166 protein-coding genes and 2 tRNA genes (1 of these 168 only partly in view) are annotated in these 230,686 nt (G+C 43.4%); 47 read left to right on the top strand and 121 right to left on the bottom strand.

Features of this window, described 5'->3' with window-relative positions; translation table 11 throughout:
* On the bottom strand, positions 1-12 hold the 5' end (the start) of the coding sequence (locus tag AC07M6_RS19795) for a response regulator (protein ID WP_494892443.1). Its footprint begins 390 nt before the window's first position; 12 of the gene's 402 nt are visible here — the first part of the coding sequence; it begins with the start codon at positions 10-12; the stop codon falls past the left edge of the window.
* Between the two features lie 275 nt (positions 13-287).
* Between AC07M6_RS19795 and AC07M6_RS19790 the strand changes: the two genes are divergently transcribed.
* Complete coding sequence (locus AC07M6_RS19790) at positions 288-1,571, top strand: family 8 glycosyl hydrolase (protein ID WP_494892441.1); 1,284 nt, start codon at positions 288-290, stop codon at positions 1,569-1,571.
* Positions 1,572-1,603: 32 nt separating this feature from the next.
* Here AC07M6_RS19790 and AC07M6_RS19785 read toward each other — a convergent pair whose 3' ends face one another.
* The 11 genes from AC07M6_RS19785 to AC07M6_RS19735 all read right to left on the bottom strand — a co-directional run bounded on the left by AC07M6_RS19785 (position 1,604) and on the right by AC07M6_RS19735 (position 25,723).
* The gene (locus AC07M6_RS19785) at positions 1,604-3,298 is read right to left on the bottom strand and encodes a glycoside hydrolase family 43 protein (RefSeq protein ID WP_494892440.1); all 1,695 of its coding nucleotides are present in this window, start codon (positions 3,296-3,298) and stop codon (positions 1,604-1,606) included.
* Positions 3,299-3,344: 46 nt separating this feature from the next.
* A complete protein-coding gene (locus AC07M6_RS19780) occupies positions 3,345-5,330 on the bottom strand; it encodes a family 43 glycosylhydrolase (protein ID WP_494892438.1) in 1,986 nt (661 codons plus the stop codon).
* 21 nt (positions 5,331-5,351) lie between these two features.
* Positions 5,352-8,225 carry a glycosyl hydrolase 115 family protein gene (locus AC07M6_RS19775; RefSeq protein WP_494892436.1) on the bottom strand — a complete coding sequence of 958 codons (2,874 nt, stop codon included), beginning with the start codon at positions 8,223-8,225 and terminating at the stop codon, positions 5,352-5,354.
* 223 nt (positions 8,226-8,448) lie between these two features.
* On the bottom strand, positions 8,449-12,627 hold the full coding sequence (locus AC07M6_RS19770) for a hybrid sensor histidine kinase/response regulator transcription factor (protein ID WP_494892434.1): 4,179 nt from the start codon (positions 12,625-12,627) through the stop codon (positions 8,449-8,451).
* A gap of 188 nt (positions 12,628-12,815) precedes the next feature.
* Positions 12,816-14,777, bottom strand: a complete 1,962-nt coding sequence (locus AC07M6_RS19765) for a sialate O-acetylesterase (protein ID WP_494892432.1) — start codon at positions 14,775-14,777, stop codon at positions 12,816-12,818.
* Positions 14,778-14,878: 101 nt separating this feature from the next.
* Positions 14,879-16,822, bottom strand: a complete 1,944-nt coding sequence (locus tag AC07M6_RS19760; RefSeq protein WP_494892430.1) for a RagB/SusD family nutrient uptake outer membrane protein — start codon at positions 16,820-16,822, stop codon at positions 14,879-14,881.
* A gap of 15 nt (positions 16,823-16,837) precedes the next feature.
* Positions 16,838-19,990 carry a SusC/RagA family TonB-linked outer membrane protein gene (locus AC07M6_RS19755; protein ID WP_494892428.1) on the bottom strand — a complete coding sequence of 1,051 codons (3,153 nt, stop codon included), beginning with the start codon at positions 19,988-19,990 and terminating at the stop codon, positions 16,838-16,840.
* A 570-nt stretch (positions 19,991-20,560) separates the two neighbouring features.
* Positions 20,561-20,803, bottom strand: a complete 243-nt coding sequence (locus AC07M6_RS19750; RefSeq protein WP_494892426.1) for a hypothetical protein — start codon at positions 20,801-20,803, stop codon at positions 20,561-20,563.
* Positions 20,804-20,967: 164 nt separating this feature from the next.
* On the bottom strand, positions 20,968-22,938 hold the full coding sequence (locus AC07M6_RS19745; protein ID WP_494892424.1) for a sialate O-acetylesterase: 1,971 nt from the start codon (positions 22,936-22,938) through the stop codon (positions 20,968-20,970).
* A 104-nt stretch (positions 22,939-23,042) separates the two neighbouring features.
* Positions 23,043-24,137 carry a glycoside hydrolase family 43 protein gene (locus AC07M6_RS19740; protein ID WP_494892422.1) on the bottom strand — a complete coding sequence of 365 codons (1,095 nt, stop codon included), beginning with the start codon at positions 24,135-24,137 and terminating at the stop codon, positions 23,043-23,045.
* A 359-nt stretch (positions 24,138-24,496) separates the two neighbouring features.
* Positions 24,497-25,723 carry a glycoside hydrolase gene (locus tag AC07M6_RS19735; protein ID WP_494892420.1) on the bottom strand — a complete coding sequence of 409 codons (1,227 nt, stop codon included), beginning with the start codon at positions 25,721-25,723 and terminating at the stop codon, positions 24,497-24,499.
* Between the two features lie 373 nt (positions 25,724-26,096).
* Here AC07M6_RS19735 and AC07M6_RS19730 point away from each other — a divergent pair, with 373 nt between their 5' ends.
* Positions 26,097-26,438: a hypothetical protein gene (locus AC07M6_RS19730; RefSeq protein ID WP_494892418.1), complete on the top strand. Its 342-nt coding sequence runs from the start codon at positions 26,097-26,099 to the stop codon at positions 26,436-26,438.
* Positions 26,439-26,463: 25 nt separating this feature from the next.
* Positions 26,464-27,708 (top strand): hypothetical protein, encoded by a 1,245-nt coding sequence (locus AC07M6_RS19725; protein WP_494892416.1) that lies wholly within the window; start codon positions 26,464-26,466, stop codon positions 27,706-27,708.
* 86 nt (positions 27,709-27,794) lie between these two features.
* Here the strand turns inward: AC07M6_RS19725 and AC07M6_RS19720 are convergent, their stop codons facing one another.
* The 9 genes from AC07M6_RS19720 to AC07M6_RS19680 form a co-directional block, all read right to left on the bottom strand.
* The gene (locus AC07M6_RS19720; RefSeq protein ID WP_494892415.1) at positions 27,795-28,760 is read right to left on the bottom strand and encodes a hypothetical protein; all 966 of its coding nucleotides are present in this window, start codon (positions 28,758-28,760) and stop codon (positions 27,795-27,797) included.
* A 10-nt stretch (positions 28,761-28,770) separates the two neighbouring features.
* Entirely contained in the window at positions 28,771-30,198 is a 1,428-nt protein-coding gene (locus AC07M6_RS19715) for a polysaccharide lyase 6 family protein (RefSeq protein ID WP_494892413.1), read from the bottom strand.
* Between the two features lie 179 nt (positions 30,199-30,377).
* On the bottom strand, positions 30,378-31,040 hold the full coding sequence (locus AC07M6_RS19710; RefSeq protein WP_494892411.1) for a porin family protein: 663 nt from the start codon (positions 31,038-31,040) through the stop codon (positions 30,378-30,380).
* Positions 31,041-31,049: 9 nt separating this feature from the next.
* Entirely contained in the window at positions 31,050-31,862 is an 813-nt protein-coding gene (locus AC07M6_RS19705; RefSeq protein WP_494892409.1) for a hypothetical protein, read from the bottom strand.
* A gap of 12 nt (positions 31,863-31,874) precedes the next feature.
* Complete coding sequence (locus AC07M6_RS19700) at positions 31,875-33,428, bottom strand: RagB/SusD family nutrient uptake outer membrane protein (RefSeq protein WP_494892407.1); 1,554 nt, start codon at positions 33,426-33,428, stop codon at positions 31,875-31,877.
* A gap of 12 nt (positions 33,429-33,440) precedes the next feature.
* Entirely contained in the window at positions 33,441-36,794 is a 3,354-nt protein-coding gene (locus AC07M6_RS19695; RefSeq protein WP_494892405.1) for a TonB-dependent receptor, read from the bottom strand.
* Between the two features lie 335 nt (positions 36,795-37,129).
* Complete coding sequence (locus tag AC07M6_RS19690; protein ID WP_494892403.1) at positions 37,130-38,311, bottom strand: FecR family protein; 1,182 nt, start codon at positions 38,309-38,311, stop codon at positions 37,130-37,132.
* A gap of 101 nt (positions 38,312-38,412) precedes the next feature.
* A complete protein-coding gene (locus tag AC07M6_RS19685) occupies positions 38,413-39,015 on the bottom strand; it encodes an RNA polymerase sigma factor (RefSeq protein WP_494892402.1) in 603 nt (200 codons plus the stop codon).
* A 233-nt stretch (positions 39,016-39,248) separates the two neighbouring features.
* The gene (locus tag AC07M6_RS19680; protein ID WP_494892401.1) at positions 39,249-40,160 is read right to left on the bottom strand and encodes an AraC family transcriptional regulator; all 912 of its coding nucleotides are present in this window, start codon (positions 40,158-40,160) and stop codon (positions 39,249-39,251) included.
* Between the two features lie 224 nt (positions 40,161-40,384).
* Here AC07M6_RS19680 and AC07M6_RS19675 point away from each other — a divergent pair, with 224 nt between their 5' ends.
* On the top strand, positions 40,385-42,118 hold the full coding sequence (locus AC07M6_RS19675) for a glycoside hydrolase family 28 protein (RefSeq protein ID WP_494892399.1): 1,734 nt from the start codon (positions 40,385-40,387) through the stop codon (positions 42,116-42,118).
* Between the two features lie 62 nt (positions 42,119-42,180).
* Here AC07M6_RS19675 and AC07M6_RS19670 read toward each other — a convergent pair whose 3' ends face one another.
* A complete protein-coding gene (locus AC07M6_RS19670) occupies positions 42,181-43,134 on the bottom strand; it encodes a hypothetical protein (RefSeq protein WP_494892398.1) in 954 nt (317 codons plus the stop codon).
* A 127-nt stretch (positions 43,135-43,261) separates the two neighbouring features.
* On the opposite strand from AC07M6_RS19670, the gene AC07M6_RS19665 reads away from it, so the two are divergent.
* Both AC07M6_RS19665 and AC07M6_RS19660 read left to right on the top strand, forming a co-directional pair.
* Complete coding sequence (locus AC07M6_RS19665; RefSeq protein ID WP_494892397.1) at positions 43,262-44,173, top strand: hypothetical protein; 912 nt, start codon at positions 43,262-43,264, stop codon at positions 44,171-44,173.
* 124 nt (positions 44,174-44,297) lie between these two features.
* Positions 44,298-45,593 carry a zinc dependent phospholipase C family protein gene (locus tag AC07M6_RS19660; protein WP_494892396.1) on the top strand — a complete coding sequence of 432 codons (1,296 nt, stop codon included), beginning with the start codon at positions 44,298-44,300 and terminating at the stop codon, positions 45,591-45,593.
* Between the two features lie 41 nt (positions 45,594-45,634).
* Here the strand turns inward: AC07M6_RS19660 and AC07M6_RS19655 are convergent, their stop codons facing one another.
* The 5 genes from AC07M6_RS19655 to rpsF form a co-directional block, all read right to left on the bottom strand.
* Entirely contained in the window at positions 45,635-46,027 is a 393-nt protein-coding gene (locus tag AC07M6_RS19655; protein ID WP_494892395.1) for a group III truncated hemoglobin, read from the bottom strand.
* 329 nt (positions 46,028-46,356) lie between these two features.
* A complete protein-coding gene (gene mtgA, locus AC07M6_RS19650; protein ID WP_494892394.1) occupies positions 46,357-47,046 on the bottom strand; it encodes a monofunctional biosynthetic peptidoglycan transglycosylase in 690 nt (229 codons plus the stop codon).
* Between the two features lie 275 nt (positions 47,047-47,321).
* Positions 47,322-47,765 (bottom strand): 50S ribosomal protein L9, encoded by a 444-nt coding sequence (gene rplI, locus AC07M6_RS19645; protein WP_494892393.1) that lies wholly within the window; start codon positions 47,763-47,765, stop codon positions 47,322-47,324.
* A gap of 16 nt (positions 47,766-47,781) precedes the next feature.
* Positions 47,782-48,045, bottom strand: coding sequence for a 30S ribosomal protein S18 (gene rpsR / locus AC07M6_RS19640; protein ID WP_494892391.1), 264 nt, complete (start codon positions 48,043-48,045; stop codon positions 47,782-47,784).
* Positions 48,046-48,048: 3 nt separating this feature from the next.
* Positions 48,049-48,411: a 30S ribosomal protein S6 gene (gene rpsF, locus AC07M6_RS19635; RefSeq protein WP_494892389.1), complete on the bottom strand. Its 363-nt coding sequence runs from the start codon at positions 48,409-48,411 to the stop codon at positions 48,049-48,051.
* Between the two features lie 885 nt (positions 48,412-49,296).
* On the opposite strand from rpsF, the gene AC07M6_RS19630 reads away from it, so the two are divergent.
* Positions 49,297-49,953, top strand: a complete 657-nt coding sequence (locus tag AC07M6_RS19630; RefSeq protein ID WP_494892387.1) for a 3-oxoacid CoA-transferase subunit B — start codon at positions 49,297-49,299, stop codon at positions 49,951-49,953.
* Between the two features lie 159 nt (positions 49,954-50,112).
* Here AC07M6_RS19630 and AC07M6_RS19625 read toward each other — a convergent pair whose 3' ends face one another.
* Complete coding sequence (locus AC07M6_RS19625; RefSeq protein WP_494892385.1) at positions 50,113-51,093, bottom strand: type I phosphomannose isomerase catalytic subunit; 981 nt, start codon at positions 51,091-51,093, stop codon at positions 50,113-50,115.
* Positions 51,094-51,218: 125 nt separating this feature from the next.
* Between AC07M6_RS19625 and AC07M6_RS19620 the strand changes: the two genes are divergently transcribed.
* Positions 51,219-52,262, top strand: coding sequence for a tetratricopeptide repeat protein (locus tag AC07M6_RS19620; RefSeq protein WP_494892383.1), 1,044 nt, complete (start codon positions 51,219-51,221; stop codon positions 52,260-52,262).
* Between the two features lie 8 nt (positions 52,263-52,270).
* Complete coding sequence (locus AC07M6_RS19615) at positions 52,271-52,801, top strand: DUF3267 domain-containing protein (RefSeq protein ID WP_494892381.1); 531 nt, start codon at positions 52,271-52,273, stop codon at positions 52,799-52,801.
* 16 nt (positions 52,802-52,817) lie between these two features.
* On the opposite strand, the gene AC07M6_RS19610 is transcribed toward AC07M6_RS19615, so the two are convergent.
* The 4 genes from AC07M6_RS19610 to AC07M6_RS19595 form a co-directional block, all read right to left on the bottom strand.
* Positions 52,818-53,333 carry a hypothetical protein gene (locus AC07M6_RS19610; protein WP_494892379.1) on the bottom strand — a complete coding sequence of 172 codons (516 nt, stop codon included), beginning with the start codon at positions 53,331-53,333 and terminating at the stop codon, positions 52,818-52,820.
* Between the two features lie 108 nt (positions 53,334-53,441).
* Positions 53,442-53,924 carry a hypothetical protein gene (locus AC07M6_RS19605; RefSeq protein WP_494892377.1) on the bottom strand — a complete coding sequence of 161 codons (483 nt, stop codon included), beginning with the start codon at positions 53,922-53,924 and terminating at the stop codon, positions 53,442-53,444.
* A gap of 280 nt (positions 53,925-54,204) precedes the next feature.
* Entirely contained in the window at positions 54,205-54,666 is a 462-nt protein-coding gene (locus tag AC07M6_RS19600) for a hypothetical protein (RefSeq protein WP_494892375.1), read from the bottom strand.
* A 113-nt stretch (positions 54,667-54,779) separates the two neighbouring features.
* Positions 54,780-56,006, bottom strand: a complete 1,227-nt coding sequence (locus tag AC07M6_RS19595) for an NADP-dependent isocitrate dehydrogenase (protein WP_494892373.1) — start codon at positions 56,004-56,006, stop codon at positions 54,780-54,782.
* A 184-nt stretch (positions 56,007-56,190) separates the two neighbouring features.
* Here AC07M6_RS19595 and AC07M6_RS19590 point away from each other — a divergent pair, with 184 nt between their 5' ends.
* The 4 genes from AC07M6_RS19590 (at position 56,191) to AC07M6_RS19575 (ending at position 61,919) form a co-directional block, all read left to right on the top strand.
* A complete protein-coding gene (locus AC07M6_RS19590; RefSeq protein ID WP_494892371.1) occupies positions 56,191-56,868 on the top strand; it encodes a hypothetical protein in 678 nt (225 codons plus the stop codon).
* Between the two features lie 331 nt (positions 56,869-57,199).
* Positions 57,200-57,577: a hypothetical protein gene (locus AC07M6_RS19585; RefSeq protein ID WP_494892369.1), complete on the top strand. Its 378-nt coding sequence runs from the start codon at positions 57,200-57,202 to the stop codon at positions 57,575-57,577.
* A 332-nt stretch (positions 57,578-57,909) separates the two neighbouring features.
* Positions 57,910-60,429: a S9 family peptidase gene (locus AC07M6_RS19580; protein WP_494892367.1), complete on the top strand. Its 2,520-nt coding sequence runs from the start codon at positions 57,910-57,912 to the stop codon at positions 60,427-60,429.
* A gap of 197 nt (positions 60,430-60,626) precedes the next feature.
* Complete coding sequence (locus AC07M6_RS19575; protein ID WP_494892365.1) at positions 60,627-61,919, top strand: esterase-like activity of phytase family protein; 1,293 nt, start codon at positions 60,627-60,629, stop codon at positions 61,917-61,919.
* A 238-nt stretch (positions 61,920-62,157) separates the two neighbouring features.
* Here AC07M6_RS19575 and rplT read toward each other — a convergent pair whose 3' ends face one another.
* The 4 genes from rplT to thrS all read right to left on the bottom strand — a co-directional run bounded on the left by rplT (position 62,158) and on the right by thrS (position 65,413).
* Positions 62,158-62,502: a 50S ribosomal protein L20 gene (gene rplT / locus AC07M6_RS19570; protein WP_494892363.1), complete on the bottom strand. Its 345-nt coding sequence runs from the start codon at positions 62,500-62,502 to the stop codon at positions 62,158-62,160.
* 77 nt (positions 62,503-62,579) lie between these two features.
* Positions 62,580-62,780, bottom strand: a complete 201-nt coding sequence (gene rpmI, locus AC07M6_RS19565) for a 50S ribosomal protein L35 (protein WP_494892361.1) — start codon at positions 62,778-62,780, stop codon at positions 62,580-62,582.
* A 139-nt stretch (positions 62,781-62,919) separates the two neighbouring features.
* Positions 62,920-63,486: a translation initiation factor IF-3 gene (gene infC / locus AC07M6_RS19560; protein WP_494892359.1), complete on the bottom strand. Its 567-nt coding sequence runs from the start codon at positions 63,484-63,486 to the stop codon at positions 62,920-62,922.
* Position 63,487: 1 nt separating this feature from the next.
* Positions 63,488-65,413, bottom strand: a complete 1,926-nt coding sequence (thrS, locus tag AC07M6_RS19555) for a threonine--tRNA ligase (RefSeq protein ID WP_494892357.1) — start codon at positions 65,411-65,413, stop codon at positions 63,488-63,490.
* 308 nt (positions 65,414-65,721) lie between these two features.
* Between thrS and AC07M6_RS19550 the strand changes: the two genes are divergently transcribed.
* Together AC07M6_RS19550 and AC07M6_RS19545 are read left to right on the top strand one after the other, a co-directional pair.
* The gene (locus tag AC07M6_RS19550; protein WP_494892355.1) at positions 65,722-66,273 is read left to right on the top strand and encodes an REP-associated tyrosine transposase; all 552 of its coding nucleotides are present in this window, start codon (positions 65,722-65,724) and stop codon (positions 66,271-66,273) included.
* A gap of 224 nt (positions 66,274-66,497) precedes the next feature.
* Positions 66,498-66,821, top strand: coding sequence for a zinc ribbon domain-containing protein (locus tag AC07M6_RS19545; RefSeq protein ID WP_494892353.1), 324 nt, complete (start codon positions 66,498-66,500; stop codon positions 66,819-66,821).
* Positions 66,822-66,830: 9 nt separating this feature from the next.
* On the opposite strand, the gene AC07M6_RS19540 is transcribed toward AC07M6_RS19545, so the two are convergent.
* The 3 genes from AC07M6_RS19540 to AC07M6_RS19530 form a co-directional block, all read right to left on the bottom strand.
* A complete protein-coding gene (locus tag AC07M6_RS19540) occupies positions 66,831-67,559 on the bottom strand; it encodes a (Fe-S)-binding protein (protein ID WP_494892351.1) in 729 nt (242 codons plus the stop codon).
* A 12-nt stretch (positions 67,560-67,571) separates the two neighbouring features.
* Positions 67,572-68,894 (bottom strand): MFS transporter, encoded by a 1,323-nt coding sequence (locus tag AC07M6_RS19535; RefSeq protein ID WP_494892349.1) that lies wholly within the window; start codon positions 68,892-68,894, stop codon positions 67,572-67,574.
* A gap of 63 nt (positions 68,895-68,957) precedes the next feature.
* A complete protein-coding gene (locus tag AC07M6_RS19530) occupies positions 68,958-69,986 on the bottom strand; it encodes an energy transducer TonB (protein WP_494892347.1) in 1,029 nt (342 codons plus the stop codon).
* A gap of 97 nt (positions 69,987-70,083) precedes the next feature.
* Between AC07M6_RS19530 and AC07M6_RS19525 the strand changes: the two genes are divergently transcribed.
* Positions 70,084-70,395 (top strand): antibiotic biosynthesis monooxygenase family protein, encoded by a 312-nt coding sequence (locus tag AC07M6_RS19525; protein ID WP_494892345.1) that lies wholly within the window; start codon positions 70,084-70,086, stop codon positions 70,393-70,395.
* 14 nt (positions 70,396-70,409) lie between these two features.
* Here the strand turns inward: AC07M6_RS19525 and AC07M6_RS19520 are convergent, their stop codons facing one another.
* A complete protein-coding gene (locus AC07M6_RS19520) occupies positions 70,410-73,139 on the bottom strand; it encodes an alpha-L-rhamnosidase (RefSeq protein ID WP_494892343.1) in 2,730 nt (909 codons plus the stop codon).
* 264 nt (positions 73,140-73,403) lie between these two features.
* On the opposite strand from AC07M6_RS19520, the gene AC07M6_RS19515 reads away from it, so the two are divergent.
* Complete coding sequence (locus tag AC07M6_RS19515; RefSeq protein WP_494892341.1) at positions 73,404-74,390, top strand: alpha/beta hydrolase; 987 nt, start codon at positions 73,404-73,406, stop codon at positions 74,388-74,390.
* Between the two features lie 101 nt (positions 74,391-74,491).
* Here the strand turns inward: AC07M6_RS19515 and AC07M6_RS19510 are convergent, their stop codons facing one another.
* The 5 genes from AC07M6_RS19510 to AC07M6_RS19490 all read right to left on the bottom strand — a co-directional run bounded on the left by AC07M6_RS19510 (position 74,492) and on the right by AC07M6_RS19490 (position 79,208).
* The gene (locus tag AC07M6_RS19510) at positions 74,492-75,850 is read right to left on the bottom strand and encodes an MGH1-like glycoside hydrolase domain-containing protein (RefSeq protein WP_494892339.1); all 1,359 of its coding nucleotides are present in this window, start codon (positions 75,848-75,850) and stop codon (positions 74,492-74,494) included.
* A 346-nt stretch (positions 75,851-76,196) separates the two neighbouring features.
* Positions 76,197-76,769 carry a YceI family protein gene (locus tag AC07M6_RS19505; RefSeq protein WP_494892337.1) on the bottom strand — a complete coding sequence of 191 codons (573 nt, stop codon included), beginning with the start codon at positions 76,767-76,769 and terminating at the stop codon, positions 76,197-76,199.
* A gap of 11 nt (positions 76,770-76,780) precedes the next feature.
* Positions 76,781-77,188 (bottom strand): hypothetical protein, encoded by a 408-nt coding sequence (locus tag AC07M6_RS19500; protein WP_494892335.1) that lies wholly within the window; start codon positions 77,186-77,188, stop codon positions 76,781-76,783.
* Between the two features lie 56 nt (positions 77,189-77,244).
* A complete protein-coding gene (locus AC07M6_RS19495) occupies positions 77,245-78,600 on the bottom strand; it encodes a hypothetical protein (protein WP_494892334.1) in 1,356 nt (451 codons plus the stop codon).
* Between the two features lie 5 nt (positions 78,601-78,605).
* The gene (locus AC07M6_RS19490; protein ID WP_494892333.1) at positions 78,606-79,208 is read right to left on the bottom strand and encodes a YceI family protein; all 603 of its coding nucleotides are present in this window, start codon (positions 79,206-79,208) and stop codon (positions 78,606-78,608) included.
* A 543-nt stretch (positions 79,209-79,751) separates the two neighbouring features.
* Between AC07M6_RS19490 and AC07M6_RS19485 the strand changes: the two genes are divergently transcribed.
* Positions 79,752-81,449: a hypothetical protein gene (locus tag AC07M6_RS19485; RefSeq protein WP_494892331.1), complete on the top strand. Its 1,698-nt coding sequence runs from the start codon at positions 79,752-79,754 to the stop codon at positions 81,447-81,449.
* 103 nt (positions 81,450-81,552) lie between these two features.
* Positions 81,553-85,191, top strand: coding sequence for a hypothetical protein (locus tag AC07M6_RS19480; protein ID WP_494892330.1), 3,639 nt, complete (start codon positions 81,553-81,555; stop codon positions 85,189-85,191).
* A gap of 202 nt (positions 85,192-85,393) precedes the next feature.
* On the opposite strand, the gene AC07M6_RS19475 is transcribed toward AC07M6_RS19480, so the two are convergent.
* The 33 genes from AC07M6_RS19475 to AC07M6_RS19315 all read right to left on the bottom strand — a co-directional run bounded on the left by AC07M6_RS19475 (position 85,394) and on the right by AC07M6_RS19315 (position 121,155).
* Positions 85,394-86,209, bottom strand: coding sequence for a helix-turn-helix domain-containing protein (locus AC07M6_RS19475; protein WP_494892329.1), 816 nt, complete (start codon positions 86,207-86,209; stop codon positions 85,394-85,396).
* A 51-nt stretch (positions 86,210-86,260) separates the two neighbouring features.
* Positions 86,261-87,298: an SDR family NAD(P)-dependent oxidoreductase gene (locus AC07M6_RS19470; protein ID WP_494892328.1), complete on the bottom strand. Its 1,038-nt coding sequence runs from the start codon at positions 87,296-87,298 to the stop codon at positions 86,261-86,263.
* Positions 87,299-87,599: 301 nt separating this feature from the next.
* Positions 87,600-87,681: transfer RNA gene (locus AC07M6_RS19465), tRNA-Leu, on the bottom strand.
* 65 nt (positions 87,682-87,746) lie between these two features.
* Complete coding sequence (locus tag AC07M6_RS19460) at positions 87,747-88,538, bottom strand: helical backbone metal receptor (protein ID WP_494892327.1); 792 nt, start codon at positions 88,536-88,538, stop codon at positions 87,747-87,749.
* Positions 88,539-88,541: 3 nt separating this feature from the next.
* Positions 88,542-89,945, bottom strand: coding sequence for an undecaprenyl-phosphate glucose phosphotransferase (locus AC07M6_RS19455; RefSeq protein ID WP_494892325.1), 1,404 nt, complete (start codon positions 89,943-89,945; stop codon positions 88,542-88,544).
* A 149-nt stretch (positions 89,946-90,094) separates the two neighbouring features.
* A complete protein-coding gene (gene gmhA / locus AC07M6_RS19450; RefSeq protein ID WP_494892323.1) occupies positions 90,095-90,670 on the bottom strand; it encodes a D-sedoheptulose 7-phosphate isomerase in 576 nt (191 codons plus the stop codon).
* Positions 90,671-90,677: 7 nt separating this feature from the next.
* The gene (gene rfaE1 / locus AC07M6_RS19445; RefSeq protein ID WP_494892321.1) at positions 90,678-91,634 is read right to left on the bottom strand and encodes a D-glycero-beta-D-manno-heptose-7-phosphate kinase; all 957 of its coding nucleotides are present in this window, start codon (positions 91,632-91,634) and stop codon (positions 90,678-90,680) included.
* A 153-nt stretch (positions 91,635-91,787) separates the two neighbouring features.
* On the bottom strand, positions 91,788-93,743 hold the full coding sequence (locus AC07M6_RS19440) for a polysaccharide biosynthesis protein (protein WP_494892319.1): 1,956 nt from the start codon (positions 93,741-93,743) through the stop codon (positions 91,788-91,790).
* A 99-nt stretch (positions 93,744-93,842) separates the two neighbouring features.
* The gene (locus AC07M6_RS19435; protein WP_494892317.1) at positions 93,843-95,447 is read right to left on the bottom strand and encodes a hypothetical protein; all 1,605 of its coding nucleotides are present in this window, start codon (positions 95,445-95,447) and stop codon (positions 93,843-93,845) included.
* 69 nt (positions 95,448-95,516) lie between these two features.
* Positions 95,517-96,110: a sugar transferase gene (locus tag AC07M6_RS19430; protein WP_494892315.1), complete on the bottom strand. Its 594-nt coding sequence runs from the start codon at positions 96,108-96,110 to the stop codon at positions 95,517-95,519.
* 9 nt (positions 96,111-96,119) lie between these two features.
* Positions 96,120-97,337 (bottom strand): DegT/DnrJ/EryC1/StrS family aminotransferase, encoded by a 1,218-nt coding sequence (locus AC07M6_RS19425; RefSeq protein WP_494892313.1) that lies wholly within the window; start codon positions 97,335-97,337, stop codon positions 96,120-96,122.
* On the bottom strand, positions 97,334-97,942 hold the full coding sequence (locus AC07M6_RS19420) for a GNAT family N-acetyltransferase (protein ID WP_494892311.1): 609 nt from the start codon (positions 97,940-97,942) through the stop codon (positions 97,334-97,336). Before AC07M6_RS19420 ends, AC07M6_RS19425 begins: the two co-directional genes overlap by 4 nt.
* On the bottom strand, positions 97,932-99,161 hold the full coding sequence (locus tag AC07M6_RS19415; protein WP_494892309.1) for a glycosyltransferase family 4 protein: 1,230 nt from the start codon (positions 99,159-99,161) through the stop codon (positions 97,932-97,934). The genes AC07M6_RS19420 and AC07M6_RS19415 overlap by 11 nt, the downstream gene beginning before the upstream one ends.
* Positions 99,162-99,219: 58 nt before the next feature.
* Positions 99,220-99,936: a glycosyltransferase gene (locus AC07M6_RS19410; RefSeq protein ID WP_494892307.1), complete on the bottom strand. Its 717-nt coding sequence runs from the start codon at positions 99,934-99,936 to the stop codon at positions 99,220-99,222.
* Positions 99,933-101,090 (bottom strand): O-antigen ligase family protein, encoded by a 1,158-nt coding sequence (locus tag AC07M6_RS19405; RefSeq protein WP_494892306.1) that lies wholly within the window; start codon positions 101,088-101,090, stop codon positions 99,933-99,935. The genes AC07M6_RS19410 and AC07M6_RS19405 overlap by 4 nt, the downstream gene beginning before the upstream one ends.
* A 38-nt stretch (positions 101,091-101,128) precedes the next feature.
* On the bottom strand, positions 101,129-102,049 hold the full coding sequence (locus AC07M6_RS19400; protein ID WP_494892304.1) for a glycosyltransferase family protein: 921 nt from the start codon (positions 102,047-102,049) through the stop codon (positions 101,129-101,131).
* A gap of 14 nt (positions 102,050-102,063) precedes the next feature.
* A complete protein-coding gene (locus AC07M6_RS19395; RefSeq protein ID WP_494892303.1) occupies positions 102,064-103,038 on the bottom strand; it encodes a WaaS/CpsH family glycosyltransferase in 975 nt (324 codons plus the stop codon).
* Positions 103,035-104,189 carry an NAD-dependent epimerase/dehydratase family protein gene (locus tag AC07M6_RS19390; protein WP_494892302.1) on the bottom strand — a complete coding sequence of 385 codons (1,155 nt, stop codon included), beginning with the start codon at positions 104,187-104,189 and terminating at the stop codon, positions 103,035-103,037. The genes AC07M6_RS19395 and AC07M6_RS19390 overlap by 4 nt, the downstream gene beginning before the upstream one ends.
* Positions 104,168-104,761, bottom strand: coding sequence for an acyltransferase (locus tag AC07M6_RS19385; RefSeq protein ID WP_494892301.1), 594 nt, complete (start codon positions 104,759-104,761; stop codon positions 104,168-104,170). The genes AC07M6_RS19390 and AC07M6_RS19385 overlap by 22 nt, the downstream gene beginning before the upstream one ends.
* 11 nt (positions 104,762-104,772) lie before the next feature.
* A complete protein-coding gene (locus AC07M6_RS19380; RefSeq protein ID WP_494892300.1) occupies positions 104,773-106,140 on the bottom strand; it encodes a hypothetical protein in 1,368 nt (455 codons plus the stop codon).
* A gap of 7 nt (positions 106,141-106,147) precedes the next feature.
* Positions 106,148-107,581: a lipopolysaccharide biosynthesis protein gene (locus AC07M6_RS19375; RefSeq protein ID WP_494892298.1), complete on the bottom strand. Its 1,434-nt coding sequence runs from the start codon at positions 107,579-107,581 to the stop codon at positions 106,148-106,150.
* A gap of 107 nt (positions 107,582-107,688) precedes the next feature.
* Positions 107,689-108,921 carry an N-acetyl sugar amidotransferase gene (locus AC07M6_RS19370; RefSeq protein ID WP_494892296.1) on the bottom strand — a complete coding sequence of 411 codons (1,233 nt, stop codon included), beginning with the start codon at positions 108,919-108,921 and terminating at the stop codon, positions 107,689-107,691.
* A gap of 1 nt (position 108,922) precedes the next feature.
* A complete protein-coding gene (gene hisH / locus AC07M6_RS19365) occupies positions 108,923-109,561 on the bottom strand; it encodes an imidazole glycerol phosphate synthase subunit HisH (RefSeq protein ID WP_494892294.1) in 639 nt (212 codons plus the stop codon).
* Positions 109,558-110,313, bottom strand: coding sequence for an imidazole glycerol phosphate synthase subunit HisF (gene hisF / locus AC07M6_RS19360; RefSeq protein WP_494892292.1), 756 nt, complete (start codon positions 110,311-110,313; stop codon positions 109,558-109,560). The genes hisH and hisF overlap by 4 nt, the downstream gene beginning before the upstream one ends.
* Before the next feature lie 45 nt (positions 110,314-110,358).
* Positions 110,359-111,216 (bottom strand): NAD-dependent epimerase/dehydratase family protein, encoded by an 858-nt coding sequence (locus AC07M6_RS19355; protein ID WP_494892290.1) that lies wholly within the window; start codon positions 111,214-111,216, stop codon positions 110,359-110,361.
* Positions 111,209-112,345, bottom strand: a complete 1,137-nt coding sequence (gene neuC, locus AC07M6_RS19350; protein WP_494892288.1) for a UDP-N-acetylglucosamine 2-epimerase — start codon at positions 112,343-112,345, stop codon at positions 111,209-111,211. The genes AC07M6_RS19355 and neuC overlap by 8 nt, the downstream gene beginning before the upstream one ends.
* A gap of 15 nt (positions 112,346-112,360) precedes the next feature.
* Positions 112,361-113,410 carry a nucleotidyltransferase family protein gene (locus AC07M6_RS19345; RefSeq protein ID WP_494892286.1) on the bottom strand — a complete coding sequence of 350 codons (1,050 nt, stop codon included), beginning with the start codon at positions 113,408-113,410 and terminating at the stop codon, positions 112,361-112,363.
* Between the two features lie 36 nt (positions 113,411-113,446).
* Positions 113,447-114,502 (bottom strand): N-acetylneuraminate synthase family protein, encoded by a 1,056-nt coding sequence (locus AC07M6_RS19340; RefSeq protein WP_494892284.1) that lies wholly within the window; start codon positions 114,500-114,502, stop codon positions 113,447-113,449.
* Positions 114,495-115,196, bottom strand: a complete 702-nt coding sequence (locus tag AC07M6_RS19335; RefSeq protein WP_494892282.1) for an acylneuraminate cytidylyltransferase family protein — start codon at positions 115,194-115,196, stop codon at positions 114,495-114,497. The genes AC07M6_RS19340 and AC07M6_RS19335 overlap by 8 nt, the downstream gene beginning before the upstream one ends.
* A 31-nt stretch (positions 115,197-115,227) precedes the next feature.
* Positions 115,228-116,226 (bottom strand): NAD-dependent 4,6-dehydratase LegB, encoded by a 999-nt coding sequence (locus tag AC07M6_RS19330; RefSeq protein WP_494892280.1) that lies wholly within the window; start codon positions 116,224-116,226, stop codon positions 115,228-115,230.
* Positions 116,226-117,311, bottom strand: a complete 1,086-nt coding sequence (locus AC07M6_RS19325) for a Wzz/FepE/Etk N-terminal domain-containing protein (protein WP_494892278.1) — start codon at positions 117,309-117,311, stop codon at positions 116,226-116,228. Before AC07M6_RS19325 ends, AC07M6_RS19330 begins: the two co-directional genes overlap by 1 nt.
* A gap of 46 nt (positions 117,312-117,357) precedes the next feature.
* Positions 117,358-119,826 carry an SLBB domain-containing protein gene (locus tag AC07M6_RS19320; protein ID WP_494892276.1) on the bottom strand — a complete coding sequence of 823 codons (2,469 nt, stop codon included), beginning with the start codon at positions 119,824-119,826 and terminating at the stop codon, positions 117,358-117,360.
* A 393-nt stretch (positions 119,827-120,219) separates the two neighbouring features.
* Positions 120,220-121,155 carry a KpsF/GutQ family sugar-phosphate isomerase gene (locus AC07M6_RS19315; RefSeq protein ID WP_494892275.1) on the bottom strand — a complete coding sequence of 312 codons (936 nt, stop codon included), beginning with the start codon at positions 121,153-121,155 and terminating at the stop codon, positions 120,220-120,222.
* A gap of 123 nt (positions 121,156-121,278) precedes the next feature.
* Between AC07M6_RS19315 and AC07M6_RS19310 the strand changes: the two genes are divergently transcribed.
* A complete protein-coding gene (locus AC07M6_RS19310; protein ID WP_494892274.1) occupies positions 121,279-124,002 on the top strand; it encodes a TonB-dependent receptor in 2,724 nt (907 codons plus the stop codon).
* A gap of 2 nt (positions 124,003-124,004) precedes the next feature.
* On the opposite strand, the gene kdsA is transcribed toward AC07M6_RS19310, so the two are convergent.
* Positions 124,005-124,778: a 3-deoxy-8-phosphooctulonate synthase gene (gene kdsA / locus AC07M6_RS19305; RefSeq protein WP_494892273.1), complete on the bottom strand. Its 774-nt coding sequence runs from the start codon at positions 124,776-124,778 to the stop codon at positions 124,005-124,007.
* Between the two features lie 160 nt (positions 124,779-124,938).
* Between kdsA and hscB the strand changes: the two genes are divergently transcribed.
* Together hscB and AC07M6_RS19295 are read left to right on the top strand one after the other, a co-directional pair.
* A complete protein-coding gene (gene hscB / locus AC07M6_RS19300; RefSeq protein ID WP_494892271.1) occupies positions 124,939-125,466 on the top strand; it encodes a Fe-S protein assembly co-chaperone HscB in 528 nt (175 codons plus the stop codon).
* A 25-nt stretch (positions 125,467-125,491) separates the two neighbouring features.
* A tRNA-Leu gene (locus AC07M6_RS19295) sits at positions 125,492-125,571 on the top strand.
* A 902-nt stretch (positions 125,572-126,473) separates the two neighbouring features.
* Here the strand turns inward: AC07M6_RS19295 and AC07M6_RS19290 are convergent.
* Together AC07M6_RS19290 and AC07M6_RS19285 are read right to left on the bottom strand one after the other, a co-directional pair.
* Positions 126,474-126,911 (bottom strand): Hsp20/alpha crystallin family protein, encoded by a 438-nt coding sequence (locus AC07M6_RS19290; protein WP_494892270.1) that lies wholly within the window; start codon positions 126,909-126,911, stop codon positions 126,474-126,476.
* Between the two features lie 402 nt (positions 126,912-127,313).
* Complete coding sequence (locus AC07M6_RS19285) at positions 127,314-128,159, bottom strand: SDR family oxidoreductase (protein WP_494892269.1); 846 nt, start codon at positions 128,157-128,159, stop codon at positions 127,314-127,316.
* A 79-nt stretch (positions 128,160-128,238) separates the two neighbouring features.
* On the opposite strand from AC07M6_RS19285, the gene AC07M6_RS19280 reads away from it, so the two are divergent.
* On the top strand, positions 128,239-129,306 hold the full coding sequence (locus AC07M6_RS19280) for a glycoside hydrolase family 130 protein (RefSeq protein WP_494892268.1): 1,068 nt from the start codon (positions 128,239-128,241) through the stop codon (positions 129,304-129,306).
* Positions 129,284-129,760, top strand: a complete 477-nt coding sequence (locus AC07M6_RS19275; RefSeq protein WP_494892267.1) for a CinA family protein — start codon at positions 129,284-129,286, stop codon at positions 129,758-129,760. Before AC07M6_RS19280 ends, AC07M6_RS19275 begins: the two co-directional genes overlap by 23 nt.
* Here the strand turns inward: AC07M6_RS19275 and AC07M6_RS19270 are convergent.
* Positions 129,757-130,485 (bottom strand): DUF72 domain-containing protein, encoded by a 729-nt coding sequence (locus tag AC07M6_RS19270; RefSeq protein ID WP_494892265.1) that lies wholly within the window; start codon positions 130,483-130,485, stop codon positions 129,757-129,759. The genes AC07M6_RS19275 and AC07M6_RS19270 overlap by 4 nt on opposite strands.
* Complete coding sequence (locus AC07M6_RS19265; RefSeq protein ID WP_494892263.1) at positions 130,482-130,631, bottom strand: hypothetical protein; 150 nt, start codon at positions 130,629-130,631, stop codon at positions 130,482-130,484. The genes AC07M6_RS19270 and AC07M6_RS19265 overlap by 4 nt, the downstream gene beginning before the upstream one ends.
* A 186-nt stretch (positions 130,632-130,817) precedes the next feature.
* Here AC07M6_RS19265 and AC07M6_RS19260 point away from each other — a divergent pair, with 186 nt between their 5' ends.
* Complete coding sequence (locus tag AC07M6_RS19260; protein ID WP_494892261.1) at positions 130,818-133,031, top strand: hypothetical protein; 2,214 nt, start codon at positions 130,818-130,820, stop codon at positions 133,029-133,031.
* Positions 133,028-133,492 carry a low affinity iron permease family protein gene (locus AC07M6_RS19255; RefSeq protein WP_494892259.1) on the top strand — a complete coding sequence of 155 codons (465 nt, stop codon included), beginning with the start codon at positions 133,028-133,030 and terminating at the stop codon, positions 133,490-133,492. Before AC07M6_RS19260 ends, AC07M6_RS19255 begins: the two co-directional genes overlap by 4 nt.
* A 163-nt stretch (positions 133,493-133,655) precedes the next feature.
* On the opposite strand, the gene AC07M6_RS19250 is transcribed toward AC07M6_RS19255, so the two are convergent.
* The 5 genes from AC07M6_RS19250 to AC07M6_RS19230 all read right to left on the bottom strand — a co-directional run bounded on the left by AC07M6_RS19250 (position 133,656) and on the right by AC07M6_RS19230 (position 143,476).
* Positions 133,656-135,584: a glycoside hydrolase family 2 protein gene (locus AC07M6_RS19250; protein WP_494892257.1), complete on the bottom strand. Its 1,929-nt coding sequence runs from the start codon at positions 135,582-135,584 to the stop codon at positions 133,656-133,658.
* Positions 135,585-135,766: 182 nt separating this feature from the next.
* Positions 135,767-139,105, bottom strand: coding sequence for a DUF5107 domain-containing protein (locus AC07M6_RS19245; protein WP_494892255.1), 3,339 nt, complete (start codon positions 139,103-139,105; stop codon positions 135,767-135,769).
* A 21-nt stretch (positions 139,106-139,126) separates the two neighbouring features.
* A complete protein-coding gene (locus AC07M6_RS19240) occupies positions 139,127-140,479 on the bottom strand; it encodes a sugar porter family MFS transporter (RefSeq protein WP_494892253.1) in 1,353 nt (450 codons plus the stop codon).
* 80 nt (positions 140,480-140,559) lie between these two features.
* Positions 140,560-143,277 (bottom strand): DUF8487 domain-containing protein, encoded by a 2,718-nt coding sequence (locus tag AC07M6_RS19235; RefSeq protein WP_494892251.1) that lies wholly within the window; start codon positions 143,275-143,277, stop codon positions 140,560-140,562.
* Positions 143,278-143,284: 7 nt separating this feature from the next.
* Positions 143,285-143,476, bottom strand: coding sequence for a peptidase associated/transthyretin-like domain-containing protein (locus AC07M6_RS19230; protein WP_494892249.1), 192 nt, complete (start codon positions 143,474-143,476; stop codon positions 143,285-143,287).
* Positions 143,477-143,858: 382 nt separating this feature from the next.
* Here AC07M6_RS19230 and AC07M6_RS19225 point away from each other — a divergent pair, with 382 nt between their 5' ends.
* The 8 genes from AC07M6_RS19225 to AC07M6_RS19190 all read left to right on the top strand — a co-directional run bounded on the left by AC07M6_RS19225 (position 143,859) and on the right by AC07M6_RS19190 (position 158,008).
* Positions 143,859-144,761 (top strand): AraC family transcriptional regulator, encoded by a 903-nt coding sequence (locus AC07M6_RS19225; RefSeq protein WP_494892247.1) that lies wholly within the window; start codon positions 143,859-143,861, stop codon positions 144,759-144,761.
* A 392-nt stretch (positions 144,762-145,153) separates the two neighbouring features.
* On the top strand, positions 145,154-146,872 hold the full coding sequence (locus AC07M6_RS19220; protein WP_494892245.1) for a putative phage tail protein: 1,719 nt from the start codon (positions 145,154-145,156) through the stop codon (positions 146,870-146,872).
* Between the two features lie 190 nt (positions 146,873-147,062).
* Positions 147,063-148,889: a beta-L-arabinofuranosidase domain-containing protein gene (locus AC07M6_RS19215; protein ID WP_494892243.1), complete on the top strand. Its 1,827-nt coding sequence runs from the start codon at positions 147,063-147,065 to the stop codon at positions 148,887-148,889.
* Positions 148,890-148,981: 92 nt separating this feature from the next.
* Positions 148,982-149,530, top strand: a complete 549-nt coding sequence (locus AC07M6_RS19210; protein ID WP_494892241.1) for a sigma-70 family RNA polymerase sigma factor — start codon at positions 148,982-148,984, stop codon at positions 149,528-149,530.
* 39 nt (positions 149,531-149,569) lie between these two features.
* Positions 149,570-150,706 carry a FecR family protein gene (locus AC07M6_RS19205; RefSeq protein ID WP_494892239.1) on the top strand — a complete coding sequence of 379 codons (1,137 nt, stop codon included), beginning with the start codon at positions 149,570-149,572 and terminating at the stop codon, positions 150,704-150,706.
* Positions 150,707-151,019: 313 nt separating this feature from the next.
* Complete coding sequence (locus AC07M6_RS19200; RefSeq protein ID WP_494892237.1) at positions 151,020-154,349, top strand: SusC/RagA family TonB-linked outer membrane protein; 3,330 nt, start codon at positions 151,020-151,022, stop codon at positions 154,347-154,349.
* Positions 154,350-154,368: 19 nt separating this feature from the next.
* Positions 154,369-155,847, top strand: a complete 1,479-nt coding sequence (locus tag AC07M6_RS19195) for a RagB/SusD family nutrient uptake outer membrane protein (RefSeq protein WP_494892235.1) — start codon at positions 154,369-154,371, stop codon at positions 155,845-155,847.
* Between the two features lie 40 nt (positions 155,848-155,887).
* On the top strand, positions 155,888-158,008 hold the full coding sequence (locus AC07M6_RS19190) for a glycoside hydrolase family 2 protein (RefSeq protein ID WP_494892233.1): 2,121 nt from the start codon (positions 155,888-155,890) through the stop codon (positions 158,006-158,008).
* Positions 158,009-158,250: 242 nt separating this feature from the next.
* Here AC07M6_RS19190 and AC07M6_RS19185 read toward each other — a convergent pair whose 3' ends face one another.
* The 3 genes from AC07M6_RS19185 to AC07M6_RS19175 are packed head-to-tail and all read right to left on the bottom strand — an operon-like array spanning position 158,251 to position 164,228.
* Complete coding sequence (locus AC07M6_RS19185; RefSeq protein WP_494892231.1) at positions 158,251-159,090, bottom strand: endonuclease/exonuclease/phosphatase family protein; 840 nt, start codon at positions 159,088-159,090, stop codon at positions 158,251-158,253.
* Between the two features lie 26 nt (positions 159,091-159,116).
* Complete coding sequence (locus tag AC07M6_RS19180; protein WP_494892229.1) at positions 159,117-160,892, bottom strand: RagB/SusD family nutrient uptake outer membrane protein; 1,776 nt, start codon at positions 160,890-160,892, stop codon at positions 159,117-159,119.
* Between the two features lie 27 nt (positions 160,893-160,919).
* Positions 160,920-164,228: a SusC/RagA family TonB-linked outer membrane protein gene (locus AC07M6_RS19175; RefSeq protein WP_494892227.1), complete on the bottom strand. Its 3,309-nt coding sequence runs from the start codon at positions 164,226-164,228 to the stop codon at positions 160,920-160,922.
* Positions 164,229-164,661: 433 nt separating this feature from the next.
* Here AC07M6_RS19175 and AC07M6_RS19170 point away from each other — a divergent pair, with 433 nt between their 5' ends.
* The gene (locus tag AC07M6_RS19170) at positions 164,662-165,357 is read left to right on the top strand and encodes an adenylate/guanylate cyclase domain-containing protein (protein WP_494892225.1); all 696 of its coding nucleotides are present in this window, start codon (positions 164,662-164,664) and stop codon (positions 165,355-165,357) included.
* A 102-nt stretch (positions 165,358-165,459) separates the two neighbouring features.
* Here the strand turns inward: AC07M6_RS19170 and AC07M6_RS19165 are convergent, their stop codons facing one another.
* The 3 genes from AC07M6_RS19165 to AC07M6_RS19155 all read right to left on the bottom strand — a co-directional run bounded on the left by AC07M6_RS19165 (position 165,460) and on the right by AC07M6_RS19155 (position 171,727).
* Positions 165,460-166,893 carry a RagB/SusD family nutrient uptake outer membrane protein gene (locus tag AC07M6_RS19165; protein ID WP_494892223.1) on the bottom strand — a complete coding sequence of 478 codons (1,434 nt, stop codon included), beginning with the start codon at positions 166,891-166,893 and terminating at the stop codon, positions 165,460-165,462.
* Positions 166,894-166,913: 20 nt separating this feature from the next.
* Complete coding sequence (locus AC07M6_RS19160) at positions 166,914-170,354, bottom strand: SusC/RagA family TonB-linked outer membrane protein (RefSeq protein ID WP_494892590.1); 3,441 nt, start codon at positions 170,352-170,354, stop codon at positions 166,914-166,916.
* A gap of 215 nt (positions 170,355-170,569) precedes the next feature.
* Positions 170,570-171,727 carry a FecR family protein gene (locus tag AC07M6_RS19155; protein ID WP_494892221.1) on the bottom strand — a complete coding sequence of 386 codons (1,158 nt, stop codon included), beginning with the start codon at positions 171,725-171,727 and terminating at the stop codon, positions 170,570-170,572.
* 185 nt (positions 171,728-171,912) lie between these two features.
* On the opposite strand from AC07M6_RS19155, the gene AC07M6_RS19150 reads away from it, so the two are divergent.
* Both AC07M6_RS19150 and efp read left to right on the top strand, forming a co-directional pair.
* Positions 171,913-172,512, top strand: a complete 600-nt coding sequence (locus tag AC07M6_RS19150; RefSeq protein WP_494892219.1) for an RNA polymerase sigma factor — start codon at positions 171,913-171,915, stop codon at positions 172,510-172,512.
* A gap of 160 nt (positions 172,513-172,672) precedes the next feature.
* Positions 172,673-173,233: an elongation factor P gene (gene efp, locus AC07M6_RS19145; RefSeq protein WP_494892217.1), complete on the top strand. Its 561-nt coding sequence runs from the start codon at positions 172,673-172,675 to the stop codon at positions 173,231-173,233.
* Between the two features lie 30 nt (positions 173,234-173,263).
* Here the strand turns inward: efp and AC07M6_RS19140 are convergent, their stop codons facing one another.
* Both AC07M6_RS19140 and AC07M6_RS19135 read right to left on the bottom strand, forming a co-directional pair.
* Positions 173,264-173,992 carry a hypothetical protein gene (locus AC07M6_RS19140; protein ID WP_494892215.1) on the bottom strand — a complete coding sequence of 243 codons (729 nt, stop codon included), beginning with the start codon at positions 173,990-173,992 and terminating at the stop codon, positions 173,264-173,266.
* 12 nt (positions 173,993-174,004) lie between these two features.
* Positions 174,005-174,556, bottom strand: a complete 552-nt coding sequence (locus AC07M6_RS19135; protein ID WP_494892213.1) for an RNA polymerase sigma factor — start codon at positions 174,554-174,556, stop codon at positions 174,005-174,007.
* A 624-nt stretch (positions 174,557-175,180) separates the two neighbouring features.
* Here AC07M6_RS19135 and AC07M6_RS19130 point away from each other — a divergent pair.
* The 3 genes from AC07M6_RS19130 (at position 175,181) to AC07M6_RS19120 (ending at position 181,117) form a co-directional block, all read left to right on the top strand.
* Positions 175,181-176,176, top strand: coding sequence for a hypothetical protein (locus AC07M6_RS19130; protein ID WP_494892211.1), 996 nt, complete (start codon positions 175,181-175,183; stop codon positions 176,174-176,176).
* Positions 176,177-176,297: 121 nt separating this feature from the next.
* Complete coding sequence (locus AC07M6_RS19125) at positions 176,298-178,298, top strand: PKD domain-containing protein (RefSeq protein ID WP_494892209.1); 2,001 nt, start codon at positions 176,298-176,300, stop codon at positions 178,296-178,298.
* A 140-nt stretch (positions 178,299-178,438) separates the two neighbouring features.
* Complete coding sequence (locus AC07M6_RS19120; RefSeq protein ID WP_494892207.1) at positions 178,439-181,117, top strand: CHAT domain-containing protein; 2,679 nt, start codon at positions 178,439-178,441, stop codon at positions 181,115-181,117.
* On the opposite strand, the gene AC07M6_RS19115 is transcribed toward AC07M6_RS19120, so the two are convergent.
* From AC07M6_RS19115 to AC07M6_RS19100, 4 genes are all read right to left on the bottom strand, one after another.
* Positions 181,118-181,513: a response regulator gene (locus tag AC07M6_RS19115; protein WP_494892205.1), complete on the bottom strand. Its 396-nt coding sequence runs from the start codon at positions 181,511-181,513 to the stop codon at positions 181,118-181,120.
* Between the two features lie 266 nt (positions 181,514-181,779).
* Positions 181,780-184,335: a heavy metal translocating P-type ATPase gene (locus tag AC07M6_RS19110; RefSeq protein ID WP_494892203.1), complete on the bottom strand. Its 2,556-nt coding sequence runs from the start codon at positions 184,333-184,335 to the stop codon at positions 181,780-181,782.
* A gap of 11 nt (positions 184,336-184,346) precedes the next feature.
* Positions 184,347-184,514 carry a hypothetical protein gene (locus tag AC07M6_RS19105; protein WP_494892201.1) on the bottom strand — a complete coding sequence of 56 codons (168 nt, stop codon included), beginning with the start codon at positions 184,512-184,514 and terminating at the stop codon, positions 184,347-184,349.
* Positions 184,515-184,600: 86 nt separating this feature from the next.
* Complete coding sequence (locus AC07M6_RS19100; RefSeq protein WP_494892199.1) at positions 184,601-185,080, bottom strand: DUF3347 domain-containing protein; 480 nt, start codon at positions 185,078-185,080, stop codon at positions 184,601-184,603.
* 295 nt (positions 185,081-185,375) lie between these two features.
* Here AC07M6_RS19100 and AC07M6_RS19095 point away from each other — a divergent pair, with 295 nt between their 5' ends.
* Both AC07M6_RS19095 and AC07M6_RS19090 read left to right on the top strand, forming a co-directional pair.
* On the top strand, positions 185,376-186,944 hold the full coding sequence (locus tag AC07M6_RS19095; protein WP_494892197.1) for an ATP-binding protein: 1,569 nt from the start codon (positions 185,376-185,378) through the stop codon (positions 186,942-186,944).
* Between the two features lie 18 nt (positions 186,945-186,962).
* Positions 186,963-188,714, top strand: coding sequence for a PAS domain S-box protein (locus AC07M6_RS19090; RefSeq protein ID WP_494892195.1), 1,752 nt, complete (start codon positions 186,963-186,965; stop codon positions 188,712-188,714).
* 156 nt (positions 188,715-188,870) lie between these two features.
* Here AC07M6_RS19090 and AC07M6_RS19085 read toward each other — a convergent pair whose 3' ends face one another.
* From AC07M6_RS19085 to AC07M6_RS19020, 14 genes are all read right to left on the bottom strand, one after another.
* The gene (locus tag AC07M6_RS19085) at positions 188,871-190,931 is read right to left on the bottom strand and encodes a hypothetical protein (protein WP_494892194.1); all 2,061 of its coding nucleotides are present in this window, start codon (positions 190,929-190,931) and stop codon (positions 188,871-188,873) included.
* 4 nt (positions 190,932-190,935) lie between these two features.
* On the bottom strand, positions 190,936-192,483 hold the full coding sequence (locus AC07M6_RS19080; RefSeq protein ID WP_494892193.1) for a glycoside hydrolase family 28 protein: 1,548 nt from the start codon (positions 192,481-192,483) through the stop codon (positions 190,936-190,938).
* A gap of 1 nt (position 192,484) precedes the next feature.
* Positions 192,485-193,726, bottom strand: a complete 1,242-nt coding sequence (locus tag AC07M6_RS19075) for a glycoside hydrolase family 88/105 protein (protein WP_494892192.1) — start codon at positions 193,724-193,726, stop codon at positions 192,485-192,487.
* A 28-nt stretch (positions 193,727-193,754) separates the two neighbouring features.
* The gene (locus AC07M6_RS19070) at positions 193,755-194,183 is read right to left on the bottom strand and encodes a c-type cytochrome (RefSeq protein WP_494892190.1); all 429 of its coding nucleotides are present in this window, start codon (positions 194,181-194,183) and stop codon (positions 193,755-193,757) included.
* A gap of 22 nt (positions 194,184-194,205) precedes the next feature.
* A complete protein-coding gene (locus AC07M6_RS19065; protein ID WP_494892189.1) occupies positions 194,206-195,495 on the bottom strand; it encodes a PQQ-dependent sugar dehydrogenase in 1,290 nt (429 codons plus the stop codon).
* A gap of 78 nt (positions 195,496-195,573) precedes the next feature.
* Entirely contained in the window at positions 195,574-198,540 is a 2,967-nt protein-coding gene (locus tag AC07M6_RS19060; protein WP_494892188.1) for an endopygalactorunase, read from the bottom strand.
* A gap of 117 nt (positions 198,541-198,657) precedes the next feature.
* Positions 198,658-200,349: a RagB/SusD family nutrient uptake outer membrane protein gene (locus tag AC07M6_RS19055; protein WP_494892186.1), complete on the bottom strand. Its 1,692-nt coding sequence runs from the start codon at positions 200,347-200,349 to the stop codon at positions 198,658-198,660.
* Positions 200,350-200,359: 10 nt separating this feature from the next.
* Positions 200,360-203,725: a TonB-dependent receptor gene (locus AC07M6_RS19050; protein ID WP_494892184.1), complete on the bottom strand. Its 3,366-nt coding sequence runs from the start codon at positions 203,723-203,725 to the stop codon at positions 200,360-200,362.
* Positions 203,726-203,882: 157 nt separating this feature from the next.
* Positions 203,883-204,758, bottom strand: coding sequence for a FecR family protein (locus tag AC07M6_RS19045; protein WP_494892182.1), 876 nt, complete (start codon positions 204,756-204,758; stop codon positions 203,883-203,885).
* A gap of 90 nt (positions 204,759-204,848) precedes the next feature.
* Positions 204,849-205,421 (bottom strand): RNA polymerase sigma factor, encoded by a 573-nt coding sequence (locus tag AC07M6_RS19040; RefSeq protein WP_494892180.1) that lies wholly within the window; start codon positions 205,419-205,421, stop codon positions 204,849-204,851.
* A gap of 302 nt (positions 205,422-205,723) precedes the next feature.
* A complete protein-coding gene (locus AC07M6_RS19035) occupies positions 205,724-206,539 on the bottom strand; it encodes a DUF4249 domain-containing protein (RefSeq protein ID WP_494892179.1) in 816 nt (271 codons plus the stop codon).
* A 4-nt stretch (positions 206,540-206,543) separates the two neighbouring features.
* The gene (locus tag AC07M6_RS19030) at positions 206,544-208,868 is read right to left on the bottom strand and encodes a TonB-dependent receptor (protein WP_494892177.1); all 2,325 of its coding nucleotides are present in this window, start codon (positions 208,866-208,868) and stop codon (positions 206,544-206,546) included.
* A gap of 201 nt (positions 208,869-209,069) precedes the next feature.
* Positions 209,070-209,633 carry a helix-turn-helix domain-containing protein gene (locus AC07M6_RS19025; protein ID WP_494892175.1) on the bottom strand — a complete coding sequence of 188 codons (564 nt, stop codon included), beginning with the start codon at positions 209,631-209,633 and terminating at the stop codon, positions 209,070-209,072.
* Positions 209,634-209,703: 70 nt separating this feature from the next.
* Positions 209,704-210,138, bottom strand: coding sequence for an HYC_CC_PP family protein (locus AC07M6_RS19020; protein ID WP_494892173.1), 435 nt, complete (start codon positions 210,136-210,138; stop codon positions 209,704-209,706).
* 655 nt (positions 210,139-210,793) lie between these two features.
* On the opposite strand from AC07M6_RS19020, the gene AC07M6_RS19015 reads away from it, so the two are divergent.
* On the top strand, positions 210,794-211,606 hold the full coding sequence (locus AC07M6_RS19015) for a 3-keto-disaccharide hydrolase (RefSeq protein ID WP_494892172.1): 813 nt from the start codon (positions 210,794-210,796) through the stop codon (positions 211,604-211,606).
* A gap of 56 nt (positions 211,607-211,662) precedes the next feature.
* Here AC07M6_RS19015 and AC07M6_RS19010 read toward each other — a convergent pair whose 3' ends face one another.
* From AC07M6_RS19010 to AC07M6_RS18995, 4 genes are all read right to left on the bottom strand, one after another.
* Positions 211,663-212,163, bottom strand: coding sequence for a DUF3859 domain-containing protein (locus AC07M6_RS19010; protein ID WP_494892171.1), 501 nt, complete (start codon positions 212,161-212,163; stop codon positions 211,663-211,665).
* 170 nt (positions 212,164-212,333) lie between these two features.
* The gene (locus AC07M6_RS19005; RefSeq protein WP_494892169.1) at positions 212,334-212,774 is read right to left on the bottom strand and encodes a DUF1569 domain-containing protein; all 441 of its coding nucleotides are present in this window, start codon (positions 212,772-212,774) and stop codon (positions 212,334-212,336) included.
* Positions 212,775-213,010: 236 nt separating this feature from the next.
* Positions 213,011-213,919 (bottom strand): VOC family protein, encoded by a 909-nt coding sequence (locus tag AC07M6_RS19000; protein WP_494892168.1) that lies wholly within the window; start codon positions 213,917-213,919, stop codon positions 213,011-213,013.
* Positions 213,920-214,023: 104 nt separating this feature from the next.
* A complete protein-coding gene (locus tag AC07M6_RS18995; RefSeq protein ID WP_494892167.1) occupies positions 214,024-214,425 on the bottom strand; it encodes a DUF5655 domain-containing protein in 402 nt (133 codons plus the stop codon).
* 302 nt (positions 214,426-214,727) lie between these two features.
* On the opposite strand from AC07M6_RS18995, the gene AC07M6_RS18990 reads away from it, so the two are divergent.
* Positions 214,728-216,389 (top strand): glycoside hydrolase family 28 protein, encoded by a 1,662-nt coding sequence (locus AC07M6_RS18990; protein WP_494892165.1) that lies wholly within the window; start codon positions 214,728-214,730, stop codon positions 216,387-216,389.
* 49 nt (positions 216,390-216,438) lie between these two features.
* Here AC07M6_RS18990 and AC07M6_RS18985 read toward each other — a convergent pair whose 3' ends face one another.
* Both AC07M6_RS18985 and AC07M6_RS18980 read right to left on the bottom strand, forming a co-directional pair.
* Entirely contained in the window at positions 216,439-217,596 is a 1,158-nt protein-coding gene (locus AC07M6_RS18985; RefSeq protein ID WP_494892163.1) for a ComEC/Rec2 family competence protein, read from the bottom strand.
* A 16-nt stretch (positions 217,597-217,612) separates the two neighbouring features.
* Positions 217,613-219,433: a S8 family peptidase gene (locus tag AC07M6_RS18980; RefSeq protein ID WP_494892161.1), complete on the bottom strand. Its 1,821-nt coding sequence runs from the start codon at positions 219,431-219,433 to the stop codon at positions 217,613-217,615.
* A 272-nt stretch (positions 219,434-219,705) separates the two neighbouring features.
* Here AC07M6_RS18980 and AC07M6_RS18975 point away from each other — a divergent pair, with 272 nt between their 5' ends.
* The gene (locus AC07M6_RS18975; RefSeq protein ID WP_494892160.1) at positions 219,706-220,137 is read left to right on the top strand and encodes a hypothetical protein; all 432 of its coding nucleotides are present in this window, start codon (positions 219,706-219,708) and stop codon (positions 220,135-220,137) included.
* Positions 220,138-220,143: 6 nt separating this feature from the next.
* Here the strand turns inward: AC07M6_RS18975 and AC07M6_RS18970 are convergent, their stop codons facing one another.
* On the bottom strand, positions 220,144-221,394 hold the full coding sequence (locus AC07M6_RS18970) for a YdcF family protein (RefSeq protein ID WP_494892158.1): 1,251 nt from the start codon (positions 221,392-221,394) through the stop codon (positions 220,144-220,146).
* Between the two features lie 471 nt (positions 221,395-221,865).
* Here AC07M6_RS18970 and AC07M6_RS18965 point away from each other — a divergent pair, with 471 nt between their 5' ends.
* Both AC07M6_RS18965 and AC07M6_RS18960 read left to right on the top strand, forming a co-directional pair.
* Entirely contained in the window at positions 221,866-222,507 is a 642-nt protein-coding gene (locus AC07M6_RS18965; RefSeq protein WP_494892156.1) for a phage tail protein, read from the top strand.
* A gap of 339 nt (positions 222,508-222,846) precedes the next feature.
* On the top strand, positions 222,847-230,686 hold a 7,840-nt coding region (locus tag AC07M6_RS18960), incomplete at its 3' end, for an MBG domain-containing protein (RefSeq protein ID WP_494892154.1).

The following is a 230,686-nucleotide window of genomic DNA, read 5'->3' as shown; positions in this document are numbered from 1 at the left end:
CAAATATAACATAAAGTTTATGGTTTAAAAAAACGTCCATAAGATGTAAATTTACGGTTGCCGGCAACTGCACCAAACAAAGCCAGTCTTTGGTACCCCCTTTGTTGTACCGCCAATATGAAACATTTGATTTTATTAATGGCACAAATGTTTAAACAGGGCCTTAAGGCCAGCCTACCCTGTATTCCGATCATTTTCTTTCGTATTTTCATCATCAGTAAACCATCACCGGCAATTCCAGGCATGAACTTCATAGCTATTTAACCGGCCGTTGATCAGTATATTTTATGAAAAAAATCATCTGTTATATTTTCGCTTTCGCGATGCTTCCTGCGTTTTACGCCCCTGTTTTTGCCCAGCAAAAATTCGACGATGGCAAGGGGGCTTTTGCAACCGGGAAATACCGCAATCTTTTTAAAGAGCAGGGCCATTCGGCCAAAGCAATAAACGCTAAAATAAAAGCGGGTTTTGATCAGTTGTTTTTCGGTCAGCCTGATAGCGAGGCGGTGTATTTCCCGGTGGGGAAAAATGCTAACGGGCCACTGGCTTACATCAGTGATGTACCGCATAATGATATCCGGTCGGAGGGCATGTCCTATGGTATGATGATTGCCGTACAACTGAATGAAAAGGCCGTATTTGATGCCTTATGGAATTACGCCGTGACCAATATGTACATCAGCGCCAAAGATCATCCATCCGAAGGTTACTTTTCCTGGTCGCTTAAGCGAAACGGCCTGCCCAATGAAGAAACACCAGCACCGGATGGCGAGGAGTATTTTGTAACCGCCTTATACTTTGCGTCGGGACGCTGGGGAAACGGCAGCGGTATTTATAATTATCGTGCATGGGCAGATAAGATCCTGAGTACCATGAGGCATCACGCACTTAAAAAAGGACAAACCAAATTCGGCCCGCGCACCATTGGCCCTATGGTTAATGAAGATAAAAAAATGATCCGTTTTGTACCGGGCGGCGAAAGCAGCGGATTTACCGATCCATCTTACCATTTACCGCATTTTTATGAGCTTTGGGCACGCTGGGGACCCGCAGCAGACCGGAATTTCTGGTACGCAGCCGCTGATACGAGTCGCATTTTTTTTTCTAAGGTCACCCATCCTGTAACGGGTTTGGCGCCTGATTATGCCAATTTTGACGGCACAACCGTAGCCGTTAGATGGAATAAACATGCTGCCGATTTCTCCTTTGATTCCTGGCGTACGGCCAGTAACTGGTCGGTAGATTGGCTTTGGTTTAAAAAAGTGCCCGAAGAGCAGGTATTGAGTGATCGTATTCAGGCCTTTTTTGCCTCAAAAGGCTTGGATACTTACGGCTGCCAGTTTACATTGGATGGAACGCAGCAACTGGATAACCGGCATGCCAGCGGCCTGGTTGCCACAAACGCGGTTGCAAGCCTGGCCGCCAAACAGCCCCTATCCCAAAAATATGTGGCCGCTTTATGGAATGCCCCAATCCCTAAGAAACTGGTTGAACGGTATTATGATGGTTTACTTTACATCATGGCGCTGCTGCATTGCAGCGGAAACTATAAAATTTATCCGCCGAAATAAGGCGATAAAAGTATCATGATCTTTTCTACCTCCTATTTAAATAATTTATCATTGTAAACCGGGTCATGCCCGTTGTATGATAACCATTTAAATGAGGCCTTTTGTACCGTACTTATCCCCGATGATGTGGCATACAAACCGAAAAGGCAGCCCGTAAAGCCCCCGGCCACATGTGTGCTTAAAAACTTAGCGTCCACATTATCTTTCAGCAATTTCCATTCAGACGGTTGATCAGCAAAGTGGAAGCTGTAGAACTGCCCTTCCGCGCTGATCCGTAACCAGAGCTTTTTAGAATTTCCGGCAAGCGATACCTGTGTAAGCAGATCCATTTTCTTCGTCTCTGGGTTGCTTTTATATAACTGCACCACCGGCTGATCTTTTTCAACTGATTGACAGATAAAATAAAAATGCAGTTCGTCCTGAAAGATGGTCAGGCCCGCTTTTTCGTTCGCTTTAGTAGTGGCAAAACTCAGCTCTGTTTCCGCACTGCAATAAAGATGCTGTTGCCTTTTCCCGATAAAGGAAGGGCTGCCCGTATCCATGCAGGTTTCGGGCTTAAGGTTTAAGGTTAAGCCATCCGCCTTGCTTAAGGTGAAGCTTGAACTATCGCAGGTCCTTAAAAACAGCAGCGAAGGATCAAGTTGTTTTTCGAAAGATAAAGTGTAACTGAAATTGCCGCTTTGCGGCAGGGCCTGGCTCTGCTTAACTTCTTTATAGGGCGCCTGATAACTATACCTGACAACAGCGCTCTGCGGATTGATAACGGGCCAATCATTTCTCCATTCAACAGGTGCGATAAATGTTTCGCGGCCGGTATTATAAAAATCATCCTGATAAGGCCTTACAGCCAGAAAAATAGCATAGGTCTTCCCATCGGGGCCCTGAACAAACTGTGCATGCCCGGCAGATGTAACCGGGTATTTCCGGTCGGCCGGTAAGCCTTTCTGTGTCAGGATTGGGTTTTCTGCGTACGGAACGTATGGCCCCAGCGCGGAACGGCTCCTGAAAACAACTTCCGAATGATTAACCGAAGTCCCGCCTTCGGCCGCATACAGATAATACCAGTTATTTGCCTTCATGATGTGCGGGCCTTCTATCCATACCGGCTTTTTAGTAATATCCACACCGCCGTTAACCAACGTGGTTTCCTCTCCCACTACTTTTAACGCGATGGGGTCAAATTCATAGATCCTGATCGTTCTGTGCCCCGGATAAAGAGATACACGATCAGGTGGATCGCTGTTATACAGGATATAAGCTTTATTATCGTCAAAAAACAAGGAGGGATCAATCCCCTTTACCTGCGGCAGCCATACCGGGTCGCTCCAGGGCCCCGCGGGATCTTTGGCGGTGACAACAAAATTCCCCTTACGGTCGATAAGCGTACAGGTGAGGTAATAAGTCCCTTTGTAATAGTCGATTGCCGGCGCAAAAAGCCCCCTTGTTACCCTATCGCCCACAAAATTCATTTGGGAGGTGCGGCTAATCACATTTCCGATTTGTTTCCAGTTCTTCAGATCTTTACTGTGGAAAACAGGGATCCCCGGGAAGTAGGAAAATGTAGAATTGACCAGGTAATAATCTGCCCCTACCCGCACAATGCTGGGATCGGGATAAAAGCCCGTTAAAATCGGGTTAACCAGCGTAGTTTGTTGGGCTATGACCAACTTATTATTTAGCAGGAGAGATCCCCATAAAAGGGTTAAAAATCTGACTGTCTTCATCATATCCTTTATATACATATTTGTGTGTTTGGAAAGGTAGTATCCATGCTTAGTACCGCTGCTTAATTTCAGGCCTCGCCGAAAACGTGAGCCAGTTCAGGTTCATCAATTCACCTTCTCCGCCAAAAAATTTCAGCACAAGCCGATGCTTGCCTTTTAAGAGTGGGATACGCGTTGTTAATGTTTGGTATTGCTGCGAATTACCCGTAGCAGGCACACTGACAGTGGCTATGGGTTTATGATCATCCATATCCAAATAAAGTTCAATACGCCCGGTTGGCGATTGTCGGCTTGAAGCCACCCGGAAATGCACGAACCGCTGCCCCTGTCCAAAATCAATTTGGTTATAGGCCAGCCAGCTGCCATTAACAATATGGGTAACGTTCTGATCTTTTCCTGTGCTTGTATCACGGCACCACCCGGTTTTGGCCAGGTGAATCTCATCATACATTTCAGCTTCAATGGTTGAGCTGGCAGGGAACAGATTGGGCGGGCCCTGCCTGGTTTGCATTCGGAACCAATCGACATCGACAAAGCCGCCGGCTTGGCTGGTAGCATAATTGAACAAGGCGAAACGGTTACCTGTAAATATTTTAAGACTGAACATCATGTTTAGCTGATTACCCAGCCGGATGAAGTTCTTATTATCTAAACTGTAAGAAAACGTTGCCAGATCTTTGGTGGTCACGGCATCTGCTTTAAAAAACACCTTATCATGCTGACCGATATCAACGCTGTCAATTTGTCTGCCACCATTCACCATAACAATTTTAAAACCGCTGCTTGTTTTGCAGGCCGCTATATAGGCATAAGGGCTTTGAAAAACAGCCAGGCCACTCACATCTCCCGCTTTCATCCCAGCGAGCGATAACGCGACAACGGCCATTGAGGATGGCCCGAAGATCCGTTGCGTCAACGTGTTTCTTGCCCGCGGAAGACTGTCCGTAACCTTAACTGTCGTCAGCCTTAAAAAGCCTTTATGTTTTGTTAACGACCAGGATCTTTCGTCCGGGTTATGATTCCAGGACCATTGCAGGCCCAGTGTTTTAGCCGTAAACTCATCGCTGGTAGGGAGCACTTTAACCGGCCAGGCCTTACCCACGTCAGGTTTTTTATAGGTCACCACGGCGCGTCCGTCTACGCCAACTATAGGCCAGCTATCTGTCCAGGTCACCGGCTGAAGGGTTGGGACACGCCCCACGCCAATACGGTCCTGAAAAATGATGCTCCACCATTGGCCAGTCTGGGTTTCAACCAGCGCCCCCTGGTGCACCCCCATGCCCGTAAGGTTCATATCATCCTTCAGCACCACTTTCTCTTCGTACGGGCCATAAATATTTTTTGATCTCAGGCATACCTGGTAACCATCTCCCCCGCCGTAAGTAGCATAGATATAATAAAGGCCGTTAATTTTATAAACATGGCTGCCCTCCAAACCGGGGCGCGCTACCTTATCATAAATCAAACTGTCTTTTCCAACAGGTGCAAAATTTTCATCCAACCGGGTCAGCGATAGTGTTGAATAACCGTGCACCACATAGGTTTTGCCATCATCATCAAAAAAAAGCCCCGGATCATGAAACCCTCTCGGTAATTTACGCGTCGTCCATGGGCCTTCCGCCCGGGTTGCCGTACTTAAAAAGCCGCCCTCATCGTTAGTTTTAAAAAGCAGGTAAAACTTACCGTTATGGTAACGCATACTGGTTGCCCATTGCCCGTGCCCGTAACGGGTGCCGCCCTCCATGTTATATGCCGGATGCATATCAAAACGCTGAACAGCATTGGCCGCATATTCCCAGTTCACCAGGTCTTTTGATTTCATAACAGGTACACCGGGCAAGTAAAACATCGTAGTAGTAACCATGTAATAGGTATCGTTTACACGGATAACATCATTATCAGGAAAATCAGCCCATATCACCGGATTAGTATACGTGCCGTTCTGATTGTCGGACTGCTGGGCGAAAGACCCGGTTGTGCCCATCATCAGTAATACCAGGTAATAAAATGCCTTGTGCCTGCTTTTCCTTTTCATAAAATCATTCCTTATTACCTGTTAGCGCCTGAAGCTTTCGGGTGGGCCTAAATAGCTGGGCTTTACGCCTTGCCCAGTGCCTAACACAATTTTCTCCAGCACAATTCCCGGGCTTTCCATCCATATTTTGATGGTGTGTACTCCGGCCTTTACCACCTGATGGTTTGTGCTGATGATGTTAATGTTCGCGGCAACCGCCTGGTTCCATAAATTGGGGTTAAGGTCGGCGTTAACTGGCATAAACCGGGGCTGCTCATCATCTATCGAAACCGCGTAGCGCAATGATTTATCAGGCGTAAAATCAATTGTCGGCGCAAAATAGGCACTAATGGTAACGGCTCCGGGGTCGGTCAGTTTAACCATATATTCGAGATGTGGTTTTGGATCGCCGGGTTGGCTAAGGGCTGCCGGGCCAGTCATTAAGGTCATTGCGGATACCGTGCGACCGTAGTCGGGCAATACCGTCCAATGCAAGGCTTTACCGGATACCGCTTTTTGGAAATGGGCGGCCTCCATAGAAACATACGGATTGGTTTGTATATAGCCTTTAAAATCTCCCGGGGCAATTCGTGCAAAGCTGAGCCCGACGGTTATGCTGGTACCATCTGAACCACTGATTTTTAGCGTCGCCTCTGTAGTTCCTCCCGCCAACTTCTGCCAATCGACACTGACCCAGATTCGCTGCTGCTGATCAATTTCGCCTGAAGGAGTGGTAAGGTTGATGTATTCCGGGCCTTCTATTTTATAACTGACCGGCTTACCTCCCCTGTTAAATAGCTCGATAAAGTGTTTTGCGTTTTGCAGATCGTTAAACTGAGGCAAGCGGGGAATACTGGTCGCCTGTGGCCACCATTCAGCAGCCCCTTCTACCGCAAGCCCTAAGGCCGGCTGCCCGGGGAGTTCTATCTTAGTGACCGGGGGCATAACATTGGTCGGTGGTTCCTGCCACGATGTATACCCGATATGGGTTTGGTCCATCATGTGGTTCCACTTGCCGCCGGCCAGTTGGGTATTATAGTATTTGGAGATCGCGGCATCCTTTAAAAAAAGAGCATTCGCTTTTTCCGCCATTTCGTTAGTAGCAGCACGGCCCTGCCGGGCGTACTGACGGTTTAGCGCTACAGCGTAATACATTTCGTAAAGATTAGCGGTTGCCGAAACAGGATGTAATACCAGTTGATAATACGCGTCCTTATACTGCGGCTGGATTAGGCGCGACAATGAATCGGCAAGAGCATTTAATTGGCAATAGTCGCTCACTACCCGCTCAAACTCGTTGTAATTGTTAAGGCTATAGGTGTTTTCGTTCAGTAGTTCGGGTTTGCGCCTGCCGTTGTATTTGGTATAGGTTGAAAGTATCCCGGCAATTTGGGTGGCATAACGGTCGCCAAACTGCTGTTTGGCCCAGTTACGGGTATATGGTTGTAAGTCGCCGGCACTGATCTTGCTGGGGTCCCAGGCATAGTCCAGGAAGAAAGAGATGGGGAATTCCATCGGTTTCAGATCCCCTACATTCACTATCCACACCTGGTTAACATGGTGCTGATAGGCCAGGTGCATTTGTTCCCAAACCTTAGTTATCGGGTTGGTATTGATCCATTTATAATTGCGCGGCCCGCCTACATAATCAAAATGATAATAGATGCCATAACCACCGCTGCGTGGCTTTTCCGTAATCGCCGGTAATTTTCGGATATTTCCCCAATTATCGTCGCAAAGCAGTAAGGTAATATCATCAGGGACCCGCATACCCTGATCATAGTAATCCTGCACTTCTTTATACAAAGCCCATATCTGCGGGGTGCGTTCTGCCGGCTTTGCGGTTACCGAAGCGATGATATTACGCTGATCTGCCACTATTTTTTCCAGCAAGGCGATGTTGGTCCCTTCAGACATGGCCATATCACCATCGCCCCGCATCCCAACGGTTACAAGCGTTTCCGCATTGCCCATGTTTTCGATGCCTTTACGCCAAAAATCCCGCAATACTTCTCCATTTTTATAATAATCCCAGGCGCCGCTGCCATAACGTTTCCACTCTTGCTGAGCCCGGTCCATCGGTTCATGATGCGAGGTACCCATAACTATCCCGTATTCATCAGCCGTTTTGCGGTTTAACGGATCATCATCGTTAAAAGCGTTGCCCCACATGGCCGGCCACAGGTAATTCCCCTTCAAACGCAAGATCAGCTCGAACACCTTAGCATACGCCAGGTGATTAAAGCCGCCAAATTTTTCCCTTGTCCAGCCAGAAAAAGCAGGCGCCTCGTCATTTATAAAAATGCCCCGGTATTTTACCGCGGGTTCGCCCCGGGTATGGCGACCGGGGAGCACATAAAGTTTATCCTGCTGCCTGATCGGCACATCGGCCCAGTAATACCACGGAGATACGCCAATTTGCGCGGAGAGATCATAAATACCGTAAATAGTGCCCCGCTTATCGCTACCGGCTATTACCAGTGCGCGATCAACACCCGGCATGGGTTTGTCTACCGAAGTGATCAAAAACGTTTCCCATTTGCCTTTAATGTTTTTGACGTCCAGTTTTTTCGTTGCGATCAGACGGTCTATTAAGGGCGATTTTCCGATAGTGCCGATCAGGACAACCTGCTTGCCGGATGGCTTTGCAACCGAAAAAAGCGGTTCGGCTTTGGTTACGGCGGCCATATCATGCTGCAGATCTTTGGCCGCGCGAAGCACTCCCGGGAAGTCGGCCCCACTTAAATAAATGGGGGCAGAAACACCCTTAACCGATAATGGAAATGCATTGCCCGTACCCACCTGTTTGATGTAAGAAGTATCGGTAACCGCCCAGCTACGCAGGCTGGCAAACAGCAGCAGGGACAAAGTTAATGGCAGGCCCGCATGGATGTTTTTACGAATAGCTGTTGACATATAGATCAAATAATTGATGATTGTTTATCTGGTTAGCATTTTCTGGAGCCTGTAATGGATGGCTGCCGGAAAATGCTAAATTCCACAGATCCGGTTATTCCGGATAGTCGTTTTCTGCAAAAACATGTCATAAATGTTCATACGTTAAATATTTCGGGGAAATAATGATGATTTAATCACCTATCCCTATACTGTTTGTGAGTTTGACCGGGCCGAAATATTATTAGCCGGCGGTTTCTGCTCTCATTTTAGCGTCTTTACGTTTGAAATTAATGTATTCGGACGGGAGGACGCTGTACTTTGCCTTAAAAAGGCGCGAAAAATAACTTGGCGTACCAAACCCTGTCATATAGGCTATCTGGGCCACATTGTAATCGCTTTTTTCCAGGAACGTTGCTGCCCGGTCAAGCTTTACCGAACGTATATATTCGATTGGGGTAAGGCCCGTCATCTCCAGCAGTTTGTGATAAAGAGAGCCCCGGCTCATCCCCACATGTTTACTTAAATCCTCTACCGAAAGTTCGGGGTCGTTCAGTTTTTCATCGATATACTTAGCAATGTTATTCAGGAGCTTTGCATCAGTCGATTCTATTTCTATTTCCTTACCTACTACATGTATTTGTTTGGAATAAGCATCCTTAAGCGAGCGGTTATATAACAGCAGGTTTTTAATTTTGGTGTTTAGTATTTCAAAGTTAAATGGCTTGGTCAGGTAATCGTTAGCGCCGGATTCCAGCCCGGTAATCTGGTTTTCCTCGCCGTTGATAGCCGTGAGCAGGATCACGGGGATATGACTGGTTCGTTTATCCGATTTAATTTTGTGGCTGAGCTCAATCCCATTCATATAAGGCATGCTAATATCGCTCACTACCAATTGAGGATGGATGGCCAATGCCTTTTGCCAGCCTTCCTTGCCATTGGCGGCCTCAACAATATGATAGTAAGCCTGCAAGCTATCCTTCAAATAAAACCGGAATTCCTCATTGTCTTCTACTAAAAGAATGGTCGGCATTTGATTTTTCAACACCGCCTGATCCTCGCCGTTAGCCTCTGCTGCAGACAACCCACTGTCTTGATGCTCAACATCCTGTTCGTTGTCCGCAATAGCATCACTGTTTACAACCAATGGCAGTTTTAAGAAAAAAGTACTGCCGGTGCCTGCTTCGCTTTCTACAGTGATCTCGCCGCCATGGAGCTGGACAAACTCTTTGGTTATCGACAGCCCGATACCGCTTCCCTGGTTTAACACAAATACCGTGCTATTATCCTGGAAAAAACGTTCGAAGATCTGATCTTTTAATTCGGGCGCAATGCCTACTCCGGTATCTGAAATAGCCAGGCAAAATGTAACCGTATCCGGCGTATCGTTTTGCTCAACCGACATTTTCAGCCGGATAGCCCCGCCTTCACTGGTGAATTTGAAGGCATTTGACAAAAGGTTAAAAATAATCCTTTCAATTTTGTCATGGTCAAAAACCGTTGCTAAATGTTGGACATCACTTTCTACAATCAGGGAAATTTTCTTCCGTTCAGACAGATCCTGAAATGATTCAGCCGCTTCCTGAACAAATGAAATAATGTCTCCGTCGGATAGGTTAAGCTTTAATTCCTGCTCTTCCATTTTTCTAAAATCGAGCAGCTGATTAACCAGGTTGAGCAACCTGCGGGCATTGCGCCTGATCATTTTTACCTGGTTAGCTATGGCCGGATCATTATGTAATGACAATAGTTTATCAGCCGGCGCCAAAAGCAGGGAGATCGGTGTCCTGAACTCGTGACTTAAGTTGGTCAGGAACTTGATTTTCAAACTGTCTAATTCGTGAATACGCTCGGCTTCGCGCCGCTCCTGTTCAACCTGCCGCCGGGCATTGATCTTTTCCTGCTCCAACGCAAGCCCGAGTTTTATTTTCCGGATACCGCGGTGGCGGATGTACCACAATAGCCCTAAAGCTAAAACAACATAGATAAAATAAGCCAGCTTTGTACGCCAGATAGGCGGGAGTACATGAATATGCACGGTGGTTGGGCGCTCATTCCATTTCCCTTCCATATTATTTGTCCTGACCTGGAAAACATAATCACCGGGATCGAGATTGGTATAATAGGCTGTTTTAACTGTACCCACAAAATTCCAGTCCGGGTCAAAACCCGATAATTTATAGGAATACCGGTTTTGCTGAGGGACTGTATAATTCAGCGCCACATAACTTATTGAAAAATTTTGACCGTAAGCAAGCCGCACATCTTTAGCAAAACCAATCTGCTCCTGTATCGGCGAGTTTTCTCCCGGCAGCACCGTACGGTTAGATACCTTTAGATCGGTCAGCAGTACTGATGGCATATCGTTATTTGCAGATAAGGCTGAGGGTAAAAAATAATTAAACCCGTCCTGCCCCCCAAAGTACAGTTCTCCTGTCGATGATTTCATGCCCGAACCAACAATAAAAGGACTGTCCTGTACGCCGTTATGCTTAGTGAAACTTCTTATTTTTTTGGTCTTTGGATCAATGCTGCTGATCCCTTTATCCGTAGTTACCCAGATCAGGCCGCTATCATCTTCCAATATCTTATATACAATATCGTTTAGCAGGCCATTCGTTTCGTTAATTTGCGTAAACCGATGGGTCTTTTTATCAAAAAAGTTTAATCCGCCGCCATTGGTGCCTATCCAGGTATTGCCCGAGCGGTCATGAAATATGCTGAGCACTACGTTATCAGAAAGTTTGCTGTTGCCTTTGTCATAATGAGTAAAACTATGATCGGCACGATGATAAATAGCCAGCCCGGTACCATACGAGCCCAGCCAAACATCACCGTTTTTATCTTCGGCAATTGCACGTAAATAACCGTTAATCGGCAAAGCTAATTCGTATTGGCTTCGCGCATGGTTTCCATACCTGGTAAACGTTTGATCTTTAGGGTTAAAAACATTAACCCCTTCGCCGTTTGTCCCTATCCATACTAACCCTTTACTATCCTGCTTTATGCAGAAGATATCGTTCATATTAAGATTATAGGGTACCGGCCCGGCCAGGTATTGCTTATACTGATTAGTTTGCGGGTTGTAAAGAAAAAGCCCGTTCTGGAAAGTGCCGATCCATAATTTGTTATCCGAATCCATTTCCAGCGCCAGGATGGATAGCGGGTTGCCCGCACGATGGATACTGCTATTGATCTCTAAATGCTTAAAGAGCCCTGTAGTCCGGTTAAAAAAATGCAAACCGCCGCCATCGGTACCGACAAATACCCCTGCTCCTTTCTTATAATCTGCAAACGAGGTGACAATAGATGAGGATAGTCCGTTAGGATCAAAAGGGGCGCCATGCTCCAGGTTAAAAAGGGCAAGGTTAGGATCGTATTTATTAACCCCGCCCTGATAGGTGCCAATCCAGGTGATCCCTTTGCGGGCGATACAAATACTGCGTACAGATTTATTGCTGAGGCCAAAAACATTCCTGCGGTTGGGTTGAATGCTGTTAAACGTATACGTTTTGCAATCCAAAATATTCAGCCCTTCTTCGGTACCCACCCAAAGTTTGCCGCCGGGTACCGGCACCATAGAATAGATCAGATCGCTGGTGATTGAAGTTGGTTCTTTATCTGAATGATGAAAAACCCTGAAGCTTTTCTCATCAGGCTGAAGCATGTTTAAGCCGTTGGCCGTCCCGAAAAACAACCGGCCATCGCTATCCTGGGTTATTGATTTAATGGTATTGTGGCTCAAGTTACCGGGGCCGGCATCCTGGTGGGCAAAGCGCTCAAACGTAGAACGTTTGGGGTTATAAAGTACCAGTCCGTCATTGGTGCCTATCCACATCCGGTGCTTTTTATCTTCGAACAGCGACTCAATCAGAAACAGGTTTAACTTGCGCGGATTTAACTGCTGAACATCAACCTGTGTTATTTTACCGGTACGCGGGTTAACAATTTTGAGGCTGTTGTAACTCCCCATCCAAATATTGCCGAGATGATCTTCGCATAAGGACGTAATCAGTGCCGATTTATAATCAGGCCAGGAGCCATCTCCCTTAAAAGCAACAAAAGCATCTTGCCGCGGATCATAATAAACTACCCCTCCTGCATTTGTCCCCACCCATATTCTTCCGGACTTATCTTCTAACATGGCGGTTACCTCGTTACCCGGAATGCTGGTACTGTCGCGTATATCGTGATTATAAACGGTGAAATTGGTTCCGTCGAACTTGTTTAGCCCATCGCCTGTTCCAAACCACATAAGCCCGTTGCTATCCTGTAAAATAACATTGACGGTATTGGAAGACAGTCCGTTTTTAGTGGTAAGCTTAGTAAAATTAAGATTTTTTTGACCGAAGGCCGACTGCAAAGCAAGCAGCACCAATACCAGAACTGACCAGGAATTGCCACATACAAATCTTTTTAACATAATCGGAGTTTAAACGCGGCCATTGCCAAAAACAGTTTCATCGGTTCAAACAAAACAAACAGCGATAAGATATGAGTATCCCGACGCCAAATGGTATTGTTTTTAATTGGTTAACAAATATACCCGAGGATAATCAAATGTTATACTACAGATGTTTAAATATAAGCAAAATTTGTTCAGTTTTCCTGTTATTGCCCATCGGTCCGGAAAGGGCTGGCCGGTAAATTTTCGGCATTATAAAGGTTAGCATTAGCCGGATTATCCGCCCAGGCGTACCGGACGTACAGGGGATGATCGATGCCATCTGCCGATACAATTACCTGGTTGCCCCTGATGACCGCCTTTGCCGGGACAAATTTTTTGTCGGCCCCCGCAATAGCAAATTCTGCAAGGTCCTCCACGCCTTTTGCTATTAATCCGTTACCAACATTGGTAAAATCAATAATAACGCGGTTGTTTTCAACAACGGATGACCGGTAGACCGGGCCCGAAGAAACCAAGTCTTTTTCACCATAAACCATTTTTTCGGCGGCAAGCGCTATGCGTAAACCCACGTCTTTTTTATTGAGCGGATGAATATCATTCCATTCGCCAAGATCTATCGTTACGGCCATGGCGGTATTGGGAACGGCCAGCGTTTTCAATTGCGCCTCGCGTAATTCGGCCCACTGGCTTTCGGACGGCACAAATTGCATCTCCATATAATTGGGCAATTGCGCGTATATGAAGGGCAACACGCTATCCTTCCAGGTTTTGCGCCAGTTGTTTATTAATATGGGCAGCAACTTTTCGTATTCTTTTGCCTTGCCGGTATTAGACTCACCCTGATACCATAAAACGCCTTTGATCTGATAATTTGAAACAGGGGCTATCATGGTATTATATAACTGCACAGGCTGATAAGCTAACGTAAAATTGGGGCCGCCGCTATCGGGTTTTGCAGGGGGGAATACCTGGCCTACTTTATATTGCCATGTGCCGCTCAGGTCGAAATTCTGCTCGCCCACATTAAGCACATAAGTTTTATCCGGAACAAAGCCCCCTTTTCCCGATGGACATGCTATTCTAATAACAATGACATTTTTACCCGGTTTTAGCAGACCTGCTACAACAGGATATCTTCGCCGGACGTATAGGTGTGATGACTGCCCGCAAAGTATACCGTTCACATAAAGCTCATCTGCATATACCATACGGCCTAAATACATGATGCCAGTTTGCCCGGCAATTGTTTTGGGCAAATTTATTTCTTTACGATACCATACCACACCGTTTAGCGGCCTGATACCCTGATCGTTCCAATAGCCCGGCACCTGCATCTGGCGCCATGTGTTGCTATTGTAAGTGGTATCATACCATGTTTTGGGGCCATTAAGGCCTTGATCATATTTTCTTGATGTTCGTTCGTTTTCAAGCCGGTTAGCTTCATTAATACTCGAATAGAGCCGTCGCATATAGGCGGTATCCATCAAATTGCGGTAATTGGTCAGCGCTGCGGGGAAATCTTTTAATCCTTCTTCACTTATCCAGGCCTCAATCGGCGTACCGCCCCAGCTGGCATTAACAATACCGATAGGGATATGATATTTATGATAGATTGTTAAAGCGAAAAAATACGCGGCTCCGCTAAAGTTCAGCACATTAGCGGGTGTAGCGGCTAACCACTGCCCACCGGTAAGATCGTGGTGGATCTGCGGCGAATCTATCCGGTTGGGAACCAGGAACTGCCTTATTTGCGGATATTCGGCCTGAGCTATTTCATTTGGATATTTCTCCTGTAAATCGGCCAGCGGCATTTGCATATTAGACTGGCCCGAGCAAAGCCATACATCGCCAATGAGTATATCTTTTACCCGGATAATGTTAGTTCCCGAAATATCCATTGTATAAGGCCCGCCCGGCCTCATAGCCGGAAGGGTGGCAACCCATTTGCCATCAGCCGCGGTGACCGCATGATAGCTTTTTCCATTAAAACCGATGTTGATCTTTTCGCCCGGAGAGGCCCATCCCCAAATATTCAATTTCTTATCACGCTGTAAAACCATATGGTCGCTTACCAATTGCGGCAGCCTGACATTGGCAAAAACCGGAGATTTAAAAAGTATCAGGAGGAGGAATATAGCCGGCAAACCAAACAATTTTCTATTCATAATTGGTTAAATTCTACCTGATAAAAACGATCTGTAAAAAAGATTGAATTAAAAAGCTGCCCGGAATTCCGGGCAGCTTTGGGTATAGTAAGGGCTTAATATTAGTAACCGTTATTTTGCGGATACGCGGGACCCGATAATACATTGTTAATTAGGGCCTGTGGAATTGGCCAGCGCGCATGATAGTCCTGAATATTAGCCACAGCGGCAGCGTTATACATTTTATTACGCCTTACCAGCTGTTGGGTTCGAACCAAGTCGTACCAGCGGCGCGGGTCGCCATAAAACTCGCGCGAGTATTCATCCAATATCAAATCCATACCACATAATGTCCCTGGCGTGGTTGTATTGTTGGGTATAGCCAGTTGGGCCAATTGCGCAGGCGTTAAAGCCATAGCGGCGGCATTTGCAGCATTTGCAGCAGTTTGTGTGGCCGCAGTTACATAAAACTGGTTTTTAGCTGTGAAATTTGCATCGGCTGGTGTACGATAGGCTGCCCGCTGCCTTATCACATTCAAGGATGCTGCGGCTGCGGTGATGTTGCCCGCCATGTAATTAGCCTCCGCGTTCATCAGGTAAACTTCAGAAAAACGCATTAACGCAATTGGCCGGCTTGAAAAATCGAGGATACCGGTACGGGCCGGATCATCAAACTTTTTTACCGTCGGAAAAATGTTATTGGTATATTGTTTTGGAGTTACTATCAAACCTTTAAAGGCATCGCGGCGGGCCATGGTTACATCTGTACTTGGCATCAGGATAGCGGTATCGCCGTCCATAGGCACCTGGTACGCTGTAAGGGAAACATTGGAAGCCGGTATAAGGGCTCCTTTTAAAGTACCATCACTTTTCACACCTGCAGGTGTGGCCTTATCGCAAATCCAATAGGTTTGGAAAGTAGCATCGTAGCGGGTATCATGTACCTGGTCGGCAAACGCTACATCCATGGTATAAGGCTTATTTGGTGCCAAACGAATGTAAGGACGGCCGTTATACACATCGCGTAGCATGCCGGCTTTAGCAGTACTAATTTTTTGTGGCACGGCATCAATCCCGGCAATGTTATCTACACCAGGCCCAACGTAATTAAAGCGGGCCAATACATAAATCTGGTTGATACCGTAACCACCCGATCCCTGTTGGGTGTAGCCCGAATAAGTAGGGTCTGTTATACCATAATCAATACAAAACATGTTTTCCTTACCATAGTCGTTGGCTGGTTTATGGGCATCAAAGTAATCCTGCCATAAGTCAAGCCCGTAGGTGGCCCGGTTAGTGATCAGTGTTTGGGTAAGGTCGGCTGCTTTTTGAAAATCACCGGTTTGCTTAGCTTCCGTATAGCCCCTTGTAAGATAAGCTTTGGCTAAGTACGCATTTGCTACCGCAACTGTAGCTGTTTTACCAATACCACCGGCTGAAAAAGGATTTGAACTCGTAATTGTATTAGGTAATGCCGCCGCAGCCTCGGTAAAATCCTGTATAATCAGCTTATAAATATCTGTTAGCTGCGCAGGTGCATCAGAAGTAGTGGCTTCGGTAATAAAAGTTGTATGCAGGGGGATACCGCTTTTTTGCGTGGCAGTAAGCCCTCCATAGGTTTGCACCAGGTAGAAATAAATGAACCCCCGCAAAAATTTAGCCTGGGCAACATATTGTGTCCTTGCTATGGCATCTGTAATTGTCGATGCGTATTGCAAAACTCCATTAAGCGTATTAATATCTACATACAGACCGGTAATATCGGGTGTATTTGAAGCATTGATACCCTTAAATGAATTGTAAAAAGACGGATTCGTCCCGGCGCTGCCGCCCGGGATGTTTTCGTCTGTACCGTCGTAAAAGAAGACGATACCTTCGCCAGAGAAACTCCCCCTTAAATCAAGATATACACCGGAAACGGCAGCCTGAACACCGGCCGCAGTTCCAAAATAATTAGGGTATAATGCAGCCCGCGGCGTTTCTACCAGTAGCTTTTTACAGCCTGTGACTGTTGTTAGTATTGCTGTTGCAACAATAATAAAGCTGTTTTTATTAAATATTTTCATGTCTGCTTATTTTAATTAAAATCTTGCATTAATGCCTATAATAAAATCGCGTGTTTGCTCCCCGGCATTAAGACCAATACCACGGAAATTAGCGCCTGAGCCACCGTCGGCACCACCTATGTTACCACTGGCTGATACACCTGCAGGTACGCTGTTATAAGTGGATTCAGCATCAGGAACAGAGAAGCTTTGTTTCCTGATAGGTGCATAAATAAAGAACGGATTGGTTACATTGGCGTATATGCGTAGCGAACTTACACCGATATTTTTCAATAGCTTACCCGGAAGGTTATAACCTAAGTTGATACTTTTTGCCCTGATAAACGAACCATCATAATACTGTAGCGTAGAATAATAAGGTTGTTGCGTATTAGAGTTAGGTTCAGGGAATGCATTGGTAGGATTGTTAGGCGTCCAATAATCAATTATCGGTTGGTTATGGCGGCCCATGTTTAAAAACTGCCAGCCATTAACAGAAGAATTAGTTGAAGAAACGTAAGGCACAACCGTTGTAAAACCCATACGGCCTTGTATTACTATATTCAGATCGAAATTCTTGTAGCTGAAACGGTTGGTTAAACCGAAGGTGTATTGCGGTTGGAAATTGCCAACGAACTGGTTATCATTTGCGTCAATCTTTCCGTCGCCGTTAAGATCCTCAATTTTGATAGCACCTGGCTTTTGGCCATAAATAGCCGCTTGGGCGGCTTCGCTGGTTTGCCAAATGCCTACTTTTTTTAAATCATAAATTACATTTAATGGTTGCCCTACAAATTCGCCTGCGTTGATATTAACAAGACCGCCATTAGGTAGATAAACAACCCGTTCACGACTAAATGCAATATTAAAATCAGTTGACCAGTTAAAGATATGCGCGTTTTGGATGTTAATACTACTCAATGTAACTTCAAGGCCTTTATTTTCAGAAGTACCCAAATTAGATATCTGAGAACGGGCGCCATTTGTAACCGGTAATTGATTTGGCAGAATAATGCCGGTGGTTCTTGTTTTGTAAACCTCTACAGAACCGCTAAGCCTGCTGTTCAGTATGGCAAAATCTAAAGCTAAATTGTATTCAGCGGTGCGTTGCCAGGTTAAATTTGAGTTAACCAGGGTAGTTACACTAACAGTTTGGGCATCGCCTGAAGATAAACCGCCGTACTGGTATTTGCTTGAGCTTAGTTGCCCTAAGGTATTGTATGGCCCAATGCTGCCAATAGTGGAAGTTTCACCGTAGCCGCCACGTAGTTTCAAATTATCAATATAATCAAATTTCTTCATGAAACTTTCGTTGCTGATTACCCAGCCCAAGCCCACAGACGGGTATGTTGTGCGCTGATGACCCTGGGCTAATGCAGAGTTGGCATCTGAACGGATGGTAGCGGTAACGTCATATCTGCGGTCGAATGCATAATTTAAACGACCAAATACCGATAATATACCCTGCTCACTATATGAACCTGGCGTATTGGTGATTACCTGTGCCAACGAAAGGTTTTCGTTACGGTTGGCATCAGAAGGAATACCGGTAGCATTAACACTTGAGTTTTCATTATGCTGTAATTCTGAATTAAAACCTGCCACAAAGTTTACACTATGTTTTTTGGCAAAAACGTTATCATAAGTCAGCAAATGTTCCTGTGCCAACCGATATTGATAATTATTAGCTGTACTTGCGCTGGTTTTGGCAATGGTTAACAAATCGGCATTGTTAATACCGTTATAAGTTCCCTGTAATGATTGTGAGAAATTGTAGTTTATAGAGTAACGGTATTTTAAATGGTTAACCGGAGAGATTTCCGCATATAAGATATTGTTATTGACAAAACCGCGGGTATAATTATAATACTGGTCTGGCAGGCTTCCCGGAAGCAACGGGTTTATGGTTGTGGCATCAATCTGGTCAGATTGAGGTAATAGAGTTAAAGACCCGTCAGGATTGTAAGGATAAGTTAACGGACTAAGGTACCGCGCATTCTGCAGTTGGTTACCGCCGCCAGAATTTATGAGGCGCACTGTTGCCAGTGTGCTTAATCCAAACTTAATATAGTTGTTTATTTTATGGTCTATGGTGGCGTTTAATGAAAAGCGTTTTGTATAGTTATTATTACGTTCTAAAGTGTTATTTGTACGATAACCTACACCCACGGTGAACTGTGTTTTCTCTGTCCCGCCCGAAACTCTTAAACTTTGGTCCCAAACCATGGCATTCCTTAGTAATAATGCCGGATAGTTAGTGCTAATACCTTCGGCCAATGCTTTTTGTTCTATTGCAGTAAGTGCATAAGGGTTACTGGTAATAGCTGGAGCACCCGTAGGGTTTTGCAGTTGTGCACCTTGCAATGCATCAAGCTGAAGTTGTGCAAACTGCTGGCCGTTTAACATCTTCAAATCGCCTTCCAGTTTACTGATACCATAATAGGAATCATATGAAGTAACGGTTTGCCCTACACGGCCACGGTTGGTGGTTATTAAAAGCACCCCACCGGATGCACGCGAACCGTAAATAGCAGTTGCTGAAGCGCCTTTCAGTACATCAACACTTTTAATATTGTTAGGGTCGATATTTTCTATAGAGTTATAATAGGGTTGTCCGTCCAGAACAATCAGTGGCCCGTCCACGCCTGGGGCGGCACCTATAGTCCGGTTACCCCTAAGCGTAATCACTGGTCCGTTGTTGCCGTTAACCACATCCAGGCCAGCTACGCGGCCTTTTAGCTGGTCGATAACGTTAGATGCGGGGATCTCTTTTAAAACCTTCGCATCAACCGTAGCTACCGTTCCGGTAACATCCTCTCTTTTTAATGTTCCGTAACCCACCACCACTATTTCACTAAGGCTGTTAGTATTACTTACCATGGTAATGGTCCCCAGGTTAGTTACTCCCGGTGCAAGGGTTTTTCCGTAATCTGTATAGCCAATAAAAGAGACAATAATTTTATTAGTTCTTGCCGGTACATTCAATACAAAGTCGCCGTTTAGGTTGGTGGTAGTGGCCGTTGCGCTACCTGAAGCTTTTACAGTGGCACCAATCAGGGCTTCTCCTTTTTCATCCACCACTCTCCCCCGCAAGGAAATAGTTTGGGCAAAAAGAGAAAAGGAAAATATGTTCAGGGATACTGTGATCAGAAAAATTTTCCAAAATTTAATGAGTTGAAGTTTTTGCATATAATATGTTCAGTTAATTAATATCAATTGATTCCCCTGGCAAGTCTAACTCGGAAGGGCTTTTACATCAGTATTATAAATAAGAGGTTTTAAGTTTGAGTTCTCATCATGTTTTAATGGTTTAATGGTTTAATAATGGTAGTTATTCATTTTTATGGTTTATAGTAATAATGATATTTAAAGCCTGAATTAAATCTATAGCTATGCTATTTATTATATTTAATAGCAGCGGTAAAAAAGCAATCGATTGCATAACTTAACAGATTGCTGTCATATTGATCAATTACAGTAAGGCAATAAATATGGTATTGAATTATAATTGGTTATTAGCCAGTTTTAGTAAACTGGTTTTTTAATTACTTAGCAAGGTAAAGTTCTGTTGTTTGAAGAATTAACGATGTAAATTTTCATCAAAAAGATACTACATATGTTTAATTCACCTTATTTACAGCACTATATGGGCAATTAACAGGAAACCTGCAGGCTTAACGCTCAAAAATCTTTCAGATGAATAAGATAACCATAACATATTTGCTTTAATCGGACAGAACCGGATATCATAAAAAGAAATTAAGCGGGGTATGGCATATCATATGTCCCGGCTTTGGAGAAGGTGACCTTATAGGTAATTACTTTATGCTCCCCGCCCGGGAAATCGCGGCTTGCAAAATCTGTTTGGGTAGTTACAAATTTAACATTCGCTTCCGTTTTTGCTTGCCAGTCGTTTCCGGCATTGCCTGATTCGGCTTCCACAATAACCGGCAGGGTTTGCGCTTTGGCATAGGCTAAACAAAAAAACAGGGCACAGTTCATGGATAAAAAATCTCATTTTCTTCATTTTTTTAATTGGTTTAAGGGATAAATAATTGGTTCTTTATTCAAAAACAGGCGATATCACTATCGTGCCAGGCTTCATTTGTGTAAATAAAGGTTACAAATGCGCAGTTGTATTTTTCATTCCGGTTTAGGGATGATGATTAGCGGCCAGTTTCAAACGGCGATGCCGGCAAGCCTTCCCGGTTATATAAGTTTGCCCCCTCCGGGTTATCCGCCCAGGCATAGCGAACGTAAACGGGGTTAGGAACCGCGTCATTCCATACCATAACTTTGTCGCCCGCTATCCGGGCTTTTGCCCAAACATATTTTTTATCAGCCCCGGCTATGGCAAAATAATAAAGGTCTCCCCCATCTTTTACCACCAGGCCGCTGCCGGTATGGCTGAAGCTGAGTATCACCTTATTACCTTCGATAGTTGATGACTGATAAACAGGCCCCGAACAAACCACATCCTTAGCGCCGTAAGCCAGGCGCTGGGCCCATAGTGCCAAACGTTCGCCAACATCCTTCTTATCTAAGGGATGAATGTCGTTCCATTCACCGGCATCGATAGTTACTGCCATGCCCGTATTGGGTATAGACAATGCCGCTAACTGGCTTTGCCTTAGCTGTGCCCAGTCGCTTTCCCCCGGCGAATAGTCAACTTCCATATAATTAGGCAATTGGGCATATAAAAAAGGGATATTGCCCTCGCCCCATTTACTACGCCAGTCGGCAATTAAAGCCGGTAATAATTTGGCATATGCTGCGGCTTTGCCACCGTTAGACTCGCCCTGGTACCACAAAAATCCTTTTATTGCATAATTAACAGCGGGTGCAGCCATGGTATTATATAAACCAGTTGGCGCATTTTGAGCATTTATAGGTTGGGGGTCATTGTTGTTTCTTACAGCACTTACCCGGGGTTGCACCTGCCCTACCTGGTAAGTCCATTCGCCGCGCAGATCGATACGCTGCCCGGCGACATTTAACGAATAGTTTTTTTCGGGAACAAAACCGCCTTTACCAGCGGTATTGGTAACTTTAACGATGATGATATTTTTGCCCGGCTTTAAAAGCCCTGCCGGCACATCATACCGGCGCGGCGGATATTGATAAGTGATGTTGCCTACAAATTTCCCATTAACAAAAGTAGAATCGGCATCTACAATGCGCCCAACAAATAGTTTGGCAGGCACGCCGGTCATGGATGCAGGCACATCTACTTCTTTCCTGAAATAAAGTACACCATTCAGGTTTTTTACGCCCTGATCGGCCCAGTAGCCCGGCATCCAGAATTGATGCCAGTTTTTAGGCACATAAGCCGGATCGGTCCATTTTAGCGGACCGCTTATCCCTTTATCTGCTTCCATTATCATACGTGGAGATGCCGTACGGCTGGCGGCCTGCAAGCGCCTGACCAGGTTGTTCATGTAAGCTGTGTCCCTGAAGTTTTTAACCTGCGCCATTTCGCCCGGAAAATCTTTAAAGGCATCGGCGCTGATCCAGGCCTCTATAGGGGACCCGCCCACGCTTGCATTAATAATCCCGATAGGCACATGGTATTTTTGATAGAGCTGTTTGGCAAAAAAGTAAGTTACCCCGCCAAATTCAAGGATCCCCCGGTCAACAGCGGGTGTCCATTTACCGGGAGGCAAGTCGTCATATTCCCGGGTAACGTCGGCTTTGGTTGGCACAAAAAAATTCCTGATCTCGGGAAAATGGTCATGCGCTACTTCTTCGGGGTATTTTTCTTTTAAGCGCTCCATCGGCAACACCATGTTTGATTGGCCCGAACAAAACCAAACGTCGCCAATTAAAATATCGCTTAATACGATTTCGTTATTGCCTTTTATACTCATGGTATAGGGGCCGCCCGCTTTCATTGCGGGTAAAGTGATCAGCCATTTACCGTCAGCGCCAGTTACGGTATGAGATTGGGTTCCGTTAAATGATATATTGATCTTTTCGCCAACGGCAGCCCAGCCCCATATTTTTAGTTTAACATCTCTTTGCAGCACCATATGGTTGTTAACCAGTTGCGGCAGTTTTATATCGGCAAAAGATGAAAACACCCTAAGCGAAAGCATGATGATCAGCAAGCCTGATAAGTTATAGGATCTACGGTTCATAAGCTGGAAGGTTTACTTTTGACTTTACAATTTAAGGATTATTTGATCAGCAGGATGATAGTTATTTACCTCAGCCAAATAAACCGGCATAGCCTCACACCCGCCTATTCTATAAAAGGATCAATTAATTGGATAGTACCATCGGTATGATGGATCAGCTCCGTAACTTTAATATTGCGCAAATGGGTTTTGCCGGACAGCTCGGTATCGTGATAAAAAATATACCATTTGCCTTTAACCTCAATAATGGAGTGGTGGGTGGTCCAGCCCTGTACAGGTTTCATGAATACGCCTTTATAGGTGAACGGCCCCAAGGGACTATCGCCTACCGCGTAGCACAGCAGGTGTGTATCGCCAGTTGAGTAGCTGAAATAATATTTATTGTTGAATTTATGCATCCACGATCCTTCGAAGAAACGGCGGTTATGATCTTTGGTTAACAGGGGTTTGCCCAGGCTGTCCAGTATCAGTACGTCCTTTACCGCGCCGTCAAACTCTGTCATATTGCCTTTTAGCTTAACTACCTTGCAGGATATGGCGGGCGCTTCTTCATTCTTACCGTCGGTTTTTGATTCATTAGCATATTTGCCGTTAACCCAGCGCTGTAGCTGGCCGCCCCAAATGCCCCCAAAGTACATATAGCTGCTGCCATCGGTATCGGTAAACACAGCCGGATCTATGCTATAACTTCCGGCCATTGGCTGCGGTTCTGCCTTAAACGGCCCTGCGGGATCTTTTGATGTGGCTACCCCGATATGAAAAATATCCTGCTTATCCTTTACGGGGAAATACAGATAATAAGTGCCGTTTTTGTAAGCAGCATCGGGGGCCCAAAGCTGGCGGCCTGCCCAGGGAATATCTTTAACAGCCAGTCCCACGCCATGGTCGGTCACTTTCCCGCCAATGCTGTCCATAGACAGGATATGGTAATCGTTCATGGCAAAGTGATCGCCGTTATCATTTTCTGCAATACCGGCATCAATATCATGCGATGGATAAATGTAGATCTTGTTATTAAACACATGCGCCGATGGATCAGCTGTATAAATAGCTGTGATCAATGGCTTTGCCAAAAAATTTACTTTTTTGGCGGTATCTGTACCGTTGGTTTTGGGCCCGGGCGATGCGCAGGAGATCAGACCGGATAACACAATGGCTAAACCAGAGAACAGGGCATAGTGCGAATTAATTTTTTTCATTGGTTATATTATGGTTATAAGATTATTGCCAGGTTCACTTACTCGTTCCAAAGCGCTTGGCCCGGACACATCCGGTTACCGGCCAGCAGAACGAAACTGACCACCATTAATAAGCATATTAAATATTTTTTTGTGCGATTATTCAGGAGCAGCGAAGTCCATTTCATACAATAGCCCTTGCTCTGGTTCATCAGGTTATTAGCTTTTAAAAACTAAACACCATCGTCCAAATGTATCCCGGAACACGGAAGCGTAAGGTGTCATTTGTTTAAATAAACGATAGAAATGTTCAGGCGGGTGGAAAATCGCCCGAAGGCAGCTGCCGATCGGGTCATTTTACACCGGCCTGGGGGTAAAAACTAAAGCGAAACTAATGTAGTTACACTGGATGGCAAGAGATTAATGCCAAAGCTGCTGCCTGATACTGTGAAACTATTTGTAGACAGGTTAGCCGTGCTGGTTGTAAAATAACGATTAAACCCTGTAACAGTAATACCGCTTAAGCTAAAACTCTGATAGGTTGTGGCCGCGTTTTGATTGACGATAACAACCACCAGCTTTGTTCCGCTTTTATAAGCGGTAACATAAACGCCCGTTGCAGGATTGGCCGTGCAGGATATTTTGCTGTACCCTGGGCGTACATACCTGGCATATTGGGCCATAACGTAACCCAGTTTGGTGATATTGCTGCTTTCATCTATAGGCCCGTAACTTCTGCGGATATACCACCATACGTATGCAGCCCATCCCGCGTTCATACAATCATGGATCTCTTTAGCAGCGGTCATGGCGTTGCCCCAATCATTACCGCTAATGCTTGAATTGGTATAATGTTCCGTCATCCAAACCTCTTTGCCAATACTTCCTAAATAATATGGTGTTTTACCATAAATATGCCCGCATACAAAACTGGTTTTTGATTTGGCAGTAGCATTGCTGAGATAAGTATTAATAAAAGTTTGATCCATATTAAAAGGTTCGGGCGCCATAAGGGGTGCTCCGCAATTACTTCCCTGCGCAGCAACAAAATTAGCCACTTCGGTTGCGGTAGCTTCCATCCATCCCGATCCGGTATAATTAGGTTCGTTAAACGGACTAATAGCATACACGCCGCCTACAGCAGTATTATAAGCACTTAAATGAGCCGCATAATCGGCATACGAGGCCGTGTTTAAATGGATGCCGGTCATCATACTGGCCGGTGCATTCCAGGCGGTTGCAATAATTTTTGCACCATAACTTTTAGCTACATCGATAGTTGGTTTTTCGGCTGCAAAACTGCTGCTGCTTGTCGGCACCATTACGCGGAGTATGCTCATCCCGATACCTGTGCTGCTGGAAAAAGCTTTTGTTCGTTGATCAGTTGTTAAATCGGCTATCCAGGCCAAAATACTGGCTCCGCCAAAACCCTGGACAGTTTGTTGTACAGTGCTTGCGTCGATAGTTGCCGTTGCCAAAACAGCGGCGTTTGTAAGCGAAGGGTCGTCACCGCTGATTTTGCTGGTGGGTTCGTCCTGGTTTTTACTTTTTGTACAGCTCGCCAGCAAAAAGATCACGGCCGCAACTTTTAATAAGTTTTTTTTCATAATCCGGTAAATTGTAAATAAACTAATGGTTAATTGGCTTTGCCTTTAGATTAGGCAGTGCGAACTTAGATGTTCTTTAGTTTACCGGATATCAATTTTAGTTTTATTACTGTAACAAATGTTTAAACAGCCTGTTAACAAAAATCGATTGATAACGGCGGGCTCAGTATCGTACGAATAGCAGATAACATGTTGCCCCCACCTTGCTACCAACAGCTTTGTCACCCATGAGGAAAAAATTCTCGAAAACACTTTGAAATACAAAGTGTTTATTTAACTTTGCACTACAAAGTACTTTTAATTGTCGATATTCTTTATCCATTGCTACCTGATTAATATCTAAAAAACTATTTATAACTTATAAAACTAAATTATGATGACACAGGCAAACTACTTAACAACACACCCAATTAACCGTGCTTTATTAGTCAATCGCATATTAATTGGTGCAGGCATCGCATTGGTCCTGATCTCTCTTTTCATATTTCCTTTAAGAAATCCTAAGCCGGAATGGGGGAAATTTTGGATGGTGCAACCGTTGATTATAACGCCATTAGCAGGTGCCGGAGGTGGCGCGTTTACTTATTTGATAGGCCTGTTGCTTGGCAAAGGTGGCTGGAAAACCCCTTTAGCTATCGCATTAGGTATCATCGGCTATATGATTGCGCTGTGGCTGGGTATAGTTTTGGGGTTGAGCGGCACATTGTGGAATTAACAACAAGTTTAAAAGTATAAAAATCATGAAAGAAGAAATACGCTCCCATTTAAACGACCCTAAGCAACTCGAAAAGATGTACCGGGCTAACAAGGCGCCTTTTAAGCGGGCGTTCGGTACGCTATATCCCGAGCTTAAAGGCAACGCGGTTGCTGATTTTTGGCATGAAAGGCTGAATTACGAAACTGATGAAATTAACTGGGGCACAAGCAGGGAATTATCATTTGTGATCATTGCTTCGCTGATAGCAGGCCTTATTGCAAAGCTGCCGGCAATTTTTCATATCGACGAAGAGCTTTTCTATTCCAGGAACATCGGCTTTATCGTTTTCCCACTGTTAACCGCTTATTTTGGCTGGAAGAATAAATTATCAACCGGTAAAATTGCCTTTATTATTGGCGCAACACTTGCAGGTTTAATTTTTATCAACCTCCTACCTCACGTTAAGAAAAGCGACACCCTGATTTTATCGTGCCTTCATTTAGCATTATTCTTATGGTCGGTATTGGGTTTTGCTTTTGTTGGCGGCAAGAACAATAACGAGGAGAAGCGGCTTGGCTTTTTAAAGTATAACGGCGACCTGGTTGTGATGACCACGCTTATCCTGATAGCCGGCGGAATCATGTCTGCCATAACCGTCGGGCTTTTCTCGCTCATTGGTTTCAGAATCGAAGAGTTTTACTTTAAAAATGTCGCTATTTTCGGGCTGGCAGCCGCGCCAATTGTTGGCACCTATCTTACCCAAACCAATCCGCAATTAGTTGGTAAAGTTTCTCCGGTAATTGCTAAAATATTCAGTCCGCTGGTAGCAGTAATGCTGGTGGTTTATTTAATAGCCATTGTTTACTCGGGTAAAAACCCTTATAACAACCGGGAGTTCCTGCTGGTTTTTAACGCTTTATTAGTCGGCGTTATGGCCATTATCTTCTTTTCTGTTGCCGAAACATCTAAAACAACTAAAAGTAATACTCAAATATGGGTACTTTTCCTGCTATCTGTTATCACCATAGTTGTTAATGGCGTTGCGCTTTCCGCCATCTTGCTCCGCATTTCCGAATGGGGGTTCACACCCAACAGGACTGCAATTCTGGGCGGTAATGTTTTAATTTTAATCAACCTGCTGCTGGTGACCGCGAGGCTTTTCAAGGTGATTTCAAAAAAAGCCGACATAAGCGGGGTTGGGAAAGTTATTGCCTTTTACCTGCCCGTTTATTTTGTATGGACAATTATCGTAACCTTTATATTTCCGTTAATATTTGGGTTTAAATAAGAGACAGCATCAAATAGTTATAAAAAGAAATGCAAGCTTGTAATGGTCTATTACAAACTTGCATTTCTTGTTTTTATCGCCCTGCGTTACTTAAACCTTCCAAAATGCATCTTTTCGGGCTTAACGGTAGCATCATCCAAAATTTGTATTGTAGTTGATCTACCCAAATCGGGCTCAGCCCATGATCGTATAGCCCAAACCAGTTGTTTATCCGGGTTCACTTCAATGGCCTGTACGGCTGTTCCATCTCCCTTTTTGGCCCAGTTACTGATCAGGGTATTACCATTAGCCAATCTTATCGATTTCTGCAAGCCCGAAAATTTGATGTCGGGCATATCGGTTGTTTTAAATTCCCATACGGTTTCGCCTTTAGGATCCACCTCGCGCACAAAACCTTTATTACTGGTAATTAAGGTATTCCCATTTTTTAAACGTTCGGCAAACCAGGGGTTAAGCACATCAACCGACCATATCATTTTGCCATCGCCATTGTATTCACACACCTTGCTCATATCCATGTGGGCTACCAATAAGGTACCCGCGGCGGTTAGTTCGGCATGCCTGAACTGCGGATGTACAACAAGCGGGTTACCAACCGGCAAATCCATCTCGAACAAGTTTTGATTGGATACGATATTCACTACAAACAGCTTTGCCGGGTTGCCGTTACGGATGTATAAAACCCGATCATTACCAATGGGCCTTGCCGTATGAATTTCAGTTTTGGGCGGCGCGTCGTAATTCCAAACCAGCTTTTTATCGGGGGTAATTTCGGTTATCCCAAACTGGCGCGCAAAAAGGATGTTACCGTTTGATAATAGTACCGCATCGCTTATTTCGCCTTTGCTGGTGGTATCGGTATAAGTCCAAACCACCTTGCCCTTACGCACTATCGACATTATTTTATTGCCCTCGCCCGCGTAAAAAAAATCGTGCCGGGCCAATCCCTTACCAGGCAGTTCGGCCGGGGCCGATGGCTTATCCTGCGCTGCTAACTGCATAGCCGGCAAACTTAAAAGCCCTGCAATAATTAATATTCGGTACATTTTCATGGCTCAAATTTTATTTAACCCCAAAGCCAACCTCGCCGGGCTTAAGGGCATGTGCAGTTACCTGTGCATTGCTCATCTCATCGGCTCCGGCATCTAATGTACCGGTGCGTTCCTGGCCGTCCATATCAAATTTAACACCGGGATATGAACCCGCAGCATGGTCAATAGCAGGGCTTCCCGCCTGGATATGATAAATGCCCGATTTGTCCTTTATCAATTTAGGATCGGCCGTAGTATACCCTTCTGCCGGTATATTACCCGCGTCTTTTACTTTAAACAGGATATTACCACTCCATACACCATCCGTTAATGGTCCCGATATGGTGGCGGCTGCACCTCCACCCTGTATAATATTATTGGCTATGGTTACATGCGTTGCACCCATGCCATCCTTACGGCCGGTTTGTATGATATTATTTTTATTATCGATAAGCGTATTAAAGGCAATCAGCACACGGTCGGGGCGGTCGTGCGCGGTAAGTTGCGCGCCATCCGCTACTTCACCATCGCCGTTGCCAACGGTAATGGCCTCGCTGCAATTCTCAAAATAGTTACTGTATATCAGGTGGTCATCGCCGAAAATGCGCAGACCGGGTGTATTGAAAAAATAGTTGCCATAGATTTCACTTTTGTTGCCGTGGCGCAGGGTAAATTGCGCGGGGCAATCGCGTATGGTATTATAGCGCAATATCACTGCCGATGCCTTAACCGAGATCAGTTCATTCTCGCCAGCACACCGTTCAAACAAATTATATTCAACAATACTATTGCTTGATGACAGGCTAAAACCACTTAGCCCAAACTGGAAAGCTTCGGCCCCGTTTTTGCCGCCCTGACTCACCGCGTTGTTAAAATAATTATGATGGATATGCAGGCGTTCGGCTATTTGTTTACCCTCGCCGCGGATGGCAATAAACCGCCCCATGGCATTTTTGTTCTGGAAGGTGTTATGATCTACCTCCTGGTCGCTGCCGGCAATGGTCAGGTCTTCCCCATCTCCCGGTGTTTCAAATACATTTTGCGTAAAGCGGCAAAAACTGGTACCTATCCCGGTTTTAGCTTTAGAAGCCGGATGGGTAAATTTAAATCCGCTAATCACTACATATTTTGCCGGTTTAACCAAACTGAAACCGCCGGCACCTGTAATTTCGGCTTTACCGGCATGCTGAGCGATAATGGTGATGGGCTTTGCCGCAGTGCCCGCAGCGCTAACTAAAATATCGCCAGTTGTGGTATAAATGCCATCGGCTACAGTGATCACATCGCCGGGCTTGGCTTTATTAACCGCGTTTTGCAGATCGGTTAGGGAAGACACCGTAACCGTTTGCGCCATTATTTTTTTTGATGACAGCATGATCAGGACGATCAGCAATAATGCCAGGCCATTCATCACTTTTTTATAAGTAACCTGGGGGTCAATGTTGTTTGTTCTCTTCATGGTATATAATTTAACAGGGGATTTGAAGTACTAATTTGAATAAAAAACAGCAGCGTTTATTCGCTATAAAAGCGAATGATTCAATTTAATTGGCGTAAATGGCATCTATCATAAAAGCAAGACCCCTCTAATTTTTATGGTCAGAGGAGTCTTGCACAGGTTCAGGTTGTATCGCTAACTTATTTAAACCTATAGCCTACCACAACGCTTAACAGATTATTACGGGCCGATGTACCATCGTTAGTAATACTGGTTAAACCCAGCCCGCAATTAAGGCCCATCTTTACTCCATTTTTCAATTCCAGCCCGGCCAGGATGTTAACGCCAAAATCGGTTGTGTTGATCTGGTCTGCACCGCTGCCAAAAGTAATATCGGTACTGCTTACCCTTTTATAGTAAGTGTTCATGGTGGATTTTTCGCCGAACGAGCCCCAAACCGCGCGGGCAATGTAAGGCCCGGCGCCGGCGTAAAACTTACCCGGCTTTACCACGCGGGTATATAAAAAGTTAATGGGTACCTCAATGTACGTTATATTGGTTAAATGCGTCAGGGTATAAGGGGTCGGGATGCCGTTCGATATAAAATTTTCGGGCGTTACAGAGCGGTTCCCTTTACCTGTTAATAATACTCCCGGCTGCAGGGTAAAATCCTTAAAACGGATATCGAGCATCCCCCCAAATTGAAATGTGGCATACACATGTGAGCCGCCACCTCCGCTTTTAGGCGATTTAGGACTTATCGTCGACATATTAAGCCCTCCCTGCAAGCCAAACCCTATGTTTTGGGCATGTAAACAATGGGCCGTAAATAATAGCATTAGCGCTAATAATATTTTTTTCATAATCGTTTTTTATCTGGTAGGGAATACTGTTGTGCCCCATACGTGAATAGAACCATTGTCTGCATAATAACCTGATGACCGTACTACATTGTAGCCACTAAGAAATAGCTTTGAATCGGCAGTGTTACCCAATTGAAGGTTTAGCTTTCCTTCGGGATCAAAACCGGTACCGTTTGTAGCATAAGTAAATGTGGCGGCTACAGTAGTTTTACCATCGGTAGAGCCGGGCACTGTTGCCGGTGTTACCAGGAAACCTAATTTAGATTCGCGGGTGGCAACAGAGCCGGCCGGCAACAAGGTTTCGTAAATATTAGGGCCAGGCAAAATGTTGTTAAAATTATAGTTTCCCTTAATGATGAGGTATAACAGGTAATTTTTAACAGTTTGTTTACTATACTGGCTCCATTGTGTGGCAGGTACAGTGGTTTTAGGCAAACCCGTTGCCGGGTCTAATGCCGTAACTATCGGGAAATCAAAAAAGAACCCGCGTGCAACCTTGCCGCTTGTTAAACCCATCAGGGCGTCATTATGCAAAAATATATAGGTACGGTCGGGCTTCATATACTCCGTGGTATCAATACCGCAATAATCGATGGCTTTTTTCATCCATCTAAAAACGGTATCGTTTTTATTTGTCGGATTGCCGTTGGCGCGCGATTTTAAATAATCCCAGGCCGTCATGTGTAACTGGTTATCCAGCACAAAATGATCGTACTCGTAGTTCTTCTGATTGTCCAGGCTAAACACGCTGCAGCCTGCAAAAAATAAGCTTAAACCAACTATGGCAAACAGCTTTACAGATATTTTGATAATATTTTTCATGTTGGTATATTTTTAATCGGAATATGGTGGATTTTGAACCAGCAGATCATTAGAGTTTAGCACATTGCGGTGCAATGGCCATAAATACTTTCTGAGGTCGGTTCCCCAGCCTGTAGCGTCGGCGGCAGGTATACCGGCTAAAATCTGTCTTCTTTTAACAACCGGGTCCATAATTTTTATCACATGATCGGTACGTACCAGGTCAAACCATCTTTTACCTTCGCCAAACAGTTCCCATTGTCTTTCCTGGATGATCACATCTTCCAGCAGATCCGTGGTAGCTACCGCAGGATCTGTTGCCAGGTACGGCGTTAACCCCGCTCGCGTACGGATAAAGTTGAGGTATTTAAGCGAGTTGGTTTTATCACCTGTTTTATTCAGCGCTTCGGCATAAAGCAGGTACTGATCGCCCAGCCTGTACATTACCGGATACACATTTATACTTGTGGTCATAGCTGCTGCTGCAACAGTATAGGTGCCGGTAACCCCACCAGCGCCCGGAGGGCCGTAGGTGCCCACATAGTATTTCCACAAACGGTCGCGCTCTTTTTTATTGATATCAAAAGTTGCTTTAACCCTTATATCGGTAGGATTGGTAAGCGGCCAGTTGGTAAAAATACCCAGATCGATAATAATAGGCGTATTATTAGGAGTTGTGGATACGCCCGCCATACATGGGCAGGCATTGGTTGCAAAATCCCAGTTAATGTTCCATATCGTTTCAATACTGGTAGTTGGGGCAGTAAACATAGCATTCCAAGTGGCCTGCGGCTGCAGATCGGTTATAGCTGTCGACCCGTAAACCTTACCGGTAGGCGCCTTGGCCTTGGCCAGGTTCAAAAACCATTTTATAGCGTTTGGATAATCTTTACGCCACATGTATACATCGTTGAGGGTAGCGCAAATGGCTCCTTCGCTGATGGTCCAGGTTGGGTTTGATGTACGGTCTATCATATCATACGCTTTCGTCAGATCGGGGATGATCACCTTATCAAACACATCGTTTTTAGGCGACCGGGCTACAGCGCCGCTTACCGAAAAGTCGTCGTAAGGCTCGGTACGGATCACCGCGTCGCCCCAATTCCGTACAATATAAAAATAGCATATGGCCCGCATGGCATAAGCCTGCGCCAGGTAATTATTTACAATCGCCGGCGTAAGCAGGGCTTTATTAGATTCTAATTGAACGGCCTGCGGTATATATTTGATCAGCAAATTGGCCAATCCTATAGTTCGGTACATAGGCGACCAGTCTGCCCAATCGTTACCGGCGGTTAAACTGTTTAACTGCATTTCGTTTTCCTTATTACCCGAGTTACCGCCGCGTTCGTAATTATCAGAACGGGCTTCGCCCCAGTAAGTCATCCGGTTAGCAGCCTGCTTTTCGCCCATCATGTTTTGCTGGAACGAGCCATACATACCTGCCATGGCGGCTGTTATATCCTTAGCCGACTGGTAAAACTGGCTAACGCTGACTGCAGCAAGGGGTTCTTCAATTAAAAAGCTTTTTTTGCAACCGCACAGCATGGTTAATACCAGGCACGTAACTGTTAATGTTTTTTTCATCCTATTTTGATTTTATAATGTAACATTTAAGCCTAAACCAAATTCGCGTCGTTTAGGGTATTTGCCCCCGTCGACACCGGGCGATAGCACATCCGAAGAAAACTCGGGATCGAAACCGGTATAGTTTGTAAATGTGAGCAGGTTAATGCCGTATACATAGGCGTTTAACCCCTTAATGCCAAATTTGCCCAGCACCTTTGCAGGGACGCTATAGTTTATCCTTGCGCTGGCCAGCCGTATAAAGGTGCCATCTTCAAGGTAAAAACTGTTGTTGCCTTTTTTCTGGTCGCCGTGGGTATCTTTATATGGGAAATAAGGGTATAGTGCAATGTCCCCCTGTTTCCTCCAGGCAGTATAAATGGCCAGCGGCAATGCGGTACCATTTGACGAACCGAAGGTTGATAGGTTTTCGGCAAAGGCATTATAAACCTGCCCGCCAACTGTTGCATTGATATTAAATGACAGGGAAAAGCCCTTATAGGTGAAGGTATTACCTAAGCCAAGGAAATATTTTGGTGTGGCATTACCTATAATTTTGCGGTCGCCATCATCAATTAAACTATCGCGGTTGGCATTTTCCCATTCGGTATCGCCACCTACCAGTTTACCTGCCGGCCCGTATAAATTATGGATGGTACCGGTGTATTTTTGTCCGTTGCTGGTGGTATAATACTCGGCTGTTTTTCCATCTGCCGAAACATTAACCGGTGTTAGCCTGTTCCAATTGCCATCATAGGCATTTGATGCATCCCAGCGATAGATGCCTAACTGGTGCCAGCCGTAAAAGTTACCCAGCCTGCCGCCTTCCTGTATCAGGTGCTTATTATCTGATGTAACAAACTCCTGGTGGTTGGCCAGTGATTTTACAATTCCGCGCTGGAATGATACGTTGGCAATCACACTCCATTTAAAACTTTTAGTCATTACCGGCGCGCCGTTTACCGAAAACTCCATCCCTTTGTTTTGGATATCGCCTACGTTTACCCTAACGCTGTTAAAACCGGTTTCCTTAGGCAATTGCTGATCGGCCAGTAAGTGGTTGGTTGCTTTAACATAGTAATCAACCGTAAAACCTAAACGCCCCTTTAAAAAGGTCAGATCGAGGCCATAATCCTGCTGTACGGTATTTTCCCATTGTATGCTGTTATTACCTAATTTGGTAGCCGTGGTGGATCCGCCTATCAGGTTATAAGTCTCGTCAAAATTGATCAGCGAATACGATTCGTAATTAGGGATCCCATCATTACCCTGTTGTCCCACGCTTGCCCTTAACTTGCCGTCATCCAAAAACGATTTGGTGAACGACATGAATTTTTCATCAGAAAAGCGCCAGGCAACCGAGCCCGAGAAGAAGTTACCCCATTTGCTTTCGGGCCCAAAACGCGATGAACCGTCGCGACGGAACGTTCCGGACAGAATATACCTGCCTTTATAGCTATAGCCCAAACGCCCGAACACGGATTGGGTAGAGTGCGCGCTGGCCGAAGTAAAGCTTTTAGTGATATCGATATTATTGCCGTTAAATACATATATTTTTTCGCTGATGAACGAGGCCGGGATAGCTTCATCATAAAAATCGTCATAACGGCTGCGTTCAGCGCTCCAGCCAAGCAGGCCGGTAATAGTATGATTTTTGGCAATAGTTTTATTATAGTTAAGGAAAGCCTGTAACTGCCAGTTAATGGTTTTATCCAGTTCGTTCTTTCCCCTGTTCTCGTTACCATTATCATCCAAAAACTGCGGCTGAAAATAGATGTTCTGCGAGTTATCTAACTGGGCGTTACCGATACCCGTAATACGCAGGCCCGGTAATATGGTATAATCGAGGGTATTGTTAAATTGCCCCCGGTATGACTGCGTTTCATTTTTTTCGAGCAGTACGTTTGCTATCGGGTTTCGCTTGGTTGACGTATAACTGGTGAGCGAGCCATCAGGCAAATATACCCTGAGGTTATTCGGCCGGTCAAAGACCGGGTTGAGGGACCCTCCGGTGCTCCAGTTTTGATTTTTAGTCCACGAAACGCTTAAACTTGTTGAATACTTTAATTTAGGCGTTGCCTGAAAATCTACGTTAATACGCGATTGGCCACGCTTTGCCGATGTATTTAAAGCAATACCCCTATCGTCCAGGTAGTTTAAACTTCCATAATAGGTCAGCCCTTTTTGCCCGCCGCTCATGCTAAATTTCAGGTCGTTTTTCTGGGCCACATTACCCAGCAACATCGCTTCCAAAAAGTTATCGGAGTTATAGGCAGGGTTTAAGGAGTCGGTAGATGTTCCGGCACCGCTGCTGGCCGGGCTCTGTATCTTCCGCCATAAGCGCAGATCGGCCGAGTTTGCCTGCGCAATTAAATGCGAGATCTTGCCAAACACGTGCGCGTATTGTACATCCAGCCTTGGCTTCCCTTCTTTCCCCCGTTTAGTGGTGATCAAAATTACGCCGTTGGCCGCACGCGCGCCGTATATAGACGACGAAGCTGCATCTTTCAATATCTCAATACTTTCAATATCATTTGGGTTAATAGCGGCAGCATCAGTTGCAATTACACCGTCGATAACATACAATGGTGTATTACCTCCCGATGTTGAAAAAGTGGAAGCCCCGCGGATCTGTATCGTACCTTCAGCACCGGGTTCGCCGCTGTCATTCATAACCAGTACACCGGCTGCCTGCCCCTGCAGGGCATCGTAAAGGTTTATCGGTTGCCTTTCTTTTATCTGTTCGGCGTTTACGGTAGTTATGGCGCCCGTTAAATCGCGTTTTTTTGCTGTGCCGCCATAACCGGTTACCAATACATCATTTAAGGTGCTTACATTATCGGCCAGGGTTACGTTAATGGTGGTGCGGCTGCCTACAACTTCTTCTTTCGTATCGAAGCCTACATAGGTAAATACCAGTACAGCCTTTTCATCGGGTACGTTAATGGTATATTTACCATTAATATCTGTAACCGTAACCAGTGCCGGCGCATTTTTAACCCGGATGGTCACCCCGGGCAGCGCTTCACCTTTGCTATCGGTTACTGTTCCCTGTATTTTTTGGGCAATTATCGCGGCGGGTTTAGCCGTTTCTTCTGTTTTTCTTAAAACTATAGTTTGCTGAAACACCTTGTAAGTAAGCGACTGGCTTTTAATAAAAGAGTTAAGGGCCTCTTCAACCGTAGCATTGTTTACATTAACATCTAATTTGCTGTTCTTAGGCAAATCGAGCTTATCAAACAGGAAGTGATAGTTGGTTTGTTTTTCAATTAATGATAAAACTTTCTCAATGGAAGTGTTTTTTTCATGAATAGTTACATTCTGACTAAAACTTTTGGCACTCAGCTGAGTAAGTGCTGCAATCATCATAAAAGCAGTTAGTTTCATAGCCAATAATATTTGACGCACCCCAGGCGAAGCCTTAGGTATGACCTTAGCATTAAAATTCATATTTTTGTAGTGTTTGGGTTAAACGTTAGCGTTCTATTTCGTGGATGTTTTTTGGGTAGCCCAACATATTGCCGGGATGGTGCTGCAAACACTTCCCGGTTTTTTTATGATGATTTTTGCCGATAGTGGGTTCACCACCAGCCGATCATCCGGACTACCACCCGACTAACTTGATTTTCGTAATTTTTTCCTCATTTGGTTTTTGTTTAAAGTGAATAATTGGTTAGATATTCTTGTATTTGTGTAATTGGTCTTTTTCTGGCGGGTACATTTTAATTGGTCACCGTAACATCCTTGCCTTCAATATCAAAGTTTACCCCGGCATATTTAAACATGCTCAGCAGTTCTGATAACTTTACGTTGCGGGGTATTTTACCGGTAAACTGGCGGGTTGGTATTTTCCCCTGGTAATGGATATCCACATCGTACCAGCGCGCGGCCTGGCGCATAATACCTTCAATGCCCGCGTCCTTAAACTGAAACAAGCCGTTTTTCCAGGCAATGGCCTCGCCCATATCGCCTTCGGTAATCACATTCACATCGCCATACGCATTTAATATGGCCTGGTTACCCGGTTTTAATAACTTGACTGTTTTTTGACTGGTCAGCATAATAGACCCTTCCAGCAGGCTTGTCCGCAATACCGGTTCATCATCATAGGCCATAATGCTAAAGTGGGTACCTAAAACTTTTACCTCCTCGCGGCTGGTTTTTACTATAAAAGGCATATCCGGATTTTTGGCTACTTCAAAGTAAGCCTCTCCTGTCATTTCCACATCGCGTTGCGCCCCGGTAAATTCGGTTGGGAATTTGATGGACGATGCCGCATTCAGCCACACCTTGCTGCCATCGGGCAATACCACATGATACTGGTAACCCTTTGGTGTGGTAACGGTATTATAAGCTATGGCTTTTTCGCCGGTGTTAGCATCGGCTACCTGATAATCAACCTGGCCCTCTTTATTTTTTACGATAACGGCATTGCCCTGTTTGGCAATAACGCCTTTGTTAGCGTCGTCCAGCACTACGGTTGTGCCGTTACCAAGCGTAAGGATGGCTTTATTAGTCCCCGGCAAGGCGTCATGCGACGGGCGCACTTTGGCCATTAGCGGATCAGCGGGCTTGGGTTTGCTTAAAAACCAGGCGCCAACACTCAGGGCAACCAGGATGGTAGCCGCGATACTCCACAAATAGTATCTTTTAGGTTTAATATTCACCACATTTGCCGGTGGTGTATCCTTCAAGATTTTATTCAGTATGTTTTGGCTTTTTTCTTCGTCAAACAGATCTTCGTGGGTATGCAGATCCTCCCAGGCTTCGCGCATTAAATCGGTAAGCTGGTTGTCGTCATAAGTGCTAAGCCGGTCAAATAGTTCCTTTAACTCTTCGGTTGTAGCCTGCTTATGATAATACAGGTTAAACAAATAGGCTATTCTTTTATCGGCGTCGCTCATTTTCAATTTAGAAAAAATTGTAATTACCCGTTTTGCAATAGTACAAACCGGCGGTTATTACACTAATGACAACCGGGGCGATAAAAAAGGGGGTACGTTTTTTAAACTTTTTTAAAAAAGTTTAAAAAAAGGATCAGGAACATGACGATATCCGAGTTACGCTCGCAATAGGTGCTGATAAATGCTACGGCGTGCTGCAGGTATTTCTTAACCGTTTCGCGCGAGATATTCATTTCTTCGGCTATTTCGGTGTACTTCAGCCGTTCATGACGGCTAAGCAGGTAAACTTTTTGCTGCTGGGGAGGCAGGTTATTAATTGCGGTATCCAGTAGGTTATAGTATTTGTTATCAACGGCATCGGGCATTGCAAATTCTTCTTCGGCGGCAAGCTCTTCCTCCCACTGCTGCTGATATTTTTGTTGACGGATCACTTTTTTAATACAGTTAAGCGCGTGATTTTTCGATATCACAAAAAGGTATGCCCTGAAATTCCTGATCTGTGCAAGCTCTGTCCTGTTAGTCCATATCTTCAGGAAAACATCCTGCACTACTTCCTCGGCCAGTTCCATCGAATCGGTTAAACGGAAAATATACGTACCCAATTGCTGGTGATAGCAATCGAATAGCCGGGCAAAGGCATGTTGGTTACCTTCGGCTATTTGTAGCAACAATATATCTTCGTTAAAAAGATCAGGTGCAGGCATAAGTATGTTTATAAATGGTGATTAAAACTAATTTTAAATTCTTATAAAATCAACACGGTTATCCTGTAATTGGCAAATTGAGATAATATTATGCCAATTAAACTTATTTTCACCCTCGGGTATCATAACATCCTACCACCGGTTCAACAAAAAAGGAGTGGTAAAACCACTCCCCTCAAAATTTTGATCTTTCATTTTCATCAATAGCAGACCCAGTTAAACCTGGTAATAGATCAGGCCGATATTTGCACCAGTGACGACATATTGGTAATTTTTGCCTGCTGTATAAATTCGTTTTTATACATGGCGGGGCTTTTGCCGGTTATTTTTTTAAAGTATTTATGAAAGCTTGAAAAACTGTTAAACCCGCTTTCCGTACATAACTGTTTAATTGTCAGCTTATTCTCTATCAGCAGTTTACAGGCATTGCCAACCTTTATTTCGATCAGGAATTGCGAATAGGTTTTTTTGGTACGCGATTTAAAATACCGGCAAAACGAGTTTGGGCATATATGCACTATCTCGGCAATTTTCTCCAATTGGATCCGGCTTCTGAAATTAGCCAGGGAGTATTGATAGATAGCGTTGATCCGGTCGTTTTCCTGTTCCTTATAATCGTATTTAAAGCCAATAGACGACAGCGCGGTAATTTGCTTGCAATTACTGATAGCCAGCAGCACTTTCAGCAACAGTATAATGCGGGTGCTGGCCTGGCTGTATGGCATCATTTCCATCAGTTGGGCTACCTGCTGTTTGTTTTCATCATGCAGCAGCAAACCTCTTTTGGCCTTTTCAAGCATGGTTTTTATCATCTTGTTTTCGGCTAACTGCAGAAAGTTTTGCCCCCAGAAGATCTCGGAAAAATGTATAACTGTGATATCGGCCGGCGCATGCCCGTACACATCAACATACTGATCGTCAAAACGCCAGTAGTGGGGCAGGTTAGCGCCAATCACCATAATATCGCCGCTCATGAACCGGCTGATATGATCGCCGATAAATTGTGTGCCGCACCCTTTCTTAAAGTAAACAATTTCTACCTCGGGATGATAGTGCCACTTATTATGATTAGTTGGCACTGTTTCATGGCGCACGCTGAAAGAGCTTTCTACATTGGCGGATACTTGAAGTAACTTAGGTTTCATGTGTCAGTTAAGGTTACAGCAAAAAGCAAGTGTTTTAATTAAAAGACAATAAGGCCGGCACAAAAGGGGCTATGCCCGATTAATTTTCGGGATACGGCCCTGTAAACCTGACAACCACATTGCATATCAGGTGAATATTGCGCATCTATTCATATTTCCTTCTTTGTAGTTTTGGTTATACCACCTTAGGGTACTCTACCATTTATTAACCTTTTTTCTGTGTGATGAAGAAACTATCTCAAATATCGCGTTCATTATTTTCAAAGGCCAAAACTACGGGGACGGTATCTGTTTCGCGCCGGCAATGGTTAAGTAAAGTATCTCTGCCGGCTTTAGGCGCAACAGTTGGTCTGGGCCTGTTAAGTAAAGGCACCAACGCCGAAACCGGGATAAAAGGCGAAAGCGACCATACCCTTGGTGTGCGCACGTATAATATTAAAGATTTTGGCGCTAAAGGCGATGGTAAAACATTGGATACAAAAGCCATACAGGCCGCAATTAACCAATGTAATAAAGAACAAGGCGGCACCGTGCTGGTACCTGCCGGCACATTTGTTACCGGCACGGTTGAATTAAAAAGTAACGTGCGGTTATATATCTCGGCCCAGGCCATCGTATTAGGTACTGACGATGGCAAGCAATACTACGCTGCCGATGCCATCCCGCTCACCGGCGATTCTACTTTAGGTGATGGTAACGTCGGCTTATTTTTTGCCGTAAAAGCAGATAATATCACTATTGAAGGCCCCGGTACTATAGATGGGCAGGGCGGCCAGTTTCGTGCCCCGGCAAAAGGCGTAATGCCGCCGGCTGGTATTACAGGGCCGCACAGGCCATACCACTTGCTTTTCCATCAATGTAAAAACCTTACTGTACGTGATATTTATTTACTCAACAGCGCTTTTCACTCGGTTAGGGTGATACAAAGCGAGTTTGTGAAGATGGAGGGCCTGCATATCCGCGGCCGGGTAGTGAATAATAACGATGGGTTTCACTTTATCAGCAGCAGGTACGTGCACATTAGCAATTGCGATGTACAAAGCCAGGACGATGCCTGCGCGCTGTTTGGCAGCTGCAAATTTATTACCGTGGATGGTTGCAGCTTTAGCACGCGCTGGTCGGTTTTCCGTTTTGGGGGCGGCGAGGCCGAGAACATTACCGTATCTAATTGCCTGATCTATGAAACTTACGGCTGCCCTATAAAAATGCGCTGCGGACCGGGTTCAAGGTTCGAAAATATTTCTTTCTCTAATATCGTGATGAAGGATGTAACCGGGCCCGTCTCTATTGGAGTGGGCTTACAAAGCGGGCAAGCTGCCACGCCAGAAAGGGCGTCCGGAATTGTGCGCAATATCTCCTTTAGCGGCATTACGGCTACAGTGGTTAAGCCGGTGCGACTGCGCGATGCCACTTTCGACAGTAATTATAACCCCGGCGAAGTATTCTCGTGTGTAGTCCTGAACGCAATGGATAAGGTGTTTATGGAAAACATCACTTTTAACGATGTGCATATTACTTTCCCGGGCGGCGGTACTTTAGAGCAGGGCGCGGTGCGGGATGTACCTAAAGTGGCTGGCGAATACTACCAGATAGGCGTACCGCCATCGTACGGGATTTATGCCCGGAATGTGCGCGGACTGATTTTACATAATGTAAGTTTAAGCACAGCAACCGACGACCTGCGGCCGGCCCTGATACTTGACCATGTGGAAGATGCCGCCATTAACGGTCTGAATTTGCAGGGAAATCCACAAGCCGAAGCTGCCTGCCGTTTGATTGACAGCAGCGACCTGCTCATGACCGCCACCCGCCTTAAAGGCGCTGCCCAGGTTTTTTTACAGGTAGAAGGCAGCGATAACAAACACATTAAAATTGATGGCGGCGATATTTCAAAAGCCACAACCCCGTTTACATTTAAACAAGGCGCCCAACAAAGTGCCGTGAAATGGCGGGAATGATAGTTTGTTTTTGTTCTGCGGGCCACAAGCGCTTACGGCAGCGGATGAGCAAGGCAACTCCCTTAGCTTATGCTCGCCTCATAGATCAGCCACCCGTTCAAAATTACATAAGTGGCCAGCAGTACCTGTGCGCATATAAAATCGAAGCGTTTGGCCCGTTCTATTTTGTCCTGCTTAATCAACCGAAGCGAATAAGCCGTGGAAATGATCACCATCAGGATGAACAGCAAAGTCATCCCGTGTAACGAGTCGACCAGCGTAAATGTAGTGGTTTCGGGCAGCGACGAATCTACAATATACTTATTACCGATAACCGCGAACAATGCGCCCACGCTTAATCCAAAGCGCGAATCGATACTATCAAAGTGGATGTAAAAGCACATATACGCAATCAGGAAAGCAACATACATCCCCAAAAACATTTTCCAGAACAGGCCCATCGCATCGCGGTCTATTTTTAGCCTTACCTTATAATTGCTGTATTCGGTATGCGGTTTTTTCAGGCTGGCATCGCCAAAACCGGTTTCGTAAACTTTGGTGCCGGTGGTAATGGTCAGGCTGTCTATCCGCCAGCCCCGCAGGGTAAAACGCGGATCGAAATGTTTGCCCAGCGTATCCGATTTAAACACCAGCGCTTTAGAATCAAACTGCGAATTCTCGATAGAAAAGCGCAACCGCTGGCTATCAAAGGGGAAATTCTCTGTGGCCCAGGTGTCCTTCATCACGCACTGCAGTTTCATTAGCAGGTAGATCTGCCCGCCGGTAGAATCAACCGTGGAGTAAGATGTAGTGACCGTTTTAGCCTGCGGCACTTCCAGGTTATGCAGGAAATCGAATTTTTTGTTCTTGTATTTCAGCCATAGCCACAGGTTAATACTGTATTCCTTATCCTTAAAATTAATATCGTGGATACTGGTAATATAAACGCCGCTTTGCACGGTATCCGGCACGGAACGCTGCGCCTGGGCTACAACGCACAACAGCAACATAGATAGCAGTAACAGGTATAGTTTCATAGATGATTAGATCTGATCAGGCTAATCTACTAAAATGATGCCTAAATAACCCATTCTGAAAAAAACAGCTCAAAACCTGTAACAATTTTTAAGTATCTTAGTCCATCTGATTAATAAGCTAATTATTTTGAAAAAAACACCAAAAACAATCATCAAAGCTGGTATCAGCGCTTTATTATTAAGCGTGACCGGCTTTTCGGCATTTGCACAAAAACTAAATACTGTACAGGAAGCCAGCGTTTGGGCGCCGGCCAATGTTAAGGTTGATGCCAAATTAACCGAGTGGAACGATACTTTCCAGGCGTTTAACAAAACCACCAATGTTTTCTACACCGTATCTAACGATGACAATAACCTGTACCTGGTCATGAAATCAACTGATCAATCCACCAATAACAAAATTGTTGGCGGCGGTATCAATTTAACCATCAACACGGCAGGCAAAAAGAACGAGAAAGACGCCTTTATATTGACATTTCCGGTAGTGAACATGGCTAATTTACGCAGCACCATGATGCAGGGTATGAGTATGAGAGCACCTGGTGGCGGTGGTCAGCCGCAAACACCCGACTCTGCAGCTATTGCAGATATGCGCAAAAAAGCGGTCAGCACGTTTAAAGAAGTTAAACTGCTAGGGTTTAAAGATATCCCCGATAGTGTGATCTCCATTTACAACGAATATGGCATTAAAGCCTTTGTAGATTTTGACAGTAAAGGCGCCCTGATTATTGAAATGGCGGTGCCGCTTAAAGCTATGCACCTGGATGCTGGTTCGGCATTTGCTTATAACATTAAACTAAACGGTATTAACCTGAACGCTCTTATGCCGGGTATGAACCACATGGTTATGAGCGGAATGGGCGGCGGCGGCGCCAGCTTTAGTGGCGGTGGTGGCGGCGGTGGTATGGCCACAACAGTTGTTGTAAGCGGCGGTGGTATGGGCGGCGGCGGTGGTATGCCGCGCAGCATGGGCGATATTGCCAACATGCTAAGCCCTACAGATTTTTGGGGTAAGTATACCGTGTCTAAAAAGCAGTAAACACCATTAAACATATTGACAGGAGCCCTCCCGAATACTCGGGAGGGCTTTTTTTATTAACAGATTTAGCACTAAAAAACAATTGCTTTGCCTGCCCGTTATATTGTTTATAGCCAATATTGCTTTGAAACCCTTATTATTTAAATATTGCATTACTACCCTGTTTCTCCTGTTGCTGATGATATCACCCGCAAGCGGGTTCTCTATTTTGGCACATGAAGCTATTATTGATGCCGAATGGGATAAGCAGATAAAACCCTTGCTCTTAAAAAAATTTCCGGGTTCAACCGAAGACGATCTGAAAAAAGCGCACGCCTATGCTTATGGCGGTTGTATGCTGCCCGATATGGGTTATATGCCTTTCGGCGATCCTTTTTTTACCGATTTGCTGCACTATGTGCGCAGCGGCGAATTTGTATCAACCATGGCCGATGAAGCACGTAACCTGAACGAATATGCATTTGCACTTGGGGCGGCATCCCATTACATGGCCGATAAATATGGCCACTCGCTGGCTACCAATAAAGCTGTACCCCTGTTTAAACCCGATTTAAGGGCCAAATTTGGCGATGTGGTTACTTATGATGATGACCATGCATCGCACACCCGCATGGAATTTGCATTTGATGTGATACAGACCGCCCGGGGCAATTACGCTACAACATCGTATCATAACTTTATTGGCTTCAGTATGTCGCAGCCTGTTTTAGAACGGGCTTTTTTAAAAGTTTACGGCCAGGAACTTAAATCGGTATTACCCAACTTTGAATCGAGCGTAGCTACGTTTAGATGGGGAGTAAGAAATTTGTTCCCGGCGATGATCAAGAACGCGTGGAAAACACAAAAAGATACGATTATGAAGTTTAACCCGCTGGCCACGCGTAAAAGCCTTAGTTTTAAAATTCCACGGCGGATGTTTAACCAGGAGTTTGGAAGCAACTACACCCGCCCCGACTTTAAGGCCCGCGCCATTGCTTTTATGATAAAAGTATTACCGAAGAGGGGGCCGCTTAAAAAGTTCAAGTTCAGGTACCCGGGGGTTGAGTGCGAAACCCTGTTTCTCAAAAGCATGGATAGTATCCTGACCAATTATACCCGCATGTTGCAGACTAACCCCAACCATCTTACGCTGCAAAATATCGACTATGATACCGGCAAGCCAACCACCATGACTGAATACCGCCTGGCCGATATTACTTATGATGAATTAATACTTAGGTTACAGGAAAGTAAGTTTACTTATTTAACCTATTCCTTACAGCAAAATATCCTCAGCTATTATCATAATGCTGATAGTGTAAAACTATCGCAATCGCCATCAGGCTACGGTAAAAAGGTATTCCAGGCATTGAGTGCTATGAAAGCTTTAGATCTGAAGAACGGACCTATGTTAAAACCCAGCCAGGGACAAGGCAATTAGCGTCAGTTAATTACAAGGTACTGGCTAAACTTCCTGTTCACTTAAAGTATGCCCCCGGGGTGGTTTTGAAAATGATGAACTTTCATTTCAAACATTTCGGCTATTTTACCGGCCCGCCATTTGGCTTCATCGGCTTTATCGCCGGTAAATAGTTCATCAACGGTTTGGGTAAACAATGCTATCCAGCGTTCAAAATGCTGAGGCCCTACCGGCAGCGTAGCATGCGGCGGGAATGGCCGGCCACTGTAAGTATGCTGGCCTAACAGCGTGGTTTGCCAAAAAGCATACATTTTTTCCAAATGCTGGGGCCAGCGGTCTTGTATCCGCTCGTTAAATACCGGGCCAAGCAAATCATCGGCCCGCACCTTATCATAAAAGCCATTTACCAGCCTTTTCACGTCATCTAAATCCAATAATTGTGTTTGGCCTTCCATATGCTGCTGTTTTATTTAACAGCTAAATTAAGGCTTCTGCGGGGCTTTTATGGTAATAGGTGGGTCAAATATCATTAGTGGCGATTTTTTGTTGTAGAGACGCAATACTTTGCGTCTCCCGTTTGCAAAGAGATCATGCAGAACGACACGCTACATCACCTTTATAAATTGAACACGTTTTGAGATTGCTTCGTACCTCGCAATGAAGTGGTTGTGAAGGTGTAGTGCAGAAACCCCTCCCTGCCACAACACGGGCAATCGCACTCCTCGCCGTGGGAGGGAACTTTTACTAATGACCAATGACAGCGCAGCGAAATGCCTAATGACAATCAGAAATCCAGCGGCCCCAACCGGCGCATATTTTTCAGGATGAGGTATTGATGATGCTGCAAACGGTAATCGGGGTTAGTGGCCGACCATTTCAGCGGATTGGGAAATATAGACGCTATAGCGGCCGATTCGCGCCGGGTGAGTTGTGATGCCGGTTTATGGAAGTAAGCCTGCGAGGCGGCCTCTATGCCGTATATACCGTCGCCCATTTCTATCTCGTTCAGGTAAACTTCCATAATACGCTTTTTACTCCAAAAAACTTCTATCAGCAAGGTAAACCAGGCTTCGAAAGCTTTACGGATATATGAGCGCCCCGGCCACAGGAAAACATTTTTGGCCGTTTGCTGCGATATGGTGCTCCCCCCGATCAGTTTATGGCTATGAGCGTTTTTATCAATGGCGCGTTCCATGGCATTAAAGTCGAAGCCGTAATGGTTTAAAAACTTCTGGTCTTCGGCAGCCACGGCGGCACGCTTCATCGGGTCGGAAATATCTTCAAAATCCACCCACTTTTTATCTATCTTCCAGTCTTTACCATCCGATTTACGCTCGAAGCCACGCGTAATCATCAGCCAGGTAACGGGCGGATTTACAAAACGATAAAGCAGCACCATAAACAGGCTTATCCCTACAAAAAATATAAACGTGAGCTTAACCACGCGCCAGACGAGCTTCCAGATACCGTTCATGCCGTGAAAATAGTTTTTTGATTGCGAAAGGCAAAATGGGAATTGCTAAATGTGCCGGACCGACTACAATGCGCCGAAACCCTAATCCACCCCGTCATTGCGAGGTACGAAGCAATCTCAAAACTTTGCAAGCCATTACGTACCTGATTACGCCGGGGAGATTGCTTCGTACCTCGCAATGACGGGCGGTGATAAATCGCATAAAAAAAAGCGTCCCGGTTTTCGGGACGCTTTTATATCATTTCGCAATCGGCATTACGCCTTTCGCATTTAAATTACTCAGCTACCACTTCAAATGGAACCTGTACCTTAACCTCTTTGTGCAGGTTTAAGTTAGCTACATATTCGCCAACAAATTTAGGTTCAGTTTCAAAAGTGATGCGGCGACGGTCAACCTCGAAGCCTTGTTTCTTTAATGCATCAGCTACCTGGATGGTATTGATAGCACCAAAGATCTTACCGCTTTCGCCTGCTTTAGCGCCGATGGTTAGTTTTACACCTTCCAGTTTGGCTGCAATAGCATCAGCATCCTTGCGGATCTTCTCTTGTTTAAACTGCGCTTGTTTAATGTTCTCGGCCAATACTTTACGTGCTGACGGAGTGGCTAACTGTGCAAATCCCTGAGGGATTAAAAAGTTACGGCCATAACCAGGTTTTACATTAACGATATCGTCTTTCTCACCCAGGTTTTTAATATCTTGTTTTAAAATAACTTCCATTGTTTAAACCTCCCGATTATTTTAGTGAGTCAGTAACATAAGGTAATAAACCGATGTGGCGGGCACGCTTAACAGCCTGGGCCACTTTACGCTGAAACTTTAATGAAGTACCAGTTAAACGGCGTGGCAATAATTTACCCTGATCGTTAACAAACTTTAATAAAAAGTTAGCGTCTTTGTAATCGATGTATTTAATACCGTTCTTTTTAAAACGGCAATATTTTTTACGGTTATCGTCCACCTTGGGAGCAGTAACGTATTGAATTTGTTCGTTAGCCATTTGTTATGCCTCCTCGGTTTTAGTTGCCGGCTTTTTGTTAAATGCACCGCTGCGTTTTTTCTCGTTGTAAGCAATGGCATGTTTATCCAAAGCAATGGTCAGGAACCGCACAACGCGCTCGTCGCGCCTCAGGTCAATTTCCAGTTTGTTAATTAGTTCACCCGGGGCCTTGTATTCAGTTAGGTGATAGTATCCTGTCGATTTTTTTTGGATCGGATACGCTAATTTTCTCAGACCCCAATTATCCTCCTGGATAATTTCGGCTCCGTTATCTTTAAGGATCTTTGTGAATTTGGCAATTACCTCTTTCGCGGTCTCCTCTGATAACAACGGGGTCAGAATGATTACGGTTTCGTACTGTTGCATTGATTAATTTGTTTTTTACTTTTACCCGTCTATAAACGGGGACGCAAATGTAGCAAGTATTTTTGGTTTATCAAAGTGCTGATTACAAAATGTCTGAACCGGGATTTGTCGGATTTATAAGATTCGCAGGATACCTAAATCGTGGTCATCATTTAATCCGATAAATCAAAGTTCAGACTTTCCCCATCGGGTAGGAAAGCTTTGGGCGTTGCCTTCGGCCCGGGCTATCCGTTGCAAGTCCTCGCTTTTCCTTCCACACAATCCGGCACACGCTGTGGGCTTTCCACTACTATCCCTAACGCGGGCCATCGCACCTTACTCACCCCGACATTGCTGCGCTCGTCGGCCCTCTCTTCGCGTTCCGCGGAAAGAGGGCCGAACGTATGGTTAAGACTTACTAAGTTTTGAAAACTTCGTAAGCCTGTTTCTTAGTCCCCTCTTTCCGCCGCAGACGAAGAGAGGGTGGTGCAGTGAAGCGTAGACCGGGTGAGTCCCCCGCGTTAGGGATTGGAGGAAAAGCCCGGAGCCGGGAAGGGTTAGCGCGCCGGCCTGGCGAGGACTTGTACGGAAAGCCCGGGCCCCAGGCAACGCCCAATTTAATGTAAAAACGCCCCAATTATCCAGAAAAAAGTTCTGTATTTGGATAAAGAAATAAAATTATAACTTTATTAATCAGATATATATGAAATTTAAGTAAATACTTAGTTTAATTAAAGAAAACACTCAGCTCAATATGTTCGCCTCATATTTTCCAGTTAAAGCAATCCTTTAATCAGGCAATTACCGATGCAAAAAACTGCGGCTGCCATGCCTTAAAACACCAAACAAATCGCATCTTTGTAAGGCCTTCGGCCTACCAATGCCAGGCCAAAAACACAACCAATTATGTTAGATAAACAAGGCATAGCCAAACGCATAGCCCGCGAAATTAAGGACGGATATTACGTGAACCTGGGTATCGGCATTCCTACCCTGGTGGCTAATTATATCCCGGCCGATATGGATGTGGTGCTGCAATCGGAGAACGGTTTGCTGGGCATGGGCCCCTTCCCTTTTGACGGTGAAGAAGACCCCGACACCATTAACGCGGGCAAGCAAACCATCACCATGCTGCCCGGTTCGGCCGTGTTTGATTCGGCCATGAGCTTTGGGATGATCCGCGCCAAAAAAGTAAATCTCACCATTTTGGGCGCCATGGAAGTATCCGAAAACGGCGATATAGCCAACTGGAAAATTCCGGGTAAAATGGTAAAAGGCATGGGCGGCGCCATGGACCTGGTGGCCAGTGCAGAAAATATTATAGTAGCCATGCAGCATGTAAACAAAGCCGGCGAATCTAAACTACTCCCTGCCTGCACCCTACCCCTCACCGGCGTTAACTGCGTTAAAAAAATAGTGACCGAACTGGCCGTGCTGGATGTTTTACCGGGCGGTGGTTTCAAATTAGTTGAGCGCGCGCCGGGCATTAGCGTGGATGAAATTATAAAAGCTACCGCCGGGAAGTTGATTGTGGACGGTGATGTACCGGAGATGATGTTGTGAAATAAAGTCACAGACCTCCTCGATCCATAGGCTTCAGTCACAGACTGAAGCCAGTAAAAATTTAAACGGCGGCATTGCTTTGCAATGCCGCCGTTATTATAAGTATACCTGGTTTCAGTCTGCGACTGAAACTTACGGATGAAACAAGTCTGCGACTTGTTACTCAATATAACTCTCCAATATCTTAAATCCGCCTTCGGTAATCAACTCTACCTGATCAATCACCTTTGGCAGCAGCAGACACTCTCCCATTTTTACGGCATATTCTCCGCCGTTGTATTTCAGGGTATAGGCACCTTCCACGCAAACATGTATCACAAACGAATCAAGGCCGCTGTAGTCTTTCGAAACGCTGTGGGTATAGTCCATTACATTTGTGGTAAAATAAGGGCATTTAACCAGGTGTACGTCCTCGTTTTGTTTGGGTTGGTATTGGGTCTTATATTCGGGGTAAACGTTGTAATCAAGGGCAGCTAAGGCCAGTTCGGTATGCAGCTCGCGCTTTTGGCCCTTATCGTCTACCCGGTCAAAATCATAAATACGATAGGTAATATCTGATGTTTGCTGAATTTCGGCAATCAACAAACCTTTGCCAATGGTGTGCACACGGCCCGCGGGTAAAAAGAACACATCGCCGGCGCTTACCTGCTCTTTGTTCAGGATATCCATAATATGGCCGCTGTTTAGCTTATCTACGTAAGTCCGCTCATCTACCCTTTCGCTGAAACCAGCAATAAGGGTCGAACCCGGGTCGGCTTCTATCACATACCACATTTCAGTTTTGCCAAATGAATTGTGGCGCTTTTTAGCCAGTTCATCATCCGGGTGCACCTGGATAGACAGGTCATCATTAGCATCGATAAACTTTACCAGTAGCGGGAAGATGTTGCCAAAGTGGTTATAAACATGCTTGCCCACCAGTTCATCTTTGTACTGTTCCAGCAGGTCGGCCAGGGACTCGCCCGCCAACGCGCCATTGGCTACCACCGATACATCAGATTTTACACCCGAGATCTCCCAGGTTTCGCCGCAATTAGGCAGATCGCCAAAATCTTTATGCAGGTAGGTCCTGATCTTTTGACCGCCCCATATTTTATCTTTAAAAATGGTTTTGAATTGTAGTGGGTATAATGCTGACATGGTAGTGTATTTGATTTTGCTAAGTTATGAAGTTAAACAAGAAAGATAAAAACAAGTTCTGATCAACATTTTAGTTTTTATTAAATTTTCAATAGCTTAGAGGCAACCTTACAAATCCTTACATAATGGAAGAAAGCTTTCACGATCAATTATCTCCTGCCCACGAAATAAACAATAATTGTATTAACTGTAACAGTCCGGATGTATTAACAGGCTATCCTAATAGACTTTGTGCGCCATGCAGGCAAAACTTAATTAATTTCCCAATCCCCATGTGGGTTAAATTATTTGGCGCGGGTGTATTGGTAGTAATGGTTATCTCAATGATATGGTTACCCCAAAACTTTAGCGCGGCAATTAATTTAGCAAAAGCAGAAAAGGCCGAAAAGAAACATGAATATTTAACCGAGCAACGCGAATTAGAGAAAGCTATAAAAATAGCCCCAAAATCGGAAGAATTGCTTTTGCATTTAGCAATTGCAAGCTTTTATAATGCCGACTTTAAAACCCTGTTTAATTGTACAGAGGCCCTTAAAGGCAGGAAAATGGAGGATACAGCATTGGTTAACCGCGTTAATGAGGTAATGACTGAAACCCAATATTACATACCTGATTCTACGTTTAACACAGCATTTGCAAAGTATAAAAATACCACTGTACCCGATACTGCTTATAAAAGCTATATCAAAAAATACCCCGGCGATATGTATGCTGTTTTTTCGCTGGCATCGTTATATGCCGATCAGGAAAAGTATCCTACTGCCGATACTTTATTGAATAAAGTATTAAACATGCATCCCCGCTTTTTACCGGCATTAGCTACCAGGGCTATGGTTAAGCGCGAATTGAACCAGCCCGATTCTTCGCTTAAATATTGTGATGAAATGCTGGAGATGAACCATCAAAATTTATATGCACTATCATCAAAAGCACGTACGCTGATTAAGAAACGAAAAAACACCGAAGCGCTGCAAATGGCCAAACAGGTATATGCCCTTGATAAAAATGATGGCTATAACACATCTACATTAATTTTAGCCTATCATTTTAATAACGATCTTAAAAAACGTGATGAGATGATAGCTTTAGCACGCCACGATAGTGTTAAGGCAACCTATTTTAAGTATGTGCAAAATGTAATTTCAAATAAAGTTAAATATCAAAACTAAACCTTACTATGTTTATTCCCGGTATATTAATTACGCTGCTTACCTTTCCCGGCGTTATTGTTCATGAACTGGCCCATCAGCTTTTTTGCCGCTGGTTTAAAGTGCCTGTTTTTAAGGTAGTTTATTTCCAGGCAGCTAATCCGGCAGGATATGTATTACATGAAACGGTGCCCAATAAATTGCATTCGATATTAATTAGCGTGGGGCCATTTTTTGTAAACACCATATTAGGTGCACTGATAGCTTTCCCTGCAGCTTTACCCATATTTAAATTTGATAATGCCACCCCTGCCGATTATTTATTGATTTACCTGGGAGTATCTATTGCTATGCATGCTTTTCCCAGCCGGGGAGATGCCACAGCTATACTGGAGTCAATAAAAGAATCGGGGACGCCTTTGTGGGTGAAAGTTTTAGCCTATCCCGTAGTAGGCTTGATATATGCTGGCGCAATAGGCAGTTTCTTTTGGCTTGATCTTGCTTATGGTATAGCTATTGCAATTGGCCTGCCTACTTTATTAATTACATTATTGGCTTAATCAACAATATCGATTGCTAATAAACAGCCCTGTTCAGCACTAAATTTAAGTTTACTTTAGCCTGTTGTATCTCTACCGGCGATATACCGCCCTGCCCGTCGCCGATACTGGCATATAGCTTGCCGTCTTCCACAAATACAACGGTGTATTTGCCATCGGGCAGTTCGGCCTGGAAAAAGCCTTGCGCATCTGTTGTTACGGTTTTTATCAGTTGGGTATTAAAGCTATCGTACAAACCATTTACGGGCATAGCAGGCGTTGCATTAGTGCTTTTGGTGTAAGCGTAAATGCGCACCTCGCGCTGTATAGCACATTCGGTACAGGTGCTGGGTGTCGGGCTCACCATCGGCATACAATTGCCCTGCCTGATAGATACTGTTCCCCATACCCCTTTGGTAATGGTCGCCTTACTGCTGTTTTGTGTTTGCGTTTTTTGTATATCGCAGGTTTCCGCGCTTTCCTGGGTCTTATTTTTTTTACAGGATATGGATAGGATCAGTACGGATAATAAAAGACAGACTGCTTTTTTCATAACATCAGGTTTACTGTTTTAATATATTACGATAACAAAACCCTTAACGCTACATTACAACAAAGCCCATCTTTTTAGGATGGGCCTGCCTATTTAAACCTCAGAGAACTATTTTACGATAATAAAGTACCTGCTTTTTAACGAATCGGTATTGGCCTTGCCGTTATAACTAAAGGCTGTAAGTTTATGATTGATGCAGCAACTGTTAGTTATTTGCATGTTGTAGTAAACGGTGTCCTGGTCGGTATCACTTAATTTTAAGTAAGTGGTATTTTCGCCCGTCTTTGCATTAAGCACTATTTTGCGGTGGTTGATATTTGGCGGGGTTACTCCAGCACGTATAATTGATATACCGGCGGCGGGATTTAGCTGCATAATTTTCAGGCTATCGTAATGTCCCGGTGTCGCGGGGTTTAACAGATCGCGCCCCTGTTTATCTATAAAATCAAGTATAATTATTGGCAAAGACTGGGCACAAGCAAGCTGCTCGCAACCATTTTGTGTGGCATCTACGCCCTTTGTACAAGCGTTTAACATGGTTAAAACAACGGCGCAAAAAACGCAAATTTGTAACGCGTATTTTTTTCTCATAATGCTTTTTTAATAATATTACGAGTGCTAATAACAATATGCTACAATAAGCAAAAGCCCCGAATTTAAACTCCGGGGCTTTGTGTTTTATCCTTTTAGCTTTTGGCTATTATGTCAGTTTAGCTTTCAGGTTTTCGTTAATGGCTTCCAAAAACTCTTCGGTATACAGGTAATCGGTACCGTGGTCTACTTAGGTTTATTACGATAGAAAAATCTTAACGCTACAACACAACAAAGCCCACCCTAAAAGGATGGGCCCGCTTATTAAACCTCTGGAGAACTATTTTACGATAATAAAGTACCGGCTTTTTAACGAATCGGTATTGGCTTTGCCATTATAACTAAATGCGGTAAACTCAGTACTGCTGCAGCAATTACGGGTTACACTTTTCACATTTGTATAAATGGTATCCTGATCTGTTTCGCTTAACTTAATGTAAGTTGTAGTTTCACCTACTGCCCATGTACCGATTATCTTAATCCGGTCTTTATTAAAAAAATACATACCCGGTGGAATGATCTTATACATCCCATTATTGAGCTGCCTTATTTTTGCCGTATCATAGTGCCCCGGTGTAGCCGGGTTCAACAGATCACGGTTTTGCGCATCCCTTAAATCCAATATTAAGCTGGGTGGCCCGGTTACACAGGCTATTTCGCTACACTTATTATTACATGCCGTAAAAAAAGCCGCACTCATTAGGCCGAATACGCCAAAGCAAAAAATGTTAAGATGTTTCACGCTGGTCAGTTTGATAATTATTACGCAGATCTTTTTGCTTACGCTACAAATGGCTGTAAAATAAAAATGCCCCCGAAATATTTGGGGGCATGGCCATATCATCAACAATCAGCTTACGCCAATTTAGCTTTCAGGTTTTCGTTAATTGCTTCCAAAAACTCTTCGGTATACAGGTAATCGGTACCGTGCTCTACCTTTGGTTTAATGGTGATGGCCAAATCTTTGGTCATTTTGCCGCTTTCCACGGTTTCGATACAAACCTGCTCAAGTGTTTTGCAGAAATCGATCAGTTCCTGGTTACCATCAAGGATACCGCGGAACTCTAAACCACGTGTCCACGCGAAGATAGAGGCAATAGGGTTAGTAGATGTTGGACGGCCTTTCTGATGCTCGCGGTAGTGGCGGGTTACGGTGCCATGCGCAGCTTCAGCTTCCATGGTTTTGCCATCAGGTGTAACCAAAGTACTGGTCATTAAACCTAACGAGCCAAAACCTTGTGCAACAGTATCGCTTTGCACGTCGCCATCATAGTTTTTACAAGCCCAAACAAAGTTACCGTTCCATTTCAGGGCCGATGCAACCATGTCGTCAATCAGGCGGTGTTCGTAAACAATGCCTGCTGCATCAAATTTGGTTTTATAATCGTTTTGGTAAATCTCTTCAAAAATATCTTTAAAACGGCCATCATATTTTTTAAGGATGGTGTTTTTAGTCGACAGGTATAAAGGCCAGCCTTTCATCAGCGCCTGGTTAAAGCAAGCATGCGCAAAACCACGGATAGATTCGTCGGTATTGTACATCGCTAAAGCTACACCATCGCTCTTGAAGTTAAATACTTCGAAAGATTGCTCGGCGCTGCCATCCTCAGGAGTGAAAGTAATAGTTAGTTTACCTTTCCCTTTGGTTACAAAATCGGTAGCACGGTACTGGTCGCCAAAAGCGTGACGGCCAATGCAGATAGGCGCTGTCCAGTTAGGTACCAAACGCGGCACGTTATTCATCAAAATAGGTTCGCGGAAAACTGTACCATCTAAAATGTTACGGATAGTACCATTTGGCGATTTCCACATTTGTTTCAGGTTAAACTCTTTTACACGTTCCTCATCGGGTGTAATGGTGGCGCATTTAATACCAACACCATATTGTTTAATAGCATTAGCAGCATCAATAGTTACCTGGTCATTAGTTTCATCACGATATTCAACACCCAGGTCATAATACTTAATATCCAGTTCAAGGTAAGGCAATATCAGCTTATCTTTAATAAACTGCCATATAATTCGGGTCATTTCATCACCATCCAGCTCAACTACCGGGTTTGCTACTTTAATTTTTGACATATTTGATTTTATTTGAATATCGTTTTTAAAATTTCCCAAATATATAAAAATTGAGTTTACTCATTTTTCAATTTTACAGCAGAAATTTAGTTCTGACATAAAAAAATTATACATTTGGGATAACAATGTGTGCATACCCCTAAAGGCAGCATAAACTTATTGGATAAAACTTAAAACTTGTCATTTGAAAAAAATAATATTTACCCTGTTAGTATGCGTTTCGGCTTTGGCGGCACAAGCCCAGATAGGTTTTAATTATTCACAATATGAGTTTGGCCTCTCGGCCGGGTTTAACAGTACAAAAACTGATTTTGCAAATTCCAAACCAAGTTATGCTGTCCACGCCCATTTTACTTACAATTACACGCCATACATTAATTACATTGCCGAGTTACAGGTGGGCAGCTTAAGGGCCGATTCACTAACGATTATACCGGGCTCGGCCTTAAACTTTACGAACGATTACAGCGCGCTCTCTTTCAGGGCGCAGCTGCAAATGGGCGAATTGCTGGATTACTCGCAAAGCCGATTTAATAACGCATTAAAAAACATCTATATCAGTGGTGGTGTTGGCGTAATTTATACCGATTTAAAAATCTACGACAGCGGTTCGCTATCTGTCGAATCCAAAGGCAGCAATATATTTATCCCGCTAAAGGTTGGCTACGAGTTTAAGCTTTTTAATAGTTATAATGAGCCCTGGGCTAAATTTGATATCGGCTACCAGCGCAACCTGATCATGAGCGATAATTTTGATGGCATTAGCTATGGCGCCAGGCAGGATTATTATAACCAGATTGTGATAGGCTTAAAGTTTGGCATTGGCGGCAGTACATCTTACCGTAAATCTATCAGTTATTAATATTAGAGGGGCCGTATTATAAGTCGTTTAGAAAAACCGCTCAAATATCTAACTCTGTGCTCTTAGTGCTTCTCTGTTTGTGCACTTTGTGGCTAAATTAACCATAAAGAATGCGAAGATTTTACACAAAGATTCATTCCTAACCGCCTTATTGTTTAAGCTTTTTCTGCACGCCTTAGTCAGCAAAAAATAAATTGTCCGCAAATTGCATCCATCTATTGCATGGTAATGTAATAGTTTATAATTTCATTTAAATTTCATCATCGGCAAACAATATCAAGATAGATACTGCCGTTGTTACCATAAGTTTTATTTAAAAAAACCGTGAAGTATGGAGAATGTGCACGACCCTAAAAATATCCTAACCCATTTGCAACAGCTATTGCAACAAATAAAACGACTTGGAACATTTGCTTATAGTGAAAGTAACGCTTTCGCACTCACACTCCTTAACCGTAAACGCCTTGAGTTGGAGGATGAACTGGTACAGGTTGTACCTGATGTAGCTCCACCGGTTCAGCAAATACATCAAAGCCGTACGCTGAAAGCCATCCTGCTTTGTTACCGTCCTATGCGCCGCAAGCTAAAAGCCATTGATCGTACGCTTGAAACTTATTACCGCGATGGCCTGGCCGGCCTTCAAAACGAGGTGGAAGCGTTAATAGCCCTGATCACCTCCCCTGCACTAAAAATGCAGGTTTCAAACTAATTGATTAATTGTTTGCATTATATCAGATACGATTAATTCAATAATATCTAACTATAGTTGCCTATTTGTTAACAAATTGTTAAATTTTATAAAAAGTTTGTTAAAAATGTTTGGATGACATATATTTGCATCATAATTTAATTAAGTCTCTCACACATAAGGTTTATAATTGGTTAGTAAAGGCCCCTGCTCATCAGGGGCTTTACTTGTTTATAGGGGTTTCTGAACCTGCTATCTTTTTAAGATAGTTTGCCAATACACACGTCATAAGCATACATCGCCATCTGCACATTCCTGAAAATTCCCTATCTTAACCTCTTTAATTTATCACGATGAAGAAACTTTACTTTTTATTATTAGCTGCGTTTTGCTGTTTTAAAGCAAATGCCCAAACCGCTGCTGCAACAAGTAACCCTGCCCCTGCTAAAGGCAATTATTTACTGGCAGCACGCTTCTCACCCAAAAAGATCGGCAAAATGGTTTTCAGTACTTCGGTAGATCCGCATTGGCTGAAACTATCCGACCGTTTCTGGTATTCGTACGAGAGTGGCGAGGGCCGCAAATGGTATATTGTTGATCCGGCCTTTAAAACCAAAAAGCTGATGTTTGATAACGCCAAACTGGCGGCAGCCATCACACTGATTGTTAAAGATCCATTTGACGCGCAGCATTTGCCTATTGAAAACCTAAAATTCACCAAAGACGAGAAAAGTGTACAATTTGAACTGAAAAGCACTGTTGACCAGGTAAAGAAGGACCGTAAGGATAAAAAAGCAGCCGACTCGCTGGAGAAGAAAACGTTTTACTTTTTGTACGATCTGCAAACCGAAAAGGTATCCGAGTTAAAGAACTACGAAAAGGTAAAACCCAAACCCGCCTGGGCATCTATAGCGCCTGATAGTTCGGTGATCATCTTTGCCCGCAAGTATAATTTGTTTTGGATGGATAAGGCCAATTACAAAAAGGCTTTGAAGAATGAAGACGACAGCACCGTAGTTGAACATCAACTGACTAAGGATGGCATCGAAAACTATTCGTACGGCGATTCGGACGGGAACGAAACCAATGTAGAGCGCGAAAAAAATGCGAAGAAGCGCAAGCCGACACGTGTGCTATGGTCGCCGGATTCAAAACATTTTGCCATGAACCGTACCGACCAGCGCAAGGTGAAGGATTTTTGGGTGATCAACAGCGTTGCCGATCCACGCCCTACCCTTGAAACCTACAAGTACCAGATGCCCGGCGAAAAGGAAGCGCCGATAGATGAAATACTACTATTTGATTTTGAAGCCAAAACCTATAAAAAATTAGCGGTAGCGGCATTTAAAGATCAGGACGTATCCATGTGGTCGGCACCGGTTTTACAAAAATCGCGCGATGATGAGTTCAGGCCGTCGCTATGGCTGGGCGATAACGAGAAATTCTACTTCTACCGTACCGGTCGCGATTTGAAGAAGATTGACGTATGCAGTGTGAACATTACCACCGGCGCGGTGAAGATGCTGATACAGGAACGCATGAACACTTATGTGGAAATTGCCCGCCCATGGCTGATCAATGGCGGCAAGGAGTTGATCCATTGGTCGGAGCGTGACGGCTGGGCACATTTTTACCTGTTTGATGGTGACGGTAACCTGAAGAACCAGATCACCAGCGGATCGTTCCATTGCGATGATATGGTAAATGTGGACGAGAAAAGCCGTACCCTGTACTTCACCGCGGTCGGTCGCGAAGCTAACGAGAATCCTTATTATGTACATCTGTACAGCATCCATTTAGATGGCAGCGGGTTGAAATTGCTGAACAGCGGCAATTTTACCAACACCGCCAGTATGAGCGATGACAGCAAATACTTTGTAGGCAACTACAGCAGGGTAAACGCCGCGCCAAAATCTACCTTATATGATAACGCGGGCAATAAAATCATGGAACTGGAAAGTGCCGACCTGAGCCACCTGTTATCGGCGGGCTACAAATTCCCCGAACCGTTTAAAATAAAGGCCGACGATGGCATTACCGACCTGTACGGTGTGATGTACAAACCTTACGATTTCGACCCGGCTAAAAAGTATCCTATTATTGAATACGTATACCCCGGCCCGCAAACCGAGGCGGTAAATACGGCCTTTAGCCGCAGTATGGATTATACCGACCGCCTGGCCCAGTTTGGCTTTATTGTGATATCGGTAGGTAACCGTGGCGGCAACCCCGAGCGATCTAAATGGTATCACAATTACGGCTATGGCAACCTGCGCGATTACGGCCTGGCCGATAAAAAATCAGCGGTAGAGCAGTTGGCTGATAAATATCCTTTTATCGACATTACCCGTGTGGGCATTACCGGCCACTCGGGCGGCGGCTTTATGTCTACCGCGGCCTTGCTGGTTTACCCCGATTTTTATAAAGTGGCGGTATCCGAATCGGGCAACCACGATAACAGCATTTACAACCGCTGGTGGAGCGAGAAGCACCACGGCGTAAAGGAAATCATTACCCCAAAAGGCGATACTACCTTTACTTATGCTATTGATAAAAACCAGGACCTGGCCAAAAACCTGAAAGGCCACCTGATGCTATCAACCGGGGATATTGATAACAATGTGAGCCCATCAAACACCATCCGCGTCATTAACGCATTAATCAAAGCCAATAAACGTTTCGATTATGTATTGTTACCGGGCCAGCGCCATGCTTATGGGGATATGACCGAATATTTCTTCTGGCAAAAAGGTGATTACTTTTGCAAGTGGCTGCTGGGCGATTTCTCGCAACCGGTGGATATTGTAGAAATGACCCGCGAGGTTGAAATGACCAACAAACGGCCTGCTGCGGCAAGCCCGGAAGAGAATTGATTGCCGCGTCGCACCCGCTACACAATCTCCTACTGCTCCTGGCAATGACAATCAGGAAGACTTACGAAGTTTTTAAAACTTCGTAAGTCTTTTCACCACATCGTCGTTATCATAATAATCACAAGCTTATTGGGTTATTAATAATGAGTTTACAAGGCATGTTTTTCTTTGTGAATTGATAAATAATCTTTTCACACATGAAAAAACAAATACTATTAGCTGTTACAGCACTTACCTTTTCTATTACGGCTTGTAAAAAACACAAGGATGCCGATGTAAGCTTTACCTACCCGGCCATGGCCGAGGCTGCAGACCCGGCCATATTATTTACCACAACGGCAGGTGTAAAAGTATATAACGGCGGCTTTGGCTCGGCTGTTGCGGCAGACCCCAACTCGCCCGATGTATTCTATATGCTTACCGACCGCGGATCAAACGTAGCCGGACAAATTGCCAATTCGATCATTATCGGTAAATCTGATTTTACACCTCAAATAGGTAAATTCAGATTAAAAGACGGTAAACTGATATTAGAGCAAACTATCCTGTTAAAAAATGCTGCCGGTGCTAATTTAAACGGTTTGCCAAACCCTATAGGGCAAGGTAACTCGGGCGAGACACCTTACGATTTGAACGGAAACCTTTTAGCAACAGGCGCCGATGGTATCGACTCGGAAGGCCTAGTACGTATGGCTGACGGTTCTTTCTGGATCAGCGACGAGTACGGCCCGCACATTGCCCACTTTGATGCTAACGGTAAAACTATCGAACGTATTAACCCATTCGGCACAGGTACCGGCGGGCGGACTATCCCGGCTGTTTTTGCTACCCGCAGGGCAAACCGCGGTATGGAAGGCCTGGCCATAACACCTGATGGTAAAACCCTGGTTGGCATGATGCAATCGCCTATGTATAACCCTACAAAGGCAGCTACAGCCAACTCGCAGGTACTGCGTATCTTAACATTCGATATTGCTACCGGCGCTACCAAACAGTATGTTTACCTTATGGATAATATTACCCTAACTGGCGTTAGTGATATTGTAGCGGTAAACAACACTACCTTTTTAACAATAGAACGTGACGGACTTTTTCCCGGCCACGCCACAAGCCCCGCTGCATTTAAAAAGGTATTTAAAATTGACATCAGCGGCGCTACTGATATATCCGACGCGACAAATGGCACAAATGGTAAACTTTACAGCGGCAAAACGGTAGAACAGTTAAATGACTTAGCCGGGCTGCAAGCTGCAGGTATTGTGCCGGTTCCTAAAACGTTAGTGTTAGATCTGTTGAAAGACCTGCCATCGCCGTATCCGCATGATAAGGCTGAAGGCCTTGCCATATTGCCGGGGAATATTTTGGTAATATCAAACGATGACGATTTTGGTGTGGTTGATAACGGCGCGAGTGGTTTTGCTACCAAAATATTGCCTTTAACCAGTTCTGTTGATCGTAACCGTTTATATTTTGTGAAGATCAATTTGTAATTCGCACCCTTGTCATTGCGAGCGATAGCGCGGCAATCTCGTAGTTTGATTTGCGGACTACGAGATTGCCACGTCGCATCCACTACACATTCCGGCTGCTCCTCGCAATGACAATCAGGAAGACTTACGAAGTTTTAAAAACTTCGTAAGTCTTTTCACCATATCGTCATTGCGAGGGTAAAACAAAAAGGCTCCCGATAAATACCGGGAGCCTTTTTAATGATATACAGCGAATAGCTTATTTTACAGCATCCACAACTGCTTTAAAAGCATCTGGATTGTTCATAGCTAAATCGGCTAATACTTTGCGGTTTAAACCGATAGATTTAGCGTTTAACTTACCCATTAAAACTGAGTAAGAAATACCATACTGGCGTGCGCCGGCATTGATACGCTGGATCCACAAAGCGCGGAATTCTCTTTTCTTGGTTTTACGGTCGCGGTAAGCGTACTGTAAACCTTTTTCTACGGTGTTTTTTGCTACAGTATAAACCTTACTGCGCGAGCCATAATACCCCTTGGCGAGGTTCATGATCTTTTTACGTCTTCTTCTGGACGCTACTGCGTTTACTGAACGTGGCATGTTGTTGTGTTTTGGTAGTGAGTGTCCCGTTTACCGGAAGCTTGCAGACTCGAATACCTGGTTAAAAATTTAATTAATTACTTTCCGATACAAAGCATACGTTTAACGTTACCCATGTCAGCATCAGACACTAAGCTGGTGTGACTTAAGTTACGCTTACGTTTGGTCGACATCTTGGTTAAGATGTGGCTTTTGTATGCGTTCTTCCTTGCGATTTTACCGGTTCCAGTAAGCTTAAAACGCTTTTTTGCACTGGAATTGGTTTTCATTTTTGGCATAACTCTGTTTTTGTTTTTGTCAGACGCATTAACCTATGCGTTTTACTTTTATTACTATCAGTGCAATCACTGCACATCTACACATTAATTATCCTATCATTTGCACATCTGCATATACGCACATCTGCACATTAATCATTTATTTTTTAGCTGCCTTGGGGGCCACGGTTAAAAACATCCGCTTTCCTTCTAATTTTGGCAATTGCTCTACTTTACCTACTTCTTCCAAAGCCTGTGCAAAGCGCAGTAATAATATTTCGCCTTGCTCCTTGTACACAATGGCACGGCCTTTAAAGTGCACATAAGCCCTCACCTTCTCGCCCGATTCCAGGAACTTCGTCGCGTGTTTCAGCTTAAAGTCAAAATCGTGATCGTCTGTGTTCGGCCCAAAGCGGATCTCCTTAATAACGGTTTGCTTGGCGTTACTTTTAATCTCCTTCAGTTTTTTCTTCTGTTCGTAAATAAACTTGTTATAGTCTACAATTTTACAAACAGGCGGAACCGCGTTTGGAGATATTTCAACAAGATCCAATTCCTGCTCCTGCGCTAATGCCAGTGCATCCCTCAGGGAATATACTGCAGATTCAACGTTATCACCCACCAAACGCACTTCCTGCGCCCGGATGTATTGATTAATGTTATGTTCGGCTTCTTTCTTTTTAAAAGGAAGCCTCGGACCTCTGTTAAATGGTTTGTTTAATGCCAAGTTATACTGTTATTTCTTTAATTATTTGTTGTTTCAGTTCCTCAATAGTCATACTACCTAAGTCACCCTGCCCATGCCTGCGTACAGAAACCATCCCTTCGGTGGCTTCTTTCTCGCCTACTATCAGCATATACGGTGTTTTTTTGACTTCAGCGTCGCGTATTTTCCTACCGATCTTCTCGTCCCTGAAATCAATAAGCCCGCAAATATCGGAATCTTTTAGTTCATCTGAAAGTTTTTTTGCATAATCTTCATATTTTTCAGATATAGGCAAAATAATAAACTGTTCGGGCGATAGCCACAGCGGAAAATTACCCGCGCAATGTTCAATTAGCACAGCCACAAAGCGTTCAAGCGAGCCAAACGGCGCACGGTGGATCATCACCGGGCGGTGCTTCTGATTATCGCTACCTGTATATTCCAGTTCAAAACGTTCGGGCAGGTTATAATCTACCTGTATGGTACCCAATTGCCATTTACGGCCAAGGGCGTCCTTCACCATAAAATCAAGTTTAGGGCCATAAAACGCGGCCTCGCCCAATTCTACTACGGTATTTAAGCCCTTTTCGGCTGCAGCCTCGATAATCGCTGATTCGGCTAAGGCCCAATTTTCATCTGTACCGATATATTTCGCCTTATTTTCCGGGTCGCGAAGCGAGATCTGCGCGGTATAGGTATCAAACCCTAAAGCTTTAAATACATATAATACCAGGTCTATCACCTTTTTAAACTCATCCTTCACCTGGTCGGGGCGGCAAAATAAATGCGCGTCGTCCTGGGTAAAGCCACGTACACGGGTTAAGCCATGCAATTCGCCGCTTTGCTCGTAACGGTACACAGTACCAAACTCGGCTAAACGCACGGGCAGGTCTTTGTAGCTGCGTGGTTTGGTTTTATAGATCTCGCAGTGATGCGGGCAGTTCATTGGTTTTAAAAAGAACTCCTCCCCTTCCTGCGGGGTTTTTATCGGCTGGAAACTATCTTTTCCATATTTCTCATAGTGGCCCGAAGTTACATACAGGTTTTTATGCCCGATATGCGGGGTAATCACCTGCTCATAACCCGATTTTACCTGTGCCTTTTGCAAAAAGTTCACCAGGCGCTCGCGCAGGGCGGTACCTTTTGGCAACCACAATGGCAAGCCAGCCCCTACTTTTTCAGAGAAAGCAAATAACTCTAATTCCTTGCCCAATTTACGGTGGTCGCGTTTTTTGGCTTCTTCAATCAGGTGCAGGTAATCGGTCAGTTCGCTTTGCTTAGGGAAGGTAACCCCATAAATACGGGTTAACTGTTTGCGGGTTTCGTCGCCACGCCAGTAAGCGCCGGCAGTGTTCATCAGCTTTACAGCTTTGATGAAACCGGTATTAGGGATATGCGGACCGCGGCATAAGTCGGTAAACTCGCCTTGTGTATAAAATGTAATGGCGCCGTCGGGCAGGTCCTTTAGCAGGTCCAGCTTATATTCGTCGCCTTTTTCGGTAAAGTAGGCAGTCGCGTCGGCTTTGCTCACCGGCTTGCGGATGTATTCGGCTTTAGCTTTGGCCAGTTCCATAACTTTATCCTCGATCTTTTTAAAATCATCGGATGAAAACTCGCGGTCGCCAAAATCAACATCGTAATAAAATCCGGTTTCGATAGCCGGGCCGATGCCGAATTTTGTGCCGGGATACAGCGCCTCTAAAGCCTCGGCCAGTAAGTGGGCTGATGAATGCCAAAAAGTTGATTTGCCCTGCGCGTCATTCCAGGTCAGCAGTTTTACGTGCGCGTCCTGCTCGATGGGGCGGGTTGAATCCCATACCTGGCCATCAACCTCGGCGGCTAAAACGTTACGGGCCAGGCCCTCTGAAATAGATAATGCAATTTGCGCGGAAGTGATCCCCTTGTCGTACTGACGAACGGAACCATCAGGAAGTGTAATGTTAATCATCTACAACTATGATTTTTTGTTCTTAAAAATAATTTATTAATAGTCGATCACTTACGGGAGTGATCTTTTAATCGGGTACAAAAGTACGGAATTTTTGATGAAGTTTTAAACTTCATTCATCCTGGATTTCAGTTATAAACTGAAACCAGAGGCTGTTGTGGTGAGATTTTGCTTCGCAAAAATCTCACCGAAAACAATCCTGGTATGTGTGGCATTTTGCTAAAGCAAATGCCACACTAAAATAAATCCTGGCTTCAGTCTGTGACTAAAGCCTACAGATAGAGGAAAGTTTGTAACTTTCCTCCACCATGCCTTCGAAATATAAAATATACAACCATCAGGATATTTACTTTATCACTTTCGCTGTTGTAGAATGGGTTGATGCTTTATCAAGACCATATTACAAAGATATATTGATAGACTCCTTCAGGCATTGCCAACAAAATAAAGGATTAATCATTTATGCATATGTGATTATGAATAATCATGTCCACATCATTGCCTCGGCGGCAGAGGGTTATAATTTATCGGACATTTTGCGTGATATGAAAAAGTTCACCAGCAAAAAGATCATTGCCGCGATTGAAGAAAATACACAGGAAAGCCGCAAGCGTTGGATGCTGTGGTTATTTCGGTCAAATGGTGAACGAAACACAAATAACCAAACCTATCAATTTTGGCAGCAGGACAATCATCCTGTTTGTCTGGATAATGCCGTAATGATGGAACAACGCTTAAACTATCTCCACTATAACCCTGTTAAAGATGGCATTGTTGAAGAGCCGGAACATTATGTTTATAGCAGTGCGCGAGATTATGCAGGGGTTAAAGGTTTGTTAGCTATTGTATTATTACAGTGAAGTTATAAACTTCACTCATCCGTAGGCTTCAGTCACAGACTGAAGCCAGGATTGCTTTCTCGACAAGATTTTTGCTAAGCAAAAATCTTGTCATAGCGCACCTGCACTGGCTTCAGTCTGTGACTGAAGCCTACGGATAAAGAAAGTTTGCAACTTTCCTTTGGAAACTTGAACCAGTTACCTACATTTAACCCACACCAATTATACCGCCTAAATTATAACGAATGTTTTTATTCGGCATTAAGTCTACCAAATCTTTGGTTGAACCTGTTAGCGACCAATGCGCTAATTGCCAAACCATTAATACAACTGATATGCATATCTTTCAAAAATACGTGCATATATGCTATATCCCACTTTTCCCAACAGCTAAAAAAGGGTTTTCGCAATGCAATCATTGCCGAAAGGTTTTAAGGGAGAAAGTGATGCCGCCTGAGTTAAAACGCAGTTTTGAAAAAGTTAAACCCCTGGCAAAAATCCCGTTGTGGACATGGACAGGCACGGCCCTGGTGATGGCTTATTTGGCGCTTAAATTGTATTTCAGGTAACCAAGCTGCTTAAACATTCCCCCAGCCATGTGCCAAAACATCGGCCAGGTGCATGGTTTTTAGCGGCAGGCCCTGCTTATCAATATAGCCCTGTAAGTGCAGCAAGCACGATGAATCGGTTGAGATAATGTATTCGGCGCCGGCTTCCAGCGCATAGTTTACTTTTTGCTGGGCCATAGCGCTGGATATGGCATCAAACTTAACGGCAAAGGTGCCGCCAAAACCGCAGCAAGTGGTATTATCCTTTAGCGGAACCAATTCCAACCCGTGTACTTTTTCTAATAATTTGCGGGGTTCGTCCTTGATCTTGCACTCGCGCAAGCCGCTGCAGCTATCGTGGTATACGGCGCGGCCCTCCAGTTCGGCGCCGAAGTAGTCAAACTCCAGCACGTTCACCAAAAACTCCGACAGCTCAAAGATATTAGCCTGTATGGCGCGGCATTTATTATGTTTGGTGGTATTGGTAAACAGATCGGTATAGTAATTACGTACCATGCCTGTGCAGGATGCCGATGGCGATACAATAACACCCTCGGCCGTAAAATCATCCAGAAACTTGTTGCCTACCGCTTTGGCATCATCCCAAAAACCGGCGTTAAAGGCTGGCTGGCCGCAGCAGGTTTGCGCAGGATTATATTCAACTATACACCCGGCTTTTTCCAGCAGCTTTACGGTATTCATGGCCGTTTCGGGATATAGCTGATCCATGAAACATGGGATAAATAATTCTACCTTCATCAATACAATAAATTACGCGGCGCTAAAATCCGAATTTTTACCGGCTTTTCTTTCAGCTTTAAGCAAAGAAAATAATAATATTAACCCTACGATAAAAAACAAGCCCAATACCAATACCGAATTACGCGGGCTGCCCGTTAATTCCTCAATAAAACCAAAGCTGAATACACCGCCCACAATTGCCAGTTTTTCGGTCACATCATAAAAACTGAAGAACGATGCGGTGTCGGGTGTATCCACGGGCAGGTATTTGGAATAGGTAGACCGCGACATGGATTGTATGCCCCCCATTACCAAACCAACCACCACAGCTACGATATAGAATTGCGTATCGGTGGTGGTATAATATGCCGCTACGCAAACACCTATCCATAAAATAACGGTAGATATCAACACCCTTACGTTACCATATTTACCCGATAACCGCGACATTAAAGTAGCGCCAGCTATAGCTACCAATTGTATAATAAGGATGATAGAGATTAATGAGGCCGTACCCATATGTAATACCTTGGCTGCAAAACCGGTGGCTACCAGCATAACGGTTTGTAAACCCATGGAGTAAAAAAAGAAAGCCGGCAGGAACCGTTTTAACAAAGGCATATTTTTTACTTTTTGCCACACCTTACCTAATTCAATAAAGCCTCCCTTAATGATATGATGGTTATGGGTTTGCGCATTGGGGCTGCCCTTCGGCAAAACAGTAAAAGGGATCAGGGCGAAACCTATCCACCAAATACCAACCAGTAAAAACGATAACCGTGCCGGGAAACCGGCATCTGTAATACCAAACCAACCGGGTTTAAGCACAAACAAAAAGCAGATGAGCTGCAGCAATACGCTGCCGATATAGCCATAGGTAAAACCCTTAGCGCTTACTTTATCCTGCATATCAACAGTGGCAATTTCGGGCAGGTACGAGTTATAAAAAACAAAGCCGCCGCTATAACCAACAGCCGCCAGGGCAAACGCGATTATGCCCATTTCCAGCGTGCTGCTTTTGAAAAAATACAGGCTGCAGCACGATATAGCCCCAATGATGGTAAAAAATTGCATGAAGATCTTTTTGTTCCCCTTATAATCAGCAATTGACGACAGGATGGGCAGCAGCAAAACCATAATCATATAGGCCGTGGCCAGGGCATAGTCCATTAAGGCGGTATTAACAAAACTGTGACCGAAGAACATGACCCGGTCGCCGTTTTTGGGATTAGCTGTAATAGCCACATAATAGGCCGGGAATATGGTTGAGGTGATAACCAGGTTATAAGCCGAGTTTGCCCAATCGAACATAGCCCAGGCTTTGATGGTTTTAGGGTTGTTTTTGTTTTCCATGTGATGATTAAAAGTAGAGAAAATTTAACAGATACCCACAAACACAGTTTTTGATTATTGCTATTAGTTTTTACTTGCCGGGCAATATTTATCTACTAATTCATCCATTAATAGTGTGCCGGTTGCTTTCACTATAATCAAATCATTGCATAAACCATCTGTTATACCCAGGGCAATTTTGCAAGCCGCCCTTTTATACATATCCTCGGTATTATCGGGCATATAGGTTAATGCCTGGTTATAGTAATAAAGAGCCTTTTCATAATTACCCTCGGTTAAAGCGGCATATGCATTATTATTAAACCGCATAACAGGCTGCGTCCGCGCTGATGTAAAATATCTTATTTCCTCTATCCTTTTAATATTTACAGGTTTACCATTTAACATTGCCGGCAACCAGTTTTTTTTATTTTTATTAAACCACTTTATATATTGCTTATCGTAATCGCTGTTAATACTGTTTAATATTTTAACACTATCTACCATGCCCGATTTTAAAACAATAAAGCTTGCTTTAAAATAGCCCTCCTGTCCATCCATATTTGTACCCTCACTACGGTCAGATAAAAAACTTTGAAAACTTTCTTCTCCTTTAAATTCGGCATAAACCTTTGGCGATTCCTGATAAACCGTATCACCTGTAGCCAAAGTACTGATCTCATCGGCTGCAAATTTGGATTTTTTCTGAAAAACAGATTCGGGGATAAAGTAAAATCTAAAAGCACTTGCTTCATCGGCACCTGTAGCACCTTTTTGCGATAAAACCATTTCATCGGCAGTTAACTTAACAACGCGCAATTCGTTTACAGGATTATTATCTAAGGATGTGACAGATAAAACACTATCAATAACGAAAAACTTATTATCAGAACCTTTTCCCGAATATTTTATAGTAATATTAATTATGCCCGAATTACTTAACTTGTACCTAGTATAGCTATATTTTTGAATAAGCACATTTGGCAATTCGCCGCCATCGTTATAAGTTGTTTTAACTTTTACCCAGGTATTATAAATGTTTGAAGTATTGATCTGCGCTTTAAGACAAATGGTATGCAGCAGTATAAAAAAAATAAACGAGGCTTTCTTCATTATGGCCAATATAGTTGATTTATTGTGATAGCGTTAAAAGTAAAAAAAACGACATTGGTTACAAAAAACATCAAGATAATTTAACTGTTAGATATACATGAAACCTATTATTACCCGCATATGGCATGGCATTACCAAAGCCGAACATGCCGATAGCTACCTGGCTTATCTTGAGCAAAGCGGCATACCCGGATACAAACAAACAGAAGGTAACCTATCTGTTGAAGTTTGGCGCAGCATGGAAGGCAATATCTGCCATTTTTGTACAGTTACCGAATGGCAATCGCTGGAGGCCATTAAAAAATTTGCCGGAGACGACTACGAAAAAGCTAAATACTATCCCGAAGACAAACAATTTTTATTGGAGTTTGAGGAGCATGTAAGGCATTACGAAACTTTTGTTTATTAGGCCATCAAACCAAATTATTTTATTTCGAAAATATAATGCCCGGATAACTGCTTAAATGGCTTCGTTACAGCCAGCGGCTTGTTATCCATGTAAACCTTTTTACCCGCAACCTCCGGCAAACGGATGGTGGCCGTTGAGTTGGCTGGAATGATAACTGTATAAGTGATTACCTTCCCCTCCTTTTTCCAGTTGGAAACAATTTTGCCGTAAGGCCCTGTGTGCGACGATTCAAACCGATCTAAACCCGGCACAAAATGCGGCTCCAGTATCACGTTTTTAAAGCCCGGGTTTTGCGGGTCGATTTTTATGCCGCCAACGCCTTTATATAACCAGGCGTTGATCTCGCCAAACATAATATGGTTTAATGACAGGTCTGATTTGGCTTCGATATTCCAGTTCTCGTAAAGTGTAGTCGCGCCATTTTTAATCCACCATCCCCATGATGGGTAAGTTTCCTGCGATGCTATCCGGTAGGCCACATCGGGGTAACCATTATCGCTTAAAGCGCTTAGTATTGCTTTCGCACCAAGTATCCCGGCATCTAAATGATAATTATCCTGTTTAACCTGCTGGGCCAGGTTGGCGGCTACTTTGCTTTTTAAATTTTCGGGAACCAGGCCCCAGTATAATGGCACGCTTAATTCGGTTTGATAGCCTTTATCATACATCCCGGTAGTAGTATTCAGGTATTTAGCGTTAAAGGCATTCTTTATTTTAAGAGCCAGTGCTGTATATTTTGCTTCATCGGCTTTGTTATGAAACAGGGCCGCGGCTTTAGCCAGTATGCTTACATCAGTAAAGTAATATACGGTTGAGGTAAATTCTACCGGTGATACCGATTTAACCGGCACCCAATCGCCCAGGCCCCAGGTGGTTAAACCGGTTGGATATAGGTCATCAATATGGTTTACGTAACGTTTAATGTTATCGTAATTATCGTACAGGGCTTTACTGTCGCCATAAAACAGGTATAAATTCCAGGGGATAATGGCAATGGTGCTGGTCCAGTCGGGCCCGTTCCCCCATTCGTACCCCCAGCCATCCGTCGGAACGATGGATGGCAGAACACCATTAGGTTGCTGCTCGTCCCGGTGATCGGCCATCCATTTCTCGTAAATAGTAATACCGTCAAAGCCATATAAGCCTGTTTCACTGGCAATAACGGCATCGCCGGTCCAGCCATTCTTTTCGCGCTGAGGGCAATCTGTAGGGTAGCCGAAAAAATTAGACAGATAGGAGTTATTGGTTGCCCACCATATTTTATTGATGATATTACTGGACGAACTGATCTGCCCGGTAGCATCCACATCGCTATGCATAAAATAGCCTGTTAAACTTTCCTTTGTTAAGGTAACGGGCTTATCGCTGCTTACTTCTACATACTGAAACCCCTTGTAGTTAAATTTGGGCATAAAGCTTTCCATGCCATTGCCGCTTAATATAAAAATATCGGTTTGGAAAGGGTCCTTATCATCGGTTGGGCGGTAATGGATATCGATGTTTGATTGATCGGCATGCCCCGCCTTGTTTAGTTTCTCGGCATGTTTCAGCCTGATCACCGTTCCTTTTTCGCCTTTCACTGTTATTTGGCTTACGCCTGATATATTACGGCCTAAATCAAACAAATAAAGGTCTTCGCCCAATTTAACCATGCTTTTTGCCGGGATGGTTTCCACATTGCGGATAGGCTGCATAGCTTGCGATACGATATTTGCCGATGGCGCCGATCGGGGGATTGCCTTGCCCCAGGTTTTATCATCAAAACCGATGGTATTCCAGCCGGGTTGTTCCAGCCGGGCATCGTAATGCTCGGCCGTATAAATACTGTTAAATATCACCGGACTAAGCGCCGTTTTCCAGCCGGTGTTTGAGGTAACGGTTTCTGTAGTGCCATCGGTGTAGGTTATCCGTAAGTCTAAACAAAAAGCCGGCCGGGCGCGCCATGGCGCGTTGTGAAACCACCATACCGCAGTACTTTGATGGTTATACCAGCCATTGCCTAACAGTACGCCTAAAGCATTTTTACCGCTTTTAATTTGGGCAGTTACATCGTAGCTTACATACAGGTTACGCCTGTCGAACCGGGTGTACATCGGGTCTAAACGGTGATCGCCTACTTTTTGTCCGTTGATATATAATTCATACAAACCGGCTGCAGCCATATAAGCGCGTGCCGAGGCTATTTTTTTATCGGTGTTAAAGGTATTCCTGAAATAGGGTGCCGGGTTGGTGCGGATGTCTTTATTATCGCTGATCCAGGTACCCTTCCAGTTTGCTTTGTCCATCATTCCCGTTTCGAAGCTGCTAATGGTCGATCCGACCATTTTATTGCCTGCCGCATCCCACACCATCACCTTCCAGTAGTATTTTGTGAAAGCCTGCAGTGGTTTGCCCTGATAAGTAACCAGGTTTACGGACGAAACAATTTTTGCGGTTTGCCAGCAATTACCCTTACCCCTGCTTACAGCTACCGAATCTGAACCTACCCATAACTGGTAGGCAGTTTGTGCCGCGCCGTGGCTATCATCAACAAGCACCCAGGTTAGGCGCGGATATTTGGCATCAATACCTAAAGGGTTTACCAGGTACTCGCACTTCATAGCCGATATTGCAGGGGGCACCGCACCGTTAACCCGACCGACTAACAGGCTTACGGTTAAAGAGATGCCCAGTGCTGCTTGTTTTAAAATATTGCTGTTAATAATAGAATAGATCATGTATTTACCGGTTAGCCTTATCTTCATATCAGGCAATTATCCTTTTTGTTGTAAAAAACTAAGTACGTGATTTTTTGTAGTATTAATTGAGTTGTACTTAAATTTTTCGACAAGCCCATAATTCCATTTACCGGCCTTTAAACTCAAAAAAACGCTGTTTATTTAAAGGCGGCGCCATTTCTTGATCTATGTCATCTTTTTAATTTTTTGTTTCAAGCACCTTTGTTGTATGCAAGAGCGTAATTAAAAAATCTATCATATTTAATCATTAACCTTAAAAAACAAATCGAAATGAGCACATCACCATCAATATTACCGGTAGCAGAAGATCCGGCATTATCAAAAGCAACCAAAAGTTTTTTAGCCGCATTAAACGCACCCGGTGGCCCGGGTTTAGAAACCTTATCGCCCGAAGATGCGCGCCAGGTTCTTGTTGGGGCGCAAAAATCTGTAACGGTAGATTATTCGGGCATTGACGAATCTGAAAAAACCATTATAGCAGATGGCTTTACCATTAAACTAAATATTGTAAAGCCCGAAGGCAGTACCGAAACGCTACCTGTGTTTATCTTTATACATGGTGGCGGCTGGGTATTGGGCGATTATCCTACGCACAAGCGTATGGTTCGCGACCTGGTAGTACTTTCGGGGGCAGCCGGTGTGTTTGTTAATTATACGCCTTCGCCCGAGGCCCATTACCCGCAAGCTACCGATGAAATTTATGCAGCTACAAAATGGGTAGCCGAAAACGGCGCCGAGATTGGTGTCGATGGCAAACGTTTAGCCATTGTTGGCAACAGCGTTGGCGGTAATATGACGGCAGTAACTGCAATAAAAGCTAAAGAACAAGGCGGCCCCGAAATTAAACTGCAGATTTTGATGTGGCCGGTAACCGATGCAACCTTTGAGTGGGGATCATACAAAGCTTATGGCCAGGACCGTTTCCTGACCACGCCGCTGATGCAGTGGATGTTTGATAATTATACTACCGATGCCGAAGCCAGAAAGGGGATCTATATTTCTCCTTTAAACGCATCGCCCGAGCAATTAAAGGGATTACCGCCGGCACTAATCCAGGTAGCAGAAGCCGATATCCTTAGGGACCAGGGCGAGGCATACGGCCGCAAGCTGGATGAAGCGGGTGTAACAGTTACTACCATCCGTTACAACGGCACTATACATGATTTTGGCTTACTTAACCCGCTTGCCAATTTGCCGCAGGTAAAATCATTGTTTATCCATGCCGCTGCTGAATTAAAAAAATACCTGGGTTTATAAAACCAAACATGCCCCTAAACCCAAAAGCCGTTTACTGAAAAGTAGACGGCTTTTGGCGCTTTACAAACGCAGCAAACACTTAGCGTAAATTTCACCGCTCATCAAAACTCCTCAATCACTTTTTTCCCGGTCAGCTGATCCATCATATTTAATACCAGGTAATTCCAGTTTTGAAACCCTTTGTTTAAGATAGGCTCGCCGGTGTCTGGCTCATAATACTCATGCAAAGCCTGGTTGTTTTTGAGGTCTTTCCCAAAAAGCATAATGGTTTTATACGCCAGTTCGGTAGCTTCTTTTTGATAGCCGTATTTCAACAAGCCGCGATAGGTGAGGTAATTGGATATGCCCCAAATTGGGCCAAGCCAGTTTGACGGGTTATTACTGGCACGCACGCTATACATCTTCTCCAGCTTAGATAAGGTACGTACGCCATAGGCCGCGTTAAAGGTTCGCGGATCAAGGTAGTTTTCATTAACCATCCTTTTGGCCTGTTCGGGAGTGGCAATACCGGCCCACATGGTCATAAAGCCCGACCATACACCAATACGCTGGATCAGCCCGTCGTAATTTCGCGGGAAACCGCTGTGCAGGATCATTTGCTGGCCAAAAATAGTAGATGGCTCTTCGGTAACCTGCCTTAAATTAAGATCGACCGAATAATAGAACCCGTCTTTTTCATCCCAGCAATTTTTTTGGATAGCTGCCTTTAACGTTTCGGCATCCTTGTTATATTCAAAAGCGATATCCGGAAGCCGTAAACACCCGGCCAGGTAGGTCATCGCCTTTAATTCCTTATACATCAGACAGTTTAAAAAAATAGAGGCCGAGCTGCCATCCGGCCTGAAAAAAGTACTGGGATCATTATCAACACCAATGGCTAAATCATTTTGCCAATAATACAATCCCGTTGCCCGGTTGCGGTGATGGGACTGGTAGTTATTAATAAACGCTTGCATCACGGCAAATTTTTCCTTCAGCCAATCGGCATTACCATGATTGATGCGGGTTAGGAACGCCGCGTGCTGGGCAATAACCGGCTTGTGCATATTGGTCCGGTATATATTTTGCGGTTTTAGCTTAGCGGGGTCAGAGCTTTTTGCGATAAGGATAGGCATATAACCGTCAAAACTGGTATACTCCAGGAAATTTAACACACATCCCTGCTCGTAAGCAACGGCTTCACTCTTATCTTTTTCAGAACCATTATCTTCCAGGATCTGCCGTAAAGCGATATTGCTTAACCAGGAATCCCAATCCCACAGATCGTTAGCATACGCGCTGCTCCCGGGAGTTATAAACGGGTAATGCAAAATACCAACAGGTTTCCTGAACATGCCTTTATAGTCGCTATAAATATGCTGCCTTAACAGCGCCATATTTTTGCTGATACTATCGGGCACCTGGGCACCTGCATTGCTGATGCAAATGGCAGTTATCCCTATCAAAAAAATCCTTTTCATGTATTTTATGTATAATTAAGTGCAGGTTTACCCGGTATAAATAAAACACGCCGGGCAGCTGTGGCAAAATTTATCAGGTTAAATTTCAGGGTTATGATTTAACACAATATTACCTAATTTATTTAATGCTTATTATACGTATTGTATTTTTGATATCGATTGGGAAGGCACCTTTGCGGTATAAAGGGATTGGCTTACAAAGCGGGGTATAAAACGCGCATCATTTACAACTGCCTTAAAAAATTGGTTACCTGCCCGGTAAAGTCAACAGGTTTTTGGCACTGATGATTTTATGCTGCCTGATGCCATTGATACCTGTTTTTTATATTCATCTCGTTTTCCGAGATCATATCGTTTTTATTTTAAGGTGAAAAGTAACGCTTAACTGATCGTTAGTTTTGATCATACCACCTAACTTTCGGGGCGGTATCAGGTTAAAATCCGAGAAATTAATTGCCTTTGAGCCCAGCAGGTGAATAACTTTAGCAGCATCTGTCGATATCTGATAATTTATTTCAAATTGTTTGGTAACACCTGCAAGTTCAATATTTACCAGTCCGGTTATGGTTTGGGTTTTAGCACTTACCCCGGGTATTTCACTTAGCGAAAGAAATTGAATATAAAGCCGCGGGTATTGTTTTTCTTTTAGCGTTTTCCGCAGGTCGCGCGTCATCATCGTATTATGGCAGTCGAAGCTTTGCACGCTCAGGCCAATGTTTCCGGCGAGGGTAATCCCTTTTCCGTTTCGGGTAATGGTTAACGTATCTATTTGATCATATGCCGGAATTTCGCACGAGAACTTATTGACGTTGGTACTGCCGTTAACCGTCAAGCTGCTGCTTTCGCTGATCACCCACCTCTCTTTTCCTATTGGAAAAAGGAGCAAAAAGCTAATCCAAAGGATGTTTATATTAACCATAGCTTTAGATATTATGGGTTAAGTTTAGCCAGTACAATACCGGCTATGGCAGCCTGTATAAAACCGTAGGCAAGCCAACTCAGCACCATCACTAAAGTTACATCGAGCGCGCTGAATGAGATCCACATTACAGGTAGCAAAGCCACTATTGCGTACACCAGGCCAAACTCTAAACCCCTCAGGATAAATGCACCCCGAAACATAGTTTTAAATCTGTCCCAAAACCAGGATAAGGCAAAGCTGAATATGAAAGCGTGCAGGTAAAAAAGCAGATCGCGGTTACCGTCTGAATTAAATAGCGGGTTGTTATATTCTACAAACAGCGCGGGGAAAAACCGTACGGTAAAAAATAAGCCGCCATAACTTAATGCAAACAGGATGCATCCTGTGATCAGTCCCGAAATAAGGATCTTCTTCATTGCTGATAATCTATTAAACCCCCTTGTTTTAATCAAGGGGGTATATTAAATGAAACTTAAAATGATATAGCGGCCTGTATTACCATGCCACTAAACTTACCGCCATTAAAAATATTGGTAGCGTCGTAGTTCTTATACTCCTGGCTTACATATTCGGCCTTCATCATAATGTTATGGGTCAAAAACCATCCGGCTGTTCCGGCTGAGCGGTTGATGGTGACATCGGCACTGTTGCCTAAAATGGTGGCAGAAACGGTGTTGTAACGGTAGCCTACCCAAAAGTTTTCCTTTCCCTGGGGGAACCTGTAAACCACATCGCCGGCAAATTGGCGCGCGCCGCGTGTAGTAGTTTCGGCAATGGTGCGTCCTTTGGCCGTTTCGGCTGTACCAAAAAACTCAAGCCCTTTGTATTTCAAAAACAGGTTACCCATATAGGCATGGTTCTCCTGGCTAAAGCCGGGGTTAAATCTGCCTGAAAAAGCATTATAATCTACCGCTTGTGTAAGTGTTGAACCTGCCGCGGTGGTAGGGTTTGACATGACGTTGTAGTAATTTGAACCTGAACGGTCGCCACCATATAAAGTATTACTATTGGCGCTGCTGATTGAATAGAACGATCCGGATATACGTACCCTTAAATCGGGATTAACTTGTTTATCAAATCCTAATTTACCTAAAAACGCAGGCGGATATTTGTTAGGTTCACCGGTTTTAGCATCAATTTTGGTTGGCGCGATAGTTACTGCGTTCAACTCTCCATCTGTGATGCCGCCCATGGCGAAAAACCCTGTTTTTGGGCATTTATAGTAAACATGCATCCCTATTTCGGTAGCAAATTCATCCATAATATAGTTCTCTGCAAAAGTGTTGTAAATGGTATTACCACCGTCTGATCTGCGGAAGTGCTGATCGCCATAGTCAACATCCGACTGACCGATAATGACGGTTACGTTTTTCATCAATCGATCGGCCAGCGGGCTATGCAGAAAACCCAATTTGTCGATCTGCAAATAGCCGCCTTTTACCCAGGTATCCTCGTGGTGCCTGGTAGATAAGTATGAAGTCAGGTTCAACCGGATACCATCAGCTAACTGAACATCAAATATCAGGTTAGCCATTGGCAGGTTAAAGCCATTATAAATAGGTGTTATTGCATTTACATTTCCTGTTGCCGTACCTACTGTTTTTACAACCGGCGTAGCGGTATTGGAAGCCTTAAGGGTTTGATAAGCTAAGGTGAAGCCACCGCCGATTTTAACTTTGAGCCCGGTAAAGGGTACCGTATCCTTTTTACTGGTTTCAAATTGATTAACACCAAGTTGATTATTGGGGCGGAAAAACTGTATTTCCTGCGCTTTAATACTATACGATAATATCATCGCCATAGCGATAAAGAGGTATTTAATTTTCATAGTGTTTATTTTTTATAGATCAGATTAAATTGAATAGTGAGGTCGTTGTATACTTTCATAGTGCCCAGCATAAAGCTTGGCGGTTTAATGCCGTACTCGGTTAGCTGGATCTTTTTAGTGCCGCTGATGGTAATGGTATTGTCGGGGTTCACCACGGCGGTAACTTGCATACTGATGGGCTGTGTTGACCCGGCGATAGTTAGCTCGCCCCTTGACATGATCAAAAATTTACTTTTTGAAACCGGGCTAATGGTTGCCGAAATAAGCTTATAGCTGATGGTTGGATATTTGCTTTCGTTAACCGATTTATACATCCGGCTATCCATTGATGCATGTTCGCTTTTTAAGCTTTTAACTGCTACCTGAAAGTTGAAGGCGTGTAAGGCGGTCAGCTTATCATCATTAACCGTGAATTCGCCTTTGCTTTCCATCTCGGTAGAGGTCATTACCCAATTGTGCACATTAGATGTGCCTGATACCTTAATGGCTGCATCCTGCCCGCTTGTTAATTTATAAGTTGATTGTGCCACCAATTGCGTGGCGGCTAAACAAATGATGGCTGCTATTAAAAGCGGGATCATTTTAAAGTGATTGTTCCTGTTTTTCATGGGTTATTTGATTTAGGGCAAATGTATCGCGCCCCGCTCCATTGAAAGGTGATGAGGGTTAAGGCGGAATGTGATGCAAATCAATTAATTACATTATGCGGAGTTTTTTTATACCTGCTTGTGGCTTCATCGCTATTGACCAAAGGCATGGCGATCTCCATCAGGATAACATCAGGCATGATAGTTCCCTTTAAAACGGTCCGTTAATACATTCTTTACGCTCTGTGCGCCAAAAGCGGTATGCTAATACCCTGGTGGAATAAAGTGTTATCATCAACTACCGCTATCCGGATCTCTAAAAGCGGTAACCCGCTTTTAGTCAGCCTTTTTTACACTGACAATAAACCATTAAACCCGCCTGTAAGAACCCTCCTTTCGGTCTGTTCCCGGATCATACGCCCACCTAACTTAGCTCTCATTAAAATAAGAACACAAAAACCAACACCCTTTAGGGCAAGGGCCAGGCAGGTGCAACCACAGGCCGGCCGGTAAACTCGAACACACTAATATTCATTATCAATAACCTTTAAACATTAAAAAAAAATGAAAAACACAGACGTATTCAAGGATTTTGACATGGTTGTCAGTATCACTGAAAAAAGTATTAACGACCAACTATTCCATCTGTTAAAAATGGGGACTATCAATCCCGAACTGGTAATTACACAGGAATTGAACGAGGATACCGATGAGTATGAATTCAAGGTCCTTGACTCGATCGATGATATTCAATTTAACGCCAAAGGTAATCCCCCATCCGCTACTATCGCCGTTGAAATTAAACCCCAGGTTTCTATAACCGGCAGCGGTAAGGTGATCACCTTTATATTGGAGTTTACCGGCGGGTATGCCTGGTTTTGGAAGGGTATGGGCCAAGCCGCAAAGCTGGTGAAATTTAACGCCACCGGCTGGAAATATGCCATTGCTATAAACCTTGACCTGCAACGGCTGAAAAAAGAGAATTTAGAAAATAGTATTAAAGTACCTGGCTTTGTTGAAGAGCAGTTGAGTAATTTCATGTCGAACATGTTTGATGTGAACCATCTGTTCATGAATTTCCAGTCGACAGACCTGATGAAATTTGACCCGGCCCAAACCTCTGCCGGCGAAGCGAAAGACCAGGGCATTGAGCAATTGGTGACCTTTATGAACTTCTATCTGAAATCGCTGACCAAAACAGGTAATCCCTTTATTTTGGGTTACAGCATCATTCAAAACGACAAAACCAACGTACCGGATGAGTCAAAGGTACCCGATAGCCTTAAACCCGTAGGTACAACCTTTACGATGTTCCGGGACAATACTCACCCGCAATTAAGCAACCTCAACTTTACATTGGTGACCAAAGGCGGGCATAAAGAGATCAGGCGCAGCCCTGATAATTTTGACACCAACTGGATAACGCCCGAAGACCAGTGCGATGGCAAAATGATCTATGGCGCGTCAAGTTTCAGCGAAGAGTTTATTCTGAAACCGCTGTTTGAAAAGCTTCGCGATCAAACTTACGACAAACTGAAGGCTAATTTGACCCTGGGCCCTAAACGCTCTTACAGCGAAGCCAAACAAACAACAGCCACAGGTTTCAAATTCAATATAGCCGATTGGAATATTAGCAGCGATATTTATAACGATAGTTACGAGGTAAATATAAGCAACGAACGCGGAGCAACCTATTACGACATAAAAGGCGTTATGTTCGTTTACAAAGGCCACACCACAAACATGGGTATTTGTACAGCAAGAGCTTCTTCAGAAACACGGATCGAATGGAGTGCCCGGTTCACAGTGACTGTTGAAAAAGATAAAAAAGGTCAACCTTCATTAACTTTTAAGCATAAATTCAAAATAGATAAGCAGGAAAGTTCGAAAGGCCAAAACACCTGTGCCGATATGTGGAGCGCGCTCAATGATATCTTCAATGTGTTCTCCAGCCTCTTTAGTTTTGTCAGCGGCGGTCTGTCCGGGTCTGTAGTACCGGCGGCAAATCTTGGATCTGTTATTGATAATATGGATAATAGCTTCAACAGCGCCGTTATGCTTCCGGCCGGTGGCGTATTCTTTTTCAAAGATCCTGTGGCCGATAAAGCAGGCAATTTGTCCTTATCTGTTACCTACAAAACAGACTCTGAAGTTAAAGTGGCGACAAAAGAATTCCAGCAACAGCGCCAGCTTTTAAAAAGCCGCAGCAAAACCAACCTGGCCTTAATGGGTACCGTGCTGCAACCCGGGGTGGATGCATAAGCTTAAACCGAAACTAATGTATCAGGCTGTAGCTACAGCCTGATACGTTATCTGCCTGCAGTATTAACTAACATTTTTTTAAACCTACATAAGATTCAAACCAATGAACTCACTAAATAAAAACGAGGTGTTAAATGGCGCCGACGTAATAAAACTGCCCGCTAAAGGCAAAGCTTTTTCTGAAGTTAATATAACCGTGGCTGCCGAACTGATGAAAAACCATCAGCTTGCATCGCCGCTTGACCCTACCGGCAATATCGAAATAGCGCAGGATGACCAGGGATGGCCGATGATATTTACCATCGGTACCGACCAAAAGTTTTACCTGATGAAACAGGACAGTGTCACTGCCGGCGGATATCAAGTTATTACCCTGAGCGATAGCTTAGGTACCGGCCTTAAAGCCGTGGCATTTTCTATGACACAGGATAATAAGGGAAGTATCTCTGTTAACCTGGCTATGGAAAAGCAAGACGGAAGCGGAACAACCGTTTTTTCGGCCCCGCAGCTTTCTAACAACTTCGAAGAGACCAACTGGGCGAATTTCTCGTCAATTGCCCATAAAACTGAAGGTATTAATACTCAGTTTAAAGTTGAGCGGATGCTGATGAGTGCCGGTGATGACGGTAAACCGCCTGTAAGTATAGTTGCAGGCAACCTAAAAGGGTTTAAATATTACTATTTGCTTGACGGCAAAGGCAAAGCCAGCAAATACGAATTCCCGGAAGACATCCAACAACATCCCGATGCCCTGAAGGATATTTCGATAGGTTATGCTTTTGGTCAAACGGGTATCTTCTATATCTATAATATCGGCGATACCCAAACCCTGGCCTGTACTACCATTGCCGAAGCTCAACAGGGCTCATTAAGCTATGATTATAGCCCCGGCAACCCTAAAATACCTCAACCATTCCGCAACCTTAGCATTAACTGTATCAGCACGCCTACTGGTTCTAAAACCAAGGCTATACAAATCTGTTCCGACATTTTCATAGGCTCGCCAACAGGTGTTTACTTTTTTAAAAATACAGCTGTGAACCAATACCACGTGGTTACCGATAAAATTAAGGATGTACACGAGCTGACCATCAGGCAGGATAAAGACAGTATAGTTGTTTGGGCATCTGCCGCTGGCAATAAACTGTATTATATCTACGGAAAAAAGGTAAAGACCGAGGTACAGGGACAAGGCGGCAGAAAAATAAAAGATGAAATATATGAATGGAACGACCCGGTGCTGTTCAAGACCGATGTAACACACATTGCCCCTATACGCAATACCACACGCGAGGGTAACGAACTGTATTTGGTAACGGCCGATAGAAGTATACAGCATTACTGGCAAGATAGTGCAACCACATTATGGAAGCAGCAGGTAATTAATGTACCCGAGCAAAATGATGTGCTTGAATTTAACTCGTTCACCACTCATTTACATTTTGAGGATGCAAAGGGCAGATCACTTATTAACGAGAAAGTGCAGATCACGGCCTCGGAGTGGACGTATGTTACCATCAACGGTTATGTGTACAGCCTTGACCAGGGCAGCAGCGCAGAGGTAAGCACCGATATTATGGGTAATGTTACCATCATCAACATGGCCGATGATATCAGCTGTGCTGTTTATCACCTTACTGCCGATTGGCTTGACAAAACACTGAACATTTACTCGAATGCCAAGATCACCAGGGGCCTTGCAAGTATTAAGTCGGCAGATGATCTGAAGAATGCCCGGACAGAAGATGGCAAGCCCGTTTTGACCGCCAGTTATGATGACGACACCCTTAACGCCGTGGCCGGAAATATTTCGCAACTTGCCGATAAAGGTCACGAACTTAAGAGCGGCAATAGCAATCATAATGGTTACCGTGCCGGCAATGCTGCTGATCAATATACCTTTACCGCCGTCGAAAACAAGGGAGTGCTGCATACCGGCAGGCTAACCTTAAACAAGTTACCCGATAACTTTATGCTAAGCTATGGCAATACAAGCGCCTTGCCGATGTTAGGAGTTGGCGGCATTTTTGACGACCTTAAGCATTTTGCCGGTGATGCCCTGCACTACCTCACTGATTTTGTTGATTCGGCAATAGGCGCTATTAAAAAGGGGTATATCGAACTGAAGAACGGGATCAGTTTTATATTAGAAAAGATTGGCGATGGATTGCGGTTTGTGCTGGCCATTGGCGACAAGATACTTAATATCATGCTTGATACGCTGGGCGCTGTTTTTAAGGCCTTAAACTGGGTGCTTAAGCTGATTGGCATCGACCTGGAAAAAATACTGGAATGGCTGGGCAAACTGCTTGGCTGGACAGATATACTGGAAACCAGCGACAAGCTTTGCGAACTGATTAACAATGGTTTTGATATTGTTGCAGGTACCGCCGATGTGGTGAGTGACAAGATTGCCGACATATTCCGTGATATAGAAGTTGCGATAGCCGGCGAAGACATTGTTAATAAGCTTGGCGACGTAGGCCGGTCTAACCGTACCGATGGGCGGGTGGCACCTTTACAGGACCCTGCCGCCAACCTGGGCAACTATCACCTGATCCACGGTAAGCCTTCATCTACGGGGCAAAGCAGCCAGGATGGCGTTGCCGAAGCAATAGAACGGGCATTTAAAGACCTGATTGAGAACGGGCTTATGACCGGCGAAAAAGCCATTTCAATGATAGGCGACCTATTCAGCAATATTACAACCGACACGATAGGCGAAACGGTGACGCGCTTACTGCAGATATTGGCTGTTACCGTGCTCGAAGAAATAAAACACGGCGCAGTAGCGTTAATGAGCCTCGCCAAAGTGCTGATAGAAGCCATTAAGGCGGCGGCAAATTATAAAATGAATATCCCGATATTGGGCTCGGTCCTGAAACCTCTGCTGGGAGGGCGCGAGTTAACCGTTCTTCGCGTTAGTTCTATCATGATTGCCCTGCCGTTACGTATCATTTACAAATTAGCCACCGGCGACTCGTTCCCTCACCAGGAGCTTTCACCCATCGATGTAAACGTGCTTAACGCGATGCTTAAGAGAGGACCAAAAGCATTACCAAAAAGCACGGCCAATGTTACGGGTTCAAAAAAATTACTGGCAGATCAAAAAGAAGCTTATCAGGTATCAGGATTGATCACTTTTGGCTATGAGCTAACACGTACAGTTGAGATCATGTGCAGCACCATCGAACTGTTTGATTACCTTACTAACCCCACTGACGAGATTGAGGGTGAGATATGGGACGGGCCCAAGCTATTTTCGGGGATGAAAACGCTCTGTGCGTTCATGGCCACCGTATTCGACCATTTCAATCTGCTTGATATCAGCCTCAAATCAAATGACGGGAAGTATGAAGTACCTTCATTAACCAATTATCAATGGGCATATCTGTCATTAACGTCGGTTAAAACGGTTGCAAGTGTGGCGGCTAAGCGCGCGCCAGCGCGTTTTAGATCGGGATTTCGGGGGCTCAGTTTAACTATCTCTGCTGTATTAGCAGGAATTCTTTGTACTGACTTTGCCAAACAAGAAAAAAACCGGCCTAATAACCTGAGGTTCACTTCTAATCTTTTCCAAAATCTTTATAAAATGATCAGCGATTTTCCGGTTAAGGTACCGGTTCCGGCTGCCGTAGGCATTTGTGCCGCGAATGCTGTAACGGGCCTTACCCATGTGGCGCTTGTTGCGGGCAGGTCGTTTACCGATAAACAAGACAACGTAACCTTCTCAATCGTTTAAACAAAGTATTGGAATAAACGGATGGCGATAAGGTTTCCCCTGAAATACAGGGGAAACCTTATTAACATAATGCCGTTATTTAGCGGCAGTTTTGGACTAAATACTTATGAGATCAACTTGAAGGTTGTTTATGGTATGCGAGTTATCTGCCATTTAAGAGCTTTTAATAGACACAAAGTATCCTAAGGGAAGTTACTCAGGTTTATTTAGCTTTTGACAATTCACTTGGCGTAAAACCAAATTGTTTTTTAAACGCATATGAAAAGTGCGAGAGGTTTTCAAAACCCGTTTCTAAATAAATTTCAGAAGGTTTTCGGTTCTTTTCAGCCAATTGGTATCGGGCAAGTTCAAGCCTTTTTTGTGTGAGCCATTTCTGAGGCGTAGTACCATACACTTTCTTAAAATCACGCTTAAAGGTTGTCAAACTTCGCCCTGTCAGATAACTAAATTTTTCGATTGGCATGTTAAACATATAGTTACGCTCCATAAACTCAGCAAGATTAATTTTATGCGGCTCAGAAAAATCGGATAAAATGTGGTCCATATTACTGTTTATGGTTCTCAATATGGCTATCGCCTCCTTTATTTTCAACTCCGAAAGTTCGCGCGGCAACTTATATTCCAGGTCAAAATAGGGAAGCATAGATGCGAAGAAGCTATTTAATAATGGCCCTTGGGGTAACGGAATAATGGCATCATTTTTAAACACTGTAACAGCATCAATTTTTTTATGCTCGTAAAATGCTTTCAGGACATCTTGGGTCAGCTTTACAATAATCGCCCTATAGGGCAAACCGTCTTTTCCTGTTTTTATGAGCCGGGCTAACCTGTTCTTAGGGAATAAGAATGTTTCCCCTAATTCAAAAAAGTAAACTTTATTGGATTCGATTACTTTCAATTGACCTGATAAAACCCGAACAATAGAATGCTCCTCAGCAATCAGTTCACTATTTTGGTGTACTGCTTCGCTGCAGGTAAATACAATCTCTGCGTAGTTATTTATTTGCCGTACTGCCATTATACAATAATAACAAATAAGGCCCAACAGTATGGGCCCTATTTGTTTTGTTTATTGAACATTAAATTTTGTATCAGTAAGCTCCTCGCTCAAAACCCAAAGCTTTTGTGCCGCATCCGGTTCCAGGGCAAACGGTGCCACACCGAACGTCCCGCCAGGGTTGCTCTTGCCTGCGCTATTGTCATATGCATCGGGATTGTAACCGGCAACTTCGACATCTTGGAGATAAACACCGCCCATATTTTGCAATTGCGGACTTGTTGCGGCCCATACGGTTGTGGCAGCGCCCTGCTCTTTAGTCTTAGACATTTTCTGCATTGCTGCCTGGGCTTCTTCATTGGGTGTGCCGTCTGCATTTACGGCACCCAAAGTAATAAAATCTTCAAAGGTCAGGTGCCTGCCCAAATTGGTTTCCAATATTAGACCGGGATGCAATGTATAAGCGCGAACACCAAACTGACTGGCTCTGTTATCTAATTCAACAGTGAATAGCACGTTAGCTGTTTTAGACTGGCCATACGCCTCAAATTTGTTGTATTCTCTTGTCTGATAATTAACATCATCAAAAAGCACTGGCGAATAATGGTGTGCCGAAGATGAAACCGTCACCACCCTTGCTCCTTCTGTCTTCTTAAGGGCTTCCCAAAGTTTTGCTGTCAGTTGAAAATGCCCCAAATGGTTGGTAGAAAACTGTGCCTCATAACCACGGTTGTCACGTTGTAAAGGCGTCCACATGATGCCCGCATTATTAATTAACATATGTAATGGCCTGCCTGATGCCATGAATTTTTCAGCAAAAGAAGTAATAGAAGCAGGTTCCATTAGGTTCATTGGCTCCACTTCTACATTGGCAATGCCTTGAAGATTTGATTTTGCTTTTTCAGTATCCCTGGCAGGTACAATTACTGTTGCACCTGCCTTAGACAACGCTTTGGTAATTTCCAGGCCGAGCCCGCCGTCGCCGCCTGTAACTATAGCAGTTTTTCCATTAAGATCTACCCCTTTTATAACATCAGAAGTTGTGGATGTTGCGTCGAAGCCTGAATCTATTGGTTTTTGTAAAGCTCCCTTATAATTATTCTGTTTCATTTTAATTGAATTTTATGAAAGCAAAATTACCAAGTTGAGCAATTGGCTTCTTTGTTTTAAAGGCCGAAAAACTTTGTTTTAAAGACCATAAAATTCCGATGTGATTTTTTAAGTCAGTATGGTAATGGAATTACGATTTATAAAAAAGAATTTTGAACATTTAGTAATTGTTGGATGCCTGGACTCGAACTCATAAATCTCTAAAATACAATTATTTAAAACCGGAAGCGTTTTAAATAAGCAATCTATCAAACCAAAAAAGCCTTCAAAATCGTTGATTTTGAAGGCTTTTACTTTTAAGTGCGGAAGAAGGGACTCGAACCCCCACGCCGTGAAGCGCCAGATCCTAAGTCTGGTGCGGCTACCAATTACGCCACTTCCGCAGTTAGGATTTTTAGAGTTGGCAAAGATAAGATTAAATGCCGAATAGTGAAATGATTTTTAGGACTTAACCCTTATTAATACTGTCAATCAGCGTTATAAAATATCCGGGGGCGTAAAGCAGCCTGCTGCCATACCACGAAAACATTTCGCCATCAACCAATTGTATCATACTACCGGGCAATAGTTTGGCAAATTCGTCAAGATGCTTTTGCCTGAAAGGGTATGGCTCGGATGATAGTAATACCAGGTCGGGCTTGGCGTTAATCAGCATATCGTTGGTTACTTCAGGATAACGTTGCTGTTCAAAAACGTTAGTAAAACCGCAGCGGTTCAGCATATCGTCAATAAAGGTGTTTTTGCCGGCCACCATGTATGGCTTCCGCCATATGAGGTATGCTACAGTAAGCTTTTTAGCTGGCAGCGCGCCTAAGCTATCAAATTGCTGCCTGATAGCGCCAGACAATGCCTCAGATTGCAATTTCCGGCCCGTTAGCGCCCCTATATCTTCTATCATCACCAAAGCTGTATCGAGGCTATTAGGATCGCTTACATACGTTGGATAAGCTTCCATCAGCTCTTCCAACTGCAGGCGTTCGTTTTCTTCTTTATTTGCGATGATCAGATCGGGGTTCAGCGACTTAATGAGCGGGATGTTTAATTGCTTGGTGCCTCCTATTTTAAGCTTTTGCCTGGTTTTACCGGAAGGATGGATACAAAACTTTGTAATACCGGCAATTTCATCATCAAGCCCCAGGTAATAAAGCAATTCGGTTTGCGATGGGACGAGGGAAATAATGCTGGATGGTATCTCTGATAAACGAACACACCGGCCCAACTGATCGGTTAGGGTAAGCATTTGTTAAAAGGCATTTTTTTCGCCGCGTACGGTGTTCCATACGGTAAGGAAAATGATCTTCATATCCAGCAGGAACGACCAGTTTTCGAGATACCAAACATCGGCTTCAACCCGCTCCATCATGGCTTCGGTTGTTTTGGTTTCGCCGCGTAAGCCTTTTACCTGTGCCCAACCGGTAATACCCGGTTTCATAAAATGGCGCACCATAAACTGATCTATCAGTTTAGAGTATTCTTCGGTATGGCTTATCATGTGCGGGCGCGGCCCGGCAATTGACATTTCGCCCATCAGTACATTAAAAAACTGTGGCAGTTCGTCGATATTTGTACGGCGCATAAATGCCCCGATTTTAGTAATTCGCTTATCATTGCGCGTAGCCTGTACCTTATTGGCATCATTATTTACACGCATACTCCTAAACTTATAGCATTTAAAAGGCAGGTTATCGCGCCCCGAGCGTAGTTGCACAAACAGCACCGGGCCCCTTGATTGTATTTTTATGATAATAGCTAATATGGGGTATAGCCAGCTTAAAATAAACACGATTACAAAACAGGAAAATGTAAAATCGAACAGGCGTTTTACCATCCTGTTCAACATGCTTTCCAATGGTTCGGGGCGTACGGCTATAACGGGTATATGATCAAAGTTTTGTACAAACATTGATTTTTTTGAGTTGATATAGTATTCGGGGATAATTTTAAAGCGTATCAGGTGTTTATCCGCATCCAGCATTAATTGCTCAATTTTATCCGAATCAGAAACCGGCAGGGCGCAAAATATCTCATCAACCTGGTTTGTTATTACGTAATCGATACAATTGTCGGTACTACCCAGATATAATTTTTTTTCAATCATTTTCTCAGGTTCGTCATCAAAAAAACCCAACACGCTATATCCTTTATCCGGATTATTTCTAAAATAATGATACAGATCTTTCCCCATGCGCCCCGCACCAACAATGATAATATTGCGCGCATCAACCAATAAATTCCTGTCGCTTTTCCTGATGGCCAGGAATATTAATTTCCAAATCCCCACCAAAAAGCCAAATAACGCCAAAGCATAAAAAAGATACTCGCGGGTAATAAAGTAAGCCTTTGTACCTATAATGATAATAATGGTAAAACAAATGAGGCAAACAAAAAGCACATAAGTTTTAAAAACGCTTTGGTAGGTGCGGATAGAATCTTTATTTAAAACCTGTTCATATAAACCCGTAATATTGGCGGATAGCAACCATATCAAATTAAAAACCAGTACCACAGGCAGATAATTTTTATTACTTGCCCAAAAAATATATGATTTATCAACAATAAGATATGCGATAACCATACTGATATTTAGTATGGTATAATCAATAGAAAGATTGATGGCCTTAATAAAGGTAGCGTATCTGTAGATCATTCTTATCTATCCTTGCCCTGTGGTAGTTTGTACTAATATTTTGCTAATTTAATACAAATTAGCTGAAATTATCAAGCAATTTCATATTGCTGCTAATACTTTTTTGTAAAATTCATCGCCCAAAAACCTGAAATAAAACCTGGTTTATATCAGGCGGTCATGTCGTCAATATCCGAACAAAGTATATGTCCGATCAGGATATGAGCTTCCTGAATGCGGGCTGTGATGTTGCTGTTTACTACCAGGGTAATATCGCAGATCTCACTCATCTGCCCCCCGTCATTCCCGGTAAACCCAACCAGTTTGCAGTCTGTTTTTTTTCCCTGCAACAATCCTTCAATTACATTAGCGCTGTTACCACTGGTAGAAATACCTATCAATACATCACCTGGCTGTGCCAATGCTTCAACCTGGCGGGCAAATATTTTTTCAAAGCCATAATCGTTAGCAATGGCTGTTAATGCAGATGTATCGGTTGTTAAAGCAATTGCAGGATAAGCCCTCCTATTTTTAACAAACCGGCCGGTAAATTCAGCGGCAATATGCTGGGCATCGCTTGCGCTGCCACCATTTCCAAATAATAAAACCTTGTTACCGTTATTAAGCGCATCTTTAATTAGCTTACAAACGGCATCAATTTCCGCAATAAAGCCACTTTCGCACACATTTTGAATAACCGCCTGGTGTTCCTGTATCTGGCTTAATATTTTATTCGATGTATTCATTTACCAATCAGCTTAATCTATTTATTTCATCAAGGGTAGCTACGGCGCTGCCAAATTTAGCTACCACCACTGCCGCTGCGTGGTTTGCAAAATTAGCGGCATCGTTAATCGTCATTTTATTGGCTAATGCAAAACTCAATGCGGCTATAACGGTATCGCCTGCACCTGTTACATCAAACACCTCTATTGCTTTAGTGGGAATTTTGGTGAGTTGGCTTTGATGGTAAATAGCTATCCCATCTTCGGATAGTGTAACCACTACTGTTTGGCAGGCGGTTGTATCTGCTATTTTTTTACAAGCTTGCTCTAATGTATCGTCATCGGTGATATTTATACCCGATGCTAATGAGGCCTCCTTTTTATTGGGCTTAATTAATGTTGCACCATGGTACTTTGAAAGATCTTTATGTTTTGAATCGACAATTGTTGTAATGCCGTGGCTATTACATAAATCAATAAGCGATTTTACCAGATACGGACTTAAAACTCCTTTGCAATAATCAGATATGATCAGTATATCTATCTCTGATAGTTTTGCTTTAAATGCATCTATCATACTGTTTGCAATGGTATCCAAACAATAGTGTTTATCTTCCCTATCTAAACGGATAAGCTGGTGACGGCTTACAATTACCCTGGTTTTAATGGTAGAACGCCTGGTTACATCTTTTACCAGATATGAAAATGCCGGGTTGGCGTTAATTAATTCTGTTTGCATAATGGCAGCTGCATCATCATCACCACATATACTGATCAAAGAACCCTGGCAACCAAGCGCTTTTAAATTTTTTAAAACATTACCCGCGCCACCTAAGCTATAAACTTCGCCCGATACATCAACTACCTGAACCGGTGCTTCGGGCGATATCCGATCGCACGAGCCGTTAATATAATGGTCCAGCATTATATCGCCAATAACGCAGATATTTACTTTTTTTCCGTCGGGTGGTATAAAAAAGGGCATCGTATATATTCTTACTTCTATTTAAAGCCTACAATTAAGCTTATGCAAACATCGGTATAAAACAATTGGTTTGAAACGGTTTTTCAGAAATGAAAAACCGGGTAACAAATAAGCCGGGCATATACCCGGCTTACCATTAATAATAACAAAAGCCTATAATGCTACAGGTATTTCAACATCAAACTCTTCAAATATGGAGTTATTGCTTTTATACTCGGGAACAATTTCTTTCATCTTTCTAACAACAAGATGATCGTTAAATGAACATGAAAGTGTTGCAAGTTCTTTAATATGCTTATTAATTTGCATGTACGATTGTTTACGCACCTTTGCAATCATTATTTTTTCGTGATGGGTTGGGATTGTATTTTCCGAGTCGTTCAGTAACTCTTCATACAATTTTTCACCTGGCCGTAATCCTGTAAATGTAATTTTGATATCCTGATCAACCACAAAGCCCGATAGCCTGATCATTTTTTTAGCCAAATCAACTATCTTAACCGATTTGCCCATATCAAACAGATAGATTTCGCCACCGCTTCCCATTGATCCGGCTTCAAGTACTAAACGGCAAGCTTCGGGTATGGTCATAAAATAACGGGTAATTTCGGGGTGGGTTACCGTTATCGGTCCTCCTTTTTGTATCTGTGCCTTAAAACGGGGAATTACCGAGCCGTTAGACCCTAATACATTACCAAACCTTGTTGTGATATACTTTGTACGCCCTTTCCCTTTTGTTTTATCGCTAATGATACTCATGCTATTATTGATAAGCACATGATCATTGGTATGAAAATCTATAAGGGATTGAACATACATTTCGGCTATCCGTTTTGATGCTCCCATTACATTGGTTGGGTTTACGGCTTTATCAGTAGATATCATTACAAATTTATCCACGCCGTATTTCATAGCCATATCAGCAACTATTTTGGTGCCTAAAACATTAGTATTGATTGCCTCGCAAGGGTTATTTTCCATCATCGGCACATGCTTATAAGCTGCAGCATGATACACATAGTCGGGCCTGTAAGTTTCAAACAGTAATGTCATTCTATCTATATTCCGCACATCACCAATAAAAGGTATAAAGCTATTTACATTGTGCCCGTTATCCTGCAATTCTAATTGCAATTCATGTAAAGCTGTTTCGGCTATATCATTCAGAATAATAACCGCGGGTTCATATTTTATTAACTGACGCACCAATTCGGAACCGATAGAACCTGCAGCGCCTGTAACTAATATACTTTTGCGCCGTATCTGATGCTCAATTAAAAGGTTATTAATCTGTATCGGCTCACGCTCCAATACATCCTCAATTTTGATATTTTGAAGTTGGCTGGGGTTAAGATGCCCGCCTATCCAATTTGCAATTGGCGGGATATTTAAAACACGCACATTGTAGGCCAGGCAAATATCAACAATCGTATTCCGGATATTGATGTCGATATCGGTTTTAGCAATGATTAGCTCGTTTATCCTTTCTGATGAAATTAGTTTTTCAATATCCGCCAATGGGTATATCCTTATGTTATCCACTTTTTTACCCCGCATCCTGTCATCCTCATCAATAAAAGCCACAATATTCATGCTTAGCCCGGTACCCTGCTGATCTAAAATACGTTTTGTGGTAATAGCTGTTTCATTAGCGCCATATATGATAACTCTTTTTTGGTTGAGTTTTAAATTATTAATATATGTAAATAAATATTTAACTAATAAGCGATATGTAATAAGTAATACAAAGCTAAAAAGAACATTTATGATGATAACCTGTACTATCCTGTTTAAAACTACTTCGCTAAGTAATGATGAATTGCATATAACATAAAATGTGAGGTTGCTAAGCAATACTGAAAACAATATTCTTACCGAATCCTGCCCGCTTGTATATCTTACTATACCTGAATAGGTTTTAAGTATCCCGAAAATTATACAATTAATAATCAGGAACGTTAACAATATTTCTTTTTTATAAGTGTAACTTATAGTTCCTATTTCGAAATTATTGCTTATCAGATGAGCTGAGATTAAAGATATTGTACAAAAAAATATATCCAGAAAGAAAATAATCCAACGGGGTACAATATTCATTTTATTTAACATAGTAGATAGCTTTAAGTTTAAGCAGATTATACAAAAATACTATTATTTAAAAAAAACTGCATTAATTTTTTACCAAATCAAAATAATAGGGTTTTTCTTCTAAAAATCATAATACAGGTTTCTAAAAGAACTTCTTATTCCAAATGTAATTATGGAAGTATTATTTATACCATTAACACTACTTTCACGCCTTACAGTGTAACCAAGTTCTAAACCAAGATTATTTTTAGGGTTTAACAAATAAAAAATATTTAGGTTTGAATAATATAAATGTGTTTTAACCCCTTGCCCTATATAATTACCGTAATCGGCAGGCCTGCTTTTGTATGACAGGTTTATGTTTTTACCATAATTAATACCTAATGTATCCTGCCCATATAAACTATACCCCACCTGTTCGCGTATAGAAAAACGTTTTATATTATAATTGCCGATCATTATAAACTCCCGGAAATTTGCACCATAGGGGTGTGCCAGTGATTGGTTTAAATGGCTATAGTTTGTACTTGTTTTTTGCGATGCATAGGTATAAGGACGTACCGAGTTAAACTCGCCCTGCAAATTAAGACCACTTATATTAAATGCATCCAGGTATTTTAACCCTAATTGCCCACCTTGCTTATTTGCCCAGTAACCAGTGCCGGCAAAAACTTCTTTAAAGGTAAATTCATTAATGGCAAACTGCCCATACAGTACATAATGTTGCAAAAATTTATAACTGCCTGTAAAACCAATTGTTGATTTACCAGGAGAGCCGTTGGCCTGATCAACCGGGTGGGCGAACATAATGGGATTTAGGTATGAAAAGTCAATGTCGCCGGGTTCCCACATCACATTCTCAAACAGGCCAAAGTTTAAATTTTTGTTTACATTCCAACTTAAGTAATGGAATATCCCATTCTTTTTAGGGAAAGGAGTATCATCGTTATTAACCAGGCCATAGTTATCTGTAAATTGTGCATACATAGCCATATATCGTATCGGCCCCAACGTACCCGTAAGTTTAACAAAAGGATAGTTCACTGCGTTATCTGATAATAACAGTGACCGGTAACCATCACCAATAAAGTTTTTATCGTAACCAGCCTGAATGTTTAAAAAATCGGACGGGGTATATGATAATGTTCCGCCTGAGTAGGCAAAATCAAAACTATTATGGGCAGTTATGCTATGCAATGTTGCCTGACCTGGCACTACCTGGTTTTCATTAATAAACTTGGTAACATAGTTTGCAAACTTACCCTGATTTTCATAAAGATATGTTGTAAATGCAAACTGTTTCTTTTTACCTACTATCCCTTTTATTTCAAACCCGCGTGTATTAAGGTTTAAAGAGCGGCCTCCTTCTTTCCCAACTGATAAGGATGGCAAAAAATCTGCCGTCAATTCAAAATCGGGTCGTTTAAGTTCAATTAAATGTTGTAAAAATATTTTACGGGCCAGCCAGCTTTTTGTTTGCCAATCTTTTTGTTGTACCGGGGTTAGTAAGGAATAATATTTTGCAGAATCAAGCAAATCGCCTACTATAAAAGGACGCATAGCTGTATGGCTGCGTTCGTTGCCGTTAAAATAAATAGTTTTATCTATCCGGTTATTAATATCGTTGCTGATAGGTATTAACTCGGACTGGGCTTTTACCCTAACAAAAGTAAAACACAAAAAAAGGCATATGATTAGTAATTTTTTTAAGGTAGATTTTGACATGTTTAAGATTGATAAATGAATTCAAAAATCATTTAGCCCATTGTGCTGTGCTTTGACTATGTAATTAGCTTATGGATTAATGATCTTTGATAATGTTTTTAAAATAATTTTCACATCGAGTATAACCGATCTTTTTTTAATATACTCCATATTCAAAAAAAGTTTGCGCGGCATAACTATATCTATGTAAGCAGCTTCGGGATCTGGATAACCTGCTAATACTTCGTTTTCATTTCTGAATTCAATCGATGCCCAGTCTGTAATGCCTGGCCTGATTGATAGTACGGATAATTGTTGCTGATTATATAAATTTACATACTTCCTAACCTCAGGCCTGGGGCCAACAAAACTCATATCGCCAATAAAAACATTTATTACTTGAGGCATCTCATCAATTTTATATTTTCGTAACCAATAACCTGCTTTTGTAATGCGATTATCATTATTGCCTATAGTTAATAGGCCTAATTTATCCGCATTAATATGCATCGTCCTAAATTTAAACAACTTAAAATCTTTATTGTTCTTCCCTACTCTTGTTTGACGATAAAAAACTCCACCTTCCGAATCTATCCATACATATAAAGCAATTACTATAAATACCGGTAATAAAATAATAATTGCTATTAGTGAAAATGCAATATCAAAAATTCTTTTAAACATATATCTTAATTATCGCCGGGCTTCTACAGATGTTACTACCGCATCAACAACATAGTTTACTTGTTCATCGGTTAATTGCGGGTATATAGGTAGCGATATTTCACAGGAATATTGCTTATAGGCATTAGGGTAATCTCCTATTTTGTATCCCAAATCTTTAAAAAGTGTCATCATGGGCATAGGAATAAAATGCACATTGACAGAAACGCCTTTTCCTATTATTAAATCAATAATTTCATCGCGTTGTGTTTCTGTAATATCCTTTATACGTAACGGAAATATGTGATAGCTGGATTCACGTCGTTCATCTTGTAAAGGTGGCTCGATAAACCAATCATATTGCTTAAAACCTGCACAATATTTCAAAGCCACTTTTTTACGCAGTGGTTGCAATTTATTATTATACTGCTTTACCTGGGCTAGCCCTACTGCGGCGCATAAATCGGGTAAATTTATTTTTAGCCCTTGGAAAAGTATATCATACCGCCAACTACCTGCACCACCCTTGGTTTTTGCAAGTGCATCCTTACTTTGTCCGTTAATAGTATACATTTTAAGAAAACGATACTCTTCCAAATGATCAAAGGCATTGGGTAAGTTAATGCAAATAGCCCCTCCCTCGGCAGTAGTAACATTTTTTACCGCATGAAAGGAAAATATAGTAATATCACATTTATTAGCGGCTGAGGTATCATCATAAATAGCACCGATAGAATGAGCAGCATCGGATATCAATAATATACGGCCCAGTTTTTCCTGTTTATCTGATTCCGGTTTAAATAATTGTTTAATAGCGGGATCGTTTATAATATTATTAAGTGAAGTGTAATCGCATGGCCATCCTGCAATGTCAACAGGCATTATTGCTTTTGTTTTAGGTGTGATTGCTTGCTTTACTTTTATTGGATCGATTGTAAAATCGTCGTTAACATCAACCATCACAGGGATGCCGCCACAATGCAATACACTTAGTGCAGTGGCACTATAGGTATATGCGGGTACAATTACTTCATCACCTTGCTGTATGCCAAACCACTTTAATATTAATATCGCGCCCGAGGTCCATGAATTAACACATACAACAGCTTTCGATTCTGTCATTTTCTGTATTTCATTTTCAAGAGCTATGACTTTAGGACCGGATGTTATCCAACCCGAGTTTAAGGTCTCTAAAACTTCATCAATAACATTTTGATTAATAAACGGTGGGGAAAAAGGTATATTCATTTTTTTAATTCTTTATAATATAGGTTCATTTCTCTTTCTCCCTGAAAAAAGGATTTTACGCAAACGTAATCGTTTTTTTGATAAAAGGAATTAGTATACTCATTATTACTTGCATCGGTTGTTAATGTTAATTCAAATAAACCCTTACTTAATATTTGCTTTTCAAAGTTATTTATCAGAATAGTGCCTATTCCTTTTGAATGCTTACCAGGTTTTATGCAAATAGATAACAACGACGGTAATTCTATATATGTATCATTACTGCCAGTAGTTTTTGTTGCTATTATTGATGTCAGCAAACGCTTTAATTTACCAGGAGACATTATTATTGCAGGTATGGCTGCCCATCCCAACGCCAACCATTTATTTTTTATTATTGATGAATAAAAGCCAGCATTGTTAAGCGTTCCGACAGCAAAGCCCGAAAATTGATTATCTTCATCATATACACCGATTCCTAATCCGTTAGGATGTGTTAAAACTGCTTGATAAAAGATTGTTAAAAATCGTTTACCTAAAGATGTTAAAAAAAAGTCCTTAAATGCTTCATAATGTAATTTGGCAATATCATTCGCATCATTAGGGGTTAATTTTTTATATATCATTGGCAGCAGAAATTATTTCACTAACTAACTTGTGCAGATTTACTTTTTTACTAAAATTAGCTATAGCATAGCTATACCCATTTAGACCAAGTACCTTTAATTCATCACTATTTAAGTCAATAGCCATTTTCATTTTTTCGGTCAGCAGTTTTTCATTGTCAGGTTCACACACCCAACCGCATTGGGCGTCAATAATAGTTTTGGCTGTATCGCTCTCAAGATCAACGCTTGCTAAAACGGGCTTCTTTGAAAACATATATGCTGGCAATTTTGATGGTATTGAACTTAATGCAGCTCCTTTTATAACGGGCAATAGCAACACATCGGCTTTATGCTGAATACGGGCTACCTCGCCTTGTGGAACGTTTATAAATTGTATATCGGACGAAGGATATTTTGCGGCAAGTTGGATACAGGCATCTTTTTGACTGCCATTACCAGCAATAACAAGCCGACTACCCGCTAAGTTTGCATAATTATATGCATTAATAACAGTGCTAACACCGGCAACAGGCCCAATATTACCTAAATACATAAAAGTAAACATTTCTTCTTTTTTGCTTTGAGAACTTACTAAATCAAACTCGCTATTATCTTGCCAATTATAAACTATTGTTATTTTATTATCGATACCCGGCCTTGTTGCGATGAGATATTTTTCCATGCTTTCTGAAATCGCTAAAACCCTGCCCGCATTTTTTAAATTATATTTTTCGATATTTATAAATATCCGGTATACAACGCTTTTTAGCACAGCCGATAATTTATTTGTTAAGGATTCCGGGTAGATATCTTGTATATGCATGACGTATGGTAACTTATACTTTATACAAGCCCTCGCAATAAAATATTGACTAAATATAGGCCACGAATTAATGTATACTACATCATAATTTTTATATTGTTTTTTTATAAACGATGCGGCTTCCTTTCCAAAGCTGTAACTTTCGGCTAACCTCCCGCCCATATTATTACCAGGTGATGTTTTAGAATTAGTATTTATAATATCGATACCGGGTAGTTTTTTTTTATAGTAATCTGCAAGATTAGCACATGAACCCGTATCAAACTTAAACCCATGCGGACGTGTTGGCAAAGGTGCAATTACAGTTACCTGATGATTTTCTTTTTTCAAGGCTAATGCCAGATCAAAACTTATGTTCGCCGAAACTACAGGCTCGGGTGGAAACACACAGCTAATAATTAATACACTTTTCATCGTATTTTTTTCGGTAGCTAATAATAAACCATCCTGTGGCGTACACTAAAATGTGCATTTACTTACGGTTGGGCCTTACTCTTAAAATTAATGCAGTGATAAGATCTATTCGTATTTTTAAACGTTTATAGTAATTATTTTTACTTGAAAAATCTTTATTGAGTTCGGTAACATTCTTTTCATGGCGCCGGTAAATAATTAATTTGTCGTTTATGAATTTAGGGTTATAAAAATATTCACTTACTACTCCTATCCACATATCATGCATAGGAATATTTTCGGGAAATGGCAGCACTTTGTTTAATATTTTGCTCTTAAAGCACAAGCAACACCCTAAATATGAATTTCTCCAAATATTCTTCAATAAACCTCTTCCCGAGTTTCGCCATTCAAAATATGATTCTTTAATAACATTTAAAGCGTCATCGCCCATATAACAATCGCTTACAATAAGATCGCAATCTGTTAATGATTCCACCATTTTCTTAACCTTATTTGGCAACCACAAATCATCCTGATCTGACATAAAAACAATATCGCCTGTAACTTTAGTTAAAGTAAATTCAAAGTTTTCAATTGGGTTTTTAAATGAATTTGAAAATAAAGTAATCCGTTTATCATTGTAAGATTTGATGATCTCAATGGTGTTATCTGTAGAACCATCATCAGAAATTATAACTTCACTATCATCTTGTATTTGCGATAATATCGAATCTAACTGGGTTTTTAAATATCTTCCACCGTTATAAGTGGCCATACATACAGAAATTTTCATATTGCAATTGTAGGCTTTAGTGTTTCAAGTCTTTTTAGCACAACTACTGAAATTATTATAACAGACATTCCGATGGGATTATTAATAAACGGATTAGTAAATGATTGCAAATAAACAAAAATACATGATAGCAAATAGGGTAATGCCATTTTCTTGTTTCCGTTTAATTTTGCTTTATGGTATGAATAAAATATGCAGATTAGTAATATCAACCAAAAAGCAAGGCCCACTATCCCTTGTTTATGAAAAATTTCTAAATAAGCTATTTCTAAATGGCCGGGCCGGCTGTAGGTACCTTTCCCAAAACCATGCCCGATAAAAAAACTAAACGGATCGGCCTCATTTTTAACTTCATGGTATTGTATATACCGTATACTATCAGAGTCAGACTTATCACCTATCGTATCGGTATAATATCCCAGGTATAAGTAACCTACTATTGCAGAAACTCCTAAAATTATTAACGATAAAATTTTATTTCTGTAAAACAGCAATAAATAAATAGTTAGTACAAGTGCAATCGACACCAAAAAGCCACGGGTAAATGTTAGTACAATGGCAATTAATATTAGTGCTATTGACAGGGCATTCCTTTTTGAAAACTTATCAAGAAAAAAGAAAACACCTATACACAGGTACAAAAACCCTTTATAAAAAAAGCCCGCTGTACCCCTGAAAAACACTTCAGTTGTTGAGTCGAGCAAAGCATATATATAATTAAAATCCAGTATACCTGTATAAATCCCAAAGATGACAAACAAGTAACCCATTGCCAGTATAATTGCTGAGCGCTTTAGAATACCATTTATCTGTAATATATTTTTTTCATCTTTTATCATCAACGAAAAAAATATTATGTTATAGAAAAAAATCAGCGGTTTTAAATCTTCAATAATACCACCAGCAGGAAAGCCATTAATTACAGCCATAAATGTGGGGACTAGTAACGTTGCGCTGTAAATTAAAACCAGAACGGAAAAATATAATTCAATTTTGCGCCGAAGAACGACAATTGCTACAGAAACAGATAAGGTGCAAACAAATAGAAACATCCTCAATGTTAAGGGGCCAAGTTTTAACATTTGGCCACTTCCCATTAATGCAAGTTCATATAAGGTAATTATAAATAATAAATGTATTGTTTTCGATCTCATTAAAACGGTTATAACAATGCAGTATTTTTATCCACACATTATTTTATAGTACCTTTATTTTTTGTGGCAAAAAGAAACTTTTTAATAAAGACGGGGACAAATGCTCGGCTTTTAAATTTAATAGTGAGATTTAATGTTCTTACAGCGCATATACAAGACACTGTTAAAAAGTCGCTTAACCCATCGCAGTAGTTACGTGCACCCTCACAATAATAACCAAACCGTCTTAATATCTTCTTTTCATCGGTTTCAAACGAAGAAAGATCATGCAAGCAAGACATGTTTAACAAAAAGAATTCATTATATATTTTTTTATATTTTTCAATTATATAAAAATCCATAAAATCAAGCTTTATGTGCTCATTAAAACCACCGCATTTTGCAAGTGCCGAGGTTGAAATAAACATGCCGCTATAAAGGATCGATCTGTTTTTTAAGCCATTTACCCCCGCGGTAACATGAGGCAAGGCCGCTCCCCTGTTTAATATAAATTTTGAGGGCGAAACAATTAAATTATTTGAGAGCAAAATAGGTGCAAACAATTGGATTGACCGATTATTTACAAGAGCATCATAAAGGGTTAAAAAATAATCCTCAGGGAATGTTGTATCGGGATTGATAAAAAGGATCCACTTTTTTCCTAAACCAACAGATATTTCATATCCTACGTTACTTGCTTTGCTTAAACCCGGGTTTGACAGATCGTGGATATATGTTATGTTCCAGTTTTTGATCCGTGTTTCACTATTAAATGTGGCAACAGGACTATTATCATATAAAATAAGATCGATTACAATGTCGGCACTTATTTTTTGGAGTGCTGAATTCAACGATAAAAACGCTTCGCTGTTTTGAAAGTTTGTATTATAAACTACCAAGACCACCGCAACATCTGACTGATAAAACGATGCCCGATTGCTCATCTCTATTAAATCCTCACTCGTTTTATTGATATCCATTCGTTTAATAACAATTATATCATTTTAGATAACCAGTTAGATAAAGCATATTGCTGGACTATGCCTTTATCTAATTCTTTATATGGTTGCCTGAAAAAATCAATATTTAAAACAGGGTTGCTTCTATCTAATATCAAAACGTTGTCTTCATTATAAAAATCATAGTTTACAATATCAGCATTTGTTGTAATAATTTTCCTTTGGGCCCCTACTAATTCAATTGTACGCATAGTTAACCCATTTTGAAGTGGATGAGCAATATCCAATGTACAGTTTGAATTTAGTATGCTATTAACGTTTTCTGTTGCTGAAATTGGTTTATGTATCAAATATTTTTTAAAATGCTTTAGCTCGTTCCCGGTTATAAAATGAGTTAAATAACTAAAAAAACCTACGTATAGTTTAATATTATGTTTTAGGTTATTTTCGCGGCAAAAAACAATAACCTTTTCTATTAATTTTAGCCGGTCAGAGTGATACCATCCCAAAAAATAAAGATCTGTCAAAGCCATTGATCCTTGTGAATGCCGTGCATATTCTTCACGATAAAATAACGGATTAAACTTCAGATCGCTATTGCTTATGCAATCCATTCTATCAAACGAATAAATTTCATGAAACTGATGGAATATTTTTTTGCTGCCAGGCACCCTGCTAACTGAATCCCATAAATAAAGCACCCATTTAGCATTGGGGTTTTTTTTCTTTATAATATCAATAGCTTCATTAGTCAAATTTTCGCCCTTGATTATAAATACATTGTGGTAATCTGACCTGGCTGCGTGGGCTATGCTTAAACTTAGTTCATTTAAAGTTTTCTGAATTTTTAACTTATTACCTTTTCTTATATCATACCTATATTTGAAGCTACTAGGTACCTCACAAAAATAATCGACTTGATAATTAAGCTTTTCAAGTTGATTAATTATGGCTTTATCATAATCATAAAAACCAATACCGATAAAAAGGATCCGTTTTCGGTCAATCATTTAAAAAGCCCTTTACTTTTTAATTCATTTATTGATTGTTCATAATTATCTGCCATTATTTGTTGCTTATTAACCCAGGCGCAAAACGCAGCAATACCTGTTGCAAAATCAACTTTAGGTTTAAAACCTAACTTTTGACTTATCTTGGTTAAATCGGCAAAATTGTGCCTTATGTCACCAAGGCGATAATTACCGGTAATTTTTACCGGTATATTGGTTTTATACTGTTGTTGCAGGGTTTCAGCAACTGTTAATACGTTAACGGCTACGCCGGTGCCCACGTTAAAAACCTGATTATTTGCTTCATCTTTCTCAATACCCAGTATAGTTGCATCCACTACATCATTAATAAAAACAAAATCGCGGCTTTCTTGTCCGTCTTCAAAAATATTTATTGCGTTTCCATTTTTTATCTGTGTAGAAAATATAGATAAAATACCGGTATAGGGATTTGAAAGCGATTGCCCTGGCCCATAAACATTTTGATATCTGAATGCAACGGCTGCAATTCCTATGGTTGGGCAAACCACCATAACCATTTGCTCTTGATTTTGTTTTGTTATACCATATACCGAGGACGGATGTATTTTTGAGTTTTCATCAGTAGCTACAAGTTGCAGAGGTTTTTGAGTGCCTTTGTATTTCACTTCAAAATCCCCGTTATCCATAAATTCACTAACTCGGTGGCTTGGATAAACATCGCCTAAATTTTCACTGTAATATTTACCTTCACCATATATTGATCTAGAGGATGCTACTATTACTTTCTTTACTTTATGAGGTAAATTTGTAAGTACATCTAACATTAACGCTGTACCGCCAATATTAACATCTGTATATTTTTTGATTTCGTACATAGATTGCCCTGTTCCTGTTTCGGCAGCAAAGTGGACAATAACATCCTGATCAGCAATCGCTTTCACCCAATCATTTTGGGATGTTACAGTTCCCCTAATAAAATTCACTTTATCTTTAATAGAATTATAAAGAGGCGAATCGTTTTCAGGATCGGCACCATGTATTTGAGGTGAAAGATTGTCTAAAACTGTAATGATATATCCCTTGTCAATTAGTTTTAAAGAAAGATTGGAGCCAATAAATCCGGCCCCGCCAGTAATTAATACTTTTTTCATTTTTTTATTTTCAGCCATTTTTTTTCATCGTGGTTATACTGTTTTATAATTATTGCAGGTATACCTGCAATAACACAAAAATCGGGATAAGTTCCCGCCACTACGCTATTTGCACCAACTGTACAATGAGTACCTATTATAGTACCTGGTAATATAACCACATTATTATAAATCTTACAATCTGCTGCAATACTAACTTTTTTCACTTCTATATCCTGATACTCAATAGGAATTAAAACATCCTCATAGGGATGGTTTATATCTGTGATGGTTACATTTGCTGCAATTGCCGTATTTTTACCTATATATATTTCATCCGCACAGGTTAAGTGCAAGTTTTGTTGGATAGTTACACAATCATCAAGAATTATATTGGGATTAAATTTTTTACCATTATGATTAACTATTGCTTCCATCCTGCAATTATTCCATACATATATATTTACGCCGCATGTAATATATTTTTTTGAGATAGATATGCCTTTTTTAAAATATGTATTTTTACCAAGATGTTTAAATTGATTTTTGTTAATTGTCCACCATATTTTACGGTTAAGGTAACGTATTGTCTTAAAAAATAATTTCATCATTTCGTTTAACATTACACTTCATCGCTTAAGATCATTTGAAACTTTTGAGTCTTAAATTTTTCAAAATAACAGGTGTCATTTTTATTAAATTTATTATCTAAGTAAGCATATATTTCGTCATGCCCATCAATTAGGTATACATTCGGGTTTAAAAATACATCCTGGTGAGTTCGATAGTCTTTAATTTTGTATAATATAACTTTTACCTGTTGATCTAAAGCTTCATAAACGCAGGTTGATTGTACGGCCAGGATTGCATTTGTCGCCATTAATAAACCTTTTATGTCACGTTCGTTATAAATTACATCAACATTAGGATACTTAGCAAAATGAGCTTTTATATGTGTTTTTTCATAGTACTGATTTGGATGCAACTTTATAGCAATTTTTTTGGTAAAGCCACTCTGTAAAAAGCAATCTATTAGCTTGATTAAATCTAAAGCATATATATCAACAAAAATTACCGTTAGCGCATATTCTTTATTTTCCTCCGGTGCTTGCGATACAAAAAATGTATTTCCAATACTTATATTATATTTAACAGGGTAATTGATGTTTTTTGACCAAAATGATGAAAAAGTTAAAAAATAAGATGGAAAGCTATTTAGGTGTGATAAATTTATATTTGGGGGGTAATCATATGCAGGGTGTATATAGCTAACTAAACCATGCTGCATTTCATAAACAGGTATGCCCGCATTTGAGGCGGCTGTAAAAAACGCTTTTTGTATACCGTTTTGAACAAGAAATACTTTTTTAGGTTTTAGTTTCTGCAATAATTTGGTATAGTATCCCAACTCGGTTTTAAACCTATTTATTAAATTATAAATTATGCTATCTAAATTAACACTTACACCAAACTCTTGTTCTAATATATTAGTAACCAGATATTTGCTTGTTGATTTTCGATTTAAAAGAGATTTTAGATGATCTATGTAATAGGCAAATAACACTCCTGTACTAAAGTATGATTTATGGTATAAGGAATTATCATATTTTATGTTGCTTTCTAAAATTAATTTTTCTTCATTATCAATTGATAACAGCACGTCATTCAAGGCGTAATCAATATATTTATCATCTGTCGTTTTATACCTTGCACAACTAATACACAAGTATTTATATGATTTACGATTGATTGCTAATGATAGTTTTATAGCATAAAAACTGCTTTTAATTAAATTATAGATTTTACCTATAACAGTATCTTGCTTAGGCGGGGTAGCCGCTTTAATATTTGCCAATTCAAAATATATAGCATAAAAAACATCATGGCGTACAATATCCCAATAAAATAGCCCATCTGTATCTTTTATCTTAAAGAACTGATATTTTACTTCAATCGCATGGATTTTTTTTGTATAGTCAATTATATCCACTTTGCCATTATTTGATTAATCCGATAAATTGATTTTTAAATCTTCTAATACTAATATTTAATAGCTTCAATGCAATTATAGTAAAGACCAAAAAAAGAAAGAATTTCAACAAAAGATTTAGCAATAAGTTGGACTGCGATATAAAAGTATCATAAACATAGGGCATAAATGCTACTAAAGCAATAAGAACTAACTGGCTTACAAGGTATCTGGTTTTTATTATAAGATTATAATGGCAGATAATATTTACAATTAAAAAAGCAGTTGTTGAAGCAATAATAGCACCATAGTAACCCAGTTTGGGTATTAAAATAAAGTTAATAGATACAGAAATTATTCCAGATAAAATTGTTGTGTACGATACTACTTTTTGCTTTTTCTCAGCAATTAGCAATATATCTAAATAGGTATTTATACCGGATATAACCACCGGAATTGTAAGAAAAGGTACAATTTTATAACCAGATGAGAATGCGTGTGACGCGGCTATTAAAAAAACTTCTTTACTAAATATTGCAGCAAAAAAAGCACCTATTAATAACAGAGACAAGTAAATCCGGTATAATAACAGATTAATTGATTGAAAGTTATCAGAATAATACTCTTTAAAAAGTATAGGTTCGATAGTTTTATAAAGCGCTTGTATAACAACATTTAAAGCCAAAGCAAGTGTAGATGCAACTGAATATATCCCAAGCTGTTCTAAACTTATATATCTTTCTAATATTACCCTATCACTAAGTGATATAAGAAGGTAAGATATGCCACCTGGTAATAAAGGTAACGAAAACCTTAGCGCACTTTTTACTACACTCCAATCTATTTTAAAAAACCCGTTATTCCTGATATAATAAAAATATATAAATACATATGGTATGTTTACCAATAATCTTCCGTAATAACTCCCCTCTAACCCAAATCTATAGTGCACCACCAATATTAAAACTAATATATACTGTAAAATAGTACGCGAAAGGCTAACAATAATAAATCCTTTCGCGTTTTCATTTACGCGATACATCACAAGCGGAATTATTGAGATTACATCAAAAAAATTATTTAAGATAGCCAGGAAAAAAAATGGGTAAAATGGAATATTTACATTAAAAAACCCAATTAACTTGGGTATTACAATAAATTGAAATAAAAGTAGCAATACATTAAAAAGCAATATAAAGTAAAAAATAGAACCTACCAGGTTTTTACGCCCCTCTAAACTATCTTCATTGTAATAATATTTTAAGATATATGTGTTTAATGATAGCGAAGCTATCACAAATACAAAAGTCATTACAGATGTAGTATAGCTGTTTATCCCATACTCTTTTGTAGAAAGATAGGTGGTAAGAATGGGAAGTAGTACCAGAGATAAAATACGTGGAACTATTTCTCCAATAGAATATAAAATTGTATTGGAGAAAAGTTTTTTACTATTCAGCATGAATCTGTTGAAATGTTGCTTAAATGGAATTGAAATGATGAAACACAGTACTAATTAGTTGTGTTACTAAAATTTCAATCTGGATATTTGCCCGGATAATTGGTAGACTAAATGTCATCCAAACCATCTTGATTAACAGTGTGCCTTAATTTCCATGTACCGTTAGCATCTTTGCCCCATAAGTGTGGTGAACGGAACTTGTCAACTATTTGATTAAATTCTTCTTCAGTGGTATCAATATATTCTAAAAATTCCGTGAAAAACTTATGCGGAAATTCCTGATCAAAACGCTTAACCAATAGTTCGCCTTCGTCACGGGTAATTTTCCCATTGCGTATTTCCTGTGCGGCGTCATACGTAGCGCGACCAATGCCAAATTTTACTAATGTTGTAAAATAGTGAAATGGATCTATTTTATCATCTATGCTGCTGTATTTAGAATAACTACCTTCGGTACGCTCGGTATTTGATGCAAAGCCAGTATTTTCAACAGCATAATAGTAACACTCTTGCGGATCCCATTTTAAATAATAACCAAGATAATGAACTTCAACTCCTTTAGCATGTAATTCTGCCGGGCTTACTGGTATGTATGGCGCAAAATCAGCTTTGGTGTAACCATAATCTTTTATAATGTCTTTCATTTTAACCCCACCCAAGCTCATCTCCATTGGCTCGTCTACAGAAAAAAACTCTGTGCTCATTGTAGGTATATTATTTGCATCAACTTTATTTCCATACTCGGCCTGGTTTTCGCCATACATTACCAGTTTTACGCCATATCTGGCAGCCATAGCCGGACCAATAATACGCTGCCCTATTATAAATGGCTGAAAAGGGTGTAATAAATTATGGAAAGCAAATTTTGTTAATAACCGATGTAACTTACCATTAGGAGTATATAAAATATTATCCAGGCCGCCTGCGTGCATCCAGTTATTAAAGTTCTTCCACCCTATATCTGTGTATAAATGCGGTGCCCAGGTTACCGTTAGGGGGTTCATACCGTATTTATACTTCATGATATGGGATGTATAGGCGCTATCTTTACCACCGCTACCAGGAATAATAATATCGTACGATCCGTCATTTCTTCTGAACTTGTCGCACAATTTCATAAGAGTTTCCTCTCTTTGTTTCCAATCTATATTTACCTCTTTTTCATCATGATACCTACAGGCCGAACAAATTCCATCCCCGTCAAAATCAATGGTTTCTTTTTTATCCTTTATATCACTTTTAAATTCAACCGTTGAACTCGGTCGCTGATTGGAGATTACGCACCTTTTACAAAATTTAACTTCGGATGGTAATCCATAATATGCTTGATATATTGACATTTTACTTTATAAGTTTTATGAAATTTTCTAATATTTTTAACCCTAATATCCCACTTTTTTCCGGATGAAATTGGGTGCCATAAACATTGTTTTTATGTACAGCTGCACAAAAATCCACCTCTCCATACTCGCAATTAGCCAACACATCGTTTAAGTTATCGGGTACTGCAGCAAAGCTATGCACAAAATAAACATCGGTTTTATTATTAAACTCGCTTAATATCGTTTTATCCCATCGCCCTGCTGTGGGTTCAATCAATTGGCTCCAGCTAACATGAGGTAGTTTATCTTTGGAATTTTCTGGCAATGCGATTTTTTTCACTTTACCGGGAATTAATCCCAATCCCTTTGTATAACCAAATTCTTCGCTTTCTTCCATCAGCATCTGCATACCCAGGCATACGCCTAAAAAGGGGTTACCTGTTACAACAAAACTATTTATACAATCTATTAAATCGCGTTCAATCAGGTTCTCCATGCCATGTTTAAATGCCCCTACCCCAGGCAATATAACCGCATCAGCGTTTAGTATGGTTTCCTTATCGTTAGTAAGTGTAGCCTTTGCACCAACTTTCTCTAATGCATTAATCATGCTTTTAACATTGCCAATGCCATAATCTATTACAACTATCTCATTCATATCCTTACATTAACGCCTGCCAAATCCATAGCTTTTTTTATTTCGGTAACAGAAAATAAGTTATAATGCAAAATAGCGGCAACAGCTACACCACTTACATGCGTTTGTTTACAAACAGTTGAAATATGAGCGGGGTTGCCTGCCCCACCGCTTGCTATTACCGGTATAGAAACATTGGCAGATATTTTTTCTATTAATTCAATTTCGTACCCTCTTTTTGTACCTTCCTGGTCTATTGATGTTACCATTAATTCGCCCGCACCTAATTGCTCTAATTTAGAAGCCCATTCAACTGCATCTATTCCTGTTTCTTCGCGCCCGTTATCAACATACACTTCCCATAAATTACCTTTCTTTTTAGCCTCTATTGATCCAATTATACATTGTGATCCATATATACGCGATGCTTCTGTAATTATCTCAGGAGTTTTTACAGCCTGGGTATTTAATGCGATTTTATCTGCGCCTGATTGTAATGCTAGTTCAATATCTTTAACCGACCTGATACCGCCACCAATAGTAATAGGTACAAAAACTTCCTTACAGGCTTTTTCGATAATATGGAACAAATTATTACGGCCATATAAACTTGCCACCGCATCCATAAAAATTATCTCATCTATTCCTTCCTGATAGTACTTTTTTGCAAGTTCTATAGGATCTCCAACCTTTCTTAATCCTTCAAGATGAATACCCTTAATAACAAATTCATTCTTTACGTCAATTCGGGCGATTAGCCTTTTTCTGCTCATTTTACTATCAAATCTTAAATGTTGACTTACTACTTATAATTAACATTATTGTTTACTAAACATGAGTTTTAAACTATTTTCGATTGAATGCCTATAAGTTAGGTCGATACTTTCTCTCAATTTATTATCTTTAATATCAAGTGTATTATCCCATGAGGGTGTTTGGTTAAAGGATATCTCAAACTTAGTATGCATGATATTTTCTGCAAGCGCAGTAAGCTGCCGCAAGCTATATTTATCAGGCCCTATAAGATTATATTTACCTTTTACCGATTTTGAAATAATATTACTAATGGCTTCAGCACAATCCTGCACATGTAAATAATAACGTACCATATATCCATCGTTATTAAATTCTAATAACTTATCCGAGTTAAAAGATCTTTTTATATAGCTAAAAACGCCCTTGGGCTGTTGCTCTCCATATAAATTTGACAACCTTACGATGCAATAATTATCTATGTGCAAATTACTTTCGATCAAATATTCGGCAAAGGCCTTGGCACACGAGTAGGATGTTTCGGGGTTAACCGCCGTATGCTCATCAGCATTATTACACGAGCCATAAACTGTTACAGTTGAAAAATGAATTAAAAATTTATTGGTTGCTTTTACAGCATTTACAACTTTGTTTATCCCTTCTGAATTTAACCTAAAACACAGGTTAATTGGGTTTGTAACTTGCCCTAAACAGTTTACAATAATATCATAATTGTTAATAACATTCAACAGTGCCTCATCGCTTGTTTCAAGCATATTTATCTGGTAAAACTTAACATCATCAATAGCAGGATCTATAACATCGATACATCCAATTTTACCAAAATTATTTTTTTTAAATGATGCTATTAAACTTTTACCTAAAAAGCCACCGCCTGCTATTATAAGTATGTTATTACTCATAAAACCGTTTTTGAATAATGCCTTCCAGTGAAACTGTTTTCATTACTTCAACTATCTGATCGGCCGAGTTGCCTTCGCCGTAAGGATTTACAATAGTTTTAACGTAATCCCTAAAATCATTATCATATATGGCTTTCTCGATACCTTTTTTAATTTCAGACTTGATGTTTGGCACATCAATTACATTTTTAGCCCTTTCCCTGCCCATTTGCCTGTTACCAATATTAACCGCCGGTATCTTGTAAGTAGGCGTTTCATGAATACCTGAACTTGAATTACCCACTAAGGCCCACGCATTCCTATACAGGTTAATAAATTTATTTGTAGGTAAGCTTGGGTACCATTTAAGGCCTGAGTTTTTTATCTCGTCGATAATATTTGAAAAGCCCGCGTCGTTATTGGGTAATAAAACAATACACTGTATACCTAACTCTTTAATGGCACTAATAGTTTCTTTAATCTGATCTAATGAATTTTTTGCTTCGGTAGTAACAGGATGCTGGATCATAATTACAAAAGGTTTTGAAAAATCAAGATCAAATTCCTTTTCAAGCTCTTCTTTAGGTATTACTGGTGTGCTTACCAATACATCAATAGATGGGCAACCAACAACAAAAATATTTTGTGGATCTTCTCCCATTCTTATTAATCTGTCTTTTGCATCTTCGGTAGCCGGTAAATGGATATGCGAAAATTTACTCATAGCGTGCCTGATGCTTTCGTCAATACTGCCGGTTACTTCGCCGCCCTGAATATGTAAAACAGGGATGTTCATATGTGCGGCGGCAATAGTTACTGCAAAATTGCCCCCAATATCAAAACCTGATAACACCAGATCTGGTTTTGATTTTTCCAGTTCATCAACTAAACCACTCATAACCCTTGCCATTGAGCGTACCATTTCAGCCCCGGTATCTGGCCTTTTTTCGTTAAACATCGGTACCCGTGCCGATATTGTAAAACCATCTTCTTCTATATAGTTTATATCACTTCCGTGTTCCTCTAACAAACATATGCCAGTTACAACCAAGTATATTTCAAAAAATGGATCTTTAACCATCTTCTCTAAAATTGGTTTATACCTGCTGTAATCGGCTCTTCTTTCAACTACTACAAAAACTTTTTTCATATCTGCTTTTTAAACTTAATACAACTGAATGTGTTTAATATCTTCCTGCGCCTTAGCAAAATCTCCATGGTTGCCGATATCAAGCCAATAACCTAATATCGGATAACTAACCAGTTTTAGGCCATCGCTTATTACCTTTTCCATCAAATCTGTCGCATCATAATAACCCGATTGTGGTATACGATCAATAATTTCTTTTTTTATTAAGTATATACCTGCGTTAGAGTAATAAGTGTAAGTGGGTTTTTCCCGTAGTGATTTTACCCTATCGGTACCCAATTCTAAAACAGCGTAAGGTATATTTACTTTATATGCTGTAGTAGCAACTGCCATATCTGCATTACTTGTTTTAAAAAAACTATAAAAATCTTCAAAATCGATATTAGTAAGCAAATCAGAATTCATAATAAGAATATGATCATTATGAAAACGGGGCACTAATTTAATTGCACCTATTGTTCCCATTGGCTCGTTTTCACTTACATAATCAATATTAACACCTTTTAAGGCACCATTACCTAAATAATTTTTTATTTTGTCTGCTAAATATTTTAAAGAGATACAATAATTATGTACCCCGTACGATACAAGCCTATCTATATTATGCTCAATTATAGGTTTATCGCCAACTTTTAATAAGGGCTTGGGAGTATTTAACGTTAAAGGACGCAGTCGCATACCCTCGCCGCCAGCCATAATTAGAACATCAACCGGAATAAACCCCTTAAGTTTTTCCAGATCAAGTATTTTTACAATTTTAAGATCATTATCAATAAGTGGTACCAGAAATATTTTTTTGTTTCGCAGGTCCTTTAACTTATCATTATCAATATTCTCAATTGTAACATAATGAAAGCTTTTATTCATCACCAGCTCAACATTATCAGTTAAGTTACGGTTTGTAATAAGCCCTCTTCTTATATCTCCATCTGTTAACGTACCAACAAGTTTTCCATCATTGTCAGTAACAAACAAAGTAAGGTTACTTTCAAGCAGATTTAAAGATCTTAAAGCATCTTTAATTGTTGTAGATATATTTATGATATTCATTTTTGTGTTGCCCATGATATAAAAGATCTGTCCAGCTAATAAGTGATATTATTAGTTATTGTTGTTTACATCACTCCAGTTAAGCTGCATATCGTTATCGATATCACCAGCAGCTTTTTTACCTAATATATCATTGTAACTTTCGGCAAGTATTTGTCCGGTGCCCGGCCGTTTTACCCATAAATTATCTTTAGTAAAAATTTCACCTTTTTTAACAGGTTTAATTGTTACCACACAAGCATAAGCAAAATCAATGGTTGCCTGTTCTTCCTGTAAAGCACCCTTTTCGCCGCCACGCTCCTGCTTTAATATTTTTGATCCTTCAATTAGTTCTTTCATTGCTGCCGGGTCCATAGAACAAACGATATCCGGCCCCACCCTCTCCATGCTATCAGTATAATGTCTTTCTAAAATAGAAGCACCCAGTGCAACAGCCCCAAGGCAGGCTAAATTATTAGTTGTATGATCAGACAAACCTACCACCGCATCAGGAAACTCTTGCTGCAATTGCACCATGGCGCCTAAGCGCACCAAATGAATTGGGGTTGGATAAATATTTGTACAATGCAAAAGCGCATAGGGAACTTTAAACTTCCTAAATATTGAAACTGCTTTCGTTATGCTTTCAATACTATTCATGCCGGTGCTTAAAATTATCGGCTTACCAAAACCTGCAATGTGCTCGAGCAATGGATAGTTATTACATTCGCCCGATCCTATTTTATATGCGGGCACATTCATCCTGTTTAACCTATCTGCCGCTGCGCGAGAGAATGGACTGCTGATAAAAATCATACCCTTACTCTCAACATATTGTTGAAGTGCGATTTCATCGCTTTCATTTAAAGCGCAACGTTCCATTATTTCATATATCGAAGTTTTAGTATGGCCTGGTATTACATTTTTTGCCGCACTGGTCATTTCATCTTCAACTATATGGGTTTGGTGCTTAATAACTTCCGCCCCGGCTTTGTAAGCTGTGTCAACAATATCTTTGGCTAACTGCAATGAGCCACCATGATTTATCCCGATCTCAGCAATAATTAACGGATCATAATTATATCCAATTTTCCTGCCTTTTATTGCAAATTCTGCAGTATTATTCATAATTGTTCAAGTATTTTTTTCCAACAAATTCAGCCCAATCAAAATCTTCCCGGGTATCAATATCGATATCAGCAAACGGACTACTCACTATAAATGTTTTTATTTTTTTACCAAAAATATCATCCTGCTCTATTATTACATTAGTTTTTGTTATATAAACTAATCCATTTTCATAATAATATGGAGCCATATCCTGCGATCGTTGGCCAGGTGCATAAGTAAGTGGCTTAAATATGCCGCCTTCTATACTACCTATTTTATGCCGATTCTCTGATACAGTTATTAATGAATCTATCTCGTGTTGAGATGACATAAAAGCCTCTATCATATTGTCAACTAAATTATCGGGCCTTAAAGGAGATGTTGGCTGTAATAATATAACTGCAAATGCTTTTAAATTAGCAACTTGTGGCGAAAGTAAAGCATGTTTTACAGCCGTTATTGTAGGTGCGTTATCACCAGATAATTCATCTGGGCGTTTAATTACAATTGCTCCAAACTGTTTCGAAACTTTTGCAATATCATCATCATCAGTAGTTACATAAACACTATCTATATACTTTGATTGCTTAGCAGTTATTATAGAATGTGCGATAAGTGGCTTACCCAAAAAATTCAAAATATTTTTCCCAGGCAAACGCTTTGATTTTCCTCTGGCAGGTATAATACATACAATGTTATGATTATCAATCATTTTAATATTTAATGCTTATAATAATTTAAGTTTAAATATTATAGATATCTGATTTGTACTGTTTTAAATTTTCAGGGTTCTTAAACCAATCTATAGTTTGAGTTAAGCCGTCAGCCAAATTAAATTGCGGTTTCCAGTTAGTGTACTCCATTATTTTTTTATTGGATCCGTATAATCTAAAAACTTCTGATTTTTCCGGCCTGATACGTTGGTCGTCTGTAATAATACTTGCCCGGGGATTAATCTGTCTGATTAGTTCCTGCGCTAAGTCGCCTACCGATATTTCAGATTGCGTTGCGATATTACAATCGTGCCCTATTAAAGCTTCAGCTTTAGCAATCTCAATAAACCCATTGGCCGTATCTTTTACATATAAGAGATCCCGGGTAGGTAGTACATCCCCCAACTTTATCTCTTGTTTGCCATTTAATAATTGAGTAATAATTGTTGGTATTACAGCCCTTGCTGATTGCCTTGGGCCAAATGTGTTAAAAGGCCTAACTATTGTTAAAGGTAAATCAAAACTCCTATAAAATGAATCAGCAATGCAATCGGCTCCAATTTTAGAGGCCGAATAAGGTGATTGTGGTTGACGTGGATGTAGTTCATCTATAGGAATATATTGGGCCGTGCCATAAACCTCTGAGGTAGATGTAACTAAAACACGCTCAACCCCGAAATCCTTTGCCGCTTGCACAATATTTAAAGTACCCTTAACATTAGTATCAATGTATGAATCTGGTGAGTGATAACTAAATGGTATGGCTATTAACGCAGCTAAATGAAATACTATATCAATATCTTTCATACTGGCTCTTACACCATATGGATCTCTAATATCCCCCGCAAATATTTCTATTTGACTAAGTTTATCTTTGGACAATGTATCAAGCCATCCCCAACTGTTAAATGAATTATAGTACACAAAGGCCCTAACCCGGCACCCCTCATTTAAAAGCTGTTCAACTAAATGGCTACCAATAAAACCATCGGCTCCTGTTACAAGAATCTTTTTCCCTTTTAATTCCATTAGGTATTAAGTATTGTATTTATTATTTTTTTAACTATCAAAAATATGATTGTTAAAATCCCGGCTATTATCGCTCCCATCAAAAATCCTTTTGTTTTACCTAATTTTTCTTTTTCAAGAGGTAAAATAGGGCGATCAATAATTTGTATCAGGGGTGTCTCTTTTCGAAGCGACATTTTTGATAATTCCAAATTTTTAACCAACTCGTTTAATATGGCTTGATTGGCTTGCACATCCACCTGCCTTTTTTGCGATGGTACCCTTAATATTTGTTTTAAAGTATTCGCATTGGGGGTAGCATCTATTGATAATGCTACTCCAGAAATGGCGGAATTTAACTCTCTACGTACAGAATCTGTTTGATATTGCAGTATATTAACGTTTTGGGTTGATTTTTTTGTTTTGGTATCTATATAAAATCTGGATACTTCGTTAACTAAAAGTTCAGTGAATAGTTTTGAAAATAATTGATTTTCAGACTTAACTGTAACAGTAATAATGCTTAGTTTTTTATCAATCTTATCAACAACTAGATTATTGTTTACGATTGACTGATGAATTTCTCCAAGAACGCTATCCTGTTGTAAAGTAAAATTGGCTCTATTAGCATTGGGTTCAAATTTAACATTCTTTGTCTGCGGATTATTTACCCATGCTTTACGCATATTTTTATAGCCAATATACATTTCGGCTAAGGTTTGTTTTTTACCATCTATATCAACCGTTCTTAATAATGCTTTTTCTACAATCGACCTTGATTTTATCAGTTCAATCAAATTATCTCCTGCAAAAGCCCCACCTCCGCTTCCACCTAAATCAATCCCAAACTGGCTGGCCAGCCCTAAAGCTGAACTTAACCCCCCCGATGATTTTTCATCCTCAAGTGCAAAACTAAGCTGAGCCTTATATAATGGTTTTTTGTACCATGAATAACAAAGGCCCAGCAATCCGCCCATTAAAGCAAATGCTATAATAACGATCCATTTTTTTAACAAGAATTTATACAGTAATGTAAATTTACTTAAAAGTTCTTTTAAAGTAATTTCTTTATCATCCAAAACCTTAGATCGATCTGCTTGGTCCATATTACAAAGCGTTATTAATTTGTAGGTTAATTACACTGATATTTTATTATTTACGGAGGCTTATTATACCTAAAATAATAGCTCCTAATGAAGCAAGCCCTGTAGTTAAGCCAACAATTTCTGTTGCACCCAAACCTTTCTTTTCGGGTTTTACCGGTACATATATTTCACTACCGGGTTTAACACTTGGGTGGCTGTTAAAGAATAAAAACTTATGAGTGGCTTTTACAGTACCGTTGGGATATACCACATAAGCTCCTCTTTTTAAAGCCTTGGGCGAAAATCCGCCAGCATTAGATACATAACTTGAAAAACTCTTCCCTTTTTCATAAACAACCGCGCTGGGATACAACACCTGTCCATTAACACGTACTATTTGTTGTTGCTTGGGTATACGCAAAATATCACCATCTTCTAATATCAAATCAGAGCTAGTGCCGGGCTTTTCAATAATCCTTTTCAGATCTATCCCCACGTAATCATTTCTGAATTGTATACTATCTATGTTAGTTGTTCCCTTATATGTCTGCTGTAATCTTTTTAAGCGGTCAACGCGTTCCTTAGCAATACCGGTCGTATCCACTTTGTTCTTATCAACACCCAAAATTGCTATATTAGTTCGTTTTAGCGTACCACCGTCCACATCTGCTGATGCCGTTAACCCGCCTGCGCGTTCAATGATATCAGATATCTTTTCGTTCTTTTTTTGGATAGCATAAGGACCGGGGTAAACAACTTCACCTTCCAGTTTAACTGTTTTTTGCGGCTCATATCCCGGTAAAGTGTATATTGAAACCACATCATATGGCTTCAATTCAAATCTTACGTCTGCAAGCTTTAAATTGCGGTCTACATTAATACTAAATACTTTTGAAACAGAACTGTTATTAGATAGAGGGTCGCTATTGTTGATACGCCTGGCTACTTCTATACGTTCAGCACTGGCACCTTCGGTAAATCCGCCTGCTTTAATAATCAGGTCCTGAACATTCATTTTTTCTGCATAGGGAAACAGACCTGGGTTTCTTACCTCACCTTGTATAGAAACTGTATATTTATCCCTTAAATCAAAAATTGATGCAATGCTAACCACATCCTCACGTTGTAAAACAATATCGGGGGCGGTTTTATTAGTTACACCAAGTACATCAAATGATATGATCTCGGTTGTATTATCCGGCTTTAACCTGGTTATACTTCCCTGTCCGGTAAACGCATCTTCTTTTAAACCAGCTGCTTTTTGTATCAATTGCGATAGTGTAAGCCCTTTTTCCAGTTCAAATTCGCCCGGGCGAAAAACCGCGCCGTTAATGGTTACACGGTTTTCAAACCTATCCAGTACACGCTGAACGATATACTTATCGCCGCGTAAAGGAACATAGTTTTTATAATCGTTTTCAAGTATATCTATAATCTTGTATTGCTGGTTACTAATCTGTACCGCTTTAATTTGTTCGGTATAGGCCTTTTCGGTAAAGCCGCCCGCAAATTTTAATATATCCTGTAAGGTTTCACCGGGCAGTGTTTCAAATATGGCAGGTATTTTTACTTCACCAGCCAATTCTACACGGGTACGATAGGTTGGTACACGTATAATATCCTGGTCCTGGAGGCCGATATTGTCTTTTTGGCTGCCGCTAACTAAAAAATCGTAAACATCAAGATGCCTAAAAATCCTGCCATTCCTAATAATCTCTATCTGACGGAAAGTGCCATTATCGCTTGGCCCACCGGATGCATATAAAGCGTCAAACACCGTGGCCAATGACGGCACACTATAGGTATTAGGCCTAACAACTTCGCCAACCACCCGTACTTTAATTGTACGGATATCGCCCAACGTAACGTTTACACTTGTACCTCTTCCAATGGCATAATTATTAGCGGTAAGTTTAGCCTTAATACTTGTTGTTGCCTGCTCAACCGTTTTGCCGGCTACATTTAACGGGCCAACCCCAGGAATAGTAATATTGCCTTCGGGCGATACATTAAGTTTCCAGTTAGCTAATGAATTGCCATATACGCTGATAACTATTTGATCATCTGGGCCAAGTATATAATTTAATGGGGTTGCCAGTCTTAAATTAGGTGTGGAGGATATGCTTCCATTTCTAAACAGATCGGCTCCAAATATTTTAGGCTTCAATCCTTCAAATACATCTGCGTTAGGTTTAGTTTTATTTAATGTATCAGGCTGATAATTTAACCGCCTTGGGGTGTTTTGACTGGTATCGCCGGCAGCAGTGCCGCTACCTTGGGTTTTACGGATATTATTTATACGCTCACGCAAACGTGCTGCCTGATCTGCAGATAAGCCCCTCGCTTGCGCCTGTTGTACAACTTGCGCGTCACTTAATCCTTGTGCCTGGGCTTGCTGTAGCACTTGTTTAAGCTGCGCATCAGAATATTGATCAACGGTTGTACCGGCTGGGATATTTTGAGCTGCGACCGTTGAATAAGCAACAATACTTACAGAGAATATCAATAGAGAAAACAGGATTTTAAAACACTTCATATATCATAAAAATACCGTAGCGGCTTTTACAGTTTCCAACTACAAATTAAATTCATATTAGTTTTGCAATATTAAGTAAATTAATGCTCAATACTATAACCATAACCGCCCGTAAACTAAGTTATAACTCCACATTCCTTTTAAATCGTATATAACAGATTGACCGTTCCTTTTGAAATTCACATAGCGCAAATCAAAAAACCGCTGATGGGCTACCGCCACTATAATGACATAGCCGAGACCGATTACAGCAATAGTAAGATTTACAGGAGTTTGAAAAATAATATTTAAGAGGATAGATATAGGATCAGGCATTTAGGCTGTTTATTTTAACAGTGGGCAAATATAGGCTTATTTTTAAAGGTCAATTCAAATTATTAAAGTAAATGATAACTACCCATTATAAATTTGGTAAACACCAGTTATTATTTTTTGTTTGGCCGAACCAACCAATAGGGTAGTGATTTTTTTCTCCATCATCACCTGCTCGGCCTGGTTAATATATTCGTCGGCATCTATAATAACCGGGGTGGCGGTCATCATTTCGGCAATTTGCATATTGGTAATATCATTACTTTTTAAAAGCGCCCGCCTCAGGTCGCCATCGGTAATAATTCCTTTTATAGAAGTGGCGTCCCCTACCATCACCAGGCCTAAACGCCCTTCAGACATCCGCAACAGCAATTCGGTAAACGATGCCCCTTCATCAATAAAAGGTAAATTATCTGTACGCATCATATCTTTAATTTTAACCAATAGCTTGCGCCCAAGGCTGCCGCCCGGATGAAAACGTGCAAAATCTTCGTGCTGAAACTGCCTGGCTTCCATTAATGCCACCGCTATTGCATCGCCCATTACCAACGCTGCTGTGGTTGATGATGTTGGCGCCAGTTTAAGCGGGCAGGCTTCGTGCAAAATATTGATATTTAAATGATGCCTGCTATTTTTTGCCAGCGTTGATAAAGGATTGCCCGTAATGCTGATGATCACATTTTCGTTCCATTTTAAAAAGGGGATAATTTGCAGCACCTCGTCTGTTTCGCCCGAATAGGAGATCAGTATTACAGGATCGCGCCGGCCTACCATACCTAAATCGCCATGGAATGCCTCGCCCGGATGTAAAAAATAGCTTGGTGTACCCGTACTTGTTAAAGTAGCGGCTATTTTTTGCCCGATAATACCCGATTTACCTACGCCGGCGATTATTAATTTGCCGGGTGAATTAAATATGGCTTGTATAACACTGGTAAACTCATCGTTTATGGAATTGGCCACATGTTGTAACGACTCAATTTCTGTTTCAAATACCCGCCTGGCAATGTCTTTCATACCTGTTATTTATCCGCCAAAAATCTGTATAATTATGAACATAACGGGTATTTGCAGTATAAAAGTTTTTGTATTGGCTGTAAATAACTTAATTTGGAACATGATTACCTGAATACCTGCACAATGAAAAAACTATTATTAATTATATCCTCAGCTGTTTTTTTATCATTAACCATACTGGGCTTTACGTACAGCGATGATCCACTGGATAGCCTGCTGGCCCGGTTGGAAAAGCTGACCACAGAAAACCCGCAGGAAAAAGTGCACCTGCACTTTGATAAGCCTTATTACAGCCTTGGCGAGGATATGTGGTTTAAAGCCTATGTGGTTAATGCCGAAAGGAATTTTTTATCAACGCAAAGCAAAATATTATATGTTGACCTGATGGATGACCGCGATTCGGTTAGGAAAACATTGCTGCTACCATTGGTAAATGGCATGGCCAGCGGTGATATACACCTGAGTGATTCTATATTAACAGCAGGCAAATACCATATTTATGCCTACACCAAATGGATGATCAATTTTGGGAGTGATTATTTCTTTAAAAAAGACATCCCTATTGTAAACGCCTTGCGGGGCTCGGTTACAGGAAGCATGCAATATAGGGCCAGTTCTGCAAGTGCAGGCAAGCAGCTAACCACCGACATTACTTATAGCAATGACAGCAGCAGGCCATTTGCCGGTCAGCCGGTAAGCTATGTAATAAAAGCTAAAGGAAAAACCATTGCCGATGGTAAAGCCCAAACAAACAGCGATGGTAAGATCAGTATCCAGGCATTAGTAAAAGATGATTATAAAAATGCCGGCATCGTTATTACTACAACCATAAAATCCCTGAATAATCAAACCATATCTCAGGATTTTGTGATCAGGCCATTGGCGGCTGTAGCCGATGTGCAATTCTTCCCCGAAGGTGGCAAACTGGTTAATAACATCCGCACCAAAGTTGGCTTTAAAGCCTTAAAACCAAACGGACTTGGCGAAAGCGTTACCGGCTATGTGGCTGACGAAAATAACGAACATGTGGCCGAGTTTAAATCGGAACATGCGGGGATGGGTATTTTTGCTTTGCAACCATTAACAGGCAAAACGTACACTGCCGTTATTACGCACGAAGACGGGTCTGAAAGGCGTTATGCCCTGCCTAAAGCTGATGCCGATGGTTACGTATTAAACATTAATCATATAGGTAAGGATAGTTTATCGGTAAGGGTGGCGGCAAGCCCGGCTTTGATAAACGGAAAAGAAGCTATTATTATAGCCCAATGCAACGGCATTGTACAGTTTGTGGCCAAAACCAAATTAGATAAAGCATCCAATGTAAGCTACATATCGGCAAAAAAAATCCCAACGGGTATTATACAGTTCACCTTATTCTCGCCCGATTATGTTCCGGTTGCCGAGCGGCTAATATTTATCGACCATAACGATCAGCTTAGCGCTGAAATAAAACCAAACAAGGAAACATACACTAAACGTAGCCAGGTAAAAATGGATATTACTGTAACCGATGCTTATAACGAGCCGGTAATTGGCAGTTTCTCTGTAGCGGTAACCGATCAAACCAAGGTAAACCTGGCCGAGGATAATGAAAATACGATACTATCCAATCTACTGTTAACATCAGATATTAAAGGTTATATAGAGCAGCCTAATTACTACTTTAACCCGATCAATACCGCCAGGCAAAAACACCTTGACCAATTACTGCTTACCCAGGGCTGGCGCCGCTTTACCTGGGCCGGCCTGCAGGCTAATAAATACCCGCTTATTAAATACAAGCCCGAACAAAGTTTATCCGTAAGCGGAAACGTCACTACACTCGGCAATAAACCCGTAAGTAAGGGTAAGGTTACCTTGTTTGCCTCAACTGTTAACGGCCCTATACTAATTGATACCGTGGCCGACGAAAACGGGCATTTTGTATTTGATGACCTGAATTTTTCGGATAGCACCAAGCTGGTTGTAAGGGCAAGCAATGCCAAAAACCGAACCATAGTTAAAACCACGATAGATAAAAAGCCACATATTCCGTTCAGCACACCTTTTGATGCCTCGGATGTAATTAGTGATATGAGCTTAAACGATTATTTAAAATTTACACAAACCCGCTTTGAGGAAATGAGTAAGTTTGGTTTGTTTAACAATAGCATTGCATTGAAGGAGGTGAAAATAGTAGGCAAAAAAAATTATTTTGCCGATCGTATTATTCCTAATTCATCAAACCTGAGCCCCGGTTCAGCCGACCAGGTTATTAAACCGGATAAGTTAAGTACGCAAACAAATTTACTAAACGCTTTTTACGGTTTGCCGGGTATCGAAATAAAATCGAACAAGGTTTATCGTATAGGGCGTATTACATCAATAACCCGCCCACAGGGAGTACCTATGATGGTTGTTTTAGACGGGATGACAATTGAGCCCGACTATCTTAAAGATATCCCTCCATCAGACGTAGCCGGCATTGAACTTTTAACATCCGGATCAAATACAGCCATCTACGGCGACAAAGGAGCATGGGGTGTTATTATTATAACTACCAAAAGAGGAACTGGCTTTGGCAGCATTTCAAACGCGTTTAATGTAGTACATGATATCCCTCAGGGCTATTCGCTTACCCGTAAATTTTATTCGCCCGCTTATGATACCCCGTCCGGTCAAACAAAAATGGCCGACCTGCGATCGACCATATACTGGAACCCGGATATTGTAACTGATGCGCAGGGTAAAGCCTCCATCACCTATTTTAACGCGGATGATACGGGCACCTGTAAAGTTACTTTAGAGGGCCTGGATACAAAAGGCAAACTGATCCGTAAAACGGTTACTTACGGGGTAAAATAGGCTTACAATAAGGATTGCATTACCTTTTCCAGATCATGCAGTTTTACCATATTTGGCCCATCGCTCAGGGCGTTATCCGGGTCGGGGTGTATTTCCATAAAATAACCATCGGCGCCAAATGCTTTGGCGGCTAATGCCATCATCGGTACAAAGGTACGGTCGCCGCCGGTTTTGCCGCCTGCACCGCCCGGGCGTTGTACCGAGTGGGTGCAATCCATGCAAACGGGGTAACCAAAGGCTTTCATATCGTAAATATTCCTGAAATCTACAGCCAGGTTATTATAGCCATACATATTACCACGTTCGGTTAATATCACCTGTGTATTGCCGGCTTCAACCACTTTTTGAGCCGGGTAAAACATATCCTGTCCGGATAAAAACTGCGCCTTTTTAACGTTAACTATCTTCCCTGTTTGTGCGGCAGCTACCAGCAGATCAGTTTGGCGGCATAAAAAAGCAGGGATCTGTAATATATCAACCACTTGTGCTGCAATGGCGGCCTGGGCGGGTTCATGTATATCGGTTGTTAGTGGTAAGTTAAAGCGGTCTTTTACCTTTTGCAGCATCTCCATCCCTTTTTCTATACCCGGCCCCCGGTACGAGTGGATAGAGGTACGGTTAGCCTTATCAAACGATGATTTAAATATCACCGGTACATTAAACTTCTGCCCCATTTCGGCCACCACTTCGGCAACCTGGAATAAAAGTTCCTGGTTCTCCATTACACACGGGCCTAATATAAAAAACGGCTTCTGCCGGATCTGATCAAATAACATACGCTGTTGGTTATAGGGCAAAGATGAGATTATAAACACGAATTTCACGAAACGTACGTGATTTTTTCTCGAATTGAATTGGTGTTAATTCGATCTATAAGTGTAATTGGTGTTAATTCAATTCGTGCAATTCGTATCTTATCTTATACTTTTGTCTATCATGATCAATTATTTTGAATTTTACGATATCCCCGAATCCTTCAACCCCGACCAGGCCCTGTTGAAAAAACAGTTTTACCGCCTAAGTAAGGAATATCATCCTGATTTTTACGTCAACGAAAGCGACGAGCGTCAGCAGGAGATCCTGGAGCTATCCACGCTGAATAATAATGCTTACCACACGCTAAGCGACCCGGCCAAACGCTTAGATTATATCCTGCGTAGCCACGATTTGATTGCCGAAGGCGCCAAACCACAACTACCTGCCGATTTTTTAATGGAGATGATGGATATGAACGAACGGCTGATGGAAGTTGAAAACGCGGAGCAATTAGCCGATATTACTGCCGAAGCGCTGGCTGTTGAAAGCGACCTGCAAAACAACCTGGATACCTTAACCACTGATTATGAAACCTTAAGCGATACGGCTAAGGAAGACAGGCTAAATAAGATCACGGATATTTATTACAGATTGAAATATTTGTTGCGGATTAAAGAGAGTTTAGATACATTTGCAGCCCGCTTCTGAACAAAAGACTTGTTCACACAAAAATGCCCAGCTGGCGGAATTGGTAGACGCGCTGGTCTCAAACACCTGTGGGAAACCGTGCCGGTTCGACTCCGGCGCTGGGTACGCCTTAAAAGCCCTAACAATCAGATTGTTAGGGCTTTATCTTTTATAGAAATCACAAAAAAGGCATATTTTAAGTTCTTTTTGTTTTTTTTACACTTTTCAACTACCTGTTAATCAGATAGTTGAAAACTAAAAATTTTAAGATATTTGATTTCTGAATTTTACTACCAATTGATTTACAGTGATTTATGATTTTAAAAAAATCTTTAGTTTCTCTCATACTAATTTTTTGACCTTATAGCGGGAAATTTTGAACCGACTGTTTAAAGCAATTTGCCGATCAAGTTAATTTAGCCTTGGCCGGGAAGTTTTGATCATATTTCACCCATGATCGAACGATTCCGTTGTGTCAGTTCCGTCTTTATCGGCAGATGATCATTTACCCGGCGAAAATCGCCCCGCAAAACTTTAAAGACTAATTCGCCCGTAAAACTTGCAGTAGGGTTAATACTGGTTTATAATGATGTAAAACTAAAGACAACTCGTCGCATCTTGAATTCATTCGTTTGTCGAATTGTCTCGAATTGATATTAACAAGCGCTTTTACCGTTGCCTCAGATTAAATTTCCAACGTAATTGTCGTTTATTGAAGAGTTAGTAAAGTTTATCAAAAACGCTAAAAAGCGCGTATTTTTAAATTCGTGACAGAATCGTGGCTCTCATCAGGGCTAACATTAGTTTTTATGCGTAAAAAGCACTTCCCCAGGACTTGACCTTACAGCCTTTCATCTGAGCAAATAAGAACGAAGCGGCCTCGCGGTCCCCAATAAATACTGGCCATAATCCTCAAACCCTTTCAGGGTTTTCAGGCTCAGCAAAATATAAAACTGTGTTTTCATAGTTCCCATAAAAACAAAGGGCTCCTGCTTTGCAGGAGCCCTTTGGATAAAAACTAATACTACTTATTTAATCTCGATCTGGCGGCGTGCCACTTTAGCCTCTTCGCGTTTAGCAATATTAATGCGCAGGATACCATCGGTATAGGAGGCGTCGATCTGGCTGTCGTCGGCACTTTCCGGAAGGGTGAACGAACGCACGAAAGAACTATAGCTGTATTCGCGCTTGTTATAATTCTTCTGGTTGTCCTGCTGATCCGAAGCAGTTTCCACCGAAATGGTCAGCTGGTTACGTTCCAGGTTCAGCTTGAAATCTTCCTTCTTCAATCCCGGCGCAGCCAGCTCTACATGATAGTTATTTTCGCTTTCGCTAATGTTGACAGCGGGTACGCGGGTCACCATGCGGTCATTGAAAAAGGTATCATTAAAGATCGATTCGAAAACATCATTAAAGCCTGGCAATAATGTGTTGTTACGATTGTTGTTGAATTTAACTAAGGTCATGGCCTTTTACTTTTTAAATAAATGAACAATAAATTAATTAAACTATCCAATCTACAACAAGCCCTGTGCCAATACGCGCGGAATGAAATTTTTGCAGTTCCGAATGAAAAAATTTCAGCGCCGGTGTCAAATTTTCAGTGCATCCGAAACAGTTTGGTTTGCCTGAGTCCCGGCGTAACCTCCTCAAAGGGATGTTTACCCTTAATACGGCGGTTCAACCAAATGTCCTTAACCATGGTGGAACGCATTTCCCCAAAAACTTTTCGGGCATCTGTAAATAACTATACAACTTGCCCGAGTGGTAACGCACCGTTAACGAGGCGTAATAACAAAGCCTGCTGCGTTCTTTAAATTTCGGTGGGTGGCACCGGTAGTACCAGGCCGCGGGTAAAGGCATAATAGTTAACCATTGACCACTTCGCCTCCGTTTACATGAATGACCTGCCCGGTGATAAATGAAGCGTCGTCCGAAGCCAGGAACACATACGCCGGTGCCAGTTCCGAAGGTTGCCCAGCCCGTTTCATCGCGGTTTCCGAGCCAAAGGTTTTGATTTTCTCCTGGTCAAAAGTGGAAACGATCAGCGGCGTCCAGACCGGGCCGGGCGCTACCGCGTTGACCCGGATCTTTTTCTCGACGATATTGGTTGCCAGCGAGCGGGTAAATGAAGTGATCGCGCCTTTTGTGGAGGAATAATCCACCAGGTTGGGTGAAGAGCGGTACGCAGTTACAGAGGTTGTATTAATGATGCTATCCCCGGCATGCATATATTCCAGCGCCTTATTGGCGAAATGAAAATAGGCGAAAATGTTGGTACGGAAAGTATCCTCCAATTGTTTTTCATCAATGGCCTTCGGGTCTTTTTGCGGCACCTGCATCCCGGCGTTGTTGACGAGTATATTGAGCTTGCCGAGTTTTTTGACCGTTTGCTGCACGGCCTTTTTGCAGAAGCTGCTTTTCTTGACATCACCTTTCAATAACAAACATTTTTTTCCTTCGGCTTCTACCAGCTTTTTCGTTTCCTCCGCATCGATATCCTCATCGAAATAAACAACTACAATATCCGCACCTTCCCGGGCGAAATGGACGCTGACCGCGCGGCCGATGCCGCTATCGCCGCCGGTGATCAGGGCGACCTTGTTCGCCAATTTCCCTGAACCTTTATAATTTGCTTTGATATATTCCGGTGCCGGCTTCATCTTTGCTTCCAAACCCGGTTGCCTGTTTTGTTTTTTTGGTGTCGTTGCCATATGCTATAAACGGATGTCTGTGACGGATGGTTTTACCATTTTTAAAACAGCAGGCAGTCTTTGGTGTTCAAATAAAACTATGAAAGATCTTGCCCGGCGCTTCCCGGAAAACCCGTTATTATTACCCAGGGACCTCAAACCAAGCGGCGATGGTTTGCAGATCATCAGTTTGCTTAACCCTGGTGTATTCCGTTATCAAAACAAGACCTGGCTATTGGTCAGGGTCGCGGAAGGCGTTTCGCAAAAAGAGGGTGTGATCTTTTTCCCGGCACTAAATGCCACAGGCAATACCGAGATCATTGAAGTGCCATTGAACGACCCGGACCTGATCGCCACCGATGCACGGGTGGTTAGCTATAAAGGACTGGATTACCTGACAACCGTGTCACACCTGCGTTTACTCGCCAGCGAGGATGGCATGCATTTTACCGAGCAGCAGGGTTACCCCCCGCTTTTTGGCAAAGGTTACCTGGAGCGTTTCGGGATCGAAGATTGCCGGGTGACGCAAATTGATGAGGTTTATTACCTGACCTATACGGCGGTTTCAGACAGCGGAGTAGGCGTTGGAATGCTAACGACCACCGACTGGCAGCATTTTGAAAATGGCGGGATGATATTGCCGCCACATAATAAAGACTGTGCCATCTTCGACGAAAAGATCAACGATAAATATTATTGTCTGCACCGCCCGAGCAGCAAAGAAATTGGCGGCAACTATATCTGGCTGGCAGAATCGTCTGATACCCGGCAGTGGGGAAACCACCAATGCCTGATCAAATCCCGGCCGGGCATGTGGGATAGCGCCCGGGTTGGCGCGGGCGCGGCTCCCATACGGACAGACAAGGGCTGGCTGGAGATATACCACGGTGCAGATGCGGAACACCGTTATTGCCTGGGCGCTTTTTTAATGGATATTCATGATCCGTCAAAAGTTATTGGCCGGACAAAAGATCCTATCATGGTACCTACCGAGCCTTATGAGTTGAGCGGTTTTTTTGGCTATGTGGTTTTTACCAACGGGCATGTAGTTGATGGCGACCGCCTGACCATTTACTATGGCGCAGCTGATGAGTTTGTCTGCGGCGCTTATTTTTCAATAACCGATATTTTGGATCAATTAGTTAATGATGGAAAAGAAGATCAATGAATGCAGTAAGCTGATGGCCGGAAAGGGCCTGACCGTCGCCTTCGCGGAAAGCGCGACGGCGGGTTGGCTCTGCTCGGAGTTCGCGCTGACCGATGATTCGGGGAAGGTGCTGAAAGGCGGCATCGCCTGTTATGATGCGGACCTGAAAGTGGATCTGCTTAAAGTCCCGCAAGAACTGATCGACAAATTCACCCCGGAATCACTGGAAGTTACCCGCGAGATGGCCCACCGGCTGGATAAGCTCATTCCGTGTGATATCCGGGTTGCGGTAACCGGACTCACCACGCCTGGCGGTAGCGAAACCCCCGAAAAGCCCGTCGGCACGATGTTCGTAGTAGCGCTCATCAATAACAGGGAGATCAGCTTTCGTAAAGTATTTGAAGGCGGCTGCGAGGATATCATTCACCAAACCATTGAGGCAACCGCCGAAATGCTGACCGATGCGTTGCGTTAAACCGATGTGGTTATTGCTACCAGCCGTTGTGCATTGGGAATGGCAGCTGCCGCAGCATCGTTATTAAAATAACACCAGACCTCTTTGACGCCGTCCTTTGCTTTAAGTTCATCGGCAAATTCTTGAAGTGAATCGTCACTATAGCTTGAGTGGTACAGGTGCGGAACACCGTGAAAACGGTAATACACGATAGGCCCGGTTACGACAGGTTTATCGGGCAGATCCGGGTGGCTCATCCCGCAGAATGATATCCCACGCTTACGCAAGGCGGTATAAATTTCTTCACACCACCAACCCGGATGCCTGAATTCCAACACATTATCAAAGCTAAGGTCAAGCTGTTCCAGCACGCGCGCCAGCCTTTCGGGGTCGTAGCGAAAACGTGGAGGGAACTGAAATAAGACCGGGCCCAGTTTCTCTTCCAGCCCATGGCGTATGGTGCTGTAAAAGTCGCCGAGCATATCCACTGTACCATGAAACTGTTTGTAATGGGTGATCGCCTGGGGTGCCTTAACCGCGAAGCGAAAGCCGGCCGGCGCCTTTCCATACCACGAGCGCAGCACGTCGAGACGCGGAAAGTGATAAAAGGTCACGTTGAGTTCCAGCGTGGCAAACTGCCCGGCGTAAAATTCAAACCACTTTTTCTGCGGAAGTTCAGCCGGGTAAAAAATGCCTTTCCAGTGCGGGTAATGAAACCCCGAGCAACCGATATGCCATTCCATCATGACCCGGCGCTGCTGTTATCGGTCGCTTCTGCCGCCGGTTCGCACTTCCCGCCGCCAAATTGGCCCAGCAACAGGCCGGCAAATCGCAAGTCGGCATAGGATACACTGGCGTTAAACTGTAGGTCTCTCACATAATGGAACATCATCTTTAAGTTTTAATGGTGATCAATGCGTATACAACTTTTAGCAGTTTTATTATGTTTTAATTAATTAAGTTTTTTTATACGAAATATTTCAAACAATAATTAACTGATAAGGGTTTATTTTACCACTTGGCAGGGCGCTCAATCCGGCGCTCGCAAGCGATCATTTTTAACCTGAAATTTTTGACCATGAATGCAACCTCAGCCTGGCTTTTGACGGCTAATTCAAAATTAAACAGTCCTGATCTTTCCCCTGTTTATGAACAGCAGGCGGCGGGCTATTCTTTTAACGTTTATTTGGTTGACGATTCCTGCTGGCTGGTGGCGGCCTGGCCCAGAGGCAGCCGTATCGCCTTCCGTTTGGCTTATTCGCCCAATGACTGGCTGGAGCTTAAAAAGGTTACAGAGAAAGATCGCAACATCATATTCCGTATCGCCTCCCTGATGGGTGAATATGAAGCGGTGGTTTGCTTACCAGATGATCAGAACGAACCCGTTTTGCGTTTAACCACCACCCTGACAACGGCCGCGCCGCTGCTGTTCCCATATTGGCCGAGGGATATTGTGCCTTTGGGCGCATCGGGCAGCGACGTGCTGGCTGAGGGTCACGTTCAGGTCAGGCAGGTCGGCACGCGTTCGGGGCAATTGTATTTCAATCTCACCCGGCCAAAAGCGGGTTCCGTGCTCTACTTACAGAACCTGACCGCGCTGGCTGATTATAATCAGGACACCGAAACCTCTGCCGGTGATACCGTTGGAGGCGAATGGCCGGAGGTTGGCTTTGCTTTGCCGCCGACCATCAAAAACAAACCGCTTGAATCCGGCAAAAGCTACGTCTTAAGCGATGCGTTAATTACCTTTTCGGAAGAAGTACCTTCGGATGAACCGGCTATGGTGCGGCAGTACCTGGATATGCTGTCAGCAGTTTATTTGCAACTACCTAAACCGGCAACCACCTACAAACACTGGCCAGAGATCCTGCAGAAAGGATTGACCGATCTGCAGGATAGCCCGGGCTGCTGGTCGCAGGTGGGCGGCAACCCTTATTTTAATGCGTATGTCTGTGATTATGCTACCCCGCCGGAGATCATGGTCCAGTTAGCTGTTTTGTTGCCCCTGCTGGACTACGTGGAATGGAATAGCGCACAACTGGAAGTGATGAAAAAGATCAAAGCCGGCCTGCCTGCTTTTTACAATAAAGAGCTTGGCACCATCATGCGCTGGCACCCGAAAGTGGCCGATACCATGGAAGGGGAAGAAGAGCATAAAAAACCGATGGTCATGGATTCCTGGTACTTGAATCATCCCTTACTGAACCTGTCACGGCTGGCACTCAAAGGCGACCAAGTTGCTGAAAAGCTATTTTTGGATTCCCTGGATTTTGCCATTAGGGTGGCCCATCATTTTAATTATAACTGGCCCGTGTTTTATAAAATGGATACCCTGGAAGTGGTCAAAGCAGAAACCCAGCCCGGCAAGGGCGGCGAAAAAGATGTACCCGGACTATATGCGCACGTGATGCTGCAGGCCTGGGAACTGACCGGCGAGAAACGCTATTTGGCGGAGGCGGAAAAGGCGGCGCAAAAATTAAAAGGTTTGGGTTTCGAATTATTCTACCAGGCCAACAATACCGCTTTTTCGGCGGGTGCCATCCTTCGCTTATATAAGATCACGAAAAAGGAGATTTATAAACAACTGAGTTATCTCTGTCTGGCTAATATTTTCAAGAACGTCAGCTTATGGGATTGCAACTATGGCTACGGAAAAAACTTCCCGTCCTTTTTTGCGTTGTTCCCCTTAAACGATGCGCCCTATACAGCGGTATACGAAGAGCAGGAGGTTTTCTGCGCCTTCCATGATTACCTGCACCACGCCGAAGGGCAGGAAATTCTCCCGTCCGTACGCCTGTTATTAGCGGAATATGTCCGGTTCCTGGTGGAACGGGCGGTGTACTATTATCCAACTATGCTGCCAAAAGCGATGTTGTCAGAAGACGTCAAGACCGGCGAGGTGGACCCAAACCTCTGGATCGCTTTGGAAGACATGCATGACGGCTGGGAGAAGTCCGGCGAAGTCGGCCAGGAGGTCTATGGCGCGGGCAATGCTTTCGGGATCCTGCCGCGGCACTATATGCAGGTAGAAGGCCAGCCTTTTATGATCTATACCGATTACCCGACCTATGGCTTTTCACCGAAAAAACACCGGCCCGCTAAATTTAAACTTGCTGGTGATCGCCGCTTGAGTTGCCGCCTGATGCTGGTCAAGACAGACCGGGGCAAAATGCCGGAATTTGTCCTCACATTAAATAACAGCAAGGAACCGGCCAAGGGAAAAAGAACCAAAGGGGGCCACCTGGAATTTACGGTACCGGGTGACAGTGAAATTCATATTAACTGGATATGAAAAAGAAAAAGCATTTTTTTGAACGTTTCTCCGATTGGGCTACGACAGCCACCGGCAGCTCAGCAGCATTTTTTATCGCTATCGCCGTCATTGTCACCTGGCTGATTACCGGGCCGGTATTTCAGTATTCAGACACCTGGCAACTGATCATCAATACGGGCACGACCATTGTGACCTTCCTCATGGTCTTCCTGATCCAGAAATCGCAGAACAAGGACTCCAAGGCGATCCATCTTAAACTGAACGAGTTGCTGGCCTCGCACGAAGGCACTAGTAACCGGATGGTCAATATCGAGGACCTGACTGAGGAAGATTTGGACCGTTTATATAAATTTTATATCCGGCTATCGCAATTGGCCCAACGGGACAGTGACCTGACCAGTACCCACTCGATTGATGCTGCCGAAGAAAACCAGAAAAGGAAGTCAGGCAACCGCAAATCAACCCAAACCGGTCATTAACTTGAAAAGCTATGGGACTATTGATCAAAATATTTGGCGAAGGTAAGTACCTAAACTATATTACCATTGACTAAGTCGTCGTAGGCAAAAAAGCATCTAATTAAAAGTATTGCTTTGCTTAATCGCGGATAATAAAGTCATCATTTCCGCCGCAGTAAGTTGCTCAATAACGGGTGGCTACTGTGCCGCCCGGTCTTTTAATAGTAAAGGAATACCGATCGTTAATTTTGGTGAGGGTAAACTGCCGGGCTCCTCCTGGTTTTAATTCATCAATCGGAACAATATGTAATTTGCCATCTGCATTAAGGTACTCAAGTGTGTAATTTCTGATGGTATAGGATGGTATCGAGTTCTTCACCTGAATTTCAACGGAAATGTCGAATGGATTTAGCCTGACAACCTTTAAAATCTCGACCGGTGAGCACAACTGGGCAAAGGTGTAATAGGATGGTTTGGGCTTTAAGTAAATGTCTGTTACTCCATGGCGGCGTATCTGGAATTTACCTTTTCCCTCCTCCCCCATTTGGGTGCGGTAATCGTTCAGGCAGAAGTAAATAAAACCGGCAATAAAGGGTTTCTTCCGCCATTCGTTGATATGGTAATGCATATCATCTATCCGTCGCGCATCGCCGCCGCTGAATGCTGGCTCACATAAGCCAGCCTCACTGATAAAAAGCGGCCGGCCATTTAACACCCGGTGTATCTCATCCAGTTTTTTTGGCAGCAAATCGCGCTGATTACCGTTCCAGGTGCCTACATAATCATTCCAGGCGGGCAAGTCGCCCATCAATCCGGGATCCTTAGCCAGTTTCAGATCCATTTTATTGCCAACTACATTAATGAGCCTGGTTTGGTCCAGGGCACGTGTAAATGCTTTTAACTGATTATTATCTTGTTGAGTAGACGGTACCTCATTATTCAACGCCCACGCATAAATGCTGGGATGGTTATAATGCGCTTCAGTCATTTCGGTAAGCTGTTGCTTGGCAGTGGCCATAACCTCCGGTGTCAGTTGCGCCGGCCTTTGCCACCACGGGATCTCTTCCTGAACAAGTATGCCGTATTCATCCATTAAATCAAGTAGATAATCGTCTTGCTGCCAGTGGAACCGGGTGATCACCACGTTAAGCTGCTTCATCATCCGGGCAACGCTGTCCATAATCCTGCGGGGTTCGGCCGAGCCGAACGCAGGATGGCTTCCTGCCATATATTCAATGCCCGGTAAGCGGACTTCTTCACCATTCAAGGTCAGTTTTTCACCATTGAGCGTTACTTTTTTAAAGCCAAATTTTGCTGTATGTATATCAGCAACACCTTTGGCGTTATAGGTTGCCACCTGCAATTCATACAAAAACGGGTTGTCGAAATGCCAGGGGGTTACTTTTTTCAGTTGTATGGGAAACTGAAATGTATTACCAGTCCGGGTTAGCGTTGCTCTTTTACTAAACACAACCTTACCGCTCTTCTTTTCTTTTAAATTAGCGCTTATTGTTGTTGAGGCAATTTCAGATTCGTTCAGCTTTATATCCACCTGCATACTTGCACTGCTATCTTTCAATTGAAGATCGGGGATAACATGAACATACTTGATGGAAGGCCGGTCGCAAATGTAAACAGATACATCGCGGATGATCCCTCCATCATTCACCCAATCAAAAGCGGTTTGGAAAGGCAGATTGGTAGCCGAAAAACTGTTGTCGCAGGAAACCGTCAGCTTGTTTTGCTGACCGTAGGCCAGGAACGATGAGATATCAAATGAGAAGGCTGTATAACCCGAGTTCAGATGCCCGCCAACACGTTTACCGTTAATGTAAAGTACCGCGTCGTGGTAAACCGCTGCAAATTTGATAAACACCGCCTTCCCCTTCCAGGCAGCCGGAACTTTCAAACTCCTTCCGTACCAAGCCAGCCCGGCATAGTTTTCCAGGCCTTTGTGAATATTCCAGGTATGAGGTACAATAACGGTTTTGGCAGTGCCCGGCAGCCCTTTAGCAAAGCCGTTTTGTAAACCGCTTTTTTGCGGATCAGTTTGAAACTGCCAGGAACCATTCAATGATATTTCGCGGTTCACCTGGCCAGACGCACTGATCACACAGGCAAAACACAGCAAAAAGATCAAACAGATTTGTCTTTGCCTAACGCAACTTTTAAAACTCACGAATATGGGCATATGGTTATAAATTGGTTATATAACAATACAAACAAAAATACTGGCAATAACAGTTTTCAATATAGATGGATTGATTATAAATATGGATTATCTTACTCTTTATTTTAACTCGTCTGGATTCCCGAACCCTGATCGCTGAACTCTCGTAGCTGCCTTAGATGGGTCAATGCACCGAAATGACACGCGTCTTGCTTAAGTACTTCAACAAACGCTGCCTGCGCTTCATCAAATTGGTTCAGCCCCAGGTAACCGAGCCCCGCGATATAGCGACAATGGATTTTGTTACGCTGGTTCAAATCATCCTCAAAAATGAGCAGGTCGGGCAGCGATACCGCGAAATAGTCGATCCGTACTTCGTCCTGCCCATGGTCTAATCCATAGTTTAATAAGTTATTGAAAATGGTTTTAGCGGTTTCGGCGTGTTGCAGCTTGTGCCAGGCCAGGCCCTGATAAAAAATCTTGTCGGGTTGCTGATCGTTATAGAATACCGCAGCGCTGGGTTCAGACAAGCCTTGAGTTGCGGCTGACCAGAAAGTTTTTGCTTTTTCAGTTTCGCCCAGCTTTTCATAAGTACAGCCCAGCCAGTAGAAAATGTCATTTTCCTGTGCGCCGGGTAGTTTGCCTTCGCCAAGATTATCAGGATAGGCCTGGGCTGCATTTAGTTTTTCGATGGCACCTGTATAGTTGCCATTTAGGAGATCGGTTTTTGCCAGTTCGGTGAGGCTATAGATATACTGCCCCGATACTTTGCCTTCACCGCCTTCCCAGGGATGGAACTTCCGTTCCATCAATTGCCGGTAAGCCATTTCATGCTCGCCAATAAAGTTTTTTAATGTGATGGTTTCTAAATAAAGATCATCACGCAGCCGGGCCACATCGCTATGCCTGGTCAAGAACTCCAGACGGGTCTGCGCGCTATAGTTCAATTTTTTGTAAAGCTGGTCCAATTCCATCAGCACACGTGCATCTCCCGGGTTCAGGCTGAATGCCTTTTCAAAATGCAACAGGGCTTTTGCCGGATCACTCTGTTTATTATAAGCGGCGATGGCCAGGTTCCGGAAAACTGTCGGGAAGGTTGCATCGGCCTCGGCCGAGCGCTGCCAGTTATCGATAGCGTGCTGGTACTGGCGTTTATCATACCAAAGGTTACCCAAATAATAAGGCGCTTTCGCATCTGCCGGGTTTTTATTCATAGCAAACTGCAGTACGGCAATATCTTCCAGCCTGTTGGGGAAACAATAATCCGGATTGGCTAAAGCGCCGGTTTTAAGATATTCATCAGCCTTAGCAACGTTACCGCCCAGGTAGTAATATTGCGCCAGGTAATAGCACAGCATCGGGTCGCTCTCCAGTCTGTTTTCAACCAGCGCCAGTAGTTGAATTGCATCATCATAAAGACCGGCATTGGCGTAGTCAATTGCATATTCAATGAGCGTATGTGATTGGCCACGGCTCAATTCCCTCAATTGTGTCAACGCTGCCGACGCCTCGTTAGTTGATGCTGCCGCCTGCAGGCCAAGATAAAGTTCATACCAGGCGCTCAGGTTAAAGCCATCGCGTTGCAGCGCATAGCGGCAAGTTTCAATAGATGCCTGCAGCCTTGATAGCATGCGCTGGGCCCGCGCCTTAATCATATAAGCTTTGCCATTTCGGGCATTCCGGTCAATCGACCAGTTAATGTGCTCCAGCGCCCGCTCGTATTGCCTGTTTTTCAAATCGATTTGCGCCACGGCAAAGTAAGCTACATCCTGCCAGGCCGCATTCCAGGTGGATTTAAAATAGGCGCTATATGCTTTTTTATCATCGCCGGTATAAGACAAGGCCAGGCCTAAATTATAGTACGGCTCCCCATCGTAGGGGTTTGGATTTCTTTGTGTAATCGTCTCAACAGCTTTTTCAAAATAAGGAATCGCTTCCTTGAATTGACCTTTTCTTAACAACCAAAGACCTAAAGCATTGTTATTCCGAACATCTCCCGGGTCCCGCTTCAGGGCTTCCTTGTAATAAGGTACGGGGCTATAGGTGGCATGGCGATATTGCTCAAGATGCTGCCCGGTAAGAAACAATTGTTCGGCAGAGGCAACCTGTTCAGGGGCGCGTGCCGGTTTTGCCGCTTCCGGCAGTTCTCTGTGTTCGTTAGATTCATGATAGGATATCAGTTCCTTTCCTGTATGATCATAAACGGTCAGCGACAGTTGATCCGAATCAGCAAAGTCTGCAACATTTTCTGTAAACACATCTTCCGGGCTTAACGACACTTTCCAGCGCGAAATAACACGCTCTGCATTTGCCAGTACAATCCCGGCGTCTTCAATCGGTGATGTGGCAAACACGGTAACCTTCAGGCCACCATCCTCTTTTTCTAATCCCAATAAAATGTCTTTACTGGCATTCTTAACCAATCCAACCTTTCGGTAAGGCAAAAAATACTGGGTGAAGGACTTTTCTTCATAAGGCATCAGCCAGCTAAAATCCGGCTGATTATCGGTAAACATGCCGGTCATCAACTCAATGTAAGGGCCGTCTTCGTCCGTCAGGTTACGGTCCCAGGCAACGCCAAAATCACCGTTACCCCATGTCCACTGTTTTTTGCCGGGCGAAACATGATGATCGGCCACATGCAGTACACCTGCTTCCGTATCGTGCTCATAACCGCCCACAAAATCATATTCGGAATTGACTGCCATATACGAAGTAGGCACCGGGATATTCTTGTAGCGTGATATGTCTGTACCCGGCGAATAATCAACTTTATAATAGGTGCCGGTAGCGATAGGAAAAGTGGATACATCGCGTTTACCATGATCGAACACCGCGTTAACATCCGGTGGAAATACGCTTTGGTAATGATCACTAACACTAACAGCCGGGTTGGCCCACCACAAAAATGTTTGTGGCACATTGGTGCGGTTGTACAATTGCGCTTTGATCTCGAGGTAGGCTTTATCCGGGTGCAGTGTAAAACCTGCCATCCCTTTAGTACGGAACATCTTTTCCACTTCGCTCACCCATACGGTCTTACTGCCGTCCTCATTTTCTTCAATCCGGTAATCTACCGGCTCAAAAGTACTGGGGCGGTGATGCTGAGGCCAGTTAAATTCAATACCGCCAGAGATCCAGGGGCCGCACAAGCCTACCAACGCTGGTTTAATCACCTGGTTATAATAGATGAAGTGCCGGTCGGCGATCTTATCATAAGCCATTTGCACCCGCCCTCCTATCTCCGGCAGGATCATGATCTTCAGATATTTATTCTCCAGGAATAAGCCATTATATTCCTGATCGATCTTCTCATCTGCAATCTTTTCAATTACCGGATGCGGGTAAACCACTCCGCTGCTGCCCTGGTAAACCCGTTTTTCAAAAAACATCGGGTTTTTATCTGCCTCACCAACCGGATAGGTGGGTATGATCACCTTCTCTTGCCAAACTTTAACTGTCATATGTGTAATAATATATTATGCTTAATGTCCTGTATAACTATCTTCCAATTGTTCCAACGTTTGCCCCTTGGTTTCCTTTACGCGGTTTCTGACAAATAGATAACCTAACAAGCAGATACCCGCATAGAGGTAGAACGGACCATAAGTCCCCAGGTATTCGGCGAGGATGGGAAAGGTAAAAACGAGTATAAAATAGGCTGTCCATAAGGCTACGATTGCAACCGAAGAAGCAATACCGCGGATATGGTTAGGAAATATTTCTGAAATGAGCACCCAGGTAACCGGCGCGAGTGATGTTGCATAAAAACCAATAGGCAGTAATACGAAAATCGAGATCCAGATGGTGGGTGCCTTATTACTGAGCAGTAAGGCCAATACCACATAAGATAAGGCAAGGCCCAACGAACCGATCAGCATCAGCGGGCGGCGGCCGAGACGGTCTACCTGCCACATGGCAATCAATGTAAAAAGGAGGTTAACAATGCCAATCGCCACGGTTTCCAACAACTGGTGATCAAGACTGGCGCCAACAGATTGGAAGATGGTTGAAGTGTAATTGAAAACCACATTGATACCGCACAATTGCTGAAAAACAGCCAGTGTGATGCCTACAAGTACCGCCGGCCGCACTGCTTTTGCAAATACGGCGGCGTATTTTTGTTGCGTCACTTTCGGAATGGAATGTTCGATAGCCTCTATCGTCGTTTGGGCGAATTGCGCCGAACCGATTTTGAGCAGGATGTCTTTCGCTTTGGTTTTCTGACCCACCGTTAACAGCCACCTTGGGCTTTCCGGCAGGAAGATCACACCAATCAAAAATAATAAGGAGGGGATCACCCCGCAGCCGAACATCCAGCGCCAGGCGTTTTCCATATCGGCCAGCAGGTAATTGACCAGATTGGTCATCAATATCCCGATAACGATGGTCAATTGGTTAATGGCGACATTCCGGCCACGCATATGTGCCGGCGAAATTTCTGCAATATACATGGGACTGAGCATAGAGGCCATACCCACACCGATGCCGGCGCAAAAACGCATCAGTACAAAAACAGCCAAACCGGGTGCAAACGCCATTCCCAGCGACGATACGGCAAAAATGGCGGCCGCCACCATTAGCCCAGGCCTGCGGCCATAGCGATCGGCCAGTTTGCCGGCCAGCAGGCAACCCACAATACAACCCAACGCCAGCGAGCCGGTTAAAAACCCCTCCCACCAACTGGAAAGATGAAATGCTGTCTTTAAAAAAGGCAGGGCACCGGAAATGACGGCAAAGTCGAACCCAAAAAGGTAGCCTCCCAGGGCAGATATAAAGGAAATCCCCAGGATGTAACAATTATTGAACTGTACATCACCTTGTATTTTATTGAACATAAAGACTATTTACGATGTGATTAAAAATAAAGCTCGGCCTGTTGGCCCGCAATAGATAATTTTTGGTAAAACATGGATTATTATTGGATGAGCCGCCGCAGCTCATCGGCCGTTATTTCCTGAACTGGTTGAAAAGCACTACCGGAAGCATATTTGGCTAAACTATACCGTAACTGCCGGGCTGCCGGGCGTTCAGCCAGTTGATGGCTAATGTCCATGGTACAGATCAATAGCTTGCCTGCCCCCACCCTAAACTCCACCAGCGTGCCCAGATTTCTATTTTTAAAGAAATTGTCAATCACGCGGACAATTGGTACCGCGCGGATTGGCAGCCGGTCAAGCTGTAAGGACCTGGAACGGGTAACCAAATCCCACCATTGCCAGTCAGAATGTGTAGCTGTAGGAAAATCACCCAAAGCCTTGCTTTGATTATTGATCAATAAGCCCATGCTGCCCGGCTGGTTGGGGAAATGCACCGGACTCCAAAAAACTGTTGCAAAACGGCCGTCGATGCCTTTGATAGCAGACGTATCGGGATGAAAGACCACCTGCCTGCCAGCTTTCAGTAGTTGGATAGCGCTATCAATTGACGCGGTGAACACCGCCTTGTTATCGTCCTTAGGGAGCACTGCCGGATAGACCCATATTTTCCATTGATTTTGATATTTGGTATTGCCCAGGCTTACCTTAACTGTCAGCTCGGTGGCCTGGCTTATCCCGGATAGATCTACCGAGAACCGGCCGGCGTCGTTTCCGTTTCCGACAGGAATTGACCGGTGACCAAGCGTACCCTTATATTGTACTTTACCATCTTCGGAATAAATAGACCAGCGGACCTCCTCATTGATCACCTGATCACTAAAATTGGCAACTTCAACAGATGCAGCAAATGCTTCGTTGTTTTGGTAGGCTGCTTTCTCAAAGCGCAGCAGCGGGACAACCGGGCTGCAGAATTCGCGAAATTTTTCAGGCCGTATTAACCCTTTACTATCCCAAAAAGCGTTTAGTATACCAACAAGCGCCGTCCCCTGGCCGGGGAAATCATGCAGGTCAAGTAACTGCAATCCGCCAACACCCCGGGTTTTCAAAGCCCTTTCAATTTCTTCTTTGTAAAGCTGCACGGCTAATGCGCCACTGGCTTTCAAATAGCTGGGCGCCATTTCCAACAGTTGTTTTTTGCGCAGGTCGTTCCGCACAGCTTTAAAGTTATCAGGGCGCAGCACACCTGTATATTTAGGAATCTCTGTCAGGTCCGGGAAAATCGAATATTGGCCAACCTCGTGTATGATCAGCGGCACATTTGTCCCGGCAAGCGCTTTGCTGTAATCCGTCTTAAAGTCGGGTGCGTTTGTGTTAAAAATACCTTGCCCGCGTACCCAGCCTTTGTCTGTATACTGGGTGATAAAAAAATCGTCGGCCGGTTCCGGGTTTTTGCCATGTCCTTTTTGAAAAGTGAAAGTAGTTGTCGTATAAAGATGGCGGTTGTCCTTCCGTTTTAGCGTTCTGACCAGGTTTTCAAGCCAATCAAAGTCGCCTTGCAGTTCGTTACCCATACTCCAGAAACAAAATGACGGGTGGTTGCCATACTCATCGATGATCTTATCTGCTTCTGCGTCGAGGTAAGTTAGGGTGTTGGCGTCCTTTCCAACAGTCGGGACCCATAAAGGCAGTTCAACATGCAGGTAAAAACCAAGCGAGTCCGCTACCCGGAAGGCGGCCTCGGGCGGGCACCAGGAATGAAAGCGGAGATGGTTCAGACCATAAGCCCGGGCCGCCCGGAACACTTTTAGCCAGCCCGCGGCACTCATGGGTGGATGGCCTTCCAGCGGGAATATATTGCACTCCAGTGTGCCCCTCAGAAATAGCGGCCTCCCGTTTATCTTCAGTTCATTGCCGGTAGCCGTAACTTCCCTGAACCCGAATGTGGTGGTCTTTACATCCAGCAATTGTCCCTTGTCGTTCGTTAGTTCGGTGCAGATTTGATACAGGCGGGGATGGAATTCGTCCCAGGGTTTTGCATTAGGGGCCTGGATAGTGATTTCCTGTTCGGGGGCTGAAACTGCCACACGCGCGGATGTTTTGATCACTTTGGTTCCGGCAAGCAGCGAAAGGCGAGCGTAGATCTTATTGACCGGTTTTGCTTGCAGTGTGATCAAGGTTTTTACCGATCGGTTGGCCAGGGACGGAAACGTCCTGATATTTTTGATGGAGATAGCCCCCAGGTCAACCAGTTGTATTTTCCCAATGATGCCGTTCCAGATGATCTGCGTGCCATCCGTGTAGGCATGGGCAAAATCATTTACGCTGATATCGTGCTGCTTTCGGTTGTCGATCCGGATGGTGAGGGTATGTTTACCGGGCTTTAATACCCCTAAATGAAAAGTGTGCGGCGCAATCAGGCTTTCCTGTTCGCCAACAGGGTTGCCGTCTATCCAGCAATCCGATCTCCACAGCACCCGTTCTAATGAGATGAACGCATCCGTCATCGCAGCACGCGTGTTGAACGTCCGCTGGTACCATGCCGCACCGATATAAGTATGCTTTCTGGATAAGTGGAGCATGACCGGCTTAGTGAGGCTGCTGTCTGCTTTCACAGGCCGGCCGATTGATGCATCATCTAATGTTCCGGGTAAATTGATCCCGTCTTTAAACGATTGGCTATACCATTTCTCCGGTATGCCCCTATCAAGTGAATCGAGCCGGTATGACCAGCGGCCGGCGAGTGACATTGGTCGAACCTGACCGAAGGCCGCCTGGAGCGATAGTAAAGCGAGGGTGCAGAACAGTATTTTTTTCATTGATCTTTTATTGGAATTTACCCAAGGTGCCGGACACATCAGTTGTGGTAGCAGTCCCGGTGCCTTTCAGCAGGATACTCACGCCCATCAGCGTTTGGTTGGCATGGTCTGTTACGCGCCCTTTAATTGGTTTTGTTTGCGCAAAAACCAGGGTGCAGAGCAATAGCAACACCTGGGTTAGCGTAAATTTTGTTCTCATAATTACATTTAGGATTATAAAACGTCCAACAAATTTAAGTGCTGTAAAGACGCTTAGTATAGACGATACTTTGTATTATATGGATAATATTACGCATTGAAACGCCAGCAGCTATTTGTTATACATCATGAACTCATAAATACACGCCAACTAAAAAGGGTTCCCCATGTGTACAAAGCGTACAACTATGGTAATTTCACCCTATAACAAAGCATTTTTTTGCCATTATTTCAAATACCATCTATACTTTCTGTTTTTGTAAAAGATGGATGACCGGCTGAAATCATGGACAATATTTATGTTTATATAGATAATATTACTTTTATAACACAGTTTTATTCAATTCTGTTAGTTTTAACATTCTGATATTAATGGCACTGATATGAGCAGCGATTTGAATTTTAAAAAAGATGGCTTCGAAGGCCAGCGCGCTATCGTGCTACCACAATCTGTGCTGGCCAAATTTTGTGTAGAGAACGAGGCTATTAAAGGCGCTTATGTAACCGATATTGGCTATTACCCAAAAGCAAAGTTTCATAAAAGGGAGCGCCCAGCCGGGGCAGCACAAAATATTTTAATTTATTGTATTGATGGAAAGGGAACCGTAGGCATAGGTTCACGCAATTTCAACATTGGCCCGGGCGAATTTTTTATTATCCCCAGGGGCGTTAAGCACTCATACGAATCAAACGAAAAGAGTCCCTGGACCATTTATTGGTGTCATTTTGTAGGCCCGCAGTCAGATGCGCTTGTAAATCTGATCTACTCAAAAGAACAGAACTACAAGTACGCTGCAGAATTTGTGGATGATCGTATCCTCATTTTCGACCGGCTGTATAATTTTTTAGAACAAGGCTACAGCCCTGAAAATCTGACTTATGTAAATCTATTGTTTGTTCAGTACCTAAGCTCATTCGCGTTCGGCGACCGGTTGGCTATCGGTTATGAAGAATCCAACTCCGGGCCGGTTGAAAAGTCAATACTGTTTATGCAAAGGCATTTTGAAAAGCCCTTAGCCCTTTCGGCACTGGCGGCATCCGCCAATCTTTCGGTGAGCCATTATTCATCTCTTTTTAAGAAAAAAACAGGATTTTCCCCCATCGACTATTTTAATCACCTTAAAATTCAAAAAGCTTGTCAGTATTTACAGTTCACTGAATTAAGGATAAGGGAGATCGCATTAAAAGTAGGGATCAGCGACCCACTTTATTTTTCAAGGCTATTTACACAAACCATGGGCTATGGCCCCAAAGAATACCGCCAGCAAAGGTCTGCAGTAAAGTAAAAAACATAAATTTGTTTAAGACCTGCTGGAATAAAAACCATTCTAAAAAGTTGACTAACAATAGTTAGTTGTTTATCAATATATCCCTTCCCATCACTCCTAACGCCAAAATTCATACGCGCCATACGCTTCAAATGATCCCTAAATAGGCTCGCATGTATAAGGGGCAGGAGTACAAATCACTGGGTCCCGCTGTTTTTACTGTAGCTGAACCAGCCCGAATTTCCGGTCCCTTCGCATTGCTCCGGCAATGCATCCGGCAGGAACCGCAACTGCTTCATCCGATATCATTTTTCTGTGCTTGCCATATTGCTTTCCCTCGTATCTGCTTAACCCATATGTTAAATAAATTGGTCTAAGTAATAAGTACACAAAAACTAACCAAAATTAAGATGAGAAAAACTTTATTACTCCTTGTGTTCCTGGGGCTTTCATTGCCGCTGCTGGCTCAAACCGATTCCCTGGCAGCTTTTACCGGAACAATTGCTCAATTGCGCGCCCTTAGCGGGAAGCCTTACAAACACGCATCATCAACCGATTATGGAACCGGTAACTGGTATAAGGATGTATCAGACCATACATCGGCTGATAACACAGGAACCGTTCTGGTTGATGCTGATGGTAACAGATGGAAGCGGATTTTTACCGGGCCAATTAGCGTAAGTTGGTTCGGTGCTGTTGGCGATGGCATCACCAACGATCAAACAGCTATTCAAAACTGCTTCAGCCAGGCAAAAGAATTCCAGACGATCTGTTTTGAAAAGGGAGCTTATAAATTCACTTCGGTTACCCTCACCAAAGCTAATGTAAACCTCTTAGGCTACAAAGCAAATCTATTGGGAACCATTAATATCGGCGATGATACGCTTCGGACCTATTCGGCAACTATCAGCGGACTTACCTTTACGCAAACCGGGAACGCCATTCAAATTAAAAATTGCAGGAAATTAAAGATCTCCGGGAACGTGTTCAATGGCTGCGACAAATCTGTTTATGTAAAACCCGAAGGAGGAGGCGTACACTATAACGCTATGATTGAAATAACCGATGCCAATTACTTTAACGATGTTAACTATTGTTTTTACGTAGACAGGGCGTCGGCAGCATCGTGGATGACCACCAGCGACTGTACTTTTTCGGGAAACGTGGCTAATAATACACTGATAACCGCGGTTTATTGTAATGGTATCGACGGTTTGCGCTATTTAGGAAACACCATTTTTATGCCGTCAACAGTTAGTCAAAGAGTCAATAAAAAAAATCATTTGAAACTCGAAAAGCAATCGGACTGGATTGTTGTGGCCAACAATAATTTTTTTGAATCCGGAGAAGAGAGTGTTTTGGTTGAAAACTGTAAAAACCTAAATGTTACCGGGAACAACTTTGCCTGGTGTGGCCAAAAAGGCGTTTATAGCCTCGTCAGGGCCACGGGAACAATTACCGATCTGGCGATGAATGTAAGCGGAAACATCATCAACAAATTTTCAGGAAACGTTGTGGAGATTGATAGTACCACGTATGGGCAGGTAAACGTTACTGCAAACACCATTAATTACGCCAATACTTTCACCAACTATTTTGGTACGCAGGACCTTTCCCTGATCACCCATTACATTATCCGGGCTGGAAATGCGTTTACACAGATCTTTCAAAAAAATAATTACAATGTAATATCCAACCTGAAAGTGTTCTATAAAACAGGCATCGTTTCCAATGCCGAGCCTTGGGGAAGTTATGTTGCAGAGAGTAACATCACTAAATCCCTTACAACAATCAATAACACAACCCCTGTTAATTTATTGGGACTTTTAGACGCGGCGTCAAATACTACTACTTACGGCGGGGTGATTGTGATCAACGCAAAAAACGCTGTCACATCAAGCGCTAATACCACTACTTACTATCTCATTGTAAATAAAAGCAGTACATCTACATCACCGGAGGTTTCAGTAATAGCCCGTTTGGGGCTTATAACCGGGGCCGGGGCCAGTCACCCTTCATTTACGTTTACCATATCAGGTAACAGGCTTTATGCCACCCCGGTAAATGCCACCAGCGGCACTTTTTATTTCTTTGCCAAGGCGGATGGTAATTTAACCTTAACCGAATAAGGCGGGTATAGCAGTAGCCACGCGGCCTGATTTTTAGCTATGGAATGCTAATTCAATTCATGCTCTTCGTGTTTTTGTTCAATCAAATAACACGAAGAGCTGATTTTTTTTATAATATTTATCACCAAGCCTTCACCCATTTGTTTCAAAAATAAGTCTTATAGTATAAACCGATTATTATAGTTAAGTAATGATAAAACTTCATGTGCTATTGCCTGCGTTTATTTTCTTATTTATCAATACTTCCTGGGGACAAAATGAAAAAACAAGAGAAATACCCGGTTCAGGAGAGTTTGACCGAAGATTTAAATTAGCGCTCGACAGGCTGCTTGATCACAAAATGCAACCGGTCTTCACAGAAGATTTTGTGTTGGCCGATGTAAATATCAATAAAAATAACCCCCGCAGATTTTATAACTTCAGCGGAGACCTATCCGGAAGATACCTTGAAACCTTATCACTTGTGGACCATAAGACCCTTAAACTTGATTTAAGGGCTTTGGCCACAAAATTAATCTCGTTCCAGGCAAAAGATGGCCGTTTTGGCGATTCGTCCCTTGTTTTTTCTGAAAAGGAAATTGGCCCCCAGCAAATGGCCTTATTATGGGGTAACGGGCGGCTTTTAATAGGCTTACTCGAATATTATAAAAACTACAAAGACCCGGCAGCGCTGGCCGCTGCACAAAAACTCGGGGACTTCTATTTAAAAATATGGGATTATTGCTCATCTCCTGTGGTGATCAAGAAATTAGAAGGTATGGGCGCCACGGGCATCATTTGCTTTACACAATATATAGAAGGATTAGCCACTTTAGCCCAAATAACCGGTAATAATAAGTACGCGATAACAGCAGCAAATACCTACACCCTTTTACCTAAAAGAGGAAACCAGCACAGTCACGGTTACTTAGCCACTTTAAGGGGCGTTTTAAAGTTATTTGAATATACCGGCAACGCAAACCAGTTAAGTTTTGTAAAAAACGCGTACGACGACTTAGTAAATTCCGAGGATTTTACCTCGTTTGGGAGTGTCCGCGAATATTTTGGAAGGCAAAAGGATGAAAGAGATGAAGGTTGCTCAACCGCTGATTTTGTGCGGCTAAGTTTTCATTTATATAAACTTACCGGAAGTGAAAAATACCTGGAATATGGTGAGTTCGCCCTTTATAACGCATTTTATTTTAACCAGTATTATACCGGCGACTTTGGTCATCACCTGATTACCGATGCAGGCGCCCGGCCGGATTATTTACATGCATCCTGGTGGTGTTGTACTATGCATTGCTTAAGAGCCATGCAGGAAATAAAAAAGCGTGACATGCTGGGCTTCAAAAATGAGACCTACCAATTAAATCTATACGTTGAAACCACCTACGAAGACGAGCGGATTAAGCTGGTAATAGATAAAAAAAGCGGCAAAAACCCTAAGCACTATTATCAAATCAGGATTAAGAAATGGCTTGCACCTCAAACTAAGCTGGCGTTAAGGATACCATCCTGGGCAGATCATCCGGTAATTACTTTTAATGGTAAACCAATACCTGCAATTGTTAAAGATAATCAGGTGGTTGTCAATCAGGCAATTGGTGTTAATGATATTATTGTAATCGGGTTTGATTACAAACTACAGGTTTTAAATAGCGACAAAAAAAGAATTGACCTGGCGAAAATCCAGGATCCGATAAAGGGCAAAATTTTCTATGGTCCTTATCTCCTGGGGGTAGATGATAAATTAGATCCGGTTTTCACTGCCGAGCCTAATGCAAATACAATATACAGCCAAACCATAAAGGCGACAAATGGCGGAACGGCTACCGGTTTCCATGACGGCTACCTTAAGGCTTATTACGCGCATGGCGGTTATCCATCGTATGCAATAACCATGTTGCGCCCAATATCCGAAATGACATTCAGCAAACATGGGTATATGCTTTTTGATTTCTTGTTTGTGCCCAGGAAATTAACTAATCATTTTGAACAGGATAACTCCATGATTGAACCATGGAAAGGTAATTAAGCATGAGTAATATTGTATATTTGATATAAATATCCGGCCGCTTATACCCGACATGTATTATTAATAATGATTGATTTAAACTAAATTGTCACATGGCAATGGGCAATAACAATAATGATGATGTACTGCTAAATGAGCTTAAAGGAGGCAATATGTCTGCTTATAAGGAGCTTTTTCTAAAATATCACAAACTGCTTAGTTTAGACGCTTTTAATATACTTGGCGATGAAATGGAATCAGATGACGTTGTTCAGGTATTGTTTATTGAAATTTGGGACCGCAAGCTTTATTTGAACATTAATTCGTCCATAAAGTCATATTTACGCACATCTGTCAGAAATAAATGCCTCAGCAGGATTTCTAAAAATGCTACAGATAAAAGACGGCTCGACAACTATCTGTTGAATTTTGAAGAACATACAGATGTTGATGTTTTGGAACGGAATGAAATTACCCGGGGTATTGATAAAATTATTAATGAACTTCCCGGTCAGCGGTTACACGCCTTTGATTTGGTATATATGCAGGGAAAGCCCTATAAGGAAGCCGCTGGTGAAATGGGTATTACCATCAATTCTTTAAAGACACACTTAAAGCTGGCTGTTAAAACACTAAAAAGCAGGTTGCACAATTTTAAGTAATTCACCCATTTTGAATACTTCTCTGTCTTAACAATAGGTATGGATCATAATAAAGACGAAATAGAAAGTTTATTGATAGAAAAGATCGCCGGAACTATTAGTCCTTCAGATAATATATGGATCGAGGAATTATTGAAGAGCGATACTACTGTCAGCAATCAGTGGATGTTATTGCAGCAAAAGCTTAATTCGGGCAAAGCTAAAAATTACATAGACAGCTTAGACTCGGGCGAGCATTGGATGGTTTTGCAGGATAAGCTTTCTGCAAGCAAGCGCTTAGGGACCACAGCAAAAATGCGGTGGTTTTCTATCGCAGCTGTTTTATTGATAACGCTTATAAGTGTTGTTTACTACAATTTATATTACGACAAGCACCAGGGCCCGAAAAGCCCGGCCGGACTAACGGCCATGGGTGTAAGGATTGACGTTGCCAATGGAAAAAGTTTCGATCTATCCGCTCATAAAAAGGGGACGGTGAACCTGGGTAATGTTAAGGTATCGCAGGCGCAAAATAAAATGGAGTACGTGCCCTCCGGAAACAAGGTGGAATGGATGACCTTATCGGTCCCTGCAAAATTTGATTATCAGATCACCCTGAACGATGGGACGCAGGTATGGTTAAACTCCCAGTCGAAGCTGAGATTTCCGTCTGTGTTTTCAGCAACACTTAGAGAAGTTTACCTTGAAGGGGAAGGCTTTTTCAAAGTTGCAAAAAACAAAGAAAGCCCTTTTATTATACATGCCGCTACCTCAAACATACAGGTATTGGGAACTACGTTTAATGTGAATGCCTATAATTTACAAAAAATAACCACGTCTCTGGTTGAAGGTAAGGTTTTACTTCAATCAGGAAACCTATCACATATTTTGCAACCGGGACATAAAGCCTATACAGGCATTAATGGATATACAGATGAGTTGTTTAATGAGCAAACAGAGGTATCATGGATAAGTGGTGAAGAGAATTTTAATAATATGTCTTTAAAGAATATATCGGAAATTTTAAAGCGCTGGTACGATGTTAGGGTGATCATTGATGACCCTGATATTTCAAATTCTAAAATTTCCGGAGTGATCTATAAAGACAAACCCATCCAGCTTTTTTTGAGCAGCCTCGAAACATCTTCAAATATTAAGACAGAAATAAAGGGCAACGTAGTCCGTATTTTCCGCTAACTTGTTTCAACTCCGTAATTGACCTCCTGGTTAGTTTTGACTCCCCATTTACGTCAATCAAGGTACAAAAAACGCGACGGTAATGTTTTTTCAAACTGTTTTTCGGAGACCTTTCACCCATCCCCCCTTTTATTAAGTCTTATAGTTACCAAATTATAATTAACTTAATATATCAGTTATGGAGAAATCGTTATTTATTATTCTACTTTCTATTTTTTCTTTAAGCTTGTGCTCCTCAAAAGGTCTTGCACAAAATTCTAATAAATTCACATGGTCAAAAACTAATGTCAGCTTCAAGGAAGTTTTTGACGAAGTGAAAAAACAGACCGGCTACACTGTTTTTTATAATAATAGTGTTATTAATGACCAGGAAAAGATCAAAAGCATAAATTTTGCCGGCTCCGATCTCGCCGCAGTATTGTCAACCCTATTTAAAGGGTACCCGGTTGAATGGAGCTTTAATGATAAACTGATCGTTTTAAAAAAAAACGCAGAAAAAATAACTCCGGACGGTGATCGTTCTGCTAAAAAAACAAGAATAACAGGCACGGTTACCTCCTCCGATGACCGCCTGTCCTTACCGGGGGTTTCTATTAAATTAAAGGGATCAAGCGGAGGTACGGTATCGGATGTGAACGGCAGTTTCAATATTTTAGCTGATATCGGTCAGACCCTGGTTTTCTCTTATATCGGCTATCAAAGCCAGGAAGTGGTTCTCACTTCTGATAAGCAGCTGAATATCGTCCTCATCAAAGGCAACAGCGCTTTAAATGAAGTTGTAGTTGTAGGTTACGGTACACAAAGAAAAGCGATGATCACCGGTGCGGTTTCTTCAATTTCCGCCAAAGATCTGGAAAACCAGATAGGCAAAAACATCCTGGATGATATGGCAGCGCAATTGCCCGGGGTTGCAGTACAATCAGGCACCGGCAGGCCGGGAAGTAACCCGGTTGTGCGGATCAGGGGCACGGGCTCTATCAGCGCTTCTAACATGCCATTATACGTTATTGATGGGGTGCCGATGGAAAATTCGGATGATATCAACGCCATGAACCCTAATGATATTGAATCGGTAGACGTGTTAAAGGATGCGGCTTCTGCAGCAATTTATGGATCGAGAGGAGGAAACGGGGTTGTTATTATTACTACCAAAAAAGGGAAAGCCGGACAGTCAAAAATTGACTTTTCACTCTCAACAGGCATCCAGGCAGTTAGTAAAAAAATAGACGTTTTGGATCGCGACCAGCACATTGAATTTGAAAAAGCTGGCCAGGCAGCCAATTGGGCGTCAGTTGGCGGAGATATCAATATCCCCAATGGACAACGTACTAAAAACGGTCAAAATTATAATTACCCGCAAAGCTTTGATAATCCGGGCGCGCTGCCAAACACCAACTGGCAAAATGAAATATTCCGCAAAGCGCCATTGAGTAATTACCAGCTTTCTGCCCAGGGAGGAAATGCGAACACGACCTATTATATTTCAGGCAATTACTTTACGCAGGATGGAATAATTAAAGCAACGGACTTTAAACGATATGCTGCAAAAATCAACGTCAACAGTAAGCTCAGTAAGGCTGTTCAGGTAGGTGTTAACCTGACCCCCAGCTATACGGTCGAGAATATCAGGCAAACAGACGGGCACCCCACTTCCGGAGATGGGGGCATTATATTAAAGGCTTTAACCCTGCCTCCAACAGTTACGCCCAGGTATGACGGCGGTTTGTACGGCGGTGTACTGGGGAACCCTGAATATGTTTCAACAGGATACTCTCAAATCAGTTCTCCGCTGCAAGTTTTAGAAGATCCTGATTACAAGAACCAAAGAGAAAGTGCAAGGGTAACCGGCGATATCTTTGCCGAATTGAAGCCAATACCCGACATAACCATCAGAACAAGCCTTGGGGGCGACTTTCGTAACTACTGGCAAAATTATTATCGCCCGTCAACCATAAGCATAGGCAGTGTGGCGGCAATGACACCAGAATCGCCTAATGGCAATATCAACAATATAGCCAGCTCCCATAACGAGAATAGAAGCATGAGGTTTGCCTGGTCTAATACGGCCACTTATAAAAAGGTGTTTAATAAAGTACACGATCTTACACTTTTAGCAGGGTTTTCGGCCGAAAAGAACAATGCGGAGGTCTCTGTTTTAACAGGGCAAAGCGGAACGTTCGATAATGACCTGGTGAACTACGTAAGCGGTGCATCGATTATTACGTCAACAGCCAACAAAGAGCAATGGAGCCTTTTAAGTTATTTAGGGCGCGCTAATTATGCCTATAAAGGTAAATACCTATTAACCACCTCCATCAGGCGGGATGGCTCCAGCCGGTTTGCCCCGAATAATAAATGGGCGGTATTCCCTTCCTTATCGGTTGGCTGGATAGCTTCAGAAGAGGATTTTATGAAGAAGCAGTCCTTTATCAGCAATTTGAAATTACGGGCAAGTTACGGTGTAACCGGTAATTTCAATATCGGGAATTACAGATGGCAGGCTTTACTGGCCAAATACAACTACAGCTTTGGGACCGGGGACGGTACCTTGGCTACCGGGTATGCGCCAAGCGGATTCTCTAACCCCGACCTAACCTGGGAAGAAAACCGCCAAACCGATGTAGGGCTTGATGTGGGCATACTTAACGAGCGGTTCACTTTGGCCATTGATTACTACAATCGGGTAACCGACAACCTGCTGTACAGTATCCCGGTCCCTTCCCTAACCGGCTTTACATCAACCTTTGGCAATGTGGGGAAGATCAGGAACAGCGGATTTGAAATTGAGGTAAATTCAAAAAACATTAAAACCACCAACTTTCTATGGTCCACCAATCTTAACCTGTCAAAAAACACCAATAAGGTGCTTCAATTGGGTAAAAATAACGAGCCGATTATAGTCACCAGCGAAAATACGGTCACCCAGATCACCCAGGTTGGGGGTGCCTTAGGTGCATTCTTCGGCTATCCTATCGCGGGGATATTTAAAGATCAAGCAGAGGTAAACGCTCACCCGGAAATGAAATTCAACGCGAGTTCGGGGCCAGGCGACACCAAGTTTATCGATACCGACGGGGACGGAAAGATCACCTCTAATGACAGAACTATCCTGGGCAAAAACGCGCCCGATTTTATATATGGTATCAATAATCATTTTTCTTATAAAAAGTTAAGTTTAGACATACAATTGCAGGGGGTGCAGGGAGGAAAGGTCTTTTTCCTGTCTGAACGATTTATCGGAACAAACGGATTATCTTTAAACCAACTAACGGAATCGGCATTAAACCGCTGGGTATCACCCGACCAGCCGGGTAGCGGAACTTATACCAAAATTACCCCGGCAAATGCACTTTCGCCCGGGCTAACAGAATCGAGTGTTGCCAGATGGTTGTATGATGCCTCTTATTTAAGAATACGGAATATCACTTTGAGTTATGGGTTACCATCGGGTTTAATAAAAAGGGCCCATCTTTCATCAGCGAGGTTAAACTTTGGTATCCAAAACCTCTATACCTTCTCAAAGTATATCGGTTATAACCCGGAAACAAACCTCAATGGCGAATCGGTAACGGCGCCCGGAATTGATTACGGCGTTTATCCGCTTCCCCGCACTTTTACATTAGGTATCAACTTGTCCCTGTAACATCTTTAAAATTCAAAAAATGAAAACTATCAAAATATATATAGTCTTTTTAATCCTCTTCTCGTTGTTCCCCGGGTGCAAAAATAATTTTATTGAACTGACTCCGGTTGCATCAGGCACGGCGCAGCAATTTTATAATACCGCAAACGATTTCAAAAATGCCGTAAACGCCACCTATGCTGCTTTACAGCTTGCCGGCATCAATGGGTCTGATTTTATATTTGGCGACTTGCCAACCGACGATACCTACGCAAATACAGGATCGTGTTTGAGCGGTCATTGTGATTTTGATAATTTCCTGGTAACCCCTTCAGGGGCGGCATCATCAACTATTTTAAATAACCGTTGGAATAATTGCTATACCGGAATTAGCAGGGCCAATATCATTATTGCAAGGATTAATGATGTGCCTATGACCGAGGCTGCAAAAAAACAGTATACCGGCGAGGCTAAATTTTTAAGGGCCTATTTTTATTTTACGCTTGTTAAAACGTTTGGACGGGTACCGCTGATACTGAAAGAGCTGGCTGATACGCAGGAAGCCTATAGCTATGGCCGCGAATCGGTTGCTGCCCTATACAGTCAGATAGAAAGCGATCTGTCTGACGCGGCAACTCTTCTGCCGTCTTCATATACAGCCGCGGCAGATGGCGGACGGGTAACCTCAAATTCGGCCAAAGGCATGTTGGGGAAAGTGTTGCTTTATCAAAGTAAATTTGCGGACGCTTTACCCATTCTTAAATCAGTTATTGATGCCAATCAGTATACGTTACTAACCAATTACGCCGACATCTTCCGTTATGATAACGGCAATAACAAGGAAATTTTATTTTCAGTTCAATATACCAGGGGTGGTATCGGGCAGGGCGCAGCGGCTTTTGTCAATTTTGTGCCCGAAAACTCAGGCGATGCGGTGCAGGTTGGCGCAGGGAACGGCTTTAATGCCCCCACTCCTGATATCATAGCGGCATTTACTGCAACCGATGCAAGAAAAGATATAGCCCTTGCCACAACTTATGTTAATGCAAAAGGTGTTACCGTATCTTATCCCTATGTTAAAAAGTTTGTTGATAAGGGCATGGTTGCAAAAAATGAAACCAGCGTAGATTATCCGATACTTAGATATGCAGACATATTACTGATGTACGCAGAGTGCCTAAATGAAACCGGGAGCAACCTGGTTGCAGTTACTTATGTAAACCAAATCAGGGCACGCGCTAAAGCAGCCGCATTAGGCAATTTAAACCAAACCGACCTTCGCCTGGCGATAGAAAATGAAAGGCGTTTAGAATTTTGCTTTGAAGGGCAGCGGTTTTTTGACCTGGCGCGCACTAACCGTTTACTGCCGGTTCTTAACGCGTATTTTGCCAAATACAACCTTTTAGCGCAGGGGGTACTGATACAAATTAAGGATTATCAGAAGATCTTCCCGGTACCTCAAACGCAAATTGATATCAACCCAAGTAAGATAGATCAGAATCCGGGGTATACTAAGTAAGCTTGAAGAGATATTTATGGCATGCCCTCAAATAAAACCAGTGAAAAGTAATCTCATTGCCTTAACAGGATTACTTTTCACTGTCCTTTTATCCATCAATCAGGCAAAGGCCGGGATGATAACCGTGCCTGATAAGCAAACCGATACCATAAAACTTTTGGATAAAGCGCTCAGCGATGCCAAAAGATATAAAATCCCGCTAAACAAACGCTGGGATTTTCATTATACTTATGATATCCGGAAAAACTACAAAACAACCCAGATTGATATTCCCCATACATGGAATGCGGCACCGGGTAAGGATACTGCACAATATAACAGGACCTCGGCTACATATGAAAAGAAGCTGGTGATAGATCAAACACTGTCAAACAAGCGCTTATTCCTGTATTTTGAAGGTGTTAATACCGTTGGCGACGTTTTCATTAATAAACATTACGTTACTACCCACAGGGGCGGCTATACCGCGTTTTGTGTGGAAATTACCCCCTGGGTTTTGTTTAATTCCGAAAATGAAATTTCGGTTCATGTCAGTAATTCTTTCCGTTATGATGTTTTGCCCTTGGCGGGTGATTTTAACCTGTATGGAGGTATTCACCGGCCGGTGTCGTTACTGGTTACATCCGCTAACTGCATTACTCCGCTCGACTATGGCGCATCCGGTGTGTACCTTAAACAAAGTAACGTTTCTGATCAAATCGCTACGGTAGATGTCGCCGTCAAACTTTCAATAAAAAGCTATCAGGCCGGAACAAAGGTGCTGACTCAACTCAGGGATGCTGGAAATCGCGTTTTAGAAGAACACACAGTGCCTTTGAAAAAGGGTGACTCATCAATTGCAGGCCGGTTTATCATCAATCAGCCTCATCTTTGGAATGCTAAATCCAACCCTTATTTATACCGGGTTACCGTAAAATTACTGGAGAATAATATTGTGCTTGATGCGCAGACCGAGCACCTCGGTCTGCGTTATTACCGGGTAGATCCTCAAACCGGCTTTTTTTTGAATGGGAAACACATGGATATCAATGGTATATGCAGGCATGAAGATGTTTTTAATAAAGGCTCGGCATTGGATAGCTTAGATCAAAAAACTGATTTTAACCTGATCATGGAAATGGGCGCCAATACGGTTAGGCTTACACATTATCCGCAATCCAATACTTTTTATGATCTGTGTGATAAAAAGGGCTTAATGGTTTGGTCTGAAATTCCGCTTATTGGCCCGGGAGGGTATCGTGGTGTTGGATACATCAATAATCCGGATCTTAAGCAACAGGCGCGACAGGTATTGATAGAAATGATCCGGCAAAATTACAACCGTCCCTCCATCTTTTTTTGGGGAATGTTTAACGAGCTTAAATTGGATTATGATAATCCTGTATCTTTTATCAAAGAGCTGGATAGCCTGGCTAAAAAGGAAGATCCCGGCCGTTTAACAACTTGCGCGACATTTTTAGACGATGATACATTTAACCATGTAACCGACCTGATTGCCTGGAATAAATATTATGGATGGTATGGAGGAACGCCCGGCGATATGGGAGTATGGGCAGATGAAATGCACATTAAATATCCTCTGAAACCTATCGGTATCAGTGAATATGGCGCCGGGGGCAGCCCTAATCAGCATACTGCTTTTCAACAGAATTTAAAGCCTGGGGGTAAATTTCATCCCGAAGAATCACAGGCTTTTTTTCATGAATTAAACTGGGCAGAGCTTAAGTCCCGCCCTTTTTTATGGGGTAAATTTATTTGGTTACTGGCCGACTTGGGGTCGGCTATCAGAAATGAAGGCGAAGTAGCAGGTATAAATGATAAAGGTTTAGTCACCTACGACCGGAAAATAAAAAAGGACGCCTTTTACTTCTATAAGGCCAATTGGAACCCCGAGCCGATGTTATACCTCACACAAAAAAGATTTAAATACCGCAGTGATAACAGCGTTTCGGTAAAGGCCTATACCAACTTGCCAGCTTCAGAACTATTTGTTAATGGCATCTCGTACGGAGTAAATAAAAAAGACAGCCTCGGAAGAGTGATCTGGGATAAGGTTTTATTAAACCAGGGCGTTAACAAAATCAGGGTGACATCAAAATCGGGACAAGGGACCCTGAATGATGAATGTGTATGGGAATGGCATGCCCGCTACCAAAAATAGCTATCACTTTTTATTCAAATGATCTTTAAGTCGGTTTGTATGTAAAGAGTATTTTTAAAGAGGCTGTCTCAAAAGTAAAATCGAGGCTCTGAGAACCGCGTATACGAAAAGGTTCTCCAGCACCTACCCGAATAAATTAAAGAAAAAGAGGCTGTCCCCATACTTATGAGACAGCCTCTTCTTTTGTGATTTTTATTCCGTTTTAAATCTGAACGGAATCGACTCCATCATTTTTTTCGATCTTATTTCAGCTCTACTTCCGCTAAAACCGGAAAATGGTCTGACGGATATTTGCCGTAGTAGGTGTCAGTTAAAATCCCCCACCTGTTGGCAGTAAATGCCTGGGTCATGAAAATATGATCAATTACGCCCTGGCCACGTGGTGTCCGGAAACCATTCATCGAAGAATTATTAGCGTAAGGGAACTTAACTTTTGTATAGGTATCAAACAAGTAGTTAGATGTAGCCAGGTGTTGGTACCACTCGCTATCCCTGCCCCCATTTAAATCGCCGGTTAACAGCGCCGGGGCGTTGCCTGCAATTTTACTGATCTGTTTTAACATCAACTTACCGCTTTCACGACGGGCCACAACACCCTGATGGTCGAAATGCACATTGAAAACATAGAACTGCTTTTTGGTTTTCAGATCTTGCAAAAACACCCACGAGCAGATCCTGTTACAGCAGGTTGCATCCCAACCTAATCCCGGCTTTTCAGGCGTTTCAGACAACCAGAAATCGCCACTATTTAACAGCTTAAACCGGCTTTTCCTGTAATAGATGGCCGAGTGTTCTCCGCCGTCTTTACCGTCGTCCCGGCCTTTGCCATAACGGGCATACTCAGGCAGCGCGGTACTGATGTCGTCTATCTGATTTTTCAGGCCTTCCTGTACACCCAGCACATCAAAACCGTGGAAGCGGATAAGATTAGCTACAACCGGCGCGCGGTTTACCCATAAATTACCGGTATCACGGGGATTATCATACCGGATATTGAAAGTGCCGATAGTTATCTGTTGCGCCTTTACAATAGGTGTAATTGCAAAAATAAATGCGGCGATGATCCAAATTTTTATTTTCATTGTAGTTGATGTTATGATAGGTAGTGTTACCAGTCTTTGTTTTGTTTTAAGTTAGGATTACGTTGAAGATCGGCTAATGGAATTGGGTAGTAGTAATTCCGGTCGGCCCATTTCCTTGGGATCTCGTTCATCCATGTTAATTCGCCCGATGTGCCATTTTTCAATAATTGCGAATTGGTGGCCGTACCTACTTTTGCCGAAACATCAACATAAGTAACACCGCTTACGGCAGGTGTTGGGCGTGTACCCTGATAAAAAGCTACATCCAGGATACCATCCTCATTCAGATCCATTGGGGTGTTTAATGCCGGTACATAGAAACCATTCCACTCCTGCTCCATCAATGGCCCTCTTTTCCATCTTAACAGATCGGAGAAACGAAGTCCTTCTAAGCTTAATTCAATACCGCGCTCCCTGCGTATTTCCAATATCGTCGGATCAGTAATTCCGGGGAAATAGTTGGTCATTAAATAAGGATCGGCAACAGTTGGTTTTGCACTAAGCCCTGCGGTAATGCCGCCCCTTGCCCTTAACACGCCTATGGTAGATGCCCATTCCGCATTGGTTAAAGTACCTAACTCGGCTTTAGCTTCTGCATAATTTAACAATACCTCGGCATAACGGAACAGTGCAACAGCATTTGTATTTAATGCACCGGCATCATAATAAGTATCGTCAAGCGTCCACTTAATAGGCTGATACCCGGTAAAGGTATAGGAAAATACCGGCGGTGCCGGAACCGGCTGACCGTTGGTGATCCTTTTATAATCACCCAACCGAATGGTTTGCTTTAACCGCAGATCACGATTTTTAACCTCATCTTTAAACAGGATAGTTTTGTAATTTGGATCATTTGTAAATGGTGTGCCATCCAGCTTTAAATAGGTGTTGATGAAGGTACGCGTAAAACTTGCTTTTGCGCCATAGGTACCGCTTGTCCACCACCAGTTGGCTTCGTTAAGTACACTTAAATTCACATCGGCAACGGCAGCCTGCAATACCTCGTTGGCCAGCGGTGTATTGCTGGTAAATACCTGGCGATAAGATACACCTGCTCCACCGGCTGTATTTATGGAGTATCCGCCATTTTTCATGATCTGATCCGAAGCTGATACCGCTTCGTTCAGCCACCTGTCTGCGGTAGCTGTCAGCCCTAAATCGGTCTGGTACTTTCTAAAGGTGCCCTCAAAAAGACAAACCCTCGATTTGTAGGCATAAGCAACCCATTTTGTAATAGTGGTGCGGCTGGCATCGTTAGTGGCCTGGATGTTGGTACAAGCATAATCCAAATCGGCCAATACCGAATCCATTACCATCTCTCTTTTATCGCGACCTGCATTTAAAGCCGGGTCGTCAATATCCAGGGGTTTGTTAATCCAGGGTACATCGCCAAAACGTTTTACTTTCTCCATATAAAAGTACGCTCTGAAATAACGGGCAATACCTAAATAGTTCTTGCGGGTTGCAGCCGGCACGTCGGGATCGGTACAATTCTGGATAAAATAATTGATGTTTCTCAAATCTCTCCAGGTCCAGCCCGAACTATTACTCGCATTAAAGGCGCCCTCGCGAATAAAATCGGGGACAGATTTAACCGCCAGATAATCTGACATGGCATCCTGAGCGGTAGAATTCTTTGGAAGGAAATCCATGCCATAAAAAGAATTCGTGTACAATTTCAGCCCATTTTCGGTACCGAAAACAGCTTTTTTTGAAGCTGTAGATTCTGGTTGCTGATCCAGCTTTTTGCAGGCTGCAATGCAAAGGCAACCTAACAAAATCAATATATAGTGTTTTTTCATGTTGATCTGATTTTTAAGTTTTCTGGTTTAGAAGCCAATGTTTAAGCCAAAAGAGTAACTTTTTAACAAAGGATAATTATAACCATCTCCGTTGGTACTGCCAGCATTCAGGTCCTGATCTGAAGGCACGGCATTCTCTACGTCGATGGTATTCTTGACGATCTTATACATTGGCGAATAAGTGAACAGGTTTTCGCCTGAGAAGAATACCTTGGCGCTGCGCATACCAATACGGTTTATCAATTTTGCCGGCAAAGTGTATCCAACCTGGATGTTTTTCAACCGCAGGTAAGCCACGTTTTGTAAGTACCGCGTTTGTGCTACACCCAATGTACGGTTGGTATTACTGGATGCCGCCCTTGACATGGTTCTTGGGAAATAAGCATCTGTATGGTCCGGCGTCCACATATTCCCCAGTTGAAACTTTGGAATGTTATTATATGGCCTGTTATACTGTCCCCAAAACATTTCTGTTTCGGTACTTGGATACCATTGTTGTTTGCCTACACCCTGAAAAAAGGTAGAAAGGGAGAAGTTATGCCAATTTGCCCCCAGATTAATACCGTACATATACCTCGGTGCAGAGTTGCCGATGATTCTTCTGTCGCCAGATTTGCCTACCTTATTTTCGCCTACATTGATGAAACCGTCACCATTCAGATCCCTCAACTTAATATCTCCGGGAAACCATAAACCTGATGGAGAGGCCCTCATCTGCGGATCTTGCTTAGCGTGTGAGGCAATATCGGCGGCATCTATAAAGAAGCCTTCGGTTTCATACCCCCAAATTTCTCCCAAAGTCTGCCCTTCATAGTAGTCGCTCAGCAGCTTATCAGGATTATTATATTTGTCAATCTTCGTTTTGTTATCCGACAAGGTTAACCTGATATTATAGCCAAATGGATTACTTTTATTGCCAATTTTATCGTTCCAGGTTAATGATACCTCCCAGCCACGGGTAGTTAAATTAGCATAGTTACCTTTCGGCACATCAGCGCCAAATACGGCCGGAGGTGTTAATCCAAAAGTGAACATATCTGTGGTTTTACGCACATAAGCATCGCCGCTGAAGTTCAACTTGCCGGAAAGCATGGTCAGATCCAAACCAACGTTAGTGGTTGTTGATGTTTCCCAGGTTAGGCCATTTGGCAACACAGCAGGGATGCGGGTAGTTTGCGGCTTTACACCATTTAAAATTACGCCCGACTGGCTGATGTTAAAAATTTCCTGGAAGGCATAAGAAGCAATGTTACCATTACCCAGTGAGCCATAAGAAGCCCTTAATTTCAAGTCAGAGATCAGTTTATCTGAAACATGCCAGAATGGCTCGTTATTGATTCTCCAGCCTGCAGAAACGGATGGAAATAATCCGTAACGTTGGTTAGACGGGAATTTGGAAGATCCATCATAGCGTGCATTTACTTCAACAAGATATCTGTCTTTAAATGCATAGTTCAACCTGGAGAACCCGCCCAGGATTGCCCACTGCTCATAACCGCCGCCGGTTGTAATTGCCTGGCCAAGGGCAAGGTTTAAATCGCTGGCATCTTCAAAAATGATCCCGTTACGTTGCACGGCCACCCTGTTATAGGTAGACTGCTCATAGTTGTAGCCGGCCATCGCTTTGAAATAGTGGTCTTTTCCAAAATGATTTTCAAATTCGCCGTAAATATTGGTTGCCAGGTATCTGGTTTCGCGCAGATCGAAGGACAGATCGTTGGTGGTAGTACCTACATAAGCAGTAACGCCCTTGAAGTTGCTATACGGAACCTGGACCCTTTTTTGCTCCCTGTCATTATTCGTATTACGGAATGTAAAATCAGCATTCACACGGAATTTATTGTTAAAGAAATTACTTCTTAAGCCAGTGATATTTCTGAACACCTCACGACGGGTATCAAAGCCATTTTTTCCGTAGATGAAATCGCCAACGGTATAAGCCGCAGCAAAAGTTAATGTGCCATCAGGGTTAAATATGGGCATCGTCGGTTTTCCTTCATCCGCAATGTTTCTCCAGATACCACCGCCTTCACCTACGTTTAGTGGGTTGTGGTAGTTCATTGTTGAATAGTCGGCATTGTTTTCAATACTTAACCAGGGAAATACCTGTACAGAGCCTCTTGCACGCAGGTTTTTCATGTCGTAATCGTCACTATTGTATCTGAACAAGCCCGCCTGGCTTAATGATCTGGCCGAAACCAAGAAAGTCGCCTTGTCGCTTCCGCCGCTTACCGACACGTTATTTTCAAATGCCGAGGTGTTCTTTTTATATAATGCCGCGTAATAATCGGTATTGCCATAATAAGTATACTCGCCCGTGGTTGGGTTTATTTCAACCTCGTTATACGGCTGTCCCGATTCGGCCCTCTTCTTAAATTCATCCAGATAAGCCTGCGAAAACTTTTGGGTTTTGTTTGCATTTTGCGGGAAGGCGCCATCACCGTTAACAAACGCTTCTGCAAACATTTTGGCCCAGGTATAGCCATCGGTTACAAAATCAGGCCTGGTTATCGGCGCTTTGATGGCGTAGTTGGTAGTATAGGAAACGTTGGTGCGTCCTTTTTCTCCTTTCTTGGTGGTAATCAGCACTACCCCAAACACGCCCCTTGCGCCATAAATGGCCGCAGAGGCGGCATCTTTAAGGATAGACACGGTTTCAATATCATTTGGATTTAGCAAACTCGGATCACCTTCAAACCCATCTACCAGGATAAGCGCGCTGCCGCCCTGGCCAATGGAGGTGGTGCCCCTGATATTGTAGCTGGGCGATTGCGTTGGCTTTCCATCCATCATTTTAAGGTTCAGGTTGGGTAACATACCCTGAAGCCCTTGTGTAAGATTGGTGATAGGCCGGTTCTCGAGGTTCTTGGAAGAAATTTGATCAACAGCGCCAGTAGCGTTGGCCCTCTTTTGTGTGCCGTAGCCCACAATGATCAACTCATTTAAAGTACCCGATTCGGCTTTTAATGTAATGTTTAAAGGCAAATTTTCACCAGCTTTTACAACGATTTTGTTTAAGGTTGTTGAAGCATACGAAACATAGGTAACAGAAATAGTATAGGTGCCGACAGGGACACTTACACTAAACGTACCATTGATAGCGCTTACCACTGCTTTGTTCAGCTCTTTAATAATAATAGTGGCCCCGGGAAGTGGTTCGCCTTTTTCATCAACCACCTTTCCGCTGATGGTTCCCGATTCCTGTTTATCCACCAGGTAGGTGGTTTTGCTCAGCCTTTCGGCTGCGATAGCCTGCACCGAAGTTACAATTGCGCATGCAAACGCAAAGGAAACGCAGACCAGTACCTTGAATTGAGGTAGTAATTTTTTTTTCATATTGATGCAAATAGTTTTGGTGTTCTTCTAACATTTTTTTGATTGATAGAATGCGGCAAAGCTATTTGCGGTATGTGAACGGGATGTTAACCTATTTTAATCTCTAAACTTTATTAAAGGATATGTAAGACACATTTTTCGGTGGGCGCGTGTTAAGTCACACGGATCGTCTTTTTTAAGGATAACGCTGTTATCTGTAAGAAGCTTAGACGATTAAACAAACTAATACTTCTTAAAATAGCGCAGTTGAGCTAAGCTTTACCGCCCAAATCCCGCCCTTTACCGATTAGCCGGCCATGTTAACCTTTTTTGCATAGCACAGGCCGCGTCATCTCGTTAGTTTTGCTGCCAGATGGCGCTGATCAAATTTTACATTTTATTTAAAATGTTTGCTTGAGTTGCACGTCTATACAAATATATAATGCGAGATCCTATGAAAAACGATGACTTAATACAGTTTGCTGATGGTTTAACTTTAGCGCACACACCACCTGATCAGGAAAAAGAGCTGGCTATCCTGTTCCTTGATATCCGCAACTTTACCGGTCTGATGGAATCCCAGCCGGGCCAAACCGTTATCCAGGTGGTCCGTCGCTTATTTACCACCTTTAACCAAATTGTTAAGAAATTTGAGGGTAAGGTGGTAGAAGTTGCCGGCGATAGCATGTACGCGGTGTTTGGTTTGCAAACTGAACTGAAGGAATCGGTAAATTATGCTTATCAGGCCGCTAAAATGATGTTTCAAACCGTAGGACTGTTCAACGACGCCTATACGGAACCTTATGACGGCGGACCATTGGAGATCGGCGTAGGCCTGCATGCGGGAAAAGTGTTTGTTGGAGAATTTGGTTTGGACGGCGCACCGCAATTATCTGTAATGGGCCTTCCGGTAAATATCGCGTCCAGGTTACAGGCTAAAACCAGGGAACTGAATAACGACTTCCTTATTTCTGAATATGCTTACCAATTGTTAGCATCTAACGGCGATAGTTCCAGCTACAGCACGGTTGATCTGCGGGGCGTAAGTCAGCGCCAGCAAATCCGCCTGGCGGGGAAACCCTATCATAATCAGCGTTACTTAGCTAACCAGCAACAAGATTTCGACTATTTATTGGCTATTTCGGGCTAAGACCTGTTAAGTGGACATTGTACGTTAACGCTTAAGCTGCGAATGAAAAAAATAACCTGTTATGAGTTTACATCATAACAGGTTATTTTATATTATTCAATATTAATATCCGGGGTTTTGAGTTAAATTAGGATTTAACTGAATTTCCCTGAGCGGGATAGGGAATAAATTTAAGTTGGCCGTGATATTACCAATAGTTCCATTGACAGATCCGGCAGCTTTAAATGCCGTCATTACCGGTATAAAAGTGTTCCAGCGTACCAGGTCAAACCATCTTTCGGCTTCAAAGCAAAGCTCCACACGGCGCTCGTTACGGATGGCGGTACGTGCATCAGTTTGGTTAAGCCCCAGTTTAGCAGCCAGCCCCGCGCGTGTACGGATCAGGTTAAGCTGTGTTAAGGCTTCGGTGGTTTTACCGTTTTCATTTAAAGCTTCCGCGTAAAGCAAAATTACATCGCCATAACGTAAAACCGGCCAGTCATTATCGCCCTCGCTTACGCCTGTTACTGAAGGGTATATGAATTTCTTGGCATAATAGTACGTCAGGCTTCCGGTAACAAACACACCTATAGATGTAGCCAAACGGTTGTCTCCAGGCTCAAAAGCGTTATAAAGATTGGCTGTGCCCACGTTATTACTGTTACCTGTAACCGATGTAGTAATAGTGGTACCTGATGGCTGCGGTACAAAGCCACGGGCGTAGGTATTGCCTTCGCTAAAACCGCCGCTAAGATATTGTACCGAGAAGATAATATCCTTGTTATTATCATTACCTAAACCAAATACCTGGTTAAAAGGTATCAGCGTACCGGCAGTGGCTGATACGGTTGCTAAAATAGTTTCGGCCTGCGTATACTTATTTTGAAACATATACACCTTGCCTAATAAACCGTTGGCAGCAATGCTGGTTGCGCGGCCAATATCAGTCCCGGTGTATGATGCCGGTAATACAGCAGCGGCCTCGGTCAGGTCTTTCTCTATCTGGGCGTATACCGCTGATGCAGTTGCGCGGGTGTAAGTATAGGCCTGTTGTTCAGATGTAATCTCGGTAAGTACCAAAGGCACACCACCAAACATACGTACCAGGTTAAAATACATTAAAGCCCTTAAAAATTTAGCCTGTCCTATATAGCTGTTGCGGTTAGCGTCGGTCATTACAGGTGTGCCAACATGCCCCAATACAATATTGGCATAGGCTATGGTAGCGTAAAACCGGGTGTAAGCATTTTGCAGGTTAGTAGAAGTGGCGGTCCAGGTTAGCTTATCCTGCTCACCATACAGCACCTCGCTTTCGCCGTAAGTTTGGGTATTATCCGAAGGTACTTCTCCAAACCCATATTGCTCGTTGTAAATGGGCCTAAGGCTGCTGTAGGCGCCGGTAAGCGCGCTTTTGATATCAATCTCGGTATTATAATAAGTAGTAACCGGAACAATTCCCTGCGGCGTAAGATCTATAAATGATTTTTTGCACCCGGGTAATATAACAGCAATGGTAAGTACTGTAACACTGCTTATAATTAATTTTTTAATTTTCATGATCGTTAGTGTTAAGGCAATTAAAATCCAAAATTGATACCTACAATAATTGTGCGTGCTACAGGATAAGTTCCCTGGTCAACACCCGGCGTAGTTGGATCGCCGCCCATAATATTGGCTTCGGGGTTGTAACCACTGTATTTGGTGATCAGGAACGGATTTTGCGCCGTTACATACAACCTCGCCGATTTAACAAAAAGTTTGTTCAGCTGCCGGTCGGTAAAGCGGTATCCCAGTGTGATGTTCCTTACCCGCATGTATGAGCCATTTTCTACTGCCTGGCTGGTCAGCGCCGGGCCCGGAAGCGCGCTGCTGGCAGTTGTGGCAGCATATTTCACATCCCGGTTTGGATACAACGGATCGTAATAATTGTTATAAAAATCGGCGCGCGAGTTTTGGTTATTGTTACCTGTTATAGTTTGCCGGTTATTTCCGTTGATGATATTTACACCCTGTACACCTTGCATCAAAATGCTTAGGTCAAAGTTTTTATATTGGAAGGTATTGGTTAAACCATAGGTAAAATCGGGCAGGCCATGACCTAAATTCGTCATATCATTAATGTCAACCTTACCATCGCCGTTTTGATCTTTGATAATAAAATCGCCAACATTATTGCCGGTAACCTGTTTAGGATAAGTGGCCAGGTCGGTTGCATTTTTATACACGCCAATGATCTGGTAGCCGTACATAATGCCCAGCGGTTTGCCCACCTGCACCTGGTATACGTTGTTCCAACCGTTGATGGCCCGTACAGCCGGTAAAGCACTTGGCCCCCCCAAATCAAGTATCTTGGTTTTATAAGTAGAGAAGTTGGCATTGGTACTCCAAATTACTGCGCCTAATTTAAAGTTGGTGTTGGCTGTAAACTCAAAACCTTTGTTTTGCAGCTTACCCAGGTTAGCCTGATACGATGATGTTGAGGTTGCGGTTGAGGCATAACCTACAATAAGCGGTAAAGCCTTATTAAGCAGCATACCGTTTGAGTAGCGCACAAAATAATCAAAAGTGAACACCAGTTTGTTTTGCATTAAGCCCAGATCGGCGCCTATGCTGGTTTGGTCGTTCTTTTCCCAGGTCAAATCGGGGTTAGCGAAACCTACTTGCTGCGTACCAAACAACCTGGTGTTACCCGATGCGTAGTTTCTGTTAAGGCCAATGGCGTTTACGTAAGTAAAGCTACCAATATTGGCATTACCTGTGCGTCCGTAACCACCGCGTATCTTCAACTCATTTATACTTAATTTTTCTAATTTCTCTTTCATGTACGGCTCTTCGGTTATGCGCCAGCCCATGGAGAATGATGGGAATACTGCATACCTGTTGTTAGGGCCAAAACGCGACGAAGCATCCTGACGAACAGCCGCGGTGAACAAATATTTACGGCTATAATCGTAAGTGAACCTGCCCGCGTATGATACAAATGTGTTGGCATCAAAAGCTTCGACACCTACGGTATTTGGCGAAGCCAGCGGACTTTGCACAGCGGTAGTGATAAAGGTACCGGGAACACCTGCGGTATAGTTGATTTGCGAGTTATACTTTTGGGCAGAGAATAAACCCAATACATTAAAGTGATGCTTACCTACCTGCTTATCATAAGTGGCGGTGTTTTCCCAAACCCAATCAAAACTGGTGCGTACATTATCTGAAGCAAATATGCCGCCTAACTGCGGGTTTGAAGCCGAGGCCGTTGGCGCTAAGCTATAGGCCATTGTACCCGGTATATAAGCATGTACCTGCTCATTCTCTAAGGTAGCGCCTAAATAGGTTTTTAGTTTCAGGCCGTTAACAGGTGTATATTCTAAAAACGTGTTACTTAACGTACGGAATGCCCTTGAACGGTTAATAGACAAGCTTAAAATACCTACCGGGTTATAAAAGTTAGCTGCCGAAAAAACAGCAGTTGGCGAAAGGTTATACCCCAGATCCCGGTCATACGGTTGCTGAATATCGCCGTTAGCTTTATACACCGGTACTATCGGCTGAAAAGTTAAGGCCTGGTTAAGCGGGCTTGGTAAATTTACATCGGCCACTAAGCCCGGCACCCCAATTAAATAATCGACAGGGTTAGCGCCTGCACCGCTGGCCTGGCCCGATGATGGCTGCCTGAATTGTTCGGCATAAGAAGGCGAAATGGAGAATCCGAATTTTACATTTTTTACCAAATCGGCATCCAGGTTTAAACGGGTGGTATAACGGCTGTATTCGGTCCCTATCAATACCCCTTTCTGTTTAAAAAAGCCGGCCGAAGCATTAAAGCGGACTTTTTCGCTACCGCCCGAAGCGTTCAGTTCAAAATCACTTACAGGCGCCGAGCGGAAAATAGCCTTTTGCCAGTTAACATCAGGCAAACCTGATATATCGCCATCTAAAATAGTAGGATATACCTGGCCTCTTAACCTGCTCAGGTTTTTCACCTGGTCTACATACTGGTCTTTTGTTAAAACTTTGATAAACCTGTTTACATTTTGGATGCCGCTATAAGCAGTAACGGCAAAGGTAGTTTTACCGGCTTTGCCCCTTTTGGTGGTTACCAGTACTACGCCATTAGCCGCACGCGAGCCATAAATAGCTGCCGATGCCGCATCCTTCAATATTTCCAGTGATTCGATATCGCCGGGGTTAATCAGGTTAAAGTTAGCTGGTGTTTCCAGCGGATAGCCATCAACCACATACAGCGGATCGTTTGACGAACTTAACGAACTAACACCACGCACGCGGATGGTTGGCGCAGCGCCGGGCTTAGCGCCCTGGTCCGACTGTACCTGCACACCCGCAGCTAAGCCTGCTAAGGCTTCGCCCGGGGTACCAACCGGTTGGTTACCAATATTTTTTCCATCTACTTTGGTAATGGCCGCGGTAACAGTAGCGCGCGATTGCGTACCATAACCTACTACCACTACATCGCTTAATGTTTTTGGCGCATCAAGCATGGTAACGTTTATCTGCGTATTGGTTCCAACAGTAACTTCCTGTGTAATTAGCCCAATAAACGAGAATACCAATACCGCGCTGCCATCAGCAACTTTAATGGTGTAATTACCATCCACATCGGTAGTTGTACCTAATTTGGTGCCTTTTATCTGGATGCTTACCCCCGGCAGCGTTTGCCCTTTGCTATCGCTCACTTTACCGGTAATGGTTATAGGTGCCGGTATAATTATTAAAGGCTTAATCGGTATCACTACTTTTTGCCTGATCACTACCGTGTTATCATCGCCATAAACAATATCAACATCCTGGTTGGCAAAGCACTGCTGCAGCACTTTCTTTAAAGCAATTTTGTTTACGTTTATGGTTACGGTATTGGCCGATTTAATAATTTCGGCATCGCATATAAAGTTGTATCCGGTTTGTTTGGTTAACTGGTTAAGTACTTCTTTAACAGGGGTATTTTTTACATTTAAACTTACTTCCTGCGCATAGCTTGCCGCATTCACCTGTAAAATGGTAACCATTAAAATAATGATTGTAAGTTTCATGATCAATAGGATTTTAGGTGCATGCCAAGGCATAGCCCCACACCTAAGTGCAGTAAAAATTTTATACATTTGTTTTAGGATTAATAGTTGGTTATCGTATTAATTGGTATTTATCCGCGTTAGCCATCATGGCTAAACAATACCGGGGGTGGTCTCAACACTCCCGGTTTTTGGATATAGAGGGAACGTAATTATTTGCTGATAATGGTTACCCTCCTTCCCTCAACATCAAAGTGAACTTTATTCATCAATTCTATATTTTTAAGCAGGGTTGATAAACTTTTGCCGCGCGAATAGTTACCTGTAAAGTTGATATGATCCATATTGCCTTTAAAGGCCACATCAACATCATACCATCTGGATATAGCATTCATTATGCTCACAATATTCTCGTTATTAAACATAAACATGCCGTTTTTCCAGGCCATTACATCATCAATATCAGCAGGTTCAACCGTTATATCTGTGCTTAAATTATTAACCGCCATTTGTCCGGGCTTAATCAGGACTGATTTGTTTTGATAGTTAACCCTTACCGATCCTTCTAATAAAGTTGTAGTAATGTTATGCTCATCCGTATAGGCGCTGATATTAAAGTGTGTACCCAAAACCTCCACAACCTGCTTATTATTTACGTTTATTTTAAACGGCATATTTTTGTTTTTAGCCACTTCAAAATATGCTTCGCCGGTTAAGGTAACCTTACGTTCAGTGCCTGTAAATGCGCTGGGGAAAATGAGTGATGACGATGAGTTTAGCCAAACCTTAGTACCATCGGGCAGGGTAATATCATATTTACCGCCACGGGGAATAGCAATTGTATTAAGGGTATTGGCGGCTAAAGCGGCATCACCCTTGTTATTGCTCTTAATGGTTAGGCCATGGCCCGATTTGGATATCACCGTGCCACCCTGCCGGCTTAATAAGCCATTGCCGGCGCTATCTAAAGTAATACTCTTCCCGTTAGCTAAGGTCAGCACCGCTTTGTTAGATCCGGGCTGGATCTCGGTATTTATTTTTTTAACCGGACCGGCTGCCGTATAAGCCTGGTTTGTTTTAACTGTGCTGATGAAGTATCCCCCGGCAGCGATAAACAGCAATATGGCAGCGGCAGCATACCACCATCGGTTAAAACTGATAACCCGGGCCTGGGACGGCTGCATACTTTGTTGCAATTTTTGCTGAAGCAATAGCTTGATGCGGGCCTGATCACCCATTTGTTTGCTATCCCACTCATCGTTTACCATACCAGATTTTTCCTGATAGTCTTTTATCAGCAATTCTTCCTGTAAAGTACAGGTGCCGTTTAAATACTTCTCGCATAGAGAAAGGTATTGTTCTTCTGTCATGAATAATGAAGCCGCTGGTTTAATAATCGGTTATATAAGTATAGATACATAACTGTGCAGCAACACACATAAAATTTATTATTATTTTAAAAATTCATATTTTCAGTTGATCAATTTAGTTAAGGATAAAAGGCAATATATTTTTTATTAGATATTAAATACATAGCTTTATCCCACCAATTTGCATGCTAAACAAAAGTTTATCAGACCCTGAATTAATTTTAGCCATCATTAATAACGACGAAAAGGCGTTTAATGAGCTATTTGAACGCCATTGGGCGCGGGTGTATGTTGTTGCCTGTAAATACGTAAAGGACGAAGAGTTAAGCCTTGAAATTACCCACGACATTTTTTTAAACATCTGGAATAAGCGCCACCAGCTACACATTAATTCTTTTAAAAATTATGTACTTACTGCTGCCAGTTATCATGGCATACGTAAAAGGCAGATGCAAAAGGCTACCCCCATACAATATGTAGAGGATTTAGGCTATACCGAAACCGAAATGCACCCCATAAGCCCGGCCGTTACCATAAACGCGGGCGAAACCAGCATCCAAACGCAGGAACTGGATACAGAAGTTGACGCCTTATTAAATGAACTACCCAAAAGGTGCAGGGAGATTTACCTGTTAAGCCGAAAAGACAACCTCTCTATCACCGAGATAGCGGCCATGCTCCATATCTCTAAACGTACGGTGGAGAATCAATTAACAAACGCGCTAAAACACCTCCGCACATCATTACAATATACGGTGATCTTATATTTTTTGTTAAACCGCTAAACTTATAGTAAGGCCAAATTTGGGGCGAAATTATTCTTTACGTGGTTGATATTGGTCGGTTTTGCGGTAAAGTGTAATTAATCCGACGTTTAAAAGCCGGCCGGTTTCGGCTTACGTAACTTTAATCTATCTTTGAGTCCAAAATTTATAATCGCATTCAATGGCAAAGGCATCTGAAATTAAAGTAGGGAATATATTACGTTACAACGGCGAGCTGGTAACCGTTACCGAAGTGCTGCATCGTACACCGGGTAAAGGCGGGGCATTCTATTTAGATAAATTCCGTAATATCAAAACCGGGAAAATTGTAGAGGCCCGTTTAGCCACCGACGAACAGGTGGAAATTTGCCGGGTAGAAACAAACGATTTCCAATACCTGTACGAAGAAGGCGACTACCTGGTGATTATGGATAACACCACTTACGACCAGTTTAATATCCCAAAAACACTTTTTGGTACAGCGGTAAAGTTCCTGAAAGAAGGGATGAATGTGATCGTTTCTTTTGAAAGTGAAGAACCAATTATGGCGCAGGCCCCCAACAATGTGGAACTGGAAATTACTTATACCGAGCCGGCTGTTAAAGGCGACACTTCATCGGGCGCGTTAAAATCGGCTACGACAGAAAACGGGGTTGAAATTAAAGTACCGCTTTTTGTAAACCAGGGCGACAAGGTAAAGGTTGATACCCGCACCGGAGAATACCTGGAACGCGTAAAATAAGCGGCCCTAAAAAATCAGACTGATCTGTTGTTATAATTTGCCCTCAAGCTCCCTGGCTTTAGCGCCATTGGCTGTACCTGTGGGCACCAGTTTTAACCATTTTTTAGCCTGTTCCTTATTTTTCTGTTTTACATAGCTTAGCGCCATATAATACGCCGCATCGTATTTAAAAGCCGATTGGCCCTGGTATAGGGTCTGCAGTATCACCCTTGCTTTGGCCTCCTGCTTGTCCTGTATCAGGGTGATGGCGTAGTAGTAGGCTACCAGGCTTTTGGCGGTATCGGCAGCATATGCTTTGGCCAGCAAAGGTTCGGCCTGGGTAAATTCCTTTTTATTATAATAAGCGGCGGCTTTTTCCAAATCAGTCTGCGGCCCTACCCCACGCTCGGTAACCGACATGGTAGTGGCTGTATCATACTGCTCGTACAAGCTTTTGCGCCAGGGGTTAAATATCAGCAAGCCAATAATTAACACTGCCGCCACGCCCGAGATCCAGCGGGTATAGACTTTAAAGGATACTACCTTAGCTTCGGGTTTAAAATATTGATTGTTTAAGTTGCCCAGGGTTTGTTTCAGTTTATCCAGGTTTTCATCGGGCGCAAAGTGTGTGCGTAACGCCATAGTGGCATGCCTGTATTGTTCAACATACCCCTTCAGTTCCGCGTCGGTTTGTAAAAGCAACTCAAAGTCCTTTTGTTCCTGCGCGTCCATCTCCCCATCTGCATAACGGGAAGCCTGTAAAATGCTATCGTTTTCCATCGCCGTTTTCCGTTAATATTGAACCAATTTAATTAATGATGCCATACATTCCGATTTCTTTTTGCGCAGGTACCCATAGGTAACACCCATAGCTTCGGCCACCTTTTCCTGTGCCTCGCCCTGCATGCTCCAGCGGATAATTTCCTTGCACCGTTCGCCCAATTTCTCAAACGCAGCCACAAAGCGGTCGTTCTGCTCGTTCTGCTGCTCCAGTTCATCGGCTAAGGCAAAAGTATCCTCGCTGCTATGTAATACATCGTCGGCATTATTTGTTACCGGTAATAATGCTCTTTTTTTTAATTCGTTAAACCATTTGCGCTTGCACACCAAAAAAACAAAGGCATTAAAGGGGCAGGTGAGCTGCAAATCCTTGTTTTTTGCCTGGTGATAAATATCAATTAAAGCTTCCTGGAAAATATCGGCGGCATCATCCTCGGTACCATTATTAAAGCAGATGTACGATTTTACCTGCCGGGCGCAGCTTTTATACACCTCGTCAATAAGCGCGGCATCATTATTCAGCAGGGCTGTTATATAACGCTGGTCGGGATGGGTTTTGGCCATAAAGTAGGTAGGCGGTGTGTGTGGTTTTCGGATTAAATATAATGTTTATTCCGAAAACTCCCGTCATTTCGAACGAACCGAAAGGGTTGGTGTGTTGGAGTGAGGAGAAATCTTATACGTGCGATAAATTATAAGATTAATTTTTTTTGAAAAGCAGTGCCAGTGCTACTATTAGCGTTTGTTCCTGCTATCCGTTCCAAATCCTCATTCCGTCCTCGCTGTAGCCAACACACGCTGCGGGTTTTCCACTTCGATCAGGTTTATGGTGAACGGTTGTGCCGGGTAGACTCACCCCGACGACGCTTCGCTGGTCGGCCCTCTCTTCGCGTTCCGCGGAAAGAGGGCTGGAAGTAGCGGATTTTTAAGACTTACGAAGTTTTAAAAACTTCGTAAGTCTGTCCTTATCCCCTCTTTCCGGCGAAGCCGAAGAGAGGGTGGTCGGCGAAGCAACGACCGGGTGAGTTTTCGCCGCCATACCCTCCCCCCCAAAAAAATAAAAATATTTTCAAAAAAGGGGGTAACAAATTTTCGCTGCCGCTGATATAGATGCAAACAACGATAAAAACGGCGGATGCAGAAAAGCCAAAACAGAGTAAGCGATAAAAAAATTAAAAAATAGAAATCATGAAAAAGTTCAATTTAACCCAATTAGCAGTAGCAGCCATCTTAGCATTATCAGTAGCATCATGCAGAAAAGAAAAAAGCAGTCCATCTATCAACGCCGATGCCACCCCGCAGGAATTTGTGGAAAGCAACGCCCCTAAAATGCAAAGCCAGTCAATCAACGCTTCGGCCCTGCCACAATCGGTAACCTTTGCAGGCGGCACTAAAATTAACTTCCCTGCCGGATCTTTAACCATTGGCGGCACACCGGTTAGCGGTAACGTAACCGTAAGCGTAATAGAAATATTGAAACGTAGCGATGTGCTGTTCAGCGGAAGCAATACCAACCATATCAGCGGCGCGCCTTTAGCATCAAACGGGTTTATTTATGTAGATATTAAGGCCAACGGTGTAAGTGTAGATCATAACATGGCCGTACCGATGAAGGTATCTATCCCGGTTAAAATGGCAGGCGCTACCCAGCTTTGGGAAGGTGTCGATCAAAATGGTGCAGCCTTGCAACCCGGCGCAGCCGCGCAAATGGCATGGGCCGCACCACGTGTTGGTGCAAACGGACAAGGTGGCGTAAAAGAAGTAGGCCCTACCGGCGCAGCCTTTATATTCGACTTTGGCACAACCGGCTGGATCAATACCGACGTATTCTACAGCTATACCAATCCTAAAACCACTGTGTTTGTCGATCTGATCAATAACCCAGGCACATTGTCATCGTTCCACTCGTACAGCGGCGAAACTTATGTTTACTTCTGTGCAAAAGGCAGCAATGTATGCGCCCAATTGTATACTGTAGCCGGCCCTAATAGTGTAAAAAGCTACGATAACGTAATGCCGATTGGCGTACAAGGCAAAATGTTAAGCTTCTCTATCAAAGACGGTAAATACTACTATGCCGAGTTGGAAACTACGATAGTTGCCGATCAACATGTAAGCCTTACCCTGACCGAAACTACCGAAGCCGCTGTTCAGGCAGCCATTAATAGTCTGGATAATTATTAATCCACCCAAAATCAACTGAATAGATCATAGCGATGGGTTTCGTACCCATCGCTATTTTGTGCACATATGGTTTTTAGTTTTATATTTAAATTGTTTTTCAGCTACCAATTAAGCCTGCCTCATGAAAAAGATCTTCTTGCTTGTATTCATTTGCGGTTTTTCAAAATTGCATGCACAGGTTAAACCGGCTATTGTTCCGGCAGATACCGTCCCGGCTATTATCAATCATACTATGGATGGCAGCGCGGTGAAATTCGGCTCACAACTGCGCGATTTAAGGCCCATAGCCGGTGCCCCTGCCCCATTCTATACCTACCTGTGGGAGTTTGGCGATGGTACTTTCAGTTTCGAGAAAGACCCATTACATCTTTATACAGATACCGGCAAATATAGCGTCCACCTGTTTGCCACCAATAATTATGATGATGGCAAGCGCCCCCCTACCCGGCCAAAGCCCATCGTGGTAAAATCGGCGAAAGCCATGCTGGCATCGGCACCCGTACCCGGCTTTTTTAAAATGGGTGGCAGCATCAGCCTGAAAAACAACTGCATGCCCAAACCCGGCGATGATATGATACTGATAATGGGTTATCGCAACAAAACTGAAAACCTGAAGCAAAATCTGAGCGGCACCATCGCCATGATGTATAACGATAAGGAGTTCAGCAATAACAACTTTGAACTGGCCGAATCGCGCGTTTATCATAAGGAAACCGCTACGGATTTGAATAAACAAGGCGCGCTGGCCGCTAACCCGGTTAAAAGGAAAAGCGACCAGATATATTATGCATCGATTAGTCCGGGTATTACCCAAACACAAATTGACGAGCTGTTAGCCAACGAAGCCCAGGCCATCCGCGATCAGCTGGCAAACTTTAAAAGCAACCAGGCCTGGCATTTTGAAAAACTGAAAGCCGGCGAGGAGCATTTTGTGTTTATGCACTTTAAAACCACGCCCGAAATGATCAAAGATACCAATGCAACGGTAAGGCTAACCGGTGTTTTTATTCCTGATGATCCATCGGTAGAAAAAGAGGTGTTTAATATGGAGTTGCAGATCGTCGCCTCCCACGATCCTAATAAAATGTCCATCAAAAAAACACGGATGAATTATCGCCTGACCGGCAAAAATCGCGAACTGACCTATAAAGTGCGCTTCCAAAACACAGGTAAAGGTCCGGCTAAAAAGATTAATGTCGGCGTAAGCCTTTCGCCTGTTTTTGATCCGGCTACTATCACCGTCAGCAAAACTAAACCCGAGCTGCCGGTTGGTACCGCGGCCTATGCCAATCAAAGCTATCTGAATACGGTGACCAGTGTGGATAGCGTTCACTTCATCTTCAATAATATTTACCTGCCCGGCACCCAGCAAGAGGGTGTTAACGATGCCGACTCGACCATGGGTTTTGTAGAGTATAAGATCAGGTTTAAAGAGAAACCGCCCAAGCTGCCCATCTATACCAGCGCCGCCATAGTGTTTGATAAAAATGAGCCTATCTATACCAACAAAGCCGCGGGCCGGTTTAAAATGGGGTTATCTCCGGCCATTATTGCGGGTTTGGGTTTCCCTATCCAAGCTAAAAACGGGAGCTACTTAACGCAGAAGAATATCGTTTTGGGGGCCAGTATCGCGCCCTATTCGCCGTATAAAAAGTATTTGCAGGCCGAGATCTATTTCAGCGATTTCCAGGAGGTATCGCAAACCCGTACGGTTACCGCCAATAAGGATACCACGGTGGGTAAAGATCGCTACGTTATTTCCGAACGCTCGCAAACCACCTCCAGCAAAATAACCACGCTAAATATTGTACCGGTTTCGTTGCGGTATAACTTCAACGCCTGGGTTGGCGGCGGTGTAGGTGCCATGGTATCACTGGATTTAAATAACACTTTTAAAAACAACATCAACTACGCCCTAACCGGGATAAACGGCGTGAGCAATACCAATGTGGAGGCGCTGGCCGATAACGTAAAAAAAGCGTTCTCAGATGCGCGCGCCTCGCTATTTGCCGATGTGGTGGTGGGCAGGGTACGTGTAGGCCCGGCTTTGGGCTTCCGGTATTTTTATGATACCAAATCAAGTGTGTCACGGATGACGACTTATGTGACCTGGAAGTTTTAGACTCACCCGGTCTACGCTGCGCTGGACCACCCTCTCTTCGCCTTTGGCGGAAAGAGGGGATAAGGATATTTGATATCGCAACGTCGGGGTGAGTATAGGGCGAAGAAATTTCTCTATTTTAGCAGGAACATAACCACCTTATGTTCCTGTCGCCCATCCGTATTTGTGCTTTATGCTGCCTGCTTTTTTGCGGGTTGATAGCCTGTGCGCAGGATGCGAAAACTGCTAAGCAGTTAGATGAGCTTAAACAAAAAAACAACCTGGCCGAATGGCTTTACGTTCGGATAGATTATGCCAACGCGCATCCGCAACAAAACACCTTTTTACGCAATACCCAAAAAGAAGCCTGGCGGCAGCCAACAAACACAACCGAGCAGGTGGCCTGGCTGACACTGTTAAGCAGCGAAGGCTATAATGAATTACAGGCCGGAGATATCCTGCGTTCGATTACTTATTACGAGGATGCCTACACCTATTTCCGCAAGTATAAGGTTACACAGTTTGATGTGGTGGAGTATGTGCTGAAACCCCTCGGCAATAACTATACCCGCCTGGGCGATTATGAGCGGGCTGTATTTATCCAGCAAAAGGTAATCAGCATATTAAATACGGCCGATGATGCCGATAACATTGCCGCCATTTATAGTAATATGGCCATTACCTACTATAATATGGGTCGTTATCATGATGCCGAATCAGCTATAAGCAAGGGCATGGGACTGGTTAAAAACCCGCAGGTACGGTTTAGTTTGAATAACACGCTGGCCGATATCCTGCTTGAAAAGGATGAATTGAAACAAGCGGAAGTATTGCTCAATAAAAATATCGTATCGCAAAAAAAAGTTGACCAGGAAACCGCCTACTGGCTGATGGGCAGCTATACCACGCTGGGCAATATCCATATCAAAACCAATAACCTTAACCACGCCCGGCAGGATTTTAATCAGGCCCTGCACCTCATTGACACCTATTATCCCGGCGACAGGTTACGCGAAAAAGCTAATCTTACCGCTCGGTTAGGGAAGATAGAGCGCCTGCAGCATCAGCCCCAAAAAGCTTTGGCCTTATTTAACACCGCGTTACAGATCCTGAGGATCAACACCGGGCAAAATCAAACACAAATTCAAAACATCTATGGCGAAAATAAGCTGGTAGAGATCTTCCATGAAAAGGCGCTGACCTATCAGCAGTTAAAGCAGGATGAGCCTGCGCTGGATAATATGCGCTATGCCCTGCTGGCAACCGACAGGATCCGTAAAGAATTTGCCGATAACAAAACAAAGGAACGCCTGCAAAAAGAGGGTAAGGATATAGCCGAAGCCGCTATAGAAATGGCTTACCAGCGCTATCAAAAAACCCTGGATAGGCGCTATACAAATCTGATCTTAACCATAGCGGAGCAAACCAAGGCGCGCACACTTGCAGACCAGATCCAGAAAACTAATCAGCAGCTGGCAGCTAATGGCGGTGATACTACGCTGCGTAAAAGGTTGGATATGGAACGTGCCATTGCTTATCATGAGCGGCTGATGATGACGGAAAAAGGTGATTCCAAATATCAGAAAAAGATAGACGCGCTTAAATTTGACCTGGCCTTGCTGAACAAAAAATACCGTGAACAAGCTAACGCCGGGGTACTGCCGGCAGCTGATCTGCTAAAAGCATTACCCGGCAATTTACATGTGCTCGAATTCTTTTTTGGAGCAAGATCGGTATACGTGATCGACATAAAAAACCGTGTGATAACAAATGTTAGCCGGATAGATAGCGCGGGGCGATTTCACTTACAGCTTACCGGGTTTATTAATAGTTATTATCAAAATGGCCCGGGCGCTATGGTAAACAATCCCCAGGATTTTTACCGGGCATCGCATACCATTTATGCTACAATATTTAACAACATCAATCTAAAAAAGGACGAACATTTGTGCCTTGTACCCGATGATGTATTGGGCTACCTGTCGTTTGACGGACTGGTCACCGACGGCAAATATGAACCTGCCCTATCGCGGTGGCCTTATTTAATTAAAAAAATGATCACTACTTATGCCTTTTCGTTAAATACATTGGTTACCAACCAGGCGGATATTCCATCCGCAAAAGGCTTCAGCGGATTATTTATAACGCATAATAAAGCTAATGATAAACCAATCATAGCCGTTAAAAAAGAATCGGAAGCTATTAAGGCCCTGGTTAAGGGCGATTATGTGTACGATGATCAAGTAAACGCCAAATCGTTTTTTGATGCTTTTGAAAATTCAGCTGTGTTGCATATCAGTACCCATGCTTATTTATCCGGGCCCAATAAGGAGCCCACGCTGGATCTGGGTAAACAACAGCTCTTCCTGTTTGAACTGCTGCCTAAACAGCACAAGCCAAAACTAATTGTTTTAAGCGCCTGCCGCACCGGCGACGGCCTGCTGGCGGAAGGGGAAGGCATTATCAGCCTTTCACGCGGGTTCAGCGCTATTGGCACACCTGCTACCATAGCTGGTTTATGGAACGTGAATGATGAAGCAGTATCATCCATCACAGCCAATATGTATGCAGGCTTAGTTAAGGGACAAAGCAGCGGTACCGCCTTGCATTCGGCTAAATTAGCCTGGTTGAACCAGCCGCAAACATCCGATGCCGTGTACCTGCCCTATTACTGGGATAGCCTGGTACTGATGGGGACGGATGAACCTTTACACCTAAAACCAACGGATAATTTGGACTTGCTATATAAAATAGCGGGCAGCCTGGCCGTTATCGCCATCCTGTTTATGACCTGGAAAAATCGGACATGGTATTATAAAATAACCCGGCTGAGTGTTTAATTAAATTGGCCGGCCAGCTGTAACGCGTTGCTGTCGCTGCCGCCGGGGCAAATGCTTACGTATCACCTGGTACAGGGTTGCCAAATCGAACGGTTTTCGGAGATAACCGTCAAAACCAAAATCGTGGTAATGCACGTCAATGTCGTTATCGCAGCTTAGGGCTATCACCGGCAGGCGCGGAAAATGCGCCTTGATCCACCCGCAAAGCCGCTTACCGGCATAGTTACTTAACCAGCAATCCAACAGCAGCAGTTTTGGCCGATGCCGCCTGATCAGCTCCAGGGTATTAAAGTCATGGTTTTCCAGCCTGTAAACCTGGTAGCCTTCCATTTGTAAAGCCGTGTTAAGGATATCCAGTATCGCCGCATCCGGCTCGTGTATCAGAATCGTTTCCATAGTTCTTTATTTAGCAGACGTAAAAAAGACAGAAACAACAAGCCTTAACAGAAATATTCCTGTTAGTTGTGTAATGAATAACGACGCGATCTTATCGCTTAGTATGTTTTAATGAATTGATTTTATCCATAAACGTGTATATGAAAACAAATGGTAACGGCGCTGCCGTTTGGATGATAAACCTGATCATCGATAATGCAGATGATACGGGCAAACCGTCTTAAACCGGCAGGGAGCAGATCAGCATCCAAAAAGGAAAGCATTCCCTAATCTATCTTCGCGCTCCTGAGCCGCAACGAGTTCAGTATAACAGATACCGAGCTGAAACTCATAGCCAGTGCCGCGATCATCGGTGAAAGCAAGATCCCAAACATCGGGTATAAAAGTCCCGCGGCTATAGGTATCCCTAAAACGTTGTAGCCGAGGGCAAAAAACAAGTTGCCCTTAATATTGCTCATTACCTTGTGACTAAGCAGGCGGGCTTTGGCAATCCCGCCCAGATCGCCTTTAACCAGGGTAATCGCCGCGCTTTCAATGGCCACATCGGTGCCGGTACCCATAGCAATGCCAATATCTGCCTGAGATAAGGCCGGGGCATCATTAATACCATCGCCGGCCATAGCTACTTTTTTACCGCTTTGCTGTAATTTTTTTATTTCGCTCAGTTTATCTTCCGGCAGCATCTGGGCTTTAAAACCATCAAGGTTCAAGGTTTGGCTTACCGCCCGTGCGGTATCATCATTATCCCCGGTAAACATGATCACCTGCAACCCTTCCTGTTGAAGTTTTTGAATGGCCGCTTTGCTGCTGGCTTTAATTTTATCAGAAATAACAACATAACCAACCGCGAGTTTCCCAACTGCCAGGTAGGATACCGTTTTACCTTGTTTCTGGGCCGATTTAACCTGTTCTTCCAATTCCGGGGAAATTTCGGCTTTAACATGCTCCATTAACTTCTGGTTGCCCAGCGCAAGGTCTTCTTTCCCAAGCACGCCGGTAACTCCTTTGCCTGTTACCGCCTCAAAATTTGAAATAGGCCGGGCGTTTATCTTTTTCTCTTCGCCGTAACGCAGGGTAGCCTGTGCCAGCGGGTGCTCGCTGTTTTTGTTCAAGGCGATGATCCTTTCAAGGACATCATGATCGGTAAGATCGGGGTTGGTGCTGACAACCTTTTCCACCGAGGGCTTTCCTTCTGTCACTGTTCCGGTTTTATCAATGATCACCACATCAATAGCGTTCATTTTTTCCAGCGATTCCGCATTCTTGATCAATACCCCTGATTGCGCACCTTTTCCCACACCAACCATTACCGACATAGGTGTGGCAAGGCCAAGCGCGCAGGGGCAGGCAATGATCAGCACCGCAATAGCATTCACAAAAGCGAACACATAGGAAGGCTGGGGCCCATAAATTGCCCATACTACAAAAGTCGCAATAGCAATAAGCACTACAACAGGCACAAAATAGCCCGAGATCTTATCTGCCATTTTTTGAATGGGTGCTTTGGAGCGACTGGCCGTATTAACCATTTCAATAATATGGGATAATAAAGTCTCCGAGCCTACTTTTTCGGCCAGCATTACAAAAGTCCGGTTGCCATTGATCGTGCCCGACCGTACCTGGTCACCCGGTTGCTTATCTACCGGAACAGGTTCACCTGTGATCATGGATTCGTCAATCGTTACTTCCCCAATTTTAATACTGCCGTCAACCGGGATCTTTTCGCCTGGTTTCACACGCAGCATATCACCTTTTTGAATATCATCAATGGAAACCTGTATTTCCTTATCATCCACAATTTTTGTGGCTATGTTAGGCGCTAATTTCAGCAGTTCCTTAATTGCATTATTGGTTTTTCCATGGGCGCGCGCTTCTAACAGCTGGCCTAAAAGCACAAGGGTGAGTATAACCGTGGCTGCTTCAAAATATACATATACGGTGCCGTGATGGGTTTTAAACTGATCTGGAAAAATACCCGGGAACAATAAAGCGAACAGGCTAAAAAGCCATGCAATGCCGGCTCCTATTCCAATTAAGGTGAACATGTTCAGGTTCCAGGTAATAACCGACCGCCACGCACGCTCAAAGAACATCCACGTAGCATAAAAAACAACCGGTATAGATAAGCCCAATTGTACCCAATTCCAGTACCGCAGGCCCATCAGTTTAAACAGCGGGTTACCGGGCAACATTTCCGACATGGCGATCAGGAAAATGGGAATGGTAAAGATGGCCGCTATTTTAAATTTGAGCAGTAAGGCATTGTATGTTTTATCATCCTCTTCTTCGTTTGTAGCCATAGGCACCAGGTCCATCCCGCATATCGGGCAGGAACCGGGCTCATCCCGGATAATTTCGGGGTGCATGGGGCAGGTATATTTACCTGGTTTTTTTGCAGATGGCTGCTTCACCAGATCCATGCCGCAAACGGGGCAATCTCCCGGCTTATTGTAGGTTTTATCACCTTCGCAATGCATCGGGCAATAATATGTGCCCCCACTGTTATCATGATGAGGTTTTACGGCCGCTGCGGTATTATGATGGGCATGCACAGGTTTAGTAGTATCATGCGCATGGGCTTTTGGTGAATGAGCTGCTTCTCCATGTTCATGGTGCCCGCTCATTTCAATGGTATAGTTGCCCGCAAGCGAAAGCGCCTGCTGCAATTCGGCTACCGGTATATGCTTATCCATGGTAAGCACTGCTTCCGGCGGATGCAGGGTAACCTCTGCCGAAACGCCGTCAATAGCATTCAATGTCTTTTCAACTTTGCCGCGGCAGCCATTGCAGCTCATTCCAGTTATTTTATAGGTATGTTTCATAACGCTCTCTATCAATAGGTAAGTGTAAACCCTCCGCCATAACCCATATCACTATAGTAATGAGTGGAGAGGGAGAAATATTTGGTAACGATATACCTGAACCCGGCCATATACTCTTTATCGGTATTGCCCATCAGGTTAAACCTTAACCTGGCCGTAATGGGCATACCTTCGCGCATCGATTATTTTGCTGCCCAGGTTTAAACCAAAGCTTTGTCAAATAACAGTCGGCTTAAACATCTTCCTTAAGTTTTAATAGCACAAACTACATTATAGTTTCGGTTACTTTTCCGCAGGTTAGCATGGCGTTACCGTAATACGGATTTTTTATCGCCTTTTCATTGCTTAGCCAGCTGCTTTTTTTCATTGGGCAGTATTGCTGATAAATAGGTTCGGCAGATAGTTTTGTGGTTTTAACCAAAGCGATCATCTGATTGGAGAGACCGGAAAAGCAGGCTCTTTGGTTTTTCAGGTCTTTATCGCCGGCTATCTTTGCTGCATCTGTCAACAGGGAGTCCTTGCTTGCTTTGGGCAGTATTTGAGCATCGGTACTGTTGATTGCTTTAACCAGCTGGCCAGCCTTTGAAGCTGCAAGCGCCGCATCTCCGGCAACCAAAGCATCCTTAACATCATAATAGGCGGTAAGCAGTGCCGGTGTATGAACAGCGGCATGGTTGTTTTGCGCAAACCCGGTTTGCACCATAGCGGTTGCCATAAAAGCAACCAGTAAAAACATCTTTTTCATGAGTATCTGTAATTAAAGTTTAACGATCATCATTCCATTTTGATCATTGATTTAACACCACAAAGTTCGGTAACAGACCGGCACTGATTATTACATAATTCGGTGAAAAATTTATAGTATTTTGCAGGTAATAGCGGCAGCCATAGTGTTAATTTACAAGCAATTCAACCACCGGTTTGCATTGGCTTGCAGCGGCAAAAAAACTAAGCGCTGATAACCTGATGTGCAAAAATAATTGAAACTTAAATTCTTTAATAACGTAAACACAGTATATATAAACTATATACTTTAATTAATGATAAACGACACAAATACCTCAGTATTAGTTATCGACGACGAAGAGATGGTAAGGGATAATATTGAAGATATTCTGATCCCCAAAAAACAATCGGCAGAAAGCCTGGATGTTAGTAATGCAGCCAGCTTATTATTTGATACCCCCGCGCCCATACTTGCCCCCCGCACCAGCAATATCCCCGTTTTTACTGTAGATAAGGCGCCTAACGGCATGGAAGGTGTTAAGCGTATTAAAGCGGCGCTGGAAGCCGGCACTCCGTATGCTGTTATATTTCTGGATATGCGCATGCCCGGCTGGAGCGGTTTGGAAACCGCGATAGAAATACGGAAATACGATATTAAAGCCGAAATTATTTTCATAACCGCCTACAGCGATAAATCTATAGACGAAATAGTGGAACAGGCCGGGCAAAATGTAGGCTACCACTGCAAGCCTTATGCCAGCGAAGAAATTATCCAGCTGGCTACCAAAGCGGTAACCGACTATAATAAACTGCGTAACCTGGAACTGCTGATAGAATCTATTTCATCCATCGGCCTTAATAAAAATCAGCTGACATCATTGCTGAAAAACATACTGGACCAGCTGGCAACTTCGGTAGATACCGACATGGCCCTGATCGGTAAATTGCATGATGATATGAGCTATGAAAAGGTTTTATCCATTGGCGCGATGGAAGAAAAAGTGAACCTGGCCGAACTGATATCACGTGTAAAAAACATACCCATAAATAAAGATGAGGTAATACAGGTTGATGAGCTGGTAATGGCGCGCCTGGATCATTACTCGGTTTTTGCAGTGCTGAAAAAACAGGGAAGGCTAAAAGTAGAAAAAATGTACCTGCTTAAGCTTTTTGTACAGAACGCGGCACAGGCTATCCGTAATGCCGAACTGAATGAAATACTGTTGCAAAAAGAAAAACTATCGGCGGTAGGCAATGCAGTGGGTATGGTGATGCATGATCTGCGCTCGCCTATTAAAAACATTAAACTGATCACTAACCTGATGCGTGAAGACGGGCAGGAAAGCGAGCTGCTGGATATGATAGACCAGTCGGCCGAACAGGCATCCGAGATATTTGACGATTTCCTGGACTTTATTAATCATAGCCCTGCAAAAAAATACCCGGTAAGCGTCAATAAAATTATTGACGAAGTAATAGCGCAAACCGAATCGCGGGAGGGGATACATTTTATCAGTATCCGTAAAGATGTACCCGAAAAGATGATTGTACCGGGCGATGAAAGTAAGCTGCGCCGGGCATTAAGCAATATTGTAAACAACTCGGTTGATGTGCTTTATGATAACAAAATACATGCTGCCTGTATTGATATTACGGCTAAAATGCACGATGCCAATCATATCCTGATCACCATAGCCGATAACGGGCCTGGTATCCCGCCCGAGATTTCCCAAACCTTATTTGAGCCATTTGTAACCAAACAAAAAAGCGGCGGCACAGGTTTGGGCCTGGCCATTGTTAAGCAGTTTATTATCGCGCATAACGGCGAAATATCGGTTAAAAATAACCCCGGCGCCGTATTCTCTGTTATATTGCCTTTATAAATAAACTATCCCATACCAATGGAAAAAAACAACCCTGCTATAAATAACACCCAGGCTTTGCCCGAAAACGACCTGGATAAAGAGTTAAAAAAATACAAAGCATTAATCAGCGCATCTAATACCGGGGCATGGGAATACAATATAGCCACAGAGGTATTATGGTGCAATGATATCTATTTTTCGATGCTGGGCCGGGATATCAAAGACTTTGATACATCGGGCCAAAAAAACCTCATCAATTCGTGGGTGAATATGTTGCACCCCGAAGATAAAGCTAACGCCATTGCCAACTTTAAAAGCTATTACAAAAACCCTGAAGGGATGTATGAAAGCTATTTTAGGATGAGCCATAGCGATGGGAGCTGGGTATGGGTGTGGTCGCGGGGTAAATACATTGGCGATGGTATAATAGTTGGCACTGATGTTAATATTACACAACATAAACTTGCAGAAGAAGCCATACAGCAGGAACGGATATTACTGCGCACATTGATAGACAACCTGCCAGATGTGATCTATATTAAGGATGCCGAGGGTAAAAAGATCATCGCCAATAAGGCCGATGTGATATCCATCGGGAAGAAAACCGAGGCCGAGGTTATCGGTAAAAATGATCTGGAGCTTTTCCCTAACGCAATAGGGAAACGCGGCTATGAAGATGATATGCGTGTGGTAAAAGCCGGCGAGGCCATACTAAATAAAGAAGAATTTTTTATTGATGCCGATGGCAGGAAACGCTGGCTGGTAACATCAAAAGTACCTGTCAGGGATGAAACCGGTGCCGTAACCCGTTTGATAGGCATAGGGCATGATATTACAGCACGTAAGGAATCGGAAGAAATACTGAATAAGCTGAATGAAGAGCTTAACCAGCAATCGAAAACGTTAAGCAAACAGGCCGCCGACCTTAAACTGGCCAACGAAGAGATCAACAAGCAAAAAGAACAGGAATTAGAAAAGGCTATAGCACAGGGCAAATTTGAAATTGCATCGGAAGTATTGCACGATATCGGGAACGCTATGGTAGGCTTTGGCTCGCACCTTAACCGTATTAACCGCAGTCTGGAAAAAAACAATGTGGAGACCATTAAAAACCTGGGCGCGTTTTTAAAGGCCCAGCATACGGCCATAGCAGGTATTTTGGGAGAAGATAAAGCCACCGCCCTGGTAACCATTACCGAAGGCATTGCTAAAACCCAGGGCGATAACCGCGCTGAAATAGATGCCTCTATAAGTGAGTTGTTCAACATCATCAGTCATATACAGGAAATCCTGAATATCCAGCGCCAGTTTGTGCGCGGGCATGGCGGCGCGCACGACCGAAAGCCGGTTAACCTGATTAATATTATTGACGACTGCCAGTCGATGCTGTTTGCATCGTTTGATAAACACCGTATAGATTTTAAGGTAAATGTCGCCCCGGGCACTTATGTGATAAAAGGCGACCATACCAAACTGATGCAGGTGATATTAAACATCCTGAAAAACAGCATTGAAGCCATGAACTTTGAGGCTGCGGATAAGCGCATCACATTAAACCTGCATAACGATGATAAGGTGATCGAGCTATCGCTGGTTGATAACGGACAGGGCTTTGATGCCAAAACCGGCGCGTCGTTATTTGAGCGCGGATTTACGACCAAAAAAACGGGAACAGGCCTGGGCCTGTACAATTGCAAATCGATCGTAGAAAGCCATACCGGTTCATTTGATATTAAAAGCGACGGATTGGGCTTAGGGGCGGTTACTACAATCAGGTTTGCTGTATAACAGCAAGAAATACTGCAAACCTTGCAAGCCGCACCGATGAGCAATGGCATTATTTAAGCGTAGGTGCCTGTGAGGACACAGGCACCTGGCAATTATCCCCCGAGGTCTGTGTCCTTACAGACCTCCTGTTATCAAACCACCTATCGCTCCTATATTTTATACCGTTACCGGGATAGCAGCGCCGTTTTTAATGGTGTAAGTCCGTTTATTTGTTCCCTCGGTTACGATGATCGTTAACTGATCTTTTCCTTTCCGTACTACTTCCAGGTCGAATGTTTTACCAAATGCATGGATATTACGCAGGGCCATCTTATCCCATTCCTTTGGCAAACGCGGCGAGCAGTTAAAGCTGTTAAAGCCTATAGGCCGCATGCCAAATAACCCTTCGGTATATATGCGGCAATACAGGCCGCTTTCGGCTGATAGATGCCGCTGGTTACCTTCCGGATAGGCTTCAACCGGGTAAGGCACATGCTCGCCCAGCAGCCTGCGGCGCGAGTAATACTGCAAAAACGTCATTGCCCTTTCCGTTTCGTTGGCCTGCAATACGCCGCGTAAAGCGTATAGGGTAGACCGGTCCCAAAACGTTTCTTTACCGGCCTGGGTTGCCAGCCCGTCGGCTGTCCAAAGGCGCGGCGAAAACAAGGCATCTATGGTACCCTTACTCCGGTTAAAAATATCCACGGTAAGTGGCAAACAGATCCAGGCGCGCAGCACATCATTGGTTTCGTAATATCTATAAGTATCAAACCCTTCCACCTTGCCGCCAAAGTATTTTTCGATATTAGCCTTCAGTTCAGTTGCTTGCCGGGTATACGCATCAGTTTCAGTTTTCGGCTGACGCAATTGCCGGCCCAGGTAAGCTGCAGATATTAATGCATCATAATATAAAGTATTGGTAGCTAAATTAGCTTTACCCGATGGGAACCGCCCCTCCAGTTCATCGCTTTTTGATTCAACCACACCCTGGCTGTTAATATGCCGGCGGCTATATTCCAGGCACCAGGTAATCAGCGGCCAAAGCTTTTTGGCTGTATCGGCATTACCATACGTAAGCGCGTACCGCGAAGCACCATAGGCTATCATGGCCTGGTCGCCACGGTCGCCGGCGCCTTTCCAAACCGTATCGCCCTCGGCCACAATAGAACTCGGCAGGGCTTTGTATTCGGGGTTCATGTATTTAGCAAACAAGCGGTAACAGTTCATGGCCGACAGGTTACCTATCCTATCGCCCGAAAAGGCAAAGAACGGACTTACATATTCGGCCTGGTCATTAGCCCAAATGGCAGCATAATAAGCCAGGCCACCGGGCCCGTGCATATAACCGCCTTTGGTTTTATAAATACTTTCGGTAGCCCTTATTTTAGCAAAGGCAAACTCGGTATTTAATACTTCATCGGGGGTTTGCAACTGCAATGGCGCCTGTATTTCGGCTATGCGGGTTTGCCTGGCCTTTTCTTCGGCATTTATATTTATCGGAAATGGTAATTGCGGTTGGTTGGTAGCCCGGTAACAAACCGCGAAAGTGGTTGATTTACCCGGCTGCAAAACGCGGTTACCATCGTTTAAAGATTGTACAATAACGGTATGCGGCCCACCTTTGCTGCGTGTGGTATCGGTTGTTACTTCGCGGCGCAGATGTTCCATAAATACAGTTACGGGTTTATCGCTGGTGTTGGTCAGTACAAACTCTTCAATCGCCGCGGGCTTATCTACCGAAGGGAATAAAACACGCTCTACATTAACCAAAGCGGGATTGCCCGCTTGTGCCGATATGCGCATAATGCCTTTATGATTAATGCTTTTGGCCTGAAAACCTATATCGCCCGACCGGCCTATGCTTTTAGCCAGGTTGATATTTAATAAGCGGTTATTGACAAATATCCGGGGCAATTCATTATCGGCAAAGGAGTATGAAATATGGCTCCGCGTATTGTCCGGTAACATCCGGAACGTGGGGAACACTACCGTACGGTTAATGATACAAATACCCGCGGTATCTATCCCGTACTGCACCCAAAGCGATATCTTCTCGCCCGACATTTCGATATGATCGGTATGCGGCAGCCTGTCTTTAATTGTCCACGTAATACTGCCGTCGGGTTGTATAGCCCAACGATCTGTTTGTACGGGCAATACCGTTTTTTGTGCAATGGCCTGCTGAGTTACCAGTAATATCCCGGCAAAAAGCAGCTTAATCAATTTTCTTTCCGACATCCTGTCACTGAATTTTCATATCAGCGGGAAGCTGATTTTTACTTACTTGTATGTTTTTTCCGTTTGTGCCTACAAAAGTACCTGCGGTTCCCTGTACTTTGTTATTAACAATAGTGGCGCCGTCTACATCAGTTAGCTTGATAATGGCCAGGCTGCCGCTGGTTTGGGGTATATTACAGTTATTGATCCTGATACCTTTACCGTCCTCGCATATCACAGCCGGGCGCATATCATTGGCTTTTAGTTTAAATTGCACATTGTTTAAGGTTAAACCTTCCACATGCCTTGCCCACACGCCGTAAGCAGGGATCAGGGGACCAAAAGTTTTCACTTCGGGATATTTATCAATAGCCTCGGGGACTATTTGTTGTGCATTTTCAAGGGTACCGCCGCCTGCTAAAGTGATCTCGATATTTTCCAGCGTTAGATTTTTAACCGGATGCCCCGGTACACCGGTGATCAATATGCCTGATGGCGGTTTTAACTGCGCGGTATCGGCAGCCTGGGCTTTTACATTTTTGATGATCACATCTTCTAACGTGCCGGTTTGTTGCTGGGTATCCTGGTCTTTACGAAATACGCTCAACCTTGATCCTAAACGGATCAGGATGGGTGTTTTTACATTTACCATCGTAATATCGGAGATCTCCACATGATGTAAATGCGCGCCATCCACGCTCAGCAATTTGATACCGCCGTTGGTAGTATTATAAATATAGCAGTCGCTGATCTTGATATTTTCAAATGCGGCCATCGATTCGGTACCCATTTTAATGGCGCCCTGCCCGCTTTTTAACCGCATACCGCTTACCGTAATATTGCTGCATGGCATTTTGCTTGATGTGGTTTTAAAACACAAGGCGTCATCGCCGCTGTCGATATCGCAATCTTTAATGGTTACCTGCTGGCAGCCGTCAATATCAATACCATCATTATGGGCCACGCCGCGGCTAACAATTTTTACATTCCGGATATTTACATCCTTACAATGGAAATAGTGCGATGTCCACGCTGCCGAATAGCTTAAAGTAACCCCGCTTACGCTGATTTGCTGGCAGCGTACCATTCTTAGCAGGAATGGGCGGCGCCCCCAGCGCTCTCCTTCGGGGCGGGTGTCGGTTAATATTTGCTGCGCCTTCAGGGCCGATCCGCGCCCGTCTATCACGCCCTCGCCTTCAATGCCTATATTCTTCAGGTCTACCCCCACTACCAGGGCCCATCCTACATGTATCCCCAAACCTTCAACAAAAGGGTCGAGGTTCTGATAGTCGTTAATATCGGTGCTGCCTAATAATACCGCGCCCTTTTGCAATTGCAGGGTGACATTATTTTTTAAAGCGATAGTGCCCGATAAAAACCGGCCGGCCGGAAAGATCACCTTCCCGCCGCCGGTTTGGTTACAATAGTCAATAGCTTTTTGAATAGCTGCCGAATTGAGCGTTTGCCCGTCGCCAACAGCGCCAAATTTTTCGATATTGCAATCTGCTGCCTGCAAAACAGCCGGGAGGGCCATCATACAGCAAGCAAACATCAACCTTTGTATTTTAAACATTTTACTTTTTAACCTCTTTATTGTTCTGTTCAAACCTGATCATTTCGGTACCCGCCAGCAGGAAAGCACCCAGGCCATGCGTATCGTTCAGCTCTTTAGGGCGGGTATAATAAAACTTAATCGCCTCGTCCATATTGGTGCCTATGCAAACATCTTCCAGCTCGCCTTTAGCGTTCACCTTGGCAGACAGGCCTTTCCAGCCTTCTTTAGCTATAGAAATATAGTGCGGGTCTATCCAACCCTCATTAACCGCACGTGCAACTGCATAAGTATACATAGCGGTAACCGAAGTTTCCAGGTACGAATCCGGCTTATCCAGTAACTGGTGCCATAAACCGCTTTGGTCCTGGTAACGGGCGAAGCCTACAATTTGCCTGAGCAATAGGCGGATCAGTTCGGCACGTTTAGGATGATTGGCAGGCAGGTTATTCAACAGTTCGGCCTGGGCCACGGCCAGCCAGCCATTTGCACGACCCCAGTGGCCAACGCCGTTCATTTCCACATCGCTATAATAGTTATGCCAGAAAAGGCCGCTGGGCTGATCGTACAGGTATTTATTGAAATTTTCTACCTGTTTTACCGCATCATCAAAATATTTGCTTTCGCCGGTTAATTTCCCCATACGGGCCAGGAAAGGGATGCTCATATACAGGTCATCAGCCCACATGGTATTTTTACGCGGATTTGGGCGGCACAGCGTACCATCGGCTAAACGTAATTGTTTATTTAAAATATAATCGGCCGAACGCTCTAAATAAGCGCGGTAATCTTTGCGGTTATCCAGGCCGTATACATCGGTTAAGCCGGCCGACATCGCGCCGCAGGCATCCAGATTAGTGATGCTGAATACTGGGTTATATTCTACCTTCGGGTTTTTTGCTTTACGCGATTCTTCGAAATACGACAGGTTATCAAAAATAAAGCTGAAGTTATGCAGACTGTAATCCGAGTACTTTTTATCGTTTAACACTTTAGCGGCCTGCATCATCCCGGTGGTTAATACCCCGTTTACATACATCCATTTGTTGTACTTGCTGTCGGCCTTTACATCGGGCGATATGGCTAAACCTTTGGTCGAATCAAATTTCTCGCCGGTTTTCTCATTCACAAATTTAAACGATGTGTTTTTGATCACATTATCGGCCAGGCGCCTTACTACCTCTTCGGTGTTAGCGGCGGTTTGCCCGTGCGCGGTTATGGCACAAGCTGTGAATAATAGCAGGGATAAATGTTTTTTCATCATTAATTGGTTTTGTATCTTCTCTTTTTGGTTATTTCTTTGATGCCCTTGCAGCCTTTACCTCGGCAACGGTTACCGCGCTGCCTTTATTAGTGAAATTATTGCGTACATAGGTTAATACATCGGCTATTTCCTGGTCTTTTAAAAAACTTTGCGGCGGCATATTGTTGGAGTACGATTCTCCGTCAATCTCCACACTTTGCGAAAACCCGTTCAGCACTACTTTTATCAGCCTTACTTTATCGCCTGTTACATAGGTGGTTTTTATCAGTGGCGGGTTCATATTTGGCACACCGCCCCCATCGGCCTGGTGGCACGAAAGGCAATATTGAAGATATACCTTTTGCCCCCGGGCTATAGATGCTGATATACCAGCCGGGGCGGGTTTTACTTTTGCTTTGGTTTGGGCCAGCAGGCACATGGGTGTAATTAATAACAGGGCTAAGAATAGTTTTTTCATTGATTGATTAATTGATTTTCCTTTATTTTTTAGTGTAGATAATTCGGTATATGGTTCCCTTCACATCGTCGGTTACGTATAATGAACCGTCGGCACCCAGGGCTAAGCCACAGGGGCGGTGCTCGGCGCTGCGGCCGCCTTTTGCTGTATTTTCGGCTGAGCCCGAAAAGTTATCGGCAAATATTTCCCAATCGCCGGCAGGTTTGCCATTTTTAAATGGCTGGAAAACCACACAATAACCTTTTTGCGGCTCGGGCGCGCGGTTCCATGAACCATGGAAGGCAATGAAGGCGCCGTTCCGGTATTTTTCTGGAAACATGGTGCCGGTATAAAAAAGCAGGCCGTTTGGCGCCATATGGCCGGGATACGCGGCTACAGGGTCGATATATTTAGCGTCGGCTTCCTTTCTACCGTCGCCGCCGTACTCGGGGCCCAGTATCTTTTTGTGCTGCAGCTGATCATAGTACATAAATGGCCAGCCAGCGTTATCGCCTTGCTTTAAAGCATACATACACTCGGCAGGTAATTCAGCCGATTGTTTAACGCTGTATAATTCGGGCCACGAACTGTTTAAATTATCGCGGCCATGCTGCATTACAAAAAGCTGGTTATCCTGCTGGTTCCAGTCGAGCCCTACAATATTGCGCAGACCGCTGGCAAACCGGATGCCATCCTTATAGGTTTGGTTCAATTTATTGGCCTTAAACACCCACATACCACCGGCCGAGTCCAGTAAAGGGCAGCCCGGTATCCCCGGCGAGTGCAATCCCCTGTCTTCTACCTGGCAGGCGCTTAAGGGGGCGCCGATATTTACATAGATGTTTCCATCATTATCCAGCACCAGCGATTTTGTTTCGTGCTGGCGGCCGGCCTTTAACCCGTAAACGATGCGCTCGGCATGCAGGGTATCCATCACTTTGCCCTGCGCATCCAGCTTATACCTGTAAACTTCGGTATTAGACGAGGCGTACATATAGCCATCCTTAATATACATGCCCGTACCGCCGTAATTGCCAAAACCGCCGGTTATTTCGGCTTTACCGTTGCTACCTTCGTGCAGGGTAATGATCCCTTTGCCGCCTTTTGGCCTGGCCAGTTTTACATAAATATCGCCCTGAGGGGTTACGCTGATGTGCCGCGCCTTTGCCCCTATGGTAGCTACCTGCAAAGCGCCAAAGCCTTCCGGTAATTTTAATCCCGCGTTGTCCGCGTCGGGTACAACCCTGTTGGCCGATTTTAATCCATAAACAGACAGCGTAACCGCTATAGCAGCGGCGGGTAATATTAAGCGGCTTAAAAATTTATTCTTCATTAGTTAGTTATATTGATGTTTTTGTAAATAAAAGTAAATTTATACTATTGGATGATTATTTATACCCTTGGTTTATACTTACTTTTTAATTACACCTTTTATATCATTAACACCAGGCAATACAGCGGGTGCATTACCCCAGGTATCCTGATAATAGATCATATTTTGCAGGCTTACCCCGGTTGAGTTTTTGAGCTTGATCACCCGGTTATTATCCTGCGGGCGCACCACTTTTACACCAGAGAACTGCGCACCGATCACATCATCTAAAAAAACGGCGTAGCGACTATCCCGTTTCTCGTAATTAAAGCTGCTATTAGTTACCGACAGGTTTTTTACATGCCGCGCCCAGATACCGTATGATGGCTGGATCTTCAGATCGTTAACATTATATTGCCCTACACCAAGCTCGCCGGGTGCATTAAGGGTATCCGTTAGGGGGTTGCCACCCTTTACAATTACATTTACATCATTAAAAGTTACCCCATCAATATAGCCGGTATGTTTGCCGTTGGGGAGTTTAAAATCAAGCCCGCCGCTTACATCGGCAGCATCGGGCAGTTTGTAGCCCGCAATAATAGGGGTTGCCTTGCGCTGCGTGCCATCATAAGGCTTCCATTTTTTACCGCTGTAGGCGCTTCCGCCATAAACTTCGTATATGTCTATACTTTTTAAGCTGATGTTTTCTACCTGCCCTATATTTACATTTTTGATCAGCAGTTCATCATGTTTTTTACCATCATCCGTAAAAACATACCGGCCGGCATCGGCGCCAATAACGCGGCCGCGGTTAGATATGGATATAAAGAACGGCGTTGTAGCCCTGTACATTTTAGAGCGCGAATGAATGGGGCCCGTGCGTCCGCTATTCAGATAAACATCTTTTACATGCGCGCCATCGTTAGTTGAAATGGAGAAACCCGCTTTATTGGCGCCCAGTACATAAATATTATCTACATAAACCTGCATAATATCATCCACCGTTTCAGAGCCTATCTGGATAAGGTTACAGTTGGTATCGCCAATAATATTCCTTACCATATAATTTTTTGCCGGGCGGGTAAAACCTAAAGAACAATCAGAACCGGGTTTTACCACATCGTCCGAACTTACCCTCGAAAATATGTTGGTAACCGTTACGTTGTTACATTCCATAAAATCATATACATCCCGTACGTTGCTTTGATTGTTTTTGCTGATGTAGGTATCGTGTACGTAAATGCCATCGGTACCGGTGGCCAACAGGGCAAAATGGCCCGAACGATCTATCTTGAGCATGTTATCCGCATCAAATAGTTTAGCGTTGCCTTTGCCCATGTAGTAAGGCTCGTTCTTTGCTTCATCGTACCACAGATCCTGCTGATGATAGATCCCTCCTATTTCAAGATTGGTACATAGTTTTAAAGTGAACATTTTATCACTGCGGTTATCCGGCGTATTTTTCATCACACCATCGCCAACAACTAAATTGCCATCGCCGGTAATTTGCCCATTCCCTATAATTTTAATATTATCCAGCCGTTCGCCAAAAAACATGGCGTTCCTGAAGTAATGGTGGCCAACATCCTGCTTGGTCATATAGTTTTCGGGATCGGCATAAGGCCCCATATCCGTAGGTGAAAGGCCCGAGCGGTATTTTTTATCGCTGAACCAGGTAGTCTCGGGTGCGTCGCCGCCTTTCAGCGCCCTGATCACAGCTCCACCATCTACATATAAGTATACGTTACTCATTAAATGAACGGTGCGCACCGGATATTCACCTTTAGAGAACAGCAATGTGCCCCCGCCTATCTGGTTTAAATAAGCAATAGCGCTGTTAATATTCTCGGTATCGTCATTAGTGCCGTTACCTGCCGCGCCAAAACTTTTAACATCCATTTTACCGGTATAAAAGCATACCTGGTTAGAGAAACCTTTACCTGTACCGCCTGCTGCTTTAAGCTTAAAGGTGTACAGTTTATTGGCGACTAAGCCCTTAACTGACGCGGTTGCTGCTTTCAGATCAATATTAGCGGGTGATACCGCCCACGTTTTCCCCTTATCTAACGATTGCATCAATTGCAGGCCTGTTGTGTTGTTGCCTGCGCCCCACTTAAAATCAACTGTGGTATAAGTAGCCGGCGTTTCCATATACCGGAACCCGTTTAGCGCGATCCTTTCCAAATCGGATATGGTGTTGGTTACCGAAAGCTGGGCGGTTTCGTTACCCGTTCCCGAACTGGTCAGCACTTCGGGTTTGGAGGTAGTATAAGTAGCCTTGAACTGGTATTGCCCAACGGCTTTCAGGTTCACACCCTCAATAGTAATTTTAAGATCCGCGCCATTTGCCGGCCTTAGGTCGATGTGACTGAAACTAAGGATCGTCCCTTCGGCGGGAGCTTTTAATATTTCAACGCTGCCTACCTGATGGTAGGAGTATTTAGTGCCAGTACGGCCAATAGATTGTGTAGCTAATCCGCTTAATTTAACATCGCCGCGACCTATAACATTTACTTTGGTGTTTTCCATAGTAGCATGGATACCGGCCGGGAGGTAAATTTTCACTGATGCATCCGGACTGCGCTGCCCCGCTGTAAAATAAAGTGTTAAAGTATGGCTGGTATTAACCGTAAAGGCCGCTTGCCCTAAGCTAAGGCTGCCGCTAAGCGCCATTGGCTTTACAACTATATGATATGACCGGTGCGATAAGCCATCCTGTGATGTAACTGTTAAATGATCGCCGGTTAAGATCTCGCCATCGTTTTTTGGGGTACCGTTTTTATCGGTTACAATGTATTTCTGTACCGATCCGTCTGCAGATGCGAGCTGCGAAGACAAGTGCTGCACATCGGTTTTGGTTGATACCAGACCGGCATCTTCGGGCGTATCAACTGTAAATAAATAAGTACTGCCGGTTGCAAGTACCAAGGTATCTTTATTTATACGGCTAATATTGGCAGCATTTTTACCAAATGTAATTGCGGCACTGCTGCCCTGCTGCTGCCCCACTGCATCAGAGGCCGAAAAAATTAAACCAGTTAAAATTAATACTAATACTTTTCTCATTTACTAATATATATGTCCCCTATTTTTAAACGCCTTACAATCGCAGTAGCCCCGGCGGAGAACCGGGGCTGTATACTGCAAACCAATCCAATTTATAGGACTTTAAATTTCATTTACTTAATTCCAACCAGGGAAGTACCTGCTATTATCATATTTAGGGCCAACAATGGTACCATCAACCTGCGCTTGCGGAATTGGCCGCAATACATGAAAAGCCTTTATGTTTGCCCTTGCATCGGCATTATGCTGTATAACCCGCGGCAAAAGCTTCCCGGTTCGTACCAAATCCTGCCAGCGCGATAATTCACCGCACAGTTCCCTGGCCCGTTCATCCAAAATAAAATCGATATTCATGCTGCTTACCGTAACATCCATTGCTGCCACGTTACCTGTTGGATAGGCCGCCCTTTCACGAATGGCGTTAACAAAAGGCAACGCTTCGGCGGGGCGGTTATCCATAATCAGCGCTTCGGCCGCTATCAGATAAGTTTCGGCCAGCCGGTAAATAATGATAGGCCTTATCGAAGGCGCGTTCTGATCCGACCGTTTATCGTCATAATATTTGGTCAATGTTGGATACAGGGTGTTCACATATTTACTTGGCGGCAAAACCTGGTAACGGTATTTGGCAATCTGCGTTGCTGTAAGTTCAATTCCAGGCATCCAGATAGCGGTATCGCCTACCGCGTACTTTGGTTTATTTGACGCGTCTTTTGGTATAGTAGCCGCATTATTAGCTATCCATACAGATTGAAAAGATTTAAAATAACGGGTATCGTTAGTTTTATCTTTAAAGGCTGTATCCAGCAGCCAGCGGGTTGGCATTACACGGGCATACGGGCGGCCATCCATTACATCGCGCTGCATACCTGGCTGCAATTCATATCTCGGAACAAAAAGATGGACGTATAAATTATCGGGGCCGCTGTTATTTTGCGTGGCCGAACCATTATAAGCCACACTTGCAGTGTGCTCCACAGCCCATAATACCTCGGTATTGGTTTCGTTACCCTGGGCTGATACTTTGCCAAAATCGGCCAGCAGTTTTACACCGCCTGCAGGCGCAACCGTGTTAATAGCATTAGTAGCTGTTAAAGCGGCATTTTTAAAATCATCCGCTGCTTTTGCACTTGAGTAACCGCGGGTTAAATATACCTTGGCCAATACGTGCATAGCTGCAATTTTGGTGGCTTTACCTGCCAATACATTAGCAGTTTGCGGGGTTGCAGGCAGTAAGGCTATAGCATCGTTTAAATCACTGATAATAAACTGATAAACATCGGCTATTTTATCACGTGTTGCAGAAAGGGTTGGCACCGACTGGTAATGCACGTTTAAGGTTACATCGGCCCAGTTTTGCACTAAAATAAAATAGTAATTAGCACGCAAAAATTTGGCTTCGGCTACCATTTGATTCTTTAAGGTAGCATCCATGGTGGTTAATGTTGCCGCGTTATCAATTAACCCGTTACAGGTATTGATATAGGTGTAGCAATTTTTCCATATACCTAAAACGGTACCGTCTGATGTATTGAAACCGCTGCTGTATCTTACCAAAGCACCTGTTCCGTCTATACCGGCCTGAAATTCGTCTGTACCGCCAACGGCCATTTCAAAATAGGTATCAGGCCCATAAATGGTTCTGAACCCGGCATAGGCTGCATCTAAGCCCGCCTGAAAGCCTTGTGAAGTGGTGAAAAAATCAGGGGTTAGGTTTGATATCGGTTTTTCTTCCAGTTTTTTATTACACCCCGAGTTTATTGTTACAATAAGCAATGCGGCTAATATATATATTGGTAGTCTTTTCATAACTTTTAAATTAAAGTGTTAAATTAAGTCCAAACGTCATTGACCATGTTGCAGGCGTATCCTCGCCCAATTTCCCGGCCGACTCAGGATCTATGCCATGGAAAACATTTTTGTAGGGAGAGAATAATATGAATGGATTTTGCGCCGTAGCATATACTTTTAATGACCGTGCCCCTATGCGTTTAACCAAAGCATTTGGGATGGTATAACCTAAGCTCATGCTCCTGACCTTAAGGTAGGTTGCACTAAAATAACTAAGCGTAGAAGAATATAAAGGGTTAGTAAGCGCGTTGGTAGGCTTAGGGAAATAATTCTCGTGATTGGTTGGTGTCCAATAATTCACATTTAAATTATTATAGTTGCCCTGTAGCGTATTTAAAAAACTGCCGCTTTGGTAAATTTGAGATGTTAAGGTACCGCCAACACGATAAGCGGCAACTACTGTAAAATCAAATCCCTTAAACCCTACCCGATTGGTGAAACCGCCTGTAAATAATGGCTGGTCAGATCCGATGATCATCCTGTCGTTAGCATCAAGCTTGCCATCACCATTCAGGTCGAGCACTTTTACCGAACCAATTACAGACTGGCCGCCGCTAAGGGTTAAACCAAACTTTTTGGCAGCCGCGGTATCAGCCGCTGTATTTTGCCATAAACCAATTCTTTTATAATCAAATATTGCTCCAAGCGGCTGGCCAACAAATAAATTATTAGTAATATCTATGGTGCTGCCGTTAGATAACTGGGTTACTTTACCCCTGTTAAAAGTGATATTAAAACTGGTATTCCACGAAACTCCGTTTTTACCTGTTGGCGCTATATTAACCGAACTCACGTTAATTTCGATACCCACATTTTCGGATTTACCAACGTTGGTTAAAATGCTATTTGGGATACCTGATGTTGCCGGTAAGCTTTGCGGCAGCAGTAACGAGCGGGTATATTCATGATAAGCGTCTACACTACCGGTGATCCGGTTTTTAAACAAACCAAAGTCGATACCTGCGTTTAATGTGCGGGTGTATTCCCAATCCAGATCTGGATTTGCAACCGATGTTGGATACGCGCCGATGGTATTTTTACTGCCATAGTTGTAAGTAGCCGGCGATAAAACACCAAATGTTTGATAAGCCTTAATAGCCGCGTTACCTACATCGCCATAACTTAACCTAACTTTCAGATTAGATAATACGTCTACATTTTTCAAGAAGGACTCGTTGGTGGCGTTCCAGGCAAATGCAATCGAAGGGAACAAGTGATATTTATTACCCTCAGCCAGTTTAGATGAACCGTCGGACCGTACAGTAAGGGTCAATAAATACTTACTGTCATACCCGTAATTTACCCTGCCCATGTACGAGATCAGATCGTATTTGGTATAAGCGCCTGTTGCCGAAAAATTTGAACCAAGCTGCGGGTTGAAATATTGCACCGCATCAGACAATATTTGATTATAACTGAATGAGTTGGTTTGATTTTGATTTTCCTGCAAGCTATATAAACCTGTAAAACTGATATGATGCTTTTGGGCTATTGTTTTATCATAGGTTAATATATGCTCGAGGGTATAGTTATAGTTGTATGTGCTTTGATTATTGCCGGTAGATTGCGCACCCTGATTGTTGTAAGTGGCAGCAGCATAAAAATTGCCATAAATTTCGGGCTTTACTTCAGCGCCGCCATTAAACCTGTATTTTAAACCAGGTGCAAGGCTTGCTTCTATATACGCTGTGGTAAAGGTACCTAATCTTTTACGGGTTTCTACAGAAGCACCCGGAACCAGGTTAGCAAGCGGGTTCCAAACCTGGTTAGCGCTGCCGTTAACATAGCCCACCAAAGCCCCCGTTGCATCATCATACGGTGTGGCTAAGGGGCTTGCCCTTAAAGCCTGGCCAAGTGGGTTTGCGTTTTCCCCGTTAATATAAGTAAGGTTGTTTAACGAGCTTACACCTACTTTTAAATACTTGCCAATATTTTGATCTACACTAAGTTTAATAGAATAGCGTGTAAAACTCTGGCCCGAGTAGATGCCTGTTTCGTTATAGTAACCTGCAGAGATATCGTACTTTGTTTTTTCCGTTCCGCCGGAAACACCTACCTGGTGATTGGTTAAAAAGCCATTTTTATAGATCAGGTCCTGCCAGTTTGTGCTCCGCCCAAGTTGCAGCGAAGTTTGTTCCTGCGCGCCGAAAGCTCCGCGGGTAATGATGGTAGGGTCATCAATACTGGTATAAAGCGGATTGGCAGATGCGGCATTAAAATAAGCCCATTTTTTTAACAGGGCATACTGTGGGCCATTCATTACATTATACTGGGCTATTGGTTTTGAAAAACCGCCATAACCACTGTAGGTAACTACGGCATCGCCAACTTTACCGCGTTTTGTTGTTACCAGGATAACACCGTTGGCACCCCTTGAACCATATATGGCAGTTGACGAAGCATCCTTCAATACTTCAACCGAGGCCACATCATCCAGGTTCAGATCCTGGATACTTCCTGTAAACGGAATACCATCTACTACAAATAAAGGATCATTAGATGCCGCTTTAGACCGCGTACCCCTGATGATAATTGAAGGCACCGAACCCGGGTGGCTGTTACCACCGCTTTTTTGGATATCAATACCTGTACCCTGCCCCTGCAAAGCCTGGACCAGGTTAGCTGCCGGTACATCTTTTAACGACTGTGCAGAGATGGAGGTGATAGAACCGGTTACATCCGATTTCTTTTGAACACCGTAACCTACTACTACAATTTCGTTTAAGGTTTTTTGCTCGGCTATCAGCGTTACGTTAATTACTTTTTGGTTGTTTACCTGTATTTTTTGCGATGCATATCCTATACTGCTAAATACCAGCGTAGCGTTTTCGGGTGCGTTAATGGTGTAATTACCATTAGCATCGGTCATTACGCCAATGCTGGTGCCCTCTACCTGTACGGTTACGCCCGGTACCGGGCCGGTATTATCGGTAACTACCCCTTTCACGGTAATATTGGCCTGCTCTGCGGTAGTATTGGCATCAACGGCGCTGCTATCGGGCAGCTCGGTTTTTTTATGCTCGTTGTATATGACTATACTATTGTTAATTTCTTTGTAGGTTAATTGGGTATTATTTAAAATGTCTGCCAGCAAATTAGCAATGGTTTCGTTTGTATAGCTATGCGTAATCGTGCGATAGCCCTTCAGTTCGGCAGAGTTATATGCGAATTTTATTCCGGATTTATTTTCAATTCTTGCAAGACCGGCCTTCAAACTTTCATTTTTTGTATCAATAGTAACGCGCGACAATATTATTTGACTGCTTGCAGATTTAGCCAGCAGCAACCCGGTAAAGCTTACCATAATAATTATTGCGATAATTGATAGCTTCATAAAAAAAACGAGGGATTGAGTTGATTTTTTTATCATATTTGTAAAGTTTATATTAAAAACTATGTAAGTCATTGGTATAGCTTGAGACCCTTTCCAATACCTACATTAATTACTAAACGATACCCGTGCACATTGCCCGGGTATTGTTGTGTTTATATCACTTGCTTGCCAGGGTCACCTCCCTTCCGGCTACCGTATAATTCAAATCGTGGATGGTAGTTATTATTTCCAGGACTGTTTTTATATCATCACTACTTTTAAAATAGATGGTAGTTACTACATCTTTCATTTTTTCGTGGTTATAGTTAACCTTAACACTGTACAAGTTTTCCAGCGTTAGTATCAGGTCTTCAAAGGGTACATCGTACAGGTTAATCTCTTTAGATTTCCAGGCGGCCACCTTTTTAGAATTAATTACCCGGGTATTATAACTTTTATCTTTCTGGCTGTAAATAATTTCCTTATCGGGGGTTATCATACCAAAACTTTTACTTTGGTTACCTACCTCAACAAGGCCCCGCACAACGGTGATGCGTACATCATTTAATTTTTTATAATACTTAATATTAAAGCTGGTACCCAATACTTGCGTGTGCAGGTTGCCATAACGCACTATAAAGGGGTGCGCCTTATCGTGCTTTACATCAAAAAAAGCCTCGCCGTTCACTAATTGCACTTCGCGTTTTGCAGCAAATTTTTCGGGATAGGTAATTGTAGAGCCCGAGTTTAACCAGATAGTGGAACCATCGGGCAGTTTAATGGTTGCCAGATGGCCTTTGCGCGCGGTAATGCTGATCAGCTTTTCGTTACTTTGGGATTTTATCCAAAATAGCAGGGCTGCCGAACACGCCACTAAAACAGTAGCGGCGGCACTATACTTAATTCTTTTAAGATGAAAAATCCGGCCATTACCGCGGATATGCCGGTGAATATTCTTCAGCATATCCTTTTCGATAGCCTTCATCGCATTTTTATCGTGAAGATGATCTTCACCCATATCCGCTAAGGATACCGGTTTACGTTTTCTAAACATTTAAAAAAATATATAGGTTACAAGCGGTTATATCTATGCCGCACTGGTTTTATTGGAGTAATACACTTCAGGGGGACTTTGGTACCAGATTTATTTTAAAAAAAATAAAAAAAAGATCAGGCTAAGCGCTTCGGCCTTGGTACGCAGTATTTTTAAGGCGTTTGAAAGCTGGTTTTTAACCGTACGGGGAGTAATATTCAATGATTCGGATATCTGGCTTATGCTCAGATGCTCATAACGCGACAGTACAAAAACACGCTGCATTTTGGGCGGCAATTCGCCAACCTGGGTTTGCAAAGTTTGCGCAACTTCTTTGGCAATGTAATGATCTTCGTTGGTATACGACGGGGCGTTATCAAAGTACATCAGTTCTTCTACCCCTTTCCTCCTGACGGCATCTTTTTTATACTGGTTGATAATACCGTTTTGCAAAGAGGTAAAAAGGTACGAGATATGGAATTTACTGCTATCGATGCTGAGCCTCACGTTCCAGAAATTAATGAAAACGTTTTGCACAAGGTCCTTTGCATCATCAATTGAGCCGGTTGCGCGGTAGGCCATTTTGTATAAGGGCTGCCAGTTTTGCTTATAAAACTCATCAAATGCCTTTATATTTCCATTACGGATCAAAAGTATTAACTCATTTTGATTAATCTTATCCACAGTATTATTAGGTCATTTTCCCTACCGAAAGATTAAACATGTTATATGTTTAATATGATAGCGTTAAAATTGGTATCGCAAGTACCGAATATTTTGTTTGAGTTTTATAGTAATATTTTTACATTTCATTAAGCTTATTTGTCAATTATTAACCAATATCCTTAACTCCATCGTAAAACTTAAGGCATTGACAGGCAGGGGCAATAACTGCCCGTACCGGGGTTTAATTGATAGGATGCGCCTGCCAACCACTATGGCGGGAATAGCTCACTAAAACATTTGACGAAAAAAAGTCACCCCGGTTAAGGCTTAACAACAATGGTGAGGCTTTGCGTAGTATGCGCGCTAAAATAACCTAAACTAACGGGTGTTATATTAGTTGGCGGATCGGCCGGTGTAACGCCGCCGCCTGGATTATCTGATCCCTGCTGCATCAGGCTGTACCAGTAGGTATAAACCGGCTTATCCAGGCATTGCATTTCTACGGTTACGGTATCACCTGCATAAACACCATAATCGCTGTCATCATCATCCCGCACCCGCAGATCAAGACTAACATAGCGCCCATCGTTAAAATCATCGTTATAGGCATAAACCGTTTTAACCAGCACTTTATTAAGCCATATTACAAAACGGTACTGGTTGGCCACGCCGGCCGGGTCCTGGTAATGAACGGTGAGCACCTTTTTGTGCTTGCTGGTGCTGATGACCGAGTTTTTGGAGGTCAGCGAATCTAAGGTTACGGTGGCCGGCATAACCGAACTGGCGCCATAGGTTTTGGCATTGGTTAAAACGGTCATGGTGTAGGTTGCTCCGGGAACGCCCGCTAAAGAATTAGCCGTATAGGTGCCGGATGGCCCCTCGGTAAAAGGGTATTGCTTACCGGCCTGATCGCTCACCATAACTGTCGCGCCGCTCACTGCGGGATAAGTATTAGTGGACGACATGGACACATTCTGACTCAGTTTAATAACTTGCGGACCGGCCACGTTAGTGATATTGCCTTCTATCACCAGTCTCCCGGTGTCGTTGCCCAGGTCAAGGTCAATCACTTTGGTACAGGATGCCAAAACCGGCAGGATAAAGAAAAACAGGCTATATTTTTTAAATACTTTCATCAGATCAAAATTTAAAGTTCCAGGTAACAGAAGGGATTGGGGTGGCAAAAATGCTGGTGGCGGCAGCTTCGGTTGTGTTAGGGGTTGTTTTGCTATCGCGGAAGGTAATGCTGTAAGGATCGCGATGGCTATAAACATTATAAACGCTAAATGTCCAGCTGGAATGGTACTTTTTATGTTGCCGGCCTTCCAGCGTGGCGCCTATATCCAGGCGGTTATTGTCTGGCTTACGATAACCATTCCTTTCTGAATAGGAGAAAGTGGTTATCCCGCCTGTTGTGTATTTCCCGGTAGGGTAAGTAACCGCGCTGCCTGTTTGATATATAAAAGAACCCGAGAACGACCAGCGTTTATTTAACTGATAGATACCCACTACAGACAGATCATGCGTACGGTCTTGCCGGGCCGCGTAATAGTTCCCCCTGTTAATGGCCGCAAATTTGTTTTCGGCACGTGATAAGGTATACCCTATCCAACCATTAAAACGGCCATACTTTTTCTTCAGGAACAATTCCAGGCCATAAGCCCTGCCCGAGCCGTAGGTCAGCTGCGATTCTACATTGTCATTAACAAGCAATTGCGCGCCATCTTTATAATCGATCTGGTTTTGCAGCCATTTGTAATACACCTCGGCCGAGAATTCAAAAACGTTATCCTTAAAGTTCCGGTACCAGCCGGTGGATACCTGGTCGGCAATTTCGGGTTTGATGTTATTGCTGCTCATCACATACAGATCGGTAGGCGAACTGGTGGTAGAATTGGTAAGCAGGTGGATGTTCTGCGTATTACGGTTATAGGATAGCTTAACAGAGCTGGCCTCGTTTAACTGGTAGCCGGCCGAAAGCCGTGGCTCTAAGTTGAGATAACTTTTAACTGCCGATCCGGAACCATAGATGGTAGCGCTGGTGGTATTACCGGCAGCATCATAAGTTTTAAAGGTACCGGGGCCCATCAGCGAAAACGCGCTTAATCTTACCCCGTATAAAATATTCAGCTTATCGCTAACCTTCCATTCATCGCTGATATAGGCGGCGTTTTCATATCCGTATCTTCTTTCCACGCTTCGGGTATTAAAACTGGATGTGGCGTCGGTAGTGATATCGCCGGGAGCGATGGAATGGTGCAATACGTTAATGCCAAATTTAAGCCGGTGCGCATTGTTGACGGTATACTGCAGATCTTCCTTGAAATTAAAATCGGTGATCTGGGAGGTAGCCTTAAAACTGCTGGCGCTTTGAAAGCTTTCGATAACGTAGTTATAATTGCTGAACACCATAGAAGTGTTAGAGAACAGCTTATTGCTGAAAATATGATTGAACCTGACCGTGCCGGTTGAGTTGCCCCAATTGGTGCCGAAAAGATCTTTCAAACCCAGCACATCCTTGCCAAAATACCCCGACAGGTAAACCGTGTTATGCTCATTAAAGTGATAGTTGGCTTTGGCATTCAGATCGTAAAAATAAAGGGAGCTTCCTTTAATGGTGGAGTCCTTGGAGGCCTTCAAAAAGAAATCAATATAGGTGCGGCGGCCGCTGATCATAAACGAGCCTTTATCTTTTACAATAGGCCCTTCCACTTTCAGCCTCGAGGCAATCAATCCTAAACCACCCTGAACTGTAAAATCCTGGTTGTTGCCATCGTTCATCTTGATATCCAGTACCGATGATAAACGGCCGCCGTACTCGGCCGGCATCCCGCCTTTATATAAGCTGACATCTTTAATGGCATCAGAATTAAAGGTGGAAAAGAAACCGAATAAATGCGAAGCGTTATAAACCGTAGCTTCATCCAGCATAATCAGGTTTTGATCGGAAGCGCCACCTCTGACATAAAAGCCCGAATTACCCTCGCCGCCAGACTTAACACCGGGCATCAGGGTAATGGTTTTCAAAACGTCCTTCTCTCCCAGCACCACAGGCACCTGGTTAATCTGTGCCATGTTCAGCTTCTCTACCCCCATTTGCGGCGAAGCGATCTGATCGTTATTGGGCCGGTTAGCGCTGATCACGACCTCCTGCAGGTTACTTTTAGCTACCAGGGCTATATGGATGGTTTGTGCCTGGTGCAGCGCAATGGGTTTGGCCACGGTTTCGTAGCCGATATACGTAAACAATAAAGTATAATCGCCGTCAGGCGCCGACAGGGAATAAAAGCCATAGCTGTTAGTGGCCGTCCCCACTTGAGGTAATTCTTTGATCCTGACGGTAGCGCCGATCAGGGTTTCACCTGTGGCGGCATCTTTTATGGTTCCGCTGATGATTTGTCTTTTTTGCGCGAGAACCGAAAACGAACTGAATAATAAAAAAACGGCGAATAGAGATTTTAACATACTTTTTAAAAACACAAAATGATTTTTCCGACAGACATGGGGGTAGTAGCGCCGTTATCATGTTAGACGATCCATCAGCGGAAATATTTCAAATGAATTAAATTAAATTTCTGTTAAGTCGCGGTAAAGATAAAAGCCGGCCAGCGGACATTATCCCCACCACCACATTGTTGTTATGCTTTATGGTTAGCCGGGTAACCATTAAATTTTATCAATAGACTTACGCTGCCCCTGGTTAGATGCTTTAAACTGGCTGGGCGTTAAACCGGCCATGCTTTTAAACTGTGCGGACAGATGGGCGCTGCTGCTGTAACCCATCTTCCAGGCAATTTCATTCATGTTAAGCTCTCCGTATTCCAGCAATTCTTTTACCTTTTCAATCTTTTGCTGAATAATGAACTTTTCGATGGTGGTATCTTCCGATTCCGAAAACATCCGGCTTAAGTAGTTATAGTCTTTATGCATCCGGGCCGACAGGTATTCCGAAATACCCAGCCGGGTATCGGCCAGATCGCTGTAGTGAACTTTTTCAATGATCAGGTCTTTGATCCGTTGAACAAGGCGGCTCTTTTCATTATCGATCAGTTCGAAACCCGACAATTTGAGCGCGGAGCCAATGGCGCTTAATTGATCGTTATCAGGCTCAGGCTGCACCTCGGCATTCCCAAGCGAAATGGCGTTTACCTGAAAACCAAGGCTTTCCAGTTGTTGTTTAACAACCATAATGCAACGGTCGCAAACCATATTTTTAATATATAATGTCATGTGTTAATTCAAGCTAAAAGAAAAAATAGACAATAGTTAGTCGGGCCGCGAAAATGCGGCAAAGCCTGAATCAGATCAATAATGCCTGGTAAGAGATATAAAGTTGCCGGTTGGTAAAAAGCGGCGGCCCTGTGGCATTCAGCCAGGAAACTTTTTGATGATAGATCCCCGGAAGCGGCGCCAGCTGCTGGTATGGGATAGGATAAACCATAACCGGAAGCGCCGCCAGCTGCAAGTTAAAAGCGCCTTTAATATTTTCCTTAACAAGGTAATTGCCATGCTGGTTACAACAGCTGCAATCCCTGCCTTTTCCGCAAGATTTTTTTTGATGATGCGCTTTGGCTTTAGCATGTGCATCGGGATGACTGCCCGGCATCTGTTTGGCTATAGCATGCCCGGGTTTTGCAAAAAAATATTCGGCGCCGCAATGCATAAAGCAAACGAACATACCTGTGGTTAACATCAGGTAAAACGAAGCCAGACTTATTGCACCGAGTTTTCTCATTTAATATGATACACCAGCATATGATAATTGTTTACGAGTTATCAATCGGGTTTACAAATATCCATATTATTTAGATAGCTTCCGCATGATAAGCTTTTGTTGTTTAAATAGGCGTTTATGATGGCGCTTCATTGCTGAGTTATCAAATTCCGCCGGGACTTTAAAGGCTTGGATAACTGGGGAAGCGGGCTTGTACGATTCCCCTCTTGAGAGGGGTGGAGGGGTGTGTCCTTTCGGCGATATGCAATCCGGTTAGGACACACCCCTGCCACTACACTTTCCAACACGCCCCCTCTCAAGAGGGGAATCAAAAAACAAACACGTCATTGCGAGGAACGAAGCAATCCCCGGTAAACAGAGCAGTTACAATATCATAGATAGCAACGTTCAGCCACATTTATCCTGAGCAAAATCAGGTCGTTTTTTAGGGTTAACACATTTCAGCCCTAAAAACTTGTAAATAATTAATTATCAATTAGTTGTAAAAAATAATTCCTAAATTATGTTAAGTTATGTTAACCCTCCCCGCTACCACAAGCGCCCGTCCTTGTGGTATGCAGGGCGGGCCTGTCCTTATTCCATTTAACCCTCAAATGCTATCCATCTATATAGTATATTTGTTTATCCATATTCAAAACCGCTATCATTACCTGCTATGAAAAAGTCCCGTTATCTTTTAATCCCTGGCTTCGCCGTGCTGCTTGCATTTGCCGCGTTTAAAAATGGAACCGGTAACAACGATGCCGAAAAGGGCTGGAAGAAGCTATTTAACGGGAAAGACATTAAAGATTGGTTCGTGAAGATCAATCACTACGAGGTTGGCGAAAACTATGGGAATACTTTCCGGGTAGAAGATGGGATCATCAAGATCAGGTATGATCAGTACGGCGATTTTAACAATCAATTCGGTCACCTGTATTATAAAACACCCTATTCATACTATAAGCTGCGGTTCGAGTACCGCTTTGTGGGTAAGCAGCAACAGGGCGCGCCTTCCTATACCCTGCTTAACAGCGGCGTGATGTTTCACTCGCAGGACCCGCGGACCATGCTGAAGGACCAGGACTGGCCCATATCTATTGAGATGCAGTTATTAGGTGGCCTTGGCGATGGTAAACCCAGGCCAACGGGCAATATGTGTTCGCCGGGTACCGATGTTGTTTATAAGGGCCGGGTTTCGCCCGATCATTGTATCAATTCTACCTCAAAAACCTACGATGGCGACCAGTGGGTAAAAGGCGAGCTGATTGTGGAAGGGAACAAACTCATTACCCATATTATCAACGGCGATACCGTGCTGCAGTACTCCAAGCCAACCATTGGCGGCGGCGTGGCCAATGGCTACGATCCTAAATACAAACAGGACGGCAAATTATTAAGCAGCGGCTTCATAGCCCTGCAAAGTGAGGGCCAGCCTGTGGATTTCAGAAATATCGAGATCAAACAATTACCAAAGTCCGAACATTAAGGCTAAAAATATTTAAGGTTGGATTAGTATTAATTGTTATTTAAGTAGCATACACATCAATACAATTCAAATTTCTTCGAATAGATAATTTTGTCCTCGTAATAAATATTTAATTGCCAGGTGCCTTTTACTACTTCAAAGTCGTTATCCAAAGAATAGGTGCTGCCATTGGTTGCATTAAGAGGAAGATCAATAGCATATTTAATACTTTTAAAGCTGGCTTTTTTAACCGGATCGATTATCGTATGCGGGAAGATCCACTCCAGTTGTAAAGTTACGGTATCACTACTATTACTAACTAATTTGTATTCCGTCCCAAAATCGCTGCCAATTTTTGCCGGTATTTTTTCTGTCTTTTTAAGTAAAACCTGCTTAATAACAACCCTATGGTCGCCGGACGGTGATTCGTCCATCTTTTGTGTTTCACCTGTTTGCGATGCGTACATGCCATAATTTAATTCAGAGAATTTAAACGCAGGTTTGGTTTGCTGGGCATTTACTTTTATATATACGCCAAGCAATAAAAACAACATAGTTAACTGGATTGATTTTTTCATTTAATAAGGTTGAATGTGATATAACAATTAATGATATAGTTTACCGATTTTGGTTTTGTATAATTAGTGCACATTTTTCACCTTTCATAAAAAATTAAAAAATATTTTTCCATCGGCGCAAAATACAATCACCGTTGCTGACGTATGCATGCCTTATCAACTTCCATTCTTCAAACCCCAAACTGGCGCAAATGATGGTCGGTATGTTTGTAAGCGATGTGGCCTGCCTGTTCGGGGGTAAGTTCTCCAAAAAAAGGATGAAAAAATCCCTGGCCGGCGTATTGCAAATGAGATTTAATTAACCCGATTAGTTGTATTTTTTCGGCGGCGATATCCCCGTCCCCGCTAATTTTAAAGCCGGGAGCAGTTGGCAGGTTTGGTTTCAGGGGGCCATCTTTCAGTATATCCTTCAAAGCCAATTTCCCAAATAAACGCCCAATAAACGATTGCTTATACAGCGTTTTGCCCATTGCCATTTCTTCCCACATAATCAAATGCCTCAACATTTGGTACGTGTTCATTTTGCCCCATTGTGGTCTGCTGTTTTCGTCCAGTGCATTTATGCGGTTAATGAGTTGGTCTGCAATTAGTTTGTCGGTTATTGTTTCCATTGTTTTAATATATACTCATCAAAATTACCTATCGAAATTAATTTTGCGGGAGGCGTATCCAGACAAATAAGCGGGCAAATGCGACAATAGCTTTTATAATAACGGAAAAAGCCGCTCATCTTGCGAAGGAACGGCTTTTTATAAATTACGCGCTAAATGTGCAGCTTTCACCCCACTTTTTGAATGATCCGCGGCTTCCGCCGCTCTTTTAATAAAACACCTGTTAATAATCGTGTTTATCGCCCATCGTAAGCCTGTTGCAATGCCGCAACATCAACTTTCTTCATGGTCATAAAAGCTTGCGTAACACGCGCTATCTGTTCGGGGCTCCCATTTTTCATAGCCGCTAACATTACTGTTGATGTCACCTGCCAGGATACGCCGTATTTATCTTTCAGCCAGCCGCACTGTCCCGGTTCGCCGCCGGCCGAAAGCGCCGACCAGTGGTAATCGATCTCTTCCTGAGTTTCGCAAGAGATCAGCAGCGATACCGCGTCGTTAAAATTAAAACCATGCGGGTGCGCGCTATCCATAGCCGCCAGCCAGGTACGGTCGACGTAAAAATCAGCGAACATCAGCGTACCTTCTTTGTCGGGGCCCATATCCTGCGGGCGCGGCGCCGTAATACCACGTCTACTATCTTTAAATACCGAACAGTAAAAATCAATGGCTTCATCGGCTTTGCCGGCCACGTCGCCCGTATACATCAACGATGGAACGATCACCGGTTTTTCTTCGCCATCCGGGTTAGTCAGGATCAACTGCCAGGATACGCCGTATTTATCGCTCACCCAGCCATAGCGTTCGCTGAAGGGATAGCGGTCAAGCGGCATCATTACCGTTCCGTTTTCTAACAGCTTGTTCCAAACTTCGTCAATGTGCCGGGCTGCATCCGGATCGCGTGAGAGATCGAAATTAATCATAAAAGATATGGCAGGGCTGATCTTTAACCCGCGCCCGGCGCTTATGCCCAGGAACGGTTGGCCCGCCAGGGTAAATTCAACTATTTCGCATTCGCCGCCGCCAGGCATAGAGAAATGATTCACATAGCTTAAGGCCGAATCGGGCATTAAGGTTGCATAAAATTCGGCTGCCTCTTTGGCCTTATCCTGGTCGAACCAGATATGTGGTTTGATGGGTAACATAGGTAAATGATTTTAGTGTAAATTATTGATCAAAAATAATGCTAAAACGCAGGGGCGCGTCAGGCATGTTCAGGACATTTCAAGGGGGTAATTGCGACAAATAACTATAACAGGTCATAAGACGCCCGCAGGTAAGTAAACAGCGCCGGCCGTAAATCATCTAACAGTGCAATCCGGATATGGTTTTCAAACTTATTGCCCAAAGCCACACTTTTCAGCACTGGTTTCTCCGGGTGCGGTACTTTAGAATAAAACTTTATATCCAACTCCTTCTTCATCGGCCGGATCACCAGAAAGGTCAGTCGCCGGGTGAAAACGATGCAGTTCGGGGTGGTACCAACCAGCACGCCCTCCCAATTCGCAACCTCCGCCAATAGCTTATCAAATACCAGCACCAGTTCCGGCGGCCGGCCCAGGAACAAGCTGTCCAGGCTTACCCGCGCGCAATAATGCCTTTGCTCGGGTTTGGGGAGTTCCCGCTCACATTTCGGACAGATCCAGCTCATAAGCCATGAAGTTAGGGTTTAGATCCTCAAAAATAAAATCGCAGCCGCAAATTGTTATTTTGAAGGTAGTTTAAAGAACGGACAAGGTCCTTAACAAAATGATGGTTACCGAATTTCGCAGACGATTGAATCAGCCCCGCAACAAATGGCAATCGCGCTGAATGTTTAGTTAAAAACCGGCAATCCTCCCGGCAATATAAATGTAATTTTGATGTCGGCCGATACCCTTAATTACCAATTACAGCAGGTTATACGTGCATAACAGGCCTTAAGAAACATTATTTTTTATTAGCTCATAAACGATGGAAACTCCCGACGATAATTTTTCAAGGCGCAACTGGTTAAAAACAGCCGCGACAGCCTCTGTAGGTGCCGGCCTGCTTGCCGCTACGCCCTCTTATTTACAGGCGCAAACAGCACATACCCCAAAAGTCGATCCCCTGTTGGGTGCCCGCATTTACAATATCTTTGATTATGGCGCCAAAGGCGACGGCGTGACGCTTGATACCAAAGCGTTGCAAGCTGCTATTGATGCCTGCAATAAAGATCAGGGCGGCACCGTACTGGTTCCGGCCGGGGTATTTATTATCGGAACGGTTGAACTGAAAAGCAACGTTACCCTGCACATAGCCCCCCAGGGTAAACTATTAGGCAGTGCCGATGGCAAGCAATATTATGCTGCCGCAGCCATACCGCTCACCGGCGATACCACTTTAAATGATGGCAATGTAGGCTTGCTATTTGCTGTAAAAGCCAATAACATCCGCATTGAAGGCCCGGGCACTATCGATGGGCAGGGCGCGCAGTTCCGCAGCCCTACAAAGGGCGCGCCATCTCCGGCCGGCATCACTGGTAATCGCCGCCCCTATCATCTGCTTTTTTACCAGTGTCAAAACCTTACTGTTAATGATATTTTTCTGAAAGACTGTGCCTATCATTCTGTACGCATTATTCAAAGCAGTTATGTAAAGCTTGATGGGATCCATATCCATGGCCGGGTGATTAATAATAATGATGGCTTTCATTTTATCAGTTGCCAATATGTGCACATGGTTAACTGCGATGTACAATCGCAGGATGATGCCTGCGCGCTGTTTGGCAGTTGCAAGTTTATTACGATTACCAATTGTACGTTCAGTACGCGCTGGTCGGTATTCCGGTTCGGCGGAGGCGTGGCCGAAAACATAAGTATCTCTAATTGTATTATTTTTGAAGCTTACGGCTGCCCTATAAAAATGCGCTGCGAACGCCACTCGCGGATGGAGAATATTTCGTTCTCCAACCTGGTGATGCATAAGGTAACCGGCCCGATATCAATAGGCATGGGTTCGGTAGACAATCCGGGTACTGCCCGTAATATTTCTTTCAATGGGATTCATGCCAATGTGGTTGTTCCGGTTCAGCTTGCCGATGCTCAGTTTACCAGCAATTATAACCCCGGCGAAATTAAATCGTGCATAGCCATTAATGGCGCCGAAGGCTTTTTGCTCGAGAATATCAGCTTTAACGATGTCCATATCACCTTTGCCGGAGGGGGCACAGCCGAAGATGCAGCCGTGCGGAATGTACCCAAAAACGCGGGCGAATATTATGCCGACGGGGTTTTTCCGGCTTATGGTTTATATGCGCGTCATATCAAAGGCCTTACTATGAACAATGTCAGGTTTGAAGTTGCCACACCCGAGCTGAGGCCCGCCATGGTTTTTGACCAGGTGACTGATGCCGCGGTTTTTGGATTAAGCGCCCAGGGTAATAAAGATGCCGAATCGGTGCTGCGGATGATCGATACACAGGATGTTTTATTAACAGCCATGCGTGTGCTGAGCCCGGCGGCTGTTTTTATGAGCGTTGAAGGCGCTGCGTGCAGTAATATTAAAATTGACGGCGGCGATATTTCAAAAGCCGCCGTCCCTTTATCATTCGCGGCCGGAGCTGCTAAAGCCACTGTAAAATTGCGCGAATAGACCGCCCTGATCAGATTTTCAAGGTCGATCTTTTCGATAGTTATGCATTTTAATAGGGCAGTTTGTCCAGCAGGTTGATCACCAGCGATGGTTTCGCCGTATCGCGAAAAGTAACCTTCAGGGATGAGCCTATCGAAGCTAAATGCGTTACAAAACCATCCAACTTCGCCTTGAGCCCCAATTCCCCGTCGTGATTGGTTACATGGAGCGTACCTTTTTTTACATGCGCAGCCATCATATTCAGCGTCTCCTGATCCGGGTTACTGTACTTACCGCTCGCCGAGATCACGTAATGGTCCGCCGTTACCTTGTCCAGGAAATCCGTATTCATATTATGGAAACTGCCATGGTGCGGCATTTTTAGTACATCTACATGAACTTTGCCGCCTGCATCCAGAAAACCGTTTTGTTTTAGGCCCGCGTAAATATCGTCGCAACGGCCGTCGCCGGTCAGCAACAAGCGCTTGCCGCTAAACTCCGCCATACAGACGATGCTCGATAAATTAAATGGCGAAGTATCATCGCCCACCGTCAAAGCCGCCACCATCACACTGGTATCCCCTGCCTGTTTCGCTTTCTTCAGGTCCTTATCCCATTGCACTTGCAGGTCTTTCAGCCGCTGCTCATCCGGGTGCAGCACGGTCAGTTTCAGGTCGCCCAAAGTCACCTTGGAACGGTTGGTATCTCCGCGGACCAATACTGCGTTTGAGCCGGTTAAAGCAGTAAATGGGGAATTGACCACCCAACCCAATTTTTTGGCGTTATCGCGGATATTGCGGCCCTGTCCCGTAGAGGCGATTACCGCTACTGCATGGCTGTCCGCATCCGCCGGGGCTGTTTTAGACATAGCCGCAGCCACCACCTCCTCGTTGCCGATAATATCATCAAAACTATTGAACCAGAAATTATCGACCTTGAGCGAAACGGGCTTTTGGTCTTCCATCTCGCCAACCAGGTCATTGGTCATACTCAGGATGCCGTTGATATGATCGTCGTCCGCATGGCTGACCATGACCATTTTCACCGGCAACGGATCTGCACCGACCAGGCTCTGCCGGATTGCACCGAGCCGCCCTTTCAGGAACTGGTTATAAACACCCGCAGGCCCGCCATCAATCACGATGAGGCCGGGTGCCTCAGGTTTACCATAATGTAGGATCAGGCAGTCGCCTTGCTTGGCCTGAAGTGCTTCTAAGGAAAAAATCATATCTAATGTGTAAGGTTTATACTGATTGAATAGCTCGCAGCACGTCGATCATACCGCAACCCTGAAAATACTTTTCACGCCCCAGATCCGTCGCCGTACGGCATAAGATCTGCTTAACAGCTTCCGGCTTGCCGATCAGTTCACGGTGCTTGGCCAATATCAGTGCAGCCGCACCCGATACATGGGGGGCGGCCATCGAAGTACCGTCCATCCGGGCATCACCCTCGTCGGGGCTCACTGACACTATCTTTTCGCCGGGCGCCACCAGATCTGGCTTTACCCGCCCGTCACCGGTTGGCCCCTTACTCGAAAAATAAGAAACCCCGTAGGCATGGGGTTGGTTGCGGTGCGTTGCGCCCACTGTGATCACTTTTTCCGCATTACCCGGATCGGTAATATTCACCATCCTGAAACCCTGGGCTAAACTACCGTCCAAGCCCTGAAAGTAGGACTGCCCCTGATTGCCCGCAACAGTTACCACCACCGTCCCTTCGGCAACCAGGCGTTCACAGGCAACACAGACCGGGGTTTGCCCGCAGGCATAACTGGCTACATCATGGGTCATGGAAAAACTCATATTAACACCTTGTACCGTTAGCGTATCCTTTTGATTATTGAGCCAACGGACAAACAGGATGGCTGCCAGAATATTGAACTCCTGCGCCGTACCGTCAGCGCCCATCACCCGGATATCGTAGAGCTCGATCCCGGGACACATCCCGATCATCGAACCTGTACCGTTTGCTGTCTTATAGTTTGCCCCAAGGATACCGGCCACGTGCGTACCATGCGGATGCTGCGGCGGAAGGTATTCGCTATTATTATGCGGGATCCGCAGCAAAGGGGCTATCACCGACCAGTCCAGCTGACGTCCGTATTGCAGATCATGATCGATATCTGCCAGGTAACGGTTGATCTCCATCTGGCTCATTCCTTCATCGGTTTTTGTGCTTGAGGTCACCACGATGTTTTCCACGCTTTTATTCCTGTCCCGGTACGACTTATTAAAAGTATCGGTTAGCACCTGCCTGAAATTTGTAAAATCGTAAGTGGCCGTCACCCGGGTACGGTTAGAAGAAGGATCATTTTTGGCACCCATTGCGCCTGTAAAAGGTTTGCCCGTAGCCGGGTCTGTTTTACGGAAGGCACTATGACGCGCGTCGATCCCGGAATCCATGACCACCCAGGCAATGTTACTGCCATCAATATCAAATAAGCGCCTTCCGGCGTCCGCCTTTGTTGCCGGCACCGATTTTTCGATCGATATCGTCGCTGTCCGGTTACGGTTGACCGACCAGAGCGTAACAGGCCCGGCTTTGTTGGTCATAGGGAGCTTGGCAAAAAAATCCTGGTAGATAGCGTCGAAACGCGGCAGCCAGTATTCCACCGGTTGGTTTTCCAAATCATTCACGTATAAGCTACTATACAATAAAGCCCCAATCAATTGGCGCAGCCAGGCCACATTACCATTCTTATCCGTCTTAGCAAAAAGATATTGCTGCCACCATTTCGTCATCGGCAAAGCGATAGTCACCAATTCCTCCAGCGTGAGTTTGGCCACCACCGTTTCCCCATTCGTAGCGATCTCCCAATCGAGTATATCGTGAACCGCTATTCCTTTACCATTTAAATTTACCAAAGCCTGGAAAAGTTCGGCTGCCGAGGATTTAACATGCGGTGTAAAGATCAGGTCCGCACGATAAGTACGCAGTTCCTGCCGGTGCTCAAAATAATCCAGCCACACATCCGGGTATACCGGCGAATCCTGGGTAAAGCGTTGCGTTTGCTGGTGCTTTTTAAAAATGAGCATTTCGATCAGTCGGGCGTCGAGGATCATAAGGATATGGATAAGTGGAAATAGGTTTAATTGCTCTAAAATAAGTAAATAATATATATAAATCAAAACATGATAATGCAATAGGTTAGGGAAAATAGCGTCTATATTCCAAAAAAGCCAGATCGTAAAATCAGGGAGTGCTGAACGTTTAATGAACCAAAGAAATTGGGAAGCACTTACGAAGGAAGGTAAAAGAAATGAATTAGTGTATGACTAAAAATAAAGCGAAATTTGAAAAAGGCAATTAAACACCCCAATCATTTAGTACTCAGATGAACATACCAGAACAGATCGCAACATATATTACCAGCCAGCCCGAACCAAAGCGTAATGATATGCAAGTGTTGCATCATCGTATACTTCAAGTTTTGCCAGGGTGTAAATTATGGTTTGACAATGGTAAAAACAGCGAAAATAAAGCTGTTAGTAATCCTAATATAGGTTATGGGTTTTACACCATAAAATATGCTGACGGAAAGACCAGGGATTTTTTTCAAATTGGTTTGAGCGCCAACACAACCGGAATCTCTGTCTATATCCTGGGTATTAAAAATAAAACCTACCTGGCCCAAACGTATGGAAAAGAAATAGGTAAGGCAAGCGTGACCGGGTATTGCATTAAGTTTAAAACGCTAAAAGATATAAACATTGATATACTTGAAGCGGCAATACGATATGGAGTTGAGGTTACAAGTGAAAATTAAATTATATTAAGGGTCGAGCGGCTCGTAAGGATTGATCTGCATTGCTTTGGGTACGGCAAAAAACTCCAGTTCGGTTTCGGAAAGGCGCTTACCTAATTGATAAGGCACATATTTTAACTCCCTTTCGCAGCGTGGCGCCATAGCGATGATGGCATCAGTTTGTGATTTATCGGTAATGACCAGTCCGGGTTTATTTGTGGGAATACCATACCGATACATAAGCCTTACCCCATTACGCATATTGGTAGTGGTGTGGCGGGCATGTGGCTCCATGATAATGGCATAAGCCGGCACGTGCAAAACCTGCACCATATAGGTTTTCATTTCTTCGGCCTCGCAAAACTTGGTTTTGTAGGGGTGCACCTTACCACCCGATGGCATCAGGTAAGGCGCTTTACCCTGGCGGTAGGCCTGCGCGGCCAGGCGGCAGCGTAACATCCCTTCGGCGCTTAGGGCGGTAGCCGGGTCATCAGGACCGGCACCCGGTATCAGGATAACGGTATAGGGATATTTGCCCCAGTTGGTGACTTTGATACGATCGGCCGCAGCTTTGTTGACGGTCGAGATCATCGGTTCGTAATAAGCGGCATCTTCCCGTTCATTCATTTGCAGGTACAGCAATGTGGCCTGCATGGCGGGCTCAAAAAATAGTTTCGCCTGTTTAACCTCACCTATTAAAGCCGAATTGGTATCGTACAGCAATATCCAATACCGCTTGTTTTTAGTATTAAAACTAATAGAATCGATTAAGGGATAGTTTGGCTTTTTACCATCGGCGTATACACTGATGGTGTAATTAATCCCGGCTGCATCCTGCTCCCAGGCTTTTACTAAAAGCTGGGCCGGAGAGATGTTTTGATATAGACTGTACGCATAAGATGGAATAAGCTTTGTTTTAACCAATTGTTCTAAAGCGCTACCGGGCCTGCAAAGTTGGATGAGTTTGGTGCTGACCAGCTTAATTTCGTCGTCGTTAAACTTCACCCTATCGGTAAAGCAGGCGGCATCCTTGCAATCGGTAATAGACGAGCTTAAATCCGACAGTTTTTTTTGAGTCAATTTAAACAGTTCGGCATCGTTTTTCAGTTGAGCGCTAACGGTTTTATCTTGCTGCAATAAAGTAAGCAGGTAATAATTTTTGGCTTGTACCCAGTTGCCGCTGGGCATCAGCTTATTAAATGAATTGGAGACCGGCGCCTGCGCGCTGAGATGGAAACCGGCCAACACAGCCAAAAGGAAGAGTATGCTTTTTTTCATAAAGGGGTCTGCCTTACAAAAAAACCGATACAATATGAATTGCAGGTTAACCTTTTTGTGGCATTTATATACAAACTTAACCCAAATTAGTCCGGGATAAAAAAAATCTTCACCGATTTAAATCCGATGAAGCAACTATAATAATTAGCAGGCAGGTACCTCAAAAAAATTCATCATTTTATTTCATCATCAAAAAAAAACCTTTGATCACCAAAAAATACCAGACTCGTACACATTGGTTCTAAACATGTTTTGTTTGTGCTAACATTTATATAAGCAAACGGCATCGGCCAGTTTGCGAGATCTTAAATCCTTATTACATGCCAGCACAAATACGCCTTGCCGAAAGTATAAATGGACTACGCTTTATAAGCTTAAATAAGTATGATGATAGGCCATTGTAAAATAGGTGTAATCAACAATAAACGCTTTAACTAATCAATTTTATAAACAATTTAAATCTTTTTTATTATGGATGATGCTTTTATCGGGACCATTTTTATGTGGCCCCTCCCATGGGCGCCGGATGGCTACGCGTTTTGCCTGGGCCAGGCGATCCCTGTAAACCAATACCAGGCGCTATACTCGTTAATTGGGAACATGTATGGTGGCAACACTACTAATTTTAACCTGCCCGACCTTAGGGGCCGCTTTCCGTTGGGCGCGGGTATCGATGCGCAAGGTATGTCCCACCCATTAGCCCAACACGGCGGGGCGTTCCAAACAGCAGTTATTACCAGCGATAATTTGCCTTTGCATTCACATGTTTTATCTCCAACCGGAAGTGCCACGGCATCAGGTACAGCCACAGTAACTATTAATGGCGTAGATAGCCTGGGCGACAAGCCATTGCCCGGAGGGAATTATATATCGGGCGACAGTACAGCCAACGCTACACCATTTACCAGCCCGGCATCATCGCCCACATTAAGTCCGTTGGCTGCAGCCACAGGTTCGGTAAGTGATATAAACCTTACCATATCAAATATCAGTGGTGCAGTTCAGCCTGGCGGGGGGATAGCTAAACCGTTACCGTTAGCCGTGGTGCAACCTTACCTGAATATTAATTTTATCATCGCTTTAAAAGGCATATATCCGCCAAGGCCAGAATAAGCCTGGTAAAGTGATAGAAAGGCGGCATTATGCCGCTTTTCTATTTGCTTTTTCTTTAATGATCGGCGTACCCCGCCACAGCGCTATTTCGGTTTGGTTAAGTGTTTGTGCACATAAACGTTGCTTATACTTAAAAGGTTTTTAGGTTCATCCCCATAAAAAGCCGTTTCGTACCCATATAATAGGCACTCATCACCACTCACCTTTTTCGGTGCCGCTTTTTTTTAATATTTAGTACAAAAATACCGGGTAGAAAAACCATGTGCTTATTAGTTAACACAGGGCAAGGTTTACTAAACCGATGCACTAATTAATTTTTCCTTTTGACCAAGCCCCACAATGAAAAAAAATTTACTTGCTATAAGTATCTTACTCTCCTTTGTTTTTAACAATGTTTTTGCCCAGGCAGGCCTTAAACCAGCGACGCGTTACCGGGAAATAGCGGCTAATTACAATAAAACCGCAAACAAACTTTTAAAAGAAGGCAAAACGCAGTCGCCTGTTAATCCTACTGTTTTAACAGCAGGTGATATCGCTGTCATCGGCTTCAATATTAGCAACTTAAAGTTTTCCTTTGTTACACTGGTTACGCTAAACCCGGGCACGGTTATTAATTTTACGGATAAAGGCTGGACCGGCACAGGGTTCAACACCTTAACCTCGGAGGGTACCCTTACCTGGACCGTAGGGGCAACCGTTAATGCCGGTACCATTGTCACCGTAACTTTAAGCGGTGCCAGCCCGGATGTTTCCGGTTTCCCTAATGGTAGCATGACCTATACAGGGTGGTCGGCCGCCGTTTTTTCAAACAATGGCGATGAAATGATCGTTTTTCAGGGTACCGAGGCTTCGCCAACATTTATTTATGGCTTTAACTCTTCATCAGCCAACGGATCACCCAATACTACTACCGACTGGCAAACAGGTTCGATAGTCAGCAACCGCGACTCACAATTGCCTACCGGGCTTACCAATTCTACCAACTCGAACGCGGCAACCGCTATCGCGTTTACGGGGCAAAGCACCAATCATAATTGGGTTTATAATGGAAAAACATACGGTTACACCGGTACAAAATCGCAACTATTAACATTAATTGGCAACAGGGCCAACTGGGCACAAAGTGCAACCGCGTTAGACGTGGCAACTAACGGTACTTATTTTCCAACGGCGTTTAGTATAACAGCTGGCGGCCCGGTCATAACTACAACAGGAACTTTAGCCGCTGTTAATACTACTTATGGTACAGCAACAGCCACACCAACCAGCTTTACAGTAACGGGCGCCAGTTTAACCAACGATATCACCCTAACCCCGCCAAGCGGTTTTGAACTATCAACATCGGCTGCGGGTACTTACAGCTCATCGTTAACCTTAACGCAAAGCGGCGGCACATACAGCGGTACGGTATATGTACGCTTAGCAGCCAATGCAACAGCGGGTGCCCACAGTGGTAATATCACACTAAGCAGTACAGGCGCTACCGATAAAACAATGGCTACAACAAGTAGCACAGTAACACAAGCGGTGTTAACCTACACCGCCAATACTGCTTCGCGGGCTGTTGGGGCAACTGACCCGACATTCAGCGGTACAGTTACAGGCTTTGTAAATGGCGAAAACCTGGCCAGTGCAACAACCGGCACGGCAGTGTGGACCACTACGGCTACCAGTGCCAGTGCAGGCGGCAGCTACCCAATTAATGGTTCAGGGCTTTCGGCAACTAATTATTCGTTTACACAGGCGGCTGGCAATGCTACCGCGTTAACTATACTGCCCGGATATGTAGTGGTGAATACTAACGATAGTGGTACCGGCTCGTTGCGCGATGCCATAACGCAAGCCAATTTAAGCGCGGGTACAGGATATGTGATCACATTCAACATACCAGGCACAGCGCCTTTTGTAATAACCACGGCAACAGCGCTGCCATTCCTTACTAAAAAAGTAACAATAGATGGTACATCCCAACCGGGGTATGTCTCGGCACCAGTTGTACAGGCGGATGGTTCCACTGCATTTGCAGGATTTGTATTTTCCGCAGGGTCGGACGGGAGTTGGATAAAAGGACTTTCTATAACTAAATTTTCTACTGGTATTTTGGTAGGTGGCAGTAGCAATAATAAGATAACCGGCTGTTACATTGGTCTTAAGCCAGACGGGGTTACAGGTGCTGCAAATACAACAGGTATTGGCCTGTCTACCGGAGCAGGGACCTTAATAGGTGGAAATACAGCGGGTGCGGGCAACGTAATATCTGGTAACAGTATCGGTATCGATATCAAGTCCACCTCCGGCACTGCTACTATACAAGGCAACATTGTGGGCCTTAACGCGGCCGGCACTGCGGCACTAAAAAACACCGCCCCTAACCTTACTTCTGCAAGTACCGCCGCACTTTTAATTGGAACCGATGGCGACGGAACAAATGATGTTGCTGAAAGAAATGTATTTAGCGGCTGGGCAACTTACAATATGACTTTAATCGGGCAAAATGCCGTTGTTGCCGGTAATTTTTTCGGAACGGACATTACCGGTACGGTTGGTTTAACGGGGCAGATAGGTATCTATCTCGCAACAGCTTCAAGCAATAATACCATTGGTGGCAATACCGCCGCCGAAGGTAATTTAATAGTTGGTGCCAGTATATGCGGTATTGGTTTGGACGGAAATAACACAACTATTCAATATAATACTGTAGGTAAATCGGGGATGACAAATGCAACGGGTATCATGGTAAGGCCGTCATCGGGCACGCCTACAAACAACACCATTTTATTAAACACGGTGAGCTATAACACAACCAAGGGCATTAGTCTTTGGCCAAATACCAGTACCGGTAATAAGATCAGCCAAAACAGTATCCATCATAACGCATCAATGGGTATCGACCTGAATAATAATGGCGTAACCGCCAACGATGCAGGTGATATTGACACCGGGCCTAATAATTATCTTAATTTCCCGGTGATCACATCGGTAACCTATGCCAGCGGCAATACAACTATTGCCGGTACGATAGATATGACAGCCGCCGTGGCCACTTATACGGTAGAGTTGTTTAGTAACTCGGTAGTAGGCCCGGGCGGTTATGGCCAGGGCGAAACTTACCTGGGCAGTGCTACTGTTACTACAGATGCGACCGGACATGGCACCTTTTCGCAAACTTATACTGGTACGCTGACTAATATATCAGCTACAACTACCGATGCCGGGAATAATACATCGGAGTTTGCGTTAACACAGGCTATTGCGCCTACGGTAACTACTACGGCAGCCAGTGCCATTGCATCTGCAACAGCCACACTGGCCGGTAATGTAACCAGCGATGGTGCCATAGCGGTGACCGACAGAGGCATAGTATATGGTACAAGTACTAACCCAACAACGGCCAATACTAAAGTGGCTATGGGTACAGGCACGGGTGTGTTTTCGCAACAGGTTACCGGGTTTAATAGCAATACCCTTTATCATTTTAGGGCTTATGCCATAAATGCAGCCGGAACAAGCTATGGCAGCGACCTCACTTTTACCACAGCCCCGGCAGCGCCGACGCTTAATACACCAACCGCTGTAAGTACTGTTGGCTTTAGCTTAAGCTGGAACGCCCCGTCCGGTGCCACCAGCTACCGACTGGATGTATCAACAGCCAGTGATTTTTCGAGTTTTGTAACGGGCTACAATAACCTTACTGTTGCCAGTTCGCCTAAAGCTGTAACTGGTTTAACCGCCGGTACTACTTATTATTTTAGGGTAAGGGCCGTTAACAGCGGTGGCAGCATCAGCGATAATTCCACCGCTGGTAGCCAGGCTACAGTAGCTAATACTCCAACCATTACACCAACAGGTACATTAGCCGCAGTAAATACCACTTACGGTACAGCATCCGCTGCGCCAACCAGCTTTACGGTGGCAGGCACCAACTTAACCGCGGATATCTCTGTAACGGTACCAAGCGGTTTTGAGGTATCAACCACTCTGGCCGGTACATATGCTTCAACATTAACCTTAACCCAAACAGGCGGCGCATACAGCGGTACTGTTTATGTACGATTAGCTGCTAATGCCCCGGTGGCAACCTATACAGGCAATATTACTTTAAGCAGTACAGGCGCTACCGATAAAACAGTAGCAACGGCAAGCAGCACCGTAACAGCAGCCGTATTAACTTACACGGCCAACGCGGCATCAAGGAATATAGGCGCCAGCGAACCAACCTTTAGCGGCACGGTAACCGGCTTTGTTAATGGCGAGAACCTGGCAGGCGCTACAACCGGTACAGCCGTATGGGCTACAACAGCTACGGTTGGCAGTCCGGCGGGTAGTTATCCTATTAATGGTTCAGGGCTTTCGGCCACCAACTATACCTTTACGCAGGCTGCGGGTAACACCACCGCTTTAACTATCAACGCGATTGCTACCCCAACTGTTAATACAAGCGGAACATTAGCCGCGGTTAATACCACTTACGGCACCGCATCGGCCACACCAACCAGCTTTACGGTTACAGGCAGTAACTTAAGCGCTGATATTTCGGTAACCGTACCAACCGGGTTTGAGGTATCAACTACATCGGGCGGTACTTATACATCAACATTAACTTTAACACAAACCGCAGGGGCATACAGCGGTACAGTTTATGTACGATTAGCAGCCAACGCCCCGGCCGCGACCTATTCGGGAAATATTACATTAAGCAGCGCGGGCGCTACCGATGCTACTGTTGCTACAGCATCAAGCGATGTGGCTAAAGCCGTACTTACCTATACAGCTACCGCGGCAAACCGTAATTATGGTTCTGCTAACCCAACTTTTACAGGTAATGTAACCGGCTTTGTAAACGGCCAGGGCGTGTCGGATCTGACAGGTATATTGGCGTTCTCTTCAACTGCAACAACAAGCAGTCCAACAGGAACTTACGCTATTAACGGCTCAGGGTTATCATCAACTAACTATACCTTTACACAAGCCGCAGGTAACGCTACTGCTTTAACCGTAGACAAAGCTACCTTAACTTATGTAGCTACCCAGGCATCAAAAACCTATGGCGATGCCAACCCTACCTTTACAGGTACAGTAACCGGCTTTGTAAATAGCGAAAACCTGGCGGGGGCTACAACAGGCACCGCAGCCTGGGCATCGCCTGCTACAGTAGCCAGCATACCGGGCACTTATGCCATTAACGGGTCAGGCCTTTCGGCAGCTAACTACACCTTTGTACAGGATGCAGGCAACAGCACCAAATTCCTGATCAACGATTTCACCACGCCAACCAATCCGGCCACTAATATTGTATTCAGCAATGTAGGTACTGGCGGCTTTACTGCAAGTTGGACAAATGGCACCGGTACATCACGCGCGGTATTCATCGCTGCAGTATCCAGCGGAAGCCCATCGCCGGTTAATAATACCACCTATACGGCTAACACCGCATTTGGCTCGGGCACACAGATCGGCTCAAGCGGATGGTATTGCGTGTACAATGGCACCGGTACAACGGTGAATATTACCGGCCTTAGTGCAAGTACAGACTACACCGTGAAAGTGGTAGAATATAACGGCGTAGCCGGGTACGAAAAATATTCGCCGCCATCAGGTTCTAACAACCCTAAAACACAGGCCACTAATAGTTTAAACACCACCATCACTTCTATAACACGCAACGCGGCTGCCTTAACCAATGGTAATTCGGTACAATACACCGCTACCTTTGCTGCCGCGGTAACCGGTTTAACCAGTACCAACTTTTCGTTAACTACAACCGGCACGTTAAGCGGTGCAAGCGTTACTTCGGTAACCGGATCGGGTACCAGCTATATTATCACCGTAAATACCGGGACTGGATCGGGCGATTTGACGCTGAACCTGGCTAATACTACCGGCTTAACCCCAGGCATCAGCACCTCACTCCCATTTGCGGGTGAAACCTATAACATAGACAGAACCGCGCCTGATGTAACCAGCGGTACATTTGTATCAAACAATACCATTAATGCCTGGGCTAAAACAGGCGACCTGATCACTCTCAATTTTAAAGCTAACGAAAAGCTGCAAACACCGGTAGTGAGCATAGCTGGTCATACCGTAACCGCCACCAACCCAAGTACCGACCAGATCAATTGGACAGCCAGTTATAGTATGGTAGCCGGTGATACCGAAGGCCTGATAGATTTTTCGGTAACCATTACCGATCTGGCAGGCAATTCCGGCACCCAGGCATTTACTGCAGCAGGCACGCATCAAACCTTGGCGTTTGATAAAACTGCGCCAACTATCAGCATCGGCAATCCATCGCTGAGCGCTACCAATACCGGCCCGGTTACTTATACCGTAACTTATGCCGATGCTAATTTTGATGCCAGTACTTTAAGTTCGGCTAACATCAGCCTGAATAAAACAGGCACAGCCGACGCGACAGGTATCAGCATAAGCGGGACGGGAACCACACGTACAGTTACCCTTACGGGGATAAGCGGAGCGGGTACATTAGGCATCAGCATAGCTTCCGGAACAGCAAAAGACGCGGCAGGCAATTTAGCCCCGGCATCATCAGCATCCGGCACATTCGCGGTAAGTATCGCGCAAACCATCATATTCGCGTCTACTGCGACCAAAACCTATGGTGATGCTGATTTTGACCCGGGCGCTACCAGCACCAACAACGGTACTGCTATTACCTATGCATCAAGCAATACAGCGGTAGCTACCATAGTGAGCGGTAAAGTTCATATCGTGGGGGTTGGTACAGCCAATATCACCGCATCGCAAGCTGCAGACGCTACACACAGCGCCGCGGCCGACATGGTGCAGCAATTAACCGTTAATACTAAAGCATTAACCATTACCGCCAACGCGGCTACTAAAACTTATGGACAAACCTTAACCGGTGGCAGCGGATCAACTGCATTTACTCCATCAGGTTTGGTAGGTGCAGAAAGTATAGCCAGTGTAACTATAGCTTACGGTATCGGGGCTACGGCTAATAGCGCGGTGAATACTTATACCGGCCAGGTTACACCATCGGCAGCGGTGGGTGCTAATGGCTTTGTAGGTGCTAACTATACCATCACCTACGCAAAAGGCGATATCACCGTTAATACTGCCGTGCTGAATATTGCTGCAACTAATCCATCTAAAGAATACGGAACAGCCATAGCAACTATACCGAACAGCACCAGCAATTTCAGTGCAGACGGCCTGCAAAATGGTGAAACCATTACCAGTGTTACGCTTACGCCTAACCCAATGGCTGCCAGTGCTACCACATCGGTTGGTACTCCGTTTGGTATAGCACCGTCAAACGCGATGGGCGCTAACGGCTTTGTGGCCAGCAACTATCATATTAACTATATAGCAGTAGTTGATTTTGTGAAGCCTAAAGCTTTAACCATAACCGCAAATAATAGCAACAAAACTTATGGGCAGCAATTAACCGGCGGCGCAGGCTCAACCGGGTTTACATCGACGGGGCTGGCTAATAGCGAGACCATTGGCAGTGTGACCATTGCTTACAGTACCGGCGCCAGCGCTACCGCGGCTGTTGGAACCTATACGGGCTCGGTAACAGCAAGCGGCGCGACAGGCGGGACATTTGATCCATCGAACTATACCATCAGCTATGTTGCCGGAGATATCATTATCAGTAAGGCAAGCATCGCGGTGACTGCTGCCGCCAAAAATAAAACCTATGGCGATGTTGACCCTGCCCTGACCTATAACATCACCACCGGCGCGTTGGTAGGGACCGATGCTTTCACCGGTACATTAACCCGCGATGCCGGCGAGAACGCAGGTACTTATGCCATCAAGCAAGGTACGATGGCATTAAGCAGCAATTATACGCTGACCTATACCAGTGCTAACCTGGCTATCGGCGCTAAAGCCATTACTGTAACAGCAGCAGCCAAAAACAAAACCTATGGCGATGCAGATCCGGCGCTGACCTATACTAATACCCCATTGGTGGGTACGGAAACATTTACCGGTTCGTTAACCCGCGATGCTGGCGAGAACGCAGGTACTTACGCCATTAAACAAGGTACACTGGCATTGAGCAGCAACTATACGCTGACCTACAACGTCGCTAACCTGACCATCGGCACTAAAGCCATCACGGTAACGGCCGCTGCCAGGAACAAAACCTATGGCGATGCAGATCCGGCGCTGACCTATACTAATC

Source organism: Mucilaginibacter sp. GW821-FHT07H05 (assembly GCF_059418485.1).
Note: the sequence above shows the minus strand (reverse complement) of the source record. Positions and strands in the feature narration are given on the sequence as shown.

Excerpts from the sequence above, each read along its gene's own strand:
- AC07M6_RS19790 (WP_494892441.1), top strand. The coding sequence starts at position 288 with ATGAAAAAAATCATCTGTTATATTTTCGCTTTCGCGATGCTTCCTGCG.
- AC07M6_RS19785 (WP_494892440.1), bottom strand. The coding sequence starts at position 3,298 with ATGATGAAGACAGTCAGATTTTTAACCCTTTTATGGGGATCTCTCCTG.
- AC07M6_RS19780 (WP_494892438.1), bottom strand. The coding sequence starts at position 5,330 with ATGAAAAGGAAAAGCAGGCACAAGGCATTTTATTACCTGGTATTACTG.
- AC07M6_RS19775 (WP_494892436.1), bottom strand. The coding sequence starts at position 8,225 with ATGTCAACAGCTATTCGTAAAAACATCCATGCGGGCCTGCCATTAACT.
- AC07M6_RS19770 (WP_494892434.1), bottom strand. The coding sequence starts at position 12,627 with ATGTTAAAAAGATTTGTATGTGGCAATTCCTGGTCAGTTCTGGTATTG.
- AC07M6_RS19765 (WP_494892432.1), bottom strand. The coding sequence starts at position 14,777 with ATGAATAGAAAATTGTTTGGTTTGCCGGCTATATTCCTCCTCCTGATA.
- AC07M6_RS19760 (WP_494892430.1), bottom strand. The coding sequence starts at position 16,822 with ATGAAAATATTTAATAAAAACAGCTTTATTATTGTTGCAACAGCAATA.
- AC07M6_RS19755 (WP_494892428.1), bottom strand. The coding sequence starts at position 19,990 with ATGCAAAAACTTCAACTCATTAAATTTTGGAAAATTTTTCTGATCACA.
- AC07M6_RS19750 (WP_494892426.1), bottom strand. The coding sequence starts at position 20,803 with ATGAACTGTGCCCTGTTTTTTTGTTTAGCCTATGCCAAAGCGCAAACC.
- AC07M6_RS19745 (WP_494892424.1), bottom strand. The coding sequence starts at position 22,938 with ATGAACCGTAGATCCTATAACTTATCAGGCTTGCTGATCATCATGCTT.
- AC07M6_RS19740 (WP_494892422.1), bottom strand. The coding sequence starts at position 24,137 with ATGAAAAAAATTAATTCGCACTATGCCCTGTTCTCTGGTTTAGCCATT.
- AC07M6_RS19735 (WP_494892420.1), bottom strand. The coding sequence starts at position 25,723 with ATGAAAAAAAACTTATTAAAAGTTGCGGCCGTGATCTTTTTGCTGGCG.
- AC07M6_RS19730 (WP_494892418.1), top strand. The coding sequence starts at position 26,097 with ATGATGACACAGGCAAACTACTTAACAACACACCCAATTAACCGTGCT.
- AC07M6_RS19725 (WP_494892416.1), top strand. The coding sequence starts at position 26,464 with ATGAAAGAAGAAATACGCTCCCATTTAAACGACCCTAAGCAACTCGAA.
- AC07M6_RS19720 (WP_494892415.1), bottom strand. The coding sequence starts at position 28,760 with ATGAAAATGTACCGAATATTAATTATTGCAGGGCTTTTAAGTTTGCCG.
- AC07M6_RS19715 (WP_494892413.1), bottom strand. The coding sequence starts at position 30,198 with ATGAAGAGAACAAACAACATTGACCCCCAGGTTACTTATAAAAAAGTG.
- AC07M6_RS19710 (WP_494892411.1), bottom strand. The coding sequence starts at position 31,040 with ATGAAAAAAATATTATTAGCGCTAATGCTATTATTTACGGCCCATTGT.
- AC07M6_RS19705 (WP_494892409.1), bottom strand. The coding sequence starts at position 31,862 with ATGAAAAATATTATCAAAATATCTGTAAAGCTGTTTGCCATAGTTGGT.
- AC07M6_RS19700 (WP_494892407.1), bottom strand. The coding sequence starts at position 33,428 with ATGAAAAAAACATTAACAGTTACGTGCCTGGTATTAACCATGCTGTGC.
- AC07M6_RS19695 (WP_494892405.1), bottom strand. The coding sequence starts at position 36,794 with ATGAAACTAACTGCTTTTATGATGATTGCAGCACTTACTCAGCTGAGT.
- AC07M6_RS19690 (WP_494892403.1), bottom strand. The coding sequence starts at position 38,311 with ATGAGCGACGCCGATAAAAGAATAGCCTATTTGTTTAACCTGTATTAT.
- AC07M6_RS19685 (WP_494892402.1), bottom strand. The coding sequence starts at position 39,015 with ATGCCTGCACCTGATCTTTTTAACGAAGATATATTGTTGCTACAAATA.
- AC07M6_RS19680 (WP_494892401.1), bottom strand. The coding sequence starts at position 40,160 with ATGAAACCTAAGTTACTTCAAGTATCCGCCAATGTAGAAAGCTCTTTC.
- AC07M6_RS19675 (WP_494892399.1), top strand. The coding sequence starts at position 40,385 with ATGAAGAAACTATCTCAAATATCGCGTTCATTATTTTCAAAGGCCAAA.
- AC07M6_RS19670 (WP_494892398.1), bottom strand. The coding sequence starts at position 43,134 with ATGAAACTATACCTGTTACTGCTATCTATGTTGCTGTTGTGCGTTGTA.
- AC07M6_RS19655 (WP_494892395.1), bottom strand. The coding sequence starts at position 46,027 with ATGGAAGGCCAAACACAATTATTGGATTTAGATGACGTGAAAAGGCTG.
- mtgA (WP_494892394.1), bottom strand. The coding sequence starts at position 47,046 with ATGAACGGTATCTGGAAGCTCGTCTGGCGCGTGGTTAAGCTCACGTTT.
- rplI (WP_494892393.1), bottom strand. The coding sequence starts at position 47,765 with ATGGAAGTTATTTTAAAACAAGATATTAAAAACCTGGGTGAGAAAGAC.
- rpsR (WP_494892391.1), bottom strand. The coding sequence starts at position 48,045 with ATGGCTAACGAACAAATTCAATACGTTACTGCTCCCAAGGTGGACGAT.
- rpsF (WP_494892389.1), bottom strand. The coding sequence starts at position 48,411 with ATGCAACAGTACGAAACCGTAATCATTCTGACCCCGTTGTTATCAGAG.
- AC07M6_RS19630 (WP_494892387.1), top strand. The coding sequence starts at position 49,297 with ATGTTAGATAAACAAGGCATAGCCAAACGCATAGCCCGCGAAATTAAG.
- AC07M6_RS19625 (WP_494892385.1), bottom strand. The coding sequence starts at position 51,093 with ATGTCAGCATTATACCCACTACAATTCAAAACCATTTTTAAAGATAAA.
- AC07M6_RS19620 (WP_494892383.1), top strand. The coding sequence starts at position 51,219 with ATGGAAGAAAGCTTTCACGATCAATTATCTCCTGCCCACGAAATAAAC.
- AC07M6_RS19615 (WP_494892381.1), top strand. The coding sequence starts at position 52,271 with ATGTTTATTCCCGGTATATTAATTACGCTGCTTACCTTTCCCGGCGTT.
- AC07M6_RS19610 (WP_494892379.1), bottom strand. The coding sequence starts at position 53,333 with ATGAAAAAAGCAGTCTGTCTTTTATTATCCGTACTGATCCTATCCATA.
- AC07M6_RS19605 (WP_494892377.1), bottom strand. The coding sequence starts at position 53,924 with ATGAGAAAAAAATACGCGTTACAAATTTGCGTTTTTTGCGCCGTTGTT.
- AC07M6_RS19595 (WP_494892373.1), bottom strand. The coding sequence starts at position 56,006 with ATGTCAAAAATTAAAGTAGCAAACCCGGTAGTTGAGCTGGATGGTGAT.
- AC07M6_RS19585 (WP_494892369.1), top strand. The coding sequence starts at position 57,200 with ATGGAGAATGTGCACGACCCTAAAAATATCCTAACCCATTTGCAACAG.
- AC07M6_RS19580 (WP_494892367.1), top strand. The coding sequence starts at position 57,910 with ATGAAGAAACTTTACTTTTTATTATTAGCTGCGTTTTGCTGTTTTAAA.
- AC07M6_RS19575 (WP_494892365.1), top strand. The coding sequence starts at position 60,627 with ATGAAAAAACAAATACTATTAGCTGTTACAGCACTTACCTTTTCTATT.
- rplT (WP_494892363.1), bottom strand. The coding sequence starts at position 62,502 with ATGCCACGTTCAGTAAACGCAGTAGCGTCCAGAAGAAGACGTAAAAAG.
- rpmI (WP_494892361.1), bottom strand. The coding sequence starts at position 62,780 with ATGCCAAAAATGAAAACCAATTCCAGTGCAAAAAAGCGTTTTAAGCTT.
- thrS (WP_494892357.1), bottom strand. The coding sequence starts at position 65,413 with ATGATTAACATTACACTTCCTGATGGTTCCGTTCGTCAGTACGACAAG.
- AC07M6_RS19550 (WP_494892355.1), top strand. The coding sequence starts at position 65,722 with ATGCCTTCGAAATATAAAATATACAACCATCAGGATATTTACTTTATC.
- AC07M6_RS19545 (WP_494892353.1), top strand. The coding sequence starts at position 66,498 with ATGTTTTTATTCGGCATTAAGTCTACCAAATCTTTGGTTGAACCTGTT.
- AC07M6_RS19540 (WP_494892351.1), bottom strand. The coding sequence starts at position 67,559 with ATGAAGGTAGAATTATTTATCCCATGTTTCATGGATCAGCTATATCCC.
- AC07M6_RS19535 (WP_494892349.1), bottom strand. The coding sequence starts at position 68,894 with ATGGAAAACAAAAACAACCCTAAAACCATCAAAGCCTGGGCTATGTTC.
- AC07M6_RS19530 (WP_494892347.1), bottom strand. The coding sequence starts at position 69,986 with ATGAAGAAAGCCTCGTTTATTTTTTTTATACTGCTGCATACCATTTGT.
- AC07M6_RS19525 (WP_494892345.1), top strand. The coding sequence starts at position 70,084 with ATGAAACCTATTATTACCCGCATATGGCATGGCATTACCAAAGCCGAA.
- AC07M6_RS19520 (WP_494892343.1), bottom strand. The coding sequence starts at position 73,139 with ATGAAGATAAGGCTAACCGGTAAATACATGATCTATTCTATTATTAAC.
- AC07M6_RS19515 (WP_494892341.1), top strand. The coding sequence starts at position 73,404 with ATGAGCACATCACCATCAATATTACCGGTAGCAGAAGATCCGGCATTA.
- AC07M6_RS19510 (WP_494892339.1), bottom strand. The coding sequence starts at position 75,850 with ATGAAAAGGATTTTTTTGATAGGGATAACTGCCATTTGCATCAGCAAT.
- AC07M6_RS19505 (WP_494892337.1), bottom strand. The coding sequence starts at position 76,769 with ATGGTTAATATAAACATCCTTTGGATTAGCTTTTTGCTCCTTTTTCCA.
- AC07M6_RS19500 (WP_494892335.1), bottom strand. The coding sequence starts at position 77,188 with ATGAAGAAGATCCTTATTTCGGGACTGATCACAGGATGCATCCTGTTT.
- AC07M6_RS19495 (WP_494892334.1), bottom strand. The coding sequence starts at position 78,600 with ATGAAAATTAAATACCTCTTTATCGCTATGGCGATGATATTATCGTAT.
- AC07M6_RS19490 (WP_494892333.1), bottom strand. The coding sequence starts at position 79,208 with ATGAAAAACAGGAACAATCACTTTAAAATGATCCCGCTTTTAATAGCA.
- AC07M6_RS19485 (WP_494892331.1), top strand. The coding sequence starts at position 79,752 with ATGAAAAACACAGACGTATTCAAGGATTTTGACATGGTTGTCAGTATC.
- AC07M6_RS19480 (WP_494892330.1), top strand. The coding sequence starts at position 81,553 with ATGAACTCACTAAATAAAAACGAGGTGTTAAATGGCGCCGACGTAATA.
- AC07M6_RS19475 (WP_494892329.1), bottom strand. The coding sequence starts at position 86,209 with ATGGCAGTACGGCAAATAAATAACTACGCAGAGATTGTATTTACCTGC.
- AC07M6_RS19470 (WP_494892328.1), bottom strand. The coding sequence starts at position 87,298 with ATGAAACAGAATAATTATAAGGGAGCTTTACAAAAACCAATAGATTCA.
- AC07M6_RS19460 (WP_494892327.1), bottom strand. The coding sequence starts at position 88,538 with ATGCTTACCCTAACCGATCAGTTGGGCCGGTGTGTTCGTTTATCAGAG.
- AC07M6_RS19455 (WP_494892325.1), bottom strand. The coding sequence starts at position 89,945 with ATGATCTACAGATACGCTACCTTTATTAAGGCCATCAATCTTTCTATT.
- gmhA (WP_494892323.1), bottom strand. The coding sequence starts at position 90,670 with ATGAATACATCGAATAAAATATTAAGCCAGATACAGGAACACCAGGCG.
- rfaE1 (WP_494892321.1), bottom strand. The coding sequence starts at position 91,634 with ATGCCCTTTTTTATACCACCCGACGGAAAAAAAGTAAATATCTGCGTT.
- AC07M6_RS19440 (WP_494892319.1), bottom strand. The coding sequence starts at position 93,743 with ATGTTAAATAAAATGAATATTGTACCCCGTTGGATTATTTTCTTTCTG.
- AC07M6_RS19435 (WP_494892317.1), bottom strand. The coding sequence starts at position 95,447 with ATGTCAAAATCTACCTTAAAAAAATTACTAATCATATGCCTTTTTTTG.
- AC07M6_RS19430 (WP_494892315.1), bottom strand. The coding sequence starts at position 96,110 with ATGTTTAAAAGAATTTTTGATATTGCATTTTCACTAATAGCAATTATT.
- AC07M6_RS19425 (WP_494892313.1), bottom strand. The coding sequence starts at position 97,337 with ATGAATATACCTTTTTCCCCACCGTTTATTAATCAAAATGTTATTGAT.
- AC07M6_RS19420 (WP_494892311.1), bottom strand. The coding sequence starts at position 97,942 with ATGATATATAAAAAATTAACCCCTAATGATGCGAATGATATTGCCAAA.
- AC07M6_RS19415 (WP_494892309.1), bottom strand. The coding sequence starts at position 99,161 with ATGAAAAGTGTATTAATTATTAGCTGTGTGTTTCCACCCGAGCCTGTA.
- AC07M6_RS19410 (WP_494892307.1), bottom strand. The coding sequence starts at position 99,936 with ATGAAAATTTCTGTATGTATGGCCACTTATAACGGTGGAAGATATTTA.
- AC07M6_RS19405 (WP_494892306.1), bottom strand. The coding sequence starts at position 101,090 with ATGAGATCGAAAACAATACATTTATTATTTATAATTACCTTATATGAA.
- AC07M6_RS19400 (WP_494892304.1), bottom strand. The coding sequence starts at position 102,049 with ATGGATATCAATAAAACGAGTGAGGATTTAATAGAGATGAGCAATCGG.
- AC07M6_RS19395 (WP_494892303.1), bottom strand. The coding sequence starts at position 103,038 with ATGATTGACCGAAAACGGATCCTTTTTATCGGTATTGGTTTTTATGAT.
- AC07M6_RS19390 (WP_494892302.1), bottom strand. The coding sequence starts at position 104,189 with ATGGCTGAAAATAAAAAAATGAAAAAAGTATTAATTACTGGCGGGGCC.
- AC07M6_RS19385 (WP_494892301.1), bottom strand. The coding sequence starts at position 104,761 with ATGATGAAATTATTTTTTAAGACAATACGTTACCTTAACCGTAAAATA.
- AC07M6_RS19375 (WP_494892298.1), bottom strand. The coding sequence starts at position 107,581 with ATGCTGAATAGTAAAAAACTTTTCTCCAATACAATTTTATATTCTATT.
- AC07M6_RS19370 (WP_494892296.1), bottom strand. The coding sequence starts at position 108,921 with ATGTCAATATATCAAGCATATTATGGATTACCATCCGAAGTTAAATTT.
- hisH (WP_494892294.1), bottom strand. The coding sequence starts at position 109,561 with ATGAATGAGATAGTTGTAATAGATTATGGCATTGGCAATGTTAAAAGC.
- hisF (WP_494892292.1), bottom strand. The coding sequence starts at position 110,313 with ATGAGCAGAAAAAGGCTAATCGCCCGAATTGACGTAAAGAATGAATTT.
- AC07M6_RS19355 (WP_494892290.1), bottom strand. The coding sequence starts at position 111,216 with ATGAGTAATAACATACTTATAATAGCAGGCGGTGGCTTTTTAGGTAAA.
- neuC (WP_494892288.1), bottom strand. The coding sequence starts at position 112,345 with ATGAAAAAAGTTTTTGTAGTAGTTGAAAGAAGAGCCGATTACAGCAGG.
- AC07M6_RS19345 (WP_494892286.1), bottom strand. The coding sequence starts at position 113,410 with ATGGGCAACACAAAAATGAATATCATAAATATATCTACAACAATTAAA.
- AC07M6_RS19340 (WP_494892284.1), bottom strand. The coding sequence starts at position 114,502 with ATGAATAATACTGCAGAATTTGCAATAAAAGGCAGGAAAATTGGATAT.
- AC07M6_RS19335 (WP_494892282.1), bottom strand. The coding sequence starts at position 115,196 with ATGATTGATAATCATAACATTGTATGTATTATACCTGCCAGAGGAAAA.
- AC07M6_RS19330 (WP_494892280.1), bottom strand. The coding sequence starts at position 116,226 with ATGGAATTAAAAGGGAAAAAGATTCTTGTAACAGGAGCCGATGGTTTT.
- AC07M6_RS19325 (WP_494892278.1), bottom strand. The coding sequence starts at position 117,311 with ATGGACCAAGCAGATCGATCTAAGGTTTTGGATGATAAAGAAATTACT.
- AC07M6_RS19320 (WP_494892276.1), bottom strand. The coding sequence starts at position 119,826 with ATGAAGTGTTTTAAAATCCTGTTTTCTCTATTGATATTCTCTGTAAGT.
- AC07M6_RS19315 (WP_494892275.1), bottom strand. The coding sequence starts at position 121,155 with ATGAAAGACATTGCCAGGCGGGTATTTGAAACAGAAATTGAGTCGTTA.
- AC07M6_RS19310 (WP_494892274.1), top strand. The coding sequence starts at position 121,279 with ATGAAAAAACTATTATTAATTATATCCTCAGCTGTTTTTTTATCATTA.
- kdsA (WP_494892273.1), bottom strand. The coding sequence starts at position 124,778 with ATGTTATTTGATCAGATCCGGCAGAAGCCGTTTTTTATATTAGGCCCG.
- hscB (WP_494892271.1), top strand. The coding sequence starts at position 124,939 with ATGATCAATTATTTTGAATTTTACGATATCCCCGAATCCTTCAACCCC.
- AC07M6_RS19290 (WP_494892270.1), bottom strand. The coding sequence starts at position 126,911 with ATGACCTTAGTTAAATTCAACAACAATCGTAACAACACATTATTGCCA.
- AC07M6_RS19285 (WP_494892269.1), bottom strand. The coding sequence starts at position 128,159 with ATGGCAACGACACCAAAAAAACAAAACAGGCAACCGGGTTTGGAAGCA.
- AC07M6_RS19280 (WP_494892268.1), top strand. The coding sequence starts at position 128,239 with ATGAAAGATCTTGCCCGGCGCTTCCCGGAAAACCCGTTATTATTACCC.
- AC07M6_RS19275 (WP_494892267.1), top strand. The coding sequence starts at position 129,284 with ATGATGGAAAAGAAGATCAATGAATGCAGTAAGCTGATGGCCGGAAAG.
- AC07M6_RS19270 (WP_494892265.1), bottom strand. The coding sequence starts at position 130,485 with ATGATGGAATGGCATATCGGTTGCTCGGGGTTTCATTACCCGCACTGG.
- AC07M6_RS19265 (WP_494892263.1), bottom strand. The coding sequence starts at position 130,631 with ATGATGTTCCATTATGTGAGAGACCTACAGTTTAACGCCAGTGTATCC.
- AC07M6_RS19260 (WP_494892261.1), top strand. The coding sequence starts at position 130,818 with ATGAATGCAACCTCAGCCTGGCTTTTGACGGCTAATTCAAAATTAAAC.
- AC07M6_RS19255 (WP_494892259.1), top strand. The coding sequence starts at position 133,028 with ATGAAAAAGAAAAAGCATTTTTTTGAACGTTTCTCCGATTGGGCTACG.
- AC07M6_RS19245 (WP_494892255.1), bottom strand. The coding sequence starts at position 139,105 with ATGACAGTTAAAGTTTGGCAAGAGAAGGTGATCATACCCACCTATCCG.
- AC07M6_RS19240 (WP_494892253.1), bottom strand. The coding sequence starts at position 140,479 with ATGTTCAATAAAATACAAGGTGATGTACAGTTCAATAATTGTTACATC.
- AC07M6_RS19235 (WP_494892251.1), bottom strand. The coding sequence starts at position 143,277 with ATGAAAAAAATACTGTTCTGCACCCTCGCTTTACTATCGCTCCAGGCG.
- AC07M6_RS19230 (WP_494892249.1), bottom strand. The coding sequence starts at position 143,476 with ATGAGAACAAAATTTACGCTAACCCAGGTGTTGCTATTGCTCTGCACC.
- AC07M6_RS19225 (WP_494892247.1), top strand. The coding sequence starts at position 143,859 with ATGAGCAGCGATTTGAATTTTAAAAAAGATGGCTTCGAAGGCCAGCGC.
- AC07M6_RS19220 (WP_494892245.1), top strand. The coding sequence starts at position 145,154 with ATGAGAAAAACTTTATTACTCCTTGTGTTCCTGGGGCTTTCATTGCCG.
- AC07M6_RS19215 (WP_494892243.1), top strand. The coding sequence starts at position 147,063 with ATGATAAAACTTCATGTGCTATTGCCTGCGTTTATTTTCTTATTTATC.
- AC07M6_RS19210 (WP_494892241.1), top strand. The coding sequence starts at position 148,982 with ATGGCAATGGGCAATAACAATAATGATGATGTACTGCTAAATGAGCTT.
- AC07M6_RS19205 (WP_494892239.1), top strand. The coding sequence starts at position 149,570 with ATGGATCATAATAAAGACGAAATAGAAAGTTTATTGATAGAAAAGATC.
- AC07M6_RS19195 (WP_494892235.1), top strand. The coding sequence starts at position 154,369 with ATGAAAACTATCAAAATATATATAGTCTTTTTAATCCTCTTCTCGTTG.
- AC07M6_RS19185 (WP_494892231.1), bottom strand. The coding sequence starts at position 159,090 with ATGAAAATAAAAATTTGGATCATCGCCGCATTTATTTTTGCAATTACA.
- AC07M6_RS19180 (WP_494892229.1), bottom strand. The coding sequence starts at position 160,892 with ATGAAAAAACACTATATATTGATTTTGTTAGGTTGCCTTTGCATTGCA.
- AC07M6_RS19175 (WP_494892227.1), bottom strand. The coding sequence starts at position 164,228 with ATGAAAAAAAAATTACTACCTCAATTCAAGGTACTGGTCTGCGTTTCC.
- AC07M6_RS19170 (WP_494892225.1), top strand. The coding sequence starts at position 164,662 with ATGAAAAACGATGACTTAATACAGTTTGCTGATGGTTTAACTTTAGCG.
- AC07M6_RS19165 (WP_494892223.1), bottom strand. The coding sequence starts at position 166,893 with ATGAAAATTAAAAAATTAATTATAAGCAGTGTTACAGTACTTACCATT.
- AC07M6_RS19160 (WP_494892590.1), bottom strand. The coding sequence starts at position 170,354 with ATGGTTACCATTTTACAGGTGAATGCGGCAAGCTATGCGCAGGAAGTA.
- AC07M6_RS19155 (WP_494892221.1), bottom strand. The coding sequence starts at position 171,727 with ATGACAGAAGAACAATACCTTTCTCTATGCGAGAAGTATTTAAACGGC.
- AC07M6_RS19150 (WP_494892219.1), top strand. The coding sequence starts at position 171,913 with ATGCTAAACAAAAGTTTATCAGACCCTGAATTAATTTTAGCCATCATT.
- efp (WP_494892217.1), top strand. The coding sequence starts at position 172,673 with ATGGCAAAGGCATCTGAAATTAAAGTAGGGAATATATTACGTTACAAC.
- AC07M6_RS19140 (WP_494892215.1), bottom strand. The coding sequence starts at position 173,992 with ATGGAAAACGATAGCATTTTACAGGCTTCCCGTTATGCAGATGGGGAG.
- AC07M6_RS19135 (WP_494892213.1), bottom strand. The coding sequence starts at position 174,556 with ATGGCCAAAACCCATCCCGACCAGCGTTATATAACAGCCCTGCTGAAT.
- AC07M6_RS19130 (WP_494892211.1), top strand. The coding sequence starts at position 175,181 with ATGAAAAAGTTCAATTTAACCCAATTAGCAGTAGCAGCCATCTTAGCA.
- AC07M6_RS19125 (WP_494892209.1), top strand. The coding sequence starts at position 176,298 with ATGAAAAAGATCTTCTTGCTTGTATTCATTTGCGGTTTTTCAAAATTG.
- AC07M6_RS19120 (WP_494892207.1), top strand. The coding sequence starts at position 178,439 with ATGTTCCTGTCGCCCATCCGTATTTGTGCTTTATGCTGCCTGCTTTTT.
- AC07M6_RS19115 (WP_494892205.1), bottom strand. The coding sequence starts at position 181,513 with ATGGAAACGATTCTGATACACGAGCCGGATGCGGCGATACTGGATATC.
- AC07M6_RS19110 (WP_494892203.1), bottom strand. The coding sequence starts at position 184,335 with ATGAAACATACCTATAAAATAACTGGAATGAGCTGCAATGGCTGCCGC.
- AC07M6_RS19105 (WP_494892201.1), bottom strand. The coding sequence starts at position 184,514 with ATGCGCGAAGGTATGCCCATTACGGCCAGGTTAAGGTTTAACCTGATG.
- AC07M6_RS19100 (WP_494892199.1), bottom strand. The coding sequence starts at position 185,080 with ATGAAAAAGATGTTTTTACTGGTTGCTTTTATGGCAACCGCTATGGTG.
- AC07M6_RS19095 (WP_494892197.1), top strand. The coding sequence starts at position 185,376 with ATGATAAACGACACAAATACCTCAGTATTAGTTATCGACGACGAAGAG.
- AC07M6_RS19090 (WP_494892195.1), top strand. The coding sequence starts at position 186,963 with ATGGAAAAAAACAACCCTGCTATAAATAACACCCAGGCTTTGCCCGAA.
- AC07M6_RS19085 (WP_494892194.1), bottom strand. The coding sequence starts at position 190,931 with ATGTCGGAAAGAAAATTGATTAAGCTGCTTTTTGCCGGGATATTACTG.
- AC07M6_RS19080 (WP_494892193.1), bottom strand. The coding sequence starts at position 192,483 with ATGTTTAAAATACAAAGGTTGATGTTTGCTTGCTGTATGATGGCCCTC.
- AC07M6_RS19075 (WP_494892192.1), bottom strand. The coding sequence starts at position 193,726 with ATGATGAAAAAACATTTATCCCTGCTATTATTCACAGCTTGTGCCATA.
- AC07M6_RS19070 (WP_494892190.1), bottom strand. The coding sequence starts at position 194,183 with ATGAAAAAACTATTCTTAGCCCTGTTATTAATTACACCCATGTGCCTG.
- AC07M6_RS19065 (WP_494892189.1), bottom strand. The coding sequence starts at position 195,495 with ATGAAGAATAAATTTTTAAGCCGCTTAATATTACCCGCCGCTGCTATA.
- AC07M6_RS19060 (WP_494892188.1), bottom strand. The coding sequence starts at position 198,540 with ATGAGAAAAGTATTAGTATTAATTTTAACTGGTTTAATTTTTTCGGCC.
- AC07M6_RS19055 (WP_494892186.1), bottom strand. The coding sequence starts at position 200,349 with ATGAAAAGACTACCAATATATATATTAGCCGCATTGCTTATTGTAACA.
- AC07M6_RS19050 (WP_494892184.1), bottom strand. The coding sequence starts at position 203,725 with ATGAAGCTATCAATTATCGCAATAATTATTATGGTAAGCTTTACCGGG.
- AC07M6_RS19045 (WP_494892182.1), bottom strand. The coding sequence starts at position 204,758 with ATGTTTAGAAAACGTAAACCGGTATCCTTAGCGGATATGGGTGAAGAT.
- AC07M6_RS19035 (WP_494892179.1), bottom strand. The coding sequence starts at position 206,539 with ATGAAAGTATTTAAAAAATATAGCCTGTTTTTCTTTATCCTGCCGGTT.
- AC07M6_RS19030 (WP_494892177.1), bottom strand. The coding sequence starts at position 208,868 with ATGTTAAAATCTCTATTCGCCGTTTTTTTATTATTCAGTTCGTTTTCG.
- AC07M6_RS19025 (WP_494892175.1), bottom strand. The coding sequence starts at position 209,633 with ATGACATTATATATTAAAAATATGGTTTGCGACCGTTGCATTATGGTT.
- AC07M6_RS19020 (WP_494892173.1), bottom strand. The coding sequence starts at position 210,138 with ATGAGAAAACTCGGTGCAATAAGTCTGGCTTCGTTTTACCTGATGTTA.
- AC07M6_RS19015 (WP_494892172.1), top strand. The coding sequence starts at position 210,794 with ATGAAAAAGTCCCGTTATCTTTTAATCCCTGGCTTCGCCGTGCTGCTT.
- AC07M6_RS19010 (WP_494892171.1), bottom strand. The coding sequence starts at position 212,163 with ATGAAAAAATCAATCCAGTTAACTATGTTGTTTTTATTGCTTGGCGTA.
- AC07M6_RS19005 (WP_494892169.1), bottom strand. The coding sequence starts at position 212,774 with ATGGAAACAATAACCGACAAACTAATTGCAGACCAACTCATTAACCGC.
- AC07M6_RS19000 (WP_494892168.1), bottom strand. The coding sequence starts at position 213,919 with ATGTTACCCATCAAACCACATATCTGGTTCGACCAGGATAAGGCCAAA.
- AC07M6_RS18995 (WP_494892167.1), bottom strand. The coding sequence starts at position 214,425 with ATGAGCTGGATCTGTCCGAAATGTGAGCGGGAACTCCCCAAACCCGAG.
- AC07M6_RS18990 (WP_494892165.1), top strand. The coding sequence starts at position 214,728 with ATGGAAACTCCCGACGATAATTTTTCAAGGCGCAACTGGTTAAAAACA.
- AC07M6_RS18985 (WP_494892163.1), bottom strand. The coding sequence starts at position 217,596 with ATGATTTTTTCCTTAGAAGCACTTCAGGCCAAGCAAGGCGACTGCCTG.
- AC07M6_RS18980 (WP_494892161.1), bottom strand. The coding sequence starts at position 219,433 with ATGATCCTCGACGCCCGACTGATCGAAATGCTCATTTTTAAAAAGCAC.
- AC07M6_RS18975 (WP_494892160.1), top strand. The coding sequence starts at position 219,706 with ATGAACATACCAGAACAGATCGCAACATATATTACCAGCCAGCCCGAA.
- AC07M6_RS18970 (WP_494892158.1), bottom strand. The coding sequence starts at position 221,394 with ATGAAAAAAAGCATACTCTTCCTTTTGGCTGTGTTGGCCGGTTTCCAT.
- AC07M6_RS18965 (WP_494892156.1), top strand. The coding sequence starts at position 221,866 with ATGGATGATGCTTTTATCGGGACCATTTTTATGTGGCCCCTCCCATGG.